At 70.0% G+C, this 226156-nt stretch carries 205 protein-coding genes and 1 tRNA gene (1 of these 206 cut by a window edge); 104 read left to right on the forward strand and 102 right to left on the reverse strand.

Annotated features, from left to right (window positions below):
* From CDO81_RS17250 to CDO81_RS28150, 32 genes are all read left to right on the forward strand, one after another.
* The coding region (locus CDO81_RS17250) for an EF-Tu C-terminal domain-related protein (protein WP_088486379.1) at positions 1-95 on the forward strand (95 nt) is incomplete at its 5' end.
* 66 nt (positions 96-161) lie between these two features.
* On the forward strand, positions 162-473 hold the full coding sequence (gene rpsJ, locus CDO81_RS17255; RefSeq protein WP_056194266.1) for a 30S ribosomal protein S10: 312 nt from the start codon (positions 162-164) through the stop codon (positions 471-473).
* A gap of 257 nt (positions 474-730) precedes the next feature.
* Entirely contained in the window at positions 731-1402 is a 672-nt protein-coding gene (gene rplC, locus CDO81_RS17260; protein ID WP_088484474.1) for a 50S ribosomal protein L3, read from the forward strand.
* Positions 1402-2022 carry a 50S ribosomal protein L4 gene (gene rplD, locus CDO81_RS17265; RefSeq protein ID WP_088484475.1) on the forward strand — a complete coding sequence of 207 codons (621 nt, stop codon included), beginning with the start codon at positions 1402-1404 and terminating at the stop codon, positions 2020-2022. The genes rplC and rplD overlap by 1 nt, the downstream gene beginning before the upstream one ends.
* Entirely contained in the window at positions 2019-2333 is a 315-nt protein-coding gene (rplW, locus tag CDO81_RS17270; RefSeq protein WP_088484476.1) for a 50S ribosomal protein L23, read from the forward strand. Before rplD ends, rplW begins: the two co-directional genes overlap by 4 nt.
* Positions 2334-3158 (forward strand): 50S ribosomal protein L2, encoded by an 825-nt coding sequence (gene rplB / locus CDO81_RS17275; RefSeq protein ID WP_088484477.1) that lies wholly within the window; start codon positions 2334-2336, stop codon positions 3156-3158.
* A 10-nt stretch (positions 3159-3168) separates the two neighbouring features.
* Positions 3169-3447, forward strand: coding sequence for a 30S ribosomal protein S19 (gene rpsS / locus CDO81_RS17280; protein ID WP_088484478.1), 279 nt, complete (start codon positions 3169-3171; stop codon positions 3445-3447).
* A gap of 12 nt (positions 3448-3459) precedes the next feature.
* Entirely contained in the window at positions 3460-3789 is a 330-nt protein-coding gene (gene rplV, locus CDO81_RS17285; RefSeq protein WP_088484479.1) for a 50S ribosomal protein L22, read from the forward strand.
* A 15-nt stretch (positions 3790-3804) separates the two neighbouring features.
* Entirely contained in the window at positions 3805-4665 is an 861-nt protein-coding gene (gene rpsC, locus CDO81_RS17290) for a 30S ribosomal protein S3 (RefSeq protein ID WP_088484480.1), read from the forward strand.
* Between the two features lie 2 nt (positions 4666-4667).
* Positions 4668-5084: a 50S ribosomal protein L16 gene (rplP, locus tag CDO81_RS17295; protein ID WP_088484481.1), complete on the forward strand. Its 417-nt coding sequence runs from the start codon at positions 4668-4670 to the stop codon at positions 5082-5084.
* Positions 5085-5095: 11 nt separating this feature from the next.
* Positions 5096-5296 (forward strand): 50S ribosomal protein L29, encoded by a 201-nt coding sequence (gene rpmC / locus CDO81_RS17300; RefSeq protein WP_088484482.1) that lies wholly within the window; start codon positions 5096-5098, stop codon positions 5294-5296.
* Positions 5293-5562: a 30S ribosomal protein S17 gene (gene rpsQ / locus CDO81_RS17305; RefSeq protein ID WP_088484483.1), complete on the forward strand. Its 270-nt coding sequence runs from the start codon at positions 5293-5295 to the stop codon at positions 5560-5562. Before rpmC ends, rpsQ begins: the two co-directional genes overlap by 4 nt.
* A gap of 97 nt (positions 5563-5659) precedes the next feature.
* On the forward strand, positions 5660-6169 hold the full coding sequence (locus CDO81_RS17310; protein WP_088484484.1) for a peroxiredoxin: 510 nt from the start codon (positions 5660-5662) through the stop codon (positions 6167-6169).
* A 245-nt stretch (positions 6170-6414) separates the two neighbouring features.
* A complete protein-coding gene (gene rplN, locus CDO81_RS17315; RefSeq protein ID WP_088484485.1) occupies positions 6415-6783 on the forward strand; it encodes a 50S ribosomal protein L14 in 369 nt (122 codons plus the stop codon).
* 23 nt (positions 6784-6806) lie between these two features.
* On the forward strand, positions 6807-7121 hold the full coding sequence (rplX, locus tag CDO81_RS17320) for a 50S ribosomal protein L24 (protein WP_088484486.1): 315 nt from the start codon (positions 6807-6809) through the stop codon (positions 7119-7121).
* Positions 7122-7131: 10 nt separating this feature from the next.
* Complete coding sequence (gene rplE, locus CDO81_RS17325; protein WP_088484487.1) at positions 7132-7671, forward strand: 50S ribosomal protein L5; 540 nt, start codon at positions 7132-7134, stop codon at positions 7669-7671.
* 8 nt (positions 7672-7679) lie between these two features.
* Entirely contained in the window at positions 7680-7985 is a 306-nt protein-coding gene (rpsN, locus tag CDO81_RS17330) for a 30S ribosomal protein S14 (protein WP_088484488.1), read from the forward strand.
* 23 nt (positions 7986-8008) lie between these two features.
* On the forward strand, positions 8009-8404 hold the full coding sequence (rpsH, locus tag CDO81_RS17335) for a 30S ribosomal protein S8 (RefSeq protein ID WP_088484489.1): 396 nt from the start codon (positions 8009-8011) through the stop codon (positions 8402-8404).
* 17 nt (positions 8405-8421) lie between these two features.
* Positions 8422-8955, forward strand: coding sequence for a 50S ribosomal protein L6 (gene rplF / locus CDO81_RS17340; RefSeq protein WP_088484490.1), 534 nt, complete (start codon positions 8422-8424; stop codon positions 8953-8955).
* Positions 8956-8966: 11 nt separating this feature from the next.
* Positions 8967-9323, forward strand: a complete 357-nt coding sequence (gene rplR / locus CDO81_RS17345; RefSeq protein ID WP_088484491.1) for a 50S ribosomal protein L18 — start codon at positions 8967-8969, stop codon at positions 9321-9323.
* Between the two features lie 16 nt (positions 9324-9339).
* On the forward strand, positions 9340-9861 hold the full coding sequence (gene rpsE / locus CDO81_RS17350; protein WP_088484492.1) for a 30S ribosomal protein S5: 522 nt from the start codon (positions 9340-9342) through the stop codon (positions 9859-9861).
* 20 nt (positions 9862-9881) lie between these two features.
* The gene (gene rpmD / locus CDO81_RS17355) at positions 9882-10064 is read left to right on the forward strand and encodes a 50S ribosomal protein L30 (RefSeq protein WP_056877725.1); all 183 of its coding nucleotides are present in this window, start codon (positions 9882-9884) and stop codon (positions 10062-10064) included.
* Positions 10064-10495, forward strand: a complete 432-nt coding sequence (rplO, locus tag CDO81_RS17360) for a 50S ribosomal protein L15 (protein ID WP_088484493.1) — start codon at positions 10064-10066, stop codon at positions 10493-10495. The genes rpmD and rplO overlap by 1 nt, the downstream gene beginning before the upstream one ends.
* Before the next feature lie 26 nt (positions 10496-10521).
* Complete coding sequence (gene secY / locus CDO81_RS17365; RefSeq protein WP_088484494.1) at positions 10522-11832, forward strand: preprotein translocase subunit SecY; 1311 nt, start codon at positions 10522-10524, stop codon at positions 11830-11832.
* Between the two features lie 58 nt (positions 11833-11890).
* Entirely contained in the window at positions 11891-12109 is a 219-nt protein-coding gene (gene infA / locus CDO81_RS17370; RefSeq protein WP_009855680.1) for a translation initiation factor IF-1, read from the forward strand.
* 59 nt (positions 12110-12168) lie between these two features.
* Positions 12169-12282, forward strand: a complete 114-nt coding sequence (gene rpmJ / locus CDO81_RS17375) for a 50S ribosomal protein L36 (RefSeq protein WP_056194202.1) — start codon at positions 12169-12171, stop codon at positions 12280-12282.
* A gap of 30 nt (positions 12283-12312) precedes the next feature.
* Positions 12313-12678, forward strand: a complete 366-nt coding sequence (gene rpsM, locus CDO81_RS17380) for a 30S ribosomal protein S13 (protein WP_088484495.1) — start codon at positions 12313-12315, stop codon at positions 12676-12678.
* 26 nt (positions 12679-12704) lie between these two features.
* A complete protein-coding gene (gene rpsK, locus CDO81_RS17385; protein WP_056194196.1) occupies positions 12705-13109 on the forward strand; it encodes a 30S ribosomal protein S11 in 405 nt (134 codons plus the stop codon).
* A 245-nt stretch (positions 13110-13354) separates the two neighbouring features.
* Positions 13355-13978 carry a 30S ribosomal protein S4 gene (rpsD, locus tag CDO81_RS17390; protein ID WP_088484496.1) on the forward strand — a complete coding sequence of 208 codons (624 nt, stop codon included), beginning with the start codon at positions 13355-13357 and terminating at the stop codon, positions 13976-13978.
* Positions 13979-14118: 140 nt separating this feature from the next.
* The gene (locus tag CDO81_RS17395; protein ID WP_056194188.1) at positions 14119-15108 is read left to right on the forward strand and encodes a DNA-directed RNA polymerase subunit alpha; all 990 of its coding nucleotides are present in this window, start codon (positions 14119-14121) and stop codon (positions 15106-15108) included.
* A 103-nt stretch (positions 15109-15211) separates the two neighbouring features.
* Positions 15212-15604, forward strand: coding sequence for a 50S ribosomal protein L17 (gene rplQ / locus CDO81_RS17400; protein ID WP_088484497.1), 393 nt, complete (start codon positions 15212-15214; stop codon positions 15602-15604).
* A 181-nt stretch (positions 15605-15785) separates the two neighbouring features.
* Positions 15786-15959, forward strand: coding sequence for a hypothetical protein (locus CDO81_RS28150; RefSeq protein ID WP_158218330.1), 174 nt, complete (start codon positions 15786-15788; stop codon positions 15957-15959).
* 21 nt (positions 15960-15980) lie between these two features.
* On the opposite strand, the gene CDO81_RS17405 is transcribed toward CDO81_RS28150, so the two are convergent.
* The 9 genes from CDO81_RS17405 to CDO81_RS17445 all read right to left on the reverse strand — a co-directional run bounded on the left by CDO81_RS17405 (position 15981) and on the right by CDO81_RS17445 (position 28252).
* Positions 15981-17108 (reverse strand): MBL fold metallo-hydrolase, encoded by a 1128-nt coding sequence (locus tag CDO81_RS17405; RefSeq protein ID WP_241517051.1) that lies wholly within the window; start codon positions 17106-17108, stop codon positions 15981-15983.
* 152 nt (positions 17109-17260) lie between these two features.
* Entirely contained in the window at positions 17261-17926 is a 666-nt protein-coding gene (gene pdeM, locus CDO81_RS17410; protein WP_088484499.1) for a ligase-associated DNA damage response endonuclease PdeM, read from the reverse strand.
* A complete protein-coding gene (locus tag CDO81_RS17415; RefSeq protein ID WP_088484500.1) occupies positions 17923-20418 on the reverse strand; it encodes a ligase-associated DNA damage response DEXH box helicase in 2496 nt (831 codons plus the stop codon). The genes pdeM and CDO81_RS17415 overlap by 4 nt, the downstream gene beginning before the upstream one ends.
* A gap of 652 nt (positions 20419-21070) precedes the next feature.
* Positions 21071-22717 (reverse strand): ATP-dependent DNA ligase, encoded by a 1647-nt coding sequence (locus tag CDO81_RS17420; RefSeq protein ID WP_088484501.1) that lies wholly within the window; start codon positions 22715-22717, stop codon positions 21071-21073.
* A complete protein-coding gene (locus CDO81_RS17425; RefSeq protein ID WP_088484502.1) occupies positions 22714-23799 on the reverse strand; it encodes a ligase-associated DNA damage response exonuclease in 1086 nt (361 codons plus the stop codon). The genes CDO81_RS17420 and CDO81_RS17425 overlap by 4 nt, the downstream gene beginning before the upstream one ends.
* 66 nt (positions 23800-23865) lie before the next feature.
* Complete coding sequence (locus tag CDO81_RS17430) at positions 23866-25281, reverse strand: DUF4382 domain-containing protein (protein WP_158218331.1); 1416 nt, start codon at positions 25279-25281, stop codon at positions 23866-23868.
* A gap of 106 nt (positions 25282-25387) precedes the next feature.
* Positions 25388-26863, reverse strand: coding sequence for a S8 family serine peptidase (locus CDO81_RS17435; protein WP_088484504.1), 1476 nt, complete (start codon positions 26861-26863; stop codon positions 25388-25390).
* 124 nt (positions 26864-26987) lie between these two features.
* Positions 26988-27746 (reverse strand): hypothetical protein, encoded by a 759-nt coding sequence (locus CDO81_RS17440; RefSeq protein ID WP_088484505.1) that lies wholly within the window; start codon positions 27744-27746, stop codon positions 26988-26990.
* Complete coding sequence (locus tag CDO81_RS17445; RefSeq protein ID WP_088484506.1) at positions 27734-28252, reverse strand: RNA polymerase sigma factor; 519 nt, start codon at positions 28250-28252, stop codon at positions 27734-27736. Before CDO81_RS17445 ends, CDO81_RS17440 begins: the two co-directional genes overlap by 13 nt.
* Before the next feature lie 191 nt (positions 28253-28443).
* Here CDO81_RS17445 and CDO81_RS17450 point away from each other — a divergent pair, with 191 nt between their 5' ends.
* The 7 genes from CDO81_RS17450 (at position 28444) to CDO81_RS17480 (ending at position 48084) form a co-directional block, all read left to right on the forward strand.
* Positions 28444-30156, forward strand: coding sequence for a ShlB/FhaC/HecB family hemolysin secretion/activation protein (locus tag CDO81_RS17450; RefSeq protein ID WP_158218332.1), 1713 nt, complete (start codon positions 28444-28446; stop codon positions 30154-30156).
* Position 30157: 1 nt separating this feature from the next.
* Positions 30158-39475 (forward strand): autotransporter-associated beta strand repeat-containing protein, encoded by a 9318-nt coding sequence (locus CDO81_RS17455; protein WP_158218333.1) that lies wholly within the window; start codon positions 30158-30160, stop codon positions 39473-39475.
* Complete coding sequence (locus tag CDO81_RS17460) at positions 39472-40881, forward strand: caspase family protein (protein ID WP_088484509.1); 1410 nt, start codon at positions 39472-39474, stop codon at positions 40879-40881. The genes CDO81_RS17455 and CDO81_RS17460 overlap by 4 nt, the downstream gene beginning before the upstream one ends.
* Positions 40882-40977: 96 nt before the next feature.
* The gene (locus tag CDO81_RS17465) at positions 40978-42666 is read left to right on the forward strand and encodes a hypothetical protein (protein ID WP_088484510.1); all 1689 of its coding nucleotides are present in this window, start codon (positions 40978-40980) and stop codon (positions 42664-42666) included.
* A gap of 34 nt (positions 42667-42700) precedes the next feature.
* Complete coding sequence (locus CDO81_RS17470; protein ID WP_144397289.1) at positions 42701-44845, forward strand: hypothetical protein; 2145 nt, start codon at positions 42701-42703, stop codon at positions 44843-44845.
* 13 nt (positions 44846-44858) lie between these two features.
* Positions 44859-45545 (forward strand): CpXC domain-containing protein, encoded by a 687-nt coding sequence (locus CDO81_RS17475; RefSeq protein ID WP_088484512.1) that lies wholly within the window; start codon positions 44859-44861, stop codon positions 45543-45545.
* Between the two features lie 34 nt (positions 45546-45579).
* On the forward strand, positions 45580-48084 hold the full coding sequence (locus tag CDO81_RS17480) for a hypothetical protein (protein ID WP_088484513.1): 2505 nt from the start codon (positions 45580-45582) through the stop codon (positions 48082-48084).
* 52 nt (positions 48085-48136) lie between these two features.
* On the opposite strand, the gene CDO81_RS17485 is transcribed toward CDO81_RS17480, so the two are convergent.
* The 5 genes from CDO81_RS17485 to tssK form a co-directional block, all read right to left on the reverse strand.
* Entirely contained in the window at positions 48137-49960 is a 1824-nt protein-coding gene (locus CDO81_RS17485) for a type VI secretion system contractile sheath domain-containing protein (protein WP_088484514.1), read from the reverse strand.
* A gap of 9 nt (positions 49961-49969) precedes the next feature.
* Positions 49970-50581: a type VI secretion system-associated protein TagF gene (gene tagF, locus CDO81_RS17490; RefSeq protein ID WP_206602122.1), complete on the reverse strand. Its 612-nt coding sequence runs from the start codon at positions 50579-50581 to the stop codon at positions 49970-49972.
* The gene (gene tssM / locus CDO81_RS17495; RefSeq protein ID WP_088484515.1) at positions 50578-54123 is read right to left on the reverse strand and encodes a type VI secretion system membrane subunit TssM; all 3546 of its coding nucleotides are present in this window, start codon (positions 54121-54123) and stop codon (positions 50578-50580) included. The genes tagF and tssM overlap by 4 nt, the downstream gene beginning before the upstream one ends.
* 2 nt (positions 54124-54125) lie before the next feature.
* Positions 54126-55469 carry a DotU family type VI secretion system protein gene (locus CDO81_RS17500; protein WP_088484516.1) on the reverse strand — a complete coding sequence of 448 codons (1344 nt, stop codon included), beginning with the start codon at positions 55467-55469 and terminating at the stop codon, positions 54126-54128.
* A 148-nt stretch (positions 55470-55617) separates the two neighbouring features.
* Complete coding sequence (gene tssK / locus CDO81_RS17505; RefSeq protein ID WP_088484517.1) at positions 55618-56955, reverse strand: type VI secretion system baseplate subunit TssK; 1338 nt, start codon at positions 56953-56955, stop codon at positions 55618-55620.
* A gap of 173 nt (positions 56956-57128) precedes the next feature.
* Here tssK and CDO81_RS17510 point away from each other — a divergent pair, with 173 nt between their 5' ends.
* Both CDO81_RS17510 and CDO81_RS29160 read left to right on the forward strand, forming a co-directional pair.
* Positions 57129-57698, forward strand: coding sequence for an OmpA family protein (locus CDO81_RS17510; protein ID WP_158218334.1), 570 nt, complete (start codon positions 57129-57131; stop codon positions 57696-57698).
* A gap of 234 nt (positions 57699-57932) precedes the next feature.
* On the forward strand, positions 57933-59498 hold the full coding sequence (locus CDO81_RS29160) for a methyl-accepting chemotaxis protein (protein ID WP_277596181.1): 1566 nt from the start codon (positions 57933-57935) through the stop codon (positions 59496-59498).
* Between the two features lie 70 nt (positions 59499-59568).
* Here CDO81_RS29160 and CDO81_RS17520 read toward each other — a convergent pair whose 3' ends face one another.
* Positions 59569-60018, reverse strand: a complete 450-nt coding sequence (locus CDO81_RS17520; protein ID WP_144397290.1) for a hypothetical protein — start codon at positions 60016-60018, stop codon at positions 59569-59571.
* Positions 60019-60192: 174 nt separating this feature from the next.
* On the opposite strand from CDO81_RS17520, the gene CDO81_RS17525 reads away from it, so the two are divergent.
* Positions 60193-60690 carry a GrpB family protein gene (locus CDO81_RS17525; RefSeq protein WP_088484521.1) on the forward strand — a complete coding sequence of 166 codons (498 nt, stop codon included), beginning with the start codon at positions 60193-60195 and terminating at the stop codon, positions 60688-60690.
* Here CDO81_RS17525 and CDO81_RS17530 read toward each other — a convergent pair.
* From CDO81_RS17530 to tssA, 19 genes are all read right to left on the reverse strand, one after another.
* Positions 60687-61076, reverse strand: coding sequence for a DUF4280 domain-containing protein (locus CDO81_RS17530; RefSeq protein WP_088484522.1), 390 nt, complete (start codon positions 61074-61076; stop codon positions 60687-60689). The two genes, CDO81_RS17525 and CDO81_RS17530, sit on opposite strands and share 4 nt — an antisense overlap.
* Positions 61077-61112: 36 nt before the next feature.
* On the reverse strand, positions 61113-61859 hold the full coding sequence (locus CDO81_RS17535) for a PP2C family protein-serine/threonine phosphatase (protein ID WP_088484523.1): 747 nt from the start codon (positions 61857-61859) through the stop codon (positions 61113-61115).
* A gap of 13 nt (positions 61860-61872) precedes the next feature.
* Complete coding sequence (gene tagH, locus CDO81_RS17540; RefSeq protein WP_158218335.1) at positions 61873-63600, reverse strand: type VI secretion system-associated FHA domain protein TagH; 1728 nt, start codon at positions 63598-63600, stop codon at positions 61873-61875.
* Between the two features lie 25 nt (positions 63601-63625).
* Positions 63626-64447 carry a hypothetical protein gene (locus CDO81_RS17545; protein WP_088484525.1) on the reverse strand — a complete coding sequence of 274 codons (822 nt, stop codon included), beginning with the start codon at positions 64445-64447 and terminating at the stop codon, positions 63626-63628.
* A complete protein-coding gene (locus CDO81_RS17550; RefSeq protein WP_088484526.1) occupies positions 64444-66189 on the reverse strand; it encodes a hypothetical protein in 1746 nt (581 codons plus the stop codon). Before CDO81_RS17550 ends, CDO81_RS17545 begins: the two co-directional genes overlap by 4 nt.
* Positions 66189-66731 carry a DUF4123 domain-containing protein gene (locus CDO81_RS17555; RefSeq protein WP_088484527.1) on the reverse strand — a complete coding sequence of 181 codons (543 nt, stop codon included), beginning with the start codon at positions 66729-66731 and terminating at the stop codon, positions 66189-66191. The genes CDO81_RS17550 and CDO81_RS17555 overlap by 1 nt, the downstream gene beginning before the upstream one ends.
* On the reverse strand, positions 66728-69580 hold the full coding sequence (locus CDO81_RS17560; RefSeq protein WP_088484528.1) for a type VI secretion system Vgr family protein: 2853 nt from the start codon (positions 69578-69580) through the stop codon (positions 66728-66730). Before CDO81_RS17560 ends, CDO81_RS17555 begins: the two co-directional genes overlap by 4 nt.
* 206 nt (positions 69581-69786) lie before the next feature.
* On the reverse strand, positions 69787-72474 hold the full coding sequence (tssH, locus tag CDO81_RS17565; protein ID WP_088484529.1) for a type VI secretion system ATPase TssH: 2688 nt from the start codon (positions 72472-72474) through the stop codon (positions 69787-69789).
* Between the two features lie 66 nt (positions 72475-72540).
* Positions 72541-73599, reverse strand: coding sequence for a type VI secretion system baseplate subunit TssG (tssG, locus tag CDO81_RS17570; protein WP_088484530.1), 1059 nt, complete (start codon positions 73597-73599; stop codon positions 72541-72543).
* Positions 73596-75467, reverse strand: a complete 1872-nt coding sequence (gene tssF, locus CDO81_RS17575; RefSeq protein WP_088484531.1) for a type VI secretion system baseplate subunit TssF — start codon at positions 75465-75467, stop codon at positions 73596-73598. The genes tssG and tssF overlap by 4 nt, the downstream gene beginning before the upstream one ends.
* Positions 75468-75554: 87 nt before the next feature.
* Positions 75555-76091: a type VI secretion system baseplate subunit TssE gene (gene tssE, locus CDO81_RS17580; protein ID WP_088484532.1), complete on the reverse strand. Its 537-nt coding sequence runs from the start codon at positions 76089-76091 to the stop codon at positions 75555-75557.
* A complete protein-coding gene (locus tag CDO81_RS17585; protein ID WP_088484533.1) occupies positions 76091-76909 on the reverse strand; it encodes a type VI secretion system accessory protein TagJ in 819 nt (272 codons plus the stop codon). Before CDO81_RS17585 ends, tssE begins: the two co-directional genes overlap by 1 nt.
* Positions 76910-76951: 42 nt before the next feature.
* The gene (locus tag CDO81_RS17590) at positions 76952-77518 is read right to left on the reverse strand and encodes a double zinc ribbon domain-containing protein (protein WP_088484534.1); all 567 of its coding nucleotides are present in this window, start codon (positions 77516-77518) and stop codon (positions 76952-76954) included.
* Positions 77519-77522: 4 nt separating this feature from the next.
* A complete protein-coding gene (locus tag CDO81_RS17595) occupies positions 77523-78356 on the reverse strand; it encodes a hypothetical protein (RefSeq protein WP_088484535.1) in 834 nt (277 codons plus the stop codon).
* Positions 78356-78901: a hypothetical protein gene (locus CDO81_RS17600; protein ID WP_088484536.1), complete on the reverse strand. Its 546-nt coding sequence runs from the start codon at positions 78899-78901 to the stop codon at positions 78356-78358. The genes CDO81_RS17595 and CDO81_RS17600 overlap by 1 nt, the downstream gene beginning before the upstream one ends.
* 24 nt (positions 78902-78925) lie before the next feature.
* On the reverse strand, positions 78926-79423 hold the full coding sequence (locus CDO81_RS17605; RefSeq protein WP_088484537.1) for an Hcp family type VI secretion system effector: 498 nt from the start codon (positions 79421-79423) through the stop codon (positions 78926-78928).
* A gap of 100 nt (positions 79424-79523) precedes the next feature.
* A complete protein-coding gene (tssC, locus tag CDO81_RS17610) occupies positions 79524-81017 on the reverse strand; it encodes a type VI secretion system contractile sheath large subunit (RefSeq protein ID WP_088484538.1) in 1494 nt (497 codons plus the stop codon).
* 41 nt (positions 81018-81058) lie between these two features.
* Positions 81059-81553 (reverse strand): type VI secretion system contractile sheath small subunit, encoded by a 495-nt coding sequence (gene tssB, locus CDO81_RS17615; protein ID WP_088484539.1) that lies wholly within the window; start codon positions 81551-81553, stop codon positions 81059-81061.
* Positions 81554-81637: 84 nt separating this feature from the next.
* The gene (tssA, locus tag CDO81_RS17620) at positions 81638-82759 is read right to left on the reverse strand and encodes a type VI secretion system protein TssA (RefSeq protein WP_088484540.1); all 1122 of its coding nucleotides are present in this window, start codon (positions 82757-82759) and stop codon (positions 81638-81640) included.
* Between the two features lie 180 nt (positions 82760-82939).
* Between tssA and CDO81_RS17625 the strand changes: the two genes are divergently transcribed.
* From CDO81_RS17625 to CDO81_RS17635, 3 genes are all read left to right on the forward strand, one after another.
* The gene (locus CDO81_RS17625) at positions 82940-84730 is read left to right on the forward strand and encodes a serine/threonine protein kinase (protein ID WP_088484541.1); all 1791 of its coding nucleotides are present in this window, start codon (positions 82940-82942) and stop codon (positions 84728-84730) included.
* Between the two features lie 272 nt (positions 84731-85002).
* Positions 85003-85398, forward strand: a complete 396-nt coding sequence (locus CDO81_RS17630) for a hypothetical protein (protein ID WP_144397291.1) — start codon at positions 85003-85005, stop codon at positions 85396-85398.
* 146 nt (positions 85399-85544) lie between these two features.
* Complete coding sequence (locus CDO81_RS17635; protein ID WP_088484543.1) at positions 85545-86111, forward strand: RNA polymerase sigma factor; 567 nt, start codon at positions 85545-85547, stop codon at positions 86109-86111.
* 27 nt (positions 86112-86138) lie between these two features.
* On the opposite strand, the gene CDO81_RS17640 is transcribed toward CDO81_RS17635, so the two are convergent.
* Positions 86139-86993: an endonuclease/exonuclease/phosphatase family protein gene (locus tag CDO81_RS17640; protein ID WP_088484544.1), complete on the reverse strand. Its 855-nt coding sequence runs from the start codon at positions 86991-86993 to the stop codon at positions 86139-86141.
* A gap of 130 nt (positions 86994-87123) precedes the next feature.
* Between CDO81_RS17640 and CDO81_RS17645 the strand changes: the two genes are divergently transcribed.
* Positions 87124-87200, forward strand: a tRNA-Met gene (locus CDO81_RS17645).
* A 171-nt stretch (positions 87201-87371) separates the two neighbouring features.
* Here CDO81_RS17645 and CDO81_RS17650 read toward each other — a convergent pair.
* Positions 87372-88049, reverse strand: coding sequence for a general secretion pathway protein GspB (locus CDO81_RS17650; protein ID WP_088484545.1), 678 nt, complete (start codon positions 88047-88049; stop codon positions 87372-87374).
* Between the two features lie 13 nt (positions 88050-88062).
* On the reverse strand, positions 88063-89727 hold the full coding sequence (locus CDO81_RS17655) for an ExeA family protein (RefSeq protein ID WP_088484546.1): 1665 nt from the start codon (positions 89725-89727) through the stop codon (positions 88063-88065).
* 85 nt (positions 89728-89812) lie between these two features.
* Between CDO81_RS17655 and CDO81_RS17660 the strand changes: the two genes are divergently transcribed.
* Positions 89813-91708, forward strand: a complete 1896-nt coding sequence (locus CDO81_RS17660; protein WP_088484547.1) for an esterase/lipase family protein — start codon at positions 89813-89815, stop codon at positions 91706-91708.
* Positions 91709-91748: 40 nt separating this feature from the next.
* Positions 91749-93089: an SGNH/GDSL hydrolase family protein gene (locus CDO81_RS17665; RefSeq protein ID WP_088484548.1), complete on the forward strand. Its 1341-nt coding sequence runs from the start codon at positions 91749-91751 to the stop codon at positions 93087-93089.
* On the opposite strand, the gene CDO81_RS17670 is transcribed toward CDO81_RS17665, so the two are convergent.
* The 3 genes from CDO81_RS17670 to CDO81_RS17680 all read right to left on the reverse strand — a co-directional run bounded on the left by CDO81_RS17670 (position 93076) and on the right by CDO81_RS17680 (position 96681).
* Positions 93076-93786 carry a ribonuclease activity regulator RraA gene (locus CDO81_RS17670; protein WP_088484549.1) on the reverse strand — a complete coding sequence of 237 codons (711 nt, stop codon included), beginning with the start codon at positions 93784-93786 and terminating at the stop codon, positions 93076-93078. The two genes, CDO81_RS17665 and CDO81_RS17670, sit on opposite strands and share 14 nt — an antisense overlap.
* 2 nt (positions 93787-93788) lie before the next feature.
* Positions 93789-95516, reverse strand: a complete 1728-nt coding sequence (gene araD / locus CDO81_RS17675; protein ID WP_088484550.1) for an L-arabinonate dehydratase — start codon at positions 95514-95516, stop codon at positions 93789-93791.
* Between the two features lie 148 nt (positions 95517-95664).
* Positions 95665-96681: an aldose epimerase family protein gene (locus CDO81_RS17680; RefSeq protein WP_158218336.1), complete on the reverse strand. Its 1017-nt coding sequence runs from the start codon at positions 96679-96681 to the stop codon at positions 95665-95667.
* A 172-nt stretch (positions 96682-96853) separates the two neighbouring features.
* On the opposite strand from CDO81_RS17680, the gene CDO81_RS17685 reads away from it, so the two are divergent.
* The 3 genes from CDO81_RS17685 (at position 96854) to CDO81_RS17695 (ending at position 103804) form a co-directional block, all read left to right on the forward strand.
* A complete protein-coding gene (locus tag CDO81_RS17685) occupies positions 96854-100585 on the forward strand; it encodes a glycosyl hydrolase family 8 (protein ID WP_088484552.1) in 3732 nt (1243 codons plus the stop codon).
* 71 nt (positions 100586-100656) lie between these two features.
* Positions 100657-103275: a zinc-dependent metalloprotease gene (locus CDO81_RS17690; protein WP_088484553.1), complete on the forward strand. Its 2619-nt coding sequence runs from the start codon at positions 100657-100659 to the stop codon at positions 103273-103275.
* Between the two features lie 25 nt (positions 103276-103300).
* A complete protein-coding gene (locus tag CDO81_RS17695) occupies positions 103301-103804 on the forward strand; it encodes a hypothetical protein (RefSeq protein WP_088484554.1) in 504 nt (167 codons plus the stop codon).
* Between the two features lie 16 nt (positions 103805-103820).
* Here CDO81_RS17695 and CDO81_RS17700 read toward each other — a convergent pair whose 3' ends face one another.
* Complete coding sequence (locus CDO81_RS17700; protein ID WP_088484555.1) at positions 103821-104222, reverse strand: winged helix-turn-helix domain-containing protein; 402 nt, start codon at positions 104220-104222, stop codon at positions 103821-103823.
* 128 nt (positions 104223-104350) lie between these two features.
* Between CDO81_RS17700 and modA the strand changes: the two genes are divergently transcribed.
* From modA to CDO81_RS17715, 3 genes are read left to right on the forward strand one after another with little or no spacing between them, the layout of a single operon-like run.
* Positions 104351-105118, forward strand: a complete 768-nt coding sequence (gene modA, locus CDO81_RS17705; protein ID WP_241517052.1) for a molybdate ABC transporter substrate-binding protein — start codon at positions 104351-104353, stop codon at positions 105116-105118.
* Between the two features lie 13 nt (positions 105119-105131).
* The gene (gene modB / locus CDO81_RS17710; RefSeq protein ID WP_088484557.1) at positions 105132-105806 is read left to right on the forward strand and encodes a molybdate ABC transporter permease subunit; all 675 of its coding nucleotides are present in this window, start codon (positions 105132-105134) and stop codon (positions 105804-105806) included.
* On the forward strand, positions 105803-106471 hold the full coding sequence (locus CDO81_RS17715; RefSeq protein WP_088484558.1) for an ATP-binding cassette domain-containing protein: 669 nt from the start codon (positions 105803-105805) through the stop codon (positions 106469-106471). Before modB ends, CDO81_RS17715 begins: the two co-directional genes overlap by 4 nt.
* 14 nt (positions 106472-106485) lie before the next feature.
* Here CDO81_RS17715 and CDO81_RS17720 read toward each other — a convergent pair whose 3' ends face one another.
* The 21 genes from CDO81_RS17720 to CDO81_RS28505 form a co-directional block, all read right to left on the reverse strand.
* Positions 106486-107088: a hypothetical protein gene (locus CDO81_RS17720; protein ID WP_088484559.1), complete on the reverse strand. Its 603-nt coding sequence runs from the start codon at positions 107086-107088 to the stop codon at positions 106486-106488.
* Positions 107081-107308 carry a hypothetical protein gene (locus CDO81_RS17725; protein ID WP_088484560.1) on the reverse strand — a complete coding sequence of 76 codons (228 nt, stop codon included), beginning with the start codon at positions 107306-107308 and terminating at the stop codon, positions 107081-107083. The genes CDO81_RS17720 and CDO81_RS17725 overlap by 8 nt, the downstream gene beginning before the upstream one ends.
* Before the next feature lie 71 nt (positions 107309-107379).
* Positions 107380-108180 (reverse strand): type III secretion system export apparatus subunit SctT, encoded by an 801-nt coding sequence (gene sctT / locus CDO81_RS17730; RefSeq protein WP_088484561.1) that lies wholly within the window; start codon positions 108178-108180, stop codon positions 107380-107382.
* Positions 108180-108455 carry a type III secretion system export apparatus subunit SctS gene (sctS, locus tag CDO81_RS17735; RefSeq protein WP_088484562.1) on the reverse strand — a complete coding sequence of 92 codons (276 nt, stop codon included), beginning with the start codon at positions 108453-108455 and terminating at the stop codon, positions 108180-108182. The genes sctT and sctS overlap by 1 nt, the downstream gene beginning before the upstream one ends.
* Positions 108452-109111, reverse strand: coding sequence for a type III secretion system export apparatus subunit SctR (gene sctR, locus CDO81_RS17740; protein WP_088484563.1), 660 nt, complete (start codon positions 109109-109111; stop codon positions 108452-108454). Before sctR ends, sctS begins: the two co-directional genes overlap by 4 nt.
* 3 nt (positions 109112-109114) lie before the next feature.
* Positions 109115-109801 carry a hypothetical protein gene (locus CDO81_RS17745; RefSeq protein ID WP_088484564.1) on the reverse strand — a complete coding sequence of 229 codons (687 nt, stop codon included), beginning with the start codon at positions 109799-109801 and terminating at the stop codon, positions 109115-109117.
* Positions 109798-110439 (reverse strand): response regulator transcription factor, encoded by a 642-nt coding sequence (locus CDO81_RS17750; protein ID WP_088484565.1) that lies wholly within the window; start codon positions 110437-110439, stop codon positions 109798-109800. Before CDO81_RS17750 ends, CDO81_RS17745 begins: the two co-directional genes overlap by 4 nt.
* On the reverse strand, positions 110436-111497 hold the full coding sequence (locus tag CDO81_RS17755) for a sensor histidine kinase (RefSeq protein ID WP_158218337.1): 1062 nt from the start codon (positions 111495-111497) through the stop codon (positions 110436-110438). Before CDO81_RS17755 ends, CDO81_RS17750 begins: the two co-directional genes overlap by 4 nt.
* A complete protein-coding gene (locus CDO81_RS28155) occupies positions 111494-112420 on the reverse strand; it encodes a hypothetical protein (protein ID WP_158218338.1) in 927 nt (308 codons plus the stop codon). The genes CDO81_RS17755 and CDO81_RS28155 overlap by 4 nt, the downstream gene beginning before the upstream one ends.
* Positions 112417-113112 (reverse strand): hypothetical protein, encoded by a 696-nt coding sequence (locus CDO81_RS17760; RefSeq protein WP_088484567.1) that lies wholly within the window; start codon positions 113110-113112, stop codon positions 112417-112419. The genes CDO81_RS28155 and CDO81_RS17760 overlap by 4 nt, the downstream gene beginning before the upstream one ends.
* Entirely contained in the window at positions 113100-113603 is a 504-nt protein-coding gene (locus tag CDO81_RS17765) for a hypothetical protein (RefSeq protein WP_088484568.1), read from the reverse strand. Before CDO81_RS17765 ends, CDO81_RS17760 begins: the two co-directional genes overlap by 13 nt.
* Positions 113600-114925 (reverse strand): FliI/YscN family ATPase, encoded by a 1326-nt coding sequence (locus CDO81_RS17770; protein ID WP_088484569.1) that lies wholly within the window; start codon positions 114923-114925, stop codon positions 113600-113602. The genes CDO81_RS17765 and CDO81_RS17770 overlap by 4 nt, the downstream gene beginning before the upstream one ends.
* Before the next feature lie 118 nt (positions 114926-115043).
* Positions 115044-115673 (reverse strand): FliH/SctL family protein, encoded by a 630-nt coding sequence (locus tag CDO81_RS17775; protein WP_088484570.1) that lies wholly within the window; start codon positions 115671-115673, stop codon positions 115044-115046.
* A complete protein-coding gene (locus tag CDO81_RS17780; protein WP_088484571.1) occupies positions 115670-116194 on the reverse strand; it encodes a hypothetical protein in 525 nt (174 codons plus the stop codon). The genes CDO81_RS17775 and CDO81_RS17780 overlap by 4 nt, the downstream gene beginning before the upstream one ends.
* Positions 116187-116933 carry a type III secretion system inner membrane ring lipoprotein SctJ gene (gene sctJ, locus CDO81_RS17785; RefSeq protein WP_088484572.1) on the reverse strand — a complete coding sequence of 249 codons (747 nt, stop codon included), beginning with the start codon at positions 116931-116933 and terminating at the stop codon, positions 116187-116189. The genes CDO81_RS17780 and sctJ overlap by 8 nt, the downstream gene beginning before the upstream one ends.
* Positions 116933-117328, reverse strand: coding sequence for a hypothetical protein (locus CDO81_RS17790; protein ID WP_088484573.1), 396 nt, complete (start codon positions 117326-117328; stop codon positions 116933-116935). Before CDO81_RS17790 ends, sctJ begins: the two co-directional genes overlap by 1 nt.
* Entirely contained in the window at positions 117325-117615 is a 291-nt protein-coding gene (locus CDO81_RS17795) for a hypothetical protein (protein ID WP_088484574.1), read from the reverse strand. The genes CDO81_RS17790 and CDO81_RS17795 overlap by 4 nt, the downstream gene beginning before the upstream one ends.
* 34 nt (positions 117616-117649) lie before the next feature.
* Entirely contained in the window at positions 117650-118654 is a 1005-nt protein-coding gene (locus tag CDO81_RS17800) for a SctD/MshK family protein (protein WP_088484575.1), read from the reverse strand.
* A gap of 3 nt (positions 118655-118657) precedes the next feature.
* Positions 118658-120451, reverse strand: coding sequence for a type III secretion system outer membrane ring subunit SctC (gene sctC / locus CDO81_RS17805; RefSeq protein ID WP_088484576.1), 1794 nt, complete (start codon positions 120449-120451; stop codon positions 118658-118660).
* Positions 120448-122433 (reverse strand): flagellar biosynthesis protein FlhA, encoded by a 1986-nt coding sequence (locus CDO81_RS17810; protein ID WP_088484577.1) that lies wholly within the window; start codon positions 122431-122433, stop codon positions 120448-120450. The genes sctC and CDO81_RS17810 overlap by 4 nt, the downstream gene beginning before the upstream one ends.
* Positions 122430-123158, reverse strand: a complete 729-nt coding sequence (locus tag CDO81_RS28505; RefSeq protein ID WP_206602123.1) for a lytic transglycosylase domain-containing protein — start codon at positions 123156-123158, stop codon at positions 122430-122432. The genes CDO81_RS17810 and CDO81_RS28505 overlap by 4 nt, the downstream gene beginning before the upstream one ends.
* A gap of 364 nt (positions 123159-123522) precedes the next feature.
* On the opposite strand from CDO81_RS28505, the gene CDO81_RS17820 reads away from it, so the two are divergent.
* From CDO81_RS17820 to CDO81_RS17870, 11 genes are all read left to right on the forward strand, one after another.
* Positions 123523-124734: an EscU/YscU/HrcU family type III secretion system export apparatus switch protein gene (locus CDO81_RS17820; RefSeq protein ID WP_088484578.1), complete on the forward strand. Its 1212-nt coding sequence runs from the start codon at positions 123523-123525 to the stop codon at positions 124732-124734.
* Positions 124735-124738: 4 nt separating this feature from the next.
* On the forward strand, positions 124739-125026 hold the full coding sequence (locus CDO81_RS17825; RefSeq protein ID WP_088484579.1) for a flagellar biosynthetic protein FliO: 288 nt from the start codon (positions 124739-124741) through the stop codon (positions 125024-125026).
* A complete protein-coding gene (locus CDO81_RS17830) occupies positions 125023-125685 on the forward strand; it encodes a GNAT family N-acetyltransferase (RefSeq protein WP_088484580.1) in 663 nt (220 codons plus the stop codon). The genes CDO81_RS17825 and CDO81_RS17830 overlap by 4 nt, the downstream gene beginning before the upstream one ends.
* Positions 125682-126377, forward strand: coding sequence for a DUF6683 family protein (locus CDO81_RS17835; protein ID WP_088484581.1), 696 nt, complete (start codon positions 125682-125684; stop codon positions 126375-126377). Before CDO81_RS17830 ends, CDO81_RS17835 begins: the two co-directional genes overlap by 4 nt.
* Positions 126378-126545: 168 nt before the next feature.
* Positions 126546-127229: a hypothetical protein gene (locus CDO81_RS17840; protein ID WP_088484582.1), complete on the forward strand. Its 684-nt coding sequence runs from the start codon at positions 126546-126548 to the stop codon at positions 127227-127229.
* A 101-nt stretch (positions 127230-127330) separates the two neighbouring features.
* Positions 127331-128506, forward strand: coding sequence for a TolB family protein (locus tag CDO81_RS17845; RefSeq protein ID WP_088484583.1), 1176 nt, complete (start codon positions 127331-127333; stop codon positions 128504-128506).
* A 37-nt stretch (positions 128507-128543) separates the two neighbouring features.
* Entirely contained in the window at positions 128544-129266 is a 723-nt protein-coding gene (locus CDO81_RS17850) for a DUF6683 family protein (protein WP_088484584.1), read from the forward strand.
* A 171-nt stretch (positions 129267-129437) separates the two neighbouring features.
* Positions 129438-130685, forward strand: a complete 1248-nt coding sequence (locus tag CDO81_RS17855) for a hypothetical protein (RefSeq protein WP_088484585.1) — start codon at positions 129438-129440, stop codon at positions 130683-130685.
* A 129-nt stretch (positions 130686-130814) separates the two neighbouring features.
* Entirely contained in the window at positions 130815-131840 is a 1026-nt protein-coding gene (locus CDO81_RS17860; RefSeq protein WP_088484586.1) for a TolB family protein, read from the forward strand.
* The gene (locus tag CDO81_RS17865) at positions 131828-133468 is read left to right on the forward strand and encodes a hypothetical protein (protein ID WP_144397295.1); all 1641 of its coding nucleotides are present in this window, start codon (positions 131828-131830) and stop codon (positions 133466-133468) included. Before CDO81_RS17860 ends, CDO81_RS17865 begins: the two co-directional genes overlap by 13 nt.
* A gap of 30 nt (positions 133469-133498) precedes the next feature.
* On the forward strand, positions 133499-134170 hold the full coding sequence (locus CDO81_RS17870; protein WP_088484588.1) for a DUF6683 family protein: 672 nt from the start codon (positions 133499-133501) through the stop codon (positions 134168-134170).
* An 8-nt stretch (positions 134171-134178) separates the two neighbouring features.
* On the opposite strand, the gene CDO81_RS17875 is transcribed toward CDO81_RS17870, so the two are convergent.
* From CDO81_RS17875 to CDO81_RS17905, 7 genes are all read right to left on the reverse strand, one after another.
* Complete coding sequence (locus CDO81_RS17875; RefSeq protein WP_088484589.1) at positions 134179-134733, reverse strand: hypothetical protein; 555 nt, start codon at positions 134731-134733, stop codon at positions 134179-134181.
* The gene (locus CDO81_RS17880; RefSeq protein WP_144397296.1) at positions 134730-135275 is read right to left on the reverse strand and encodes a hypothetical protein; all 546 of its coding nucleotides are present in this window, start codon (positions 135273-135275) and stop codon (positions 134730-134732) included. The genes CDO81_RS17875 and CDO81_RS17880 overlap by 4 nt, the downstream gene beginning before the upstream one ends.
* A gap of 10 nt (positions 135276-135285) precedes the next feature.
* Positions 135286-136890: a LysM peptidoglycan-binding domain-containing protein gene (locus CDO81_RS17885; protein ID WP_088484591.1), complete on the reverse strand. Its 1605-nt coding sequence runs from the start codon at positions 136888-136890 to the stop codon at positions 135286-135288.
* A gap of 131 nt (positions 136891-137021) precedes the next feature.
* Complete coding sequence (locus CDO81_RS17890) at positions 137022-137816, reverse strand: hypothetical protein (RefSeq protein WP_088484592.1); 795 nt, start codon at positions 137814-137816, stop codon at positions 137022-137024.
* Between the two features lie 76 nt (positions 137817-137892).
* A complete protein-coding gene (locus CDO81_RS17895) occupies positions 137893-139395 on the reverse strand; it encodes a TIGR02594 family protein (protein ID WP_088484593.1) in 1503 nt (500 codons plus the stop codon).
* A 69-nt stretch (positions 139396-139464) separates the two neighbouring features.
* A complete protein-coding gene (locus CDO81_RS17900) occupies positions 139465-140181 on the reverse strand; it encodes a hypothetical protein (RefSeq protein ID WP_144397297.1) in 717 nt (238 codons plus the stop codon).
* A 62-nt stretch (positions 140182-140243) separates the two neighbouring features.
* On the reverse strand, positions 140244-141020 hold the full coding sequence (locus CDO81_RS17905) for a DUF1521 domain-containing protein (RefSeq protein ID WP_088484595.1): 777 nt from the start codon (positions 141018-141020) through the stop codon (positions 140244-140246).
* 547 nt (positions 141021-141567) lie between these two features.
* Between CDO81_RS17905 and CDO81_RS17910 the strand changes: the two genes are divergently transcribed.
* Positions 141568-143985 carry an AAA family ATPase gene (locus CDO81_RS17910; RefSeq protein WP_088484777.1) on the forward strand — a complete coding sequence of 806 codons (2418 nt, stop codon included), beginning with the start codon at positions 141568-141570 and terminating at the stop codon, positions 143983-143985.
* A complete protein-coding gene (locus CDO81_RS17915; protein ID WP_088484596.1) occupies positions 143982-145913 on the forward strand; it encodes a UvrD-helicase domain-containing protein in 1932 nt (643 codons plus the stop codon). Before CDO81_RS17910 ends, CDO81_RS17915 begins: the two co-directional genes overlap by 4 nt.
* Positions 145914-146655: 742 nt before the next feature.
* Here CDO81_RS17915 and puhE read toward each other — a convergent pair.
* From puhE to bchF, 12 genes are all read right to left on the reverse strand, one after another.
* A complete protein-coding gene (puhE, locus tag CDO81_RS17920; protein WP_088484597.1) occupies positions 146656-147423 on the reverse strand; it encodes a putative photosynthetic complex assembly protein PuhE in 768 nt (255 codons plus the stop codon).
* A 21-nt stretch (positions 147424-147444) separates the two neighbouring features.
* A complete protein-coding gene (gene acsF / locus CDO81_RS17925) occupies positions 147445-148521 on the reverse strand; it encodes a magnesium-protoporphyrin IX monomethyl ester (oxidative) cyclase (protein ID WP_088484598.1) in 1077 nt (358 codons plus the stop codon).
* Positions 148505-148978 (reverse strand): photosynthetic complex assembly protein PuhC, encoded by a 474-nt coding sequence (puhC, locus tag CDO81_RS17930; RefSeq protein WP_088484599.1) that lies wholly within the window; start codon positions 148976-148978, stop codon positions 148505-148507. The genes acsF and puhC overlap by 17 nt, the downstream gene beginning before the upstream one ends.
* 3 nt (positions 148979-148981) lie before the next feature.
* The gene (gene puhB, locus CDO81_RS17935) at positions 148982-149701 is read right to left on the reverse strand and encodes a photosynthetic complex putative assembly protein PuhB (RefSeq protein ID WP_241517053.1); all 720 of its coding nucleotides are present in this window, start codon (positions 149699-149701) and stop codon (positions 148982-148984) included.
* Entirely contained in the window at positions 149698-150453 is a 756-nt protein-coding gene (gene puhA / locus CDO81_RS17940; protein ID WP_088484600.1) for a photosynthetic reaction center subunit H, read from the reverse strand. Before puhA ends, puhB begins: the two co-directional genes overlap by 4 nt.
* A gap of 9 nt (positions 150454-150462) precedes the next feature.
* Complete coding sequence (locus tag CDO81_RS17945) at positions 150463-151926, reverse strand: MFS transporter (protein ID WP_088484601.1); 1464 nt, start codon at positions 151924-151926, stop codon at positions 150463-150465.
* Positions 151923-152618 (reverse strand): magnesium protoporphyrin IX methyltransferase, encoded by a 696-nt coding sequence (bchM, locus tag CDO81_RS17950; RefSeq protein ID WP_088484602.1) that lies wholly within the window; start codon positions 152616-152618, stop codon positions 151923-151925. Before bchM ends, CDO81_RS17945 begins: the two co-directional genes overlap by 4 nt.
* 178 nt (positions 152619-152796) lie before the next feature.
* Entirely contained in the window at positions 152797-153705 is a 909-nt protein-coding gene (gene bchL / locus CDO81_RS17955; protein ID WP_088484603.1) for a ferredoxin:protochlorophyllide reductase (ATP-dependent) iron-sulfur ATP-binding protein, read from the reverse strand.
* On the reverse strand, positions 153702-157526 hold the full coding sequence (locus tag CDO81_RS17960) for a magnesium chelatase subunit H (RefSeq protein WP_088484604.1): 3825 nt from the start codon (positions 157524-157526) through the stop codon (positions 153702-153704). Before CDO81_RS17960 ends, bchL begins: the two co-directional genes overlap by 4 nt.
* Positions 157498-159048, reverse strand: a complete 1551-nt coding sequence (gene bchB / locus CDO81_RS17965; RefSeq protein ID WP_088484605.1) for a ferredoxin:protochlorophyllide reductase (ATP-dependent) subunit B — start codon at positions 159046-159048, stop codon at positions 157498-157500. Before bchB ends, CDO81_RS17960 begins: the two co-directional genes overlap by 29 nt.
* 13 nt (positions 159049-159061) lie before the next feature.
* Positions 159062-160345, reverse strand: a complete 1284-nt coding sequence (locus CDO81_RS17970) for a ferredoxin:protochlorophyllide reductase (ATP-dependent) subunit N (RefSeq protein ID WP_088484606.1) — start codon at positions 160343-160345, stop codon at positions 159062-159064.
* A complete protein-coding gene (bchF, locus tag CDO81_RS17975; RefSeq protein WP_088484607.1) occupies positions 160342-160854 on the reverse strand; it encodes a 2-vinyl bacteriochlorophyllide hydratase in 513 nt (170 codons plus the stop codon). The genes CDO81_RS17970 and bchF overlap by 4 nt, the downstream gene beginning before the upstream one ends.
* Positions 160855-161277: 423 nt before the next feature.
* On the opposite strand from bchF, the gene CDO81_RS17980 reads away from it, so the two are divergent.
* The 13 genes from CDO81_RS17980 to CDO81_RS18040 all read left to right on the forward strand — a co-directional run bounded on the left by CDO81_RS17980 (position 161278) and on the right by CDO81_RS18040 (position 172966).
* On the forward strand, positions 161278-162096 hold the full coding sequence (locus CDO81_RS17980) for a cobalamin B12-binding domain-containing protein (RefSeq protein WP_158218339.1): 819 nt from the start codon (positions 161278-161280) through the stop codon (positions 162094-162096).
* A 90-nt stretch (positions 162097-162186) separates the two neighbouring features.
* Positions 162187-163653 carry a transcriptional regulator PpsR gene (gene ppsR, locus CDO81_RS17985; protein ID WP_088484609.1) on the forward strand — a complete coding sequence of 489 codons (1467 nt, stop codon included), beginning with the start codon at positions 162187-162189 and terminating at the stop codon, positions 163651-163653.
* A gap of 57 nt (positions 163654-163710) precedes the next feature.
* Positions 163711-164589 carry a chlorophyll synthase ChlG gene (chlG, locus tag CDO81_RS17990; RefSeq protein ID WP_088484610.1) on the forward strand — a complete coding sequence of 293 codons (879 nt, stop codon included), beginning with the start codon at positions 163711-163713 and terminating at the stop codon, positions 164587-164589.
* On the forward strand, positions 164586-165905 hold the full coding sequence (locus CDO81_RS17995; protein ID WP_088484611.1) for a BCD family MFS transporter: 1320 nt from the start codon (positions 164586-164588) through the stop codon (positions 165903-165905). The genes chlG and CDO81_RS17995 overlap by 4 nt, the downstream gene beginning before the upstream one ends.
* Complete coding sequence (locus CDO81_RS18000; RefSeq protein ID WP_088484612.1) at positions 165902-167092, forward strand: geranylgeranyl diphosphate reductase; 1191 nt, start codon at positions 165902-165904, stop codon at positions 167090-167092. Before CDO81_RS17995 ends, CDO81_RS18000 begins: the two co-directional genes overlap by 4 nt.
* 18 nt (positions 167093-167110) lie before the next feature.
* Positions 167111-167413, forward strand: coding sequence for a hypothetical protein (locus CDO81_RS18005; RefSeq protein ID WP_144397298.1), 303 nt, complete (start codon positions 167111-167113; stop codon positions 167411-167413).
* Positions 167410-167712 (forward strand): high-potential iron-sulfur protein, encoded by a 303-nt coding sequence (locus CDO81_RS18010; RefSeq protein ID WP_088484614.1) that lies wholly within the window; start codon positions 167410-167412, stop codon positions 167710-167712. Before CDO81_RS18005 ends, CDO81_RS18010 begins: the two co-directional genes overlap by 4 nt.
* A gap of 54 nt (positions 167713-167766) precedes the next feature.
* A complete protein-coding gene (locus CDO81_RS18015) occupies positions 167767-169059 on the forward strand; it encodes a DUF3422 family protein (RefSeq protein WP_088484615.1) in 1293 nt (430 codons plus the stop codon).
* 4 nt (positions 169060-169063) lie between these two features.
* Entirely contained in the window at positions 169064-170083 is a 1020-nt protein-coding gene (gene bchI, locus CDO81_RS18020; RefSeq protein ID WP_088484616.1) for a magnesium chelatase ATPase subunit I, read from the forward strand.
* A 26-nt stretch (positions 170084-170109) separates the two neighbouring features.
* Positions 170110-171828, forward strand: a complete 1719-nt coding sequence (locus CDO81_RS18025) for a magnesium chelatase subunit D (protein WP_088484617.1) — start codon at positions 170110-170112, stop codon at positions 171826-171828.
* Positions 171829-171885: 57 nt separating this feature from the next.
* On the forward strand, positions 171886-172119 hold the full coding sequence (vapB, locus tag CDO81_RS18030; protein ID WP_088484618.1) for a type II toxin-antitoxin system VapB family antitoxin: 234 nt from the start codon (positions 171886-171888) through the stop codon (positions 172117-172119).
* Positions 172120-172130: 11 nt separating this feature from the next.
* A complete protein-coding gene (gene vapC, locus CDO81_RS18035; RefSeq protein WP_088484619.1) occupies positions 172131-172541 on the forward strand; it encodes a type II toxin-antitoxin system tRNA(fMet)-specific endonuclease VapC in 411 nt (136 codons plus the stop codon).
* A gap of 56 nt (positions 172542-172597) precedes the next feature.
* Positions 172598-172966 (forward strand): glyoxalase superfamily protein, encoded by a 369-nt coding sequence (locus CDO81_RS18040; protein WP_088484620.1) that lies wholly within the window; start codon positions 172598-172600, stop codon positions 172964-172966.
* Positions 172967-173157: 191 nt separating this feature from the next.
* On the opposite strand, the gene bchO is transcribed toward CDO81_RS18040, so the two are convergent.
* Positions 173158-174039, reverse strand: a complete 882-nt coding sequence (gene bchO, locus CDO81_RS18045) for an alpha/beta fold hydrolase BchO (protein WP_088484621.1) — start codon at positions 174037-174039, stop codon at positions 173158-173160.
* Between the two features lie 41 nt (positions 174040-174080).
* Between bchO and CDO81_RS18050 the strand changes: the two genes are divergently transcribed.
* From CDO81_RS18050 to CDO81_RS18065, 5 genes are read left to right on the forward strand one after another with little or no spacing between them, the layout of a single operon-like run.
* Positions 174081-175655 (forward strand): phytoene desaturase, encoded by a 1575-nt coding sequence (locus CDO81_RS18050; RefSeq protein WP_088484622.1) that lies wholly within the window; start codon positions 174081-174083, stop codon positions 175653-175655.
* Positions 175639-176667, forward strand: a complete 1029-nt coding sequence (locus tag CDO81_RS18055; protein WP_206602124.1) for a phytoene/squalene synthase family protein — start codon at positions 175639-175641, stop codon at positions 176665-176667. The genes CDO81_RS18050 and CDO81_RS18055 overlap by 17 nt, the downstream gene beginning before the upstream one ends.
* Positions 176664-177950: a glutamyl-tRNA reductase gene (gene hemA / locus CDO81_RS18060; RefSeq protein ID WP_088484624.1), complete on the forward strand. Its 1287-nt coding sequence runs from the start codon at positions 176664-176666 to the stop codon at positions 177948-177950. Before CDO81_RS18055 ends, hemA begins: the two co-directional genes overlap by 4 nt.
* Positions 177947-178108 carry a hypothetical protein gene (locus CDO81_RS28160; protein WP_158218340.1) on the forward strand — a complete coding sequence of 54 codons (162 nt, stop codon included), beginning with the start codon at positions 177947-177949 and terminating at the stop codon, positions 178106-178108. The genes hemA and CDO81_RS28160 overlap by 4 nt, the downstream gene beginning before the upstream one ends.
* 49 nt (positions 178109-178157) lie before the next feature.
* Positions 178158-179408 (forward strand): serine hydrolase domain-containing protein, encoded by a 1251-nt coding sequence (locus tag CDO81_RS18065; protein ID WP_088484625.1) that lies wholly within the window; start codon positions 178158-178160, stop codon positions 179406-179408.
* Between the two features lie 38 nt (positions 179409-179446).
* On the opposite strand, the gene CDO81_RS18070 is transcribed toward CDO81_RS18065, so the two are convergent.
* Genes CDO81_RS18070 through crtD form a run of 3 tightly spaced genes read right to left on the reverse strand, consistent with a single transcriptional unit; the run spans position 179447 to position 182933 of the window.
* The gene (locus CDO81_RS18070) at positions 179447-180436 is read right to left on the reverse strand and encodes an NAD(P)H-binding protein (RefSeq protein ID WP_206602125.1); all 990 of its coding nucleotides are present in this window, start codon (positions 180434-180436) and stop codon (positions 179447-179449) included.
* The gene (locus CDO81_RS18075; protein WP_206602126.1) at positions 180436-181326 is read right to left on the reverse strand and encodes a carotenoid 1,2-hydratase; all 891 of its coding nucleotides are present in this window, start codon (positions 181324-181326) and stop codon (positions 180436-180438) included. Before CDO81_RS18075 ends, CDO81_RS18070 begins: the two co-directional genes overlap by 1 nt.
* 23 nt (positions 181327-181349) lie before the next feature.
* Positions 181350-182933 (reverse strand): 1-hydroxycarotenoid 3,4-desaturase CrtD, encoded by a 1584-nt coding sequence (crtD, locus tag CDO81_RS18080; protein ID WP_088484626.1) that lies wholly within the window; start codon positions 182931-182933, stop codon positions 181350-181352.
* 94 nt (positions 182934-183027) lie between these two features.
* Between crtD and CDO81_RS18085 the strand changes: the two genes are divergently transcribed.
* The 15 genes from CDO81_RS18085 to CDO81_RS18150 all read left to right on the forward strand — a co-directional run bounded on the left by CDO81_RS18085 (position 183028) and on the right by CDO81_RS18150 (position 197898).
* Positions 183028-183915: a polyprenyl synthetase family protein gene (locus CDO81_RS18085; protein ID WP_088484627.1), complete on the forward strand. Its 888-nt coding sequence runs from the start codon at positions 183028-183030 to the stop codon at positions 183913-183915.
* Positions 183916-183925: 10 nt separating this feature from the next.
* Entirely contained in the window at positions 183926-185101 is a 1176-nt protein-coding gene (locus CDO81_RS18090) for a methyltransferase (RefSeq protein ID WP_088484628.1), read from the forward strand.
* Between the two features lie 91 nt (positions 185102-185192).
* The gene (gene bchC, locus CDO81_RS18095; protein WP_088484629.1) at positions 185193-186146 is read left to right on the forward strand and encodes a chlorophyll synthesis pathway protein BchC; all 954 of its coding nucleotides are present in this window, start codon (positions 185193-185195) and stop codon (positions 186144-186146) included.
* Entirely contained in the window at positions 186143-187162 is a 1020-nt protein-coding gene (locus tag CDO81_RS18100) for a chlorophyllide a reductase iron protein subunit X (protein ID WP_088484630.1), read from the forward strand. The genes bchC and CDO81_RS18100 overlap by 4 nt, the downstream gene beginning before the upstream one ends.
* A 15-nt stretch (positions 187163-187177) precedes the next feature.
* Positions 187178-188656 carry a chlorophyllide a reductase subunit Y gene (bchY, locus tag CDO81_RS18105; protein WP_088484631.1) on the forward strand — a complete coding sequence of 493 codons (1479 nt, stop codon included), beginning with the start codon at positions 187178-187180 and terminating at the stop codon, positions 188654-188656.
* Complete coding sequence (bchZ, locus tag CDO81_RS18110; RefSeq protein ID WP_088484632.1) at positions 188653-190149, forward strand: chlorophyllide a reductase subunit Z; 1497 nt, start codon at positions 188653-188655, stop codon at positions 190147-190149. Before bchY ends, bchZ begins: the two co-directional genes overlap by 4 nt.
* 95 nt (positions 190150-190244) lie before the next feature.
* Entirely contained in the window at positions 190245-190394 is a 150-nt protein-coding gene (gene pufB / locus CDO81_RS18115) for a light-harvesting antenna LH1, beta subunit (protein ID WP_088484633.1), read from the forward strand.
* 36 nt (positions 190395-190430) lie between these two features.
* Entirely contained in the window at positions 190431-190655 is a 225-nt protein-coding gene (locus tag CDO81_RS18120; RefSeq protein ID WP_088484634.1) for a hypothetical protein, read from the forward strand.
* An 11-nt stretch (positions 190656-190666) separates the two neighbouring features.
* Entirely contained in the window at positions 190667-190852 is a 186-nt protein-coding gene (gene pufA / locus CDO81_RS18125) for a light-harvesting antenna LH1, alpha subunit (protein WP_088484635.1), read from the forward strand.
* 105 nt (positions 190853-190957) lie between these two features.
* Positions 190958-191782 (forward strand): photosynthetic reaction center subunit L, encoded by an 825-nt coding sequence (pufL, locus tag CDO81_RS18130; RefSeq protein ID WP_088484636.1) that lies wholly within the window; start codon positions 190958-190960, stop codon positions 191780-191782.
* 12 nt (positions 191783-191794) lie between these two features.
* Positions 191795-192775: a photosynthetic reaction center subunit M gene (gene pufM, locus CDO81_RS18135; protein ID WP_088484637.1), complete on the forward strand. Its 981-nt coding sequence runs from the start codon at positions 191795-191797 to the stop codon at positions 192773-192775.
* Positions 192772-192930: a hypothetical protein gene (locus CDO81_RS28165; protein WP_158218341.1), complete on the forward strand. Its 159-nt coding sequence runs from the start codon at positions 192772-192774 to the stop codon at positions 192928-192930. The genes pufM and CDO81_RS28165 overlap by 4 nt, the downstream gene beginning before the upstream one ends.
* A gap of 2 nt (positions 192931-192932) precedes the next feature.
* Positions 192933-194054: a photosynthetic reaction center cytochrome PufC gene (pufC, locus tag CDO81_RS18140; RefSeq protein WP_088484638.1), complete on the forward strand. Its 1122-nt coding sequence runs from the start codon at positions 192933-192935 to the stop codon at positions 194052-194054.
* A 234-nt stretch (positions 194055-194288) separates the two neighbouring features.
* Positions 194289-195716, forward strand: coding sequence for a PAS domain-containing protein (locus CDO81_RS18145; RefSeq protein WP_158218342.1), 1428 nt, complete (start codon positions 194289-194291; stop codon positions 195714-195716).
* A gap of 16 nt (positions 195717-195732) precedes the next feature.
* Positions 195733-197898, forward strand: a complete 2166-nt coding sequence (locus CDO81_RS18150; protein WP_206602127.1) for a GAF domain-containing protein — start codon at positions 195733-195735, stop codon at positions 197896-197898.
* A gap of 40 nt (positions 197899-197938) precedes the next feature.
* Here the strand turns inward: CDO81_RS18150 and truD are convergent, their stop codons facing one another.
* The 4 genes from truD to CDO81_RS18170 all read right to left on the reverse strand — a co-directional run bounded on the left by truD (position 197939) and on the right by CDO81_RS18170 (position 200780).
* A complete protein-coding gene (gene truD, locus CDO81_RS18155; RefSeq protein WP_088484640.1) occupies positions 197939-198949 on the reverse strand; it encodes a tRNA pseudouridine(13) synthase TruD in 1011 nt (336 codons plus the stop codon).
* Positions 198950-199087: 138 nt separating this feature from the next.
* Positions 199088-199351, reverse strand: a complete 264-nt coding sequence (locus CDO81_RS18160) for a hypothetical protein (RefSeq protein ID WP_144397299.1) — start codon at positions 199349-199351, stop codon at positions 199088-199090.
* A gap of 276 nt (positions 199352-199627) precedes the next feature.
* Complete coding sequence (locus CDO81_RS18165) at positions 199628-200305, reverse strand: biliverdin-producing heme oxygenase (protein WP_088484642.1); 678 nt, start codon at positions 200303-200305, stop codon at positions 199628-199630.
* A gap of 7 nt (positions 200306-200312) precedes the next feature.
* A complete protein-coding gene (locus tag CDO81_RS18170; protein ID WP_193466515.1) occupies positions 200313-200780 on the reverse strand; it encodes an Lrp/AsnC family transcriptional regulator in 468 nt (155 codons plus the stop codon).
* A 90-nt stretch (positions 200781-200870) separates the two neighbouring features.
* Here CDO81_RS18170 and ilvB point away from each other — a divergent pair, with 90 nt between their 5' ends.
* From ilvB to CDO81_RS18190, 4 genes are all read left to right on the forward strand, one after another.
* The gene (ilvB, locus tag CDO81_RS18175; protein WP_088484783.1) at positions 200871-202637 is read left to right on the forward strand and encodes a biosynthetic-type acetolactate synthase large subunit; all 1767 of its coding nucleotides are present in this window, start codon (positions 200871-200873) and stop codon (positions 202635-202637) included.
* A 214-nt stretch (positions 202638-202851) separates the two neighbouring features.
* Positions 202852-203844: a GGDEF domain-containing protein gene (locus tag CDO81_RS18180; protein WP_088484643.1), complete on the forward strand. Its 993-nt coding sequence runs from the start codon at positions 202852-202854 to the stop codon at positions 203842-203844.
* Positions 203845-204104: 260 nt separating this feature from the next.
* Positions 204105-205001 (forward strand): SDR family NAD(P)-dependent oxidoreductase, encoded by an 897-nt coding sequence (locus tag CDO81_RS18185; protein WP_088484644.1) that lies wholly within the window; start codon positions 204105-204107, stop codon positions 204999-205001.
* 90 nt (positions 205002-205091) lie between these two features.
* Complete coding sequence (locus CDO81_RS18190; RefSeq protein ID WP_088484784.1) at positions 205092-205622, forward strand: DUF1579 domain-containing protein; 531 nt, start codon at positions 205092-205094, stop codon at positions 205620-205622.
* Here CDO81_RS18190 and CDO81_RS18195 read toward each other — a convergent pair.
* From CDO81_RS18195 to CDO81_RS18255, 13 genes are all read right to left on the reverse strand, one after another.
* Positions 205606-206985 (reverse strand): glycoside hydrolase family 5 protein, encoded by a 1380-nt coding sequence (locus CDO81_RS18195; protein ID WP_088484645.1) that lies wholly within the window; start codon positions 206983-206985, stop codon positions 205606-205608. The genes CDO81_RS18190 and CDO81_RS18195 overlap by 17 nt on opposite strands.
* A gap of 109 nt (positions 206986-207094) precedes the next feature.
* Positions 207095-208213, reverse strand: coding sequence for a glycoside hydrolase family 5 protein (locus tag CDO81_RS18200; protein WP_088484646.1), 1119 nt, complete (start codon positions 208211-208213; stop codon positions 207095-207097).
* Positions 208210-209469 (reverse strand): glycoside hydrolase family 5 protein, encoded by a 1260-nt coding sequence (locus CDO81_RS18205; RefSeq protein ID WP_206602128.1) that lies wholly within the window; start codon positions 209467-209469, stop codon positions 208210-208212. Before CDO81_RS18205 ends, CDO81_RS18200 begins: the two co-directional genes overlap by 4 nt.
* On the reverse strand, positions 209466-211052 hold the full coding sequence (locus CDO81_RS18210; protein ID WP_241517054.1) for a GH39 family glycosyl hydrolase: 1587 nt from the start codon (positions 211050-211052) through the stop codon (positions 209466-209468). Before CDO81_RS18210 ends, CDO81_RS18205 begins: the two co-directional genes overlap by 4 nt.
* 53 nt (positions 211053-211105) lie before the next feature.
* A complete protein-coding gene (locus tag CDO81_RS18215; RefSeq protein ID WP_088484648.1) occupies positions 211106-212542 on the reverse strand; it encodes an MFS transporter in 1437 nt (478 codons plus the stop codon).
* Positions 212539-213906 carry a GH1 family beta-glucosidase gene (locus tag CDO81_RS18220; RefSeq protein ID WP_088484649.1) on the reverse strand — a complete coding sequence of 456 codons (1368 nt, stop codon included), beginning with the start codon at positions 213904-213906 and terminating at the stop codon, positions 212539-212541. Before CDO81_RS18220 ends, CDO81_RS18215 begins: the two co-directional genes overlap by 4 nt.
* 20 nt (positions 213907-213926) lie before the next feature.
* Entirely contained in the window at positions 213927-215210 is a 1284-nt protein-coding gene (locus CDO81_RS18225; RefSeq protein ID WP_158218343.1) for a GDSL-type esterase/lipase family protein, read from the reverse strand.
* A 58-nt stretch (positions 215211-215268) separates the two neighbouring features.
* Positions 215269-217548, reverse strand: coding sequence for a glycoside hydrolase family 95 protein (locus CDO81_RS18230; protein ID WP_088484651.1), 2280 nt, complete (start codon positions 217546-217548; stop codon positions 215269-215271).
* Positions 217549-217563: 15 nt separating this feature from the next.
* On the reverse strand, positions 217564-219201 hold the full coding sequence (locus tag CDO81_RS18235; protein WP_088484652.1) for a DUF5597 domain-containing protein: 1638 nt from the start codon (positions 219199-219201) through the stop codon (positions 217564-217566).
* Positions 219202-219262: 61 nt separating this feature from the next.
* Positions 219263-222262, reverse strand: a complete 3000-nt coding sequence (locus CDO81_RS18240) for a TonB-dependent receptor (protein ID WP_088484653.1) — start codon at positions 222260-222262, stop codon at positions 219263-219265.
* A gap of 153 nt (positions 222263-222415) precedes the next feature.
* Positions 222416-223732, reverse strand: coding sequence for a xylose isomerase (gene xylA, locus CDO81_RS18245; RefSeq protein ID WP_088484654.1), 1317 nt, complete (start codon positions 223730-223732; stop codon positions 222416-222418).
* A gap of 2 nt (positions 223733-223734) precedes the next feature.
* A complete protein-coding gene (gene xylB / locus CDO81_RS18250; protein ID WP_088484655.1) occupies positions 223735-225195 on the reverse strand; it encodes a xylulokinase in 1461 nt (486 codons plus the stop codon).
* Positions 225195-226156, reverse strand: the 3' portion of a protein-coding gene (locus CDO81_RS18255) for an ROK family transcriptional regulator (protein WP_158218344.1). The gene runs 271 nt beyond the window's last position; the window shows 962 of its 1233 coding nt (coding positions 272-1233); its start codon lies off the right edge, out of view; its stop codon occupies positions 225195-225197. The genes xylB and CDO81_RS18255 overlap by 1 nt, the downstream gene beginning before the upstream one ends.

Genomic DNA, 226156 nt, shown 5'->3' on the forward strand with positions numbered 1-226156 from the left:
TCGCTCCGATCGCCATGGAAACCGGTCTGCGCTTCGCCATCCGTGAAGGTGGCCGCACCGTCGGTTCGGGCGTCGTCGCCACGATCCTCGAGTAATCACTGCGTGACGTGCGCCGCGCGGCTGCCGTGCGGCGCTCACCACCTGCTCTTTAAGGAACCGTCATGCAAAAGCAAAAGATCCGCATCCGTCTGAAGGCGTTCGATTACAAGCTGATCGACCAGTCGGCGCTCGAGATCGTCGAAACCGCCAAGCGCACCGGCGCCATCGTCAAGGGCCCGGTGCCCCTGCCGACGCGCATGGAGCGCTTCGACATCCTGCGTTCGCCGCACGTCAACAAGACGAGCCGCGACCAGTTCGAGATCCGCACCCACCAGCGTCTGATGGACATCGTCGACCCGACTGACAAGACGGTCGACGCGCTGATGAAGCTCGACCTGCCGGCTGGCGTCGACGTCGAAATCAAGCTGCAATAAGCGCGCGGCCTCCGGGCCTGTCCGCAAGCCCCGAACGGCTGACGCCGCTCGGGGCTTTTTCTTGCCTGGCGCGGGCGCTGGGCTTGCATCCGGGCAATCCCGCAAGCTATACTCGCCAGCTTTTCCGGGTTCGCTCCTGCGTGCCCGGTTATTCGCGCAGTGTTTCGCAAGAGACTCTGCACAGGTCAGCCCGACCAATCGATGTCGGGTGTTCGCAATAGCTTCGGTCGCGCAGGCGGCAGGGGCTGGAGAAAAACATGAGTCTGAGCAACCGTCTCGGTTTGCTGGGCCGCAAGGTGGGCATGATGCGCATCTTCACGGACGATGGCGATGCCATTCCCGTGACGGTGCTGGACGTGTCCAACAACCGCGTGACCCAGGTCAAGACCCAAGAGACCGACGGCTACAGCGCCATCCAAGTGGCGTTCGGTACGCGCAAAGCTTCGCGCGTCACCAAGCCTGAAGCTGGCCACCTCGCCAAGGCGGGCGTCGAAGCCGGTGAAATCCTCAAGGAATTCCGCGTCGACGCCGACGTCGCTGCCCAGTACAAGGCTGGTGCGACTGTCCCCGTCACGCTGTTCGCCACGGGCCAACTGGTCGACGTGCAAGGCACGTCCATCGGCAAGGGCTACGCCGGCACCATCAAGCGCCACAACTTCAGCTCGCAGCGCGCGTCGCACGGTAACAGCCGTTCGCACAACGTGCCGGGCTCGATCTCCATGGCGCAAGACCCGGGCCGCGTGTTCCCGGGCAAGAAGATGACCGGCCACATGGGCGACGAAACCGTCACGACCCAAAACCTCGACATCGTGCGCGTGGACGAAGCCCGTTCGCTGCTGCTGGTCCGTGGTGCTGTGCCGGGTTCCAAGAACGGCCACGTGGTCGTCCGCCCCGCCGTCAAGGTCAAGATCAAGAAGGGAGCCAACTGATGCAGCTCGAGCTCCTGAACGAGCAGGGTCAGGCCACCGCCAAGGTGGACGCGCCTGATACCGTCTTCGCTCGCGACTACAACGAAGCCCTGGTGCACCAGGTGGTCGTGGCCTTCCAGGCCAACGCCCGTCAAGGCACCCGCGCCCAGAAGGACCGTGAACAGGTCCATCACTCGACCAAGAAGCCTTTCCGCCAGAAGGGCACCGGCCGCGCTCGCGCCGGTATGACCTCGTCGCCGCTGTGGCGCGGGGGCGGTCGCATCTTCCCGAACATGCCTGACGAGAACTTCTCGCACAAGCTGAACAAGAAGATGTACCGCGCCGGCATGGCTGCCATCCTGTCGCAGCTGGCCCGTGAAGGCCGCCTGGCCGTGGTGGATTCGATCTCGGTCGAAGCCCCCAAGACCAAGCTGCTGGCCGCCAAGTTCAAGGCCATGGGCCTGGACTCGGTGATGGTCATCGCCGACACCGTGGACGACAACCTGGCACTGGCCTCGCGCAACCTGGCCAACGTGCTGGTCGTCGAGCCGCGCTACGCCGACCCGCTGTCCCTCGTCTTCTACAAGAAGGTGCTGGTGACCAAGGCTGCGGTCGAGCAACTCAAGGAGATGCTGGCATGAGCGCCCCCAAGTATTCCGAAGGCCGTCTGGCCTCCGTGCTGCTCGCGCCCATCGTGTCCGAGAAGGCCACGCAAGTTGCCGAAAAGCACAACCAGGTCCTGTTCAAGGTCCTGCGCGACGCCACCAAGCCCGAGATCAAGGCCGCTGTTGAACTGATGTTCAAGGTCGAGGTCGAGTCGGTCAGCGTGGTCAACGTCAAGGGCAAGACCAAGCGCTTTGGTGGCCGTCCTGGCCGCCGCGACCATGTCAAGAAGGCCTACGTGGCCCTCAAGGCCGGTCAAGAGCTCAACTTCTCCGGGGAGGCCGCGTAAATGGCCATCGTCAAAGTCAAGCCGACGTCGCCCGGCCGCCGTGGCGTCGTCAAGGTGGTGCACAAGCACCTCCACAAGGGCGCGCCCGAGGCCTCGCTGCTGGAGCCGCAGAAGCAGAAGTCTGGCCGTAACAACAACGGTCACATCACGATGCGCCACAAGGGCGGTGGTCACAAGCACCACTACCGCGTCGTCGACTTCAAGCGCAACAAGGACGGCATCCCCGCCAAGGTCGAGACCATCGAGTACGACCCCAACCGCACGGCCCACATCGCTCTCGTGGTGTACGCCGACGGCGAGCGTCGTTATGTGATCGCCCCGCGCGGCCTGGAAGTGGGCGCCACGCTCCTGAGCGGCTCGGAAGCGCCGATCAAGGCCGGCAACACGCTGCCCATCCGCAACATCCCGGTGGGTTCGACCATCCACTGCATCGAACTGCAACCTGGCAAGGGTGCCCAGATGATCCGTTCGGCCGGCGCCTCTGCTGTGCTGATGGCTCGTGAAGGCGTCTACGCCCAGATCCGCCTGCGCTCCGGTGAAGTGCGTCGTGTGCACATCGACTGCCGCGCCACGATCGGTGAAGTGAGCAACGAAGAGCACAGCCTGCGCCAGTACGGCAAGGCCGGTGCCATCCGCTGGAAGGGCATTCGCCCGACCGTCCGCGGCGTCGCCATGAACCCGGTCGACCACCCGCACGGTGGTGGTGAAGGCCGCACCGGCGAAGGCCAGGTCCCCGTGTCCCCGTGGAACACGATGACCAAGGGCTATCGCACTCGCAACAACAAGCGCACGCAGACGTTCATCGTCTCGCGTCGCAAGAAGTAAGGGCTAGGCCATGACTCGTTCGCTGAAGAAGGGCCCGTTCGTTGACCACCACCTGCAGGCCAAGGTCGACAAGGCGGTTGCCAACAAGGACAAGAAGCCCATCAAGACCTGGTCGCGTCGTTCGACGATCCTGCCCGAGTTCATCGGTCTGACGATCGCCGTGCACAACGGCAAGCAGCACGTGCCGGTTTATGTGTCTGACCAGATGGTCGGTCACAAGCTGGGTGAATTCGCACTGACCCGCACCTTCAAGGGCCACCCGGCCGACAAGAAGGCCGGGAAGAAGTAAGGACTAGAGACGATGGAAACCAAAGCAATCGTCCGTGGCGTCCGCCTGTCGTGTGACAAGGGTCGCCTCGTGGCCGACATGATCCGCGGCAAGAAGGTGGATCACGCCCTCAACATCCTGACCTTCACCCAGAAGAAGGCGGCCCTGATCATCAAGAAGGCGCTGGAAAGCGCCATCGCCAACGCCGAGCACAACGACGGCGCGGACATCGATGAACTCAAGGTCACCTCGATCTACGTCGAACAGGGTGCCACGCTGAAGCGCTTCTCGGCTCGCGCCAAGGGCCGCGGCAACCGCATCAGCAAGCCCACTTGCCACATCTTCGTGGCAGTCGGCAACTAAGGCGCAAGGAAGACTATGGGACAGAAAATCCATCCGGTTGGCTTCCGCCTGCCTGTCACCCGCAACTGGGCTTCGCGCTGGTACGCGAACAACCAGAACTTCGCCACGATGCTGGCCGAGGATCTGCAAGTTCGTGACTACCTCAAGGGCAAGCTCAAGAACGCCGCTGTTTCGCGCATCCTGATCGAGCGTCCTGCCAAAAATGCCCGCATCACGATCTTCTCGGCTCGTCCGGGCGTCGTGATCGGCAAGAAGGGTGAAGACATCGAAGCGCTGAAGGCTGAGCTGACCAAGCGTCTGGGCGTGCCCGTCGCCGTCAACATCGAAGAAGTGCGCAAGCCTGAAGTCGATGCCCAGCTGATCGCCGACTCGATCACCCAGCAGCTCGAAAAGCGCATCATGTTCCGCCGCGCCATGAAGCGCGCGATGCAGAACGCCATGCGTCTGGGTGCCCAGGGCATCAAGATCATGAGCGCCGGTCGTCTGAACGGCATCGAAATCGCTCGCACCGAGTGGTATCGCGAAGGTCGTGTGCCCCTGCACACCCTGAAGGCCGACATCGACTACGGCTTCTCCGAAGCCAAGACCACCTACGGCGTCATCGGCGTCAAGGTCTGGGTCTACCGCGGTGACCGTCTGGCCAATGGCGAGGCGCCTGTCATCAACACCCCCGCTGGCGCCGAAGACGATCGTCGCCCGCGCCGTAACGCCCGTCCGGGCGCTCCCGGTGGCCGTGGCCGCCCGGGTGGCGACCGCGGCCCGCGTGACGGAGCAGACCAGCCCGCTGCCGCCGCCCCCACGGGTGACGCAGCCAAGCCGGCCGGCAAGCGCGTGATCCGCAAGGCTCCCGCCGCCGGTGAGGCCAAAGGAGAATAAACATGCTGCAACCCGCTCGTCGTAAATACCGCAAGGAGCAGAAGGGCCGCAACACTGGTGTTGCGACCCGAGGCGCCGCGGTGTCTTTCGGTGATTTTGGCCTGAAGGCCACCGAGCGCGGCCGCCTGACGGCCCGCCAGATCGAAGCGGCTCGCCGCGCGATCTCGCGCCACATCAAGCGTGGCGGCCGGATCTTCATCCGCGTGTTCCCGGACAAGCCCATCTCGCAAAAGCCCGCCGAAGTTCGTATGGGTAACGGCAAGGGCAACCCCGAGTACTACGTCGCTGAAATCCAGCCCGGCAAGGTGATCTACGAGGTCAACGGCGTTCCCGAGCAGCTCGCTCGCGAAGCGTTCACGCTGGCCGCTGCCAAGCTGCCGCTGAAGTGCACCTTCGTGGCCCGCCAGGTCGGTACCTGAGGAAGGACACCATGAAAGCATCTGAACTCCGCGCCAAGGACGTCGCTGCCCTCGAGAAGGAAGTGACCGACCTGCTCAAGGCCCACTTCGGCCTGCGCATGCAGAAGGCGACGCAACAGCTGACCAACCACAGCCAGCTGGGCAAGACCCGCCGCGACATCGCTCGCGCCAAGACCATCCTGGCGCAGAAGAAGAAGGAGGCCACGAAATGACTGAGGCCCAAGCCAAGAACACCCGCACCCTCGTCGGTCGCGTGGTGAGCGACAAGCGCGCCAAGACGGTCACCGTCCTGGTCGAGCGTCGCGCCAAGCACGAGCTCTACGGCAAGATCGTGGCCCGTTCCCGCAAGTACCACGCCCATGACGAAAAGGGCGAGTACAAGCTGGGCGACGTCGTCGAAATCAGCGAAGGCCGTCCGATCTCCAAGACCAAGAGCTGGGTTGTGACCCGCCTGGTCGAGAAGGCCGAGATCGTCTAAGTAGCGGCCGGTCGCATGACCGCCGCAACATCGGCGCGCCGGGGAACTGGCGCGCCGTTTTTCTTTTCAGCACTCAGCGATATCCAGGAGCGACACCATGATCAAGGTCGGTGACAAGCTGCCCGCCGGCAGTCTGCAGGAATTCATCGAAGTGGAAGGGGAGGGCTGTTCGCTCGGTCCCAACAGCTTCGACATCGAAAAGTCGACTGCCGGCAAGACGATCGCGATCTTCGGCCTGCCCGGCGCCTTCACGCCGACCTGCTCGGCCAAGCACGTGCCGGGCTACGTCGAGTCGGCCGAGGCCTTCAAGGCCGCCGGTGTCGACGAGATCTGGTGTGTGTCGGTCAACGACGCCTTCGTCATGGGCGCCTGGGGACGTGACCAAAAGACGGCCGGCAAGGTCCGCATGATGGCCGACGGCAGCGCGGCGTTCGCGCAAGCCACCGGACTGACGCTGGATCTGACGGCCCGCGGCATGGGCCTGCGCTCGAACCGTTACTCGATGCTCGTCAAGGATGGCGTCGTGAAGGCCCTCAACGTCGAGGGCCCTGGCAAGTTCGAAGTGAGCGACGCAGCCACGCTGCTGGCCCAGGCCAAGTCAGCTTGAGTCCTTCTGAGGGCCGGCACGCCCGGTCCTCAAAAATCTGCGCGCCAGGCATTGACGCCCCAAGGGTTCTCACTGCATAATGCGCAGCTTCGCCGAACGCTAGGCACACGAACACTGTGCTGTGGCCTCGGATTCGCCCTCAACCGTCGGGCGGCAAACGGTGCAACGCCGGCTGCTGACTGACTTACGGGCCCAAGACTGCTCGGATCGCACCTCGGTGCATGCGAGACAAGTTGGGGACAGACATGATTCAAATGCAATCGCGGCTTGACGTCGCGGACAACACTGGCGCGAAGTCCGTCATGTGCATCAAGGTGCTGGGCGGCTCCAAGCGCCGCTATGCGCACATTGGCGACATCATCAAGGTCAGCATCAAGGAAGCTGCCCCGCGTGGTCGCGTGAAGAAGGGCGAGGTTTACAGCGCCGTGGTGGTGCGTACCGCCAAGGGCGTGCGCCGCCAAGACGGCTCGCTCGTCAAGTTCGACGGCAACGCCGCCGTGCTGCTCAACGCCAAGCTGGAGCCCATCGGCACCCGCATCTTCGGCCCGGTGACGCGTGAACTGCGCACCGAGCGCTTCATGAAGATCGTGTCGCTGGCCCCCGAGGTGCTCTGAGCCCCCACAGTCTGAGGTAAGCCATGAACAAGATCCGTACCGGCGACCAGGTCATCGTGTTGACCGGCCGCGACAAGGGCAAGCGCGGCACCGTGACCGCGCGCGCTGACGCAGACCACGTGGTGGTCGAGGGCGTCAACGTCGTGAAGAAGCACGTCAAGCCCAACCCCATGAAGGGGACCACCGGCGGCGTCGTCGACAAGACCATGCCCATCCATCAATCCAACGTGGCGATCTTCAACGCCGCCTCCGGCAAGGCCGATCGCGTGGGCGTCAAGCTCGTCGATGGCAAGCGGGTGCGCGTCTTCAAGTCGACCGGCGAAGAGATCAAGGCTTAAGAGGTCCGACATGGCTCGTCTGCAAACGCAATACCGCGAAAAAATCGTGCCGGCCCTGACCGAGAAGTTCGGTTACAAGTCCGTCATGGAGGTGCCGCGCATCACCAAGATCACGCTGAACATGGGCGTGAGCGAGGCTGTCGCTGACAAGAAGGTCATGGATCACGCCGTCGGCGACCTGACCAAGATTGCCGGCCAGAAGCCCGTGGTCACCAAGTCGAAGAAGGCCATCGCTGGCTTCAAGATCCGCGACGGCGTGCCTATCGGCGCGATGGTGACCCTGCGCGGCGTCCAGATGTACGAATTCCTGGACCGCTTCGTGACGATCGCGCTGCCGCGCGTTCGTGACTTCCGTGGTATCTCCGGTCGTTCGTTCGACGGCCGTGGCAACTACAACATCGGCGTCAAAGAGCAAATCATCTTCCCCGAGATCGAGTACGACAAGGTGGATGCTCTGCGTGGTCTGAACATCAGCATCACGACGACTGCCAAGACGGACGACGAAGCCAAGGCTCTCCTGGCTGCGTTCAAGTTTCCGTTCAAGAACTGAGGTGAACCGTGGCAAAACTCTCGATCAAACAACGTGAGCTGAAGCGCGAGGCGCTCGTCGCCAAGTTCGCCAAGAAGTACGCCGAGCTCAAGGCCATCATCGACGACAGCAAGAAGTCCGATGAAGAGCGCTATGCCGCTCGCCTCGAGCTGCAGAAGCTGCCCCGCAATGCCTACCCCACTCGCCTGCGCAACCGCTGCGAGCTGACGGGTCGTCCGCGTGGCACCTTCCGCAAGTTCGGCCTGGCCCGTAACAAGATCCGTGAACTGGCCTTCAAGGGCGACATCCCTGGTGTCGTCAAGGCCAGCTGGTAATCGGCTGATAGGAGATATCGCAAATGAGCATGAGTGATCCCATCGCCGATATGCTGACCCGCATCCGCAACGCGCAGATCGTCGAAAAGACCAGCGTTGCCATGCCGTCGTCCAAGCTGAAGGTGGCGATTGCCAAGGTCCTGAAGGACGAAGGCTACATCGATGACTTCGCCGTGCGTGGCGAAGCCGCCCGTCCGGAACTGGAAATCTCGCTGAAGTACTACGCTGGCCGTCCGGTCATCGAACGTATCGAGCGCGTGAGCCGTCCCGGTCTGCGCATCTACAAGGGCCGCCACGACATTCCTCAGGTCATGAACGGCCTGGGTGTGGCGATTGTGACGACCCCGCAAGGCGTCATGACGGACCGCAAGGCTCGCGCTGCCGGCATCGGCGGCGAAGTCCTCTGCTACGTCGCCTAAGCGAAGGAGTAGGAACAATGTCCCGCGTTGGAAAAATGCCGGTCGTCGTCCCGCAAGGCGTGGACGTGACCATCGGCGCTGAAGCCATCAGCGTCAAGGGCTCGCTCGGCACGCTGGTGCGTCCGTCGAACAAGCTCGTCACCGTCAAGAACGAAGCTGGCAAGCTGAGCTTCGTGCCCGTCAATGAGTCGGCAGAAGCCGACGCCATGAGCGGCACGATGCGCGCCCTGGTGGCCAACATGGTCAACGGCGTGAGCAAGGGCTTCGAGAAGAAGCTGAACCTGGTGGGCGTGGGCTTCCGTGCCCAAGCCCAAGGCCAGAAGCTCAACCTGCAGATCGGTTTCTCTCACCCCGTGGTGAAGGACATGCCGGCTGGTATCAAGGTCGAGTGCCCGACCCAGACGGAAATCGTCATCAAGGGCGCCGACCGCCAGGTCGTCGGCCAGATCGCCGCCGAGGTGCGTGCCTTCCGTCCGCCCGAGCCGTACAAGGGCAAGGGCATCCGTTACTCGGATGAGAAGGTCTCCCTCAAAGAGACCAAGAAGAAGTAAGGAGCAGCGCCATGATGACCAAGAAAGAACAACGCCTGCGTCGTTCGCGCCAGACCCGTGCTCGCATCGCCCTTCAGCGTGTGGCTCGTCTGACGGTGTTCCGCTCCAACCTGCACATCTACGCCCAGGTCCTGTCGGAAGACGGCGACAAGGTGCTGGCTGCAGCTTCGACCGCCGAGAAGTCGGTGCGCGAACAGATCAGCAACGGTGGCAACGTCGCCGCCGCCACGCTGGTCGGCAAGCTGATTGCCGAGAAGGCCAAGGCGGCTGGCGTCGAGAAGGTCGCTTTCGACCGCTCGGGCTTCGCCTACCACGGCCGTGTCAAGGCTCTGGCCGAAGCGGCCCGCGAAGCCGGTCTGCAGTTCTGACGCATAGGAATACGAAATGGCAAAGTTTCAACCCCGCGGCGCCCAGGCTGAAGGCAACGACGACGGCCTGAAGGAAAAGATGATCGCGGTGAACCGCGTCACCAAGGTTGTGAAGGGTGGCCGTACGCTGTCCTTCGCTGCTCTGACCGTGGTCGGTGACGGCGATGGCCGTATCGGCATGGGCAAGGGCAAGGCCAAGGAAGTGCCGGTCGCCGTGCAGAAGGCCATGGAATCGGCCCGCCGCAACATGGTCAAGGTTCAGCTCAAGAACGGCTCCATCCACCACAACGTGGTCGGTGAGCACGGTGCTTCGCGCGTCATGATGGCGCCGGCTCCTGCCGGTACCGGCGTGATCGCCGGCGGCCCGATGCGTGCCGTCTTCGAAGTGATGGGCGTGACCGACATCGTGACCAAGAGCCACGGTTCGACCAACCCGTACAACATGGTCCGCGCCACCCTGGACGCTCTGAAGCGTTCCACGACGGCGTCGGAAGTCGCTGCCAAGCGCGGCAAGACGGTTGAAGAAATCTTCAACTGATCGCCCAAGCGGAGCACAAGATGTCTGACAAGAAAACCGTGACGGTCAAGCTGGTGCGTAGCCCCATCGGCTGCCGTGCCTCGCACCGTGCCACCGTGGTCGGCCTGGGTCTGCGCAAGCTGAACAGCCAGAGCACGCTGGAAGACACGCCCGCCGTGCGCGGCATGATCAACAAGATCGCTTACCTGGTTCAGGTGCTGTGATGGAACTCAACACGATCAAGCCCGCAGAGGGCGCCAAGCATGCCAAGCGCCGTGTCGGTCGTGGCATTGGCTCGGGCCTGGGCAAGACCGCAGGTCGCGGTCACAAGGGTCAGAAGTCTCGCGCCGGTGGCTACCACAAGGTCGGCTTCGAAGGCGGCCAAATGCCGCTGCAGCGTCGCCTGCCCAAGCGTGGCTTCAAGTCGCTGACGCTGAAGTACAACGCCGAGATCACCCTGTCGGATCTGCAAGGTCTGGCCGGCGACGAGATCGACGTGTCGACGCTGAAGGCTGTCGGTCTGGTGCCGCAACTGGCCAAGTCGGTCAAGGTCATCCTGTCCGGCAAGATTGAACGCAAGGTCGCGCTCAAGGGCGTGAATGCCACGAAGGGCGCCAAGGCGGCCATCGAGGCAGCTGGCGGCTCGGTCGCCTGATCCGGCGCACAAGGAACTGATCGAGCGTGGCTACCAACGCGAATCAGCTGGCCAAGAGCGGCAAGTTCGGCGACCTGCGTCGTCGGCTTGTCTTCCTGCTGCTGGCTCTGGTCGTGTACCGCATCGGGGCGCACATCCCCGTGCCCGGTATCGATCCGAACCAACTGGCCCAATTCTTCAAGGGCCAGGCCGGTGGCATCCTGAGCCTGTTCAACATGTTCTCGGGCGGCGCATTGTCGCGCTTCACCGTGTTCGCGTTGGGCATCACGCCGTACATCTCGGCGTCCATCGTTCTGCAGTTGATGACCTACGTCGTGCCGACGCTGGAGCAGCTGAAGAAGGAAGGTGAAGCCGGCCGTCGCAAGATCACCCAGTACACGCGTTATGCGACGCTGGGTCTGGCACTGTTCCAGAGCTTGTCGATCGCTCTGGCGCTGGAGCAGTCGGCAGGTCTGGTCTTGAGCCCCGGTTTCATGTTCCGCCTGACCACGGTGTCCAGCCTGGTCGCGGGCACGATGTTCCTGATGTGGCTGGGTGAGCAGATCACCGAGCGCGGTCTGGGCAACGGCATCTCGATCCTGATCTTCGGCGGTATCGCCGCGGGTCTCCCGGGTGCGATCGGCGGCTTGTTCGAGCTGGTGCGTACCGGCGCTATGGGCTACGGCTCGGCACTGGTGGTGATCTCGTTGGTGGTGCTGGTGACGTTCGCGGTGGTGTTCGTCGAGCGCGGTCAGCGCAAGATCCTGGTGAATTACGCCAAGCGTCAGGTCGGCAACAAGGTCTACGGTGGCCAGTCGTCGCACCTGCCCTTGAAGCTGAACATGTCGGGCGTGATCCCGCCGATCTTCGCGTCGTCGATCATCCTGCTGCCGACGACCATCGTGAGCTGGATCGCCACCGGCGACAGCATGCGCTGGTTGAAGGACCTGGCCTCGATGGTCAGCCCCGGGCAGCCGATCTACGTGCTGCTGTACTCGGCCGCGATTGTGTTCTTCTGCTTCTTCTACACGGCGCTGGTGTTCAACAGCCGTGAGACCGCAGACAACCTGAAGAAGAGTGGTGCGTTCATTCCGGGCATTCGTCCGGGCGAACAGACGGCCAAGCACATCGACAAGATCCTCTCCCGGCTGACGCTGGCGGGCGCGATCTACATCACGCTGGTGTGCTTGCTGCCTGAGTTCCTGACGTTGAAGTACAACGTGCCGTTCTACTTCGGTGGCACGTCCCTGTTGATCATCGTCGTCGTGACGATGGACTTCTGGGCTCAGGTGCAGAGCTACATCATGAGTCAGCAGTACGAGTCGCTGCTGAAGAAAGCCAGCTTCAAGCCCAACTGAGGGCCGCGAGCTGACTGAAAGATAAGGTTTTTATTCAACCCACTCCGAAACGTTAGGCATGGCGAAAGACGACGTCATTCAGATGCAGGGCGAGATTCTTGAGAACCTCCCCAATGCGACGTTTCGAGTGAAGTTGGAGAACGGGCACGTCGTTCTCGGTCACATCTCCGGCAAGATGCGTATGCACTACATCCGCATCCTGCCTGGCGACAAGGTGACCGTGGAATTGACACCCTACGATTTGAGTCGTGCTCGCATCGTGTTCCGGGCGAAGTGAGCTGTTTGAACCCCCGGGAACGCGTGAGAGCGCATAAGAGTTAGGCCAAGGAGCAGACCATGAAAGTTTCGGCATCCGTGAAGCAGATGTGCCGCAATTGCAAGATCATCCGCCGCAAGGGCGTGGTGCGTGTGATCTGCACCGACCCGCGCCACAAGCAGCGCCAGGGCTGATTGGCCGCACGACAGGACTAGAGGACCACCATGGCACGTATTGCTGGTATCAACATTCCGCCGCAAAAGCACACTGAGATCGGTCTGACCTCGATCTACGGCATTGGCCGTACGACCGCTCAGAAGATCTGCACGACCTGCGGCATCCCGTTCGACAAGAAGGTCAAGGACCTGACCGACGCCGATCTCGAGAAGATCCGTGACGAGGTCAACAAGCTGACCATCGAAGGTGATCTGCGCCGTGAGCAGTCCATCAACATCAAGCGTCTGATGGACCTCGGCTGCTACCGTGGTTTCCGTCATCGCCGTGGCCTGCCGATGCGTGGCCAGCGCACCCGTACGAACGCTCGTACCCGCAAGGGTCCGCGCAAGTCGGCTGCGACCGGCAAGAAGTAAGCTGCCCGAACTGAAAGAAGGTCAATATGGCAAAGGCACCCAACAATTCGGCGGCTCAGCGCGTTCGCAAGAAGGTCCGCAAGAACGTTGCTGACGGCATTGCGCACGTCCACGCTTCGTTCAACAACACCATCATCACCATCACCGACCGTCAAGGCGGCGCCCTGTCGTGGGCTTCGTCGGGTGGTCAGGGCTTCAAGGGTTCGCGCAAGTCGACGCCCTTCGCGGCCCAGGTGGCGGCTGAAGTGGCGGGTCGCGCTGCGCAAGAGCAGGGCATCAAGAACCTGGACGTCAAGATCAAGGGCCCCGGCCCGGGTCGCGAATCGTCGGTTCGTGCGCTGGCTGCTCTCGGCATCCGCATCAACTCGATCTCTGACGTGACGCCGGTGCCGCACAACGGCTGCCGTCCGCAGAAGCGTCGCCGTATCTAAGCCAAGCCTCAAGGCCTTTGGCAACTTGCAGATTCGGATGACGGTGCGATAATCGCGCGTTTTCCCGAAGCCGGCGGGCACTTAGGTGCCGCGCCGGCTTCAGTCTTGAGTCGACTTCATTCGGAGTCGGCGCTTTTGAAGCCCACCGTCCAAGCCCACAACAACACCGGCTGGACTCGCGTCAGGCGCAGCTTGCCTCCCGGCAACTGATCCCGACGTCAGATTGACACGTAAGGACACGCAAAGTGGCACGTTATCTCGGCCCCAAGGCCAAACTTTCCCGCCGTGAAGGCACCGACCTGTTCCTGAAGAGCGCCCGCCGCGCCATCAGCGACAAGGCCAAGTTCGACAGCAAGCCCGGCCAACACGGCCGCACCTCCGGTCAGCGCACCAGCGACTTCGGCCTGCAACTGCGCGAAAAGCAGAAGGTCAAGCGCATGTACGGCGTGCTGGAGCGTCAGTTCCGTCGCTACTTCGCCGAAGCCGAGCGTCGCAAGGGCTCGACCGGCGTGAACCTGCTGCAGCTGCTGGAATCGCGCCTGGACAACGTCGTGTACCGCATGGGCTTCGGCTCCACGCGTGCGGAAGCCCGCCAGCTGGTGTCCCACAAGGGCGTGACCGTGAACGGCGAAGTCGTGAACATCGCCTCCTACCTGGTCAAGGCCGGTGATGTCGTCGCCGTCCGCGAAAAGGCCAAGAAGCAGCTGCGCGTCATCGATGCGTTCAAGCTGGCCGACTCCATCGGCCTGCCCGCCTGGGTCAGCGTCGACGGCACCAAGCTCGAAGGCGTGTTCAAGAAGGCCCCGGACCGCGATGAGTTCGGCGCCGAAATCAACGAATCGCTGATCGTCGAGTTGTACTCGCGTTAATCGTTTCCCCCGCCGACCACGCCTGCCAAGGGCGCGGTCGGCGTTTCCTCGTCCGGGCCTCCCAGCCCTTCGAAGGCTCTGCCCGGCTGGTCCTCAGCCTTATCGGTGTAACGAACCGAGGGTATTGAAAGAAAGACCTCATGCAAACCAACTTGCTCAAACCCAAGTCCATCAACGTGGAGCCCCTGGGCGGTCATCGCGCCAAGGTCACCCTGGAGCCGTTCGAACGCGGCTACGGTCACACCCTGGGCAACGCCCTGCGCCGTGTGCTGCTCTCGTCGATGGTGGGTTATGCGCCGACGGAAGTGACGATCGCCGGCGTGCTGCACGAGTACTCGGCCATCGACGGCGTGCAAGAGGACGTGGTTCACATCATGCTGAACCTCAAGGGCGTCGTCTTCCGCCTGCACAACCGCGAGGAAGTCACGCTCGTCCTGCGCAAGGAAGGCGAAGGCCCCGTCACGGCGGCTGACATCCAGACCCCGCACGACGTCGAGATCATCAACCCCGAGCACGTCATTGCCCACCTGTCGCAAGGCGGCAAGCTGGACATGCAGATCAAGGTCGAGAAGGGCCGCGGCTACGTGCCGGGCACGATGCGCCGCTTCGGCGACGAGCCGACCAAGAGCATCGGCCGCATCGTGCTGGACGCCTCGTTCAGCCCGGTCAAGCGCGTCAGCTACGCCGTCGAGAACGCCCGCGTCGAGCAGCGTACCGACCTGGACAAGCTCGTGATGGAAATCGAAACCAACGGTGCCATCTCGCCCGAGGAAGCCATCCGTGCCTCCGCCAAGATCCTGGTGGAACAGCTCGCCGTGTTCGCTCAGCTGCAAGGCACCGACCTGGTCGACGCCTTCGACCAGCCGGCCCAGCGCTCCAGCAGCTTCGATCCGATCCTGCTGCGTCCGGTCGACGAGCTCGAGCTCACCGTCCGTTCGGCCAACTGCCTCAAGGCCGAGAACATCTACTACATCGGCGACCTCATCCAGCGCACCGAGACTGAGCTGCTCAAGACCCCGAACCTGGGTCGCAAGTCGCTCAACGAGATCAAGGAAGTCCTGGCTTCCCGCGGCCTCACCCTCGGCGCCCGCCTCGAGAACTGGCCTCCCCAGGGTCTCGACAAGCGCTGATCAAGCATTGAAGAAGTGGGTGGCGCGCTGACCAACGCCACCCGGTGCACCCGCCAGTACCTGATCCGGCTGGCGGTATTAACGAAGTGAAAGGAAAAGCACCATGCGTCACCGTAACGGCCTCCGCAAGCTCAACCGCACCAGCAGCCACCGCGCTGCGATGCTGCGCAACATGGCGGTTTCGCTGCTCCAGCACGAAGCCATCAAGACCACGGTCCCCAAGGCCAAGGAACTGCGCAAGGTGGTCGAGCCCCTGATCACCCTGGCCAAGGAACCCACGCTGGCCAACCGCCGCCTGGCTTTCGACCGCCTGCGTGACCGCGACATCGTCACCAAGCTGTTCAACGAACTGGGCCCGCGCTTCAAGACCCGTCCGGGTGGCTACACCCGCATCCTGAAGATGGGTTTCCGCGTCGGCGACAACGCCCCGATGGCTTTCGTCGAACTGGTGGACCGCGCTGAAGGCGAGACCACCGGCGAAGCCGCTGCCGAATAAGCTCAGCTCCGCTGATCTGCGAAGCCCGCCTTGTGCGGGCTTTTTTGCGTCCCTGCGCCCCTGGCCTACGCCCGGAGCGCCCGCTGCCCGACAGGCTCGCCCGTCAGACTGCCGCAGACTGGGGCACGCATACCCTGCCGGACGCTCGCCGCGCCGGGGCGGTGCGTTTCAGGAGATCACCATGCCCCGCACCCACGGTCATCGCAACGGTCCGCTTGAACACAAGCCCAGCGACTTCGCCGCCACCAAGCCGACCCAGGGCCAGACGCTGACCCGCCAGCCCAAGGCACCCGCGCGCGAGGACGACCGCACAGCTCGCGACGCTCCGAAAGGACCGCCCCAGCACAAGGTGTGACCACGGCGCGGTCGTGCCGACTCAGTCGGCGCTTGCGGCCCGATGGGCGGCCGCGCGCAGCAGGCGCGTTTCGCCCAGCACCGGCAGCACGAACGCGTCCTGTGGCAATTGCGCCCGCGCCAAGGCCGCTGGCAAGCCGTCCACCGGCGCGTCGATCGGGTCATCGCACAGTCGGAACACACCCCAGTGCACCCCGATGGACTGGCGGCTGCGCACGTCCTGGTGGATGCGAACCGCTTCGTCCTCGTTGACGTGCTGGCCCCGCATGAACCACCGGGGCTCGTAGCAGCCGACCGGGATCATGGAGAAGTCAAAGCCGCCAAAGCGCCGGCCAATGTCCGCAAAGTCGGGTGCATAGCCCGTGTCGCCGGCGTAGTAGAGGCTCAGTGGCGCCGCATCCATGGAGGCCTGCATCACGAAGCCACCCCACAGCGTGGCGGAGCGGTCCCAGGGCGTGCGGCTGGACCAGTGGTGCGAGGGCACGAAGGTCACCGACACGCCGCCCTGGGCACCCGGCACGGTGACGCGATCCCACCAGTCCAGCTCCTTCACCCGGCCGATGCCCTGCGCCGCCATCCAGCGGCCCACGCCCAGCGGCACGATGAACAACGGCGACCCGCCAGGTTGCGCGGCCAGGCGCTGCACGGTGCTCAGGTCGAGATGGTCGTAGTGGTTGTGGCTGATCAACACGACGTCGATCGGCGGCAACTGGTCGACGGTGAGCGGCGGTGCGTTCAGGCGCTTGGGGCCGGCAAAGGACACGGGCGAGGCGCGCTCGCTCAGGTGCGGGTCGGTCATGACGCGCAACCCGTTGACCTGCCACAGCGCACTCGAATGGCCGAGCCAGGTGAAGGTCAGGTCGCCGGTCGGGCGCCCCAGTCGGTCCAGGTCGACGGACGCCCGCGGCACCCGCTCTGGCCGGTCAGCCGGCAGGTCGCTGCGCAGCCGCTGCCACTGCCAAGCCCAGAACCCGCCGTCGGGCTCGCCGTGCGGCGAGGCGTACAGGTTCCGAAATCCATCGGGCACATGGTGCGGCTTGTTCGGGTCGTAGGCCGGGTTGCTGCTGGCGCAGCCGGCCAGTGCGCCCGCGATGGCCGCCGCGAGCAGCCACCGCGGGCGGTGGACCGGGATCTGTTTCAACCAAGGCAAGAAGCGAGCGGGCATGCAATGCGTGACGGAGCCGCAGCGACTCCAGGGTGGACAGGCGGCGCGAGTCTGGCAGAGGCCAGCGCCCGGTGCGCCGGGCCCACGGCAAGCCCTTCCGGCGCGGTCGGAGAGCGACCCCGCACGATGGCGCGCTGTCAGCGACCGCCGCCGTCAGGCAGCCAGTGCACCGCCCCTTCGCCCAGCACGGCGACCCGGGCGCGGGCTTGGGCCAAGGCGCCGAACTCCAGCGTCAGCGCGCCTGTGAGTCCGCCGAAGGCCGGCAGCACCAGGGCGTGTGGGAACAGCACGAAGCAGGGGCGGCGCAGACGGTCGCCGGCGCGTGTGCGCAGGTTGATGGCGGGATGCCAGTGGCCGGCGAGCGTCATGCCCGGGCTGCCGGGCGGCGGCGGCTCATGGGCAGCCGTCAGTGCGCCGAGCGGCCAGTGCCCCGGCTGCACGGCCAGCGGCAGGCCCGGTGGATGAATCGGCCGATCGTGGTTGCCCAGCACCAGCACCGTCGGCACGCGCTGCGCAAACGCCGCCACGGCATCCAGCAGGCGGGGCGTGAGGCCCTGGGCACCATGCCAGAAGTCGCCCAGCACCACCAGACGTTCGGCCTGGTGAGCGCGCATCAGCGCCTCTAGCCGAGCCAATGTTCTCGCGCTGCTGCCCGCCGGCACCGCCTGGCCCTGCGCGCGGAAGGCCGCGCCCTTGCCAAGATGCAGGTCGGCGACGAACAGCGTGCGCTGCGCAGGCCACCAGACGCCGCCTTCCGGCAGCAGCCACAGCGCCTGCCCGGCCGCTTCGAGAGGCAGGCTCATCGGCGCCTGCGCCGGCTGCGCGTGCGCGGCTCCGCACGTGACTGGCCAAAGGCGAGACGGTCCTTCACATCGACCACCTCGCCACCGCCGGCCGCCGCCTCCAGCTCCGCCAGCATGCGCGAAAGACGTTGCGCCAGCGACTCCGTCGAGGTGCGTTCCCGCAGCCGCTCCACCAGCAGCGGAAACGCCAGCGGCGTGGGTCGGGACGGGCGCTGAATGTCCAGCGTCTGCGCCGCCATGCGGGCCAGCGTCTGCGCCAGCGCGTCCACATCCAGCTCGGCCGACAACAGTTCGGCCTGCGCCTGCCACAGCAAGCGGTTGTCCGGGTCGTGCTCGCGGAAGACGTCGAAGTACAGCGACGCCGAGGCCTGAAGCTGGCGCTGGCTGCGCGCTTCGCCCGGGTGACTCTGGAAGATCAGCCCGGCGATGCGGGCGATCTGCCGGAAGCGCCGCCGCGCCAGCTCACTGGCATTCAGGCTCGCCAGCACTTCCTCGCGCAGCGTGTCGCGGCTCACGGGCTCCAGCAGGTCCGGCAGGCGCGAAGCCCAGTCCACGTCCGTGGCGCTCAGCAGCTCCAGCCCGTAGTCGTTGATCGCCATCATGAACGTGGCCGGCGTGTCGCGGCCGGCGCGCCAGGCCAGCAGCGAGGCCAGGCCCAGATGCACGGTGCGGCCTGCGAAAGGAAACAGGAAGAGGTGATGCCCGTCGGCCGAGGTCATCACCTCCGCCACCAGGCGCGATTCACCCGGCAGGGCTGACCACTGCGCCTGAAGCGCCAGCAGCGGCGCCACGAAGCGCATCTCGCGGTCCGCATGGCGGCCTTGGCCCACCTCGTCAAAGCGCACCAGCATCGCGTGCGACAGCGTGTCAGAGATCGGAAACTGCCCGCCATCCCAGCGCGGCAGCAGCGCCTTGCCCGGCGGCGCCGTGCGCACATAGGCCGTGAGCCCCTCCACGCGCACCAGCTCCAGCGACCGCCCCCCCAGCAGGAAGACATCGCCCGCCCGCAGCCGTGCGATGAAGCTCTCCTCCACGGTGGCAATGCGCCCGCCGGTCACGAACTGCACGTTCATGGCGGCATCCGACACGATGGTGCCAATGTTGCTGCGGTGACGTCGGGCAAGGCGCACATCGGGCACCCGCCAGACGCCGTCTTCATCGGGCATGACGCGCTGGAAGTCGGGGTAGGCGCGCAGCGATTCGCCACCGTGGCGCACGAACGCGAGCGCCCATTGCCAGGCGTCATCGCCAAGGCCGGCGTAGCTGGGCGCGGTGCGCACCTCGGCCAGCAGCTCATCGGGCCTGAAGCCGCCGCCGAGCGCGACCGTGACCAGATGCTGCACCAGCACGTCCAACGGGGCCTCGGGCGGTCGGCGCGGCTCCATGTCGCCCGCCTGCACGGCCGCGCGCAAGGCCGAGGCCTCGACGATCTCCAGGCTGTGCGTCGGCACGAGCGTGACCCGCGATGCCCGCCCCGGCGCATGTCCGCTGCGCCCGGCCCGTTGAAGCAGCCGCGCCACACCCTTGGCCGAGCCGATCTGCAGCACCTGTTCCACCGGCAGGAAGTCCACGCCCAGGTCCAGGCTGGCCGTGCAAACCACGCACTTGAGCTGACCCGCCTTCATGGCGCCTTCCACCCAGCGGCGCAGCTCGGCATCCACCGAGCCGTGATGCAGGGCGATCAGTCCCGCCCAGTCGGGCCGAGCCTCCAGCAGCGCCTGGAACCAGCGCTCGCATTGCGAGCGGGTGTTGGTGAACACCAGCGTGTTGGCCGCGGCTTCGATGCGCGCCACCACGGCCGGCAGCATGGTCAGCCCCATGTGGCCGCCCCAGGCGAAGCGTTCGATGCGCGGCGGCAGCAGGGTGTCGATGACGATCTTCTTGTCCTGCGCACCGCGCACGATGACCGCCCCGGACGCCAGGGTGTCGCGGGCCTCTTCCAGATTGGCCAGCGTGGCCGACAGGCCCCAGGTCATGAGGCCCGGGTTCCAGTGCCGCAGCCGGGCCAGGGCCAGCTGCAACTGCACGCCGCGCTTGCTGCCCAGCAGCTCATGCCACTCGTCGACCACGACAAGCTTCACGCGCCGCAGCACCTCGGGCGCGTCGGCGCGCGACAGCATGAGACTGAGCGACTCCGGTGTCGTCACCAGCGCGGTCGGCCAGCGGCGCTGCTGCGATGCGCGCTCGCTGCTGGAGGTGTCACCCGTGCGAGCGGCCAGGGTCCAGTCGGGCGCCAGGCCGGCGGCGGCGTCCTGCAGGGCCAGCAGGGTGTCGTGGCTGAGCGCGCGCATGGGGGTGATCCAGAGCACGGTCAGGGGGGCTTCCTGGTGGGCCAGCGCCTGCAGGGCGCCGAGCCACACGGCCAGGGTCTTGCCAGCGCCGGTGGTGGCGTGCAGCAGGCCGGACTGACCTTTGGCCATGGCTTGCCAGACCTTCTTCTGGAAGGGGAAGGGGGACCAGCCTTTGCTGGTGAGCCAGTCGGTGGGGCTCATGGCTGGGGGTCTTGTGGGGTGCTCTTGCAAGGCGCTGGCTCGCTGGCTAGGCCCATGCCGGGAGTTCGCCCCGGCGGGCGACCTACTTTTTGAGCGACCAAAAAGTAGGCAAAAAGTCGCCCCCCGATCCGCCCGGCCCTGCGGGCTTCCCTGTGCTGCTCAGGCCTTGAGGGCCCGCGCAAAACTCGCTTCGCTACGCTGCGCTCAAACAGTTGCGCGGAGTCAGTTGTTGAAGCGCGCTGCGCGCGCGCCCTCAAGTCCTTCCGCTGCTCGGCGGGCTCAAGGGGGGACAGCAGGAACAGCCACGACCGAAGGGATGTGGCGTTTGGCTGTTGGCTGTTTCGGCTGTTTCGGGCTTCCCCTTCTAAACCGCCGAGAAGCGCAGAAGCCCGGGGCGCGCGCGCAGCGCGCTTCAACAACTGACTCAGCGCCACTGTCCGACCGCAGCGAACGCAGTGAGCGAAGGGAGTTTGGCGCTGGCCCCGGGCTTCGAGCATCGCAGGGCACCCAGAAGCGCAGCGCAGGGGCGGTTTTGCAGGGGCCGCTCTTTGCCTACTTTCTGGCGGGCCAGAAAGTAGGTCGCCCGTCGGGGCGAATTCCCGGCATGGGCCTTGCCAGTCACCAAGCGGCTCGCACGCACACCGAACGCCACTCACCCCGCTTCCTCCATCAACAACCGCAACGCCCCCAGCGTATCCGCCTCATGCAGAGGCTTGTCCCCCCGCATGCGCAACATCCGCGGGAACCGCACCGCGATGCCGCTCTTGTGCCGCGTGCTCGCCTGGATGCCCTCGAAGCCCAGTTCGAACACCAGCGTCGGCCGCACCCGCCGCACCGGCCCGAACTTCTCGACCGTGGTCTGCCGCACCACCCGGTCCACCTGCTTGATCTCCTCGTCGGTCAGCCCCGAATACGCCTTGGCGAAAGGCACGAGCTGCAAGTCGCTGACGGCACCGTCGAGCGCCGCCTGCGCCTCGGCCGCGTCCCGCGGTGGGCGGCTCCAGACGGCGAAGCTGTAGTCGGTGTAGAGGTTGGCGCGGCGGCCGTGGCCGGCCTGGGCGTAGATCAGCACGGCATCCACGCTCAGCGGCGCGATCTTCCATTTCCACCACGCGTTGCCGGTGCGACCGATGCCGTAGGCCGACTCGCGGTGCTTGAGCATCAGGCCCTCCACGCGCCGTTCGCGCGAGCCTTCGCGGGCGGCGGCCAGGCCTGGCCAGTCGGGCGCGTCCACCAACGGCGACACCGCCACGCCCAGGGCCAGCAGGCGTTCGCGGCGCTGGCGCAGCGGCTCGGTGCGGCGGTCGGCGCCTTCGCTTTCGAGCAGGTCGTAGGCGAGCAGGCGCACCGGCGCTTCGGCCAGGATGGCCTTGGACAGCTTCGTGCGGCCGATGCGCTTTTGCAGCAGCGCGAAAGGCGCGGGCTCGGCCTCGCCGTGCCGCCAGGCCAGCAGCTCGCCGTCCACCACGGTGCCATCGGGCCAGGTGGCGGCCTCCAGCGCTACCTCCGGGAATCGCTCCGTCACCAGTTCCTCACCGCGCGACCAGATCCAGACCTGGCCGTCGCGCTTGACCACCTGGGCGCGGATGCCGTCGTACTTCCATTCGGCCAACCAGTCGTCGCGCGCCCCCAGGCTGTCAGCCGGCTCGCCGGGCAGCGGATGCGCCAGGAAGAAGGGGTAGGGCTGGCCACCCCGGGCGCCGCCGGGTTGTTCGGTCAGCAGGGCCTCGAAGCGTTCAGCGGTGGGCGGGGTGTCGATGTCGGTGTAGCCCATCATGCGCTGCGCAATGCCGGCCGCGTCGGCGCCCGACCACTCCGCCAGCGCACGCTGCACGAGCAGCTTGCTGACCCCCACACGGAAGCCGCCGCCCACCAGTTTCACGAACATGAAGCGCTCATCTGCCGTCAGCCCGCCCCAGGCGGCCAGCACCGTCTCCCGGCGCGCCGCCGGGTCCAGCCCGCGCAGCGGCAGGATGCGGTGGCGCATCCAGCTCGACAGCGGCTCGTCGATGCGCGTCGCCGGATCGGGCAGCACATAGGCGATGGCTTCGGCCAGGTCGCCGGTGGCGGCGTAACCGGCTTCGAACAGCCACTCCGGCAGGCCGGCCGCCTCGCAGGCCAGGGCGCGCAGCTCAGCCGTGGGCACCGCCCGGCGCGGCGTGCCGCCCGCCAGCAGATAGACCGCCCAGGCTGCGTCATCCGCCGGCGCCTCGGCCAGGTAGCGCTTGAGCGCCGCCACCTTGGCCAGCGTCGACGTGCTGGCGTCCAGTGCGAGGTACAGGGCCACGAACCGCTTCATGCGCCAGCCTCGGTGCCGGTGACGGACTCAGCCGTGCCGCCTTCGGCACCCTCGACGGCCTCATCGCCGTACTCGGTCACGAAGGCCTCGGCGCGCAGTCCCAGTTCGCCCAGGTAGCGGATGAGGGCGCCTTCGTCGCCGTGGGTCACGATGACGCGATGCGCGCCGGTGGCGCGGATGGCGCTGAGCAGCCCGGGCCAGTCCGCGTGGTCGCTGAACACGAAGCCGCGGTCCACGCCGCGGCGCCGACGCGCGCCGCGCAGCCGCATCCAGCCGCTGGCAAACGCATCGCTGTGCGGGCCCAGAGCCTTGGCCCAGCGGCTGCCCTGCACCGCGGGCGGCGCAATGACGAGGGCCCCGCGTGGCGCTTTCACGCGGGTCTCGGCGGACACGGCAGTCACCTCGGGCAAGGCCACGCCGGCCGCGCGGTAGGCCTCGTTGAGCCGGGCCACGGCGCCGTGCACCAGCACCGGCCCCGGCGCATCAGCAGTCGCCAGGCCGGCCACCAGGCGCTGGGCCTTGCCCAGGCTGTAACCCATCAGCAGCGCGTGCCGGCCTTCGGCGGCGCAGGCGGCCCACCAGGCGCGCATCTCGGCCAGGACTTCGGTCTGCGGCGCCCATCGGTAGATGGGCAGGCCGAAGGTGCTTTCGGTAATGAACACATCGCAGCGCACCGGCTCGAACGGTGCGCAGGTGGTGTTGATGTCACCGGCGCCGCTGACGAAGTAGTCGCCCGACACCACCCACACCTCGCCGCGGTGCTCGACGCGCACCTGGGCCGAGCCGAGCACATGGCCGGCCGGATGCAGGCTCAGGGTCACGTCACCCAGCTGCAGCAGCTCGCCGTAGGCCAGGCCCTGGAAATGGATGTCGGACCCGAGCCGCGCACGCAGCAGGCCCTCGGCGTCGCGGTGGGCCAGGTAGTGGCCGTGACCCCAGCGCGCATGGTCGGCATGCGCATGCGTGATGACCGCCCGCTCGACCGGCCGCCAGGGGTCGATGTAGAAGCCGCCCGGCGGGCAGTACAGGCCCTCGGGGCGGCGTTGGATCAGGTCGTCAGGGGCGGGGCTGGCGGCAGTCATCGGCCGCTTGAGTGTGCCCAAACCCACGGTCGACCGCGGTTGCGGGGTCTTGCCCCGCGCTGCGCGTCAGCCCCGGCCGGGCGACGAGTGCTTCTGGCCGCCGCAGCCGGCGATCTCGATGCGCGTGGCCGTCAGCGTCGTGCCGCTGAGCGTGCCGCGCAACTTGACCTGCGCGCCCACCACCAGGCAGCTGGACGAGCCCGACTCAAACTCCGCCTTGCTGGCGTCCACGGTGTAGGTGCCCGCCGGCACATTGGTGTTGGCGGCGGTGACGGTCACCGTGAACGACGTGGTGCTGGTGATGCTGGCCACCTTGCCGATGACGCCCGGGTTGTACTTCTCACCCTTGCCGGGATTGGACGAGGCGCCGTCCAGGTCGAACACCGTGGCCGTGATCTGGGTCGTGCCGGTGCCCGCGGCCTTGCCGGCGAAGCGCACCGTGGCGCCCACCGTCACGTCGCTGGCCTGGCCGTGCGCGAAGCGGGCCGAGCTGACATCCACCACCACGCTGTTGCTGCTGGGCAGGAAATTGGCGTCCGTCAGCGACACCGTGATCAGCGAGCCGCTGACGGCCGTCACCGTGCCCGCACCGCGCAGCCGCGGCAGGGTGGCGGTGCCGTCGCCCGTGCTGCCGGCGGGCAGCACATGCACCACGCTGGCGGTCACGGTGGCCGGGTCGGCCGTGGTGGCGCCCGGCGTCACCTTGCCCTTGACCTCCACGTTCGCGCCCACGGCCAGGTCGGCGAGCGTCAGCTTGGCCTGGGTCTGCTCATTGACGATCGTGGCGTCGGCCGCCAGCGTGACCACGACGCTGCCCAGCCGGCTGTCGTTCACCGTGAAGCTGCCGGCCGTGGTGTTCACCGCCGTCACGCTGCCGTGCACCTCGGCCTGCTGGCGGATGAACTTGCCGAAGGCTTCGCCGGCATCGCGCCGTTCCACCACCGCAGTGACGATGCCGGTGGTGGCGTCGTAGGAGAACTTCGCGAGGTTGAAGTCCAGCACCAGTTGGCCGGTGTTGGCCGGGTTGAGGTCCAGGTCGCGCAGGGTCAGCACCTGGTCGGCGCCGGTGCTGTTGAAGCGGGCGGAAAGGGTCTTGCTGCCGTCCAGCGACACTAGTTGCACCGCATTGCCCAGGGTCACCTTGATCTGGGCGTACACGCCGGCCGGCAGGGTCACGGTCGACATGAACTGGCCCACGTCGGCCAGGGACGACAGGTTGACCGAGACCGGGCTGGCCGAGGCATCCAAGAGCGTGACCTCGGTGCCGGCGCCGTCCACCGCCGTGATCTTCTTGATCGTGACCCAGACCTTGGAATATTCCGTGGCCAGGTTGTCCGTGATGTAGGTCTGCAGCTTGTAGGACAGGGGGGAAGCCGTCGGGGCTTCGGTCGTGCTGCCGCCCCCGCCGCCGCAGGCGACGAGCAGGGCCGTGGCCGCACTGGCCGCGGCGGCCAGGCGCAGGAGAGAAGTGCTGATGGTCATCGTGGGTCTCCGCAGGTGAGCCGGGCGGGGAGAGGCCCGGATGCTGCGGACAACGATGCGGCGCGCAGGTTTTATCCCTGCCGTGGGGTCGGTGTGTGTCGAAACGTCAATGCGCCGCGGCCAGCGCGGTGGCGGGCAGGCCGACGATGCCGTGGCCATAGATGCGGTCGCGCCCCGGTTCGCCGGCGTCCAGCGCGTTGCGCGCCAACTGGGCGACCGCTGCCTGGGCTGCGGCCGGGTCGGGTTGGCGAAGGCGCAGCGCGAGCGCCGCAGCCACCACCGGCGCGGCGAGCGAGGTGCCGCGCCAGGTGCGGGTGGTGCCGTCAGGGCCGGGCAGCTCCACGATGCCGGGCGCCGCAAACGCCACATGCTCGCCACGCCCGGCCTCCACCAGCACGCGGCCCTGGCGGTCGACGGCGGTCACCGCGATCACGCCGGGGTAGGCCGCCGGGTAGAGCGGCGGTGCTGCAGGCCCGTCATTGCCCACGGCGGCCACCAGCAGATGCCCACGCGCCAGGAAGGCCGCGACCACGGCGGCCATCACGCGGTTGTAGGGCCCCACGGCGCTCACGTTCACGACCGGCACGCGCTCGGCGTCCAGCGCCTGAAGCGCTGTCGCGATCGCATCCACCGCGCCCTGGCCGCAGCCCAGGTCCGCCGCATGCAGCACCGGACGCCGGCCGGCCTGCTGCAGGCCGCGCGCCAGCACCAGGGCCACGGCCTGACCATGCCCCTCCGGCACGGCCCGCGACAGGCAGCGAGCCCCGACGGGACGCACCTCGCCCGGCAGGGTCAGCTCGCCACCCGGCACCAAGGCTTCATCGATGAGGCCCACATGCACCGGTTCCGGCGGCGGTGCCGAGGTGGCAGGCGCCGGTGGTGGCGGTGCGCGCCGGGCAGGCTCGGTGCGGCCGCTGCCGAGCAGCACATGGTTGAAGTCGATTTCGGCCTCCGGCACCAGGCGGCGGCCCAGCGCCACCGCGCGCGCCAACGTCAGGTCCGCCGGTGTGCGCAGCACGATCAGGCGGCGGCCCAGCACCGCGCTCTCGCGCACCGCAATGAAGCCGCGCCGGGCCAGCGCGGCTGGCAGCTCGGCATCCGCGGGCAGCAGCATCGTGATCTCGGCCCGCAGCACCGGCGCGCCGATGGGGTCGCGTTCATAGGCCAGCGGGTTGCTGCGCACCAGTTGGTCGCCGCGCTGCCAGCGGGCCTCCGGCATGTCAGCGCCCGGGCGCGGCAGGGGGCCGCCGTTGCGGTCATCGCCCTCGCGCCGCCCGCTGCCGTCGCGCGTGCTGCCGTCCTCCCGTCCGTTGCGGCCGGGCCCGGCCCCATCCTTGGCCGCGTCGTCCGTGCGCGCCCCGTCCTTGCCGCTGTTGTTGCTGCCCGGGTTGCTCGGGGTGGTGCGCCCGCCGGGCCAGCCGCTGGTGGGGGTGGACGGCAGTGTCATGGGGCGGGACAGGCCCGAACTGCCGCTGCCGCTGCCACTGCCACTGCCGCCCCCGCGGTTGTCACCCCAGGCCGTGGGCGCCAGCAGGAGCAGGGCCAGTCCCAGGGTGCGCAGCGTGGCGTTCAGCGTGACCATGCCACATCATCGGCGCAAGTCGGGCAGCTGGCATCCGGTGTGTGCCCGGCCCAGTGCCACCATGCGCCCGCCGCGAGGACGAGCCCGACCAGCACCATCACGCGTCGGCGACGCGGCCCGCGCTTCATGGTGCCCAGGCCGCGTCGCGTGCGGCGCGCTCCTGGGCCGCGTCCAGGGCGAGGCCCGCAATGCGCTGGTCGATCGCGTCCAGCACCGCGGCCGGCAGGTCGGCGCTGGCCAGCCGCAAGCGATCAGCCGGCACGGAAGCGGCTGCAGCCGCCGGCGCCGTCAGCACGACGACTTGCCACTGGCCCGCCGCACGGCAGGCCAGCCCCCGGCCGGCAGGGGCCGCAAAGCTGCGGCAAAACTCGCCGCTGCGGTCGCGAAAGCTCAGCAGCAGCCGCGTGCCGTCGGGGCGCATCTCGCCCGACAGTCCATGCTCCAGCGCTTCGGCCAGCGCACCGCGGGCCACCAGGTGGCCATCGGCCTGGGCCTGCACGGTGCCGCCCGAGGTGCCGGGGGCCCATTGCGGCAGCAGCACCGCCGCCATCGCCACGGTGGCGGCCAGGCCACCCCAGGCCGCCCACTGCCAGGTGGGCCGCGAGCGCGAAGCGCGCCGGCTGCTCAGCGAGACCACACGGGCGCTCCCGGCCGGCGCGGCCAGAGGCTCGCCGCGGGCCGCGGCCGCCAGCGTGTCCGGCACCGGCTCGGCAAGCTCGGCGGCGAAGGCCTGGCGCAGTTGATCGTTGAGGGCGCGCAGCCGGGCGGCGCGGGCGGCCAAGGTGGCGTCCTGTGCCACGGCCTCGGCCACGCGGGCGGCCTCGGCCGGCGGCAGCTCGCCATCGACCCAGGCCATCAGGGTTTCGTCGGTCACGCCGAGCATGGCGGGTTCTCCTCGGGCGCCAGCAGCGCCTGCAGTTGGTCGCGCGCCCGGGCCAGGCGGCTGGTCAGGGTGCCGATGGGCACGCCCAGCACCTGAGCGGCCTCCTTGTAAGACAGCCCCTCGATCAGCACGAGGGCCACGGCCGCCCGCTGGTCGTCGTTCAGCCGGGCCACGGCCTGGCGGACGGCGAGCGCGTCCAGCGGCGAACTCTCCGGTGCCGCAGCGGCCTGCACGTCGGCCCCGTCCACCAGCACCTGGGCCTGGCGCTGCCGGGCACGGATTTCATCGATCCAGGCGTTTTGCATGATGCGAAAGACCCAGCTGTCCAGCCGGGTGTCCGGCGTCCAGCGGGCCTGGTGCTGCCAGGCGCGTTCCAGGGCGAGCTGCACCAGGTCGTCCGCGTCCTGCGGATGACCCGTCAACAGCCGTCCGAAGCGGCGCAGGCGCGGCACCAGGGCCGCCAGCTCGGACCCGAAAGAGGCGGGGGAAGCTGGATGGGAGTTCATGACATGCCCCGACAACGCTCGGCGCGCCGGTTTTCTTCCGTCGCAGATAGGCCCGCCAGTGTGCCGCCTCCATTCGCGGGGGGCGCGGAACTCAAACCCGCCCGGCGTGACTCACCCCGCGTGCGACCGCCAGGTCGACGGCCGCCCGTGCCGAGCCCTTGACCTGCCTCTTGCCTGCCTTGCTTCCCGCCTTGCTTCCCGCCCCCCGACATCGCCGCCCGCTCTCCTGCCTGCCGCTGCTGGCCGGCCTGCTGCTGCCGTCGGTGGTGGGGGCCACCACACCCGCGGTGGTGCCGACCCCGGCCGAACTCGCCCGCCCGCCCGAGGCCGCCCGCGCCGGTGAGCTGCCGCCCGAGCGCCCGCAACCGGCGCGCGAGCTGGGCAAGCCCGAGGACGACCTGCGCCTGGACGTGGCCGCCTACACCGTGGCGCCCGATGCGCCCGCCGCCTTGCGCGCGGCGCTGCCGCGGCTCACCGCCGCCTTCACCGGCCCCGGGCGCGGTTTCGAGGACCTGGTGAACGCCGCCAACGAGGTCACCCGCTTCCTGCAGCGCGACCTGGGCTACTACCTCGGCTATGCCTACATCCCCGAGCAGGTGTTCGACGGCCGCAGCGTGCGCATCGCGGTGCTGGAGGGGCGCCTGGACCGGGTCGAGCTGAACTGGACGGAGGGCCTGCCCATCGAGCGCGAGGTAGTGGAGGCCTATCTGGCCCGGCTGCGGCCCGGCGAGGTGCTGACCGTCGACGCGGTCGAGCGCACGGTCTTTCTGATCAACGACCTGCGCGGCATCACCACGCGCGCCGAGGTCAAGGCCGGCGCCACGCCCGGCACGGCGACCCTGGTCTTCACGCCGCGCGCCGAGAACCGTACCAGCGGCAGCCTCGATGCCGACCTCAATGGCTCGCGCTACATCGGCGGCCAGCGCCTGGGCGGCCAGGTGGTCGTGGCCAGCCCCCTGGGCCGGGGCGACGGGTTGTCGGCCTCGCTGCTCAGCGCCACCACGGCCGGCTTGCAGTTCGCGCTGCTCGGCTACACGCGGCCCCTGGGCGCAGACGGCTTCAAGGCGGGCTTGTCGCTGTCGCTGGTGCGCTACCAGCTCGACAAGCAGGACTTCCCGTTGGGCCTGGACGGAGACAGCCGCACGCTCAATGTCTTTGCGCTCTACCCCTGGGTGCGCTCGCGCAACCTCAACCTCTTCGTGCTCGGCGCGGTCGATGCCAAGCGCTATGTCGACCGGGTCGCGGCGCTGTCGACGACCAAGCGGGTGGACGACCTGACGCTCGGACTGAGCGGTGACTTTCGCGACAGCCTGTTCACCGGCAGCGTCAACACGTTCGAGTTCAACCTGATGCAGGGGCAGCGACGCTTCCCGGCGGGCGTGCCGGCGGGCAATGACGATGACGCGCGCTTCACCAAGCTGGCCTTCAGCGTGTCGCGGCTGCAGAACCTCGTCAGCAACCGCCTGCTGGCCTACCTGACCTTGCGCGGGCAGTGGAGCGGGCACAACCTCGACTCCACCGAGCAGTTTCGCGCCGGTGGCCCCAATGGCGTGCGGGCCTTTGCGCCCGGCGAGGGCACCGGCGACAACGGCCTGGTGGGCAGCCTTGAGCTGCGCTGGCTGCCGCCGGCCCGCCTGTTCGGCCGCTGGGCCAACGAACTGGTGCTCGCCGCCTTCTACGACGCCGCCGCTTTGCAGTACCGGCACGACCCGACGCGGGTAGAGCGTGACCCGGGCTACGTCAACCACGCCCGCTTGGGCGGCGCCGGCGTGTCGCTGGTGTGGGCCCGGCCCAACCAGTGGGCACTGCGGGTGAGCCTGGCCACGCCCACGGCCGGGCAGGCCCGGGGCGAGGACGGCGCGCGGCGAATGCGCCTGTATGCGCAAGGAAGCTGGAGTTTCTGACGTGGCAAAGCCGCAGCCCCCCTGCATCGGTCGCCGCGCTGCTCGCGTCGGCCGGCCCGCTGCGCTGGGCCTGGCCCTGAGCCTCGCGCTGGCCTATCCACTCGCGCACGCGCTGCCGCAGGGCGGGCAGGTGGTGCAGGGGCAGGTATCGCTCAGCCCGGGCCTGATCCAGCAGGGCAGCGACAAGGCCATCGTCAACTGGCAGTCCTTCTCCATCGGGGCCGGCGAATCGCTGCGCGTGCAGCAGCCGGGGGTGAACTCGGTGCTGCTCAACCGGGTGGTGGGGGGCGACCCGTCGCTCATCCTGGGCCAGCTGCAGGCCAACGGCCGGGTCTTCCTGGTGAACCCGCGCGGCATCGTCTTCGGGCGTGGCTCGCAGGTGGACGCGGGCGCCCTGGTGGCCTCCACGCTCGATCTGTCGGACGGCGACTTCCTCGCGGGCGTCTATCGCTTCTCGGCCGGTGCCGGCGCGGGCGGGCTGCGGGCCGAAGGGCGCCTCAGCGCACCCGCCGGCACCGTGGCGCTGCTGGCGCCCGACCTGGCCGTCAGCGGCCAGATCACCGCCCGTCGCGTCGGCCTCGCCGCAGCCAGCCAGGTGCAGGTGGACGTCGAGGGCGACGGCCTCGTGCTGTTCAACCTGCGCAATGAGGGCCGCGACGTGGCGCTGAAGTTCAGCGGCCAGGTGCTGGCCGAGGGTGGCAGCGTGGAGATGCGCGCCCAGGCGCGCGCGGGCGCCGCGGGTCAGGTGTTGAACATGGACGGCCTGGTGCAGGCCCGCAGCCTGCGCCAGCAAGGCGGGCGCATCCTCATCGACGGCGGAACGGCAGGCGACACCCTGGTGGCCGGTCAGATGGACGCCCGGGGCGAGACCGGCGGCCAGGTCACGGTGCTCGGCCAGCGCGTGGCCCTGCTGGATGCCGCGCGTGTCGATGCCAGCGGCCGCAGCGCAGGCGGCGAGGTGCGCATCGGCGGCGGCGTGCAGGGCCAGGGCACGACGCACAATGCCGAGGACACCGTTGTGACAGCGGGCGCCGAGATCCATGCCGATGCCACCGCGCAAGGCACCGGCGGCCTTGTGGCCGTCTGGGCCGACCGGCGTACCGACATGCGCGGCCGCATCAGTGCGCGGGGCGGTACGTTGGGTGGCGATGGCGGCTTCGTGGAGACCTCCGGTCGCGTGAGCCTGAGCCTCACGACGGGGCGGGTGGATGTGGCCGCCCCGCGGGGCCGGGCCGGCCAGTGGCTGCTCGACCCCTACGACCTCACCATCCAGGACCCAGGCGGCGCCGCCCCGGCGCCGGCGCCCACGCCGCCGTCCCTTTTCGAGTCCACCGCGGCCAGCAGCGTGCTGGACGTGCGCGCGCTCAACGACGCGCTGGGCACGGGCGCCTCGGTCACCATCAGCACCGGCAGCGCCAGCAGCCCGGGCGGGCAGGACGGCAACATCAAGGTCGACGGCGACATCCGCGCCAACGGGGCCAGCTCGCTCAGCCTGCAGGCGGCCGGCGGCATCAGCTTCACGGCCCTGGGCCAGATCCGCTCGACCAGCGGCGCGCTCGCGGTCAACCTCTCGGCCAAGACCAGCGTGGACACCACCGCCGGCAGCATCGACACCCTCGGTGGCTCGCTCACGGTGACGGCGCCCGCGGGGGCTGCGCTTGGCACCGTGCATGCAGGCGCCGTGACCGTTGACGTGTCTGGCGGCAGCGGCGGCATCACGCTGGGCAGCCTGGATGCCGGCCAGCTCACGCTCACCGCCGGCGCTGGCTTGACGACGCTGGGCGCCGGCCGCGTGACGGGGCTGAGCGTCACGACGGCCGGTGGGGCCATCACCCAGGGCGCCGGTGCGCTTGTGGTGAACGGGGCCGCCTCGCTGACGACCGGGGCGGGCAGCGTGACGCTCAGCGATGTGAGCGTGGATGACCGCCTCGACCTCACCACCAGCACCGGCCCCGTGAGCCTGGGCAAGATCAATGCGCTCGGCGGCTTGAAGTTCCGCAGCACCAGCGGCGCGCTGCAGCAGACCGATGCGCTCACGCTCAGCGGCGGGGCCGACATCAGCACGGCGGGCTCGGTCAGCCTGGATGCGACCGGCAATGCGCTCGCCGGCCCGCTGGTCATCAGTGCGGGCAGCACCCGCCTGCGCAGCGAGGCCAGCACGCCGCTCACGCTGGGCCAGACCACTGTCAACGGCACGCTCACCATCACGGCCCCCAACCCCGCGAGCTCGCTGGTGCAGACCGGGCGCATCTCGGCCAGCGGGGTGACCACGCTGAACGTGGCCGGCGACGTCGTGCTGCCCGACCTCGCCAATGCCTGGGGCAGCGGGCTTGACATCAGCGCGCGTGCGCTGGACCTGGGCGCTGGCGGCAACTTGACCTTGCAGAGCCTGTCCCTCGCGCAAGACCAGTCGCTGCGCCTGCGCGCCCAGGGCCGGCTCGACCTGGGCCCGGCCACCCGTCTCGACACCGGCGCGGGCTCGCTGACGCTGGCCAGCGGCGGTGACTTCACGGTGGTCGGTCCGCTGGCAGGGCACGACATCTCGCTGAGTGCCACCAACCGGCTGACGCTGGACAACGACGTGACCGCGACGGGGCGCCTGGACCTGGCGGCGGGCTCCAGCCTGCTGGCCGGCCTGAGGCAGACGGGTGGGCGTCTGAACGTGGCAGGGCAGACGGCGGTGAACACCGGTGCCGGGCTCATCCAGCTGGATGCGGGCAACAACCATTTCGCCGATGCGGTGAGCCTGCACGGCGGCACGACCCTGCTGAAGTCCGACGCAGCGCTCACGCTCGGCGCCTCGGCCGTGGGCGCGCTCACGGTCACGACCGCGGGCACGCTGACGCAAAGCGGCGCGCTCAGCGCCTCGGGGGATGTGGTGCTGAACGCCGGCTCGGCGGCCGTCTCGCTGGCGAACCCGGGCAACGATCTGCGCGGCGACATCACGGTCTCCGGCGCCGGCGTGAGCCTGGCCACGCAGGGCGACCTGCGCCTGGTGTCGCTGTCGCAGGGCGGGCAGCCGCAAGCCCTGTCGCTGGATGCCGGCGGGGAACTCTTCCTGCCAGCCGCGCTGACCTCGTTCGACACCGGCACCGCCGCGCTGTTGCTCGCCAGCCGGGGCACGGCGTTCACCACGCCGGGTCCGCTGCGGGGCGGCGACGTCACGCTCATCGGCCGTTCGGTGGTGCTGGCTCATGACATCGCGGCGAGCCAGGCGCTCGTGGTGCAGGCCACGGCCGGCGACGTGGTGCAGCAGCAAGGCCACCTGGCGTTGACCGGCACCGTCAACAGCCGCTTCACCTCGGGCAGCGGCGACATCGACCTGCGCCAGGCGGGCAACACCCTGCGCGGGCCGGTCGACCTGGCTGGCCGCCAGGTGCAGCTGCTGGCCGATGGCGACCTGACGCTGGGCCGGGTCGACGCCACTGGCGCGCTGCAGGTGCGCAGCACCACGGGCAAGCTGCTGCAGACCGCACAGGGCGTGTCGGTGGCCGATGCGGCCACCTTGCAGGCCGCGGGGGCGATCACACTCGATGCCGCCACCAACGATTGGAACGGGCCGGTGAACCTGACCGGCGGCGCGGCCCACCTGCAGGGGCAGGGCGCCGTGGTGCTGGACGATGTCGGTGTCAGTGCCTTGTGGCTGAAGGCCGGGGGCAACGTGAGCCAGCGCCAGGCCATCGGCATGACGGGCGCCTTGATCGTGGATGCCGGCGCCGCCGACATCGACCTGACCGCCGCGGCGAACCAGCTCAGTGGCGTGGTGAGCCTGACGGGGCGCACGGCCCGGCTGCACACGCAGGGCGCGTTGTCGCTCGGCCAGGTCATGCTCAGTGGCGACCTCAGCGCCAGCAGCACCGGCCTGCTCAAGCAGACGTCTGGGCCCTGGACGATTGCCGGCAAGGCGGGTTTTGATGCGGGCACCGCCGCCATCGAGCTCGAGGACCCCGGCAACAGCTGGGGCGGCGCGGTGTCGCTCAAGGGCGGCACGGCCAAGCTCGCGGGTGGCGCGGTCACGCTGGGCACCGTGGATGTCAGCTCGCTGGAGCTCAAGGCGCAGGGCGACATCGGCCAAGACACGACCTCGGTGAAGGTGACCGGCCGGTTCGCCGTGGATGCGGGTGCCGCCGATGTCGACCTGCGCGACCCCGACAACCAGCTCGGCGGCGCCGTTGCGCTCAAGGGTCGAGACATCAAGCTCTTCACGCAGGGGGCACTGACGCTCGACACGCTGGACACCCGCGCACTGGAAGTGGCCGCCGGCACATCGGTGAAGCTGGGGCAGGGCACGGTCAGCGGCACCCTGCGCGCCACCAGCGGCAACGGCGACATCACGCAGGCCGACGACCTGCACGTGACCGGCGCCACCACGCTGAACGCCGGCAGCCGCGACATCGTGCTGGCCGACACGGGCAATGAGTTCGGCGGCCCGCTGAGCCTCAGCGGCCGCGCGGTGACGATCTTCAATCGGCCCGACCTGAGCTTCGGTGCTGTCACCTTCAGCAGCCTGGACGCCACCAGCCAAGGCGCCATCTCGCTGGGCACCGGCAGCCTCAGCGGCAATCTCACCGCGCGCGCCCTGGGGGGCGCGATCACCCAGGTGGCGGGCGGCCTGGTGGTGAACGGCACGGCGACCCTGCAGGCCAGCACCGGCATGAGCCTGAACGAGCCGGGCAACCAGTGGCGAGGCACGCTCAACCTGCAGGGCGGCAGCACCAGCCTGACCAGCCTGGCGAGCGACACGGCGCTGCGACTGGGCAACGTGAACACCGGTGCGCTCGCGCTGACGGCCAACGGTGCCATCACGCAGACCCTGCCCCTGACCGTCCGCGGCACGGGCAGCGTGAATGCCGGCTCGTCTCTCATCACGCTGGACACCTCCGGCAACCTGTTCTCCGGCGCGCTCAGCCTGACCGGCGGCGCGGTGCAACTCACCAGCGGCAGCGCCCTCAGCCTCGCCAACCTGCAAGTGGCCTCCCTGACGGTGCAGTCCAGCGGCGGCTTGCAGCTCGGCCGTGGCGCCGTCACGGGCAACCTGGTGGCGGTGAGCAACGGCGCCACGCTGTCTCAGGCCAGTGGCGGACTCACGGTCGGCGGTGCGGCCTCGCTCAATGCCGGCGGTGGCGCGCTGCAGCTGGCGGCGTCGGGCAACAACTTCGTCGGCCCCGTGTCGCTGTCGGCGGGCGATGCAACCCTGGCCAGTGCCGGCCTGCTGCGCCTGGCCAGCTTCAATGCCCGCAACCTGACGCTGGTTGCCGGGGGCGACCTGGTGCTGGGCAGCGGTGCCGTGGCGGGCGACCTCAGCGCCACCACGCGCGGCACACGCATCTCACAGACCCAGCCGTTCACCGTGCAGGGCACGGCCCGCTTCGTGGCCGACACCAACCTCGTCGACCTGGCGCTCGACAACCCCGGCAACGAGTGGCTCGGCCCGATCGAGATGACGGGCATCAACGGCGGGCGCTTCATCAGCGCCAACCTCGCCACGGCGGGTGACCTGAGCTTCAAGGGCGATGTGCAGACGCTCACGCTGAGCAGCGGCGGCCGGCTCACGCTCGGGGGTGGCCAGAACCAGACGCTGACCGCCGCGGCGCGTTCCGGCATCGTGCAGACCGGCGCGCTCAGCGTCAGCGGCGAGACCACGCTGATCGCGCGCGGCGGCACGGGCATGGCGGTCGACCTGGGCCAGGCCGGCAACGATCTCAACGGGGTGACCCTGGCGGCCGACGCGGGCGGCAGCCTCGGCCGTGTGCAGTTGCGCGAGGCCGACGCGGGCCGCCGCGATGGCCTGCGGGTGACGGGCGATGCCGCCACCTTGGAGGTCACGTCGGCGGGCGCACTCGCCTTCGGCGGGGGGCGCTACACCAGCCTCACGGCCGACACCTCGGCCGCCGGTGCCGCCATCACGCAGTCGGCGGCGCTGGCCGTGAGCGGCACGGCGCGCTTCAAGGCCGGTGCTGGCAACCTCACCCTGACCCGCCCGGACAACCAACTGCCCACGGTGGCGGTGGACAGCGCGGCCACGGCCAGTCTGGTGAGCCAAGGCGATTTCGCGGTCGAAGCCGGCGCGGTGAGCACCCAGCTGGCCCTCGGCGGGCCGGGTGCGATCTCGCTGGTTGGCAACTTCAGCGGCAGCGGCGAGCTGCTGATGAACGGCAGCGGCGCCCTGACCCTGGACCGCGCCCACGCCTACAGCGGCGGCACGCGCATCGACAGCGGCCGCCTGGTGCTGCAGGGCCCCGCCGCCCAGGCCGGCACGGGGGCCGTGCGGCTGGGCGCCAACGGCCAGCTGGACCTGCGCGACGGCGCCACGCTGGCCAACGGCCTGGTGGTGCAGGGCGGCCGCATCACCAGCAGCGCGGGCGCCGGCACGCTGGCGGGGCCGGTCACGCTGCAGGCCGACGCCCTGTTCCAGCCGGGGGGCGGTGGGCTCACCGTGAGCGGCTCGCTGGCCGACGGCGGCGCCGGCTTCGGCCTGCGCCTGTCCGGCGGTGGCAGCTTGGTGCTCGCGGGCGTCAACCGCTACAGCGGCGCCACGGACATCGCCGCGGGCACCCTGCGGGCCGGCGTGTCGGGCGCGCTGCCGGACACCAGCGCGGTGCAGGTCGCCGCGGGGGCCACGCTGGCGCTGGGCGCTGATCAGGCCGCTGGCAGCCTGGCGGGCGCCGGCCAGGTGGCCCTCGGCAGCTTCAATCTGGCCGCCGGGGCGGACGGCCGTGACAGCCATTTCAGCGGCAGCCTCGCCGGCGCGGGCGGGTTCAGCAAGCGCGGCGCCGGTCGCCTCACGCTGGACGGCAACAACCTGCACAGCGGCGCCACCCACGTCGAGGCGGGTGAGTTGGTGCTGGCCAGCAGCACGGCCTTGAACGAGGCGACGGCCGTGATGGTCGACGCCGGTGCGCGACTGACCGTGCAGCAGCCCAGCCGCCTGGGCGCCCTGGCCGGGGCGGGCACGGTCGACGTGCAGGCGGCGCAACTGGCCGTGGGCGCCAACGGCGACAGCACACGTTGGGCCGGCAGCCTCATCGGCAGCGGGGCCTTGATCAAGCTCGGCACGGGCCGCTTCACGCTGGCGGGCAGCAACAGCTTCAGCGGCGGCCTGCAGGTGCAGGCCGGCGTGCTGGCCCTGGAGGGCGCGGGCCTGCGTCCGCTGGCTGCCGCGTCGACCGCACCAGGCCCTGTGCTGCCCGCCGGCAGTGCCGTCAGCGTGGCCGCCGGGGCCACGCTCGCCCTGCTGGCCGACGCCGGCTTCGACACCCTGACCGGTGCCGGTGAGGTGCAGCTCGGCAGCAGCACGCTCACGCTGGGCGGGGCCGGCGGCACGAGCCGCTTCGACGGCAGCTTCAACGGCACCGGTAACCTGACCAAAGCCGGTGCCGGCAGCCTGACGCTGGGGGGCCGCAGCCGCCACACCGGCACCACCCGCGTGGCCGAGGGCGAGCTGGTGCTGTCGGCCGACCAGGCGCTGGGCGGCGCCAGTGCGCTGGTCATCGACGCGCCGGGCCGCGTGCAGGTGCAGGCGGCGCAGACCGTGGCCTCGCTGGCGGGCAGTGGCCGACTGCAGCTGGCGGCCGACCTGGCGACCGGCGCCGACGGCAGTGACAGCCGCTTCGACGGCCTGATCAGCGGCAGCGGCGGGTTGGTCAAGCAGGGGGCCGGCATGCTGACCCTGACCGCCGCCAACACCTACGGCGGCGCCAGCCGCATCGAGGCCGGCGCGGTGCGCCTCAGCGGCCAGGGCCTGCTGGGCCGTGGTGACCTGCAGAACGACGGCCAGCTGCTGCTCGCGCGCAGCGAGGCGCTGACGCTCGACCAGGCCGTCAGCGGTCGCGGCAGCCTCGTCATCCAGCAGGGCGATGTGACGCTGGCCAGTGCCGGCAACCGCTACAGCGGCGCGACCCAGGTGCAGGGCGGGCGGCTGCTCACGACCACGGCCGATCGCCTGCCTGACGGCAGCGCGGTGCAGGTGGCCGCCGGCGCGCAGCTCGACCTGGGCGGCAGCGACACCGTCGCCTCGCTGCAGGCTGCCGGCAGCGTGCGCCTCGCGGGCAGCCTCACCACCACCGGCGAGCAGGTCTACACCGGCAGCCTCACGCTGGCCAACCCCGGCGGCCTCACCCTGGCCGGCAGCCTCATCGATGCCAGCCGCAGCAGCAATCAGTTCGGCAGCGCGCCGCTGGGGCTGCAGGGCGGCGAGGTGCAGATCAAGGCGCCGGGCACGCTGGTGCTGGGCGAGGTGTCGCTGGCGCGTGGCGGGCGCATCGAGGCGGAGCGGCTGTCGCTGGACGGGCGCTTGCAGCTCAGCGGCGGCAGCCTCGGCCTGGTGGCCACGGCCTCGCCCGACGAGGCCAAGGCGACGCTCTACGGCACGGCACAGGTGCCCGTGGCCGGCCAGCCGCTGGCCCTGGCCGAGGCCACCGTGCAGCAAGGCGCGGCCGGCGTCATCACGTTGGCCGAGGGCGCCCAACTGCAGGTCACGGCCAGCGGCGGCGGCTCGGTGCTGCTCACGCGCGAAGCCAACAGCTTCAAGGGCGAACTCGCCGTGCTCAGCGGCGCCGCCTACAACACCGCCTGGCAGCCCCATGCCCGCGGCACGCAGGCCATCCAGTCGCAGGTGCGTGTGGCGGGTCAGCAGGTGCTGGTGGGCGGCAGCGGCATCGAGGCCGATCTGATCCACCTGCGGGCCGACCAGCTCGCCACGGCCGGCACCGCAGCCTTGGTGGCGCGGCTGCCCTATGACGAGATCGGCCTGGGCCGCGCGCTGTCGGCGCCTGGCCTGACGCTGGAACTGGCCCCGGGCGCCTTCGGGGTGCCTGGCAGCTTTGGCACCATCAACGGCCAGGCCATCCAGGTGGCGGTGGGCAGCACCGAGACCGGCGCACGCACCACCGGCCCGAATGCCGGTTACGTGACCGTGCTGCCCAAGGCCGGTGCCCAGGGGGCGACCGCGGTGGTGCTGGTCGGGCCCAAGGTGGGCAGCGTGCCAGCGACTGGAGGTTCGCCCTACCGCTTCTTCCATGACGGCGCCGCGCGGCCGACGGAGATTCCGGTGGTCTACAACGGCGTGCTGCCGCTGACCCCCGCGGCTTCGGGCGCGTTGTCGTCCATCAATGGCGACGCGGAGGAGGCCCGCCGCGCGCGCTTCCAGGACACGGTGCGCACCGAGAACGTGACGGTGCGCCTGCGCGCCGGCGTCATTGCCGAGGTGGGCCCGGGCCGGGCGTCCACCCAGGGCAGCGAAGGCGCCCGCCCGCCCGAGGTGTGTGATCCCGCCGAGCGCCCGGTGCTGAGTTGCAAACCGCCGTTGAACACACCATGAATCAGCGTTCTGAATCGCGTGACACGCAGGGGTTGCCCCAGCTGGCGCGCCGCCGCTTCCTGTGGGGCTCGCTGCTCGGCGCGGGCCTGGCAGCGCGGCCCGCCCGCAGCGCGGCGGCGCAGGCCCGCCCCGCAGGCGTGGAGGTGCGCCTGGCCCTGCTGCTGGGCAACCGCAGCTACCCCCAGCCGTTTGACCTGCCGCCCATCCCGAAGAACCTGCGCGACCTGGAGGCGGTGCTGGTGCGTCGCGGCTTTGCGGTCACGTCGGCGCTGGACCTGGACCTGCCGGCCGCGCGCCGCGTGCTGGACCAGTTCATCACCCAGGCCGCCGCCAGCCCGCCGGACGCCACGGTCTTCTTCTACTTCAGCGGCCACGGGGTGCAGGTGGATGCCGCCAACCTGCTGCTGCCGGCGGGGCTCAACCCTTCGGCCCGCGGCGAGCAGTTGCAGAACAGCAGCATGCAGCTGCTGGCCGACGTGGTGCGCCGCCTGCCGCCCCGGCGCGAGGGCATGGTCATTGCGGTGGTGGATGCCTGCCGCACGGGGCTGAAGTCGGGTGAGGTGGTGGGCCTGAACCAGGTCGAGGCGCCGCCCGGCTGCCTCATCACGTTCTCCACCGCGGCCGGCAAGCCGGCGATCGCGCCGGCCGTGGAGACACAGAACACCTTCTACACCGGCTCGCTCGTCAAGCTGATGGCCAGCGTGCCCGACCAGACCACCTTCCCCGAGCTGATGCAGCTGGTGCGCAGCGATGTGCGCGAGACCATGCTCAACCATCCGCTGCCGGCCATCCGCCAGCTCGCGCAAGACCCCTTCATTGCCGACCACACCCGCGTGCGGCTGACCGTGGAGCCCCGCCGCGAGGGGGCCGCAGCCGCCGCGCCGGCCGACATCGACGAAGACGCCGAACTGAAGAAGCTCGAACGCCTGGCCTGGCCGGCCGAGGTGCTGCAGGTGGCCGAGGCCTTCCTGAAGGCCCGGCCGGACAGCGCCTTCGCCCCCGGCGTGCAGGTCGCGCGCGACGGCGCGCGCACCGCCATGCGTGCACTGCAGCGCAGCGACGTGCGCCTGTTCAAGGCTGCCTTCGCCACGAGTGACGACATGCCTGCCGACCAGCGCCAGGACCTGCTGCGCTGCGGCCGCGGTGACAAGGACGCCGCGGCCCGCATGGCTTGGCGCTTTCGCGAGGGCGCGCGCGGCGGCGCCGGCTACGGTGGCTCGGCCACGCAGTCGCGCTACGAGGGCTGGCTGCAGTTCGCCGTGGCCTTGGGCAACGGCATTGCGAGCTACGAGCTGGCCCTGCACTTCCGCAACACGGGCCAGCCGCTGCTGGCGGCGCAGTTCGAGGCGCGCGCCCGGGAGCTGGGCTACACGCCACCGCCGGATCTGGACAACGTGCGCAAGTAGCCGCGGGGAACTCGGCGCGGGCGGTTGCCACTCAACACCGTGCGACGCGGCGTTCCGGCCGGCGCCGCGGCATGTCAGCCCAAGAGGAACCGAACGATGGCCCACGTCAACCTGCCGTCGACGCTGAGCGTCGCGCAATGGGAGAAGCTCAAGGCTCCCAAGACGCCCGCGACCAAGCTGCCCGATGAACTCAAGCAGCTCACCAAGCTCCATCTGGCGCTCAAGTGGGACGACTTCGACGCCGCCCGGCTGAAGACGGCGGACGACATCGAGGCCGGTCAGGACAAGCTGCGCGCCGCCGAGAAGGCCGCGATCAAGGCCCTGCGCAGCCAGGCCGAGACGGTGGCCGCCGCTGCGGCCGACTACGAGACCAAGGCCAAGGCCGACAAGTCAGTGCCCAAGGACCTGGTGGCCGCAGCCAATGCGATCGCGAAGGCGGCACGCCTGTATGCCGCCGAGGTGGCGGAGGCGGTCGATGCGGCTCACCAGGCCTTGCAGGACAAGGCCGGCAAGCTCCAGGCCGACAAGGGTGATGAAGTCGACCCCAAGCAGCTGCAGCAGCTCAAGGCCAAGCTGCTGGCCGCCATGGCGACCGTGCGCAAGCAGCAGTCGCCGCGGCCCATGCGGTTCCTGATCGTGCGCGGCAAGGTGAATGCGGCGCTGGCCCTGGCCTACGCCGTGGGTACCGCGCAGGAGAAGCAGCTCAAGGCCTGCCTGCCCAACGAGGGCCCGTACAAGGTCATCAAGGACAAGACCGCGGAGGTCATCTGGGAGCAGAAGGCCGTCACCCTGGTCAGCGACCGCGTGCCGGCAGGGCTGCTGAAGAAAGTCCAGCTGTGGATGAAGAAGACGCTCAAGCTGAACGTGCGCCTGCGCCTGCGCGCCTCCAGCGGTGAGGTGGAGGAGACCGAAGGCGAGGACCTCTCCGAGAGCGACCTGAAGACCGCCACCGAGCAGGCGCGCCAGGGCATCACCAAGCAGGCGGTCGCTGCGCGGCTGGCAGGCCTGCAGGCCGGCATCCAGGCGGCCGTTCAAGCGGCCAAGGCGGCACCGGCCAAGTCCGAGATCCCCGCGCTGGTGACCCAGGTGGCCAAGCTGGTGGGGGCGGGCAGCCTGGGCGAGGCCGATGAGCTGATCGACGAGATCGAGGTGCTGCTGGAGGGCGACAGTCACGAGGCCGACAACGACAGCGAGACGGACAACGAAGCCGACGAGGTCGAGACGACCGAAGACGCGCCGGCCCGCCCCGCGCCCAAGGCCGCCCCGGGCGACGACGAAGGCCGCGCGGCCTTCACCCGGCGGCTGAGCGCGCTGCAGGCCCGCATCAAGCAGGCCTTGGCCGGCGCTTCGGCGGCCCGGGTCAAGCCCCTGTCTGACGGCGTGACCCAGGCCGCCAAGGTTGGGCGTTATGCCGATGCCAACCGGCTCCTCGATGCACTGGAGCCGCTGCTCGATCAGGGCAGCAAGGCCGGCGGTGGTGAGGCGGCGCGTGCGCAGGCGTTGGAGGCCTGGAAGACCCGTCGCGCAGCGGCGGTCAGTTCGCTGAAGGCGGTCGCCACCCAGGTGGCGGCGGCCAAGCATGCGAGCTCGGCCAAGGCCGTCATCGAGCTGCAGGCCGTGATCAAGAACCTGACCCCCGAGCCGGCGAGCCTGCAGCAGGTGAAGGACTTGCAGCGCTGGCTCGCCGACGACGACGTCGTGACCGACGTGTGCGAGCTGGCGGAGGACATCCGCACGCCGCTGCTCGGCGCCCTCGACCAGCTGCATGACGCCATCGCCGCCTGAGCGGCGGCTCGCCCCGAACGACTGAAAGCCTGTCATGCCAAGAACGAATCTGCGCGAGGTGCTGGAGCACCTGGCCACCCAGGGCCCCGGCCTGACCGCCGAGAAAGACGCCGTCACCCTGCTCGACCTGCATCTGGGCCGGGTGCAGGGCTGCCAGCCCACCGATGCGCTGGCGCAGCTGATCGAGGTGCGCGACGGCGCGCGCCAGGCGCTGAAGTCCACCTTCGCGGTGCGTACCACCAGCGTGCTGGCCCGTTCGCATGCCGACGCGCTGGACAACGCGCTGGGGCCGCTGGAGCGGCTGATCGACCAGGCCCATGCCGAGGCGCCGACCGCGCAGCAGACCTTCGAGCAACGGTGGCGCCAGGTGGGGCCGCGGGTGGAGCAGGTGCTCAAGGCCATCGCGGCAAAGAGCTTCGGTGCATCGTTGCCGGCTGAGGTTCACACCGTGCTGGCACGCCTGGAAACCTCGGGCGGCCAGCTCGCGAAGCACCGTGCAGCACCTGACTATGTGCGGGCAGGCCAGGACCTGGATCTCATCGAGAAGGACCTCGCCGAGTTCGACAAGGTGTATGGCCCGACCAACGACCAGGCCCGCAAGGACTATCTTGTCGTCAAATCGAACCTGGAGAAGGGGCTGCTGGCACAGCTGGAGCCCGCGCTGGCCGCAGGCAAGTTGGGGCAGCCGGTCTTCGGGTTCTTTGCCGATGCGGTGAACAAGTACACCGAAGCCAAAGCCTTGATGGATCGCGGTGAGAAGGAGCAGGACTACCCGCCCGCACTGAAAGCTGCCAAGTCGCTGGCCACCTCGGGGCCGGTTCGGTTGAAGGGGGCCCTCAACGACTTCCGGCAGGACTGGCAGCTGCGCGAGGCGCCGATCCGCTCGCTGCTGGACGGCCTGGACCAGGGCGCGTTCGCGGGTGTCGACGGCAAGGCCCTGAAGACCGCCATGCAGCAGGTCACGCAAGCCCTCAAGACGCTGGATGCTGACCTGGAGGTGGCAGCGGCCCGCGCGCTGTTCGAGCAGGTCGAGCAAGCGGCCGCCGAGGTGCGCGAGGCCATCGCCAAGAGCTTCGTCAAGGGTGGGGCCAAGACACCGAAGGCGGCCCGCGCCCAAGCGGTGGCGATGCTCAAGCACGACCCGGACGTGATGAAGGCGGTCGCCGACGAACCTGGCGGCGGCGCGCTGATCGACACAATGGTCCAGGACCTGGGCGGCAAGGCCAAGGATGCCGACAGCAAGGCCTTCGTGCGCGCGGCCATCACCGCCCGCTTCGGGCCCGAGCTGGGCAACAAGGACCTGACCACCAAATACCTGCCGCGCCTGTACAAGGCCCTTGGCATGGTGCCGGCGTCGCACACGCTGGACAACCCGATGCTGCGCACCATCAACCGGGATCGCACCAAGCTCGTTCCCTCGGGCGACTACGAAGACGGCAAGGGCGTCATCAATCTGCAGGTGCCGCGCACCGGCCTGGTCGACTCGATGGTCACGCTGGCCACCCGCATCCTGCCCGAGAAGCTCATGGGCAAGATGACCACCGGCGCCGACGTGACGGTGTTCGACCTGCTGGCCCTGCATGAGGTGGGTCATGCGGTGGACGACAAGCTGCAGTTCATGAACGGCAAGGCCGGCAACGTCACTTATGGCGGTTGGCAGAAGCACGCCGTGGAGGAGGTCGCGGCAGCGCTGGGCACCGCGCATGGTTTCTTCAAGGACTGTGCCGGCGAGGGCTCCAAGGCCTTCTTGACGGCCTACCTGAAGGCCGTGCTCGAAAAGAAGAAGCCGCAGGCCGAGAGCAGCGTCACCAGCATGGCCGCCGGTGCGAAGGCGCCGAACTGGAAAGCGCTGGCCCAGCATGCCGCGGTCGAGGTGGCGGAGAACATCCGCCTCAAGAGCAGCGACAAGGGCCTGTGGGACCGGGGCGACTCGGCGGCCAAGAAGTACGCGATCGGGAGCTCGGTCTACCAGGAGTGCTACGAGGGCCAGTGGGTCAGCTATGCGCTGTCAGCCCGCGCCAGCAAGGTCACCGACTACCAATTCCGCGCGGACGGCGAGTGGTATGCCGAAGCCTATGCCGCCTTCTTCGTGGGCAAGCTCCCGGCCAGCCATCCGCTGTACCCCGTGCTGACCCAGGACAAGCAGTCGACGGCCGCCGCCCAGCGCGCGGCTCGCTGAACGAGGGACACCCATGTCACGCCTGTTTTCCCAGACCTTCTCCTGCAGCCACTGCGGTGCCCCCCAGGAGATGGGCATCGTCGCCAGCATCAATGCCGACCGCCGCCCCGATCTGCGCGAGGCGGTGCTGGACGACCGCTACCAGCGCGGCGAGTGCAGTGCCTGCGGCAAGGGCTACCGCGTGGAGCCCGACCTGACCTACCTGGACGTGGGCCGCGGCCAGTGGATCCTGGTGCGGCCTGCCAGCCACCTGGCCGAGTGGGCCCCGACCGAAGCCCTGGCGGCCGCGGCCTTCGACCGCGCGCATGGCGCCGGTGCGCCCGACGAAGCCCAGGAGGCCGGCCTGCAGCCGCGCCTGGCCTTTGGCTGGCCGGCCTTTCGCGAGAAGCTGCTGTGCGCCGCCCATGGGCTGGACGACGTGGCGCTGGAGCTCGCCAAGCTGGCCGTGATGCGCTCGGCCCGTGACCTGCCGCTGGATGACGCGCTCGAACTGCGCCTGAGCGCCGTCGCTGCCGACACGTTGACGCTCACCTGGACGATGGCCGGCGGCGACCTGGCCGTCGAGCAACTGACGCTGCCGCGCGCGCTGCTCGATGGCCTCGCCCACGACGTCGCCTGGGCACCTGCACGGGCCGAGCTGACCGCCGGTCCCTATGTCGACCTCAACCGACTCCTCGTGCCGGCCGACGAGGCCGCCTGAGCTGCCTCTTCGCCTGCCACCCTTCGACACCGCCATGCCTGCCAGCCACGTCCGCGAAGTCCTTGAAGCCATCGCCCGCTCACCGGCGGGCCTCACCGAGGAGCGCGATGCCGTGGCCCTGCTCGACGTGCATCTGGCCGCCGTGGAAGACGCCGACGCCGGCCATGGCCTGGAGCGACTGGTGCAGGTGCGCGACGCGGCGCGCCAGGCCTTGGACCGCACGTTCAAGGTGCGCACCACCAGCGTGGTGGCGCGCTCGCATGCCGATGGGCTCGTCACGGCGCTGGGGCCGTTGGAACACCTGATCGACCAGCTGCAGACCGCCGAGCAGCGCGAGCGCCAGGCCATCGCACGGTTGGACGCCGAGCTCGGCCTGCTGCAGGCCGTGCCGCCGGACGCCGCGCTGGCGGCGCTGCTGGAGCGCGTCACCGACACCGAGCGCCTGCTCCAGTCCACCGGAGAGCTCGGGCGCGACAGCAAGGCCGTTGCGGCGCGGCGCAGGGCCGTCGCAGCCGCAGGGAAGCCCGTGCAGCAGCAGCTCGCCGCGCTTCAGCGGGAAGAGGCCGAGCGGGTGGAGGCCAAGCGCCGGGCGTCACAGCAGGAGGCGCTGCGCCTGAAGGCCGCCATGGCCGAGGTGACCGCGCAGGACCCGGTCGACCTGACACGCCTGCGCGAGCTCGTGAAGGCCGAGAACGAGCGCGCCGGTGCGCTGGAGGCCGAACTCAAGCTCGCCGCCCAGCTGCAGCTGCCCATCGCGCCGCCGCCGGCCAAGGTGGCCTTCGCCGACAACACCAACCCGCAGGCCGCCGCCTGGACCGACACGATCTGCGCGAAGGCCTTTGCCAAGTACACGTGGTTCGAGTTCAAGGACCTGCGCAAGTCGGGCCAGCCGGTGGTTATCGACGGGCTCGCGGCGCAGACCGTCATCACCGACGACGTGATGTGGAAGCTCTACCAGTACCGGCGCAGCGTCATCGACCAACTCATCGTGACGCTGCAGGCCGAGTTCAAGAACCAGCTGATGTTCAAGAGCAGCGGCAGCGAGGACATCGAGTCCGACCTGGACATCACGGTGGCCTCGGTCACGCCGGGGGATGACGTGAAGGCCATGACCCGCTTCAACGCCGAGATCAAGCGCCGCTTCGGTCGCCCGCCGGGCCGGGTCTTCGACACCAATCTGTATGCGCGCGACTACCGCGCCATCGAAGACAACATGTCACCCCGCCGCGGGTCAGCACCGCAGGATCACGACATCGACCAGCCCACCGACGAGATGGCCAAGATGAGCGGCATCGACCAGGACGTGGCCACGCTGATGAAGCAGCGCCGCTTCCTGGACGAACCCACCTTCACCGCCATGTGGCAGGACCTGCTCAAGGGCATCCGCGACCCGCAGGACCGCAAGCGCATCCAGCAGCGGTTCGAGGAGGCCGAGGCGGCTTACCTGCTCACCGCGCAGGAGAAGGTCGAGCGAATTCGCACCAAGGTCGAGGCGCGCCGGCTGGCGGTGCTGGCCCGGGCCAAGCAGGGCGGCGCCAAGATCAGCCCGCAAGAGACGGCGGCCTTCAAGACCTACGACCAGCTTAAGAAGCGCTATGAGCTCGCCCGCGAGGCGCATGACCTCAAGGCGGTGCAGCAGCTGCTGCCCGACCTGCTGGACCTGCTGGAGACGCAGTTCCCCGACGAGGTGATGGACGCCACCGACGACCAGTACGCCGAGCGCATGGCCGCGCTGCGAGCCGACCAGGCACGCCTGGCCGCTCTGGTGAAGCAGCATCCCGAGGAGGGCCCGGGCTGTGCCAAGGCGCACCCGGACCAGACCCATGCGCAGTGGCTGGACGGGCTGAACGCGCTCAAGGCGCGCATCAAGCAGGCGCAGTTCACGCACATCATGTTCGCCAACGAGGCCTACATGAGCGAAGGCGCCATCACTCACATCGTCGCGGGGGCCCAGGCCGCTTCGCCCAAGAAGAAGCAGGCCGTGCTCGACAACATCCAGCCGGCCGAATTGCTGCAGTCCACCAACGAGCAGCTGGCCGACTTCTTCAAGGACATGAAGCACATGGCCCACGCCGAGCACGAGGCCTCGGGCGCGACCGCCAAGCGCCGCGCCACGGGTGAGGCCTTCGTGCACGCGTCCAAGTACCTGTCGCGCATGCTGGACGGCGCGGCCATGCTGCAGGAGAAGTACGCCGCTGACCCGGTCGTGAAGCCGCTGCTGGAGGGGCAGCCCTACACGCTGTGCCAGCGTGCGGGCGTGGCGGGGCCACGCGCGCTGCAGGAGCAGGTGGACAAGCAGCTCGTCAAGCTGCGCAAGAGCGCCACCATCCCGGGTGACGCCAAGGCCGAGCTGGCCGTGGCCGAGGTCCAGCAGATGTTCCAGGTGAGCAGCGTGGCGGAGTTGCGCACGCTCATCATGGGCTTCAGCCGCGAGTTCAATGAGCGGGTGCGCCAGCTGCCCAGCTTCCGCGCGGCCCAGCAGGTCGACCGCGAGACCGAGCGGGCCTACTTCCGGCCGACGACGGCCAAGCCCGCCTGATCCGGCCCGGCGCCCGGCTTGGCACCTGACGCCGGCCGGACGCTGCCAGCGCTCAGCCGAGCGACTTCAGCAGCGCTTCCAGCTCCGCATCCACATCGTCGTCCGCGGGCGCAGCCGCCGGGGTGCTTGCAGGCGCCGGCTCGTCGTTCAGGCTTGCCAGCAGCGCGTCGAGATCATCCACAGCGCCATCGGGGGCAGCGTCAGCGGCAGCGGTCGTGTCGGGCGCTGCACCGTCGCCGTCAAGGTTGGCGAGCAGGGCGTCCAGGTCGACATCGTCGTCGGTGGCCGCAACGGCAGGTGAAGGGGTTGCCGCCAGCGGCCCGTTCGAGGTGCTGCGCGCTGTGCGCGGGGGGGCGTCGCTGCGGTCGGGCAGCCGGCTGCGCACCGCCACCGCCATTTCCACGCCCGTGCGTGCGCCGGGACGCGCGGCGGCGGCAGCGGGGGGCGTGAACGTGCCGGCCACGGTGTCCGGCCCGGTCAGCTGCACCAGCGGCTCGCCCTTGTGCGCCATCAGCGCCTTCACGCCGTAACGCGCAAGTTCGGTGGCAGCTGCGGTGGTGATGAAGCGCTCGGTGCAGGGCAGGGCGGTGCTGTCGCCGTCAGCGTCCACGAAGTGGTGAAAGGGCAGGTCGCCGACGTTGGGGGCGCCGCCCTGGCCGGCCAGCACCGTCAGGGCCAGCAGCGCGGGGTGGCCCCAGAGCATGCCGGACAGGCCGTCGGCGGCGGTGAATTCCTCGAAGGCGAACGACGAGATCGGGTCGCTCTTCTTGCCGTAGGGATGGCGCAGCAGGAAGCGCGGCCCGAGCAGCGCCAGGCGGCGGGCCTCAGGCAGGCCGCGCAGCGCCGCGAAGGCGTCCACGACGAGCGGATGCGGCGGCTGGCGCGGCTGGCTGAGCGCGTCCACGGCCATGGCGGTGAAGAAGGTGGCGCCGGCTGCATCGGCCAGCTTGGCCATGCGGCCGAGCAGCTCGGTGTGCGGCGGCGTGGGCTCGAACTGGTAGAGGCCGGCGATGTAGGTGTAGCCGCCGTCCTTGGTTTCGGCGGGCCGGCTCACGAGCAGCTGGTGCAGGCCGGTGTCGCTCAGGTCGTCGCTCGCGCTCAGGTCGGCGGCCAACTCCTCGGCGCTGATGTCGATGAGATGGACCTGCAGCATCGGTCCGGTCTCCAGCCGGCGCAGCAGGAAGTCCACGCCGCGCCACAGCGACTCGGTGGCCTGGAAGTCGGCCTGGTGCAGCACGGCGCGCATGGCGTCGGCGATGGCCGCGTCCAGCGTGGCCAGCAGCCCGGCCTTCTCGGGCTTGGCGGCGGGCACGATGAAGGGGCCGATGATGTTGCGCAGCAGGGTGTCGATGCGCTCCCCGCTGTCGGGCGCACTGGCGCGACCGGTGAGCCGTGCGAAGTCGCTGAGCCGGGCGCCGGCCGACGGCGCCGCGCCGCGGGCCCGCACGCCGCGCCCGGCCCTTGAAGCCTTCAGCGTGGCGCCGCCCATCTTGGCGACCTCGGCGGCGGCCTTGTCGAACGTGGCGGGGTTGTTCAGGCGCTTGCGCAGCTCGCTGAGCTGCCTGAACAGCGCCAGCTCGCGGAACAGCGTGTCGGGGTGGAAGGACTCCAGGTCGGCCAGCGCGATCTCCACTGGCGCGCCGTCCGCCCCGACCGGCAGGCTGAGCGTGATGGCCTGCTGGCCCAAGGCATCGTCCAGCGAGTCGAACTCCACGGCCCGCGGCTTGCGCCGTGCCAGGGCGGCGCCCGTGTCGAGCCGCCCGTTGGCCGCGCCGCCGCCGAAGTCGCCGAGCAAGGCGATACGCAGCGGGCGCTTGGCCGCCCAGGCGGGCGGCGAGGTGTCGAGGTGGCCGTAGTCGGGGGTCCAGTCGCTCATGGTCGGAACTCAGCGGGGGTGAAAGAGGGCGGCGAAGGCCGCGCCGGTGGGCAGGGCGGCATGCACCTGGGGCTGGCCGCCGTCGTGCAGCCACAGGCTGCAGCCTTGCAGGCCGTCCCAGGCGGCCTGGCTCAGCAGCGCGGTCAGGGCCTGCGGCACGGTGCTGTCGGCCGCGAGGAACACGGGCAGCGGGGTGGCGGCCAGCGCGGCGTCCAGGGCCTCGGCGGTCCAGTCGTCCTGCAGGGCCTGCACGGCGATGTCTTCGAGCTGCCCGGCCCAGTGCCACAGGGCCGCGACCTGGGCGCCGTCGCTCGGGCGCGGCAGCGGCTCGCTCACGACCACCAGCGGGAAGTAGCGCCCCACGCGGTCGACCGAGGGCACCAGCACGCCCACGCGCAGCCCGTCGCCCGCGCCGGCGGGCAGCGCGCCCGGCAGCAGCGCGAAGCGCCAGGCGGGGCTGGCGAGGTAGTTGTCCAGCCAGGCTTCGGGGGCGGCCTCGCGCAATTGGTGCAGGCCGCTGGCGAGCCAGTGGTCCCAGGGCTCGATCCACTCGGGTGGCAGCCGCCTGGACGCGAAGTCGCCCAGCGCCGGCAGCTTGCCGTACCAGCCGGGCACGCTCACAGCGCCCCCGGGCAGCGGAACTGCTGCAGCTCGCGCAGCCGGAACGGGTTGAACACGCTGCTGGCCGTGACCTCCAGCCGGGCGCGATGGCCGTCCAGGTTCATGACCACGATGAAGCGCTCGGGCTGTTGCGGCGAGCCCTGCACCTCGAAGCGGTCGAACAGGCGGAACAGCGCCCAGGGCCCGTCGAAGGTGATCGGCGTGCCGCCCGGTTGACCCGTCAGCTTGATCTGCGACGACAGCCGTGCGCCCGGCCACTGCAGGCTCACCGGCGCGGTGTTGCCAGCAGTGAAGCGGCTGACCTGGCCGTCGATGTCCAGCGTCAGCTCCTTCAGGCCGTCGCTCAGCTCCAGGGCCCGCACATCCACACGGAAGGCCGGCGTCTTGCCGCCATTGCGGAAGAACACCTCGCGCACACGGGCGGCACGCTGGAAGTCGGCCAGTGCCGCCGGCGACACCGGCCGGCTGCCATCGCCCGTGGGCCGGAAGCTCCAGGGGTTGGTGCCCACGTCCACCAGGGCATTGAGCTTGCGGGTGAAGAAGTCGTCCATCATGCCGCCGGGCGCGAAGAACTGGCCGAAGTCCTCCGGCAGCACGTCGACCTTGGCGCCCTGGGCCACCGGGTAGCGGCCGGCGATCGCACGGGCGCAGAACTCGGCCACGGGCTGCAACTCGCCGGTGAGGCTTTGGCGCTCCACGAGCCGGCTCTGGTTGTCGGCCGCATCGGCCAGGGTTTCGAGGGCCGCGCGCAGTGGCTCGGGCTGCTGGCCGGCGGCGGCCTTGAGCTTGGCGCCCCCGCCACCGGCCGGCGGCGGTGACTTGCTCTTGAGGGCCTCCTGCACCGCGCTGAGCTGCACATAGACCTCGTTGAACATCTTCATCACGTCGTCCAGCGGGGGCGGCGTGCCCGTGACGAGACGGCGCAGCGGTGCGAAGTGGTCGTCGACGATCTTCTCCAGCGGCCCGTCTCGCGAGATCGAGGCCGGCGCCTTGGCCTGGTTGCCCGCCAGCCGCGCGAGCTCGCCGCCCTTGGCGAAGACGGCGTCGTCGGCGCGCTTGTTGAGCTCCTTGTTGATCGTGTTGCCACCGTCCACGGGGTCGATCAGCGTGGTCTCCTTCGACGCGGCGCGCAGGAAGGCCGCCAGCGGCGAGTCCACCGCCGACAGCAGGCGCGACACCGCGATGCCGCGGTCCAGCCCGCCCAGCTTCACGAGGCGCACATCGGCCAGATAAGCGTCCCAGACCTTGACGTACTCCTCCAGGTAGAGCCGGCGCACCCGCTCCACCAGGGTCTTGTCGGCCGCCTGGCGCTTGGCGATCGCCGGGTTGGTGCCCAGCACCCAGGCTTCTTCTTCGGCGAGCTGCCTGGCGGTCTTGTCGACGGAGGTCTGGAAGGCCTTCTTGTAGCCGTCCTTGGTGAACATGCCCGGGATGCCCTGGGTCAGCGGCTGGCCGCTGGCGCGCTCGAACACATTGGGGCTTTGCGGGCCGGCGGCCGCCGCCACGGTGAAGGGCGGCAGGTCGCCGTCGATCTGCGCGCGGCGCAGGCGGCTGAAGATGCGGTACTCCAGCGGGTAGGCGCCCAGCATCTCGCGCACGCTGGCCACCAGGGTCTTGTCCATCGGCTGGGCCAGCTCGAAGCCACCGCGCGACAGCAGCGCATCCAGGTGGTTCTTCAGCAGCGCGACTTTCTCGGGGCCGAGGCTGCCTTCGAGGTTGGCATCCCAGTCCAGGCCCACCCAGGCCTGCAGGCCGGGCTTGTCCAGATGCTCGGGGTTGTAGAGCATCAGGTAGGCCTTGAGCGATTCGTACGCGAACTCCAGGTTGTCGCGGTTGGCGGTGCGCAGCCGTTCCTCCAGCCGGGCGGCCACGCGCGGCGCCAGCGCCCGCTGCAGCACCCGGTGGTAGGAGACCTGGGCGCCCGCGTCGAGCTTGTCGCCCTGGAAGAGCCCGAAGCCCAGCGACAGCGGCGGGTGGTCCAGCGCAAAGCCCGGCGGCTGGGCGGCATCGCGCAGCGCGGCGAGCGCCTCGGGCAGGGCCGAGGGGTCGCTGCCGCTGGTGGGCGGCAGGGCGGCGACAGTGTCCTTGAGCGCGGGCAGCTTGGCCTCGATGTCGGCGATGTAGCGCTGATTGCCGAGGTAGCTGAAGCCCCAGCCGATCAGCAGCGTCAGGGTTGCGAGGCTCAGCGCCGCGAGGCCCGCCAGGCGCAGCCGTGCGCTGCGGCGCTCGACCTCGGCGTTCTGGCCCACGAGGTACTGCTCGACGAACACCACCCGGCGCAGCAGGTGGTTCAGGAAGTAGCTGCGGCCCTTGGCCGCGGCCGGTGGCGTGAGGCGGCGCTCCACGCCGAAGGTGCGGGCCAGCGCGCCGAGCACGCGGTCGATGGGCGTGCCTTCCTGGGTGCCGCTGGTGAAGTAGACGCCGCGCAGGCGCGGCGCTTCGTCCAGCGTGCCGCCGCTGCCGAACACCGTCTCCAGGTAGCTGCCCAGCAGGCCGCGCAGGCCCCCGAACTGCTGCGGGAAGGCGAACACCACCGCGCGCTTGAGCGGGTCGCTCTCGGCCTCCATGCGCTCGATCAGGCGTTCGCGCAGGCGCTTCTCCAGGGAGGCGAACTCGCTGCCGAAGTTGGTCATGACCTCCTCGCCCGGCTGCGTGGACAGCGGGAAGGTGAAGCCCAGCACCTGGTCGCGCTCCTCCTTGCCCAGCGAGCCGAAGGTCTCGTTGAAGCCGGCCAGCAGGTCGCATTTCGTGACCAGCACATACACGGGCACCTTCACGCCCAGGCGCTGCTGCAGCTCCTGCATGCGACCGCGCAGCCGGGCGGCCTGCTCCTTGCGCTGGTCAGGCGGCAGGGCCAGCAGGTCTTGCACGCTGACGGTCAGCAGCACGCCGTTGATCGGGCGGCGCGGGCGGGCGCGGCGCAAGAGCCCGAGGAAGGTGTCCCAGGCGGCGGCGTCGGTGTCCTTGTCGGAGTCCTGCGTGGCGTAGCGGCCCGCGGTGTCGATGAGCACCGCCTCGTCGCTGAACCACCACTCACAGTTGCGCGTGCCGCCCACGCCGCGCACGCTGGCCTGGCCGAGCTTCTCGGTGAGCGGGAAATTGATGCCGGCGTTCAGCAGCGCCGTCGTCTTGCCCGCGCCCGGCGCGCCGATGAAGACATACCAGGGCAGCTCATACAGCGAGCTGCCGCTGCCCAGCAGGCCCTTCTTGGCACCGGGGGCCTTCTTCAGCAGCGCAATCGCCTGGCTGAAGCGCTCCTGCAGCACGGCTTCTTCTTGTGCGGCGGCTGACGGGCCGGTGGCCATGCCCTTGACCAGCGCGGCATTCAGGCGCCGCCGGCGCAGCAGGGCCCACACCAGCCGCAGCAGCCCGAGGGCCCACACCACGGCCAGCGCGAGGCCCCGCGCCAGCGCCGTGTCCAGCGGCCGGTGCTCACCGAAGGCGATCAGCGGCCCGACCCACCACACCAGGGCCGAGACGACGAGCAGGAAGAACACACCCAGGGTGATCGGGTGCAGGAGGAGGGAGAGCAAGCGTTTCATGATCAGCGGTCCTGCACCATCAGCGTCACTTCCACGCGGCGGTTCTTCGCACGGCCGGCGGGGGTGGCGTTGTCGGCCACGCTTTCCGCATCGGCGCGACCCTCGGCGCGCAGCCGGCCGATTTCCACCCGCTCGGCGAGCAGGTTGCGGAAGGCCTCGGCGCGCGCCTGCGACAGGTGCCAGTTGGACGGGAAGCGCAGCGAGCGGATGGGCTGGTTGTCGGTGTGGCCGGTGACGAGCACCTGGCCCTTCAGGCGCTGCAATGCCTCGCCGATGCGCAGCACCAACGGGCGCAACTCGCTCGACACCTCGGCGCTGCCGGGCCCGAAGAGGCCGTCGCCCTTGATGACGACGACGGAGCGGTCCGCCAGGTCGTTGACCTGCACCAGGCCCGCCTTGACGTCGGCGTCCAGCAGCCCGGCCAGGCGCGGCGCGGCCGGGGGCGGTGCAGGCGCGGCCACGGCGGCGGTCTTCACGTCGAAGCCGCGCAGCGCGGTGAACACGTCGTCCGACGCGCCATTGATGCTGAAGCGCAGGCCGATGTAGACCACCAGCAGCACCAGCGCCGTGGCCGCGGCGATGGCCCACAGCGGCAGGCGCTCGCGCAGGCCACGTTCGCCGGGCTCGGCGCCTTGCCAGCGGGGCGACAGCGCGGGGTCGGGCGTCTGGCCCTGGCGCAGCATCTGGGCCAGGCGGGCGCGCACGCCGTCGAGCTGGGCGCGGCCGTTGTCGATGACGCGGTAGCGGCCCTCGAAACCGAAGGCCAGGCACACGTAGAGCAGCTCCAGCAGGTGGCGGTTGGCCGGCACGTTCTCGGCCAGCTTGGCCATCAGCGCAAACACCTTCTCGCCGCCCCAGGACTCGTTGTGGAACTGCACCAGCAGGCTCTGCGCCGCCCAGGCGCCCGAGCCGCCCCAGGGCGTGCTGGCCGCCGACTCGTCCAGCAGCGTGCACAGGATGTAGCGGCCGGCGATGACCTGCTCATTGGGCAGGCCGTCGGCCCGCGCCTTGGCCTCGAAGGCGCGGATGCCCTCGGCCAGTGCTTCCTTCAGCCCCGCGGGGTTGGGGTGCTGCGCGCTGTGGCGGATGCGCGGCGCCGCCGACAGCAGCGGCATGGCCGCGGCCACCAGCGGATTGAGGCTGGCGGAGGTGAGCGCCTCCAGGGCCATCGGGGCCTCGCGACCGGCGGGGCCAGCAGGCATGCCGACAGGCACCGGGGCCGCCGCCGCGGCGGGCCGTGCCGCAGCCGGGGGCGCACCCGTCGCGGCGCGGCCGGCGCTGGGCTTGATGACCGTGCGGTCCTGCCCGAAGGCGGCAAAGGGATCGTCTTGTTGGGGGTCGCTCATGCTTCAACCAATCGCGCGAATGTCGGAACACAGCCACGGAGGCACAGAGGCACAGAGGCGGCCCGCCTGCGCAGCGGAACGAGAGCCGGCACAGGCCCGCTCTCTCTGTGCCTCTGTGCCTCTGTGGCTGTGTTCTTCAGCCATGGCGTCAGGAACGAATCGCCCAGAACTCAAGTTCCAGGCCCGGGAACTCGCCCGCGATGTGCAGGGCCAGGCCACCGGAGGTTTCGAGCTGCTTCCACAGCTCGTTGCCGCGGGTCTCCAGCTCGAAGTAGTTGTGGCCCGCGTGATAGGGGATCTGTCGCGGCGCCACCGGCAACGGGCGCAGGGCCACGCCGGGCAGTTGCAGGTTGACGAGATCGCGGATGCGCTCGACCGGGCCGATCTTGACCTGCGTCGGGAAGCGCGCCCGCAGCGCATCGCCCGGCAGCTGCGCCGACACCGCGAGCACGAAGGTCGCGCTGCGCTGCAGGCCCACGTCCGGGATCAGGGCCACGCGCACGCCGTAGGCGCGGTCCTGCAGCTCGATCGGGAGGGCGGTCTGCTCCATCACCATCGACAGCGACTGCCGCAGGTCGTCGATGACGGGCCTGAAGGTGGCGGCCAGGTCGTCATGCACATAGGTGGCGTAGGCCGTGGGGCGACGGCTGTCGCGGAAGGTGGCCAGCTCGCCGGCCAGCGCCAGGCATTCGCTGTAGAGCCGCTCGGGGTGCAGCAGCGACACCGTGCGCAGATGCTGGAAGCTCGCCTGGTGGCGGTTGACCGTCTGCAGCAGCAGGAAGTCGGCAATCTCGCCCACACCGCCACGGCCCGGGGCGGCCAGCCGGGCGGCCAGGGCTTCGCCACGCTGGTGCAGCAGGCCGCAGAGCTCGCGCAGATAGCCATCCAGCACCGGATGGGCTGCCGCGTGCAGCAGCGGCGGCACGTAGGTCGGGTCGAGCACCACGCGGTTGTCGGCCCGCCGCTCCACCACGCGGGCCACGCCCAGGGTCACATAGCCTTCACCGGCATCGCGCTGCAGCATCAGGCGCAGGTTGAGGCGGCCGATCTGCAGCGGCGCATCGCGGTCGACCTGCGCATTGCTGTCGGCCACGCTGACCTCGCTGGTCGTGAACCGCGGCCCCATCGCGCTGGCAGCCTGCTCGGCGTCGGTCTCCACCACGCCGGGGCGCTGCATCGTGACGGCCAGCACCACCACCTCGTTGCGGGCATCGGGCGGGATGTCCAGCGCCGCCGGTGTCGCATCACTGCCCGGCGCACTGAAGGCGGTGCCGTCGGCCAGCAGCCCCTGGGCCCCGGCCAGGCCCACCTTGCCCAGGGTCAGGGCGGCGTCGTCCAGGCTCAGGGCCGTGAAGCCCCAGGCATAGGCGACGGCTTGCTGCAGGCGTTGGCGCCACTGGTGCTCCCAGTGGCGGTCGTGCTGCTGGAAGTGCTGCGGCTGGAGGAACATGCCCTCCGTCCAGATCACGCGGTCACGCCAGGTCATGGATGGGTTTGCCTCAAGGGAACGGGAAAAGGGGCGCAGGCGGCCCGGGTGGCTGCCTGCAGTCCCGGGTGAGTGACTGCAGGGCCGGCTTGGTTCCCCCGCGGCCTGCGGGAACCAAGCGGGCGGCGGCGTCACTCAACCGGCGTCCTCTTCCGTCGACACGAGTGCCCGCCATGAAGACCCTGCCCTCCCTGCTGCTGCTCTCCCTTTGCGGCCTCGGCCTGGCCGCCAGCGCACAGACGCCCGAAGTCCCACCGCCCGCCGCGTCGGCCGTGGCCTCGGGCGAAGCAGTTGACCTGGGCAAGACCGTGCCCACTGCCGAGGCCATCGCCGAGGGCCTGTTCCCCGACGACAAGTGCAAGGAGCTGGAGGCCAACGGCTTCAAGTGCATGGGCTTCAAGCCCGCCATCCGCTACTCGCTGCCGGCCACCTCGTTCAAGGTCGGCTCGGCCGAACTGCCGCCGCTGCTCAAGCGCCAGCTCGACGTCTTTGCCGACGTGCTCAAGACCAAGAAGAACACCGACCGCCAGGTGCGCGTCATCGGCCATGCCGACGCCTCCGGCACCCCGCAGGCCAACCAGGTGCTGTCGGTCAAGCGCGCCGAGTCGGTGCGCAACTACCTCGTCGCCAAGGGCACCGATCCCGCGCTGATCGTCATCGAGGGCGTGGGCTCCAAGGACCTGAAGAACCCGGCCAAGCCGACGGCGGACGAAAACCGGCGGGTGGAGATCGGACGGAAGTGAGCCTCGCGCGAGACCGTTGCCGATGGCGGCCTCGCACGCTGAGGGAGACGGTCACCCGAAGCCGCTGCCAAGCCGGCTTGGCCGAGGCGGCCAAGGCGTGAATACGGCACGCTATCAAAAGTATCGAAAGTAGCAATAACGCGCAAAGACGGTTAACCTCGCTGCACGATGAACTGACGTCATGCAGCGGCACCGAACCCGGGTCGCTCGCTCGATGGAGAAGGAGAGCGGATCATGGGTTTCGCGACAATGAAGGTAAGGACGAAGCTGACGCTCGCATTTGGCGGGCTCACGCTGCAACTGATGCTCGTGGCGGCCCTCGCCTGGGCGGCTCTGAGCCGAGAAAACGATAGTTTTGATCACTTCGCCTTGGGCATCACCGCGAGGTCCCACGTGGCGAATGCGGTGCGCCACAACGTCGATGCGAGGGCCATCGCGGCCCGCAACCTCGTGCTGGTGACGCGCCCCGACGACCTCGCCATCGAGCGGGCCAACGTGGAGAAGGCTCACCGCGCTGCGACTGAAAACCTTGCGAAGCTCCAGGCGATGGCCAAGGCCGACGACGTCTCGGCCAAGGCGCGCGAGCTGATCGCCGAGATTGCGCGCGTCGAGCAGTTGTACGCGCCGGTGGCGCTGGACATCGTGGCCCTGGCACTGCAGGGCCAGCGTGATGAAGCCGTCCAGCGCATGAACGAGAAGTGCCGGCCGCTGCTGGCACAACTCGTGGCGGCCAGCGACGCCTACACGCACTACACCCTGCAGCGCGCCGACCAGATGGCGGCCGACAGCGATGCACGCATGAAGAGCGACATGCTGTGGTTCGCCTTGGTCGCTTGCCTGGCCATCGCGACCGCCATCGTTTCGGGCGTGCTGATCGTCAGAGGCCTGCATCGCGCGCTCGGCGCCGAACCGCATGACCTGGGGCAAGCGGCCAGGCGGGTGGCGACCGGTGACCTCGGCATGCTTGCCGGGGAGACCCTGGCGCCGCAAGGCAGCGTGCTTGCGTCGCTGGGACAGATGCGCAGCGGCCTCGTCACCATCGTGCAGAGCGTCAGGGAAGCCTCCGACTCCATTGCCGACGGCAGCGCAGAGATTGCGGCCGGCAACGCGGACCTCAGCCAGCGCACCGAGGAGCAGGCCAGCGCCTTGCAGCAGACCGCGGCAACCATGGAGGAGTTGGGGACGACCGTCCAGAACAACGCCGGCCATGCGGAGCAGGCCGATCAACTCGCGTTGGACGCGACCCGCATCGCCACCGAGGCCGGCTCGGTGGTGGGCGAAGTCATCTCCACGATGCATCAGATCGACGCGCAGTCCAAGAAGATTGCCGACATCATCGGCACGATCGACGGCATCGCCTTCCAGACCAACATCCTCGCGCTGAACGCGGCCGTTGAGGCGGCCCGGGCGGGTGAGCAGGGTCGCGGCTTTGCCGTGGTCGCCAGCGAAGTGCGGGCTCTGGCCCAACGCAGCGCAGGTGCCGCCAAGGAGATCAAGTCACTGATCGAAGGCAGCGTCGGGCAGGTGGAGACGGGCTCCTCCCTCGTGAACCGCGCCGGCACGACGATGGACCGCGTCGTCAACGCCATCAAGAGCGTGAGCCATGTGGTGGGCGAGATCAGCCTGGCCAGCAAGGAGCAAAGCACCGCAGTGGGCCAGGTGGGGACCGCGATGTCGCAGATCGACGAGGTCACGCAGCAGAACGCGGCCTTGGTCGAACAGAGCGCCGCCGCCGCCGAAAGCCTTCGCAACCAGGCCGACCGCCTGGTGAAGACGGTGGGCGTGTTCCGGCTTGCCTGACGGGCTTGATGCCACACCGGCCCGAGAGAGGGTGTGCACGACCTTGGGAGGGCGGGTCTTGACCCGCCCTTCAGCCAGGGCCGCGGTCCCCGCCGCGCCGGTGGTTCAGCCACCAACCGGCGAGCACACCCAGGCAAGGGCCGCCCGCCCACACGGTCGCGACCATGGGGTTCATCGGTCGGGGAAACTGCTCGAAAGCCGTGAACAGCAGGCTCAACCCGACGAGGGCGACCGGCACCGCCCAGGACCGCCGCGGCGCCAGTTGCGCTGCCAGCGCACCCCCGAGTCCTGCACCGAGCGCGATGGCCGCCTGCAGCGCCAGCCAGACGGGGTGCGAGGCGTCGTCCGCATGCTCCAGCCACAGGCCGGGGCTGTCCGTGCCCAGCGCGATCCCGCGCGTCAGGAACAGCACGACGACCGGCAACACCGTCTTCAACCCCAGGGCCGTGAGGCTGCCTACGGCGACAGCCAGCCAGGCTGACCGTGGGATGGCGTCATTCGGAGCGGATGAATTCGTCATGGGGGTCTGAGCAACGAGAACGACAGCCGAGACTGCGGCCGCTATTGCAGGCGCGTCGTCGGGTGTAGGCCTTCAGATGCAAGTATTCTGGTGACGGTGCTTTGCCGTGATGGAGCCACTGCCGCCCAACACCGGTCCGTTGCGCCGCTGCCGGGTCTTCTTCCGCCTCAGGCCATGCATCTGCTACAGCCCACCGAATATCAACCTGTCATCGCGTCGCGGTTTGCGTTGGCTCGCGCCCAGATACAGCGGCTGTTGCCGAATGCAGTGGTGGAGCATATTGGCTCTTCAGCAATACCAGGGGCTGTGTCAAAAGGCGACCTGGACATCTATGTCTCGGTCGCCCCATCAGACCATGCGACATCGATCAGCATCCTGAGGGGTCATGGCTATGCCGAGAAGCTGGATACGCTGCGCAATGAGCATCTCTGCATGCTCGAATGGCACTACCCGGACGAAGCGCATGCGGTTCAACTGGTGGCGCGCGGTTCGCCGTTCGAGATGTTCCTTGTCTTCCGAGATGCTTTGCTGGCCTGCCCTGCGCTTGTCGACGAGTACAACCAAATCAAGCGGAGTGCCGCGCACCTCTCCGCCACGGAGTACCGCGCAGCAAAGTCGGGTTTCATTGAGAGAGTCCTCCGTGAAACCAAGTCGCAAGAGCGCGCCCCCTAAGGGGTCATCTCCGTCATCTGCCCCGGGTTGGTGAAGGTCACCACGCCGCCGTAGGCGCAGTTCAGCGTGGAGGTGTTGTTCAGCACCGGCTGGTTGGCCAGCATGAAGGTGGGGGTGCCGGGCTTCCAGGGGCCGGGGAAGACGGGCACGCAGGGCATGGGGGTCAGCACGCCGAGGGCGGCGGCGGTGGCGGCGGCAACGGTGGGGTTGCTGGGGCTGTTGCACATGCCGAAGGGCGGGATGTTGACCATGGGCACGTTGTCCATGATGTTGGCCGCGGCCATGTTGCTGGTCATCATCTTGTTCTTGGGCAGCACGTTCAGCGTGCTCGGCGCGACGCCGAAGCTGCAGGTCATGGCGGCACCGGTGCAGACGTGTTGAGGCATGGACGTGCTCCTGGTCAGCGGTGAAGAGCGTGAGGCTCAGTCGCCCAGCCACAGGGCCAGGGCGGTGTAGTTGTCGTGGTTGGGCTTGTCAGCCGCGGCCAGACGCACGCGCAGGCCGAGGTCGTTGAGCCAGGCCTGAGGGTCGGTCGCGAAAGCGAGGGCGGCCGTGATCTCCTCGTCGGGCAGCCACTCCCACAGGCCATCGGTGCAGAGCATCAGTGCATCGCCGCCGGCCAGCGGCCAGGGTTCGGGCTGCACGCTGAAGTGCAGGTCGTCGCCCTGCGCGCCGAGCGCTGAGTAGAGCTCGCTGCGCTTGGGGTGTACCCGCGCGCCGGCTTCGTCGAGCAGGCCGCCGTCGATGAGGGACTGCACCAGGCTGTGGTCGCGGGTGCGGGTGGCCAGGCGTCCCTGGCGGAAGGCGTACAGGCGCGAGTCGCCGCAGTGGCCCCACAGCGCGCTGCGATCTTGCAGGTCGATGGACAGCAGTACCACGGTCGAGTGCATGTGGCGCAGCTGCGGCGTGGTCGCGCGCTGGGCGAGCACGGCCTCGTTGGTGTCGCGCAGCAGGTCGCGCAGCGCCTGCGGGTCGTGGGCCGGGCGCGTGGCATAACTTTGCAGCGCGTGGCTCACCGCGAGCTTGGAGGCCACGTCGCCCCCGCCGTGCCCGCCCGCGCCGTCGGCCAGCACGCAGCACAGGTAGCGCTCGGAATGCCAGTGGCCGCAGGCGTCCTCGTTGACCTGGCGGCCGCCTTGTTCCGACATCAGTGCGAGCTCGATCTGCACGGGGGGCCTCGGGTCAGCGTTCAGGGGTTTGGAGTGAATCGAGCTGGGCCTCGTAGGCGCGCAGGAACTCGCGCCCGAAGACCTGGTGGAAGTCGTCGGACAGCTCGCCGGCGATCTGCTGGTACTCCTGCTGGAAGACCGACCACAGCTGGGCCTTGCGCGCTGCCGGCAGCAGACTGGAGAGCACCGATTTCTGCGTGAGGCGCGCCTCCAGCGAGGCGGGGTCGAAGCGTTGCAGCAGACCCTCCAGCGCCGCGCGCATGCCGGCCAGGAAGGCGAGCTGGTGGGCGCGCAGGTCGTCGAAAGCATCGCGCATCGCGCGCTGGGGTTCGATGAAGCCGCGCACCGCGGGGCCGAGCAGGTGGCCCAGCGCGACCTCGGCACTGGGCGAGAACTTCAGCGGGTTGTTCTCACGCGCCACGATCATGGTGGCCTCGGCCCGCACCTCGCGCTTCAGGGCGGCCCGGGCCACCAGCAGGTCGACCGTGCCGCGGGCCGATTCGTGGATGAGCTGGCCCAGCAGCCGCATGAACTCGGGCGTGAGGCCGCCGGCGGGGAGATGCGGCATGCCCAGGCCCTCGCGGAAGGCGGCGAGCAGGGCGTCGGTGTCGGTCGATGCGGCGGCCTGGGCGGTGGGCGCGGCGGGCGTGCTCACCGGCGCCGCGGCGGGGGCGGGCGGCGTCACGGGCGCGGGCGCTGCGGCCGCGTCGGGCTTGCGGCCGGCGCGGATGATGGTGCGGCCTTCGCCGGCGCCCTCGTTCCAGGACATCACGGCGCCGGACAGCGTGCCCGCGGGGTCGAGGGCATTCAGCGGCGACGCGGGCGGTGGTGTGACCGGCGGCAGGAAGGGCCGGTGCAGCTCCGACGTGGTGTCGGGCAGCGCAGCACCAGCGGCCGCCGGCAGCATGGCCAGCGCTTGCAGCGGGTCGGCATGGCCTGCCATGTTGGGCTGGGCGATGGCCTCGCCGAGCAGCGAATGGGCCAGTGGGTTGCCCGGCGGTGGCGCCCCGGCGCCCAGGCCGAAGAGCGCGTCGAGCGATTCGCCGCCGCCGCTGGCTGGCGCGCCCGGCAGGTCGGGGATGAGCGGCGCGGGCGCACCGGCGCCGAGGTCCAGACCCAGCGCGCGCGCGCCAGCGGAGGGTGCGGCAGCCGGCGCATCCGACTTGGGCGGTGGGGGCGCGAAGGGGTCCCAGTCGTCCGGGATGCCGCCGGCCAGCGGGGCCGGGGCCGGCGCGGCAGGCATGGGAGCAGGGCGCTGGGCCGGTGAAGCCGACGCGGCGCCGCCCGGCGTGGGCAGGCGCGAGGCGGTGCCGCCGTACAGCCCGAGCGGGTCGGCCCCGGCCCGGTCGCGCCGGATGCTCGGCTGCGTGGCAGGCGCCAGGCCGAAGAAGTCGGCAAACGGGTCGCTGGTGGTGGTGCCCGTGGGCGCGGCGGCCTCGACCAGCAGCACGTAGCCGCCGATCTGGATGCGGTCGCCCGGCTGGATGCCGGCCTCGCGGCCCTTGCCGAGCTGGATGCCGTTGACGCTGATCGCGTTGCTGCCCTGGTCGACGATGCCGTAGCCGCTGTTGGCGCGGAACAGCACGCGGGCATGCACGCGCGAGATGGTGCGCTCGGGGTCGGGCAGCACGAGCTGGTTGGTGTCGGCGCGGCCGATGTCGCCGCCGAGTTCGTCGAACTGTGCGGACAGCGGCTGGCTCGGCGGCAGCCCGTTGAAGGAGAAGACGGTGAGGCGGATCATGGGCCGTAGTGTCTGCGGGGGCACGTCATCGGAGGACATACACATTGCCTTCTATGAGCGTGAGTCGCAAGGGCCAGGCGATGTTGCCCAGGGCCTGGTCGTCGTTGCGGGTGGACAGTGCGGGCGCGCCCAGCGGGTCCAGGCATTCCAGCAGCCGGCCCTCGGCGACGCGGCGCAGCAGCAGAGTCTCGGCGCTGGGCGGGGCGAGGGTGGCGAGCGCGCCGTCCTGCCAGCGCTGCTGGATCAGCGCGCGCAACGCGGCGGCACCGTGGCCGGCGGGGCGTTGGTAGGCATGGTCGAGCTCCTCCAGCCGCAGCCGGCAGGCGGCCAGCAGGCTGTCGGGGTGGCCGCGGCCCAGGTCGAAGGCGATGCGCTGCAGCGCGGCCAACACGGCCAGGCGGTCCTGCGGCGAGGGCTGGACCGGCGGCGCATCCAGCCAGCGCCAGCGCGGAAACGCCACCGGCAGTTGGAGGTCTTCATGCACGACCGTCGGGGCCTGGAAGCTGCTGCCTTCCTCCACGGCCCAGACCACCTCGGCCAGCACCCGCACGGCGTCGTCGGCCAGGCTCTTGCCCTGGCGCAGCAACACCAGCCGCGCCCGTGCCTGCGCGGCGCGGGCCGCCATGCGCGGCTGCGCGGGTGCGTCCGGCTGCGCGACGGCCTGCGCCAGCGGCGGTGGCGCCACCACGAGGCTGATGCGGTTGTTGCCGTTGTGCAGGTACTCGTGCACGGTGACCGAGCGGCTGCCCACGCCGGCCGGCAGGGCGAGCACGGGCACGCCGTTGACGTGCACCTCCACCGGCTCGCCGCTGGTTTGCACCTGCAGGCACATCAGGCGATCCATCATCCGGCCGTCCAGTCGATGAGGGTGAGGGCGGGCAGCAGCTCACGCCGCTGGCGTTGCAGGCCGCTTACCGGGCAGTGGCGCCACAGGCACACGTGCACCGGCTCCACGGCGAGGCGGTAGAACCACTGGTAGCCCAGGCCATCCGGGCGTGGCCGCAGACCGCAGCTGCCGACGAGGGCGCCGCGCAGGTCGTCCGCCAGCGCGCCGGCCGACAGCAGGGCGGGCTCGCCGGTGGCGATGGCCTCGACGCTGAGCGCGACGCGGTCGGTCCAGGCCAGGCGCACGTCGGCCAGGCCCTCGGGGCCGCGCAGGTCGAGCTGCTGGCGCCAGTCGTGCCGGCCTTGCACGCGCAGGCTGATGCGCGCCCGGCTGCCGTCCCAGTCGATCTCGCCGCGCAGGTGCAGGTCCAGCACCAGGGCGGTGAAGTCCAGTGCCGCCTGCACCCGCAGGGCCACCTGGCCGTCGGCCTCGCGCTGCCAGCCCCAGGTGGCACCGGCCTGACCGACCAGCGGCGACAGCTCGGCCGTCATCTCGCCGGAGCTGCCCGCCATCTGGCGCGACCAGGCATTGAAGAGCTGCTCCAGCCCGTCGGCGGCCTGGGGTTGCAGTGATTGCCAGGCCTGCAGCCAGCCGGGCGCGGGCTCGGGCTGCCCGTCGGCTTCGAGCTGGCAGGCGGTGGTGGCGGCGGCTTGGGCCGCGGGCTCGGCGGCCAGCGGCCAGTGGCGCGGCGCGCTGGCGCCGTGGCGCACCTCCAGCAGGCGCTGGGTGGCCGCATGCACCTGCAGGCCGAGCGTCAGCCGGCCCAGGGGCGCGCCGGCATCGCGGATGCCGCAGCTGGCGATGTCGATCGTCTGCCCGTCGGCCGGCTCACCGTGACCCAGGCCGGCAGGCCCGCGGCGCGGGTCGGGTGGCGGCGTGGGGCGGGCGTGCAGGGAGAGGCTCAGGCGTGCGGTGTCGGCACCTCGCCAGGCCAGGCGGCCGGTGTGGCTGGCGTGCACGACCTCGGGGTGGGCATCGCCGCAGCGGGCCTGCGATTGCACCGCCAGCTGCAGGCGGGCGCTGGCGCCCGCGCCGGCGGCACGGCTCAGCACGGGCATCGCGAGTTGGTCCTCCGGCGGCACGGTCAGCGTCTGAGGCGCGGGCGCCCAGGGGGGCAGCTCGGTGCGCATCCAGCGGCCGTCCTGCCATCGGTAGGCCTGCAGGCCCTTGGGCTCGGTCACGGCGAAGCGGACGGCAGCGAGGTCGCAAGCCTGGGGGCGGGGCAGGGGCGGGCGGTCCAGGAAGATGCTGCGGCCCCGCGCCACGCGCCCGAGAGCCGCCTCCAGTGTGGCCAGGGCCTTGTCGAAGGCTGCGGGTGTCAACACCTCTGCGCCGGGGGCCGCGCGCGCGGCGCGGCGCACCACCTCTTCGCGCGAGCCGTGGGTCAGCTGGTGCAGGCGCAGCGTGGGGCTCAGGGCGCCGTCGGCGGCGAGCGCGGCGGCCCATTCGAAGCGCGGCCGCGTCTCGAAGCTGGCGCCCCACAGGCAGCACAGCGAGGCATAGCGGGCCAGGTCGGCCACGCTGCGCAGGCCCAGCGCGCGACCGCGTGCCAGTGCCACCTCGACGAAGGCCGGCCAGCGACCCTGCAACTGCCGCGCGACGTCGGGCCAGGCTTCGGCCAGCACCTGCTGCAGCGATTGCGCGTTGCGCCGGGCCTGCAGGGCTTCCACGTGGTCAAGCTGTTCGGCGGTGAGTTGCAGCATCAGGCCACCCGCTCGCGCACCTGGGTGTGCAGCAGCCCGTCGCGGCGTTGCCACCACGTCCAGCGCCCAGGCGCCGGGCTCACGACGTGCTGACCCGGCGCAAAGAAGGTATCCAGCTGCGACGGCGCCAGCCGCGGCAGCAGCTCGGCCAGCAGGTCGGCATCCCACCAGCGCCAGGCGCGCCGCCGGCCGTCGGGGCCACACATTTCGGCAAGGCGGCGGCTGTGTTCGCGCATGGCGAGCAGCGGCCGCAGGCTGGTCATGAGCACGCCCCAGCCGGCCAGATCGGTGCAGGCTTCACCCAGCAGCCAGGCGGTGAAGTCGGCCTCGGGTTTCAGCTCCACGATGTAGGCGGCCGTCTCGGCGGCAGCGGGCGTGAGGGCACCGCGCTGCAGGCAGTCCCAGCCCCCGCAGCGGGCCTCGCGCAGCCGTGCCGGCAGGCCCGGCACCACGCTGCCGTCGATGACGGCATGCACCCGTGCGCCGGTGGTCAACCACAGGGCCGAGCGGATCTGCGCGGAGGCGAGCGGCGCTGCACTCAAGCGGCGCCTCCGCGGTCATCGCCAGCCGGGGGCTCGGCTGGCGGGGCGGCATCGGCTTCGGCCTGTTTGGCGGCGGCATAGGCCGCGTCGGACGCGGCCTGCACGGCCTCGGCCGTCTCGCCGGGCGGGTTGGCCTCGGCCTCGGCGCGCTTGGCGGCTTCATAGGCGGCTTCAGCCACGGCCAGCACCTCGGCGGCCGTCTTGCGCTCGTCGTCGGTGATGGCGGCGGCCTCGGCGGCCTTCGCGGCTTCGTAGGCGGCCTCGGCGGCCGCCAGGGCTTGTTCGGCGGTCTGGCGTGGGGTCTCGGCCTCCGCCCGGGCTTCGGCCTCACGGGCGGCTCGCTCGGCGGCCTCGGAGTCAGCCAGGGCCTGCTCGCGCGCGGCGTCGCCGTCGTCGCTGGCCTCGTCCTCGTCGTCGTCGCCGCCGGAGGCGAAGCTCGCGCCCGAGGCCACGGCCATGGCCGCCGCGCCGGCCGCCGCCAGCAGGGTGGCGCCCGCCGCCAGCGCGCCCGCGCGCAGGCCTGACGGCTCCTCCAGCATGTCCTCGCCGGCCGGGGTGGAGCTGGCGGTCGCGCAGCCGGCGTCTTCGTCGGCCAGCGGGTCGGCGAAGAGGGCGTCGTAGTCGTCGGCCTGGTCGGGCGTCAGCAGCGCCGTGTTCTGTGCTTCCTCCGGCGCCTTGGGCTCGGCGTCTGCCGCGGCTTCAGCGGCGCCGGCCGAGCCGCCCCCGCCGCCGCAATTGACCTTGACCTGGGCGCCGTCGATGGTGATGCCGCTGGCGCTGAGCGTGATGACGGACGAGCCGCAGACGATCTTGAGGCCCTGGCTCGCCTCCAGCACGATCTCGCCGTTGCTCTTGGCGCTGATGTTGGCGCCCTGCAGCAGCAGGTCGGCGGCCGCCTTGAGCGACAGCTTGTCGGCGGACTCCGCCACCAGCTTGCCGCCGGTCTTGAGGCTGGCCACGCCCTCGGTCTGCAGCGCGATGTCGCCGCCGGACTTGAGCGCGGTCTTGCCGGTCACGTCGTAGCTCAGGTCAGCGCCGATCTTGGCGCTGAAGTCGCTCTCCAGTTGCACCTGCCAGGTGGCGGCGCCAGTCGTGAAGATGTCGCCGGCGACCTTGGTGTGCAGGTCCTTGCCGAGGTCGTGCTTGACGTCCTGACCCACGTACATGAGCCAGTTCTCGCCCACCACCTCCTGGCGCGTGAGCTTGACCTTGCGGTTCTCGTTCTGCTCGATCCAGTCGAAGGCGTCGGCCTTCACATGGCGGCGAAAGTCCTTCTGCGACTGCAGCCAGACGTACTCGCTGTCCTTCTTGTCGTCAAAGCGCAGTTCGTGGCGGGCGTCTTCGGGGCCCTCCTTGGTCGAATGGGTGCGCCAGCCGCTGATGTCGGCGTGCCCGGGCAGCGGATAGATGGGCGTGTTGGCGTCGTTGTGGACCGAACCGGTGATGAGCGGGCGGTCAGGGTCGCCGCCGATGAAGCTGACGACCACCTCGTGACCGACGCGGGGCAGCATCCACAGGCCCATGCCCTTGCCGGCCCAGGGTTGGGACACGCGCACGAAGCAGGAGCTGTTCTCGTCCTTGGTGCCTTGACGGTCCCAATGGAACTGCACCTTGATGCGGCCCTGCGCATCCGTCTCGACCTCATTGCCCGAGGCGCCCACCACCGTGGCCGTCTGAGGGCCGTACATCACGGGCCGCGGGGTGCGGCGGCCGGGGCGGTAGTCCAGCCCGTCGGTTCGGATGCACATCACGGTGGCCAGCACGCCGTCGCGGCGGCCTTGCGAGGCGGCGATCTCCTCGATGGCCTCGTGGTCGGCGAACTCGGCGCTCAGGTTCATGCTGACGACGAGATAGGTCGCCTCGTCGTCATCGCGTGGCGCGCCGGACAGGTCGAAGGTGTCGCCCACCTTCAGGTCATTGCAGTTGGTGGTGCCGGTGTAGACCTTCTTGAGCGCCTGCTGCTCTTCCAGCCGCACCTGGGCCACGCGCGAGAGCGCATCGCTGATGTCCTCGGCTTCGGTGTCGCGCTGGTTGCGCACCACGCGGCTGCCGAACTCATAGAGCTCGCCCGAGCCCAGCGGCAGCGCATCGCCCTCGGGGGTGTCGCCCTCCACCGGGTCTGCGCTGGCGAGGTAGTCGAAGTCACGCACGGTGGCCTTCGCGGCCGTGACCTCCTGCGAGGCGTGCCACTCCACCATGCTCGCCTTCTTGGCATCGAGCTTGTTGGACCAATGGATGACCGGGTCGCCAGGCTTGGCGGCGTGGCCGGCCATGCCGTCGACCATCATCAACTTGTGGTTGCTGCTGGTGTGCTCGAAGAAGTAGTAGATGCCGGCCTCTTCGAGCAGGCGGCTGATGAAGTCGAAGTCGGACTCGTTGTACTGGACGCAGTACTCCAGCACCGCATGCGACTGCGACAGGTTGAACTCGAAGGGTGCGTCGTAGTCTTCGAGCACCGCACTGACGATCTGCTCGACGGTCTGACCTTCCTCCTGGAACACGCGGCAGTTGCGGTTGCGCGTGGCAAACCACAGCCATGGCCGCAAGGTCACGCGGTAGGCATTGAAGCGCCCGCGCCGCTCGCCGCGCTGGGCCTCGGTGACGTAGGCATTGATGTGGCGCTCGGTGCCGTGCGCAATCGTCACGGTGACCTGCTCGCCGACGAGGTCGTCCAGCAGGAGGTCATCGCGGGCGCCCACCAAGTTGACGTTGCCGACGAGGTCGACGTGCCACTCGGGCAGGGTGCCGAGCTGCTCCTTGCCTTCCAGCCGCAGCACCAGCAGCTTGTCGTCGTCGCCGTTGTACGAGAAGGACAGGGCACGCGGGATGCCGCCCAGCACGGCGCTCATCGCGCGCCCCCCGGCCGCGCGGTCGGCACAGGCGTCAGGAGGGCGGGGGCGCAAAGGGGTCTGCGGTGGGCCATGGTGGATCGTCCGAAGTCGCGTCAGGAGCCGACCTGGCGGTGCGGCCTCGATCCTGAGTGGGGGCCTTGCCGGTTTGGTTCCCTGGCCGGCCGGTGGCGCGGGCGGGCATCACGGCGCCGCCCGGCGGGGCGTCACTCGAAGGCGTAGCTGAAGTCGCCGTCTGTCACGCCCAGGGCCACGCGCTGCAGCGGCTGGCCCGAGGCGGTGCGAGACAGGTACTCGATCGAGACGCGCGGCAGCACCGTGTTGGTGAGGATGGCGTCGATGATGCGGCCGCCGCTTTCGGCGTTGTTGCAGCGCTTGACGATGAGATCCACCGCCGCGTCGCTGTACTCGAACGGGATGCGGTGGTTCTCGGCCACACGGCGCACGATGCGGTCGAGCTGCAGGCGCACGATGCGCGCCAGCATGTCGTCGCTCAGCGGGTAGTAGGGGATGGTCACGATGCGACCCAGCAGGGCCGGCGGGAACACCTTCTGCAGCGGCGCGGTCAGCGCCGTGGCCAGCGACTCGGGATCGGGCAGCAGCTCGGGGTCGCGGCACATGTTCATGATCAGCTCCGAGCCCACGTTGCTGGTCAGCAGGATGATGGTGTTCTTGAAGTCGATGAGGCGGCCCTCGCCGTCTTCCATCCAGCCCTTGTCGAAGACCTGGAAGAACAGCTCGTGCACATCCGGGTGGGCCTTCTCCACCTCGTCCAGCAGCACGACGCTGTAGGGCCGGCGGCGCACCGCCTCGGTCAGCACGCCGCCTTCGCCGTAGCCCACGTAGCCGGGCGGTGCGCCCTTGAGCGTGGAGACGGTGTGCGACTCCTGGTACTCGCTCATGTTGATGGTGATGACGTTCTGCTCGCCGCCGTACAGCGCCTCGGCCAGGGCCAGCGCGGTCTCGGTCTTGCCCACGCCGGAGGTGCCGCACAGCATGAACACGCCGATGGGCTTGTTGGGGTTGTCCAGGCGGGCGCGCGAGGTCTGGATGCGGCGCGCGATCATGTCCAGGCCGTGCTGCTGGCCGATGACGCGCTGGCCGAGCGTTGCGCCCAGGCGCAGCACGGCTTCCAGCTCGTTCTTGACCATGCGGCCCACGGGGATGCCGGTCCAGTCGGCTACGACGCTGGCCACGGCCTGGGCATCGACCGAGGGCAGGATCAGCGGCGCGTCGCCCTGCAGCTCGGCGAGCTGCGCCTGTGCGGCATGCATGTCGGCCAGCAGGGCCTCGCGGTCGGGTTGGGTGGAGGTGGCTTCATCCACCGGCTGGCTCTGGCCGTCGACGGGGCTGCGCAGCTGGGCCCGCAGGACCAGGATGCGGGCGACGAGGTCCTTCTCCTGCGCCCAGCGGGTGTACAAGGTGGCCAGGCGCTGGCGCTCGGCGGCGAGCTTGTCGCCGACCGCCGTGCCCCGCTCGCCGATGGCCACGCCCACCTGGGCCTCGCGGGCGATGATGCCCTGCTCGATCTCCAGCGACTCGATGCGGCGCTGGCAATCCTCCACCTCGGCCGGCATCGCGTGCTGGCTGACCGCCACGCGCGCGCAGGCGGTGTCGAGCAGGCTGACCGCCTTGTCGGGCAGCTGGCGCGCGGGGATGTAGCGGTGCGACAGCTTCACGGCGGCCTCGATGGCCTCGTCCAGCAGTTGCACCTGGTGGTGCTTCTCGAGCACCGTGGCCACGCCGCGCAGCATCAGCACCGCCTTCTTCTCGTCGGGCTCCTCGACCTGCACGGTCTGGAAGCGGCGGGTGAGCGCCGGGTCTTTCTCGATGTACTTCTTGTACTCGGCCCAGGTCGTGGCGCCCACGGTGCGCAGGTTGCCGCGGGCCAGGGCCGGCTTGAGCAGGTTGGCCGCGTCGCCCGTGCCCGCCGCGCCACCGGCGCCCACCAGGGTGTGGATCTCGTCGATGAACAGGATGATGGGCGTGGGGCTTTGCTGCACCTCGTCGATGACCTGGCGCAGGCGCTGCTCGAACTCGCCCTTCATGGAGGCGCCGGCCTGCAGCAGGCCGATGTCCAGTGACAGCAGCGTCACGCCCTGCATCGGCGGTGGCACGTCACCCCGCGCCAGGCGCAGCGCGAAGCCCTCGACTACCGCCGTCTTGCCCACGCCGGCCTCGCCGGTGAGCAGCGGGTTGTTCTGGCGGCGGCGCATCAGGATGTCGACGATCTGTCGGATTTCGTCGTCGCGGCCGGTCACCGGGTCGATCTCGCCCTTGCGGGCCTTCTCGGTCAGGTCGACGGTGAACTTCTTCAGCGCCTCCTGGCGGCCCATGGCGGCCGGGGCCATGGCGCCGCTGTCCTCGCCCGGCTGGCCGCTGCCCAATGCGCTGCCATCGGTTGCGCCCAGGCCAGCCTCGCCCGTCTTGCCCACGAGGACGGGCAACTGGTCGGCGAGGTCGTCGGCCTTGATCTTCTCGAACTGGCGCGAGATGCCCAGCAGCGCATTGCGCAGCGACGGCGTGCTCAGGCAGGCCAGCAGCAGGTGGCCGCTGCGCACCTGGGCGTCGCCGTACATCAGCGTGGCATAGACCCAGCCCTGCTGGATGGCGTGCGTGATGTGCTCGGAGAAGTCGCTGATGGCCGTCGAGCCCCGGGGCAGGCGGTCCAGCGCGGTGGTCACGTCGCGGGCGAGTGCGGCGGCGTCCAGCCCGTAGTGGCGCACGATGGCAGCCACGTCCGAGGCATTGTTTTCCAGCAGCTGGGTGATCCAGTGCACCAGCTCCACATAGGGATTGCCCCGCAGCTTGCAGAAGACGGTGGCACCCTCGATGGATTTGTAGGCCAGCGGGTTGAGCTTGCCAAAGAGTGCCTGGCGGCTGATGTCGGTCATGTGCGTTCTCCTCGGTGCTGAGTGACCGAGGGCGCCGTTCGGTTCCGCAGGGCGTCAGCGCGCCGTCTAGTGCTGGTGAGCCGGCGCGAGCGAGGGGCCCAGCGGGGCCCGGCAGATGCTCTCCACGTTCATCAGCAGCTGGTCGGCGCGCTTGCGCGGCCGCGGGCTGTTGAGCCAGGCGCTGCGCCCCAGTTGGCCCACGCCCGGCTGTCGCCCGAGCGGCCAGGCGGGCACCTCGGTGGGCTTCAGGCGCAGCCGCAGGTCCCAGGCGAACTCGTGGCCGACGTACTGGCGCACCAGCGCCTGCAGCGCCGGCAACTGGGGCCCCGACGGCAGGAAGGCCTGGAACTCATGCCATCCCAGCGGCCCGATCTCGATGCGGAACTTGTGCTGCACATCCCACACCTGGCGGCCCAGCACGGCACCGCGGCCCAGTCCGATGCCGTCGTGCCGCAGGAGCCGCGTGCGCTCCTCGGTCTCCAGTGCCATCCAGTGGCCGCTGAATTGCTGCACCAGCGCGGGCACCTTGAAGCGCAGGCTGATCCAGCTCTGCAGGCCATCGGCATCGCGGGCGGAGCGGGCGAGGCGGCCGGCGAAGTAGAGCTTGGAGAAGTCGCCCAGCGCATCGCGTTCCCGCAGGGCCGGCTCGGACAGGCCGACGAGGGCGCCCATCTGGCGCACGATGGGCGCGTCGCGCCCCCGGTCCATGCCGACGACCGGACGGGTTCGCGCCCAGGCGCGGTAGAACAGCAGGCCGAAGCGGTGCAGCAGCAGGTCGGCGAACGCGGCGAAGGTGCGGTCGCCATGGTGCATGGCCCGCTCGCGGGCGTACTCGGTCAGGTGGGTGGGCAGGGCGCCATTGGGGCCGAACAGGCTCAGCACCCGCTGCACCAGGCGTGGCGGCCCGTGCTCGTTGGTCGCCAGCCGGGTGATGGCGGTGGGCGCGAAGTTCAGTGCGGGTTCGCTGGCGAAGCGCACCGGCTCGTCGCCGGGGCGCAGCGATTCACCCAGGCGCGGTTGCGCCGGATGCGCGGCCTCGATGCGGCGAAGCGCCTGGAAGAGATCGAAGCGACCCGGGCGCTCGGTCAGCGCCTGGAAGATGTCGGGCGTCGGCTCGGGCGTCATAGCAGGGCGCGGGCGCCCGGCAGCGGTTGCCAGCGCTTGAGCTCACCGCGGGTGTGCGAGACCAGGGCCGTCTGCACGAAGCTGTTCATCGAGACATGCCGGCTGAAATAGTGGTGCAGCACGGCGCCCAGCAGCGCGGCGCTGCCGCCCTGGAAGGCGAGTTCGTCGACCGTCAGCTGCACCTCCAGCCCGCGGCCGAACGCGATCGGGCCGGGCGCCGGGTGGCGGCGCACCACCGGCCGTGCGCTGACCGAGCGCAGGCCTTCCACCTGACGCAGCAAACCCGGCTCGGCGCCGTGGCCGAACAGGCCGACCAGCTCGCGCAGGGCCAGCGCGCCGCGCTCGGCGTCTTCATCCACCAGCGACAGGTAGTTGAGCGACAGCAGCGACAGCAGCCGCCAGGCGAGCGGCCCCTCGCGAGAGGCACCGCGGGGGCGTGACGGACCGGCGACGATGCCGACATGGGCGACCGGCGCGCGGGCCTCCAGGGTCAGGCCGCCGTGGTCCCGCCCGGTGGGCATGAACAGCGGCAGGTCGCGGTTGGTGCAGCGCAGCCGCGCGCCGAGCTGGCGCAGCTCGGTGCGGTAGGGCGCGCGTTGCAGGTCCACCAGCGACAGGAACACCTCGTGCCCCACATAGGCCGAGCGCGGCCCCTCGCGGCGGCTGCGGTCCCCGGCCAGACGCGGCTCGCGCAGCAGGCTGAAGTAGCCGGTGGCGCCGGCCGGGTCGGCATGCGGCACGTCGAACAGCGGCAGGAACTGCAGCTCCTCGCTGTTGGTCGAGAAGCCGGTCACGGCGGCGACGTCAAACACCTCGAAGTCGTTGCCGGCGAGGCGGTCGGGGATGACCTGGAAGGCGGTGCTGCTGTCGTCCACCGCGATGCGTTCGGCGCGGCGTTCGAACAGGTTGATGGCCGGTACGCAGTTCAGGCTGAAGTTGGCGGGCTCGCCGCCGCCTTCCAGGCTCGCCTCATAGCGGTCGAACAACAGCACCAGCTCGAAACTGTTGCCTGCGCAGGCCGCAAAATGCGGTCGCAGCCCGGCAATGTCCAGGAACAGGAAGCGCTGCGGGAAGGCGAAGTACTCCTGCATCAGCCGTGTGCCGGAGAGACCGCGCAGCGTGACGGGCAGCATGGCCTCGTCATCGGCCAGGCCCACCTGGCGCACACGGCTGGCCGGCAGGAACTGGCGTTGGGCGCTGGCGTCCTTGCCGCCGGGGCCGGCGAGCACGCCGACACAGCGGCAGGTGGCCAGTTCATGCAGCTTCATGGCCACGTCCTGCAGGCCGCCCATGAAGAAGCGCAGGCTGTCCAGCGGCAGCCGGGCGAAGCTCATGCCCGCGGGCAGCTCCAGCTTCACGCGCACCGCGCTGCGGGGGCGCTCGCGCAGGGGCAGGCCGTTGAAGTTGACGTCGGTGGCGCTCAGAAAGTAGTCGACCTGCGTGACCTTGACCGGCGTCAGCGTGACGGGCTGGGCGGTGCGGAACTCGCAGCGCGTCGGGCCCAGCGGCGTGCGAGCGCCGAGCAGCGCGCTGCCGCGGGGCAGGGTGTAGCCGGAGAGCAGGTTGGGGTCGTTGCCCGGCTCCAGCTGCGCGACCAGCATCGACGGCATCGGCGCGCCGAGGTTGGGGCAGACCATGTCGAGCAAGGTCTGCGCGAGCTGCGGGAACTCGGCGTCCTGCTTGAGCTGCACGCGGGCCGCAAGGAACGCACTGCCTTCGAGCAGGCGCTCGACGTAGGGGTCGGCCACTTCCAGGCCTTCCATGCCCAGCCGGCCGGCGATCTTGGGGAACTCGCGGGCGAACTCGCCGCCCATCTCGCGGAGGTAGCGGAGTTCCTGGTTGTAGTAGCGAAGCAGGCGAGGGTCCATGGGCGCTCAGGGTCGGGCGTCAGGCACCCGTCGGTGAGTGACGGGGCCGGGCGTTCGGTTCCCGGCGGGCGGCGAGACCCGCGGTGCTCAGGCGCGCAGGTCGCGCACGGCGGCCTGGCCGGTGTCCACGTCCACGTCGGCACTGAGCAGCAGCTCCAGCGGCACGGGCTGGTTCCAGAGCTGGCCCTTGATGGTGATGCGCAGGCTGGTCGGGCGCAGGCCGGTGCTGAGGTCGTTGGTGATGCGCACCTCGACGCTGGCGGCATCCAGCCGCGGCTCGAAGCGCACGATGGCCTGGCGCAGCTGGGCCTCGATGAGGGGGAAGTTGTGGATGCTCATCGTCTGCCCGGTCAGGGGCAGGATGCCGAAGTTCAGCACCGAGTCGGCGGCGTGGGGCACGCTCTTCCAGAGGGCGGTGCGTTCGGGGTCGCTGCGGTTGCCGATGTCGGGCTCCTCGCAGACCGCATTGAACAGCCAGGACAGGTCGCGCAGCACCGCCTCGCGCAACTGGCGCCGGCTCAGCACGCGGGCCTCCAGCGGCTCGACGCGCGAGGCCGGTTCGTGGTCGGTCAGGCGGTCCAGCAGCGAGGGCTGGAGCCGGTCCTGCGCGCCATAGGCGGCCATCAGGTGCTCGCCGTGGGCGTGTCGAAGCGGATCTCGCGCACGGCCATCAGGTCGTGGTCGCCGAGGTCGCTCACCAGCACGCGCTGGCCGAGGCCGGCGTAGCGGTCGTCACCCGGCAGGGGCTGCCACTCGGTCTTGCGCGCGAGGTTGATGAGGCCGTCCTCGCTCGCCTCCGAGCCGGGGTAGCGGGTGGGCACCAGGGCCACGCTGCTGCCGCCGTTGGTGAAGCTCAGCTGGGCGGGCATCCAGACGCAGTCGCGCAGGTCTTCCGGCGGGTCGAAGCGGATCTGGCTCAGGTGATGGAAGGGCACCCAGGTGTAGTGGCCGTTGAGGCAGGTCTCCAGCACCGGGCCGAGGCGGGAGTCGGCGTCAGCCAGCCATTCGAAGGCCTGGCCGTCGATCTGGCCGGGGCAGGCGGGCGCCGCGTCGAAGGCCTTGGCGGCCAGGTCAGCGGCGAGTTCGGGCTGGCCGTCGCCCTGCTGGCGCAGCGATTCGATGAGCTGGGCCACCCAGGCCTGCGGCTGGCCGAACACCACCGGTGTGCGCCGGCCGGCGAACACCTCCGCGCGCAGCAGCTCGCAGCGGATGGCATGGCCGACGGTCTCACGCATCGGGATGGCGAGCTTGTCGAGATCGGCCACGACATTGAGCTGGGTGTGGGCGCGTTCCCACTGGCCCAGCACGCTCAGCAGCTGGGCCAGGAAGGTGCGCAGCCTGGCATCGGCGGGCTGGGCGCGTACGGCTTCGGTCAGCCGGGCGAGCGCGGTGCGCGGGTCGCCCGCGCGGACGGCTTCTTCAGCGGCTTGTTGGGGTGTCATGTCAGTCGTTCGTGGCTCGGGCCTCTGTGGCCTGGTCGGGATTCAGAACCCATGCCCGCAGTCGGTGCAGAAGCGCGCCTGGCGCGGCAGGGTGATGCCGCAAGCGGGGCAGCTCTTGTGGGTGCTGGCCATGTCGAAGCCGCATTCATGGCAGAAGCGGCCACCGGTGCTGGGGGTCTGGCAGTTGGGGCAGGCAGCGGTCGTCGCGCTCGCGCCCGCACCGGCGGCCGGGGCATCTTGCGCGCTGCGGGCGGCGCAGTCCCGGCAGGTGCCGGCGCTGCTGTTCCAGCATTCGCGGCCCACCCACTTGCGGCAGCCGGTGCATTTCTCAAAGAGCGGCGCGGCCAGGGCCATGGCTTCGGCCAGGGCCTCGCGCTTGGCCTCGCCGGCGCCGGCCTCGGCAAAGGCGCCAGTGGCGCGGCTGGCCTTGTTGAGGTCGTAGAACATGAAGGCGAAGCGGCTCAGCCAGCCGGTGATCTGGCCCTTGCGGTAGGGCTTGAAGGCCGACCGCGAGGCTTCGCCGCACTTCTCGCAATAGAACTCGAACTGGAAGCCGGCCGACACATCGCTCATCGAGGTGCTGACGTCGCGGTAGTTGGTGAGGGCCATGGCGTCAGATCGGGGAGCCGATGTTCTTCATCGTGAAGGCGCGGGTCGTGCCCTGCGACAGGTTCTTGGCCACGGCCTGGCCGGCGTTGCTGTGCGAGTAGTGCGACGGCGGGTTCTTGTAGACGTAGGCCAAGGAGGCGAACTCGCAGGTCCATTCCTCCATCAGCTCGGTCATGGTGTCGGTGACGGCCACTTCCAGCTTGTAGTCGGTCAGGCGGATCTTCTGGATGGTGAACACCAGCGAGGTGCCTTCCACCACGTTGGTGGAGCGCTGATGGATGGTGAGGGTGCCGGAGGGAAAGATGTCGCCCGCCTTCATGGAGTTCAGCATCTGCGTGGTCGCGATGTCCACCCGCTTCTTGAAGGTGAACTCGAAGCTCGGATTGCGGTCACCGGCGTCCTTGGTCTTGCCCTTTTTGGCCTTTTCGTCCTTCTTCTTGTCGTCGTCCTGCTGGCTCTCGGTCTGCTCGATCTTGCGCTCGGCGGCGTCGAGCATCTTTTCAAGCCACCGGTCGTGCTTGTCCTGCAGGGTCTTGCGCTCGGACTCGGATTTGGCGCGCGCCATGTCGCGGGTGAGCGCGGACTGCGCCTGCGAGATGGCCTGCTTGAGGTCACGCGCGGTGCTGCTCGCCGAGTCGCCCTTGATCAGGCGGCCGCCGCCCGCCTTGCCGCTCTCGGCGCTCTGCTGCTTCTCGTCTTCGTTGTGCAGCTTCCAGCTGAGGCTTTCCAGCAGCACCTGGCCCTGGAAGAGATGGGAGACAGCCTCACCCGCCACCGGCACCCGTGTGGGCCGCAGCAGGATGAGGTAGATGTCGGCGCCGTGCGTGGAGGAAGACATCAGAGGGCCATCGGGTAGAAGAAGGGGGCCGTGGGCAGGTTGTCCTTGCCCAGGGTCTTCAGGTACATCAGCTTGATGTTCTTGAAGTTGAGGGTCCAGGTCTCGATCACTTCCTTGGACAGCCCGCTGTCGGAGACCTCCAGCGAACACTCCGCGAAGTAGCCCATCGTGCAGGCCAGCACGAAGCCGGGCTGGTGGATGGCCCGGCCCTGCTGCTTGATGTGCAGCACCGTGATGGTGGCGCTGACCACCGGCAGATGGTTGTCCAGGCAGAAGTGCATCTGCGAGGAGCCGACGTCAAAGCGCTTCTTGAACGTCAGCGGCTCCATCTGCACGGTGACCGTGCTGCCCAGGCCCGCCATCGAGGCCGCGGCGGCCGCCACGCCGGCGAGGCCTGAGGGCCGGGCCTTGGGGTCTTTCAGGGCGGTCATGCCCCAGCCGAACTCCATCAGCTCGACCGAGCCTTCCCAGCCTTCGAGCAGACCCTCGCCCACCACCGGCCCGGCGCCGGTGATGAGTTGCATGAAGATGTTGGAGCGGCTCATGGGCGTTCAGCGCGCAGCAGCCACTCAGGACGGAGACGCCGTGCCGGCCGGGATGTCCCAGTTGTAGGTCTTGGCCGCGCCGAGCTTGCCGGTCTTGTTGTCCTGCGGCTTGTATTCGATCTTCACGGTCTTGAAGACCATCTCGACCTTCTGCGTGACGTTGCCTTCCTCGGTGCCGTTCTGGGCGACCTTGGTGATGTAGCAACCTTCCATGGTCATCGTGAAGTAGGTCTCGGGCGTGGCCGAGCCGGTGGTCTTCATCATCTGCAGCTCGACCTTGGGGAAGGCCTTGCCCGTGCAGATGTAGCCCATGATGACCGTGGAGGCGGTGTCGAAGTAGTGCTCCCAGTTCATCTTGCCGGGGTTGGGCTTGCCCACCGAGGCGCCGCCGCCCTTGGTCCAGCTGGACTCGGCTTCGACTTCCCAGTCCCAGCCCTGGATCTCGATCCACTTTTCCTTGCCCTTCTGAAGCGACTCGCCGTCGGCTTTGTCGAAGAAGGTGATGAATGCATTCACTGCCATGTTGCTATCTCCTGTGGGGGTTCAGAGTGCGCGGGTTTGTTGAAGGTGAGGAGGGCTGCCGTGCGCCCGCGCCGGGCAGGCCCTCCGACCGGTGAGGGGGTCAGGCCGACTTTTCGGACGGCAGCTTGGAGACCAGGCGCAAAGACACGGTCAGGCCTTCGAGCTGGTAGTGCGGCTTCAGGTAGAACTTGGACTGGTAGTAGCCGGGCGAGCCCTCCACCTCCGACACCTCCACCTGGGCCGCAGCCAGCGGACGGCGGGCCTTGGTGTCTTCGGAGGAGTTGATCGGGTCGCCGTCGACGTAGTTCAGGATCCAGCTGTTGAGCCAGTCCTCCATCGCGTCGCGCGACTTGAAGGAGCCCACCTTGTCCCGCACGATGCACTTCAGGTAGTGCGCGAAGCGGTTGCAGGCGAACAGGTAGGGCAGGCGCGCGGCCAGCGCGGCGTTGGCGGTGGCGTCGGGGTCGTCGTACTCGGCGGGCTTTTGCAGCGACTGGCCGCTGATGAAGGCCGCGAAGTCGCTGTTCTTGCGGTGCACCATCGACAGGAAGCCGTTCTTGGAGAGCTCGGCCTCGCGGCGGTCCGAGATGGCGATCTCGGTCGGGCACTTCATGTCCACGCCGCCGTCGTCGGTCGGGAAGGTGTGCGTGGGCAGGTTGACGACCGCGCCGCCCGACTCGATGCCGCGGATGCGCGAGCACCAGCCGTACTGCTTGAAGCTGCTGTTGATGTTCACGGCCATCGCGTAGGCGGCGTTGGACCAGGTGTACTTGCTGTGGTCGGCGCCTTCGGTGTCTTCCTCGAACGCGAACTCGTCGACCGGGTTGGTCTTGGCGCCATAGGGCAGGCGCGACAGGAAGCGCGGCATGCACAGGGCCAGGTAGCGTGCGTCGTCGCTTTCACGCAGGGAGCGCCAGGCGGCGTACTCGGGTGTGGTGAAGATCTTGGTCAGGTCGCGCGGGTTGGCAAGCTCCTGCCAGCTCTCCATCTGCATGACGCTGGGCGCGGCGCCCGTGATGAAGGGCGCATGTGCGGCGGCGGCGATCTTGCTCATCTCGCCCAGCAGCTCGACATCGGGCGGCGTGTGGTCGAAGTGGTAGTCGCCCACCAGGCAGCCGTAGGGTTCGCCACCGAACTGGCCGTATTCCTCTTCGTACAGGCGCTTGAACAGCGGCGACTGGTCCCAGGCCGTGCCCTTGTAGCGCTTGAGCGTCTTGCCCAGATCGGTCTTGGAGACGTTGAGCACGCGGATCTTGAGCTGCTCATCCGTCTCGGTGTTGTTGACGAGGTAGTGCAGGCCGCGCCAGGCGGACTCCAGCTTCTGGAAGTCCTCGTGATGCATGATCAGGTTGACCTGCTCGGTGAGCTTTTGGTCGATGGCCGCGATCATGGCCTCGATGGTCTTGGCGGCGTCGTCGCTGAGCAGCTGGGTGTTGGACAGGGCCTGCTGCGCCAGTGTCTGCACCGCTTGCGCGACGGCGCCTCGCGCCTCGTCGGTCTTGGGCTTGAATTCCTTGTTGAGCAGGGCCGCGAAGTCGTTGCCTTCGAAGGTCACGCCCGCCAGGGCCGATGCTGACTGTTCCGCTTGGGTCATTTCGAAACTCCGGTGTTCTTGGGGTTCTGGGATGCGGTGGCTTACTCGGCCTTGGGGGCGTCGGTCAGCGTCTTGAGCAGCGTCGGGTCGGCGAGCACCTTGGCGATCAGGTCGCCGGCGCCGGCCTTGCCGTCCATGTAGGTGATGAGGTTGGAGAGCTGCTGGCGGGCTTCGAGCAGCTTGTTCAGGCCCTCGACCTTGCGCGCCACGGCGGCGGGCGAGAAGTCGTCCATGCTCTCGAAGGTGATGTCCACCGGCAGGCTGCCCTCGCCGGTCAGCGTGTTCTCGACGTTGAAGGCCACGCGCGGCTTCATGGACTTCATGCGGGAGTCGAAGTTGTCGACATCGATCTCCAGGAACTTGCGATCGGACACCGGCGGCAGCGGCTCCTCGGGCTTGCCCGAGAGGTCGGCCATCACGCCCATCACGAAGGGCAGCTGCACCTTCTTCTCGGCGCCGTAGAGCTCCACGTCGTACTCGATCTGCACCCGCGGGGCCCGGTTGCGGGCGATGAATTTCTGGCTGCTCTTGCTCATCTCAGTGCTCCTTGCGGACGGGGTCCAGGTTTCGAATTTCGTGGGGGCTTGTTGGAACAGACGACATTTCGAGCCGGGTTGCGACTAGTGCAGGCTGTCCGGGTCCACACCCAGCATGCGGGCCACCTCGCCGACGGCGTCGGGGGCGAACTCGCGCACCAGTTGCAGGAAGTTGCGGTCGATGAGGCGCTGCGCGCGGCGCAGCAGGTCAGCGGCCGGGTTGGTGGGTTCGTGTTTCTCGAGATAGGCGCACACCGCGTCGATGGCGCGCACGGCATCGGCGCGGCTTTCGATCGCGCCGATGCCGGCGCTGGCGCCTTGGGTGCGCGCACGGCGTGCCGGCGCGGCGGGCGTGCGCACCTCGTCATCGGCGGCCGGGCCCTCGTCCTGGGAGATGCCCAGGTCGTTGAGCAGGCCGGCCAGGTCGTCGGCCTCGGCGGCCAGCGTGACCGGCTGGGGCGACACGGCCAGCACGGCGTCGAGCATCGTGCGCAGCGCGGTGAAATCGGGCATCTCGCCATAGCCCAGCCGGGCCGACAGGACTTCCGTCAGCGCGTCCAGCGCGGCGATGCTGGCCTGGGCCTGCGTGGCGAGCTGTGGGTAGCCCGCGACCGCATCGGCCAGCATGTTCTCGATCTGGCCCCGGGAGGGCACCGATTCGTCATCACGGGCGGCGAGCTCGCCCATGGCGATCTCGATGTCGCGCACGCTGATCTGGCCGATGCCGCGGTCATTGAGCACCAGGCTGGCCCGCACATCGCCGAGCGTCGAGTCCAGGCTGTTGAGTTCGTTCAGCAGGTTGATGCGGGCAAAGGCGTCACCGTCTTCCGGCCGGGGATGGAGTTCGTCCCACCAGATGCCGAGCAAGCGCTCGAACAGGCACAGGCCCGGGGCGAGGGCGGCAAAGCCCTCCAGCCGCAGGCGGGCGCGCAGCAGCAGGTTGGCCACGCGCAGGTCGCGGGTGCGGGTGTTGAGCTGGTCTGCCAGCGACTGCACGGCACGCCAGTCCGGCGGCTCGGCGGCGGCGAACTGCGTCTCGGGCTTGCCCGCGGCCGCCTGCGTCAGGGCGAGGAAGTCGTTGTCGTACTCCAGGTCCTCACCGCAGGGGGCCTCGTCGGACACCGGATGCAGCCAAGGCGCCAGCACCGGGTCGCTGTCCAGCGAGGGCAGGGCGTCTTGCGGCATGTCGAAGGGATGGCTGTCCATGAGGGTCCGGGTGAGGTGCCAGCCCAGATGGCCGGCGGGAGTTCGGGCGGTAAGTAACCCGGCCCGGCGCTTAGTTCCACCGGCCGTAGCGCCCTGCGCCGCGTTGCGCGTGCTGGGCGGGTGAGCGGGAACGGAATCGCCGCGGCGGTTACTTACCGCGCTGGACGTCCTGCCCGCACGATGAACGCCACCCCCGATCCGGAAGGTCCGCAAGACCACGACGCCACCGTCATCCGCCCGACCTCACCCGCTGTCCTGGCGGCGGCGGCCGCGCCCGCACCGGTGGACCGCCACGAGGGCGGCAATGCGTTGCCGGTGGGCAGCCGCCAGGCCGAGTTCGAGATCACGCGCGTGCTCGGGGAAGGTGGCTTCGGCATCGTCTACCTCGCGCGTGACCATGCGCTGGAGCGGATGGTGGCGCTGAAGGAATACATGCCGGCGGCGCTGGCCGTGCGGGGCGAGGGCACCCAGGTGCGGGTGCGCTCCGAGCGCCATCGCGACACCTTCGAGGCCGGGCTCAAGAGCTTCATCAACGAAGCCCGCCTGCTGGCGCAGTTCGATCATCCGTCGCTGGTCAAGGTCTACCGCTTCTGGGAGGCCAACGGCACGGCCTTCATGGTCATGCCCTTCATCGAGGGCCGCACGCTCAAGGAGACCCTCAAGACGCTGCCCGAGCCGCCCACCGAGGCCTGGCTGATGGCGCTGCTCGCGCCGCTGACCGAGGCCCTGCTGGTGCTGCATGGCGAGCACTGCTATCACCGCGACATCGCGCCCGACAACATCATCCTGGTGGCCGGCAGCGGCCGCCCGCTGCTGCTGGACTTCGGCGCGGCGCGCCGCGTGATCGGCGACATGACCCAGGCCCTCACCGTCATCCTCAAGCCCGGCTATGCACCGATCGAGCAGTACGCCGAGGTGCCCGGCATGAAGCAGGGGCCGTGGACCGACGTCTATGCGCTGGCGGCGGTCGTCTACTGCGCCATCACCGGCCGCACGCCGCCGGCCAGTGTCGGCCGCATGGTGAAGGATGAGCACATCCCGCTGGCCGAGCTGGCCGCGGCCACGCCGGGTCGCTACAGCGAGCGCCTCGTGCGCGCGGTCGACCGCGCCCTGCGGGTGCTGCCTGACCAGCGCACGCCGTCGATGGCGGCATTCCGCGAGGACCTGGGCCTGGCGGGCGACTACACACCGCGGCCCGAGCAGATGGCCACACAGATCCAGCCGGTGCCGGAGGCCACCCCGGCCGCCGCTGTACCGCTCCCGCCGGCGCGTGCGCCGCGTCGCGCGATGGCCGTGGCCGCCGCAGCAGCGGTTGTGGTGGTTGCGGGCGCGGCCCTCTGGTGGGCGACGCGGCCGCCGGCTGTGCCGGTCGCCGTGTCCACGCCGGTGGCGGCGAGCCCGGCAGCGGCCTCGGCGGCGCCTGCGCCCGTCATTCCACCGCCGCCCGCGGCCGCGGCGCGGCCGCGCGACCTGCTGAGCCAGTTCCAGCAGCTGGCCGCCGCGGGCACTGCCGGGTTCACGGTGCAGGCGCAGCCCGAACGAACCGTCCTGCGCATCGACCAGGACGAGCTGCGGTTCAGTGTCACCTCGGCGCGCGAGGGCTATGTGCATGTGCTGCTGGCCGGACCGGACGGCAGCTTGCTGCAGATCTTCCCGAACGACCGCGCCCGGCAGCACCGCATCGCGGCGAACACCCCGCTGCGCCTGCCCGGCGCGGCGTGGCCGCTCAAGGCCAGCGACCCCGCCGGGCTGGAGCACTTCCTGGTGCTTGTGACCGCCGAGCCGCGCACCTTCGCACCCTGGGCGACCGACAAGGAACCCACGTATGGTTTCCTGAGCCTGCCGCCGCAAGGGCCGGCCGCCGCGCCGGCCGGGGGGCCAGGCTGGCTGCTGGGCCTGCCCGATTGCGGGCGCCCGGACTGCGCGGCCGCCTTCGGCGCGGTGGTCTTCACGGTCGAGGCGGTGAAGTAAGCCGGCGTTGCGCGGGGAACTGCGACGATATGGGTGTTACCCACCTGGAGCCGGCAGATCGACGGCCACGCGCCGCTGCCAGGCTTCCCTGACGACCTGCGGACCCTGCCCTGAACCACCATTCCTCGCCCCCCGCTCCGCCCGGCGATGCCGCGCCGGACGACCTGCTGGACACCTTCCTGGGTGCTGCCGAAGCAGGCCCGCTGCTGTGGGCCTGCTGGGTGGAAGACCATGTCGAGGTCCGCGGTGGGAAGCGCCCCGTCGAGCCGCTGATGCCCGACGTCGGCGAACTCTTCGTGGCGGCGCTGCGGGAGCACTTCGGCCCCGCCGCCAGCGCGGTGGCAGAGCGTGAGTGGCAGCTCAGCGAACACCCGCATCCGGTGCTGCCGGCTCGCACCGTCCGCCGGGCCGTGGCCTGCGCTGACTCGGCGCTGAGCTTTCTGCAAGGTCAGGCCCAGCTGATGCAGATCGAGTTCTCGGCCGTGATGGGCGGCTGGCGCTTCCGCCAGGTGGTGGACCGCCTGGGCCTGGACCGCGCCCGCCTGTCACCCGAACGGCGCCAGGCGCTCGACCAGTTGATGGCGCCCCATTTCGTGAGCGCCTTGCCCGCCAGCCCGGAGAGCCTGGCGGAACGTCTGAGCGCACTGCTGACGGCGGACTGGCATTGAGTTCGTGACGCAGTTCACGGGTTGCGGGTTAACCCGGGCCCTTGAATGCGGGGATGGTTGTGTCGCAGCTGTCGCAGGAGGCAGCGAGGCGGCGTCTGTGCAGACAAGGCGGCCACGTCGGCCGCATCACTTGCGCGGAGCACGCCATGCAGACTCAGTGCCTTGACCCGATCCGTCATCCGGCCGTCGCCGACCCCAACGTCATCTTCTCGGAGCTGTTCGGCGAGCACCGCGACCGCCTCTACCGCTTCGTGCTGCGGCACATCGGCGACAGCACCGAGGCGGAGGAACTGGCGCAGCAGGCCTTCGTGGAGGCGGCGCGCACCTACGAGCAGTTCCGCGGCGAGTCGCAGCTGTCGACCTGGCTCTACGGCATCGCGATGAACCTAGTGCGCAACCACCTGTCGCGCTCGCCGTCGCGCCTGTACCGCTTCGAGGACGAGACGGCGCTGGAGGCCACGCCCTGCTTGCAGGCCAACCCCGAGCAGCAGTGCCACATGAACGAACTGATGCGCTTGCTGCAGACCGAACTTGACGGCCTGATGCCCGAGATGCGCGAGGTGCTGCTGCTGGTGGCCATGGACGACATGAGCTACGAAGACGCCGCCGCGCTGCTGTCCGTGCCCATCGGCACCGTGCGCAGCCGCGTCTCGCGCGCTCGTGCCCACCTGCGCACCCGACTGCAGGCCCGCGGCGCGCAACTGCCCTTCTGAAGACGCTGGTCCGGTCAGCGGGTCATCTCACGGCAGGCGCAGCAGCACCTGCACCGGCAGGTGGTCCGACGGGTAGCGGCCCTGGCGCGAATCCGTCAGCGCGCCCCACGTCAGGACCTCGATGCCCCGGGTGTGGAAGATGTGGTCGATACGCTCCCGCGCGGGCAGCGGCGCGTCGATGTGAAAGCCGTTGAAGGTGCCCTCCGGGCCATAGGGCGGCGTGCGGCTCGTGTCACGCGCGTCCAGCAATTCGTGCCGCAGGATCTGCACCGGCTCGCTGTCCGGTGCGGCATTGAAGTCGCCGATCACCAGCGTGGGGGCCTCGCCGGCGATCGCCGCGCGACGCGCCAGCAGCAGCTTGGCCGACTCGCGCCGCGCGACGACGCCCTCGTGGTCGAAGTGCGTGTTGAACACGTAGAACGGCGCTGAATCCGGCGCCTGCCGGTCGCGCAGCGCCACCCAGGTCACGATGCGGTGACAGCAGCGCGCGTCCCAGCCCTTGGAAGGCTGCTCGGGCGTCTCGCTGAGCCAGAAGGTGCCGCTGCGCAGCACGTCGAATCGCGCCCGGCGCACGAAGATCGCGGCATGCTCGCCACGTTGCGCGCCATCGTCACGACCCACGCCAACCCGCTCGAAGCCGTCGAGCGTCTCCAGGTCGCGAATCTGATCGGGCAGGCCCTCCTGCGTGCCGAACACATCCCACGCGTGATAGCGGATCAAGGCCAGCACCTGCTCGCGCCGCTGCGGCCAGGCATTCGCACCGTCGCTGGCCACATTCAGCCGCAGGTTGTAGGTCGCCAAACGCCTCGGTTCAGCGGCATGGCCGGCAGGGGCGAGACCGAGGAGACACAGGCACAGGAGCAGGCGGAGGAGTCGGGTCATGACGATGGACGCAGGTGGAGCGCCGGCAGGCGAGCCCCCAGCCTACGCGAGCGCAGGCGGCCCGCGATGAAGACTTCGTGGCCGAAATTTGTCAGGTCCGCAAAAGTCGTGCTATAGTCTTAGCTTCAGTCGCGGGGTGGAGCAGTCTGGTAGCTCGTTGGGCTCATAACCCAAAGGTCGTCGGTTCAAATCCGGCCCCCGCAACCAAAACATGGAACCCGCTGAGTGCATTGCGCTCGGCGGGTTTTTCCATTTCTGCGCTAGAAAATGATGCCGCGGTGAGCCGCGGCGGGCTCCGAAGTTCGCAACTGCTCGTGCAATGGGATCGGGGCGCCGGCAGGTACTTTGGAGCCGTCTTCAGGTCGCCAGCCAAGCGGCCTACAACGGCTGCCGGTAGCGCAGTCCCTGAAAACGCAGCACCAGCTCGCGCGGGCGGATCTGTTCCAGCACCAAGTCATTGCCGAGGGGCGCGCCTTCGCGTTGCACCTCGCCATTGACGATGACCAGGCGTGAGGCGGGGTCGTCGGAGTAGACCGAGCCGCCGAAGGCCAGGCGGGGCAGGGCGCGGCGCGTGGCTTCGGGCAGTTCGGACACCAGCGGCAGGCGCGCTTGCGGTGCGGCTGCTGGCGGTCGGGTCACGGACGGCGCTGGCGTCGCGACGGTCACAGGTGGCGGGGCCGGTGGCAGGTAAGGTGAAGTAGCGGAGGCCGGGGGGCCGGCCATGGTGGCCGCCACGACGGCTGGCGCGCTCGGCGCCGTCGGCACCGGTGCGGGGGCGGGGGCGGGTGGCGTGGGGGCCGGTGCTGCGGCTGCCGCGGGCGGCAGGGGCGCTGGGGCGGGAGGGGTCTCGCGGCTGCTGTCGGCCCACCACCAGCCGCCGGCCAGTCCGGCCAGCAGCAGCGTGCCGGCGCCGGCCCAGGGCAGCCAGGCGCGGGCCGTGCGGGCGGGCAGGGCGGCATCGGCCGGCAGAGCGGGGCTGTGCAGGCCTGGCACCGCGCCGCGCTCGCGTTCGCGGTCGGCTTCGGCACGGCGAAGGGCGTCGAGGATGTAAGACATGGCGTTGATCGCTTCAGGAGGCCGCGTCCAGGCGCGGCTCGGCCACGCCCGTGGCCCGGTTGATCTGCATCAGTGTGACGGGCCCGACGCGGCCGTCCGGCTGCAGCCCCTGGCTGGCCTGGAAGGCCTGCACCTGGCGGCTGAGTTCGGGCCAGCTTGGCGCCGCACGGCTGGCCGCCCCACTCGGAGCAAGACCCGGCACCTGGCCGAGCTGCGTGGCGAGCCACTCGCGCAGCGGCAGCACGTTCTCGTTGCGCACCGCATAGCCCGGCGGCGGACGCCAGAAGGTGCTGAACTCGCCACGCCACACACGCGCCAGGTCAGCCACGGCCACGGCGCGCCGTTGCCCGTCGACCATCAGGGTTGCATGCCGCTCATCCAGCCCGACCAGTGCCGCCAGCCCCGGGCGCTCGCCCGGCCGCTGCAGGGTCAGCAGGACGGGACGGTCCATCAGCCGGATCAGCGACAGGCTGCCGGCGCCGCTGCGGTGACAGAGCAGGCCGCGCTGGGCCGCCGTGGCGCAGGCGTCGGCCTTGGCCGGCAGGGGCAGGCCCCAGCGCGCGGCCAGCGCCTGCCAGGCGTCGTGGTCGTCGGGTGTCCAGTCGGCCAGGGCCAGCGGTGCGGGGGCAGACGCCGCCGCCGCAGGGGCGGAGGCGGCTGCCGCGGGTGAAGACGCGGGTGCGCCGGCGACGGCCGAGGCAGCGCGGGCGGGCGCGGCTGCCGATGCCGCCCTGCCCGCCGATGGCGCCGCGCCGGGCACGTCATGACGCTGCTGCCAGCCCCAGGCCAACGCACCGGCCACGCCCAGCGTGCCCAGGCCCAGGGCTGCCCATTGCAGGCGCCGCGGGGCGGCTGTGGCCGGCCTTCTGCCGCCGAACACTTCGTCCGCCGCCCGCTTCACGATGGCCGATGACACCTGCGCATGCCCTCCCGCATACGCGCCGAGCAGGGCCCGGTCGCAGAGCAGGTTGATGCGCCGGGGCACGCCGCGGGTGCGCTGGTGGATCTGGCCCAGCGCCTTGGTGGTGAAGGGCAGGGGCCCGCCCAGGCCAGCGACCTTGAGGCGGTGGCGCACGTACTGCGCGGTTTCGTCCTCAGACAGCGGGCCGAGGTGAAAGCGTGCGATCACCCGCTGCGCCAGCTGTTCCAACTCCGGGCGGGCCAGCATGTCGCGCAGCTCGGGCTGGCCGATGAGCACCACCTGCAGCAGCTTGCGCTCGCTTGTCTCCAGGTTGGTGAGCAGACGCAGCTGCTCCAGCACGTCAGCGGAGAGGTTCTGCGCCTCGTCGATGATGAGGACGTTGTTGCGCCCGGCGGCATGCTGGGCGAGCAGGAAGGCGTTCAGCGGGTCGACAAAGCCCTTCACGGTCTGCGCACTCGCGGGCACCGTCACATGGAACTCGCCGCAGATGGCCTCCAGCAGCTCGATGACCGTGAGCTTGGGGTTGAAGACGTAGGCGACGTTGCAGTGCGCCGGGATCTGTTCCAGGAAGCAGCGGCAGACGGTCGTCTTGCCCGCGCCGATCTCACCGGTCAGCAGCACGAAGCCGCCGCCGCCGTCCAGCCCGTACAGCAGGTGGGCGAGGGCCTCGCGGTGGCGCTCGCTCATGAAGAGGTAGTGCGGATCAGGCGCGATCGAGAACGGCGCCTGCCGCAGGCCGAAGAAGGGCGCGTACATGGGGCGTCAGGATAACCACCCGAGGCCCGCGCTTCCGCAGCGTTGAGGATGTGAAGCCGCGCCCGCGGCCCGAGCATGCGCCCCCATGAAGAAACTGCTGCTCAAGATCCTCGCAACCGTGGCCGTGCTCGCGGTGGGCCTGCTGCTGTGGCACCCCTGGGCGCCTGGCCAGGACGATTCCGGCTTTGCCTGCGCCTGGCCCGCCGGCTCGGGCGATGTGCAGGTGGCCGGCGCACCGCAGACGCGCGAGCTGGTCGTGATGCTGCACGCCTTCACGCACAGTCCGCGCGACATGTGCCAGATCGGCACCTGGCTGCATGCCAACGACCCCGCCCGGCCCGACTTGCTCGTGCCCAGCCTGGCGCTGACCACGTTCTCGCAGGTGCCCATCGAGCGCATCGCGGCGGATGTCGTCGCACGGGTCAACCAGGTCTGGAAGACCCGCGCGCAGCAGCCCGACGGCGGCTACACCCGCGTGCGCTTCATTGGCCACAGCATGGGCAGCCTCATTGCGCGGCGGGTCTACCTCGACGGGCTCGCCGCCGGCAAGGACGCGCCCTGGGCCGCCCGCACCGACCGGCTGTTGCTGTTTGCGGGCGTGAACCGCGGCTGGACCATCGACCACCACATGAGCCTGGTCAACAGCACGGTCTACCAGCTGGGGGTCACGCTCAACGACATCGTCGTGGGCCTGGGCGGCGCGCCGTTCACGGTCATGGCCTCCCGGCATGGCGCGCCCTTCGTCAACCAGCTGCGGCTGGACTGGCAAGCCCTGCCCCAGCGCTGGGCCGACCGACAGGCACCGGGCTTCAAGGTCGTGCAACTGCTGGGCTCGGTCGACGACATCGTGCCGCCCGGCGACAACGTCGACGCCGCCTCGGCCGCCGGCTTCGTGTACCTGCAGATGCCCTACAGCGGCCATGCCAATGTCGTGCGCGTGCTGGCCGACGCGCCGCTGCCGCCCATGCCGGCCGGCATGCCGCAGCCCGACGCACCGGCCGCCCGCGCCGCGCAGTTGCGGGTGGCCTGGCGCGAAGCCGAGCCGGTCAGCGACAGCATCCCGCTGGCGGTGCGCCGGGCGCGGCCCGACCCCTGTGTGCAGCATGTGGTGTTCGTCATGCATGGCATCCGCGACGAGGGGCATTGGACGGAGCGCGTGGCGGGCGCGGTGGAAGACGCGCTGCAGCCCACGCTCACGCCGGACCCACCCGACTGCGAGGGCCGGCCGGAGTCGCGCATCGCGTTCGAGATCTCGTCCTACGGCTACTTCCCGATGCTGTCTTTCCTGCGCCCCGGGGCCCGGGCCGAGAAGGCCGCGTGGCTGATGGACCGCTATGCCGAGGCCCGCCACCTCTACCCGCAGGCGCGCTTCCACTACGTGGGGCACAGCCATGGCACCTACCTGCTGCGGCATGTGCTGGAGGCGGTGCACGACGTGCGCTTCGACCGCGTGGTGCTGGCGGGCAGCGTGCTGCGCTCGAGTGAGCCCTGGGAGTGCTTCTTCGACCGGGGCCAGGTGGGGCAACTGCTCAACCTGCGGGCCAGCGAGGACTGGGTGGTGGCCATCTTCCCGAACACCATGGAGCGCGTGGGCTGGCAAGACCTGGGCGGCGCCGGGGTTCGCGGTTTCGAGCAGACGCCGCCCGGGCTCACGAACGGCCCGCGCCTGGTGGGCGATCCCGGCGGCATGGGCTATGTGCAGGGCGCTCACGGTGCCGCGGTGGAAGAACACGCCTGGCGCACCATCGCGCACTTCGTGGCGGAGGGGCGCGTGGACCAGGCCGGCCTCCCGGTGGTGAAACACGCCTCCAGGCTCGTCGCCTTGGCGGAGGATTGGGGCCTCGTGCTGTGGTTTGCGCTGTTGATCGCGCTGGGTGGCGGGTTTGCGCTGCTGTGGCGCTGGCGCGTGCGGGAAGGCGTGAAAGTGCTGGCGGCGCTCGCCTATCTCGGCGCGATCTGGCTGGTCGTGACCCGGGTCTGAACCTGCTCGTCGTGGGGGATGGTGGCGCTATCATTTTTAGATGACCTGCGCGCCGTTTCGATCCTCGCTCCCATCCCCGCGCCGATTCGGCCTGCGCTGGCTTGCACCGGCCGCCGGCTTGGCCGTGCTGCTGCTGGCAGCCTGCAGCAGCGTGCGGACGCCGGCCGAGACGCCCTCGGGCGTCTGGACGGCCGCCTGGGGCAGCGCCCAGCTGGCGCAGCCGACGCCGCCTGCCGATGCCAAGCCGGTGACGCCGCCGTGGCGCCAGCCCATGCGGGACGTGAGCCTGCGCCAGATCGTGCGCGTGAGCGCCGCGGGCAGCGCGCTGAGGGTGCAGGTGAGCAATCTCTTCGGCGAGGCGCCGCTGGTGCTGGACGCGATGGCTGTGGCGCGTGTGGCGGGCCTGGACCCGCAGCCTCAGCTCGACGCGACCACGCTGATGCCGCTGCGCTTTGACGACCGCGCGGAGGTGATCGTGCCGCCGCACACCGAGGTCTGGAGCGACCCGGTCGCGCTCGCGTTGCCGGCGGGCGCTGAGGTCGCCGTGCAGTGGCATGTGCAGACCGGCCCGGCACAAGCCAGCGTGCACCCGGGCTCGCGCATGCGCAGCTGGGCGGTGGCCGGCTCACGCGTGGGTGCGGCGAGCTGGCCCGACGCCATGGCGCAGGAAGGCTGGTGGCACCTGGCTGCGGTGGATGTGCTCACGCCGGGGCCACGGCCGGTGCTGGTGGCCACCGGCGACTCCATCACCGATGGCTACGGAGTGCCCTCCGGCAGCTACCAGCGCTGGACGGACACGCTTGCGCAGCGCCTCGCTGCGGCATCGCCGCCGGTGGCCATCGTCAACACCGGCATCGGCGGCGGGCGATTGCTGCGGGACGGGCTCGGGCCCCATCTCGTGTCGCGCTTTGAGCGCGATGTGCTGGCCCGCAGCGGCGTGACCCACGCGGTGGTGCTGATCGGCGTCAACGACCTGGGCACCAGCCATCGCGGCCGGCCGACGACGCCCGCCTCACGCGCGGCGCTGCTCGCCGAGTTGCAGGCGGGCTTCAGCGATCTGGCCCGGCGCGCGCGGGAGCGGGGTGTGTGCTTGATCGGTGCCACGGTCATGCCCTATGGCGGCAGCGGCTACTACGCACCGCAGCCTGAGAACGAAGCCGATCGGCAGGCCTTGAACACCTGGCTGCGCGAACCGGGGCGCTTCGATGCGCTGGTGGATTTCGATGCCCTGATGCGCGACCCGGCACGGCCGTCTCACCTGCGTGCCGAGGTCGACAACGACGGCCTGCACCCGTCGCTGGCGGGCTACCGCGCGATGGCGGAGGCCTTTCCGCTGGCGCTGCTGTCGCGACGCTACCCGGCGCGGGTCAGCGCCCCTTGAGCTGGCGCCAGGCGGCGAACTCTGCCGCCACGTCGGCGTCGGTGGGGGGGTACAGGCCGAGCACGCTGCGGCCGGCCAGCACCTGCTCCTGCACATAGTCTTCGAACACCGTCATCTCGACTGCCTCGGCCGCGATCTCGTCGGCCAGGTGCGCCGGGATGACGATGACGCCTTCGGCGTCCCCCACGACGATGTCGCCCGGGAAGACCGGCGCGTCGCCACAGCCGATGGGCTCGTTGATGGCGATGGCCTGGTGCAGCGTCAGGTTGGTGGGGGCGCTGGGGCGCTGGTGGTAGGCGGGCATCGTGTACCGCGCGATGTCGGGGCTGTCGCGAAAGCCGCCGTCGGTCACCACGCCAGCCACGCCGCGCACCATGAGCCGCGCGACCAGGATGCCGCCCGCCGACGCGGCGCGTGCGTCCTTGCGGCTGTCGATGACGAGCACCGCGCCCGGCGGGCATTCCTCCACCGCCTTGCGCTGCGGATGGGCGCGGTTCTTGAACACGGCGATGTCATTCAGGTCTTCGCGCGCCGGCATGTAGCGCAGCGTGTAGGCCGGCCCCACCATGTTCGGCAGGCCGGGGTTGAGCGGCCGCACGTCCTGGATGAACTGGTGGCGCAGGCCGCGCTTGAACAGCGCGGTGCACAGCGTGGCGGTGCTCACGCCCATGAGCTTCTGGCGGGTGGTGGGATTCATGATCAATAGATGACAGGCTCCGGCACCGGCGCACCGAAGCTCGTTTCGAGGAAATCGAAGTCGCAACCCTCGTGCGCCTGCAGGATGTGGCGGCCGAACATCCAGCCGTAGCCGCGCTCGTAGCGCGGGGGCGGGGGGGCCCAGGCCCGGCGGCGCGCGGCGAGTTCTTCGTCGCTCACGTCGAGGTGGATGCGTCGAGCCGGCACATCGACCGTGATGCGGTCGCCTGTCTTCACGAGGGCCAGCGGCCCGCCGACAAAGGCCTCGGGGCTGCAGTGCAGCAAACAGCCGCCGTAGCTCGTGCCGCTCATGCGCGCATCCGACAGGCGCAGCATGTCGCTCACGCCGGCCTTCAGCAGCTTGGTCGGGATGGGCAGCATGCCCCACTCCGGCATGCCCGCCCCCCTGGGGCCGGCATTGCGCAGCACCAGGATGTCGTCACCGGTCACGTCCAGGTCGGGGTCGTCCACGGCGGCCTTCAGGCTCGGGTAGTCGTCGAAGACCAGGGCTCGGCCGGTGTGGCGCAGCAGGTGGGGCGCCACGGCGCTGGGCTTGATGATGACCCCGTCAGGCGCCAGGTTGCCACGCAGCACCGCCAGCGCGCCTTCGGCATAGATGGGCCTGGACAGCGGGCGGATGACGTCGTCGTTGAACACCTCGGCGCCGGCGATGTTCTCGCCCAGCGTGCAGCCATTGACCGTGAGGGCCGACAGGTCCAGCTTGTCCTGCATCACCTTCATCAGCGCCGGCAGGCCGCCCGCGTAGAAGAAGTCTTCCATCAGGTAGCGGTCCCCGCTCGGGCGGATGTTGGCGATGACGCCCACATGGCGGCTGGCCGCATCGAAATCATCCAGCGTGACCGCCAGCCCGGCGCGGCGGCTGATGGCCACCAGGTGGATGATGGCGTTGGTGCTGCAACCCATGGCCATGGCCACGGCAATCGCGTTGGCGAAGCTGCCACGTGACAGCATCCGCGCGGGTGTGCGGTCATCCCACACCATTTGCACGATGCGCCGGCCGCACTCGGCCGACATGCGCACATGGTTGGCATCCGGCGCGGGGATGCTGCTGGCCCCGGGCAGGGTGAAGCCCAGCGCCTCGGCGATGCCCATCATCGTGGCGGCCGTGCCCATGGTCATGCAGGTGCCGTGGCTGCGCGCGATGCCAGCCTCCATCTCGGCCCAGGCCTGGTCGCTCAGGCGCCCGGCGCGGCGTTCGTCCCAGTACTTGAAGGCATCCGACCCCGAGCCCAGCACCTGCCCGCGCCAGTTGCCGCGCAGCATCGGGCCGGCGGGCAGGTAGATGCAGGGCAGGCCCATGCTGAGCGCGCCCATCAGCAGGCCTGGCGTGGTCTTGTCGCAGCCGCCCATCAGCACGGCGCCGTCCACCGGATGGCTGCGCAGCAGCTCCTCCGTCTCCATGGCCAGGAAGTTGCGGTAGAGCATGGAGGTGGGCTTGACCAGGCTCTCCGACAGCGAGATGGCAGGCAGCTCCATCGGCCAGCCGCCGGCCTGCAGGATGCCGCGCTTCACGTCCTCCACCCGCTGCTTGAAGTGGGTGTGGCACTGGTTGGCATCGCTCCAGGTGTTGACGATGGCGATCACCGGTTTGCCGATGAAGTCTTCGGCGGCATACCCCATCTGCAGCACGCGGCTGCGATGGCCGAAGCTGCGGAAATCGTCCTGGGCGAACCAGCGTGCGCTGCGCAGGTCTGGGGAGCTTCGGCTCATGGGCGGTCAGGCAGGGCGAGTCGCCCTGTTGTCTCTGAGTGATTGGTATCGCTATCATCTCAGGCGCGGTGACGGCTGTGTTCAGCGTTTCCACCACCGCAGCTCGGCAGCGGCCTGAGCCAGATTCGGCAGCCGTCGTTTGTCTGGCTCAGCTGGCCATGAAGCTCAGCCGCATCCACCGCGACAGCGGCTGCGCCGGCTGCACCAGGCAGCCCTGGTCGCGCCAGAGCGGGTGGTTCGGCGCGTCCGGGAAGAACTGCGGCTCCAGCGCGATGCCGGCATGCTGGGCGAAGGCGGTGCCCCGGCGCCCCCGCGCCTGCTGCACATGGTTGCCGGTGCAGACCTGCAGGCCGGGGTAGTTGGTGAAGAGCTGCATGGCCAGCCGGCCATCACCGGCCGTCAGCACCGCGGCAGCGCGTTCGCCCTGGGCGGCGGTCTCGTCCAGTGCATAGCAGTGATCCCAGCCGCCGGCCTGGCGCAGTTGCTCATGCTGGCCCAGGCCGTCGCGCAGACGCCGAGGCCCGCGCAGGTCGAAGGCGCTGCCCTCGACATCGGCGAGTTCGCCGGTGGGGATCATGTCGGGCCGCACCGGCAGCACCTGATGGGCGGCGACCTGCAGCAGGTGGTCGAGCACCGGCGCCTCGGTGCCGTCGAGGTTGAAGTAAGGGTGGCTCGTCAGGCTCACGGGGCAGGTGCGTGTCGTGCGAGCCAGGAAGTGCAGGCTCACGCTGCAGCGCTCGGGGTCGATGCGGTAGGTCACTTCGGTATCGAGCGCGCCGGGGTAGCCTTGGTCGCCATCGGGCGAGTGCAGGCCCAGGCGCAACTGAAGCGGCTCGTGGGCCAGCACACGCCAGGTGCGCCGGTCGAAGCCGTCCGGCCCGCCGTGCAACTGGTTCGCACCTTCATTCGGCACCAGACGGTGCTCTTGGCCGGCCAGCGTGAAGGCCGCCCCACCGATGCGGTTGGCGTAGCGGCCCACGATGGCGCCGAAGAAGCCGGGTTCGCGCGCATGGTCGGCCGGCGTCGCATGGCCGAGGATGGCCTCGCGCAGCGTGCCATCGCGCAGGGGCACCCGGCAGGACAGCCAGCGTGCGCCGAACGGGCTCACGTCGATCTGCAGACCGCCAGGCTGGCCGAGGGTGTGGACGGTGTGGGGGTCGTGCATGCCGGCTCGCCAGGCCTGCCGGGCTGGCTTTGCTGAAAAGGTTACGCTACCATGAAAATTCCAGAGGCCGCGACCGGTAACCCGATGGTTGAGAGTGTGCGCGGTTGATTGCGTAATCATTCAGGCATCGCACAGCGTCCCACGCAGGCGCCGGCGTGTGGAGACAAGCGAGATGAGGTTCAAGACATGGGTCGTCAGCCTGGGGCTGGCGCTGGGCCTGAACGGCGCATTGCAGGCCTGCGAGACGCCCGTGTCGGTCTGCGATCACGACCCCGGCCGCGGGCTGGCTCTCGTCGCGGGCGGCCGCCCGGCCGCGGTGCTCGTCGAGGCGGGGGCTGACCCGGCCCTGCGGCATGTCGGGCGCAGCTTCGCGGGCGATCTCGGGCGTGTGGCGGGCCAGTCTCCGCGTGAAGTGCAGACGCCGGCCGACGCGGCGGGGCCGCTGGTCCTGATCGCGCAGTGGGGCCGCAGTGCGTTGCTGGACGACCTGGCCCGCCGCGGCAAGCTGCAGATGAGCGACCTGGCTGGCCGTTGGGAGGCCTACCGCCAGGTGGTGGTGGACGCGCCCTGGCCGGGCGTGCCGCGGGCGCTGGTCATCGCCGGTGCCGACCGCCGCGGTGCGGTGTTCGGCACCTACGACCTGTCGGGGCGGATCGGGGTGAGCCCGTGGCACTGGTGGGCGGACGTGCCGGTGCAGCGCCGGGCGGGGGTCTACCTGGTGCCCGGCACGCGCGATGACGAGCCCGGCGTCAAGTACCGCGGCATCTTCATCAACGACGAGGCGCCGGCTTTGAGCACCTGGACGCAGGCCAAGTTCGGCGGCGCCAACGCGGCCTTCTACGCCCACGTCTTCGAGCTCATCCTGCGCCTCAAGGGCAATTACCTGTGGCCGGCGATGTGGGCGCCGCGCGCCTTCGGCGCCGACGACCCGAAGAACCTCGTGCTGGCCGACGAGATGGGCGTGGTGATGGGCACCTCGCACCACGAGCCCATGTCTCGGGCCCATGACGAGTGGGCGCGCATGAAGGGCGGCGCCTGGGACTACACCAGGAACGCGCAGAAGCTGCGCGAGTTCTGGCGCGGCGGCATCCAGCGCATGATGGGCCGCCCGGACGGCTCGGCCTTCGACACCCTGGTCACCGTGGGCATGCGTGGCGACGGCGACGAGCCCATGAGCGAAGGCACGGCCACCGCGCTGCTGGAGGGCATCGTCAGGGACCAGCGCCAGATCATTGCCGACGTGACCCGCCAGCCCGCCGAACGCACGCCGCAGATGTGGGCGCTCTACAAGGAGGTGCAGGACTACTACGACGCGGGCATGCAAGTGCCCGACGACGTGCTGCTGCTCTTCGCTGACGACAACTGGGGCCAGATCCGCCGGCTGCCGGTCAAGGACCTGCAGCGCCGCGGTGGCTACGGCGTCTACTACCACTTCGACTACGTGGGCGGCCCGCGCAACTACAAGTGGCTCAACACCAACCAGATCGAGAAGACCTGGCAGCAGATGGACCTGGCCCGCGCACGCGGCGCCGAGGCGCTGTGGATCGTCAATGTCGGCGACATCAAGCCGATGGAATTCCCGATCAGCTTCTTCCTGGACATGGCCTGGGCCCCGCGCGCGATGACGCCCGCTGCCTTGGCCGCCTACCCGCGTGAGTGGGCGGCGCGCACCTTCGGCGAGGCTCAGGCGGCGGAGATCGGCGAGATCCTGACGCGCTACAGCCAGTACGCCGCGCGCCGCAAGCCGGAGCTGATCGACGCCCGCAGCTTTGCCCTTGGCCGGGCCACGGCCGAGGTGCTGGAGGGCGGTGATTTCGGCCGCCGCGTGGCCGAGTGGGCGGCGCTGGAGGCGCGGGTGGCCCGCGTGAAGGCGACGCTGCGGCCCGAGCAGCTCGACGCCTTCTTCCAACTCGTCGAGCATCCGGTGCTGGCGCTGGCCAACCTGTACCGGCTCTACGAGGCCGTGGCCTGGAACCATCAGCTGGCAGCGGCGGGCGATGCGCGTGCCAACGTGTTTGCTGACCTCGCCGAGGCCGCCTTCGCGCGCGACCAGTCGATCAGCGACGACTACCACGCGCGGGCCGGTGGCAAATGGGCCGGCATGATGCTGCAGACCCACATCGGCTACACGAGCTGGCAGCAGCCCGACCGCAACCTGATGCCGGCGGTGCGCCGGGTACCGGGCGCGTCGGATGCGGCCGTGGTGGAGCGGCAGCTGCAGCAGGCACCGGTGCTGTCGCCGCCGGCCGGCACAACCGTCATCGAGGCGACCGCCTTCAGCCGGGCCCAGGCCGCCCAAGGCCTGCGTTGGACGGCCGTCCCGAATCTCGGCCAGCATGCCGGCGCCGTGGTGGCGTTGCCGCAGGGCAGGCCGCCCACCACGGTGGCGGAAGGTGTCACGCTCGATTACGACGTGGACCTGCCCGCGGGCGACCTGAAGCTTCAGTTGCACCTGCTGCCGACGCTCGACACCCGCAATGCCGGTGGGCTGCGTCTGGCGGTGTCGCTGGACGACCGGCCGCCGCAGGAGCTCAAGCTGCATCTGCTGCCCACGCCGGGTGCCGAGACCCGCCCCGAGGAGCGGGCCTGGGCGCGCGCCGTGATCGACAACAACGCCGTGCTGGCGGCGCGCTTTGACGGCGTCAACGCCGGGCGCCACACCGTGCGCCTCTGGCGGCTGGACGACAACGTGGTGTTGCAGCGCCTGGTGTTGCAGATGCAGCCGAGCGCGCCCGTCGCGGCCGCCGCACCCGTGGCCGGGTCACGCAACTTGCTGCGCGAGCTGCGCCCGGAGATCACCGAGGCCGCCATCGACGCTAAGCTCTCGCGCTACTGGCAGTCCCTGTTCGAGGGCGGGCCGGCGCAACGCGTCGTGTACCCGTCACCCGCCACCGCCCATGGGCCAGCGGCCTATGTGCTGGACGTGGGCAATGCCGACGTGCGCAGCGAAGGCATGTCCTACGGGATGATGATTGCCGTGCAGATGGGCCGCAAGGCCGAGTTCGACGCGCTGTGGAACTGGGCGGCCACCCACATGCGCTATGCCTCCGGGCCGCGCCAGGGCTACTTCCGCTGGCAATGCAAGCCGCAGGGCTGCGACCAGGACGCCGTGCCCGCCTCCGACGGCGAGGAGTACTTCGCCACCGCGCTGCTGATGGCGGCCAGCCGCTGGGGCAATGGCCCCGGGTTGTACGACTACAACGCCCAGGCCCAGGCCCTGCTGTCGGTGATGCTGCACAAGGAGACGATGAACGGCGGCGTGCGTCACGGCGTGCGCGCCATGTTCTCGCCGCAGCACGGGCAGGTGGTGTTCGTGCCCATCGGCAACGCGGCGGACTTCTCCGACCCGTCCTACCACCTGCCGGCCTTCTATGAACTCTGGGCCCGGCGAGCCGACAAGCCCGAGGATCGCGCCCGCTGGGCTGAGATCGCGCGCATCAGCCGGGCCTACTTCCACAAGGCTGCCCACCCGCGCACCGGGCTCACGCCCGACTATGCCGAGTTCGACGGCCGCCCGCGCGTGCACGAGGGCCATGAGGACTTCCGCTACGACGCCTTCCGCACCGCGGTGAACTGGAGCGTGGACCAGGCCTGGTGGGGCCAGCATCCGCAGGCCGCCGAGTTGAGCCGCCGGCTGTTGAGCTTCTTCGAGTCGCAAGGGCCGGGCGGCAAGCCCTATCCGCATCTCTACACGCTGGACGGCCGGCCGCTGAACGACGAGCCCTCCAAGGGCCTCATCGCCTGCAATGCCGTCGCCGCGCTGCTGGTGGAGCCGGCGCTCGGCCGCCGCTTCGTGGACGACCTCTGGGCGCTCGAGCCGCCCACCGGACAGTGGCGTTACTACGATGGCCTGCTGCAGTTCATGGGGCTGCTGCATGTGACCGGCCGCTTCAGGGCCTGGTGAATGCCGGGCGTCCCGCGGGCTGCCTATGATGGCCGCGGCGCGCACGCCTGGCGCCGCACCCAAGGGAAGACATGACAACGACAAGTTCGCGCCGCGTGCTCGGCGCCCTGCTGATGGCGCTGTGCACGGGCACGGCGCTGGCCCAGACGCCTCCGGCGCCCACCCCCGTGCCCACGCCGGCTCCGGCAGGTGCCTCGGCGCCCACCCCCGGACGCGCCGCGTCGGCGCCGGGCCTCACGCTGCCCGACCCCACCGAGCCCAAGCCCTACGACAAGGTCATCACCGCCGAGGCCAAGACGCAGGACGGTCTGCTGCGGGTGCACAACCTGAAGAACAAGCTGTACTTCGAAATCCCGAAAGAAGTCCTCGAACAGCCCCTCCTGATGGTGGCCAATGCCACGGCCGTGCCCGCCGGGCAGGAGCACGTGGGCCGCACGCTGAACCAGGACGTGCTGCGCTTCGTGCTGCACCAGAACCGCGTGCTGCTGCAGCTCGTGTCGCACAGTGCGGTCACGTCACCCGGCAATGTGCTGGCCGATGCCGTGCGGCAGTCGCAGCGCGATGCCATCCTGGCGGTGTTCCCGGTCGAGGCCTTTGCCAAGAGTGGCGCGCCGGTCATCGAAGTGACGCGCCTGTTCAACACCGAGGTGGGTGACTTCAGCGCCCGCGCCCTGGTGCGCGGCAGCCTGGACAGCAGCCACAGCTACGTTGAAAAGGCCAAGGCCTTCAAGGGCAGCGTGCGGGTGGATGCGGTGCAGACCTACACCGTGATGCCCACGCCCCAGCCCACCCTCCCAGGCGTGCCCCTCGTGCCGCAGATGCAGCCGGCGCGCAGCGCGTCGGTCAACGTGGCCTTCAGCATCGTCGAGCTGCCCAAGGAGCCGATGCTGCCGCGCTTGATGGACGACCGGGTGGGTTACTTCAGCGTGGGCCGCACCGACTTTGGCAGCGGCCTGCAGGAAGCCCGCCGCGAGCGTGTGATCACCCGCTGGCGCCTGGAGAAGAAAGACCCCGCGGCGGCGCTCAGCGAGCCGGTCAAGCCCATCGTCTGGTACATCGACAAGGCCACGCCGACCGAGCTGGTGCCCTACGTGAAGAAGGGCATCGAGGCCTGGAACGTCGCGTTCGAGGCCGCCGGCTTCAAAAACGCCGTGCAGGCCCGGCCTTACCCGAGCGCCGAGGAGGACCCCGAGTTCGACCCCGAGGACGTGCGCTACAGCGTGATCCGCTGGGTGCCCTCGCCCATCGCCAATGCCTACGGCCCGCACCTGGCCGACCCCCGCAGCGGCGAGATCCTCAACGCCAACATTGTGATGTTCCACAACATCGTGCAGCTGCAGCGCGACTGGTACCTGACCCAGGTCGGCCCGCTGGACCCGCGCGCCCGCAAGCTGCCGCTGCCGGATGACCTGATGGGCGAGCTGGTGGCCTTCGTCGTCACGCACGAGGTCGGGCATTCGCTGGGCCTGCCGCACAACATGAAGGCCAGCTCGCTGTACCCGGTGGAGAAGCTGCGGGATGCGCAATGGCTCAAGACCATGGGCCACACACCGTCCATCATGGACTACAGCCGCTTCAACTACGTCGCCCAGCCCGAAGACCGGCTCGACCCCGCACTGCTCATCCCCAAGATCGGCCCCTACGACCAGTTCGCGGTGCGCTGGGGCTACACGCCCATTCTGAGCGCCAAGACCTCCGAAGACGAGCGCCAGCAGCTCAACCTGTGGGCGCGCGAGCAGGTCGGCACACCTTGGCTTCGCTTCAGCTCGCCCAAGGCCGATGGCAGTGACGTGGGCGAGAACATGGAAGCCGTGGGCGATGCCGATGCCGTCACGGCCACGGGCCTTGGCGTGCGCAACCTGCAGCGTGTCGTGAAGATGCTGCCCGCCGTCGTGCCGGAGGACGGCAAGGACGACCAGACCCTCGAAGCCCTTTACCGCAGCACCTGGGGGCAGTGGGTGCAGGAGATGAACCACGTCATCACCGTGATCGGCAGCTACGAGGTGCAGAACAAACACAACGACCAGCCCGGCGCGATTGCCACGCCGGTTGCGCGCGAGCGGCAGGTGCGGGCGGTGAAGTTCCTGAACGAGCAGATGTTCACCACGCCGCAGTGGATGCTGGACCCGGCCGTCACCCAGCGCCTGCGCAACATCGAGCAAAACCTGTGGCTGGGCGTGTACCAGCGCACCTTGCTGCGCCAGCTGGTCAGCCCGGCGCGAACGCAGCGCCTGATGGCGCAGGAAGCCCAACTCGGCCCGCGCGCCTACCGCTTGACGGACTACCTGGCCGACTTGCGCCGCGGCATCTTCACCGAGCTGCCCGCCGCCCCCATTACACCGGCACGCCGCAACCTCCAGCGTTTCTATGTGGATGCGCTGGCTGCACGCCTGGGCGGCCTGAACCTGCTGGGCCTGGATGACGGCGAGGCCCTGGTGCGGGCCGAGCTGCGCGAGCTGAAGGGCACGCTGGCCGCGGCCGCTCAGCAGGGCGACGCTGGCCGTCGCGCGCATCTGCAGGCCCTGGCCGACACCATCGCCAAGGCGCTGGACCCCAAGTTCGCGCCGGCCGCCAATCCGCTGGCCGCGCTCATGCGCGTGATGGGCTACCAGGCCGCCGACGCCTGGGACCCGCTGGCCGTCGCAGCGAGCTGCTGGCCCAGCTTCGCACCGGCACCCCCCAACGATTGAACGCATGTGAGCCGATTGCGTCGCCATGAACCAGCCCAACCCCTACGCACCGCCTGAGGCCCAGGTGGCCGATCGACCCGGGACGGCGGGGCCGAAGAGCCGGCAGCAGCTGGTCCCGCTGTGGATCAAGATCTTCGGCTGGCTCATCATGCTGACGGGGGGCGTCGCGATGCCGTTGATCGCCGTGGCTTGCCTGGTGACCGGACTGCCCATGACAGTCTCGTTTCTCGGTCTGGCTCATCACGGTTTTCCCTGGCACCCGATGGGGCTGCTCGTGATGGGCCTGGCACTGGCGCACGCGGTGGCAGCCTATGGCCTGCTGTTCGGCAAGGACTGGGGCGTGCGGGTGTGCCTGGCGGTGGGCTTCATCGGCGTGCTGGCCTGCCTGGGCGGCATGGTTTATGGCTTCGTGCAGGGCCAGGTCAACGTTCGGCTGGAGCTGGTGCTGCAGGCGCTCTTCCTGCGACGGCTGGACAAGATCCAGCCGGACTGGACGCCGACACCGACGCCGGATGCACCTGCCGCTTGACCGACCGTGCCGCTCGTCAGGCGGCTGATTTCGCGACGGTGCCCAGCAGCTGCCGGATCTCATCCCGGCAGGCGGCCTGGGCCTTGGCCTCGATCTCGCGGTAGAGGGCCAACACCCGCTCGCCGGCGGGCGTGAGTGCGGCGCCACCGCCGCCGGAGCCGCCGGCCGCGGTCTCGACCGCCGGGGCCTTCAGCGCCCGGTTCAGCTCGTCCACCAGTAGCCAGGCGCGCCGGTAGGACATGCCCAGCGACTTGGCTGCGGCCGTGATGGAGCGCTCAGCCTGGATGGCCTCCAACAAGTCGACCTTCCCCGGCCCGATGGCGATGGTGTCGCCCACGACGACCCGCATGCGCAGCCGCAATGCCGGCGGCTGGCCACGTGAGGCGCGTTTGGGGGTGGACGAAGCGTCAGCAGGCATGGCGTCTGAGGGGCGTGAGGCTCACACAGGGTGGCGGTGGGCGGAATTAGACCATCGGCATGACCCCGGCCGGGCCTTGCGCTATGCATGGCGGTATATTTCGCCGCGCTTCACATCCACCGCCCGCCATGCCCAGCACCCTGCGCCGAATCCTGTCTGTTGCCAGCCTCGCCTTGCTGCTGCCTGCGGCCAGCCCAGGCGCGTGGGCGGGAGAGCTCACCGTGTCGGCGGCCGCCAGCCTCACCAACGCCTTCAAGGCCCTGGCGCCCGCTTTCGAGGCGCAGCATCCGGGGACGCGGCTGCTGTTCAACTTCGCGGCCTCGGATGCGTTGCTGGCCCAGATCGCCAAGGGCGCGCCGGTGGACGTGTTCGCCTCGGCCGACCAGGAGACCATGGACAAGGCCCAGGCCCAGCAACTGCTGCTGGCCGGCACCCGGCGCAACTTCGTGACCAACACGCTGGTGCTCATCACACCGGCCGACAGCACGCTGACCTGGCGCAGCCTGGCCGACCTCGGCCGGCCCGAGGTGAAGCGGGTGGCTCTGGGCAAGCCCGAAGGCGTGCCGGCCGGGCGCTATGCCAAGGCCGCACTGGAAGCCGCCAAGGCCTGGGCCGCTGTCGAGCCCAAGGCGGTGTATGCGGCCAACGTTCGCCAGGCGCTTGACTACGTGGCCCGCGGCGAGGTGGAGGCCGGCTTCGTCTACGCAACCGATGCCGCCGTGCAGAAGGACAAGGTCAAGGTGGCGCTCACGGTGCCGACCGAATCGCCGATCGCCTACCCGATCGCCGTGGTGGCCGGCAGTGCGAACCCGGACGCGGCGCGGCGTTTCCTGGACTTCGTCGCCTCATCCGCCGGCCAGGCCGCGCTGGCCCGCCACGGCTTCCAGCGGCCCTGAAGGCGAGCCCCCGGTGGAGTCTTCGGCCTGGGTGGCGCTGGCCCTGTCACTGAAGGTGGCGGGCTGGGCCACCGCCATCAATCTGGTGCTTGGCGTGGCGGCCGGCTATGCCCTGGCGCGCATGCGCTTCATCTGGCGCGACCTGCTCGATGCGCTGCTCACCCTGCCCATGGTGCTGCCGCCCACGGTGCTCGGTTACTACCTGCTGGTGCTGGTGGGCCGGCGCGGCTGGTTGGGCGGCTGGCTGCATGAGACCTTCGGCATCCAGCTCATCTTCACCTGGCAGGGCGCGGTCATCGCGGCGAGCCTGGTGGCCTTTCCGCTCGTGATGAAGGCCGCCCGTGCGGCCTTCGAGGGCGTGGACACGCGGCTGGAGCAGGCGGCCCGGGTGCTGGGCCTCGGCGAAGCGGCGGTCTTCTTCCGCGTGACCTTGCCGATGGCCTGGCACGGCATCCTGGCCGGCGTGCTGCTGGCCTTTGCACGGGCGCTTGGGGAGTTCGGCGCCACGCTGATGGTCGCCGGCAGCATTCCGGGCAAGACCCAGACGCTGTCGATTGCCGTGTTCGAGGCGGTGCAGGCCGGGCAGGATGACCAGGCCAACCTGCTGGTGCTCATCACCTCCGTCACCTGCATCGCGGTGCTGCTGGCCGCTGGCCGGCTGTCGCGGGTACGCGGAGGCGTGGCGTGAGCTTCGAGGTCGACATCCGCAAGCGCGTGCGCAGTGACGGGCGCGAGTTTTCGCTGGACGTGCGCTTCAGCACCGACGCTCGCCGCACGGTCATCTATGGGCCCTCCGGCGCCGGCAAGACGCTCACGCTGCAGGCCGTGGCCGGCCTGCTCACGCCTGACGGCGGCCACATCCGCTGCGCAGGCGTGCCGTTGTACGACCAGGCCCGCGGCCTGAACCTGCCGGCACGCCGCCGTGAGCTGGGCTATCTCTTTCAGGACTACGCGCTCTTCCCGCGGCTGAACGTGCGCCAGAACATCGCGTTCGGGCTTCAGCGCGGCTGGCTCAACCCGGCGCGCCGCACGGCGCCTGCTGCGGTCGAGCACTGGCTGCAGGCCTTCGAGTTGATCGACGTGGCAGCCCAGAAGCCCCATCAGCTCTCCGGCGGCCAGCGCCAGCGCACCGCCCTGGCCCGCGCGCTGGTGAACTCGCCCCGCGCGCTGCTGCTGGACGAACCGTTTGCGGCGCTGGACCCCGCGCTGCGTGAGCGCATGCGTGACGAGCTCGAGGCGCTGCTCGACCGGCTGGACATCCCACTGTTGATGATCACGCACGATCCGGCCGACCTGGACCGCTTCGGTCAGTGCCGGGTCTTGCTACGCGACGGGCGTAGCGTGCAGGCCTGAGGGCCGGCGGCGGTTCAGCGCCCCGACCGCTGCAGCCGCGACACGAAAGCGGCGCAGGCGACCGAGGCGTCCGCCCGACCCTGCCAGCCCTCGGCCAGTTCACGCAGGGCCGCACGCACCTCGCGGGGCAGGGTGCCGTCCAGCGGATCGTCGGCCACGGCGGCGAGGTGGCCGGCGTACAGCCGGCGGGCATCCGGGGCGCAGTCCAGCAGCTCCATCACCGCACTGGCCAGCGTCTGGAACTGGGCGGGCGTCAGCTCCGCCGCCCCTTGCCGCGGCCAGGCGGCCAGGCACAGGTACTCGATCGGGCCCAGGCTGCGCCGGCGCGCGCCCAGGGCGGCCGTGCCCCAGGCCGCGCGTGAGCCGCTGGGCAGCCGCCCCTGGCTGAGGGCCTGGGCCAGCGTCTGGGCCACGGCGGCGCGAGCCGCAAACTCGCCGTGCTGGTTGATCTCGGCCAGCACGCGCAGGAAGGCAGGGTAGAGCTGGTCGCCCAGCCCGGTGCAGACGGTCTCCATCAAGCCGACCGCGCCGTCCTGGCCGGGGCCGAGGTCCACGCAGCCGCACACCAGCGCCTGGGCGGCCTGCGCCCAGCGGGGCTCGGCCAGCAGCTCAGCCAACGAGGGCGTTCAGCACACGCTCGGCGTGCTGCTGCACCGACAGGCCACGCAAATCGCCGCTCACGTCGGCACGCAGCACGGTGCCGCCATTCAGGCCCAGGCCCTCCAGCCAGGCGGCCGCATGCGCGGGCTGCGCCAGGCCGGGTGCGGACGCGGGGCGCAGCAGCGGCGAGGCCTGCAGGTGCAGCGAGAGCGACGGTGGCAGCGGCGCGCCGATCATGGCGAGTCCTCGGGTGATGACGTTGACGCCAGCTTAGCCAGGCGGCCCGGCGAAGGCGACTGCGGCTGCCCCTAATTCGTGGTCCCGCCGCCGAACAGGGTGTGAAGCAGGTCTTTGACCACAGCGGCCCGCCCCAGCAGTTCTTCGTTCATCAGCGCCACCAGGCTGCCGAGCTGCAGCAGCAGCACCAGATGCCCCACCACGGCCTTGATCGACATCGACAGGCTGAAGACATTGAGCTGCTGCGCATAGCGGTTGATCAGCCCGAGCACGCCGTCCACCAGATAGAGCAGCATCAGCGACGGCGCCGCCACCAGCAGGGCCAGGCGCAGCATGCGGCCGAACTCCGCCTCGAACACCACCGAGGCCGCGGGCCGCAGGCCCCAGTCGGCGTGCAGGGGCCACAGGGCGTAGCTGTCCAGCAGCAGCGCCGCGAACAGCATGAAGCCGCCCGAGGCCATGAACACCCAGCTGGCCAGGCGCGCCAGGAAGGCCCCGGTCAGCGAGGTCTGGTGGCCCGACAGCGGGTCCTGCACCTGGGCCTGCGTGGCGCCGACCTTGGTGTCGATGAGCTGGCCCGCCATCTCGAATGACCACATCAGCCCCGCGAACAGAAACCCCATGGCGGCGCCCAGCAAGGCCTCGCGGCCATAGAGCATGGTCCACTGCCAGGCGCTCAGGTTCAGCGGCTTCACGTCCTGCACCAGCAGGCCGAGCAGGGCCAGCGCGATGAACAGCGCATTTCGGATGAGCGCCGGAATGAGGTCCTGCGTGAACAGCGGCACCAGCAGGAAGGCCACGGCCACCCGCATCGTCGACAGCCCGAGCAGCAGCGCCGCATCGGTCGGGCGACCGACCCAGTCGGCCAGCATCAGCGCTGCAGTTTCACAAGGCCGGGGAACTCGCTGAACACCTTGTCCCCGAGCCGGTAGAGGCTGCCGCCGAGCAGCGTGGCCGTGATGAAGATCGTCACCACGATCGCGAAGAACTTCGCCACGTACTGCACTGTCTGCTCCTGCAGCTGGGTGGCCGCCTGGATGAACGCGATCAACAGGCCCACGACGGCCGCCACCAGGATGGGCGGCGCCGACAGCAGCAGCACGAGCCACAAGGCCTGCTGGGTGAGTTGGATGACTTCGCTGTTCATGTCTGATAGGTCAGCACGAGGCCATGTGTGAGCTTCACCCAGCCGTCGATCAGCACGAACAGCAGCAGCTTGAACGGCAGCGACACGGTGGTGGGCGAGAGCATCTGCATGCCCATGGCCATGAGGATGTTGGCGATGACGAGGTCGATGACCAGGAAGGGCAGGAAGATCAGGAAGCCGATCTCGAAGGCCACCGTCAGCTCGCTGACCGTGAAGGCCGGCACGATGACGAGGAAGTCGCGCTCGGTCAGGGCCTGGGCCTGCGCGGGCTTGAGGCTGCGCTGCGCGGTCTTCAGGAAGAAGGCGCGCTCCAGCGGCCGGCTGTGGCGGATGAGGAACTCGCGCAGCGGCTCCTTAGCCACGTCAGCCGCAGCCACCATCTGCGAGGTGGAGGCCTTGTCGCTGGTGGGCAGGGTGGCCAGGCGTTCCTGCATCTCCACACCCACGGGGTACATCACGTACAGGCTCAGGATCAGGGCCAGCCCGTTCATCACGACGTTGGGCGGGACCTGCTGCAGGCCCATGGCGTTGCGCAGCAGGCTCAGCACGACCACCAGCTTGGTGAACGACGTGACCATGACCGCGACGAAGGGCGCCAGGGCCAGCAGGACGACGGTGACGAGGGCCGAGGCCGGCGTGAAGGTGCTCAGGTCCATCGGTCAGCAGGTCTCGATCAACAGGGCCTCGCCGCTGCCCCAGGGCAGCAGGCGGCCACGCGCCAGCACCGCGTCGGGCCAGGCCGTCTCCACCAGCAGCACCTCGGCCGGCCATGGCGGCAGGCCGCCCTCCCAGCCCATCAGCGCCTCCACTCGCACCGGTGCGGGCCAGCGGGCCACCAGCTGCCAGGGCAGGTCACCCGGCAGGCCGGGCTCGCTGCGCGCGCGTGGGCGACGGCACGGCGCGTCCAGCAGCACGAGGCCACCGGGCTCGATGGCCGCGCGTTCTTCGTCGCTGAAGCGCCATTGCGCCAGCAGGCATTCCGCCGGGGCCGGCAGCCACTGCAGGCCGGGCAGCACGGGGGCCTGGGCGAGCTGGCGCAGCGCGGCCCAGGGGAGGGTCAGCAAGGCTTGCGCCCCGCGGCCTTGCCACAGCGCGCGGGCGCCACTGGCGGGCAGCTCGGGCTGCGAGCTCCATTGCCAGGCCGTGGCGGGTGCGAGCCCGTGGGCCTCCAGCGCATCGAGCAGCTCGCCGGCCAGGTCCAGCGCCACGGCGGCTTCGGCCGCGCAGGGCGGCATGAGGGCGTCGCTGCCCAGGGCCTCGCGTGAGGCCGACACGCGCAGCGTGCCGCTGCCGGCGCGGAAATGCCAGCCGGCCGGCTCCGTCTGGGTGTGGGGCAGGGAACTCATGCGCGCCGGCTCACCATGATGCGGGTGAGCTCCGTCACCGAGCGTGCCTTCATCTTGCGCATGCCGCGCGAGCGGTAGAGCTCCACGCTCTTCAGCGACAGCTTGATCTCGTCCGCGATGTGCTTGTTCATGAGCCCCTTCACCACCAGCGACAGCACCTGCCGCTCGCGCGGGGACAGGGACTGGGCCCGGCGGTCGAACTCCTCCCGCGAGCCTTCCACGTCGGTGTCCAGGCCGGGGTCGAGGTCGCTGGGTGCGAAGGCACGGTCCAGCGCGGCGCTGAGCGCGGCGTCGTCCAGGGGCTTCTCCAGCAACGACACGGCGCCGCGCTTTTGCATCGCGGCCACGGCCAGTGGCACGTCGGCATGGCCGCTCATGTAGATCACGGGCAGGTGGATGCCGCGCTCGTGCAGCGCGTCATGCAGGTCCAGCCCCGACAGCTCGGGCATGCGCACATCCAGCATCAGGCAGGTCGACTCCGGCCAGGGCGTGCCGACCGCGACGCGCGCCAGGGACTGCAGCGCATCGCGTGGGTCACCCCAGTCGCGCACCTGGCAGCCGAAGCCTTCCAGCCAGAAGCGCAAGGAGTCGCGGAACTCGTGGTTGTCGTCCACCACGTAAATCTGGCGAGGCGTCATGTCGTCTTCTCCAAGGTGGGTTGGGGCGCCGCCACCGGCAGGGGCAGCGCGAAGTGAAAGCAGCAGCCGCCCATGTCGCGCCGCGAGAACCACAGCCGGCCCTGGTGCATCTCGATGAGGGAGCGACAGATCGACAGCCCCAGGCCCATGCCGTTGGGCTTGGTGGAGCTGAAGGGCAGGAAGAGGCGGGCTTCGGTCTGCGGCGTGATGCCGGGGCCGTTGTCAGCCACGCGCAGCTCGGCGCGCGGGCCGTCAGCCTGCAGCTCGATCTCGATCACCGGCTCGGCCGGGCGATCCAGGCGCAGCGCATCCAGCGCATTGCGCAGCAGGTTGATCAGCACCTGCTGCAGCATCACGGCGTCGCCCTGCACCATCACCGGCGCCAGCGGCAGGCGCAGGTGCAGCTGCACCGCCTCGCGCTGCAGGTCCCAGTCCAGCAGGCCCAGGCTCTGGTGCACCAGCTCGACCAGGTCCAGCGGCTCGGTCTTGGGCTGGCGCGACTGCGTGTACTCGCGCACCCGGCCGATGATCTGGCTGGCGTAGGTCACCTGCTGCACGGCCTTGTCCAGGGCGGCGAGTTCGTCCGTGCTGTCGGGGTGGCGGCGGGACAGGCGCAGCTTCAGGCCGCGCAGCAGATTGGCGGTGGCGCCGATGGGCTGGTTCAGTTCATGGGCCAGCACGCTGCCCATCTCGCTCACCGTCAGCGAGCGGGAGGTGAACAGCAGGCCCTCGCGGTCGTCGAGCTGGCGTTGCAGATGGTGCAGGCGCGCGCGCTCGTCGGTCAGGCGCAGCAGCACATGCCGCGCATCCAGCGCCACCCGCTGCGCCAGGTACTCGCCGCTCACACCGCAGCGCTGGCGCGCACCCAGTGGGGCCTCCAGCGCGGTGGCCAGCCCGAGCACAGACGCTGCCCAGTCGGCTGAGGCCTGCCCCGGCTCGCCGGGTACCAGCGCCTGCATGGGCGCGTTGAGCGCGACGAGGGTGTCGCCGTCGAGCACGGCCAGCGCCTCGTCGAGTTCGCCCAGGGCATGCAGCAGATCGGCATCGATGCGATTCATGGGCCCTCCATCGGCCACAGGGTCTGGTTGCACAGCAGCCAGGTCACAGAAGGTCGGGTGGCGAGCAGCGCGCGCAGGCTGGGCGCCGCCGGCGCCTGCACGAGCACGGCAGTCCAGTGCGCGATGCCCGGCGCCACGTCGCCCAGGCGCAGCTCGCAGCTGACCTGGCCGGGCGCGACCGGCGTCGGCCCACTCGCACCCAGCTCGCGCAGCGTGCGGGGTCGCCCCTGCGGCCCGAGGCCGAGCCGCACCGCCCACCAGCGCTCCTGGCTGGCGGGGCGGGCGGCACGCCATTGCGCGGGCCAGCGCCGCCACTGCCATACGGCGGCATCACGGCTGGGCTGCAGGCTGGCCAGGCCGGCGGGGCTGGCCAGCAGCACCAGCTGGCCGGCGCACCAGGCCTGCACTGCCGGGCGCAGCGCCGAGGCGCTGGCCGGCGTGGTGGCTGCGCGCCGCAGCCGGGCGAGCAGCGCCTGGGCCCAGGCGGGCATGGGGTCGGCCTGCGCGGCGGCCTGCACCGCCGCGAAATCGGGCGGGTCGTCGTCGGCGGCCTCCTCGTCAGGACGGCGGCCGGTGTCGTCGAAGAGTTCACGCCAGGCCGGCGCGTCGGTCGCGCGCCAGCGCAGCTCGGGCCCGTGGGGCAGCGTCAGCGGCTGCAGGAGCACGGGCGTGAGCGGGTGCAACGCGCTGCCCGGGTCAGTGGCTTGCAGCACTGGTGCCGCGGGCTCGGCGCTGCGGCTGGCCGGCGCGCTGGGAACGAGGGGCAGGGTGGCGGGCAGCGCGGCTTCGGCCGCGGTCTCGGGCGGTGCTTCGGGTGTGACCTGGGCCTCCTGCACCTGGGTCTGAAGCAGCGCCTGCCAGGCCTCGCGGGTGGCGGCCGACTGCAGCGCGTTCAGCGCGGCGATGCTGCCGATGCCGCTCATGCATCCACCTCGTCCACGCGCGGTGCGCCGTCTTGCGAGCCGTCCGCCCGGCGCAGGCGCGTGCGCAGCAGGTCATGGCCTGACTCGCGCAGGCGGCGGTCCAGGTCGGCGAGCTGTTGTCGCGCCTGCAGGCCTTGAGCGGGCGGCACGCGCAGGTCCAGCATGAGCGGCGCCTGCGGCTGGGGCTGGGTGATCTGCAACTGCCAACCTGCCAAGCCAGGTGCCGCGCCGGGCAGCGCCACCTGCCACAGGCGGGCGGTGTCGGGTGCGCAGGCGGCGGGCTCGGCCACCTGGCGCGCGGCCTCGGCAACGCGGGTGTGGGTTTCGCTGACCGGATCGGCCCCGGGCACCGGCCTGCTCGTGGGCGTTCCTTCGGCGGTGGGCAGACCGTCGCGCGGCGCTTGCCACGGGTTGGGCGGCGGCAGCGGCGGGGCATCGGGGCTCAGCGGCTCGGGCAGGGCGTCATCGGGGCGAAAGGCGCGGGCGGCTGGCGTTCGGCCACCAAGTCGGGACTCAGGTTGCGCGCCCGGCGGCTGGGCTTGGGCGCGCGCGCGGCCGAAGGCCTGCGTCCACGCCGTGGGCACGGCCTGGGGCGTGTCGTGGCTCGCAGGCCACCGTGGCGACGTGGCCGCGCACGGCTCTGTACCGAGCAGCGTGCGGGGCAGCGCACCGGGCCGATTCACGCTCGACATGCGACGGCTCCGGGCGGCAGGCGGCGGGCGTCTTCGGCGTCCAGCTCGGCCTGGTGTTCGCGGCTGCGGGCGAGGTGGCGACGGCGGTCCTGCAGCGTCGCGTCGACGGCGTCTTCGCGGGCCTGGGCGCGCGCCAGCTCGGCCCGGCGCTGCTGCACCGTGGCCTGGGCCTGGCGCAGGCTGTCGGTCTCATCGATCAGGGCGTACTCGTCCCGCTCCAGTCGCTCGGCCAGCGCGGCGCGGTGGGCGTCCACTTGAGCCGCCCAGCGCGGCATGTCCGCGCAGCCGGCGCCGGTCCAGTGCCGGGTCAGCGCGTCGAGCTGGGCCTGGCCGGCCTCGATGCGCTGCTGGCGTGCCTGCACTGCCTGCTGCGCTTCGCGCTCGGTGGCCTGGGCCCCGGCCAGCGCCTGGCGGGCCCGCTGCACGCGCAGCTGGCGCAGGCGCAGCCACTGCTGCGCGTCGCGGGCTGGCAGCTGCAAGGCGAGGTTCATTGCACGATCTCCCGCAGGTGCTGCAGGCTGCCGGCCCAGTCGCTGGGCTCATGCGTGCCTTGCTGCAGCAGCGCCTTGATCTGGGGCATGCGGTCGATGGCCTGATCGGCCAGCGGGTCGCTGCCGGCCTGGTACTCGCCCACGCGCAGCAGGAACTCCACCTCCTTGTGTCGCGCCATCAGCGCGCGCACCTGGGCGGCGTCGCGCTGCTGTTCCAGCGCGGTCACACGGGTGAACACCCGGCTGGCGCTGGCCAGCACGTCGATGGCGGGGTAGTGCTGGGCCTGCGCGAGGCCGCGCGACAGCACCAGGTGCCCGTCGAGGATGGAGCGCACTTCCTCGGCTACGGGGTCGCTGCCTTCCTCGTCTTCGGCCAGCACGGTGTAGAAGGCGGTGATGGAGCCGTGCGCATCGTTGCCCGCACGCTCGAACAGCCGCGGCAGCTCGGCGAACACCGAAGGCGGGTAGCCGCGCCGCACCGCCGGCTCGTGCGCGGCCAGGCCCAGCTCCCGAAGGCCGCGGGCGAAACGGGTGACCGAGTCCATCATCAGCACCACGCGCGCGCCCTGGGCGCGAAAGCCCTCGGCAATCGCCGTGGCCGCATGCGCGGCGCGCACCCGTTCCAGCGCGGGGCGGTCGGAGGTCGACACCACCACCACCGAGCGGGCCAGGCCTTCCGGCCCGAGGCTGTCCTCCAGGAACTCGCGCACCTCGCGGCCACGTTCCCCGATCAGGCCGATCACATTCACCTCGGCCTGGGTGTTGCGCGCCAGCATGCCCAGCAGCGTCGACTTGCCGCCGCCGGCCATCGCGAAGATGCCCACGCGCTGGCCTTCGCCCACGGTCAGCAGCGTGTCGATGGCGCGCACGCCGCACACCAGCGGCGCATGCACCGGGCGGCGCTGCAGCGGCGGCGGCGCCTCGCGGTAGAGCGGCACGCGGGGCAGGGCGTCGAGCGTCGCACCGCCATCCAGCGGCTGACCGAAGGCGTCGATCACGCGGCCCAGCAGGCCGGCACCGCTGGGCAACTGGGCCACCTCCTGAAGCACCTCGACCGCCGCACCCACCGGCACACCGTGCAGCGAGCCCAGCGGCGCGAGCACCGCTTCATGGTCCTGGAAGCCGATGACCTCCGCCTGCAGGCCCGGCTCGCGCGGGCGCTGGGGGTCGAACACCCGGCAGCTCTGCCCCACGCGCGCCTGCACGCCGGTGGCGCGCATCAGCGTGCCGCCCGCCTGCACCACGCGGCCCAGCGTGGCCACGGTGCGGGCCTGTTGCAGGCTGCGGCGCAGCTCGTCAGCGGCGGGAATGGCAAGGTTCATGGTCACGTGGCGGTGCAGCCGTTCAAGGCACGGAGGCCCACAGACACGGAGGCGTTCGCACCTGCGCAGCCTCTCTGGGCCTCTGTGTCTCTGTGGCTGTGTTGGGTCACGATGGGCATCACAGCCCCCAGGCCTTGGCCAGGCGTTCGACCTGGGTCGCCAGGCTCGCATCGGCGGTGCCGAACTCGGTGGTCAGCCGGCAGTCGCTCTCCCCCAGGTCGACATCGGCCACCAGCTCGGCCTGGGCGAGGCCGGCGCGGTTGTCGGGGTCGGCGGCCTGCAGGGCGGCGCGCAGCGTGGGCAGTTGATGCGGATGCACGTGCAGCCGCCAGGTGCGTGCGGGTTGCAGTTCGCGGGCGGCCTGCACAGCCAGGCGGGCCAGGGCGTCGTCGGCAGGCAGCGTGCCCAGCAGCTTCTGGAACACCTCCAGCGCCAGGCGGCCGATGGCCTGCTGCGACTGCTCGCGCGCCGCGTCCTGAGCCCGGGCGAGCTCGGCGAGCGCCAGGCCGAGCTGCTCTTGCGCCTGGGCCTGCCCGGCCTGCCAGCCCTCGTGATGGCCGGCCTCGCGCGCCTGGGCGCGGGCCGCGTCCAGATGGGCCTGTGTGCTGCCCTGGAGGGCCTGCAGGTCGGCGAGCAGGTCATGGGCCTGCCGCAGCGGTGGCACCTCGGCGGCGCGCAGCACGCGGCGGTCGGCGGCGATGCCCAGCGTGGCCTCGGGCTGGCGGTGCCAGAGCATGAAGTGATTCATGCGGCGCCCTCGGCCACGGCTTCTTGAAGTGCCAGCGTCTCACGCAGCACGGCCAGCGCCGTGGCCTGCGGCATGACCCAGGCACCGACGGCCCCCAGTCGGCGGCTGGCCGCATGGCGCAGGGCGCCGTGGGGCAGGCTGGCAAGCAGCACGGCCGCGCCTGCCTCGGTGAACTGCTGGCCGAGGGCGTCGGGCGAGTTCTGCGGGGGCCAGTCGGCCAGGGCGGTGGGCAGGCCCGCGGGCAGGGCCGGCCAGTCCGGCGCGCTGCGCAGGGCTCGCCACCACGCGGGCCCAAGCGTGGCGCGGGCCAGCTCGCGCAAGGGCCCCGCGATCCACAGCCGCAGCGCCGGCGCCGCCAGCACCGAGCCGCAGCGGCGGGCCAGGGCCATCAGGTCGTCAGGCGCCAGGGCCAGCCAGGCGGGCGCAGCGTCCAGCTGCGCCCACGTCAGGCTGCGGGCCTCGTTCGGGGCGTCGGCCAGCAACCGCCGGGCCACGGCGGCGCGCAGCGCGCGTTCAGTCATGGCGGCGGTCCTCCAGGGCCAGGGGCTCGCCGTCGCGGCGGCGGCGCCAGGCCAGCCAGCCGGCCGTGCCCAGGCTGGCCGTGCCCAGGCTCACGGCCAGGGCCAGCACCACGGGGGGCAGCGCGGCCTGCGTGGCCGGCGGGCTGGCCGGCGTGGGGTCGGCCGCAAAGGCCACGACCGACACGCTGTCATAGGGCAGGCCTTCGACGCTGTTCACCACCAGGGCGCGCACCTTGGGCAGCAGCGCATCGACGTTCAGGCCCGGGCGGTGCTTGAGCATCACGGAGGCCGACGCCGGCTGCACCTTGTCGGACAGCGGATGCCGCTCCGGCACCACCAGGGTCACGCGGGCCTGCAGCACGCCGTCGATGCTGGTCAGGGTGTGCGACAGCTCCTGCGACAGCGCATGCATCAGCCGCGCACGTTCTTCCACCGGCGTGGACACGAAGCCTTCGCGCTTGAACACCTTGCCGAGGCTGTCGAAGTCTTCACGCGGCAGGCCCTGGGCTTTCAGGATCTGCACCGCGCGGGCGAAGTCGGCTTGCGCCGTGGTGACCTCGAAGCCGGTTTCGCGCGCCACCTTCTCGGCCGGCACACCGGCCAGGCGCAGCGCGGCGACCATGTCGTTGGCCTGGCGCTCGTCGAGCTTGGCGTAGAGGGTCTGCTCGCCGCAGGCGGTGAGCAGCGCGGTGAGCGCGGTCGGCAGCGCCAGCGCGCGAAGGCTTCGGAGGTGGTTCATCAGGACTGCTGGCGGAAGAGTTGCTGCAAGCCCTCGGACGTCCGGTTGGCGATGTTGGACGTCAGCTGGCAATGGAACATGAACTCCTGGCAGCGCACCGTCAGGTTGACGAGTTCGCCCGGCGTGAGCTGCTGGCCCGACGCGGCGGCAGCGCGCGCATCGCGGCCCAGGGACGCCGCCTCGGCATTGATGTGCTCCAGCGGCTGCACCAGGCGCTGCATGGCCATGCCGGTCGGCTCGGCGGCGGGCTGGGCGCGCTGCAAGGCGCCGGCCATGGCGTGCTGGAAGGCCGACACATCGGTCGCTGCCGGGGGCAGGCCCAGCTGCGACAGCGAGGCGCCCGCGCCGAGCTGCACATCGGCCAGCGGCGCGGCGATGGCAAGGCTCGCGTTCACTGCTTGCGAGCCATGGTTTCGAGGGCGGAACCGACCGTGGACACGGCGGTGTGCGAGCTGCTCGCCAGGAAGCTCATCTTCAGCGACATGGCGGTCAGCTCGGTGATGTCCGCCGGCTTGTCGCCGCCCGCGCCGACTGCGGCTGACTTCACCTCGATGTCGTTGGCCTGCTTGTCCAGGGCCTGGCCCCAGGCATCGGCCATGGCTTCGAACCAGGAGCCGCCGGTGGTCTTGCCGGTGGAGGTGCTGGGGGCGGTGGCGAGGGTGTTGAGCAAGGGGCTGGTCATGGGAACTCCTGTCGGGGGTGGGAAGGAAGTCGGCTCAGAGCGTGAGCCGCGTGCGCTGGCCATCGCGTTCGACGACGACGGCGCGTTCGGCGATCTCGACGACGCGGTGGCCGCTGGGGAGCAGCGCGCCGTTGAAGTAGCGGCTGCCATCGGCCGTGATGAAGTAGGGGCTGTCGCTGTTGTCGATGACGGCCACCAGGCGTTTGGCCGGGTCGTCCGCCGCGGCAGGGGCAGCGGTGGGGGCAGGCACTGGCGGCTGGTTGTCCACCCGCAGCGTGGGCAGGTGGGGCACGTCGCGGCGTACCGCCGCCGTGGCGGATTCGACGCGTGCGGTGTCACGTTCGCGGGTGTGCAGCACCAGTTCGCCCTCGGGTGACCAGCTCGCCTGCGCGGCGATGCCGTAGAGGCGGAACACCTCGCTCGCATGGGCTGCCACGTCAGCGGGTGCCGCCGCCTGCGTGGCCGCGCGGGCCGGTGGCACCACCTGGGCCACGGCTTCGCCGGCTTCTCGCAGCGTGCCGCCGCGCCAGGCCAGCGCCGCGCCGCCCACCACCATCACCACGCCGAGCGCAGCCAGCAGCAGCTCCGCCACGGGGCGGGGCTTCGCCGCCCGGGCGTGCGCGGCGGGCGCGGCCGGTGCGGGCTCGGCCGGGTCGTCGTCGTGCAGCACGGGCTCGGGCCAGTCGGCCTGGTCGGCCGGGCCGTAGGCGACGAGGGCGTCACCCAGCTGCAGCGGCTGGCCAGGTGCCCAGGCGTGCACCGTGTCGCCGGGGGGCAGCGGGCGGCCCTGCAGCGAAGCCAGGCCGGACAGCAGCTGCAGGCCGACGCGGCCCGGGCCGGTCGGCAGCAGGCGCACCTGGAAGTCCAGGCCGCTGGCCAGCAGGATGTCGGCGAACTGGGTGTCGGCCTGGTTGGCCGCATTCAGGCCGCAGACGAGCTGCGCCTCATGGGCGTCGAGCAGGGCGCGCGCCCCGGCCTGGCGGCCGGCGAGCACGCGAAGTTCCAGCGGGGCGGTGCAGAAAAGGGCCGGGGTGGGCATGGGTCACTCCTGCGGTGCGGCGGCGCCATCGCCGGGCGAGGTGGCGGCCAGGGGTTCGCGGGCTTTTTGCAGTGCGTCGGTCGTGGCGCGGCTGCTGGCCAGGCGCGGTGTGATGAGGAACATGCGTTCGATGCGCTGGCCGCCCTTGCGCTGGGTCTTGAAGAGGTTGCCCAGCAGCGGGATGTCGCCCAGCACCGGCACCTTGTCGACCCCGGCATTGGCGCTGTCGCGCACCATGCCGCCGATCAGCAGGCTCTCGCCTTCGGCGATCAGGGCCTGGGTGTTGATGCCCGAGCGCTCCACCACCGGCAGGTTGTCCACGCTCTGGCCGGTCAGGCCGCCGTCCTCGATCTGCACCAGCAGCTTGATGCGCGGGGCCTCGTCGCCGTCCTTGAACACGTGCGGCGTCACGCGCAGGCGCGTGCCGGCCGTGACGTTGAAGAGGTCCACGTCCTCACGACCGGCCACGCGCACGTAGTAGGTCGAGCTGTTGTCGAACACCGCCTCCACGTTGGACAGCGTCACCACCTGCGGGCTGCTGACCACCTTGGCCGCGCCGTCGCTCTGCAGCGCGGTGATGCGGGCGACGAAGGGGTAGCGGTCGCCGATGACGGCGGAGATGACGCCGCCGCGGGCCGAGGGGGTGGGGTCCACCTGGCCGTTGAGGCGGTTGTCGCTGGCGGTGCCATTGCCCACCATCAGGCTGGACAGGCCGTGGTTGTAGCGCCAGTTGATGCCGAGCTCGCGCAGGCGGTCGGTGTTGATGTCGATGATGGTCGCCTCGATCTCCAGCGACTGGGGCTCGACGTCCAGCGACTTGATCAGCGCGGCGTAGCGGTCGAGCCGCTCGGGCAGGTCGCGCACGATGACGGCGTTGAGCCGCGGGTCGGCCTCGATGCGGGGCGAGAAGTCGGGCGGCGCAGGGAGCTCGGCCGGCTCTGCGGCGGCGGGGCCGTAGCCGACCTGGGTGAGTGCCGCCACCAGGGTGTCGGTGCCGCGCACGGTGGGCGCGACGTCATCCGAGAGGCCGAGTGTCGTCGGACCCGGGCGCTGGCTGGCGGCCGCGCGCAGTCGCTGGCTGCCCTGGGCGCGCGCGGGGTCGGTGGCCACGGTGATGCGCTGCTTGCCGGGCTGGCCCACCAGCGAGCGCAGGATGCTGGCCACACCGGGCAGGGTGGTCTGCTGGCCGCCAAAGCTCATGGGCACGTCCTGCGCCCAGGCATAGCGCAGGTAGAAGATGCGGTAGTCGGGCAGCGGTTGCTGCTGGGCCGGGGCCCAGCTCTTCATGGCCGCGGCGGTGGTGCCGGGGCGCACCTGGCGCACCAGTTCGTCCACCTGCTGCACGAAGCGGCGCGCGCCCACGGCGAGCAGCGCACCGTCGTCGCTGAACTTCAGCGTGTTGCGGTGGTCAGGCAGCTGCAGGGCCTGGGCCGCCCGCTGCACCTGGGCGGCGGCGGCAGGGGTGAGCAGGTAGCTGCGGGTCTGGGTGTCGCTGGCCGGCGCGACGTAGATGACGCCGCCGTCGTAGTAGGGCAGCAGGTTGTAGGCGCGGCTGAGGTCGCGCAGCAGCTTGGCCGGCGTACCCTCGAAGCGGCCGTTGACCTGGCCTTGCACGCCTTGGGCGACGACGGGGATGTCGCTGCCCGAGAACAGGCCTTGCAGGAACTGTTCGAGCGGCTGGTCGCGGGCTTCCAGGCGCACGGTGCGCAGCGTCTCCGGCAGCGGTGCGGCCAGGGCGGGAAGTGCGGGAGCCAGCAGCAGCGCGGCGGCGGCTGCGAGGTGAAGAGCGTGGGTCATGCGGCGAGCAGGGTGGTCTGCGAGGCGGGCGCATCCAGGCGGGGTGGCGCCAGATGGCGCAGCGGCGTGAGCCGCAGCGTCGGCAGGAGTTCGTGGAAGGAGAGCACCGGCGTGTCGAAGCACTCGTTCTCGATCAGCTTGCGCAGGTGCCAGCGCAGGTCCACCGCGCAGACGATGGCTTGCGGTTGCAGGGCCTGCACCTGCGCCTGCACCTCGGCGGCGAACTGGCGGGCCACGTCGGGTGCGATGGCGAGCTGCGTCACGCCGCCGCTGACGTGCAGTTGCTGTCGCATCAGCTGCTCCAGCTCGGGCGACAGCATCAAGGCACGCAACTCCCCGTCGGGGCAGAGGCGATGGTGGGTCTGGCGGCGCAGCGCGATGCGGGTCATCTCGGTCAGGGCCTGCACGTCCTTCTCGCGCTGGCTGGCGTCGGCCAGCGCCTCGAGGATGTCGCGCAGGTTGCGGATGGACACCGTCTCGGCGGCCAGGCGGCGCAGCACCTCGGTCACCTTCTGCACCGGCAGCGCGCGCAGCACCTCCTTCACCACGTCGGCCAGGTCAGCCTGTGCGCGGGTGAGCAGTTCGCTGGTTTCCTGGATGCCGATGAAGAGGGCCGCGTTGCGGCGCAGCGCGTCGCGCACCGCGGTGGCCACGGTGGCGGCGTCCGGCGCCTGCGCGCCCTCGGCCAGCGGCACCTCGTGGGCCAGCAACCGCCAGCCGCTTTGCCCGAGGCGGCCATGCAGGGCCATGCGCGGCAGGGGCAGGCCCAGGTCGAGCTGCAACTCGTCGATCAGGTCTTCCACCGCGCGCGTGACCGCCACGCCGCCATCGGCCAGCAGGGCTTGTGGCACTTCCAGCAGCAAGGGCACCGAAGGGCGCAGGCGAGGCGGGGCGGTCTTGAGGGCCGTGGCCTCGGTGGTGCTGGCACGCGGCGTCATGCCAGGCACACGGCGCGCCACCCAGTCGCGACCCTGCGGCAGCAGCATCACCCCCGCGGCGGCGAACACCACGGCGAGCAGCCCGAACACCAGCGGCGGGAAGCCCGGCACCGTGGCCAGCAGCAGGCAGATGGCGGCGGCCATCAGATGCACCCGCGGCTTGGCGCCGATCTGCTTGCGGATGGCGTCGCCGAGGTGGCGGTCGTGTTCGTCGTCGTTGGTGCGCGTGACCAGCAGGCCTGCGGCCATCGCACCCAGCAGCGCCGGGATCTGCGCCACCATGCCCTCGCCGATGGACAGGATGGAGTAGCGGTGCACCGCGTCGCCCACGCTCAGGTCTTGCTGCAGCACGCCGATGGCCAGGCCGCCGAGCAGGTTGATCAGGATGATGACGATGCCGGCAATGGCGTCGCCCTTCACGAACTTCATCGCGCCGTCCAGGCTGCCATGCAGCTTGCTCTCCAGCTCCAGCGTGCGGCGGCGGCGCTTGGCCTCGTCCTTGTCGATGAGGCCAGAGCGCAGGTCGGAGTCGATGGACAGCTGCTTGCCCGGCATCGCGTCCAGCGAGAAGCGCGCGGCCACCTCGGCCACGCGTTCCGCGCCCTTGGCAATCACGATGAACTGCACCACCGTGATGATCAGGAAGACCACCAGGCCCACCACGAGGTTGCCGCCCGCCACCAGCTTGCCGAAGGTGGCGATGATGTGGCCGCCATCGGCATGCAGCAGGATCATGCGCGTGGTGGCGATGGACAGCGCCAGGCGAAAGAGCGTGGTCATGAGCAGCACGCTCGGGAACACCGAGAACTCCAGCGGCCCGGCCACATAGACGGCCAGCAGGATGAGCACCAGCCCGGAGGCGATGTTCACGGCCACCAGCAGGTCGATCAGCCACAGCGGCAGCGGCAACACCATCAGCGCGACGATGGCCACGATGCCTGCGACCAGGAAGAGGTCGCTGAAGCGGGCGAGCAGGCCCTCGCGCGCCACGTCAGCGGTGGCGAAATAGCCCGCCAGGCCGTCGCTGCGCGTGGGGCCGCTCATGCGGGGCTCCCGCTGAAATGCCGGCGCAGCTCGACGTAGACGGCCAGCACGTTGCGGACATAGGCCTGCGTCTCGGCATAGGGCGGCACACGCCGGCCGTGTCGCTCCACCGCGCCTTCGCCTGCGTTGTAGGCGGCCAGCACCAGGCGCAGGTCATTGCCGAAGCGGGCCTGCAGGCGCTTGAGGTAGCGGGCCGAGGCTTCGAGATTGGCTTCGGGCGTGAGCAGGGCGCGGTCGGCTTGCGCCACGCCCAGGCTGCGGCCGGTGGCCGGCATGACCTGCATCAGGCCGCGCGCGCCCGCCGGCGAGATGGCCTGGCTCTGGTGGCGTGATTCGATGTGCGCCACGGCATGCAGCAGCAGCGGGTCGATGTCGTGGCGCCGGGCCACGTCGGCCATCAGCGGTGCCAGCGCGCGGATGCGGGCCAGCGCGGCGACGTCACGCGTGCCAGCGGCCGGCAGGGGCCGCGCGGGCGATGGCAGCGGCCGGCGTGCCGACTCGCGGGTGTCGGGGGTGGGGGCAGCAGGTTCGTCGGCCGGCTCGACGGCGTCGACAGGCTCGGGCAGCGCCGCGATGTTGGACGGTGTGCGCACGAGGGTGGCGCCGCACAGTCGTGACGTCAGTGTGAAGCCGCTGGCACTGGCCGGTGCCGGTGCGTCGAGCAAGGCCTCGGCCGTGGAGCCGGCGCAGCCCGGTGCGGCCCAGGCGGTGGCGGCTGAGGCCATCGCGGCGGTCGCCAAGACTTGGCAGATCCGGTGAAGTCCGTGCACTTTTTCTCGCCCTCTGGGTTTTTCGAACCGGGCGGACTATGGAGGCAAGCCTTGGCGGCGGGTTGACGCTTGCAAGCAAAAGTAACTGACTGACCCGTAGACATTGCTCCCTTTATGTAGACGGGGACCCCCCACGTTTACGCGTGGAAACATCTGCTGCACCGGCGCAATCGCCAAGCAGGCATCGTTCGGTCCCGCCGCTCGTTCCCCAGGGAAGGAGCGACGCCGCAGGCCCCCTAGAAGTAGGTCTGGCCACAAGACTGCAAACAAGTCGTCACAAACGCCGTTTGCACCCCCTAGAAATAGGTGTTATCGCGTCATGGCCGAGGACAGCGGCGACAAAACCGAACAGCCCACCCCTAAGCGCCTGCAAGACGCCCGCAAGAAGGGCGACGTCGCCAAGGGCCGCGAGCTCACCAGCACCGCGACGCTGCTGGTGTGGCTGGTGGCGGGCGCGCTGTGCCTGCCGCTGGCGGCCGAGCGCATCGCGGCGCTGTGCGAGAGCCTGTTCGCGCGCGTGGCCTCCGGCTGGCGCGCGGAGGGCTTCGGGCAGGTGGCTGCGCTGCTGGGCTGGCAGAGCATCGAGCTCGCGCTGCTGCTGGTGGCGGTGCTGATGCTGCCGGTGGCGGTGTTGGGGATGTTGGTCGAGTACCTGCAGGCCGGGCCGGTGCTGGCCTTCGAGAAGGTGGCGCCCAAGCTCGAGAACCTCAACCCGGCGGCGGGCCTGAAGCGCATGTTCTCGCTGGACAACCTGATCGAGCTGCTCAAGGGCATCCTGAAGACCGCGCTGCTGCTGGCCATCGGCTGGGCCGTGGCCCGCACGCTGCTGCCGGACGCCATGCGCCTGGCGCTCTCCACCGACCGGCCGGCCCAGCACCTTGGCGCGCTCGTGTGGCAGGGCACGGTCAAGACCCTGGCCTGGACCGTGGGTGTCTTTGCGGGCGTGGCCTTCCTGGACTTCCTGTGGACGCGCCATCGCTTCACCAAGAAGATGCGCATGAGCCTGCGCGACATCAAGCAGGAGATGAAGGAGAGCGAAGGCGACCCGCATCTCAAGCAGCAACGCAAGCAGGCCCATGCCGAATGGAGCCAGCGCAACCAGGCGGCGGCCGCCCGCGGCGCGAGCGCGCTGATCGTGAACCCGACGCACGTCGCGATCGCCATCGACTTCGAGCCCGGCCGATGCCCGGTCCCCACCGTCAGCGCCAAGGGCGAGGACCATGTCGCCCGCGCGATGCGCGAGGCCGCTGGCGAGGCGGGTGTGCCCATCGTGCGCAACGTGCCGCTGGCCCGCGAGCTGCTGGCGCGCTGCGACGAGGGCGAGGTGGTGCCACCGGAGCTGTTCGACGTGCTGGCCGAGGTCATCGTCTGGGCCGACGGCGTGCGGGAGCAGCTGCGCTGGGAAGCCGCCCGCGCCGACCCGCATCGGCGCCACGAGGTGCCCGAGCAGCCCCCGCCGGCGCGGCCAGCCCCTGGTGAAGACCTGACCCTGCATCCCGACCTCGACCCCCGCGCTGCCGCCACCCCTTGATGCCATGCAAGACCTGCTCCTGAATCTCGCCAGCACCGTGCTGGCCCTGGCTTTCGTGCTGGCCTTGGCCTGGGGCCTGCTGCGCGCGTGGCGACGCTTGCAGCCCGGTGTGGGCACCGCCGGCAGCGACACCGATGCCTTGCGCTTCGTGCGCGCGCTGCCCGTAGGCGCGCGCGAGCGGGTGGTGCTGCTCGACCACGCCGGCGAGCGCTGGATGCTGGGCGTGACGGCGGGCGGCATCAGCCTGCTGGCGCGCTGGCCGCTGGCGTCTGGGCCGGAGCCGCGCGCATGAGCAGCATCGGCCTGCGACTGCACGACGAGGTGCTGCACGACGAGGTGCTGCATCTGCGCGAGTTCGGCGCGGGTGATGTGGCCGAGGTACAGGCCCTGCATGCCGACGCGCGAGTGCGCGCCTGGCTGCCGGACATCCAGCCCCTGCAGGAGGCCGGCTGGGCGGCGGCCTTCGTCGCCGGGCTGGGCCGGTTCTACCGCCAGCACGAGGGCTTGGGCATCTGGCGCTGCGCCGTGCCTCTGGCTGATGGGGGCGAGCGGTTTGCCGGCTGGTTCAGCCTGATGCCGGTGCAGGCCGGGCCTGATGCCCAGGCGCTGGGCGTGCAAGCTGGCGATGTCGAACTGGGCAGCCGGTTGCTGCCCGAGCATTGGGGCGGTGGGTTGAGCCTGGCCGGCGGTGAGCGGCTGCTGCACCACGCCTTTGCGCGGCTGCAGTTGCGCGCCGTGTGGGGCATCTGCCATCCGCACAACCGGCCCGCGCAGGCCTGCCTCGCCGCACTGGGCTTCTTGCCGCGCGGGCGGGCCCTGTACGAAGGGCAGCCTGCCGACCATCACCAACTGCTCGCGGCCGACTGGGCCGAGCTGCAACCCCTCAGCCATCGCCAGCGCCTGCGCCGCCACCGGCGCACCCCGACCGTTTCATCACAGGACCTGCCATGACCGACACCGCCGCTCCCAACAGCTGGCAACTGGCCCTGGGCCAACGCCTGACCCAAGCCCTGGCCGAGTCACGGCTCGCCCACCCGCCGCAGGCCGATGACACGGCGAGCGCGACCGGCACGCATTGGCGGCTGCCGCCCCGCGACACCGCGCCGAGTGGCGCCGCACCGGCGCTGCTGGAGTTGCTCGGCACCAGCATCGCGGGCGGGCCCGAGACGCTGCTGGCCCACTGCCTTCGGCACTATCGCCAACTCGCCCATGACGGCGAGTCAGACGACCTCGGCCGGGCGCTGGCGGCCTACCTCGGCGCCTGCCGGCAGGCCTTTGACCAGGAGGCCCTGACGCCGCAGCGTTGGCAGGCGGTGGTGCAGTGGCTCAAGGCGTGGGTGCTGGATGCGTTGCCCTGGGACAGCGTGCCGCTGGCTCAACGGCAGGAGGCCTTCGAACGCTTCGCGGTGCTGGCTGTGGCCCTGGGCGAGTGGACGGTGCAAGCCAGCCGCCAGGGCCAGGCGGCATTGGCATCAGCCACCTGGATGGCGCGCACCAGCCTGCGCGGCCAGCTGGGGCTGGACCTGCCGGCGTTGTGCGCCGTGCTGCGCGGGCTGGACGCCTCGATTGCGGCCAACCCTAGCGCTGGCGCTGTCGATTTAGGAGCAGCCGCAGCTAGCGGGCTGGGGTCCAAGCCCGTGTAATGAAGCCCGTCAACGCCGCAGAGTTTGATTCGAGAACCTTCGCGACAAGACACGCAGCGAGCCCGGTGTTTTTCTTCAGTCGCCGCCGGCCTCAGATGCCTCGCAGAGCAATCAATCACTGCGGCGGTCTCCGCCGCGAACCCTCACCTCAAATTTTTGGAGATTGACATGGGATCAGCAGTTAGCAGCGTTTTCGGTGGCGGCGGCTCGGGTGGCATCCTGGGTGCCGTCGGCGGCATCGTGGGCGGCATCTTCGGCGGCCCGATCGGCGCGATGATCGGCCAAGCCATCGGCGGCATGCTTCAGCAAGCGGTTGGCGATGCCACCAAGCAGGCGGTGGACACGCTGCAACAGGAACATGGCATGCCCAAGTTCCTGGCCGACGAGGTCAAGTCCAAGATCGACAGCGCCGTGCAGTCGCTGCTCGCTCAAAGCCAGCATGGCGTGACCCAGGAAGCCGCCGGCCAGGCCCAGCAGGTCGCCGGTGACTGGATGCAGTCCTTCATCCAGGACGCCGCCAAGCAAATCGTCGACGAGGCTACCAAGCAACTGAAGGGCGACGGCTCCTCCGGCGGCAAGGCGTCGGCCGAAAGCTGGCTGGTGGCGATTGCCAAGGCCATGGGCAAGACCATGGGTGACCGCGCCGCCAAGCTCGTGGACCTGAGCCAGCGCATCGCCAACACCCAGACCGGTGGCAGCAACAACGCGCAGCAAGCCGCGGCCAAGCAGATGCAGCAACTCAACGCCGAGTTCCAAGCCACGTCGCAGGAGTTCAGCCTGCTGCAGAACACCTTCTCGACGGCCATCAAGGCCATCGGTGAAGCCATGTCCTCGGTGGCTCGCAAGCAGTAATCCGCCGGCTTGTCCCGTGTGCCGGAGTGCGCCTGCCGCACTCCGGCATTTGCTTTTTCAGGCGGGCCGGCGCGGTGGCCTGCCAGTCGTTGAGCTGTTCGATGAAGTTCCTGAAAAACCTGCTGTCCGTCCTCGCGCTTGCGCTGCTCCACGCCTGCGGGGGCGGCGGATCGGCACCCCCCGACCCTCAGCCCACCACTCCTGCGCCAACCCCCACGCCCACGCCGGCCGACCCGCCGGTGTCCACCTACGGCGCGGGCGTGTTGCCGGGCCGGCTGCTGGTGAATGCGCCGGACGGCCGTCAGGCGCGGCTCTTCAACCTCACCACGGGCGAGCAGCGCAGCCTGCCGGTGTCGTCGAGCGGCAGCTTCGATGTCTGGTCGGTCAGCCAGGACGGCCAGACGCTGGCCCGGTGGACGCGGGATGACAGCCAGTCCGGCTACCCCGTCAGCTGGTTCGACGCAGCCAGCCTGGCGCCACGTGGCAGCGAGCAGCGCGTGTCCAACCTGCTGGGCCTGAGCGAGCTGCAGTTGTCGGCGGGCAGCCGCTATGTGCTGGCGCAATACGGAGACGGCTATCGCGCGCCGCGCCGGCTGACCGTCTTTGACGCGCAGAGCTTCGCGCTGGTGAAGCAGGGCTCGCAGCTGGACGGCGCCGATGTGGTGGCAGACCCGCAAGCCTGGCTGCCGGACGGGCGTTACGTCTACTTGCGTGCCAATGAGCTCTGGGTGTCGTCGCCGCAGCGAACGACGTCAGAATTGCTGGCACGCTTGGCGCTGCCTTCCAACGATGCCGTGGATGGCAGCAGTTATGTGGCGGGGCAGAGCAGCCTGGCGGTCAGCCCCGATGGTTCACGGATTGCGTTCACCTGGCGCGTGCGCCGCGGCAACGGCATGGACACACAGATCTTCACCGCACGGATCGACGGCAGCGAGCTTCGGCAAATGACGGCCGTGGCCGACGCTGCCGACCCGCTCAGCTACGCCTTCGGCAGCCCGACGTGGTCGCCGGATGGTCAGTGGGTGGCCTTCGTGCTGTACATGAACGGCGCCACGGCGGCACCCGTGTGGCCCGATGACCGCATCGGCGCCGCGCGCGTGATCGGCACCACGGGCTGCGATGCCAGCCCGGTGTATGTGTTGCCGGCCAGCCAGGCCACGGCGCGCAGCTTCCAGTGGCCGGCGGTCACGCCGGCATTGGCGCTGAAGGTGCGTGCCGCGTCCGGCGACACCGGCCAATGGGTCACGAGCTGCGCCACCGTGCGCTGGCTGCCCTGACACTTCCCGACGCCCAATTGCCTCAACAGGAACAGTGATGAAGCCCCTTGCCTCCAGAACCGAACGTCGCCCCGCATGGCGGCGTGTTGCCGCCGGTGCGCTGGTCTCGCTCGCCTTCGTGCCGCTGATGGCATCGGCGCAATACATCATGGAGTTCGCGCAGACCTATGCAGCGCCCACCTCCAACTTCATCAGCAACACCTTCCTGAACCAGGAGGCGTTGATCAATGCGACCCGCCCGGACGCCCCGCGGTCGACGGCGCGGCTGGCTGCGTTGGGCGCGCCGCAGGTGGAACGCAGTGCCACGGAGCTGGCGCAGGCCGCGCCCGCCGCCCAGCGCGCCCGGCTGGAGAAGATCTATGTGCAGCTGATGCCGGGCTACCAGCAGCTCGAGCGCAAGCTGGGGTGGCCCGCCGAGGATGTGGCCGGCGCCATGGCCGCGCTGCTCGCGGGCAACTACATGGCCATGACGGGCACGGAGCTGAGTGACGAAGCTGTCTCCGCGGCCGGCAATCAGTTGCGCGCGTCTGCATCGGTGCAGCGCATGCTGGGTCAGCTCAGCGCCGCTGACCGGCGCCGCCTGTACGAGCAGTGCGCGATGCTGGGCACCTTCATGGCCCTGGCCAACAAGACCAGCCAGCAGCAGCCCGCCAATGTGGTGGCAAACCTGCGCCAGTCAGCGCGCGAGAACCTGCGCGTCGTGCTGGGCAATGCGGCCGACAACCTGCGCTTTTCGCCGCAAGGCATTCAGCTGCAGTGAGTGGCCTGTTGCGCTGGCGGCGACTGTCGATGCCCGGCGCAACTCGCTAGCGCTGACGTCGTCCTGATGACTGGGCCACGAGCCCTGCTGGGCCTGTTGCTGGTGGCTGGGGTGACCGCCGTCGTTCGAGCGGAGGTCACTGAGCCGCCTATCGCCATCACCTCATCTCAGATGCCCCCTTCGCAATGGCTGCAAGCCTCCGCGCGGCAACAAGGCTTGCTGGAAGGTGCGTCTGCGCCCCGCGAGATCACGTCCGGTGTGTGGTTCCTCGCGAGCCGGCGACCGGGTGCTGCGGGCCGGGTGTGGGCCGCCTTGGCGTGCCAGCAGGGCCATCGGCTCCTGTCGATCGAGCGCGAAGGCGAGGCGGGCCAGGAAGCACTGAGGGCGGTGCTGGCGGCAGATGCCGAGCGGCTGGCGCGGGCGTGTGCCACGGTGCCAGTGTCAGCGCTGCCGGTGCCGTCGTCCGTGGCCGGGTCGGCGCAGGGCTGGCTGCTGCTGAGCCCGCCGGCGGGTGTGGACGCCGACGCGGCGGTGCTGTCGCTCGCGACCGGCCGCTGGCGCGGGCTGCCGCGCAGTGCGCTGGCGGCGTCGTACGCGCGGCGTGCCGATCACTGGACCTTGGGCGGCCCGGGCCTGCTGGTGCGGCGAGACGCCCGCCACCAGGTCACGGGCTGGCGCCTGCCCGAGCTGCAGCCGGTGGGCAGCTTCACGCTCGGCCGGGCCGTGGGCACCGACGAGCCGGGTCTCTACGGCGAACTGCGCCCCTCGCCAGACGGGCAGTGGCTGCTGGGCGTCTGGCGGCCCGGTGGACGCGGCGGCGATCGCCTGGTGGTGCTCGATTGGCGCGGTCAGGTTAGGCGGGAGTGGCCCATTGAGGCGCACGCCGATCGCGCCTGGGCCTGGCTGCCGGATGGTCGCGTGGTTGTGCTGCGCGAAGGGGCCTGGTGGGCGCTGGCGCTTGACGGGCGCAGTGAGCGGCTGGGCCAGGCGGGCTTGCCACCCGGTGCGGTGTGGCGTGGCGCCGAGATCGAGGTCTCGCCGGACGGCGAGCAGGTGGTGGCCGTGCTCACCACGCAGGACGCCGTGGCGCGTGGCGAGGCGGCCCAGCACCGGCTGCCTTACCTTGGCCGCCTGCAAGGCGGGCCGCTTCAGCCCCTGGTGCGATTGCCGCCCGGGCAGCTCGTCAGCATGAGCGCCGTGGTTCGGTGGGGTGCCTCAGGGCTGTGGCTGCTGTGGGGTGGCCGCGGCGGGGCCTATGGCGCAGCCCAGCCCGCCGCTCGATGCGCCGAACTGGGCTGGGTGCCGCGCGAGCAGTTGCAGGGCGTAATCGTTCAGGGCGTCCAACTGCCGGCCGAGCTGCGCGGCAGCACGCCACGAGAGAGCTGCGGCGGGCGGCTGGGTTTGAGCCTCGTGCCCTGAACGCCGTGGCATGTGCGGCGCGTGTGCGCGGCGTCGCTTGGGTCCTTTTCAGCAAGTCGCTAGGGATGGTGATGCCGCGCGGCCTTCGCTTCAATGCGGGCTCGCGCCATTCGGTGCCCCACACGATCGATGACGCCGACTGCCTTGCTGACCGTCCTTCCCGCCTTCCTGATCCTGACCCGTTGGCCCGCGGCCCTGTTGACGCTGATCCGGCGAGCCGGGCTGCTGTTGGCGTCGTGTCTCGTGTCCAGCGTCTTCGCGGCGGAGTCCCCCACGGGCCTGCTCTGGCACAACAATTATTCGCTGGACCTGAAGGCCGGCGTGCAGGTGTCGCCGCTGGATGGCTCGAAGCCCGTCATCATCACCCCGCAGAGCGACATGGATGTGTCGGTCTGGCCCGATGGGCGCGTGGTGGCGGTCACCAAGCCCGACATCTACAAGCGCATCACCTCGTTGGTCGTGATGGAGGTGGCCACCGCTCGGCCCTTGCACAACCTGGTGCTGGACGGCTACGTGCGAGAGCTGGCGCCTTCGCCGGTGAGCCGCGAGCTGGTCAAGCTGAGTCAGGGCGAGAGTCCCAGCTCGCCTTACGAAGAACTGGTGATGGACCTCACCACGCAGAAGCCGCGCTACCGCGTGGCCAGCGACGACTACTTCGCCTGGATGCCGGACGGGCGCTTCATGCTCATCAACCTGAAGACCGGCCTGATGCGCATCGCGCAGCTCGACGATCCGCGCGAGCAGGTCGTCGGCCGCCTGACGCTGCCGCCGGGCCGCGCCATGGGTGGGTTCCTCATCAGCCCCACAGGCACCGAGTTCATCATGAAGCTGCCGCTGCGCAACAGCGTGCCGCGGGAGGCGGACTTGTGGATCGGGCGCCTGGATGGCTCGCGCTTCGAGCAGCTGACGCAGGTTCGCGCCCTCGGTTCGGCCCTGTGGTCGCCCGACGGCCGCTACGTGGCCTACACCGTCAATACCGGTTCCATCTGTTCCGGGTGGGGCTGCATCGGCGGTTGCGACCAGTACTTCACCCGGGCCACGCGCCGCGCGGTCAAGGGGTTGGATGGCACGCCGGGCAGTGAGCGCTTCGAGGTGCGCAATCGATTCGGGCAGATGCAGGGCCTGGGCTGCGAAGTGCTGGCGTGGACGCGATGAACGCGGGGTTCCGATGCCTCGCGGTGATCCTGCTGGGTGTGGCCGGGGTGCCTGCGCCGGCTGCACCGCCGCCCGGCCTGGCCACCGACCGGGCGGCCATCGGTGAACTGATCTCGGCGGTGAGTCTGGACGTGATGTCTGAGGCCACGCTGCAGGCCTGTACGGACATGGGCGTGGCCAGCGCCGACCGGCTTCGTGAGGCCTGGGTGGCCTGGCGCCAGCGCCACCAGATCGCGCCGCTGCGCCAGGTGGTGCAGGGGTTGCGCGAGCGCGGGGGCAGCAAGCTGCCGCCGTGGAGCGACCTGACCGGCCCCTTGCGCGAGCGGGTGCTGGCCGATCCGCGGGTCGAAGCCACCTGCAGCGCCCTGCTGCAGGACTGGCAGGGCCCGGGCATGGACCCCACCACGCTCTACCCGCGGGCACGGGCGGTGGCGGCGGCCTTGGTGCAGGTCAAGGTCGTGTCCGCACCCGCGTTGCCTGCGGTGGCAGCGGGCACGGTGCGAGGGCCGGTGCTGCGCCCGAGCCAGGTGCCGGCCCTGGCGGCGCAGCAGCAGGGCGGCTGGGGCACGCGAAGCGTGGAGGACGCGCGGCGTGAACACGGCCTCGTGCTGGTGAAGGGGCGAGTGGCGCGACGGGGTCGCGACGATTTCCAGCTCATCGAGGCCCAGGGTGATCGTGAAAGCGCCGCCTACATCCGGCTGGAGATCGATGCGGAGCCCTGGGTGGGCCAGGAGGTGGTGCTGCGTGGCGTGTTCACCGCGCTGCGCGACTACGGGGCCACGCTGGCCGACGTCCAGCTGGTGAATGACGTTGCCGGCCTGGTGCCATCGCCGCTGCCCGCGGCACCCCTCGCGCGGCGGGAGGTGCTGCTGCAGCGCGTGATGGTGGCGCCCGGCAAGGGCCTGAAGCCGGCCGACCTGACGGCGGTCGTCCTGCACGGCAAGGGCAATTACAACAACGGTTCCAGCTGGGACGAGGACGTGCGCTTCCTGCTGCGCGATGGCAGCTGCTACCGCCGCAGCGAGATGCCGCCTGATCAGCTCGACGTGGCCGCTTCGCGCCGACTGGAGCCCCAGCAATGGTGCCGCTGGCGGCAGGGCCCCAAGGGCTACGAGGTGCAGGACCAGGATGACGACGGGCGACCCGCCGGCGACTGGACGCCGTTGCCGCACCGGGCCATGACGCCCTGGGCGCCGGGCACCGCGGTGGACGGCTACTTCAGCCGCAGCCGCTTCGACGGCAGCCTGGCATTCGGCGGGATCTCTTCCACCCAGGGCCTGCGCCTCACGCGCGACGGCCGCTTCGAGCGCAGTCACCATGCGCTGGGCACCTCGGGCACCTCGGGCACCGTGGCCGGGGCGCTGAACAACACGGTGATCGGCAGCACCTCACACGCCGATGGCCGGGGCAGCAGCAGCGCGACCACGGCCACCGTCGGCGGCGTGGGCGCTGCCACGCGGCAGCAGCAGGACGACGGCGCCAGCCGCCGTGGACGCTACCGCTTCGAGGGCTACGCCGTGGTGCTGGACTACGACGACGGTCACCAGGAGCGCCTGCTCAGCTTCCCGACCCGCGCCGGCCTGCGCGGCCTCTACGTCGGCAGCGGCAGCCTCTCGGCCAAAGATTGATCTCCTTCGCTTCTTCTCGGACGCCTCTCCATGCTCGGACAACCCCTTCGTCACTTCCTCCTCCCTCTCGCGCTGGCGGCCGCCGCTGGCCTGGCCACGGCCCAGGTCGCGCCCGCCGTCAGCCTGGCCGAGCAGATGCGCGGCATGTTGGGCAAACCCGCGGCGACGACCGAGGGTGCAAGCCTGGGCGTGTTCAACGCGCCGATCGTCGTCAACGGGCCGGTGCAGATTCGCCAGTCGGCCGCCGAGCTGGCCCAGCGCTTCCCGGCGCCGCACCGGGCGGCCATGACCAAGGCCTACGAGGAGGCCTTCGGCTTCTGGCAAAAGCTCGAGACCCAGCTTGGCCTCGTGCCCAACGATGTGGCGGCCGGCGTGGCGGCCTTCATCGCGGGCAACTACACCGCCTTCATGCAGCAGCCGGTGGCGGACGAAGACTTCAAGTCGCTCGTGCTGCAGATGCAGAGCCTGCTGGCCCGCAACCCGGCCTTCGTGCAGAGCTCGCCGGCGGCCAAGCGCGCGATGTTCGAGCAGCTGGCCATGGTCGGCACCTTCATGGTGGTCTACCGCGAGCACCTCAACCGCCAGCCCAGCCCGGGCGAGGAGGTCAACTTCCGCAATGCGGCCAAGGCCAACCTCGAAGCCGGCCTGGGCCTGGCGGTCGAGCGCCTGCAGATCGGCCCGCAGGGGCTGGTGGTGCGCTGACCGGCGCGTCAGAGGAAGTCGCCGCGGGCGGAGGCTTCCAGGCGGTGCAGCGCGTCGTTCAGCCAAGCCTGCCGCCGTGAGCGCCGCAGGGCGTTGTCGCGACGCATGCCGGCTGCCCAATCCTCGGCGAGCCGGGTCGCATGCTCGCGCTGCCCGCCGCACAGGCGTTGGGTGATGAACCAATAGTCCGCGTCGCTGAAGGCGTCGGGCACGGGGCTGTGCAGCAGCACGTCGGCCTCGGTCCAGGGTGTGGCGAAAAAGGGCTGCGCCGGGTCGAACAGCCGCGGGCCCCGGGGGGCGCCGAGTGCATCGCTGACGCGGGTCACAAAGTAGGCCAGGGTGCCGGCCCGGCACTCACGGGCGCTGCGCCGCCGCCACCAGCGCGCGCGCGGTTGCCAGGGCCAGAGCGGACCTGGCCACAGGGGCGCTCCGCCCAGGCTCATGGGGGCCAGCAGCGCGCGCCGCTGGGCTTGCGGGCAACCGGGCCAGGCCAGGGCCAGCGCGGCCTGCAGCTCGGGCGGCAGGCGGTCCAGCGCCAGCGCCGCCGCGCGGCGGTCGCTCACAGCCCGCCCAGGCTGCCCGTGGCCGAGGCTTGCAGCACGATCAGCTCCTGCACCCACCAGCGGTCGCGCTGGCTGCGGCTGGTGGCGTTGCTGGCCTGCAGATGGCGCGCGCAGGCTTGGGCGTAGCGGGTGGCCGCGGCGGTGTCGCCGTCGTGCAGCTGCATCGTCAGCGCCCAGAACTCGCCGTCGCTGAAAACCTGCGGCACCGGGCTCTTCAGCAGCACGCGGGCTTGCGTCCAGGGCGTCGGGAAGAAGGGTTCATCGGGGTCGAAGAGCCGCGGCCCTTCGGCCGTCAGGACGTTGCCTCGCCGGGCAAGGAACAGGCCTTCGAAGGTCTCACGCCAGGCCTGTGCCGCGCCTGGGCGCCACCAGCGACGGGTCGGCTGCCAGGGCCAGAGCAGGTCAGGCCAGACACTGCGCCAGACCTCCTGGCACCAGGGCGCCAGCACGGCACGACGCTGGGCCTCCGCACAGCCTGGCCAGGCCCGCTCCAGCGCGTCGCGCAGTTCAGGTGGCAGGGTGGCAAGGTCCAGGTCGGCCATGAGCTTCACCTTACCAGGGCTTGATGGCGTTCCAGGCCTTGGACACGCCCTCGTGCGCCGATTGCAGGCCCGACGTGAGCGCGTCCTTGGCGGCCTGGGTCACGCCGGTGGCCCGGTCCAGCGCGCCGATGGCGTAATGCGCACCCACGCCCACACCAAAGCCGACCACGGCGCCCACCGCGGTGCCGGCCACCGGCACCACCGAGCCCACGGCGGCACCCACCCAGGCGCCGGCCGCACCAGCGGCAGCCGCGGTGCCGGTGTCGACCACGGTGTTGGCCACCGCGCGTGAGCCCGTGATCTGGCCGGCGCGGTAGGCCTGCGCATTGCCGTAGCCGCTGACACCCGCCTGCACCAGCGCGCCCACGGCGCCGCCGGCCTTCACGAGGCCCAGACGCGGGGTCAGGGCATCGACACCCTTGGCCGCCGCGCCGCCCAGGGCGGCGCTCTTGGCGACGTCGCCGGCCACCTGACCGGCGGCCACGGGTTCGGCGTGGGCCGCGCGCACCCCGGCGTCGATCAAGGTGGCGGCCGCAGCGCCGGCCGCCCCATAGCGCACCGACGAGGCGCGCGGGTAGCCGGCCTTCGCATCGGTCAGCAGCTGGCGGGCCTGGTCCGTGCGTGTCTTCCCGAGCTTCTCTGGGCTTTGGTTGGCGGCGGCGCGATCACCGGCCCGCTTGGCCACGGGCCCGTCCTGGTAGGCGCGCGTGTCGGTGGGCATGGGCCGCACGATGCCGGCTGCGGGCACGCTCGGGGCCGGCTGGCCCGCCGCGTCGTAGCGGGTCACGCGCAGCGGGGTGAGCTGGTCGGGCGTGGCATGGCGGGTCACGATGTCGACCTGCGCCGTGCAGGTGGCCGCGGGTGCGCGCAGACCGGTGGCGCCGTTGTCCGAGGCGCCCTTGGCCGCCTGCTGCGGCAAGGTGTAGGGGTGCTCGCCGGTCAGTTGATGCAGCAGGCTCGGCGGCTTGCCCCCCTTGGCCTGCGTGAAGGCACTCTGCGGCAGGCCCACGCGCCGTGCGCCCTCGGCGATGTCGGCGACGCCACCCCGGCCCTCGGCGTCGGGCGTGGCGCGAAAGGCCGTCTCCACGAGGCTGCGCTCCGCCAACGGATGGCTGCCGAGCTTGGCATAGGCGGCGGCTTCATGCAGTGCGCTCGCCGCGTCGGGTGCGGTGTAGAGCATGCCCTGGCCGGGCGCGTTGTAGCGGCCCGGGGAGCTGAAGTGGTGGTCGAGCGTGCCCCCTTCGTGAACGGTGGGCACGCTGCGCAGCACGGTGCCGTCGAAGGCTTGCTGAGGCGCCACGCGGCCGGCCTCGTAGGCGCGGGCCTGCAGGGCCTGCACGAGGCCTTCGCGGCCCGTGGCGGCGCTGACGCCCGCCACGGCGGGGCTGGTGCCGTCATCGCGCGCGGGCAGGCGCACCGGCTGGCCGGGCAGCAGGGCCTCGGCCTGGGCCAGGCCGGGGTTGGCGGCCTGCAGCTCGGAGGCGTCCACGCCGTGGCGTTGCGCCACGTCGCTGAGGCGGTCGCCGCGTTGGGCGTAGACGGTCTCGCCGCCGGCGGGCGGGCGGGGCGTGGGGCCGGCAGCGCGGGTGCCGGTGGTGTCGAGGGCTGGAAGCAAGGCGGTGTCCTTCAGGCTGATTCAGTCGCACTTGCCATTGCATGCCGCCGCGCCTTGGCGCGCCAGCTGCGGCTGCCCGCAATTCGGGTCAGCCGCAGCTCGGGCTGGCCGCAAGCCGCTGAATCAGCGCGTCAGGGCGCGGGGCATTTCTCGAACACGTCACGGCTCGTGTTGAAGCCGTCCATGCGCCAGCCCTGCGCGGTCCAGCGCAGGCTCATCGCGCCGGCGAAGTCGATGCGCGAATCCCCCTTGCGGGACAGCGGCGGCATGTCCAGCCGCGGCGCCTGCTCGGGCTTGAGCAGGTCGCGCAGCTCGATGGGGCGCGTGGTGGCGGTCACGCGGGGCAGGCAGCGTGCGGCGCGCCGCATGACGCTGGCGGGCGCCTTGACGATGTCGGGCCCCTCAACGAACTCCAGCTGCGGCATGGAGAGCTGCTGCAGCCGCTCGCCGTCTTGCCGCGCCAGGGCGTCGCGCAGCTGTTGCCAGAACTGCTCGAAGGCGCCGTCCCGGTCGACCGACACGGTGCAACCGGCCGCCTTGGGCGCCAGCGTCACGGTGGCCGGCAGGCGCAGCGCGCCGCAGGCCGCCGGCTGCGGGGTCAGCCGAAAGCCGTCCCCCGCAGGTTGCACCTCCACGCGCTGGCGCTGGCCGAGCACCTCGTCTTGCCAGTCGAAGCGCCAGCCGCCGCCCGGCAGGGCCGAGGGGGCACCGCTGCTGGCGAAGTCGCATTCGCGCGTGCCGGCGGTCACGCTGACGCTGACCTGGCGCGGCGTGCCGCTGCCGTCTCGGCTCAGGGCCCAGCGGGTGTTGGCGTCGGGGTTGCAGGCGAGTTGTGTCGGCAGCGGCGGCAGGGGAGCGGCCGCCTGAGCCGCCAGTGCCAGGCCGCTGAGCGCGGCCAGCCAGGGGAGAGATCGAAGCACGGGCATGGTCGGGATCTTCGAGCACGGCGGCGGCCTGGCCTGTCACATCAACGGGGGGCAATCGGGCGCCCCGTGGATGAGGTCAAGGGGCGCGGCGCACGCCCAGGGCGCTGTCCAGCCGACGGTCGGCGTAGGTCACGCCGTCGTACGCTTCACCGCGCACGCCCTGGTTGCCGCCGATGACGCGCACCATGCCGTTGTCCAGCACCTCCGACACGATGGCCACATGGCCCTGCGCCGGGTTGTTGCCGCGCGGGAAGACGATGACATCGCCCGGCTTCACATGCGCGGCATCACGGGGCACGGCCTGGCCCCAGTTCAGCCAGCTGCGGGCGGCCGCGCTGTTCGTGCCGCGCAGGCCAGCCTGCTGCATCGTCCAGTTGACGAAGGAGGAGCACCACGAGGTCTCGTCGTTGCGGGCCCTGAGGCTGGTGGCCTGGTGGTACTCGATCACGCGGGGGTTGTCGCGGGCGCCGCGGATCTCGTGCGTGCCGAGTTCGCCGCGTGCGATCTGCAGGTGCCGTGGCACGCCCGTGGGGGCAGCCGCCGTGGGCGCAACAGGTGCGGCTGCGGCGGCCCCGAGCAGGCCTTGCTGCTGCAGGGCTGCGTCGACGGCCGTCATGCGGCGCTGCTGGTCGGCGCGGATGACGGCCTGCACTTCGGCTTCGCTTGGCGTGCGGCCCAGCTGGTGGCGCGCGATGTTCACGAAGCCGCTGCCCGCCTGTCCGCCATTGGCCAGGCGGAAGCGCTCGCCGGTGCTGCTGTCCACAAAGCTGTTCACGCGCAGCTGGGTCAGGTGAGCGGTGTCCAGCGGCTGGCCGCGCAGGCTGTCGAGCTGGGTCAGGAAGCGGGCAGCAGCGCTGGGCGACTGGTTGTAGAGATCCAGGTAGGCCGAGGCCAGGCGCGCGTTGCGCGGGTCCAGGCCGGCCGCGCGGGCGGCGGCTTCATAGGCGGGCAGCTGGCCTTGCAGGGCCTGCAGCTGGCGGCGGTCGGCGTCGGCCGGGCTGCTGGCGGTGTGCTGGTACGAGAAGGAGCCGCGGTTGTGGGCGGCATTGCCAGGGTCGGCATGGCCGCCATAGGCCGCGGTGAAGCCGCCATTGGGCCGGCGCGTGCCTTCTGCGCTGCCGATGACGATGGCCGCCGCTGCGCGAGAGCCCTGGGTGGGGTCGGTGAACTGGCGCAGGTCGAGCGTGCCGGCCGGGCCTGCTGCTGCGTTGCCGGGGGCCGCGACGGGGCCCTGCGTAGCGGCGGGGCGGCCTGAGGGCTCGTGCGATGGCAGGAACGGCAGGTTGGCCTCGATCAGCGACCACAGGGCCACGCCCCAGCGCTCGGCGATGCCGGCGAGCGTCTCGCCCGGCGCCACGGAGTGCTGCCGCTCCAGGCCTGCGGTGGCCGAGGGAATCGTGAGCCGCTGGCCGACCTGCAGGCGGTCAGGGTCGCGGGCCTGGCGGCTCACGATTCCGTCGGCCAGGGCGGGGTCCAGCCCGTTGGCGCGCATCAGCGCTTCAGGGTCCACGCCGTGGCGATGGGCAATCTCGGTCAGGGTGTCGCCGCGCTGCACGCGGTACTGGGGCACGGAGGTCATGAGGCGGCTCCTGCGCCCGGGAGTGGGCGCGTTGCCGTGATTGCAGACGGACTGCGCTGGGTTCGCCAGCTAGGGCTGCCCGTAATTCGGGTCAGCCGCAGCTGGGGCTGGCCGCAACCCGCCGGCCGTGAGGGCGCCGCGGACCATCTCGACCCAGCTGTCCAGCAGCCGAAAGTCCACCGACCCGGGAAAGCGGTGGGCCGCGAACACCGGCGCGGCGGGGTCGAGCACGGCCTCGGCGGTCTCGGGCGTGGGCTCGGCCAGGTCAGCCAGCAGCACCACTCGGCGGGCGGTGGCCATGCCGTCGGCGAGGTCGGCAGCATCGAGGTTGAGCCCCCAGCGCCAGGCCGGCTGGCCACGGCGGATGGCTTCACCCAGGCTGGCCGCCAGATCGGCCAGCAGGCTGTTGACGATGAAGTGGCCCGTCATGCCGCCATCGGGCCAGGGCGCGTGTGCGGGCAGCCGTGCAAAGGCGGGCAGGCGGGCCCAGTGTTCACGCGCCCAGTGCTGCAGGGCCGTGGCGTAGTCGACCGGCGCGAGCTGGCTCGCGTCGGGGCCGTGATGCTGGGCCAGCCAGTCGCGCAGGGCGAGTTGGCGCCCGGCCAGCGTGGTGGTGAAGGCAGCCAGGTTGGCTTCGGCCTGCGCCAGGCTCAACGCGGCGCCGCAGCCGGGGTGCGGCAGCGGGAAGGGCGGGTAGTCATGCAGCCGCCAGGCCGCCGGCCTGGAGCCGCCGAGGCCGCCGAGCCAGCGGGGCAGGAAGGCGCGCATGCGGCCAGTGTCGGTCATGCCTGGACACAAAAAAGGCGGCTCGCAGGAGCCGCCCGTGTCGCGGTGGCGCGAGCGGCGTGTCAGAACTCCAGGCGCACCATGGTCAGCGTGAAGCGGTTCGCGTCACGCACGGCGGGCTCCGGCTGGCGGCGGCTTTCGGTGGCGTCCAGCGCGCTGCTCAGCGCGCTCAGGAACGCGCCGCTCAGCGAGGCCGTCATCACGCCCGAGAACATCGTCAGCAGGTTGCGCAGGAACTCGCCGCCTTGCTGGGTGGCTTCGGCCGGTGGGTTCTTCTGCAGGTCGGTGGCGTTGATGTAGTTCTGATCGACCTTGCGGATCTGCCCGTTGTCGTCCACGGCCAGGAAGCCCTTGCCGGCGGGGTTCTCCTGCAGCACGTTGCCGTCGTCATGCGTCCAGTCCAGCGTGCTGCCCCAGCCGGCGGCTTCGTCGATCTTGAGGTCGCCGACCTGGTTGGTGTCCACGCCGCTGATCTCCACGCCGTAGTCGCCGCTGGTGATGGCGACCTTGCTGGCCAGCGTCATGCCGTTGCCGGCGGGCACGGTCTCGATGGTGACCTTGGTGCCGTCTTCCAGCGCGAAGGTGGTGGTGCCCCAGAAGTCAAAGGCGTGCTGGCCGTCGATGTTGACGTGCGGGTCGCCCCAGATGTTGTAGTTCTCGCCGGTGTTCTTGTTGTAGATGTTGACGGTGTTGTTGTCACCGGCGGTGATGCGGTAGTTGTCGTTCTCGAACACCGCCTGGCCACCGCTCATGTGGGTGCTGGCGTTCGTGGGGTTGCTGCCGCTCAGGGCAGCGGTGGCGCTCAGCGAGGTGGCGCTGGCGGTCTGGATGGTGGTCATGGTCTCTCCTGATGCGTTTCTTCAGTCGCAACGTGATTGCATGCGGACTGAAGCGCGCCGGCTAGCTGCGGCCACCCGCAATTCGGGGCAGCCGCAGCTAGGGGGAGCCGCAATGGGGAGGGTGGAGCGTGTTCCTGGCGGATTGGCGGGAGCAGCAGGCGCCGGTGTGCGGGCAGGCGGGAACGCGAAGGGGCCACCGTTGAAGCGGGACTCGAAGTGGACGAGTACGACAGCAGGAGGCTGAAAGCAGAACTTTACGAACGACTGGTATGAGGTGCCGCAATGCGCATATGTGCGGTTAAGGAGGCATCACTCAGATGCGGCAAATGGATGTTGATCGTGGTTGTCGGCGCTCCGGCCTACGCTTAATCGTTCACGTACCGTGCGGATGTTGTGGCCGGCCAGCGAGTGCGCGGCTTACGCCATGTCGGGTTCCGCAGCAAGAATCCGTTTTTTGCTGGAAGGGACAGAAGCATTAGCACTCTGAGGAACACCACCAGCTGGGGGATCAGAAATCCCCTTAAATAACACCTTGAGGGAGGTCATCATGAAGCTACAGGCCTATCGGCTGCGGAACTACCGCCGACTGCGCGACGTTGTCATCGAGCTCGATGACGAGATTTCCATCTTTGTGGGCGCCAACAACAGCGGTAAGACGTCCGCCGTCCAAGGCCTGTACTCGATGCTCCGCGGAGACGTGAGGAAGTTCGAGCTCTTCGACTTCAGCGCGACGCTGTGGGCCGAGATCGATGCCATCGGCAGGACGCCTCCAGGCGATGAGGACGCGCCCAAGAGGTTGCCGTCCATCCTCTTGGATCTTTGGTTCCGCGTCGGTGAAGACGACTTGGCTACTGCGATGCCGCTACTGCCGAGCACGGAGTGGGACGGCAAGTGTGTCGGCATCCGGGTGGCGTTCGAGCCTCGGGATGCCCACGAGCTAGTCCGGAAGTTCCATGAACTGCATGAGAAGGCCAACAACGCGGCCATCGCGTTGATGGCCAGGCGCAGAGAACCCGGGGAGCCTGCCGTGAAGGCGGGTGCGGAAGATGCGGCTGCGGCGGTGGGCGATGCTAACGAGTACAAGCCTTGGCCAGAAAGTTTGACGAAGTACCTCACCAAGGAGCTGAGCAAGGAGTACACGTTCCGCTACTACGTGCTGGATGAGCGCGCGTTTGCCGGCTATCAGGCAAGGGAGGCCGACTACGAGCCGCTGCCCCTAGGTAAGGAGCCAGGCGGCGCGGCCATTCTCAAGTCGCTGGTGAGGGTGGATTTCCTGCGCGCGCAGCGGCACCTCGATGACCCGGATGCCGGCAGCTCTGATCGCGCCGAGAGCCTGTCGCGGCGCCTGAGCAGGTTCTATCACCGCAACCTTGAGAAGCGTGGCGATGACTATGCAGCTCTTAAAGCGCTCGATATCTCAGAGAAGGAGCTGAACTTCCACCTGGAGGAAGTCTTCAGTGACACCCTCAAGCGCCTGGCCAAGCTCGGGTACCCGGGCGTCAACAATCCCGAGATCGTGATTCGGGCGGCCTTGGATCCGACCACCGTCCTGGGACAGGACGCCAAGGTTCACTACGTGATCCCGGGCGCGGCTACCGCTCAACTGCCCGACAGCTACAACGGCCTAGGATTCAAGAACCTGGTCTACATGGTGGTTGAGCTGCTCGATCTGCACGAGCAGTGGAAAGCCGAGGAAGACAAGCGGGCGCCGCTGCATTTGGTCTTCATTGAAGAGCCTGAGGCACATCTGCACGCGCAGATCCAGCAGGTCTTCATCAGGAACGTTTTGCGCCTCATTGAGGATGCCAACGGCCACGCGACGTTTTTTCATACGCAGCTCGTCATCACCACGCATTCCCCACACATCCTTTATGAGCGCGGCTTCTCTCCCATTCGGTACTTCCGCCGCGTCAGCGACCAGCTGGACCATCACACGGACGTGCGCAATCTGTCGCTATTCAAGACGAGCGCGGCCGACGCTCCAGCGCGCGAATTCCTGCAGCGGTATCTAAAGCTGACGCATTGCGATCTCTTCTTTTCCGACGCGGTCATATTGGTGGAAGGCAACGTCGAGCGCTTGCTCTTACCAGCCATGATCGAGTCAGCGGCCAAGCGTCTGCGTTCTTCCGCCCTGACTATCCTAGAAGTCGGTGGCGCATTTGCGCATCGGTTCCAGGAACTGATCGCATTCGTTGGACTCACGACACTGGTCATCACGGATTTAGACAGCGTTACGGTCAAGACGGATGCTGAGAAGGCCGCCGCGCAAGGTGCAGGTGCTGAGGGCGCCGTCGACGGAGATGACGAGGACGACGACCTGAAGCCCTTTGAGCTCGAAGACGACGACGAAGCAGAACCTGGCGGAAAGAAGAAGTCCAAGAAGCGTGGCAGCACCTGCCATGCGCACGTGGAAGGTGCCGTCACGTCCAACCAAACCCTCATCAGCTGGATCCCGAAGAGGCGGTCGGTGGCGGAACTCTGGGAAGTTACTGCGGAGCAAAAGACGCTGTCGCTGGCCGAGGGTTCCAGCGCTGAGGTTCGGGTGGCCTATCAGACCAAGGTTTCGGTGACGGTGGGTGCGGCGACCTCGCAGCTCTGCGGCCGCACGCTTGAGGAGGCCTTTGGTCTTGAGAACGCCGACTGGTGCCAGGCAGAGGCCAACCGGGCGGTCGGCCTAAAGCTCAGGCGCGCGCCCAGCAGCCCCGAGGAACTGGCTGAGAAGTTGCACAACCGAGTGGTAGGCAAGAACTTCGACAAGACCCGCTTTGCGCTGGAGGTCCTAGCAAGTGGGCCGCTCAATAGCTGGAAGGTTCCTGCGTACATCGCCGAGGGCTTGGTCTGGCTCGAAGCCAAAGTGGCCCACGAGCTTGAGGCCGACGCGGCCATCGCCACGGAGGTCGCGACGATTGAGCCGACTGCAGCCGGTGTTGTCGCTGTCATTGCTGGCGAGGGGCAGACGGCATGAGCAGGCGAGTCGATAGCCCAGACACCGACGCCGATCGCGAGATTCACGCGTGCATTGCCGCGACGCCGCCGCAGCCCTTTGTTGTTCGTGCCGGCGCTGGTTCCGGCAAGACCACCTCCCTCATCAAGGCGCTGGACTGGGTGATGTCGGAGCGCGGCGCCAGCATGCGGGCGAAGAAACAGAAAGTCGCGTGCATCACGTATACCGATCTCGCCGCCAACGAAATCCTGGCGGACGTCAACGACGACCCGCTGGTCCATGTCTCGACCATCCATAGCTTCTACTGGGCCATTGCTAAGTCATTTCAGGCCGACATCAAGATTTGGCTTCAGAACGACATCCGCAGGCGGATCTCCGAACTGGCAGCAGAGTTTGAGAACTACGGCTCGCGTGTTCGGCAGACCACGCGCGACAGGAACAAGGCCGACCAGGAGCGCTATGCCCGAAGCCTGGAGGCTGTGGATAACGTCAAGACTTTCAACTACGGCGTGGGTAGTGACTACGCGAAGGGAATCCTCGGTCACGAGGACATCCTTCAGCTTGCCGACTTCCTGTTGCAAAACCGCCCGCTGTTCCGACGGGTCGTTGCGCTGAGCTACCCATTCGTGTTCATCGACGAGAGTCAGGACACGTTCCCGGGGGTGGTGAAGTCCTTCAAGGAAGTGGAGGCTCAGATGCGGGGCAGGTTCTGCCTCGGGTTTTTTGGCGACCCTATGCAGTCAATCTTCATGAGAGGTGCGGGGGACATCCCGCTCGAAGACCATTGGCGGGCCATCACGAAACCGGAGAACTTTCGCTGCGCCAAGCAGATTCTTGATGTCGCCAACGCCGTGCGCGCGCAGGGCGACGGCATGAAGCAAGTCCGCGGGCTGCACGAGAGGGTCGATGGGGACCTCAAGCCGGTGGAAGGCTCAGCCCGGATGTTTGTCCTGCCGAACACGCTGAACCGAACGGAGGCGCTGGCAAGAGTCCGGGCGTGGAACGCGGCGACGAACAACGACGAGGGTTGGACAACCCCAGACAACGCGGTCAAGATTCTTGTCATAGTGCACCGCATGGCCGCCAACCGGCTCGGATTCGGCGGCATCTACTCGGCGCTGAACGACAAGACGTCAGAGGCCATGAAGCAGGGGATGCAGGACGGCACCGGTTGGCCCGTTCGACCCTTCCTCAGTTTCGCGCTACCGCTCGTTGCAGCCGTGAACGCCGGCAACGAGTTCGCAGCAATGAACCTGCTCCGAGAGTTCAGCCCGCGCTTGGCGCCTAACGCTTTGCTCGGCCGCCGTGCCGCGGATGTGCTGCGAGAGTTGCATGCAGCCGTCGTGAGACTTGTCGCAATGCTGGATGAGGTAGGCACCACCGTTGGCGATATAGCTCTCCATCTCCGCGACGCTGGCCTATTCAAGTTCGACGAGCGCTATGTGCGTGTACTTGGGTTCGTTGGAGGCGTTGATGACGTTGCTCAGGAGGCTGAGACCGCCGATGCAACACCTACCGAAGGGCGATCATCGGATACGGCAATGCTTAGGTTTTTCGGGTGCGCTGCCCAAGAGCTTCGGCCCTATGAGCGCTATATCTCAGAAGGCTCTCCTTATGCCACACAGCACGGCGTGAAGGGCGCCCAGTTCGAGCGCGTCATCGTAGTAATGGACGAGGAGGAGAGCGACTACAGAACGTACAACTATGAGCGTGTCTTCGCCAGTGCTGAGGCCCGTGCGGCAGACCGCGCACGAGCGCAGGACGGTGATGAAAACACCTGGAGCCGAACGCTGCGCCTGCTTTACGTCTGCTGTACACGCGCCCAGCGTGGGCTGGTGCTGACTTTCTTTGTCGCCGACCCGGCGGCCATCTTGGAGAACGTCGTGGCAAGCGGGATCCTGCCGCGAAATGCACTCTTCACTCAGGAGGTGCTGCCTGCAGCGCTTTAGTGTGAGACCCAGCTGTTGCGGGCAGCGTGGCTGGTGTTGGAAGGACTGCCTCGGCGTTGTACGGCCGCTTCGGTCTCCCAATCCAAGTTGAACCGCATAGTCACGGAGGGTCTGTGAAACAGACTATTAGGGCAGTGACTCACCCAAAGGGTTGGGGCGGACTCGCCGACTGCGAGATCAGCGCAGACGGCAAGATCTATCGCGCGGTCACGCATGAAGACGGCGGGGCGGCCTTCCGGACTTTGAGATCAGCGGGGATGGAAAAATCTACCGATGTGTGTCTCATCCTTTGGGTTGGGGGCTTCCGGACTGTGAGGTCAGGGCTGACGGAAGATCTACCGAGCACTAACGCATCCTGATGGATGGGCTGGTCTTGCTGACTTTGAATTCAGGTGATGCCGTCCAGCCAGTCGATAGAGCCGACTCGCGTCGGAAGCCCGTGATGTCCCTCCTCTCCATCGGGAGGATGCCCTGGCTTGCTGCGGCCATCGGCGGCCTCTCATGTCGAGCATTGAACGGCAGCTTTATGGTGTTGAGTCCGGCTATTCGGCGGACCGCACCCGCTGCACAGCGGCAGTCCAGTCGACAAGGAAGCAGCAACGTGCCGGGAAGTCCTATCGAACGGCTGACGTGCACCGCTGGCCTCGCAGCGGCGCGCAGTTCAAAGCATTGACGCTCCGTGCCTGACCTGACTGTCGTGCTTTCGGCACCATCAATGCGCGCGAGCCGGCCGCCCCCACACTCACCCATGCGGCGCCCGCGACCGCAGCCCCCAGTCCCACAGCTTCTCGCTGGGCAGGGGCAGCACCATGAACCAGTGCTCCAGCAGGGCCAGGCTCAGCAGCATGGCGACGAAGCTGCAGGCCGTCACCTCAAAGGCGCCGAAGCTGCGGGCCACGGCGCCATGCCAGGCAGCTGCCGCGAGGCCGGTGACCGCGATCACGCTGACCGGGAACAGGCCGTTGCTGGGCCGCTGGCGGAAGTAGGTGTGCATGTAGCGCAGGTGCTCGGGCAGGAACTGCTCGTTGAGGTTGCGCACGCCGAGAAAGACGTTGAGCTTGGCGGACAGGCGCATCAGCCACAGCACGCCGAAGGTCCAGGTGGCGACCTGGTTGGGGCGGCCCCAGGTCAGGGCCAGCACGGCCGCACCCAGCACGATGAGCGCAAGCTCGTGATAGAGGATGGCCATGACCGCGTGACCCACGCGGCGCCAGCCGCGCGCTTCGGGCGGGCAGGCGCGCCGGCGTGGGCCGGTCACGTAGCCGAGCAGGAAGCCCACTTCCTGCCAGGCCCAGACCATCAGCGCCGCCGTGAAGGCGAGGTAGGCCCCGGTCACGCGGGTGTCGGAGGCCGTCACGGCCACACCCAGCAGCGAGATGCCCAGCAGCACGGTGGCCGCGCCCATCGTCCATTTGTGCGTGGCGCGCGGCAGGCCGTTCAAGTACAGGATCACGCCCGTGCTGAACCACCACAGCAGCAGTGTGTACAGGGCGGGCCAGCCGTGTTGCATGGCGCGGCGCTTCGCTGTTGATTACCAGCTGGGCGCGACGCGCATCTCGCGCGGCAGGTCGTGGTGCTTGACGGGCAGCAGGTACAGCCGCGCAAAGCACAGCGTGGCGCGCACCGCGCACACGCCCTGCTGCAGCTTGCCCAGCAGGCCGCCGCGGGCCTTGGCGCGGTCGTTCGCGGCGGCGATGGTGCACAACCGCGTCATGCCGGCGCGGAAGGCGGGGGCGTCGGTGTCCAGGCTCAGCGGGAAGACCTGGCGGGCGATCTCGGTCGTGATGTCAAACACCCGGTAGTCGTAGTCGGTCGGATCCATGCCGAGGGCTTCGCTGAGCCAGGGGCGGGTGTGGTCGCGCACGTACATGGTGGCGTAGACGGCCAGCAGGAAGAAGCGGATCCAGAGCTTGTTGCCGCCCTGCAGCAGGTGCGGCTGGGCGCGCATCATCAGCGCGAACGATTCGCCGTGGCGGAACTCGTCGTTGCACCAGCGCTCGAACCACTTGAAGATCGGGTGGAAGCGCTTCTCGGGGTGCTGCTCCAGCTGGCGGTAGATGCTGATGTAGCGGGCGTAGCCGATCTTTTCGGACAGATAGGTCGCGTAGAAGATGTACTTGGGCTTGAAGTAGGTGTAGGCCTTGGTGCGCTTCAAGCCGACCAGGTCGACCTGCAGGCCGAAGTCCTTCAGGGACTGGTTGATGAAGTTCGCATGCCGCGATTCATCGCGCGTGAGGTAGCGCATCAGCTGCTTGATGTCCGGGTTGCTGACGTTCTTGGCGATCTCGTTGTAGAGCACGCAGCCCGAGTATTCGCTGGTGAGGGAGCTGACGAGGAAGTCCTGGAAGTCGCGCCGTAGCTGGGGCGACCACGTGGCCGACAAGGCCGCCGCTTCGGCGGCGAACTCGGGCGTGCGGGTGAAGTGGTCGTGGTTGTTGTCACCCTCGTACTCGGCCATCATCGCGTCCCACTCGGCGCGGATGGGGCTCATGTCGAGCCGGTCCATTGCCGCGTAGTCGGTCTTGTAGAAGCGCGGGGTGAGCATGCTTTCCGTCTTGGCCAGACGGGCCGCGTCTTCCGGGGTCTGCAGTTCAGCGCTGAGCGACATGGTCGGCTCCTGGTGGGTGAGTGGGCAGCAGCCGCGCGAACACCGCGGCATTGGTCGGCCCGAAGGATTCGAGGTCGATGCGCCGGCCGGTGCCGGGGTCGACGAGGGTGAGGCGGCCATCGGCGCGGCCCAGCAGCTCGAACGGCTGCTCGGGGCCCAGGCCCTGGCGCTTGCGCTCGCGCACCAGGCCGCGCATGGCGCTGCGCAGGAAGCCGTTGGTGCCCGGGGCGATGGTGTCCAGCCGCGCGCCCGTGCGGGCGTCGCGCACCGCGATGCTGCCGTCAGCGCCGTCTTCAAAGCGCAGCTGCCGGCTGACGAGGGTGCTGGCGTCGAGCTGCTGCTGCGGGCTGGTGCCGCTCAGCCGCACCGCGCCCACGCCAATCACGCTGACGAGCACCAGCGCGCTCAGCGCCGACAGCGGCAGCGTGGGCAGCTTGCTGGTGAGAGGCGTGCTCATGGCTCAGGCGACCTGGGGAAGCGGGCGGGATGGGTTGCCGCCCGCCGGCGCACCCGCGGGCAGGGCCGGCGCGGTGGCCACGGCGCGCACCGGCAGGCTTTGCCGGGCGGCTTCGGCCTGCTGCAGGGCCTGGGCGAGCTGGGCGGCGACGGCGGGCGCATCGGCCAGCGCGCGCAGCATGGGCTCGGTGCGCTTGAGCCGCCAGGGGCGGGCATGCGGCCAGAGGTGCAGGTAGGCGATGCGATCGCTGCCCGCCAGGCTCAGCACGATGTCGCCACCGCGCCCCCGCGGCCGCCAGCTGGCCGCGGCGATCTGCGCGAACGGCAGGTTGAAGGTGATGCTCAGCACGATGCCCACGCGCATCACGATGCGGCGGTTGGTGAGGGTGTAGACGGTGGTGCGCGCCATCAGCCACGCGATGGTGGCCAGCAGGCCGCAGGCCAGCGCGATCAGCGGCAGCATGCCGGCCAGCTGCATCAGCGTCTGGCTGGCGGTGGCGCCATCGGCCCAGCTGGTGTAGCCGCGCCAGGCCAGCAGCAGCGCGAAGTAGCCCGCCACCACGTCCAGATGCAGGGCCTGGCGGGCCAGCAGGCGCGCGTCCGGGCTGCCTTGCCAGAGCTGCACCTCGCCGTCGGGCAGGGCCTCGGGCAGGCCGCGCGCCGCCTCGAACTCGTGCTCGTGCGCCGGGGCCAGCACGTTCACGAGGTTGGGCACGGCCCTCACAGCAGCGGCTCCTGACGCTGTGGCGTGGCGTAGAGCGTGCCGGCGCCGTAGTAGGCCATGATCTTTTCTTCTTCCAGCAGCGTCACCTGCTCGGCCAGCTTCGTCGCCGGCACCTTGGCGAACTGGTGGCCGAGGATGGACTTCACGCGCACGGCGCGCTGCTGCACGCGGGCGAAGTTCATCGGCAGCAGCACGCGGCCGGCAGCGGGCACTTCGAGCTCCAGGTAGCGGAACAGCATCTCCGAGCGGTCCACCCACAGGTCCACCACGCGGCCGCCTTCCACACCGTCATCGCCCAGCACGGGCAGGCCGCGCGGGTCGACGTCCTGGTGCGCGACGCCGAAGTCGGGCGCGGCCCGCAGCGGCACGATCTTGGGCAGGCCTTCGTAGGTCATGTCGGCCACGTCGGCACGGTCGGCCCAGCTGCCGGGGCCCACGCCCGCGAGCAGCGGGTCGCCGGTGGGCTCCAGCGGAGCGCCGCGCCACACGCCTTCATGCAGTGGCGGCTGGTTGTCGCGGCGGTCGTTGGGCGCCTGCACGGTGTCGCCATTGGCGAGGCGGAAGGTCTTGGGCTCGGGCACGGCCGGCCAGCCCTGCACGGCGATCGCGCGGGAGCGGTCCGACTCCAGCGGGTAGCCCTCGCGCTTGTTCTCGCGGTGCAGGTAGACGATGAGCCCTGCGAAAAAGATCCAGAACGCATAGAGCACGAGCTGGGCGACGTCGATATAGCCCGTGATGGCACCGGTTTGCATGGAGGCCTCCTAGCCTGGAAACTCGGCCAGCCCGAAGCGCTGGCGTGACGAAAGCGGTGTGCCGCGAGTGCGCACCAGGGGACCGATGGCGATCAGCGTGCCGAACAGCAGCGCGATCTCCAGGTGATAGACGACGCTGTAGGCCACCTGCGGCTCGGACATGGCCGAGCCCAGCCAGCCGTGCGCGGCCAGGGCCTCGAAGCCGTCGCGCAGCGTGCCGCCCAGCGCCACGGCCAGGCCGCCGGCCGTGGCCTGCATGGCGCCCCAGGCGCCCAGGGCCAGGCCCGCGCCGCCAGCGCTCTCCAACCCCATGGCCACCACCAGCGTGCTGACCGCGAACAGGCCGCCGCCCAGGCCGATGAGCAGGTTGCCGGCGCGGAAGAGCCAGCCCGAATCGAGCGGCGCCGCGAAGATGACGGCGGAGAACGCGACGATGCCGATCAACAGGCCCAGGGCCGCGAGCCGGTGGGCGTCGAAGCCGCGCTGCAGCAGCCGCGCCGCGATCGCGAACGCGATGACCGAGCCGAGCGCCATGCCGGCGGTGAGCAGGCTGGTGGCCGCCACCGGCAGCTTCAGGATGGCGCCGCCATAGGGCTCCAGCACGATGTCCTGCATGTTGAAGGCCGCCGTGCCCAGGGCCACGGCCACCAGGAAGCGGCGCGTGTGGGGCTGCGCGGCGAAGCGCTGCCAGACCTCGCGGAAGGGCGGCCGCGCCGCATCCGCCTCGGCCCGCACCACGGTGCCGCGGGCCTCCTGCTTCCACAGCGCCAGCGTGTTGAGCACCATGGTCGTGAGGGCCGCACCTTGCACCACGGCCACCAGCCGCGTCGGGCTGAAGCTCTGCAGCACGAGGCTGAACACGGCGCTGGCCATCACCATGCCGAGCAGCAGCATGACGTACATCAGCGCCACCACGCGGGGGCGGGTGTCGGGCCGGGCCTGGTCGGTGGCCAAGGCAAGGCCGGCGGTCTGCGTGGTCTGCATGCCGGCGCCCACCAGGATGAAGGCCAGCGCCGCGCCCAGTTGCCCGGCGATCACGCCGCCCGGCTGAGCACTGGCTTCGGCGCCCGGCTGCAGCAGGATCAGCGCGAAAGGCATGATGGACAGCCCGCCGAACTGCAGCAGCGAGCCAAACCACAGATAGGGTACGCGGCGCCAGCCCAGGGCCGACAGATGCGTGTCGGAGCGGTGGCCCACCAGCGCGCGGAAGGGGGCGGCCAGCAGCGGCAGGGCCACCATCAGCGACACCGCCCAGGCGGCCACACCCAGCTCGACGATCATCACCCGGTTCAAGGTGCCCACCAGCAGTGCGTAGGCCATGCCCACCGACACCTGGAAGAGCGCCAGCCGCAGCAGGCGCGACATCGGCAGCTCGGTGGTGGCGACGTCGGCGAACGGCAGGAACTGCAGGCCCAGGCGCGACCACTTCAGCGCCAGGCGCTGGTTGAGCTGGCGGGGCGACAGGGGCTTCATGGCCGCACCAGCTCCAGGGCCTGCGAGGTGTAGAAGCCGCCGGACACGCGCTGGCTGCGGCGCACGTCCCAGTCGAGCAGCCGCGGGTGGGCGTCGATCAGCCGATACAGCCGCTGCTCGGCCACCGGCACGATGGACGGCGAGCGGTTGCCCCGCGGGAAGAGCTTGCCCACGGCCTTCATCAGCTGCAGCGCGGGGTTGCTCGGCGCGAACGTGAACACCACCGAATGCCGCGTGCGGGCCGCCAGCTCGGCGAGCACACCCACGGCATCGGCCGGCTCGTAGTGGATGAGGGAGTCCATGCCCACCACGTGGTCGAAGCGGCCGAGCGCCGGGTCCAGCATGTCACCCGCGCGGAACTCGATGCTGCCGCCGCTGTCGAAGCGCGGCATGCGCTCGCGGGCGAGGTCGACCAGCGTGGGTGACAGGTCGATGGCGAGCACCTCGGCGCCGCGCCGCGCTGCCTCAACCGCCAGCGCCCCGGTGCCGCAGCCGGCATCCAGCACCCGGCGGCCACGCAGGTCACCGGGCAGCCAGGACAGCAGCGTGTCGCGCATGCGGTCGCGCCCGGCCCGCACGCTGGCCCGCACCCGCCCAACCGGCGCGTCCGACGTGAGCCGCGCCCAGGCGTCGGCGGCGGTGCGGTCGAAATAGGTTTCGATTTCGCCGCGGCGTTCGAGATAGGCACTCATGACGTCACCTCGACGTGTGCAAGGGTGTTTGCGGGCCGTGCGCCGGGCCGCTCCCAAGCCGGCCCGCCAAGGGCGATGTGCTTGCCGGTCGAGCCGGCAAGCGTCGCCGTCCCCTCGGGGGACCGACGGGGCACGCCTGCGTGCAGCAGGGCGGGACCAGGCGAGGGGCACGTGCTCATCAGTCGAAGCCCAGCAGGTCGAAGAGGTCGCGGTCCTTCATCGGCACCGCTTCGAAGGGCTCGCTGCCCAGCCACATCGAGGCCGCGAGCCGCAGGTACTCCTGCTGCACCTTCTCCAGTTCGGGCGAGGCCTCCATCTCGAAGAGCGTGGACTTCTTCAAGCGGCTGCGGCGGATGACGTCCAGGTCGGGAAAGTGCGCCGCGAGCTTCAGGCCGATGCGTTCGTTGTACTTGTCGATCTGGTCGGTGGCGGCGCTGCGGTTGGCGATGACCCCACCCAGCCGCACCTTGTAGTTCTTCGCCTTGGCGCCAATGGCCTGCACGATGCGGTTCATCGCGAAGATGGAATCGAAGTCATTGGCCGTGACGATCATGGCCCGGTCGGCGTGCTGCAAGGGTGCGGCAAAGCCGCCGCAGACCACGTCGCCGAGCACGTCGAAGATGACCACGTCGGTGTCTTCGAGCAGGTGGTGCTCCTTGAGCAGCTTGACCGTCTGGCCCACCACGTAGCCGCCGCAGCCCGTGCCGGCCGGCGGGCCGCCGGCTTCCACGCACATGACGCCGTTGTAGCCCTCGTAGACGAAGTCCTCCACGCGCAGCTCCTCGGCATGGAAGTCCACGGTCTCCAGCACGTCGATGACGGTGGGCAGCATGCGCTTGGTCAGCGTGAAGGTGGAGTCATGCTTGGGATCGCAGCCGATCTGCAGCACGCGCTTGCCCAGCTTGGAGAAGGCCGCCGACAGGTTGCTGGACGTGGTGCTCTTGCCGATGCCGCCCTTGCCGTAGATGGCGAAGCACTTGGCCGTGCCGATCTGGACGGTCGGGTCCATCTGCACCTGCACGCTGCCGGCGCCGTCGGGCCGCCGACCGCCGAGTTCGGCGAGGGGGATGGCGGTGGTGGTGGTCATGCAGCGGCCTTTTCGTTGGGGGTGGGATGGGCCCGGGCGGGGCCGCTGTCGACGACGCCTTCGAGGCGGTCTTCCAGCTCGTCGCCCGCCTGGCGCAGCGCCTGCAGCGTGGCAGCGTCGGGTTGCCAGAAGTCGCGGTCGACGGCTTCCAGCAGGCGATGGGCGACACGCGTGGACGCGGTCGGGTTGAGCTGGGCCAGGCGCTCGCGCATGGCCGGGTCGAGGATGAAGGTGGCGCTGAGCTGCTCGTACACCCAGGGCGCCACCTGGCCCGTGGTGGCCGACCAGCCCAGCGTGTTGGTGACATGCACCTCGATCTGGCGCACGCCTTCGTAGCCGTGTTCCAGCATGGCTTCGAACCACTTGGGGTTGAGCATGCGGGTGCGGGTCTCCAGCGCGACCTGCTCGCTCAGGGTGCGCACGGTGCCGCCGCCCAGGCCGTCGCGGGTCTGGTCGCCGATGTAGACCGGCGCCATCTCCGCGGCGGCGCCTTGCTTGGCGACCTTGGCACGCTTGATGGCGCGGCTCACGCCGCCGAGGGTGTCGAAGTAGGTGTCGACGGTCGTGATGCCCAGCTCCACCGAGTCGAGGTTCTGGTAGGCCAGCTGCACGTCGGAGAGCACGCTTTGCAGCAGTGCGGCCTGCTGCACCGGCCGGCCCGCGCGGCCGTAGGCGAAGCCCTTGCGGCGGCTGTAGGTCTCGGCGAGTTCATCGCCGTCTTGCCAGCGGCTGTTGTCGACGAGGCTGTTGATGTTGGCGCCATACGCGCCTTCGGCATTGCCGAACACGCGCAGCGATGCGGTCTCCAGGTCGCCGCCGTGCAGGGCCTGGTAGGCCAGCGCATGCTTGCGGATGAAGTTCTGCTCGGGTGCTTCGTCGGCCGACGCGGCCAGGTAGGCGGCCTCGGCCAGCAGCTTGATCTGCAACGGCAGCAGGTCGCGGAAGATGCCCGACAGTGTGATGACCACGTCAATGCGCGGCCGGCCCAGTTCGGCCAGCGGCAGCAGCTCAGCGCCCGCCAGGCGGCCATAGCTGTCAAAGCGCGGCCGCGCGCCCATCAGCGCCAGGGCCTGGGCGATGGGGCCGCCTTCGCTCTTCAGGTTGTCGGTGCCCCACAGCACCATGGCGATGGATTCGGGCAGGGGCGCACCGCCGGCCATGTGGCGGTCCAGCAGCCGCTGGGCTTGGCGGGCGCCGTCCTTCACGGCGTAGGCGCTGGGCAGGCGGAAGGGGTCGAAGCCATGCAGGTTGCGGCCGGTGGGCAGGATGGCGGGCGTGCGCAGCAGGTCGCCACCGGGTGCGGGGCGCAGGAAGCGGCCGTCGAGGGCGCGCAGGATGCCGTCGATCTCACGGTCCTCGGCCATCAGCCGGTCCATGTCGGCCAGGCGCTGCAGCAGGGCCAGGTCTTCGAGGTCGTCATCGGTCGGCAGGCCTTCAGCCACCAGGCGCTCGATGACGGCACGGTCGGGCTTGACGCCTTCCGAGGCCTCGGCGAAGGACATCAGCAGGTCCACCCGCTCGGCGGCCGTCGGCGCCTGGCCCACGACATGCAGGCCGTAAGGGATGAGGGTGTACTCCAGCTCCAGCATGGCGTTGCCGAGCTGCGCGATGGCGGCTTCGGCATCGGCCCAGGGCGGCTCGATGGGGGCGAGGTCCAGCGTGGCCGCCTGCGCCTGGATCATGGGCACGAGTTCATCCCGCTCGGCTTGGGCCTCGGGCTCCAGGCCGCGGTAGCGTTCCAGCAGTTCCTTCAGCTCGACCAGGCCCTTGTACAGGCCGGCTTCGGCGACCGGCGGCGTCATGTAGCTGATGAGGGTGGCGGCGGCGCGGCGCTTGGCGATGCTGCCCTCCGACGGGTTGTTGGCCGCGTAGAGGTAGAGGTTGGGCAGGTCGCCGATCAGGCGATCGGGCCAGCAGCGGGCCGACATGCCGGCCTGCTTGCCGGGCATGAACTCCAGCGCGCCATGGGTGCCGAAGTGCAGCACCGCATGGGCCGCGAAGTCTTCGCGCAGCCAGCGGTAGAAGGCCGAGAAGGCGTGCGTGGGAGCAAAGCCTTGCTCGAACAGCAGGCGCATCGGGTCGCCCTCGTAGCCGAAGGCCGGCTGGATGCCGACGAACACGTTGCCGAAGCGCTCGCCGAGGATCTGGATGTGGCTGCCGTCGGTCTGCTGCTTGCCGGGGCAGGGGCCCCATTGGGCCTCGATCTCCTTGAGGTGCTTCTCGCGCCGCAGGTGATCGTGCGCCGGGATGCGGTGGTGCACATTGGCCAGCGCGCCGTAGCGCTCGGCGTTGCCGCGGATGATGCGCTCGCGCAGGTCGTCCACCGAGGCGGGCAGGTCCACCGTGTAGCCCTCGCGCGCCATCGATGCCAGCGTGTTGTAGAGCGACTCGAACACCGACAGGAAAGCGGCCGTGCCGGTGGCGCCCGCATTGGGCGGGAAGTTGAAGATGACGGCCGCTACGCGACGCTCGGCGCGTTCGCTGCGGCGCAGGTCGACCAGCTTGCCGACACGGGCGGCCAGGGCGTCGGCCCGCTCGATGCAGCTGTGCATGTCGTGCGAATCGACCACGTTCTCGAAGCGGCAGGCATGGCTGCAGCCGGTGCAGGCGATCTGCGTACCGTTGGCGCGGCCCCCGAACACCATGGCGCCGGTGGCACCGTCCAGCTCGGGAATGGCCACCATGATGGTGGACTCCACCGGCAGCAGGCCGCGCGGCGAGCCGCCCCATTGGTCGAGCGTCTGGAACTCCACCGGGTGCACGGCGAGGTAGGGCACGTCCAGCGCCGCGAGAACGTCTTCGGCAGCGCGCGCATCGTTGTAGGCCGGGCCCCCGACGAGGGAGAAGCCGGTCAGCGACACCAGCGCGTCAATGCGCGGCCGGCCGGTGGCGTCCTGGAAGTAGGCGGCGATCGCGGGGCGCTGGTCCAGCCCGGTGGCGAACGCCGGGATCACGCGCAGCCCGCGCGCTTCCAACGCGGTGATGACGCCGTTGTAGTGATCGGCATTGCCCGCCAGCACGTAGGAGCGCATCAGCAGCAGGCCGACCGTGCCGCGGCTGCCGGTGGTGGCGACCTTGGGCAGGGCGTCGAGTGTGGTGGCCATCAGGCCGGTCGCGGCCGGGTGGTTCATCTGCGGGTGGTAGAGACCCACCTCGGGGTACTCGACCGGTTGCTCGGGCCGGGCGCTCGCGCGCAAGGCCTGGCGCGGGCCGTCGGCGTAGCGCTCGACCAGCAGCTTGACCATGTTGACGATGTTCTCCTGCGAGCCCGCGAGCCAGTACTGCAGCGTCAGGAAGTAGGCCCGCACGTCTTGCGCCGTGCCGGGGATGAAGCGCAGGATCTTGGGCAGCATGCGCAGCGTCTTCATCTGCTGCGCGCCGGCGCTGCCGCCAGGCTTGGCCTTGCCGCGCAGGCGCTTGAGCAGGCCCATTGCCCCGGTGGCCGGGGCGCTCATGTCGAAGCGGCCCATGCGGGTCAGCTGGGTGACGTCGGCGGCCGACATCGCGCAGACCATGGCATCGCAATGCGGGCGCCGCGCCTGCAGGTCGGGCAGCACGGGCAGGAAGTGGTCTTCCAGGAAGAGCATGGACGCGATGACGATGTGGGCCGAGGCGATGTCGGCCTTGCAGCACGCCAGCGCCTGCGGGTGGTCACCCCATTCGGCGGCGGCGTGCACCGTCAGGCGCAGGCCAGGCAGGCTGCGCGCCAGCACGGCGTTGGCACGCTCGGCCGCACTGGCCAGGTGGCTGTCCATGGTCACGATGACCACGTTCATCGCCGGCACGGCAGGGCTACTTGCTGAAGTGCGCTTTGGCGTCATAGAGCGTCTCCAGCGTGATGAGGGGCAGGGCCCGGCTCATCGCATAGGCCTCGGTGTTGCGCCGGGCCTTGGCGCGCACGAAGAACGGGATCTTGCGCAACTCCTGCTCGGCGTCGGGCGCCCAGCTGGCCGGCTGGGCCACCGTCTCGGCAGGTATTGCGATGGGCGCCGAAGGCGGCAGGGCGGCTGGCGTGGCGCTGCGGCCCAGATGCGACGGCGCGGCGTCCTCATGGAACTCGAAGTCGCCGCGGAACATGCCGAGCAGGTGTTCTTCCAGGCCCATCATCAGCGGATGCACCCAGGTGTCGAAGAGCACATTGGCACCCTCGAAGCCCATCTGCGGCGCATAGCGCGCCGGGAAGTCCTGCACATGCACGGGGGCCGAGATCACCGCGCAGGGCAAGCCCAGGCGCTTGGCGATGTGGCGTTCCATCTGCGTGCCCAGCACCAGCTCGGGTGCGGCGGCGGTGATGGCGGCTTCGACGTCGAGGTAGTCGTCGGTGATCAGGGCTTCGACGCCGTAGCCCGCTGCCGCTGCGCGCAGCTCACGGCCGAACTCGCGGCTGTAGCTGCCGAGGCCCACGACCTGGAAGCCGAACTCCTCGGCGGCCACCCGCGCGGCGGCGATGGCGTGGCTGGCGTCGCCGAACACGAACACGCGCTTGCCGGTCAGGTAGTTGGCGTCGACCGATTGCGCGTACCAGGTGGAGTGCGAGTCGGCGGCGGCGGCGCTGATGTCTGGTGCGATACCGGCGAGCGCGCTGACCTCGGCGATGAACTCGCGCGTCGCCTTGACGCCGATGGGCACCGTCTTGGTGGCGGGCTGGCCCAGCGTGCGGCTCAGCCAGGTGGCGGCCGTCTGGGCGATCTCGGGGTAGAGCACGACATTGAAGTCGGCATCGGTCAGGCGGGCCAGGTCGGCCGGCGTGGCGCCCATCGGGGCGACGACATTGATCTCGATGCCCAGGCGGGTCAGCAGCTGGGTGATCTCGCGCACATCGTCGCGGTGCCGAAAGCCCAGGGCCGTGGGGCCGAGCAGGTTGCAGCGCGGCGCGGGGCCTTTCACGCGCGGCGTGGCGGGCTTGACGACGAGGCTGCGCACCAGCTGGTAGAAGGTTTCGGCCGCGCCCCAGTTCTCCTTGCGCTGATAGGCGGGCAGCTCCAGCGGGATCACCGGCACCGGCAGGTTCAGCGCCGCGGCGAGCCCGCCCGGGTCGTCCTGGATGAGCTCAGCCGTGCAGGAGGCGCCCACCAGCAGGGCCTGCGGCTGGAAGCGCGCATGCGCATCACGGGCAGCGTCCTTGAAGAGCTGGGCGGTGTCGCCGCCGAGGTCGCGCGCCTGGAAGGTGGTGTAGGTCACCGGCGGGCGCTCGCCGCGCCGCTCGATCATCGTGAACAGCAAGTCGGCATAGGTGTCGCCCTGGGGCGCGTGCAGCACGTAGTGCACGCCGCGCATCGCGGTGGCGACCCGCATCGCGCCGACGTGGGGCGGGCCTTCGTAGGTCCAGAGGGTGAGTTGCATGCCGTGCTCGGATTCAGGCCGCCAGCAGCTGGCGACGATGCAGCGGCCGGGTGAACAGGCCGGCGAGGTCGGCTGCCTGCTCGAAGCCCTGGATGGGGGTGAAGACCAGCTCGATGGACCACTTCGTCGTCATGCCTTCAGCCTCCAGCGGATTGGCCAGGCCCAGGCCGCAGACGACCAGATCGGGCCGGGCGGCGCGGCAGCGGTCGAGTTGCTTTTCCACGTCCTGCCCCTCGGACAGTGCGGTGCCGGCGGGCAGCCAGGCCAGCTCTTCGGCCAGGTGCTGCCGGTGCAGATAGGGGGTGCCCACCTCGACCAGTTCCATGCCGAGTTCGCGGGCCAGGAAGCGCGCCAGCGGCAGTTCGAGCTGGGAGTCGGGGAAGAAGAACACGCGCCGGCCGGCGAGCGCCGCGCGGTGCGGGGCCAGTGCCTGCTCTGCCCGTTGGCGGGCCGGTGCGATGGCGCGTGAGACCACGTCGGGCGCGAGGCCGAGTGCGGCGCCGGCCGCTTGCAGCCAGGCCGCGCTGCCTTCCGCGCCGAGCGGGAAGGGCGCCGGGATGCGCTGGGCGCCGCGGGCCTCCAGTGCGCGCGCGGTGTCGCCGAGGAAGGGCTGGGCCAGCAGCAGCCGGGTGTTGGGGCCGACGGCGGGCAGGGCCGTGCTGCGGCGCGACGGGAAGAAGGCGAAGCGCTTCACGCCCATGGCGGTCAGCAGCCGGCTGAACTGGTCTTCCACCACGTCGGCCAGCGTGCCGACGATGAGCAGTTCCGGTTCAGCGGGGGCCGGCGCGGCAGGGAGTTCAGGCGCCAGGGCCGCCAGGCAGGCGTCTTCGCCTTGGGTGAAGGTGGTCTCGATGCCGCTGCCCGAGTAGTTCAGCACCCGCACCTGCGGGTTGAAGCGCTGGTTGAGGCGCGCGGCCGCGCGGGACAGGTCGAGCTTGATGACTTCCGACGGGCAGGAGCCCACCAGGAAGAGCAGCCGGATATCCGGCCGGCGCTCCAGCAGGCGCTGTACCACGCGGTCGAGTTCGTCCTGCGCGTCGGCGAGGCCGGCGAGGTCGCGTTCGTCAAGGATGGCCGTTGCGAAGCGCGGCTCGGCAAAGATCATCACGCCGGCCGCCGACTGCACCAGGTGGGCGCAGGTGCGCGAGCCCACCACCAGGAAGAAGGCGTCCTGCATCTTGCGGTGCAGCCAGATGATGCCCGTCAGCCCGCAGAAGACCTCGCGCTGGCCACGCTCGCGCAGCACCGGGGCGTCGCTGCAGCCACTGTCGGTGTGGATGGGGATGACCGGGCTCATGTCGAGGCCCCCTGCAGCCGGGCGGCGCGCAGCTTCAGGATGAACTGCACCGCGTTGATCACATACGCGGCGTAGGCAGCCAGGGCCAGCAGCATCTGCTCCCGCGCGCTGAGCCAGCCGTAGAACCAGGCGGCCACGTAGGCGGTGTGCAGGGCCAGCACGAGCATGCTGAACACGTCTTCCCAGAAGAAGGCCGGCGCGAACAGCCAGCGGTCGAACACCACCTTTTCCCAGATGCAGCCGGTGACCATGATGGTGTAGAGCGTCAGCGTCTTCACCAGGACCGAAACCGCCGCGGCCTGCTCGCCTTCGCCGGTGGCCAGGTAGCGCAGCACCAAGGCCAGGCTGGCGAGGAAAACGAAGAACTGCAGCGGCGCCAGCAGGCCCTGCACCAGCGTCCAGCGCGTGGCGTCGCGCCGCGCGCGCTGCTGGGGCGTGTACAGCGGCGGGCGGGCCGCCGGGGCAGGGCGCGGCCTCAGGGGGGCGGTCGAGGCAGCGGGATGCAACATGTCGGCGAGCCTAGGCCCGGGTTTGACCGATGTCAATCCAGATTGACGTAATGAAAAATGTACACGTCAGGCGGTTCAGGTAAATACAGCTTGACGCAGGCAGCCCGGGGGCAGACAGTGCAAGCACGCGGTCTGTCAACGCAAGCTGACTGAGCATGTCGTGCACCACAAGAACTCAGATCAGTCGTACCCCAACGGTTTGCAGTAGCGATTTCTGACGCTGCCCAGCGCCGAGGCCCGGAGCCGATGCCTCCACGGCCTCACAAGGAACCTTTGCTGCCAATCCACCCCGAGGAGACAGCGGTGGCTGGATGGACTTTCAATCGTCAGGCAAAAGGTCAGGCAAAAAACAAGCAGCCCGCCGAGCAGCGTCGCACGGCGGCGGATGGGCCCGACCGGGCTCGATCCCCAGAGCCTTTCACGATGGACGACATGCTGGCGGGCGCCAACTCGTCCCGGTTGGTCAGCTCGCAGCAGGCGCAGTTGTCACGCGTGGTCGAGCTCGAGATCATTCCTCGGCTGATGCTGCTGCACCGCCTGCCTCACATGCCTTGCGCGCCCCTGCCGCAGGTGCAGATCACGGCGGAGCAGGTGCAGGCCTTGACCGAGCTGGCGGCCGACGGCACGCCGGAGGCCACAATCGCCTTCGTGCGCCAGGTGTTGGACGACGGCGCCACGCAGGAGCAGGTCTTCCTGGACTTGCTGGCGGCAAGCGCTCGGCTGATGGGCGAGTGGTGGGAGCAGGACGTCTACAGCTTCTCCCAGGTGACGATCGGCTTGTGGCGTTTGCAGCGGGTGCTGCACGAGTTTTCCGAGCCGCTTCGCGCGTCAGTTCGCCGTGATGGCGACAGTCGGCGCGTCCTGCTGGCCGCAGTACCCGGCTCCCAGCACACCTTCGGCATTGCGCTGGTGGCGGAGTTCTTCAGCCGCGCGGGCTGGGAAGTCGCCTGCGAGCCGCGGCTGGGCTGGGCTGAACTCGCGGCCCTGGCGCGGCGTGACTGGTTCGACGTTGTCGGCCTGTCGGTGTCTGCCAGTGACAGCGTCGCCGAGGTAGCGTCTGGTATTCTTGACATTCGAAGAGCTTCGGGAAATCCGGGGCTTTTTGTCATGGTCGGTGGCCCGATGGCGGGTGTGATGCCGGACCTTGCACGGCGCTGCGGCGCCGATGCCATGGCCGGTGATGCGCCTTCGGCAGTCGACGCCGCCAATGCCAGCCTTCGCCGGAGTGTCAAGACCGCCTGACGTCAGCAGGCTGAAAGTCCTCCCGGCTACACCGACCCACCTCACGACCCTCGGTGGCCCCATGGCCGCCTTCGCAACTCAGGGAGTTCGATGCACACCCCCGGCACCGCGGCCGCTACGCAGCGTTTTGAAGCTCCGGAACTCCACTTTTCGGACCTCAGTGCCGAGGTGCTGGCCGGTGTGGTGGCCGCCGCGACCGATCTGGCGTTGGTGGTCGACGCCCAGGGCGTGATCCGTGACGTGTCGCTCGGCGCTGCCCATGCGGCGGAACTGGCTGAGCTGCGTCAATGGATCGGTCGCCGCTGGATCGAGACGGTGACCATCGAGAACCGCGGCAAGGTCACGGCCATGCTGTCCCAGAGCAGTGCGCCGGTGGCTGGCGGGCGGCATGAGCGTCAGGTCACGCATGCGCTGGCCGGTGGCGTGGACCTGCCGGTCAGCTACAGCGTCGTGCCGCTGACGGGTCAGGGCGGCGTGCTCGCGCTCGGGCGCGACCTGCGCGAGGTGGCGGCGGTGCAGAAGCGCCTGGTGGACGCCCAGCAGTCCATGGAGCGTGACTATCTGCGCCTGCGCCACACCGAGGCCCGCTACCGCTTGCTCTTCGAAGCCGTGGCAGAAGCCGTCCTGGTGCTGGACGCCAATTCCCTGGTCGTGCTGGAGCACAACGCCGCCGCCGGTCGCCTGATGGGTGACGCCACGCGCCGCATGGTCGGCCGCAGCGTGCTGGAGTTGCTGGCGCCGGCCAGCCATGCCGAAGTGCAAGCCCAGTTCGCCCAGGCCCGCAGCGCCGGCCGCAGCGACGACCTCACGGTGCGGCTGGCCGCCGGCGGTGCGGACGTGCGCCTGGGCGCGTCGGCCTTCCGGCAGGACAGCACCACGCTGCTGCTGGTGCGCGCCAGCGCCCCGGGCGCCCTGGCGGCCAACCCGCTGCCGGCGGCGGACAGCCCGCCGCTGGCCGACGTGGTCAACGCCTTGCCGGATGCCTTTGTGCTGACCGACATGCAAGGCCGCATCCTGAGCGCCAACCAGGCGTTCAGCGACATGCTCCAGCTCGCCCCCGGCGACGCGGTGCAGGGTCAGCCGCTGGAGCGCTGGCTCGGGCGCACGGCGGTCGATGTGAACGTGTTGATCAGCAGCCTGCGCCAGCACGGGGTGGTCAAGCTGTTTCCCACCACCCTGCGCAGCGGGCTGGGCGAGCCGAGCGCGGTGGAGGTGTCGGCCGTGGCCGTGCCGGACGGCCCGCAGGCCTGCCTGGGCTTTGCCATCCGTGACGTGGCCCGCCGGCTGCCCGCCGACGGTCGCACACCCGGCCAGCTGCCGCGCTCGGTGGAGCAGCTCACGGGCCTTGTGGGCCGCCTGCCGCTGAAGGACATCGTCGGCGAGACCACCGACCTGATCGAGCGCCTGTGCATCGAAGCCGCGCTGCAGCTCACGCGCGATCACCGGGCCTCGGCCGCCGAGATGCTGGGCCTCTCGCGGCAGAGCCTGTATGTGAAGCTGCGGCGCTACGGCATCCTGGGCGACAACGCGCCCGAAGAAACATCTGGCGCCGACTGACGCCGCTCGATGTAAATCTAGATTGACATTCCCTTGCGGCGGCCCAGAATAGGCCGCATGCAGCGCCCCGCTCTTTCGGCCGTCGCCGAACTGCTCAAGCCCATCACCTGGTTTCCGCCGATGTGGGCTTTCGGCTGCGGGGTGGTCGCGTCGGGCTTGCCGGCCGACGGGCGTTGGCCTGTCATCGTGGCCGGCGTCTTGCTGGCCGGGCCCTTCGTGTGCGCCACCAGCCAGGCGGTCAACGATTGGTTCGATCGCCATGTCGACGCCATCAACGAACCGCAGCGGCCCATTCCCTCCGGCCGCATGCCGGGCCACTGGGGTCTGTACATCGCGGTGATCTGGACGGCCCTGTCGCTGCTGCTGGCCTGGCAGCTCGGCGTGGTGGGTTTCCTGGCGGGTGTGCTCGGCCTGCTGCTGGCCTGGGCCTACAGCGCGCCACCGCTGCGCCTGAAGCGCAACGGCTGGTGGGGCAATGCCGCCTGCGGCCTGTGCTACGAGGGCCTGGCCTGGATCACGGGCGCGGCCGTCATGGCCATGGGGCAGTGGCCCGACGGCCGGTCGCTTGCGCTGGCGCTGCTCTACAGCCTGGGCGCCCACGGCATCATGACGCTCAACGATTTCAAGTCCATCCCGGGCGACCAGCAGATGGGCATCCGCTCGTTGCCCGTGATGCTCGGGGCGCCGCGCGCTGCGCAGGTGGCCAGCGCCGTGATGGCCTTGCCGCAGGTGGTCGTCATCGCGCTGCTCGCGTCCTGGGGGCAGGGCGGCCATGCGCTGGCGGTGGCTGGCCTGCTGGCGGTGCAGTTGCTGATGATGCGCCGCTTCATCGCCCAGCCGATCCAGCGCGCGCTCTGGTACAGCGGTGCAGGCGTGCCGCTGTATGTGTCGGGCATGCTGGTCAGCGCGTTTGCGCTGCGAGGAGTGATGGCATGAGCAGACCCATGGGATGGCTGGGCGTGGTGCGCCTGGGCCTGGTGCAGTCGGCACTCGGCGCCATCGTCGTGTTGACCACCTCGACGCTGAACCGCGTGATGGTGGTCGAGATGGCGCTGCCGGCGCTGCTGCCGGGCCTGTTGCTGGGTTGGCACTACGTGGTGCAGGTGGCCCGGCCGCGCATGGGCCATGGTGCCGACCAGGGCCGGCGCTGCACGCCGTGGATCCTGGGCGGCATGGCGACGCTGGCGGCCGGTGGCTGGCTGGCCGCGCTGGCCACCGTGCTGATGGGTGCGCATCTGGTTGCGGGCGTGGCGTTGGCGCTGCTCGCCTATGGCCTGATCGGCCTGGGCGTGGCCGCCAGCGGCACCTCGCTGCTGACGCTGCTGGCCAAGCGCGTCGCGCCCGAGCGGCGTGCTGCTGCGGCCACCACGGTGTGGATCTTGATGATCGTCGGCTTCGTCATCACGGCCAAGGTCTCGGGCAGCCTGCTCGACCCCTTCTCGCCGCAGCGCCTGCTGGCCGTGGCCGGTGGCGTGGCGCTGGCGGCGGTGCTGGTGGCCGCCGTCGCTTTGTTCCGCCTCGAAGGACAGGGCACGGCGCAGGGCGAAGCGGCCGTGGCGCAGCTGCCCTTCGGCGAGGCCTTGCGCGCGGTGTGGGCCGAGCCGCGGGCGCGGCGCTTCACGATTTTCGTCTTCGTCTCCATGCTGGCCTACAGCATGCAAGACCTCATCCTGGAGCCCTTCGCCGGCCTCGTCTTCGGTCTCACGCCGGGGGCGACGACGCAGCTCTCCGGCACCCAGCATGGCGGCGCCCTGGTGGGCATGCTGCTGGCCGCGGGCGCCGGCAGCCGCTGGGCCGGCGGGCGATGGGGGAGCCTGCGGCGCTGGACCGTCTGGGGCTGTGTGGCCTCGGGCCTCGCGCTGTCGGGCCTGGTCATGGCGGGCCTGGTCGGGCCGGGCTGGCCGCTGGCGCCGAATGTGTTCCTGCTCGGCCTCGCCACCGGTGCGTTCTCCATTGCCGCTATCGGCTCGATGATGGGCCTGGCGGGCGCGGGTGGCGCCAACCAGGAGGGTGTCCGCATGGGCCTGTGGGGCGCGGCACAGGCCCAGGCCTTTGCGCTGGGCGGCATCGTGGGCACGGCGGCCAGTGACCTGGCCCGCTGGCTGCTGGCCAGCCCGGGCCCGGCCTATGCGCTGGTCTTCGTGGCCAATGCGGCCTTGTTCCTGGTCGCGGCCCGCCTGGCTGCGCGCGTCGATGCGCCCGCCCCGGCGCCGCAACCCAGCCACCTCGGCCAGCTCAGGAGAGCGCCATGACGACCCGCGCCACCGTCGACTTTGATGCCGTCGTCATCGGCGGCGGCCCGGCGGGTTCGACGGCAGCCGATGACCTGGCGCGTGCCGGTCACCGCGTGCTGCTGCTGGATCGCGCCGGCCGCATCAAGCCCTGCGGCGGTGCCATCCCGCCACGCCTGATCCAGGACTTCGCCATTCCCGACGAGATGCTGGTGGCGCGCGCCACGGCGGCGCGCATGATCTCGCCGCAGGCCGTGGAGGTGGACATCCCGATCCAAGGCGGCTTCGTCGGCATGGTCGACCGCGAGCACTTCGACGAATGGCTGCGCGAGCGTGCGGCGTCCCACGGCGCCGAGCGCCGCGTGGGCAGCTTCGAGCGCCTGAGCCGTGACGACGACGGCATCAGCGTTGTGCACTTCAGCACCGACACCGGCGCTGACAGCGTGCGCACCCGGGCCGTCATCGGGGCCGACGGTGCGCGCTCGCAGGTGGCGCAGCAGGCTGTGCCCGGTGCCGACAAGGGCCGCTTCGTGTTCGCGTACCACGAGATCATTGCCGTGCCTGAAGCCTTGCCCGAAGGCTATGCAGCCAGCCGCTGCGAGGTGCACTACCGGGGCAGCCTGTCGCCTGACTTCTATGGCTGGGTCTTCCCGCACGGCGCCAGCGTCAGCGTGGGCACGGGCAGCGCCGACAAGGGCTTCTCGCTGCGCCGTGGCGTGATGCAGTTGCGTGCGGCTGCGGGCCTCGCCCATGCGCGCACCTTGCGCCGTGAAGGCGCCCCCATCCCGATGAAGCCCCTGCCGCGCTGGGACAACGGCCGTGACGTGGTGCTGGCGGGTGACGCCGCCGGGGTGGTCGCCCCGGCGTCGGGCGAAGGCATCTACTACGCCATGCTGGGCGGGCGCCTGGCGGCCGAGGCGGTGGCCGACATGCTGCGCAGCGGCAAGCCCCAGGCCCTGGCCAGCGCGCGCAAGCGCTTCATGCGTGAGCACGGTCGGGTGTTCTGGGTGCTCGGTGTCATGCAGCACTTCTGGTATTCGAGCGACAAGCGCCGCGAGCGCTTCGTCAGCATGTGCCGCGACCGTGATGTGCAGCAGCTGACCTTCGACGCCTACATGCACAAGCGCCTGGTGCGCGCGCGGCCCATGGCCCATGTGCGCATCTTCTTCAAGGACATGGCGCACCTGCTCGGGTTGGCCCGTGTCTGAGGCTTGTGTGAGGTGCGCGTGAACGAGTCTGAAGTTTTGTTGCGCATGGTCGAGGTCGTGCTGCTCGCAAGCCTGATTGAACTGCTCTGGCTTATGACCCACATCAGTGCAGCCCCGCGCGGGCTGCTGCCCAATCTGCTCGCCGGCTTCAGCCTGGCCCTGGCCTTGCGCCTGGGCCTGGGTGGGGCGGGCGTGGCCTGGGTCGGCGCGTGCCTCGCGTCGGCCGGGGTCTGTCATCTGTTCGACCTTCGGGCCCGCTGGCACCGACCGGTCGCCTCCCTTCCCCCCGTTGCCAGCAGACACGAAAGGTCTACCCCATGAACAGCCGTCGCCAGTTCATCCGTCTCATCCCCGTCGCCGGAGCCGGCCTCATCGCCGGTACGGCGTGGTCGCAGGCGATGGTGGACGAGAAAGACGCCACCGCCCAGTCTCTCGGTTATCACGCCGATGCCTCCAAGATCGACAAGGCCAAGCAACCCAAGTACGTGGCCGGTTCGGCTTGTGGCAACTGCTCGCTCTACCAAGGCAAGGCGGGTGCGGCGGCCGGCCCCTGCCCGATCTTTGCGGGCAAGCAGGTCTCGGCCAAGGGCTGGTGCACGGCCTACGTGAAGAAGGCCTAGGCATGAGGCTCGCTGCGCTGTGCGGCAAGCCTGCGCGTCGGATGGACCTCTGACGTGCGGCTGCTGCCCGCTGACCTCCCGGAGCGCAGCGCGCTGGCCATGGAGGTCCATGCCCGCCCGTCCGAGCCGCTTGCGGCCCCCGGTCGGGCGAGCTATGTGGCGGTGCTGGTGGACGCCGACGAGCGCGAGTTGGCCCACCTCGGGCGTCTGTGCCGGCAGCACGGCCAGCCCGCTCCCGCGCCCGATGCCGTGCATTGGAGCGGCCCCATCGGCGCACTGCGCCTGAAATGGGAGCGGCACGGCGAGTTCTCCAGCTACACCCTGCTGATGCCGTCTGACGGCAGCGAGCCATTCGCCGACACGGCTGCCGCGCAGCTGCCGGCCGGCTGGCTGGCCGGCGTGCCCGGCATGACGGTCTATGCCGGCCATGCCGAGTTGCTTTCGCCCACCGAAGGCCGGGCCCTCGGCGACCTGCTGCGCCAATGCTTTGGCGAACGCATGGTGGTGGGCAGTGCCATCGGGGATGGGGCCCGCCTGGTCTACTCCGACTTCCTGACCCACACCGACGGCTTTGGTCGTTTCCTGCTCATCGACCAAGGCTTCACGCCGCTGGTCGCGGGCCGCATGCTGCAGCGCCTCTTCGAGATCGAGGCCTACCGCATGATGGCCCTGCTGGCCTTTCCGGTGGCACGGCGCCTGTCCCCGCGCCTGCAGGCCATCGAGCGCGCGCTGGCGGCCCTGGCCGACAGCATCGCCGCCGGCAACGCCCGCGAGACCGGCCGCGACGAGAACCTGCTGCAGGAGCTCACACGCCTGGCGGCCGAGATCGAGAGCGGCCTGGCCGCCAGCCAGTTCCGCTTCGGTGCCTGCCGGGCCTATGCGGCTCTGGTGCGCACCCGCATCGGCGAGCTGCGCGAGCGCCGCCTGACCGGCCTGCAGACGCTGGACGAGTTCATGGGCCGGCGCTTCACGCCCGCCGTGGCCACCTGCGCCACCGTCTCGCAGCGCATGCACGATCTCTCCGAGCGTGTCGCTCAGGCCAGCCATCTGCTGTCGACCCGCGTGGACATCGTGCGCGAGCAGCAAAACCTGGCCCTGCTCGCGTCCATGGACCGCCGGGCCAAGCTGCAACTGCGGCTGCAGCAGACCGTGGAGGGCCTGTCCATCGCGGCCATCGTCTACTACATGGCCGGGGTGGTCGGCTATGTGGCCAAGGGTGGCCGTTCGCTCGGGCTCAAGCTCGATGTTGATCTTTTCGTGGGCCTGAGCGTGCCGGTGCTGGCGCTGCTGGCCTTCCAGGCCGTGCGGCGCGCGCGCCGGCATGCCAGTGAACAAGAGGCCCACTGATCCCATGAGCACCCCCTATCCTTTCTCTGCGCTCGTCGGCCAGGACGAGATGAAGCGCGCCATCCTGATTGCGGCGGTTGAGCCCGCCATCGGCGGCTTGCTGGTGCTCGGCGACCGTGGCACCGGCAAGTCGACGGCGGTGCGGGGTCTGGCAGCCTTGCTGCCCAAGATGCGCGCCGTGCAGGGCTGCCGCTACCACTGCGACCCCCAGGCCATCGGCGGCTGTGACGACTGTGTCCATCTGAAGCAGGGCGTGCGGGTGCGCACCGAAGAGCTGCCCGTGCCCGTGGTCGACCTGCCGCTGGGCGCCAGCGAAGACCGCGTGCTGGGCGCGCTGGACCTGGAGCGCGCGCTGTCGCAGGGCGTCAAGGTGTTCGAGCCCGGCTTGCTGGCCAAGGCCCACCGGGGCTTCCTCTACATCGACGAGGTCAACCTGCTGGAAGACCATCTCGTGGACCTGCTGATCGACGTGGCCGCCTCCGGCGAGAACCTCATCGAGCGCGAGGGCCTGAGCCTGCGCCACCCCGCCCGCTTCGTGCTGATCGGCAGCGGCAACCCGGAAGAGGGCGAGCTGCGCCCGCAGTTGCAAGACCGCTTTGGCCTCAGCGTCGAAGTGCGCACGCCCACCGACATCGCCGAGCGCGTGGAGGTCGTGCGCCGCCGCGACGCCTATGAGCGCGACCCCGCTGCGTTTAGTGCGCAGTGGGCCAAGGCCGATGCCAAGGTGCGCCGCCAGATCCTGCAGGCGCGTGACCGCCTGGGCGCGCTCACCGTGGGTGATGACGTGCTGCAGCGCGCCGCCGAGCTGTGCGTGGCGGTGGGCAGCGACGGCCTGCGCGGCGAGCTCACGCTGATGCGCGCGGCCCGCGCGTTGGCTGCGCTGGAGGGCGCCGAGACGGTCACGCTCACCCACCTGCGCGACGTCGCCGTGTCGGCCCTGCGCCATCGCTTGCGCCGCAACCCGCTGGATGACACCGCCTCGGGCGACCGCATTGAGCGCGCCGTGGCGGAACTGTGGGCTTGATCCCGCCGGCTGCAGCTCGGCCGCCGATGATGAACGATGCCGCCACCCAGGCCGCCTGCCTGCTGGCGGTGGACCCCGCGGGCCTCGGCGGCCTGTGCCTGCGAGGCGGGCACAGCCCGGCGCGGGACGCCTTGCTGACGGGCCTGCGCACCGTGCTGCCCGTCGGCACCCCCTGGCGCCGCGTGCCCCTGCAGGTGGATGACGATCGCCTGCTCGGCGGGCTTGATCTCGGCGCCAGCCTCGCCACTGGCCGGCCCGTGCAACAGCCGGGCCTGATCGCCGAGGCGGCGGGCGGCCTGCTGCTGCTGCCCATGGCCGAGCGGGCCGACGCGGGCCTCGCCGCCCGGCTCGCCGCGGCGCTGGACGACCGCGAGGCCCGCGTCGGCCTCGTCGCCCTGGATGAAGGCCTGTCGCCCGACGAGACCCTGCCGGCGTCCCTGCAGGAGCGGCTCGGCCTCATCGCCACGGTGACGCTCGACGCGCACGGCAGCACCCCTGAATTCCCCGCCCTGGCCACCGTCGACGCCGCCCGTGCGCGGCTGGCCGCGGTGGCCTGTGACGAGGCCACCGTGCAGGCCTTGAGCGCGACGGCTTCGGCGCTGGGCATCGTTTCAATGCGCACCGTCTGGCAGGCCTGGTGCGCGGCGCGTGCGTCGGCCGCGCTGGCCGGGCGTTCGTCGGTCACGCAGGCCGATGCCGAGCTTGCCGCGCGGTTGGTGCTGGCGCCGCGCGCGCGGGCGTTGCCGGCACCCGCCGAGCCGCCGGAGGCCCAGGCGCCACCGTCCCCGCCGCCAGAGTCGCAGGAGCGCCCAGACGCGCCGTCGACCGACGCCACCACGCCGTCGCCCTCCGAGGTGCAGGCCCTGCAGGAGCAGACCCTCGCCGCGGCGCAGGCAGCCATCCCACCCGGCCTGCTCGAAAGCCTCGCCGGCATGGAACCACGCCAGGGCGCTGCCGGCGGGCGACGGGGCGCGCCCGCCCGCCCGGCGCAGAGCGGCCGCCCGCTGGCTTCGCGCCGTGGCAGCCTGGGCGCCGGCAAGCGGCTGGACCTGCTCGCCACCTTGCGCGCGGCCGTGCCCTGGCAGCACCTGCGCCGCCGTGAGCGAGACGCGCAAGGCCTGCCCTCCGCGCCGACCCGCCTGCTGCTGCGCCGCGACGACTTCCACATCAAGCGCTACCGCCGCCCGCAGGAGACGACCACGGTCTTCGTCGTTGACGCCTCGGGTTCACAAGCCCTGCACCGGCTGGCCGAGGCCAAGGGCGCGGTCGAGCTGCTGCTGGCCGACTGCTATGTGCGCCGCGACCGTGTCGCGCTCATTGCCTTTCGCGGCGCCGGGGCCGAGCTGCTGCTGCCACCCACCCGCTCGCTGGCGCGCGCGCGGCGTTCGCTCGCCAGCCTGCCCGGCGGCGGTGGCACGCCGCTGGCTGCGGGCCTGGAAGCCGCCTCGCTGCTCGGCGGCCAGGTGCAGGCCCGCGACGGCGGCCGGGCCGTGCTCGTCTTCCTGACCGACGCCCGCGCCAACATCGCCCGAGATGGCAGCCCCGGCCGCACCCAGGCCGCGCAAGACGCCCTCGCCGTGGCCCGCCGCGTGCGTGCCCAGGGGCTGCACAGCCTGCTCATCGACACCTCCCCCCGCCCCGAGCCCGCCGCGCTGCTGCTGGCCCAGACGCTGGGCGCCCGCTACGTGCCGCTGCCGCACGGGCAGGCCGCCCAGGTGCATGCGGTGGTGGCGCAGGCGATTTGAAGGTCGTCGGGTGGCGCCATATGCTGACGCTATATCCCACTTGCCGCGGGTCTCGTCATGAGCATCACCACCGTGTTCACCAACAACCGTTCGCAAGCCGTTCGTCTCCCGGCGGACGTGCGCCTGCCGGAGGGCGTCAAGAAGGTGCAGGTCCGGGCGCGTGGTCGTGACCGCATCATTTCTCCGGTGGGCCACACCTGGGACGAGTTCTTCCTCAATGGGCCGCGCGCTTCTGATGACTTCATGGCCGATCGCGCGGAGCAGCAACAGCCGGATCGGGAATCCTTCTGAGGCCGGCGTCGATGCTGAAGTACCTGCTCGACACCAACTTCGTCATCTACGTCATCAAGCGTCGCCCCATCGAGGTGATGGGCCTGTTCAACGAGAACGCCGGCCGCATGGCCATGTCGGCTGTCACCCTGAGCGAGCTCTACCATGGCGCGGAGAAGAGCGCCAAGGTCGCCCAGAACCTCGCGGTGGTGGAGGAGTTCGCCAGCCTGATCGAGGTGCTGCCGTACGGCCCCAGGGCGTCACCGCATTACGGCTCCATCCGCTCGGCCCTTGAGAAGATCGGGCGGCCGATCGGCGTCAATGACCTGCACATTGCTGCCCATGCGCGCAGCGAGGGGCTGACGCTGGTCACCAACAACGTGGGCGAGTTCGAACGGGTGCCTGGACTCCTTCTTGAAAACTGGGTGGCCAGCCAGCCCTGAGCCGGGCAGTGCGGGCGCCTGGTACGCATCGCGCCTTGTGCGGCAAGATGCCTCCCATGCAGCTCTCCCACACCACCCCCATTCTGCGCAGCTTCGACGAAGCGAAGGCCCGTGAGTTCTATGTGCAGTTCCTGGGCTTCCAGGTCGACTGGGACCATCGATTCGAGCCGGGGCTGCCGCTGTATCTGCAGGTGTCGCGCGATGCCTGCGTGCTGCATCTGTCCGAACATCATGGCGACGCCTGCCCGGGTGCGGCCTTGCGCATCCAGGTGGATGACATCGACGCCTTCCATGCCGAGCTGATGGCTCGCGCCTACGGTTTTGCGCGCCCGGTGCTGCAGGACATGCCTTGGGGGTCGCGGGACTTCACGGTGACCGATCCCTTTGGCAACCGGCTGACGTTCACCAACGCGATCAGCACCTGAGCTGGGTGCTCTGGGTCGGCGGTAGGGCAGCCGAAGCTCGTGCGTCCGGTTCAGCGGCGGATCGCGATCCGCTCTACCTGGCCCGAGGCTGCTGCTGGCCGACAGCCGGCACCGGCACCCTAGCCCTGTAGCCTGACTGACCGCAATGCTGAGCACCAGCCGCTCGCGGTCGTTCACCGCCATCGCCAGGGTCAGTTCAAGTCAGCGCCGGCATTCGGCCCCTCGACCGCCGTGAACGCCTGCAACTCACGCAGCAGCGCATTGATGACCTCCGGCGCCTCCTCATGCGCCAGATGCCCCAGCCCCTGCAGCGGCAGGAAGCGCGCGCCCTTCAGGCGCCGCGCGAGTTCCAGCGAGCGCACCGGCGCCAGCGTGCGGTCGCCCAGGCCGGCGGCCAGCCAGAGGGGCAGGTGCAGGGTAGGCAGGCGGGCCTGAAGGTCTTTCAGGCGCCAGTTCGCCAGCATGTCCAGCACGCCGCGCACATGCTCGGGCTGGCGCAGCAGGTTGCGGTAATGAGCCACGCCGTCGGCGCTCAAGCGGGAGCCGGTGGACCCGATGAGGTGGTCGAGGGCCCGCGGTTGAGCGGCGTGGCGGGTCACCCAGCCGGGCAGCAGTTCGCTGCGCGAGGCCAGCCGCGCCACCGCGGGGGCCACCAGGCCCATCAGGCCGGGCAAGGGTTCGAGCGCGCCGTTGATCGCCAGCAGCCCGCGCGCCGAGGGCAGCCGCCCATCCAGGGCCAGCTGCACCATCACCGCAGCGCCTGCTGAATGGCCGGCCACCAGTCGAGGCTGCCAGTTCAGCGCGGCCAGCAGGGCCGTCACGGCCTGGGCCATGCGGCCGAGGCTGGCCTCGCGATCCTCAAAGGCGGCCGTGCCGCCGTGGCCGGGCAGGTCGGGCACCACCAGCTCGAACTGCGAAGCCAAGCCGGGCAGGCACCCCGCCCACGATTGGCCCGACGACCCCGTGCCATGCAGCAGCAGCAGCCCTGGCGCCCCGGGCGGGCCGGCACGCTGCAGCCGCCAGCGCAGGCCGCCGGCCTGGAGGGTACCGGGCGGGGGGAGGTCGGGGTGCATCCTGAGTTGTCAACCAAAGTGGACAAGCATAGGATCAAACGATGTTGACACCAAGCCAGGGCCTCCCCGCCGCCGCACCCCCTCAGGCGCAGGCGGTCGTCATTGGCAGCGGCTTTGGCGGGCTGGCCGCTGCCGTGCGGCTCGGGGCCCGGGGCTACCGCGTCACGGTGCTGGAGCAGCTCGACGCCCCCGGCGGCCGCGGCTATGTGCACCGGCAGGACGGCTTCACGTTCGACGCCGGCCCCACGGTCATCACCGCGCCCTTTCTGTTCGAGGAGCTCTGGGGCTTGTGCGGCCGGCGCCTGGCCGACGACGTCGACCTGCGCCCCGTGGCGCCGTTCTACCGCGTGCGTTTCGACGACGGCAGCACTTTCGACTACAGCGGCGACCCCCAGGCCATGCGCGCCGAGGTGGCCCGCCTGGCGCCGGATGACGTGGCCGGCTACGAGCGCTTCCTGCAAGCCAGCGAGGCCATCTACAAGGTGGGCTTCGAGCAGCTGGGCCATGTGTCCTTCGAGCGCTGGACCGACATGGCCCGCGTGTTGCCCGACCTGCTCAAGCTGGAGGGCTACCGCACGGTCTGGAGCCTGGCCTGCAAGCATGTGAAGAACGAAAAGCTGCGGGTGGTCCTGACCTTCCAGTCCCTGCTGGTGGGCGGCAACCCGTTCTCGACGACCTCGGTCTACTGCTTGATCGCTTTCCTGGAGCGGCGCTTTGGCGTGCATTTCGCGATGGGCGGCACCGGCGCGCTGGTGCGCGGGCTGGTGGGGCTGATCGAAGGGCAGGGTGGCCGGGTGCGCTGCAGCGCGCCGGTGCAGGAGATCCTCGTCGAAGGCGGCGCGGCCTGCGGCGTGCGGCTGGCCTCGGGCGAGCAGGTGATGGCCGACGTGGTCGTGTCCAACGCCGACTCGGCCTGGACCTACAAGCACCTGCTGCCGGCCCGCCATCGCCGCCACTGGACGGACAAGCGCATCGCCAAGGCACGCTATTCAATGAGCCTGTTCGTGTGGTACTTCGGCACCCGTCGCCAGTACCCCGACGTGGCCCACCACACCATCTCGCTGGGCCCCCGCTACCGCGGCCTGCTGGACGACATCTTCACCAGGAAGCACCTGGCCGACGACTTCAGCCTCTACCTGCACCGCCCCACCGCCACCGACCCCAGCCTCGCGCCGCCGGGCTGCGACACCTTCTACGTGTTGTCGCCCGTGCCGCACCTGGACGCGGGCGTCGATTGGCGCGAGCAGGCCGAGCCCTATCGCGCGGCGATTGCCAAGCGGCTGTCCGAGACCCTGCTGCCGGGGCTGGAGGATGAGGTCATCAGCTCGCTCATGCTCACGCCCCAGGGCTTCCAGGACCGGCTGAGTTCCTACAAGGGCGCCGCCTTCGCGCTGGAGCCGGTGCTCACGCAAAGCGCGTGGTTTCGCCCGCACAACCGCAGCGAAGAGGTCGACCGCCTCTACCTCGTGGGCGCGGGCACGCACCCGGGCGCCGGCCTGCCGGGCGTGCTGTCGTCGGCGCGCGTGCTGGATGCGGTGGTGCCCCATGGCCGCGAACTCGCCCGTCATTTCGTCTCGCCCAACCCGGAGGGCCTCGCCCATGCCCGAACTGCCTGAGTTGCTGGACGCAGACCTCGCCGTCTGCCGCGCGAGCCTGGCCCATCATTCCAAGACCTTCCACGCGGCCTCGCTGCTGCTGCCGCCCGCGGTGCGTGCGCCGGCCACCGTGCTGTACGGCTTTTGCCGGCTGGCGGACGACACCGTGGACGTTGAGGGCGGACGGCGGCTCGCGCTGACCCAGTTGCGCCGCCGACTGGACCGCGTGTTCGAAGGCCGGCCGCAACCCGTGGCCGCGGACCGCGCGCTGGCGGCCGTGGTGGCGCAGTACGCCATCCCGCGGGCCTTGCTCGACCTGCTGCTCGAAGGCCTGGCCTGGGACGTGGACGGCCGCCGCTACGAAACGCTGGACGACCTGCAGGCCTACGCCGCCCGCGTGGCCGGCAGCGTGGGCGCCATGATGAGCCTGCTGATGGGCGTGCGTGACCCGGCCGCCCTGGCCCGGGCCTGCGACCTGGGCGTGGCGATGCAACTCTCCAACATTGCCCGTGACGTCGGTGAAGACGCCCGCATGGGCCGCCTCTACCTGCCGCTGCAGTGGCTGCGCGATGCGGGCCTGTCGCCCGAGAGCTGGCTGGCCGAGCCGCGCCACAGTGCGCCGCTGGCCGCCGTGGTGCAGCGGCTGCTCGATGCCGCCGAGCAGCTGTATGCGCGGGCTGCGGCCGGCGTGGCCAGCCTGCCGCTGGCCTGCCGCCCCGGCATCAACGCCGCGCGGCTGCTCTACGCGGAGGTGGGGCATGAGGTCGAGCGGGCGCGGTGCGACGCCATCAGCCGACGCGCCGTGGTGCCCGGCTATCGCAAGGCCGGACTGCTGCTGGCCGCGGCGGTCAGCCTGCGGCCGTCGCAGCGGCAGCTGAGGGCGCCGGTGCTGCCGGCCTGCGAGCCGCTGCTGGCGGCGGTAGCCGGCGTGCCGGCACCTGCGCGTGCAGCGGGGGCTGAAGTCGTGATCGACCTGTTCACGCGGCTGGCGCTTGAAGACCGCCAGGCCGCCTGGGGCCGGAGGGCCGCATGACCGTATTGGCACTGGGCCTGAACCACGGCAGCGCGCCGCTGGACCTGCGTGGCCGCTTTGCGATGCCTCTGGAGGCGCTGGGGCGCAATGTGCAGGCGCTGCGCCAGCATCTCGCACCGGCCGAGCCCGAGGTGGCCATCCTGTCGACCTGCAACCGCACCGAGGTCTATGTGGGCCTGCCCGCCAGCGCCTGCCCGCGGCATGCGATGGCCCTGGCCGAGCCGGCCATTGAATGGCTGGCGGCCCAGGGCGGCACGCGGCCGGCCGAGCTGCGTGAGCACAGCTATTTCCGCGAGGGTGCGGAGGCCGCGCGGCATGCCTTCCGCGTGGCGGCGGGCCTGGATTCCATGGTGCTCGGCGAGCCGCAGATCCTCGGGCAGATGAAGGCCGCGGTGCGCGAGGCCGGCAGCGCCGGCGCCCTGGGCACCACGCTGCACCAGATGTTCCAGCGCAGCTTTGCGGTGGCCAAGGAAGTGCGCAGCCGCACCGAGATCGGCGCCCACGCGGTGAGCATGGCGGCAGCCGCCGTGCGGCTGGCGCAGCAGCTGTTCGACGACCTCGCGCAGCGCCGCGTGCTCTTCGTGGGCGCGGGCGAGATGATCGAGCTGGTCGCCACGCATTTCGCAGCGCAGAAGCCGCTGCAGATGACCGTGGCCAACCGCAGCGCCGACCGCGGCCTGGCCTTGGCGCAGCGGCTGGGTGCCGCGCAGCTGCCGCTGGCGGAACTGGGCCAGGCATTGCCGAACTTCGACATCGTCATCAGCTGCACCGCCAGCAGCCTGCCGCTCATCGGCCTGGGGGCGGTGGAGCGGGCACTGAAGGCGCGCAAACGCCGCCCGATGCTGATGATCGACCTGGCGGTACCGCGCGACATCGAGCCCGAGGTCGCCCAGCTCGACGACATCTACCTCTACACCGTCGACGACCTCGCCCAGCAGGTGCAGGCCAACGGCGAACGTCGCCAGGCCGCCGTCGCCCATGCCGAGGCCATCGTCAATGCAGGCGTCGACAGCTTTGCGCAGTGGCTGGAGCAGCGGGCGAGCGTGCCGCTCATCCAGGCGCTGCACAAGCAGACCGAAGACTGGCGCCAGGCCGAACTCGGCAAGGCCCGCCGCGCGCTGGCCAGGGGCCAGGATGTGGACGCCGTGATGGAAGCGCTCTCCACCGCGCTCACCCGCAAGATGCTGCACGGCGCGCTCAGCGAGCTGCATGGCAGCGCGGGTGATGCGCATCGCCAATGGGTGGCCTCAGTGCAGCGCCTCTTCCTGCGCGACAGCGTGTGATCGACGAGCGCTTCTACGGGTTGATTGAGCTCGGGCTGTTCTTCGGCCTCATCCTCGGCTGGGCCGGCTGGCAGTGGTGGGGCTGGCGGCGCTGGAAGCGTGAGCAGGCGCAGCGCGAGGCCCTGGCGCCGCAGGACGAAGCCGGGCGCGACCGCTAAGCTCAGTGCTCCGGCTCGACAGCCCGCACACGACGAGGAGGCGCACCGCATGAGATCCCCGCACCTGTCCACGTTCCTTCAGCACTCGCATCGCCACGCGCGCTGGCTGACCAGCCTCGCCCTGCTCGGCGCGCTCGCCCAGCCCGTGCTGGCTGCCGAACCCGCAGCGCCCGCACCTGCCGCGTCGGGGCCCGCCAAGCCCGGCGGCGTGCTGTTCTGGAGCTTCGAGCAACAGAAGGCGGGCTACCCGCACATGGAAGACCTCTTCCCCGCACGGCGCGTGGCCAAGGGGGCGACCGTGTCACCCCTGCCTGTGGCGGCCGAGCCGCTGAGCTTGACCTTTCATGTCGGCGGCCAGACCTGGACCGTGGACGACTACCTGCAGCGCAACCGCGCCGCCGGCCTGCTGGTGCTGAAAGACGGCCAGGTGGTGCTGGAGCGCTACGGCCTGGGCCAGACGCCGCAAAGCCGCTGGACGAGCTTCTCGGTGGCCAAGTCCTTCTCGTCCACCCTGGTGGGCGCGGCCGTGCGCGACGGGCGCATCCGCAGCCTGGACGACCCCATCACCGCCTACCTGCCGGGCCTGAAGGGCTCGGCCTACGAAGGTGTGAGCGTGCGCCAGGTGCTCAACATGACTTCGGGCGTGCGTTGGAACGAAGACTACGGTGACCCCAACTCCGACGTCGCCCGCTTCGGTGCCGAGCCGTCGGTGAACGGCGCCGACCCGGTCGTGGCCTACATGGCGCGCCTGCCGCGCGAGGCCGAGCCCGGCACGAAGTGGGTCTACAAGACGGGTGAGACCAACCTCGTCGGCTCTCTGGTACGTGCCGTGACCGGCCAGACACTGTCGGCCTATCTGTCCGAGAAGGTCTGGCAGCCGCTGGGCATGGAGGGCGATGCCTATTGGATGGTCGACGCCGGGGGCGGTGAGATCGCCGGTTGCTGCCTGTCGGCCACGCTGCGCGACTACGGCCGCTTCGCGCAGTTCTTCATGCGCGGCGCGCGGCTGCCGAACGGCCAGTCGCTGGTGCCCGACGACTGGGTGGCCCAAGCCACCACCACCACACGCGAGGCCGTGGCCGGCCTGCAGGGCCGCGGCGGCTACGGGCTGCAGTGGTGGACCACCAACGGCCGCGCCTACCGCGCCTCAGGCATCTTCGGCCAGGGGATGTGGATCGATCCAGAGCTGCAACTCGTCGTCGTCACGCAAAGCGCCTGGCCGGGTGCGACGGATGCACGATCAGCCCAGGTCCGGCAGGCGCTGATCGATGCGATCACGGCGCATTACCGCAAGCCTTGAGGCGCTGTACTGGGCGCTGTCTTCCGGTCTGCGGCGGCTCAAAACACCGCGTGGTCACCCCGCTCCGGCGGCGCGACCTGGCCGCGGGCGAGCGCGGCATAGAACTGCGCCAGTGTTTGCCGGCCGGTGGAGGGGGTGAGGCGCTCTTCGTAGTCGCCGGTGATGGGGTCGAGCACCAGCATGGATTCGGTGGCGTAGTAGCGGCCGATGCGGGCCAGCTCGGCCTTGTCCGCCGCGGCGGGCCACAGGCGGCCGAGCAGGGCCAGCCCGCCCACCACCGCATCCATCAAGCCGACCGGCACTTGCGAGAAGCGGGGCGTGAGCCCCAAGGCCTCGAAGAGCAGCTCGCCCTGCTCGCGCGGCGTCATGGCCGGGCCGGGGCCGCCGATGGGCAACACCTGGCACTGCCGCATGGGGTCGTGCAGGCAGTCGGCGAGGTAGTCGGCGAGGTCGTCGTCGCTGATGGGCTTGCAGGCGGTGAGCCGGCCGTCGCCAAACAGCAGAAAAGGCTTGCCCCGCCGGACCCGGTCGACCTGGCCGCTCAGCGACTTGAAGAAGGCTGTGGGCCGCACGATGGACCAGGCCAGCGGGGAGGCCATCAGCTCGCGCTCGAAGGCCAGCTTGGCCTGCTGGAAGGCCAGCCGCGGCTTTTGCACGCACAGGGCCGACAGCAGCACCACGTGGCGCACGCCGGCTGCCTGGGCGGCGGCAAGCGCGTGGTGGTGGGCGGCATGGTCGACCGCCCAGGCGTCGCGCGGGGCGCCGGTGCGCGAGGCCAGGCAGGACATCAGCGCGTCGAATCGTTCGCCGCGCCAGCCGTCGCGCGTTTGGGAATCGGGGTCGCAGGCATCACCGAAGCGCAGCTCAGCGCCGGCCAGTCGTGCGGCAAGGGCGGCCGCGTCGAGCCGGCCACCCACCCCGGCTCGCGGGCGTACGAGGCAGACCACCTCATGCCCGCGGCGCAGCAGCGCACGCACGGTGGCCTGGCCGATCGTGCCGCTGGCGCCGAGCATGAACACGCGTGCCATCAGGCCCCCGCAGGTCCGCCGGTGCGGCGCGGCATGCGAAATGGCAGCATCGCCTGCACCCAGGGCTGCTGGAAGCGCTGCAGCGACAGGCTTTCATGCACGGCCAGCGTGCCATCGCTGGCATCGCGCAGCAGCGAGCGGCAGTAGAAAGGGCCGCTCTCCAGCGTGGCGATCAGTTGCGGGGCCTGCGCGCCCCGGCTGCTGCGGGCCACCCCCCAGGCGCTGCCGGGCAAGGCCTGCCATGGCGGCACAGGTTGGGCGCGGATGCCGCCTTCAGCGTCGATCGCCAGCGCCAGCGCGCGCTCATCGCCGTGGCGCGGCTGCACCTCGTAGAGCACGCGGGCGTGGCCGCCGGGCAGGGCGCTGCGCTGCCATTGCCAGCTGCGAAAGTCCTGCGCCAGAGGGCGGCTGCCGTGATTGGCATCGAGGTAGGCATCACCCGTCCAGTGCAGGTGAGGCGCATCGAAGTCCACCGCCACGCGCGAGCCGGGGCTGATGGGCTGCCAGTGATGGTGGGCGCCGCCGTCGAGTGCAAAGGCGCGGCCGGGCAGGGCGCCGGGCAACACCTGCACGCGGCCGCGCAGGCGCTTCGGCCAGGGCGAGGTCCATTCGTCGATGTCGATGCACAGGCTGCCGTCGGGCTGCCACGCGAGGCGGCTGGGGCCGATCTGCAGCCGCGCGGCATCCCGCGCCAGGGCGGGGGCACCGCGCTCGGTCATGGCCCATCGACGCTGAAAGCCGGCAGCGCCCGGCGCACGGCGGTAAAGCGACAGATTCACGGCGCAATGCGACTCGGCCGCGGCGCCTGCATCGCCATGGCGGCGACGCGCCCAGGCGTAGTAGGGCGAGAACACGCTGCCGATGAAGGCGATCAGCGTCAGCGCATGCACGCTGCCGTCAGGCTGGGCGTCGCTTATCGCGTCGACATACCACCAGGCATAGCCACCAGGCGGGAGCGCGATGTCGAAGCCAGGCCCGCGAGGACTTGCTCGGCGGCCAACTGGCCCGACAGCGCCGCCATCGGCACCCCCGGCCCCGGGTGTACCGAGCCCCCGGCCAGATACAGACCCGGCAGGCTGGTGCGGCCCGCCGGCCGGGCCTGAAAGCTCGCGCGCCAGCCCTGGCTCGCCGGGCCGTACAGCGCGCCCTGGCTGCCCGGGAAGCGCTGCGCGAAATCCTGCGGCCGCGTCAGCCGGGGCGGCCCGCTCAGCGTCACCCGCAGGCCGGCCTCGCGCAGGCGGCCCCACATCTGTGCTTCGCATCGTGCGATCTCCTCGTGAGTCAGGCCGCGCCCGTGGGCGTCGGCGGGGGCATTCACCAGGCACATCAGCCGCTCCGGGCGGCGCGGCCCCGGCCGGGGCGCGCGGGCCTGGCCGCTGCGGTCCTGGGCGCAGACGTAGACCGTCGGCGACGCCGGCAGGCTGCCCGCAGCGATGGCCTCGAACTCGGCCCGGTACCCCTGCGCCGGGCCGAAGAACACGTTGTGATGCGACAGCTCGAAGCCGCTCGCCTCGACTTCGGCATGCCAGGTCAGGGCGGACAGCGAGGGCTGCCCATGGGCCAGGTCTTGCGGCGCGTCCGGCCCGAGCAAGCCAGTCGTCAGCGCGCGGGCATCGCCATTGAAGACCACCGCATCCGCGGCCAGGGTCTCGCCATCGGCCAGCGCCACGCCGCTGATGCGCCCGTCCTGCACCAGGAGACGTTTCACCTCGGCGTTGCAGCGCAGCCGCACCCCTTGCTGCTGCCCGCAGCGCACCAGGGCCTGCGCCAGGCGCGCCATGCCGCCTTCGATCTGCCACACCGCCTCGCGCTCGACATGGGCCACCAGCATCAGCGTGGCCGGTGCCTCGAACGGGGAGGAGCCGCAGTAGGTGGCATAACGGCCAAACAGCTGGCGCAGCCGCGGGTCATGAAAGTAGCTGCCCAGCACCTGCCAGAGCGTCGAGAACGGTGAGATGCGCAGCAGCTGGCGCAGCCCGGGCAGGCCCTGCTGGCGCAGCACCCGCCAGGTGAGGGACAGCGGCGTGGGCCGGGCGCTGCGCATGAAGGGCCGGTCCAGCGTGGCGTAGACCTGCGCGCTGCGGGTACAGAAGGCTTCATAGCGCGCTGCCTCGGCCGGGCCGCTGAAGGCAGCGATGGCCGCCAGGCTCTGGGCCAGGTCGGCATGCAGGTCCAGGCGCTCATCCGCGTTCCAGGCATGGCGCGCCAGCACGTCGCAGCGCTGCAGGTGCACGTGGCGGTCCAGCGATTCACCCAGGCGTTCGAACAGGGCATCGAACACCCAGCGCATGGTCAGCACCGTCGGGCCGCCATCCAGGCGAAGGGGGCCCAGTTCCACCGGCTGCATCTTGCCGCCCGGGCCATCGGCGCGCTCCAGCAACTGCACGTCCAGCCCTTCGTGGGCCAGCAGCGCTGCGGCCGCCAGGCCGCCCACGCCCGCACCGACAACCACCACGCGGGGTGGCCGCAAGGGAGGCGACGGGTGGGTACGGCTCATTGACGCGACCTGGAGACGTGTCTATTCTGGTTGACACAATGTAATGTAATTCGGCGGCTACAGGCGGCCGGGTCATCCATGAGCAAAGGCCGCTATGCCGAATGAAGATCGGATCGAACGCGCCCTGCGGGCCAGCCTGGCCCCCAGCCTGCAGCCGGGCCATCCGCCCAAGCTGGCGGCGGCGATGCAGCACGCGGTCTTCCCCGGCGGTGCGCGCATCCGGCCGCAACTGACGCTGGCCGTCGCCCGGGCCTGTGGCGAAGACGATGCGCAACTCACCGACGGCGTGGCCGCCGCCATCGAGCTGCTGCACTGCGCGTCCCTCGTGCATGACGACCTGCCCTGCTTCGATGCTGCCGAGACCCGGCGCGGCCGGCCCTCGGTGCACCGCGCGTTCGGCGAGCGGCTGGCGGTGCTGGCGGGCGATGCGCTGATCGTCGCCGCCTTCGAGGTGCTGGGGCGCACCACGCGCCGCCACCTGTCGCGGCTGCCGGTGTTGCTCCGCACGGTGTCTCAGGGCGTGGGCATGCCGCTGGGCATCGTCGCCGGCCAGGCCTGGGAATGCGAGCCCCAGCTGTCGCTGGCCGACTACCAGCAGGCCAAGACCGGCGCGCTCTTCGCTGCCGCCACCATGGCCGGCGCGCAGGCGGCGGGGGCTGATGGCGAGCCCTGGCGCGCGCTGGGGGAACGGCTGGGCCAGACCTACCAGGTGGCCGACGACATCCGCGACGTGATGCTCGATGCCCAGGTGCTCGGCAAGCCCGGTGGCCAGGACGTGGCTCGCGACCGGCCAAGTTCGGCCCGTGCGCTGGGCCTGGAGGGCGCCATGGCCGAGTTCCAGCGGCTGGTGCAAGCCACGTTGCTCAGCGTGCCGGTGTGCCCAGGGGCGTCGCAGCTGCGTCAGATCATCCGCCACGAGGCCGATCGCCTGGTGCCGCAGCGGCTGACCGCCCAGGTCGCCGCGCTCGCGGCCCTGGCCTGACGGGGCCGCCATGCCAGCCACCAGCCCGCCGGCGGCCGTCGCGCCCGCGGCGCATTGGAGTGACGGGCTGCTGGCCTGGCGAGACCGGTTGCTCGGCAGCGCCCGATTCCGGCACTGGGCCCAGGCCTTCCCGCTGACCCGATGGATTGCCCGGCGCCGTGCCGCCGAGGTGTTTGACCTGGTGGCGGGCTTCGTCTACTCACAAGTGCTGCTGGCCTGCGTGCAGCTGCGCCTGTTCGACCTGCTGCTGGCCGAGGGCCCGCAGACGGCCGCGGCGCTGGCGGCCCGCTGGCAGATGCCGCTGGCCCATGCCGAGCGGCTGCTGCGCGCGGCGGTGGCGCTGCGGCTGCTGCAGCACCGGGCGTACGGCCGTGTCGGCCTGGGCCCGCTGGGGGCGCCGCTGGCGGGTGATGCCGGCCTGGCGGCGATGGTGGAACACCACGCCGCCTTCTACCGCGACCTGGCGGATCCGCTGGCCCTGCTGCGCGGCGACACGGGCGTGCCTGCGGCGCTGCCTGGCGGCGGCTTGGCGGACTACTGGCCCTATGCCGGCACCGATGCCCCGCATGCCCTGCCGCCCGAGCGCCTGGCCGCCTACTCCGCCCTGATGGCCGCCTCGCAGCCGCTGGTGGCCGAGCAGGTGCTGCAGGCCTATCCGCTGCATCGGCATCGCCGGCTGCTCGATGTGGGCGGTGGCAACGGCGCCTTCGCCTGCCGGGCGGCGCAGGCCGCGCCGGGCCTGCAGGTGCAGGTGTTCGACCTGCCCGGCGTGGCGGCACTGGCCCAGCAGCGCTTCGCCCAGGCCGGCCTGGCGGGCCGGTGCAGCGCGGTCGGCGGCGATTTCTTCCAGGATGCGCTGCCCGTCGGGGCGGATCTCGTCACCCTGCTGCGCGTGGTGCATGACCACGACGATGACCGCGTGCTGCGCCTGCTGAGTGCGGTGCGGCGGGCCCTGGTGCCCGGCGGCTGCCTGCTGCTGGCCGAGCCCCTGGCCGACACACCCGGCGCCGAGCGCATGGGCCACGCCTACTTCGGGTTCTACCTGCTGGCCATGGGGCGGGGTGAGCCCCGCAGCGAGGCGCGCCTGCGCGAACTGCTGGCCGAGGCGGGCTTCATTCAGGTGCAGCGGCTGGCAACGGCTGTGCCATTGCAGGCCAGCGCAGTCCTAGCGAAAACCCCCGAGTGAAAACGGTGTAAAGCGCAGTTGACGTTTGTCAATGTAAGCGTAGGATGACTTTCATGGATCCGAGAACTTTCACCGCCGTGGTGCACGCCTGATGAACACGCTGGCCGTCGTCATCGAGCAGCCTGAGCGCCTCAGCCTGGCGCCGCTGCGCCTGCCCTCGCTGCAGGCTGGCGATGTGGTGGTGGAGGTCGAGTTCAGCGGCATCAGCACTGGCACCGAGCGCCTGATCTGGAACGGCACCATGCCGATGTTCCCGGGCATGGGCTACCCGCTGGTGCCAGGCTATGAGGCCGTGGGCCGGGTGATGGCGGTCGGGCCCGAGAGTGACAACTGGGTTGGCCAGCGGGTCTTCGTGCCAGGTGCGCGTTGCTTCGGCGAGGTGCGGGGTCTCTTTGGCGCCTCGGCCTCCCGGTTGGTGGTGCCGGGCGCCAAGGTGGTGCCGGTGGATGACAAGCTCGGCGAGCAGGCCGTGCTACTGGCGCTGGCTGCCACGGCTTATCACAGCGTGGCCGGCGGGGGCGCAAGCCAACCCCACACGCCCCCCGACCTCATCGTCGGCCACGGCGTGCTCGGCCGCCTGCTGGCGCGCATGAATGTGGCAGCTGGCATCACCGACTTCACCGTCTGGGAAACCAACCCCGTGCGCATGGACGGCTCGGTCGGCTACCGCGTGATGCACCCGCAGGACGACAACCGCCGCGACTACCGAGCCATCTACGACGTCAGCGGCGATGCCGGCCTGCTCGACAGCCTCATCGGCCGCCTGGGCTTTGGCGGCGAAGTGGTGCTCGCGGGCTTCTATTCGCAGCCGCTGTCACTCAACTTCGCGCCCGCTTTCATGCGCGAGGCGCGCATTCGTGTCGCGGCCGAATGGAAGCGCCCCGACATGCAGGCCGTCAGCGCCCTGCTGCACGCCGGCCGGCTGTCGCTGGACGGCCTGCTCACCCACTGCGAACCGGCTGAGAACGCCGGCCTCGCCTACAGCCAGGCCTTCAACGATGCCGGCTGCCTGAAGATGGTTCTGGATTGGAGACACCACGCATGAGCACCTCGACGATTCCGAGCGAGGCGCCGGTGCGCTTCCAGCCGCGTTCACAGGCGCTGCGTGACGAAGCCGCCATCGAGCCCGACGCGCCCGCCACCGGCCCGGTCACCAAGACCACGCAGATCATCGCGATCTACGGCAAGGGCGGCATCGGCAAGAGCTTCACGCTGGCCAACCTCAGCTACATGATGGCCCAGCAGGGCAAGAAGGTGCTGCTGATCGGCTGCGACCCCAAGAGCGACACCACCAGCCTGCTGTTCGGCGGCAAGGCCTGTCCCACCATCATCGAGACCAGCAGCAAGAAGAAGCTCGCCGGCGAAGCGGTGGCCATCGGCGACGTGTGCTTCAAGCGCGACGGCGTCTATGCGATGGAACTCGGCGGCCCCGAGGTCGGCCGCGGCTGCGGCGGGCGCGGGATCATCCACGGCTTCGAGACGCTGGAGAAGCTCGGCTTCCACGACTGGGGCTTCGACTACGTGCTGCTGGACTTCCTCGGCGACGTGGTCTGCGGCGGCTTCGGCCTGCCGATCGCGCGTGACATGTGCCAGAAGGTCATCGTCGTCGGGTCGAACGACCTGCAAAGCCTCTACGTCGCCAACAACGTCTGCAGCGCGGTGGAGTACTTCCGCAAGCTCGGCGGCAACGTGGGCGTGGCCGGCATGGTCATCAACAAGGACGACGGCACCGGCGAGGCGGCCGCCTTCGCCAAGAACGCCGGCATCCCGGTGCTGGCTGCCATCCCGGCCAACGAAGACATCCGCCGCAAGAGCGCCAGCTACGAAATCATCGGCAAGCCCGAGGGCGAATGGGGCCCGCTGTTCGCCGAGCTGGCTCAGAACGTGGCCGATGCGCCGCCGCAGCGCCCCCGCCCGCAGACGCAGGACGAACTGCTGGGCTTGTTCTCGGCCGAGGTGACGGGGCGCGACTTCCAGATGGAGCCGGCCACGGTGTTCGACATGGTGGGCCGCGCCGACCTCGCGAAGCCCAGCCTCGAAGTCGTCTACGACCAGGCCTGACGCACCGAGCCCGCCATGAGCAACTGCCACGCTTCCGTCGAACGCGCCCAGGCCGACAGCACGGCCACGCGCGACACGCTCGAGCGCTACGCGGCCGACTACCCCAAGGGCCCGCACGACCAGCCGCAGAGCATGTGCCCGGCCTTTGGCTCGCTGCGCGTGGGGCTGCGCATGCGCCGCACGGCCACCATCCTCAGCGGCTCGGCCTGCTGCGTCTACGGGCTCACGTTCACCTCGCATTTCTACGGAGCCAAGCGCAGCGTCGGGTATGTGCCCTTCAACAGCGAGAGCCTGGTGACGGGCAAGCTGTTCGAAGACATCCGCGACGCGGTGCATGCCCAGGCCGACCCGGACAAGCTCGACACCCTGGTCGTCATCAACCTGTGCGTGCCCACCGCCAGCGGCGTGCCGCTGCAGCTGCTGCCCAAGGTCATCAACGGGGTGCGCATCATCGGCATCGATGTGCCTGGCTTCGGCGTACCCACCCACGCCGAGGCCAAGGACGTGCTGGCCGGCGCCATGCTGCAGCGGGCGAGCAGCGAGGCCGAGGCCGGCCCGGTGACCGCACCCAAAGGCTGGCGCGAGCAGGGCCTGGACAGCGCCCGCACCGTCAGCCTGCTGGGTGAACTCTTCCCGGCCGACCCGATGGTCATCGGTGGTCTATTGGCGCCACTGGGCCTGAAGACCGGCCCGGTCGTGCCCACGCGTGAATGGCGCGAGCTCTATGCCGCGCTGGATTGCACCGTGGCCGCGGCCATCCATCCCTTCTACACCGCCAGCGTTCGCGAGCTGCAGGCCGCCGGGCGCCCGGTGGTGGGCTCCGCACCCGTGGGCGCCGAAGGCACGGCCGCCTGGCTGCGTGCCATCGGTGAAGCCGCGGAGGTGCCCAGCGCCCGTGTCGAAGCCGCCATCGCCGCCTTCGACCCCGCCATCCGCGGCGCGCTCGCCCGCGCGCCGATCAACGCCAAGGTCACCGTCAGCGGCTATGAAGGCTCGGAGCTGCTGGTGGCCCGGCTGCTGATCGAGAGCGGCGCCACGGTGCCCTATGTGGGCACGGCCTGCCCGCGCACGCCCTGGTCCGAGCCCGATCGGGTGTGGCTGGAGTCGCGCGGCTGCGAGGTGCAGTACCGCGCCTCGCTGGAGCAAGACCTGGCAGCGGTGGACCGACACCGCCCGCAGCTGGCCATCGGCACCACGCCGCTGGTGCAGGCGTGCAAGCAGCGCGGGCTGCCGGCCCTGTACTTCACCAACCTCATCTCGGCCCGGCCGCTGATGGGGCCGGCCGGTGCGGGCTCGCTGGCGCAGGTCATCAACGGCGCGATTGCCAACCAGGCGCGGTTCGATGCGATGCGCGAGTTCTTTGGCGACACCGGCGCGGGCGACAAGGCCGGTGTCTGGACCGAGACCCCGGTGCTTCACCCCGAGTTCCGGGCTGACACGCGGCGCCAGGTGATCAAGATCATGAAGCGGCGCCAGGCGGAGCAGATGGTATGAGCCTGCCGCTGAACTTCGTCCTCGACCACGACCGCGCCGGCGGCTACTGGGGCGCCGTCTATGTGTTCACCGCCATCAAGGGCCTGCAGGTCGTCATCGACGGGCCGGTGGGCTGCGAGAACCTGCCGGTCACCTCGGTGCTGCACTACACCGACGCCCTGCCGCCGCACGAGCTGCCCATCGTCGTGACCGGTCTTGCCGAAGAGCAGCTCGGCCGCGAGGGCACTGAAGGCAGCATGAAGCGGGCGCACGCCGCGCTCGACCCCGACCTGCCCAGCGTGGTGGTCACTGGCTCGATCGCCGAGATGATCGGCGGCGGCGTGACGCCCGAGGGCACGACCATCGCGCGCTTTTTGCCGCGCACCATCGACGAAGACCAGTGGCAATGCGCCAACCGCGCGATGTACTGGCTCTGGGCCGAGCACGGCCTGCGCCAGGTGCCGGCCCGCACGCCCTTCGAGCAGCGCCCGGCGACCGAGAAGCCGCGCGTCAACCTCATCGGCCCCTGCTACGGGCAGTTCAACAGCGCGAGCGACCTGCACGAGATCCGCCGCCTGGTGGAGGGCATCGGCGCGGAGATCAACCTCGTCTTCCCGCTCGGCAGCCACCTGACCGACGTGCCGCGGCTGGTGGACGCCGACGTCAACATCTGCCTGTACCGCGAGTTCGGCCAGCTGCTGTGCGAGACCCTGCAGCGGCCCTGGCTGCAGGCACCCATCGGCCTGCACAGCACCACGGCCTTCCTGCGCGAGCTCGGCCGCCTGCTGCATCTCGACCCCGAGCCCTTCATCGAGCGCGAGAAGCACACCACCATCAAGCCGCTGTGGGACCTGTGGCGCTCGGTCACGCAGGACTTCTTCGCCACAGCCAGCTTCGGCATCGTCGCGAGCGAAACCTATGCGCGCGGCGTGCGGCATTTCTTCGAGACCGAACTGGGCCTGCCATGCCACTTTGCCGTGGGCCGCAAGCCGGGCCAGAAGACCGACAACGCCGCCATCCGCACCCTCGTGCATGACAAGCCGCCGCTGGTGCTCTACGGCAGCTTCAACGAGCGCATGTACCTCGCCGAGGCCCCCGCCGCCGGGCCCATGAAGCCGGCTTTCATCCCGGCCTCCTTCCCCGGTGCCATCGTGCGCCGCGCGACCGGCACGCCGTTCATGGGCTATGCGGGCGCGACCTACCTGGTGCAGGAGTTCTGCAACGCGTTGTTTGACGCGCTCTTCCACATCCTGCCGCTGGGCACCGAGCTGGACCGGGTCGACCCCACGCCGGCGCGCGCGCTGGCCGAGTTGCCCTGGAGCGACGAAGCGCGCGCACTGTTGGACGAACTGCTGGAAGCCCAGCCGGTGCTGGTGCGCATCTCGGCCGCCAAGCGCCTGCGGGACCAGGCCGAGGCCGCGGCCCGCGCGCGGGGGGCGGCCACGGTGGCGGTGCAGGACCTCGAAGGCCGTGCCCGCCAACTTGCCGCTGCAGCCATCGGAGCGGTCGCATGAACACAAGTCTTGCCGTGGGCCTGTTGCCCTGGAAGTCCCTGCCGCGCGGGAGCTGCGCGGTGCTGGCCGCAAGGCCGTTTTGAGGAGCGATCGATATGGCTGATAACAGATCAGGCTCGTTGTCCGGGCTGACTGAGAACGAAGCCCGGGAATTCCACGGCATCTTCATGTCCAGTTTCATTGGCTTCACGGTGGTGGCCATCGTGGCTCATGTGCTGGTGTGGATGTGGCGTCCCTGGCTTTAAGCCCGGTTTGAGTCCCAACTGAAAGAGAGGTCCGCCATGGCCCAGATCACGACCATCCCAGCGAGCAACCCTGCCGCGCAGGACTCCAAGACCTACGAGGCCTTGTTCCTCGTGAGTTTTGTCTTCGTGCTCTTGATTGCGCTCGCCGCCCAGGTGCTGTTCCTGAAGTGGCGCGCGTGGTTGCCAGGGGCGGAGGGCGAGAAATCGCTGATCAAGGGTGTGAGATCGGGTGTTTACACCTTCATGTCCCACCTGAACTAGGAGATCCAAGCATGTGGAAGATTTGGTTGCTGTTCGACCCGCGCAGAGCGCTGGTCGCGTTGTTCGCCTTCTTGTTCGTACTGGCACTGGTGATTCACTTCGTGCTGCTGAGTACCAACAAGTACAACTGGCTCGATGGCCCGAACACCAAGCCGGTGGTTCAGAACTCATCGATGCCGGCCGCCGCGCCGAAGTAGTCGACGCGTCGTCGCAAGGCACGGTGCGGGGCATGCCCTCGCGCCGTGTCCGGACCGCACGGGGCCCTGCATCCCGCGGGCGCCCCTCACTCTGAGGTGGCAAAGATGGCCATGCTGAACTTCGAACGGAAGTACCGCGTACGCGGCGGAACCCTGCTGGGAGGCGACCTGTTCGACTTCTGGGTCGGGCCTTTTTACGTCGGCTTCTTCGGCGTCACGACGGCGTTCTTCTCGCTCGTCGGCACCCTGCTGATCGTCTGGGGCGCGTCGCAGGGCGGCACCTGGAACCTCTGGCAGATCAGCATCGCGCCACCCGACCTCAAATACGGCCTGGGCATGGCCCCGCTGATGGAGGGCGGCCTGTGGCAGCTCATCACGGTCTGTGCCATCGGGGCCTTCGGCTCGTGGGCGCTGCGTGAAGTCGAGATCTGCCGCAAGCTCGGCATGGGCTATCACGTGCCCTTCGCCTTCTCGGTGGCGATCTTCGCCTACGTCACGCTGGTGGTGATCCGCCCGGTGCTGATGGGCGCCTGGGGGCACGGCTTCCCGTACGGGATCATCAGCCACCTGGACTGGGTGTCCAACACCGGCTACCAGTACCTGCACTTCCACTACAACCCGGCGCACATGCTGGCGGTGAGCTTCTTCTTTGCCACCACCTTCGCGCTGTCGCTGCACGGGGCCCTGATCCTGTCGGCCACCAACCCGGCGCCGGGCGAAGTGGTCAAGACGCCCGAGCACGAGAACACTTTCTTCCGCGATGCCATCGGCTACTCGATCGGCACCCTGGGCATCCACCGCCTCGGCCTCTTCCTGGCGCTGTCGGCCGGCTTCTGGAGCGCCGTCTGCATCGTCATCAGCGGGCCCTTCTGGACGCGCGGCTGGCCGGAATGGTGGAGCTGGTGGCTCAACCTGCCCGTCTGGAAGTGAGGAGACAACACCATGGCTGAATATCAGAACCTCTTCACCAGCGTGCAGGTCGCGGCACCGTCCTACCCCGGCGTGCCGCTGGGCCGGGACGAATATCAGCGCGCTGGCGGCATGACCCATGTGCACCTGCTCGGTCGCCTGGGTGACGCGCAGCTCGGGCCCATCTACCTGGGCTGGTTGGGCATCTGCTCGCTGATCTGCGGCTTCATCGCCATCGAGATCATCGGCCTGAACATGTGGGCCTCGGTGGGCTGGGACCCGATCCAGTTCGTGCGCCAGCTGCCCTGGCTGGCGCTGGAGCCGCCGCCGCCGGCCTACGGCCTGCACCTGCCGCCGCTGAACCAGGGCGGCTGGTGGCTGCTGGCGGGCCTGTTCCTCACGGCCTCCATCCTGCTGTGGTGGGTGCGCATGTACCGGCGCGCGCGCAAGCTTGGCATGGGCACGCACGTGGCCTGGGCGTTTGCCGCGGCCATCTGGCTCTACCTGGTGCTGGGCTTCATCCGTCCGGTGCTGATGGGCAGCTGGGGCGAGGCGGTGCCCTTCGGCATCTTCCCGCACCTGGACTGGACGGCGGCCTTCAGCCTGCGTTACGGCAACCTGTTCTACAACCCCTTCCACATGCTGAGCATCGCCTTCCTGTACGGCAGCACGCTGCTGTTCGCGATGCACGGCGCCACCATCCTGGCGGTGAGTCGCTTCGGTGGCGAGCGCGAGATCGAGCAGATCACCGACCGCGGGACGGCCAGCGAACGTGCAGCCCTCTTCTGGCGCTGGACGATGGGCTTCAACGCGACGATGGAATCCATCCACCGCTGGGCCTGGTGGTTCGCCGTGCTGTGCCCGCTGTGCGGGGGCATCGGCATCCTGCTGACCGGCACCGTGGTGGACAACTGGTACCTCTGGGGTGTGAAGCACGGCATTGCGCCGATGTACCCGGCGGTGTTCCCGCCCGTGCCTGATCCCGCCCTGGCCGTGCCCGGGGTGCAGCCATGAGCCGCGCCGCCTGGTCGGACTGGGTGTGCCAGCTCTGGGACGGCCTGTGTGCCGGCCTGCGTGAGACGGGGGTCTTCCTCGCGATGCAGAACGGCTTCGCGGCGGCTGTGCCGCATGACGTGGCCGTCAGGTCGCAATCCACCTCGGGGGTGTGACGATGAAGCGGACCCAAGTCTTCCAACGCGGGCTGACCCTGGCCCTGGTGCTGACGCTCGGCCTGCTGGCCGGCTGCGAACGCCCGCCGGTGCAGACCGTGCAGCGCGGCTACCGCGGCACCGGCATGGAGCAGGTGTACAACCCGCGCACGCTGGCCGCCCAGGCGCCGGCCAACGAGGCGCCGGCGCCCATCGAGCCTGCGTCACCCGACGGCCCCAAGGCCTCGCAGGTCTACCAGAACGTGAAGGTGCTCGGCCACCTGAGCGTGGGCGAGTTCAACCGCACCATGGCGGCCATGACCGCCTGGGTGGCCCCCAAGCAAGGTTGCGTGCATTGCCACAATGTGCAGAACTTTGCCGAGGACACCCTCTACGCCAAGGTCGTGGCGCGGCGCATGCTGCAGATGACGCAGACCATCAACGTCGACTGGCAGCGCCACGTCGGCAAGACCGGTGTCACCTGCTACACCTGCCATCGCGGCGAGCCGGTGCCCAAGGAGGTGTGGTTCCAGCCGCTGAGCCCCAAGGGCGCCAACGGCTTTGCGGGCGACAAGGCGGGGCAGAACACCCCGGCCGAGACGGTCGGCCTGGCCTCGCTGCCCTACGACCCGTTCACGCCCTTCCTGCTGGAGAGCCAGAACATCCGTGTCGCGGGCACCGAGGCGCTGCCGGCGGGCAATCGCCACAGCACCAAGCAGGCGGAGTGGACCTACGGGCTGATGATGCACATGTCCAAGTCGCTCGGCGTGAACTGCACGCAGTGCCACAACACGCGCTCCTTCGGCTCTTGGGACAACAGCTCGCCGCCGCGGCTCACCGCCTGGCACGGCATCCGCATGGCGCGGGCGCTGAACCAGGAGTACCTGGTGCCGCTCACCGACACCTTCCCGGCCAACCGGCGCGGGCCCGCCGGTGACGTGGCCAAGGTGAACTGCGCCACCTGCCACCAGGGTGCGCACAAGCCGCTGTACGGTGCCGAGATGGCCAAGTTCCACCCTGAGCTGCAGATGAAGTCGCCCGTCCCCGCCGCCGCCGCCTCGGGTGTGGCCACGCTGACGGCGGACGACGTGAAGGCCATGCAGGCCCTGCCCGCGGACACCGCCAAGCCGGCGACCCCGGGCTGACATTGGAGAACCGCCGCCGCGGGTCCATCCGCGGCGGTGACACCTCGGGGCGCACTGCGGCAGGCGCTGCGGCTCGACCCCGGGGAGCGCGCCAAGGAGAGGCGAGGAGGCCGGTGCCCGAGTCGGGTGCCTACGATCAGAGCGTTCGTCATAATCGAACGCCACAGGCCCGGTGCCGCACGTCTTGCGACGCGGCGGCGCCGGCTTGCCACTTCACTGATCGAGACCCCGCCGGTGCCTACACCTTCCGACCCTGACCTCAGTGCGCTCTCGCCGCTGGCCAATGAGCTGGCGACGACCATCGCCCGCGTGGCCAGCGACATTGCGCTGGTCATTGACCGCCACGGCGTGATCTCCGCCGTCGCGGAGGGCGCGGCCGTGCAGGCCCAGGGCTGCAGCCAGTGGGTGGGGCGCCGCTGGGTCGATACCGTCAGCGCCGGCACCCGGCCCAAGATCCAGTCCCTGCTCGACGAAGTCACCCGCAGCGGTGTCGTGTCGCGCCGGCGCGAGGTCAGCCACCCGGCGCAGGGCGGCGATGAACTGCCCGTCACCTGGTCAGCCATCCGGCTCGGGGCTGACGGCCCGGTGCTGGCCGTGGGCCGCGACCTGCGGGCTGTGGCGGCCATCCAGCAGCGCTTCGTGGAAGCGCAGCAGGACATGGAGCGCCACTACTGGAGCCGCCGCCAGGCCGAGAACCGCTACCAGCTGCTGTTCCAGGTGGCCAACGATGCAGTGCTCGTGCTGGACGCCAGCAGTCTGGTCGTCGTGGAGGCCAACGCGGCCACTGCGGAACTCTTCGGCCGCGAAGGCGCCGAGCTGCTGCACAAGCCCCTGACCGACAACCTGCCCGCGAGCGTTCGGGCCGCGGTGCTGGAGCTGTTGGTCACCGCGCGCAGCACGGGCCGTGGCGGCGAGATGCGGGTGCGAGGCCCCGGGTTGCCCGCGGCGCTCGACATCGCTGCCACGCCGTTCACGGTCGATGGCCGCCGCCAGCTGATGCTGCGCGCGCGGCGCGACACCAGCCGCACCGGCGCGGCCGACGGCCTGGCCCTGTCGCGCATGGCCGAGTTCGTCGAGACGACGCCCGATGCGGTCGTCATCACCGATTCGGCTGGCGGCATCCTGATGGCCAATCCGGCCTTCCTGCGCCTGGCCCGCCAGACGGAGGAGGCCCAACTGCGCAGCCGTGCCTTGCCCGAGCTGCTGTTCGACCCCACCGGCGCCTGGGCGCAACTCGTGGCCCAGGTGCGCAGCGCGGGCATGGTGTCCAACCTGGCGATGGACGTGGGCGCGCTGGACGGCAGCCGCCAGCGCGTGCGGGCGTCTGCCGCCTTGATGACCGAAGGTGAGCAGGCCTGCCTGGGTTTCGTGCTGCGCCCGGACCACCGGCTGCCCGAACACCTGGCGGGCGACGACGTGCTGGCCGGGCTGCTCGACCAGGTCGGGCGTGTGCCGCTGGCCGACTTGCTGGTGGAGGTGGCGCATCGTGCTGAGCGCCAGCTGATCGCCAGCGCGCTGCTGCGGGTCGCCGGGCAGATCGACGTCGCCGCCGAGGCCTTGGGCATGACGCCCGAGGCCCTGGCCCTGCGCATGCAACGGCACGGGCTCACGGGGCTGGGCTATCCGGGCAGCCCGTCCGGCTCAGCGCCTTCCCTCAACTGAGCGCCCCGCACACATCGTGGCAGACGAGGCCCACCTGCAGCCCGACCCCGCATTCGGTCAGGCCGACCTGACCAACTGCGAGCGCGAGTTGATCCACCTGGCTGGCGCCGTGCAGCCGCATGGCGCGCTGCTGGTGCTGGACGGCGGCGACCTGCGGGTGTTGCAGGTCAGCGGCAATGTGCAGCGCCTGCTCGGTGTGGCGCCTGAAGGCCTGTTGCAGCAGCCGTTGGCCGTGCTGGGCGGTGACCTCACCGAACGCATCGCCGCGCTGCGTCGCACCGCCGACCTGCGCGAACCGGTGGCCCTGCAATGCCAGCTGGGCGCCGAGCGGCGCGGTTTCGACGCCGCGCTCCACCAGCTGGCCAGTGGCGCGCTGGTGCTGGAGCTCGAACCCGCGCCCGGATCGCCCGTCGACGTGGAACTGCAGGACCTGGCCCCGGAGGTGATGGCCGCCACGTTGTCGAGCGCGCTGCAGCGCTTTGGCGCGGCGCCGTCGGTCGGCGTGCTGGCGGACGCGGTGGTGGAGGTGGTTCGCAACCTGACCGGTTACGACCGCGTGGTCGTCTACAAGTTCGACCCCGACGGCCACGGCAAGGTCATCGCCGAGTCGCGGCATCCGCGGCTGGAGTCGCTGCTGGGTCACCACTACCCGGCCAGCGACATCCCGCAGCGTGCCCGTGCGCTCTACCTGCTCAACCGCGTGCGCATGCTGGTGGATGTGGACGCCCCGCAGGCGCCCCTGATGCCGGCGCTGCTGCCCGGCACCGAGGCGCCGCTGGACATGTCCCTGTGCCAGCTGCGCAGCATGTCGCCCATCCACCTGCAGTACCTGCGCAACATGGGCGTCACGGCGACGCTGACCGCCTCCCTCGTGCGTGAGGGGCAGCTCTGGGGCCTGATTGCGGCCCATCACTATTCGCCGCGTTACCTGCGCAGCACCATGCGTGCCGCCACCGACCTGCTGGCGGAGGTCGCGTCCACCCGCATCTCCGCCATCGAGAACTACGCCCATGCCCAGGTGGCCCTGATGGTGCGGCGGCTGGAGCAGCGGCTGGTGGAGGCCACGTCCACCGAGGGCGAATGGCGTTATGCACTCTTCCGCAACCCGCGCACCTTGCTGCAGCCGCTGGACGCCACCGGCGCGGTGCTGTTCTGCGAAGGCGAGGTGCTCACCACCGGCGAGACGCCCTCCACGCCCGAGCTGCGCGCGCTGCTGGCCTGGGTGCAGGCCGAGGCCGGCGCGGGCGATGCGCCGTTCGCGTGCGCTTCGGTGGGCCAGGCCAACCCGGCGCTGGACAGCCTCACCCCGACGGCCAGCGGCGTGCTGGCGGTGCGCCTGTCCGACCGCAGCCCTGACTGGTTGATGTGGCTGCGCAAGGAGCAGCTGCAAAGCGTCACCTGGGCCGGCGACCCGGCCAAGCCCATGGTCGCCAGCAACCCGCTCGAACTCTCGCCGCGGCGCTCCTTTGCCGCCTGGTCAGAGATCGTGCGTGGTACGGCGGTGCCCTGGTCGACCACCGAAGTGGCCCTGGCCCGCGGTATCGGCGTGGCGCTGGTGGACATCATCGTGCAGGTGCAGGCCGTGCGGCTGCTGATCGCCGAGCATCAGCTGCTGAAGATCCGCAGCGCCGTGGCCGGGGCACGCGAGGCGGTGCTGGTGGCCCATGCGCAAGGCGAGATCGTGTTCGCCAACGACGCCCTGCAGGCCTTGCACGGCGCGCCCGTCGACAAGGGGCGTCCGGTGGCCGAGCTCTTCGCGCTGGCGCCCGTGGTGCAGGAGGCCCTCACCCAGATGCGCGCCGCCCATCACGGCTGGCGCCGTGAGCTGGACCTGCGCGCGGCCGATGGCACCGCCGTGCCGGTGGCCGTGCACGCGGAGCCCATCAGCGGCAACGATGGCCAGATGCTCGGGTTCGTCATCACCCTGATGGACCTGCGCGAGGCCCGCCGCGCCGACACCGCCCGCCTCAACCTCGAAACCTCGCTGCGCGTGGCCGCCCAGAGCAGCGCCAGCGAGGCCGACGAAGTCATCTCGGCCATCCTCACCAACGCCAGCCTCGCTGCCATGGACATCGCCGACGCCCGCGGCGGCCCGCCGGCCGCACCGCTGCTGCAGGAGCTCGAAAACTCCACGCGGCGGGCGGCGGGCTTGTACGCGCAGATTCGCAGCTTCTCGAAGTGAGCGGTCGGCCCGCCCTGGCGCACGGCTGTGAGCCGCGGCCTCACTCGGCCGGGGCTTCCGGCTCTTCCTGACGATCCGGCTCCGTCGTGGCGACGATCTCGCTCAACACCGACGTGGCATAGGTGCCTGCCGGCAGCGAGAAGCTGAGCACGAGTTGATCGGCCTGCGGCCAGTCCCAGGCCAAGTCGGCCGGGTGGGCCACGAGGGCGCGGCGCTCCTGGTCGAGGCCGGCGTGTTCCATGCCATCGCATAGCGTTGCATGGCGTGCGGCGACACCGTTCTCCAGGGTCTGTGCTTCGTCGGTGGTGGTGACGCGGCCGCGTCCCCACAGCGGGCCGGTGGGTCGGCCTGCGGCGTCCATCACGTCGCCAGGCAAGGTCTGGCCCCACAGGCCCTGCTGGATGCGCAGCCCCAGCACCTCATTGAAGACGAAGGAGCGCACGGCCGACAGGTAAATGCCCTTCTTCTTCGGGTTGCGCACGCGGATCTCGCGCGCCAGCATCGCGCGGCCCTGCTCGACGTTGCCGCCGTCATGGCCGAAGCGCTGCGCGCCGAAGTAGTTCGGCACACCCTGCGCCACCACGGCGCGCAGGTTGGCCTCAATGGCCTCGCGGCCGCCCGTCACCTCGCGCAGCAGGATGCGGAAGTGGTTGCCCCGCAGGTCGCCGGGCCGCAGCTTCTTCACATGGCGGCTCTGGCTCAGCACCTTGAACTCCGGGTGCTGGAGCTGGGTGAGGTCCGGCGTCTCGCCCTTGGGCAGGTAGAGGCTGAACCATTGCCGTGTGATGGCGTGGCGGTCTTTAAGTCCGGCATAGCCGACGTCCCAGGTCTGCACACCGGCAGCCTCGGCCAGCCGCTCCGCGACGAAGGCGGTGTTAGCGCCGTTCTTCTCGACGTCCAGCCATACGTGTTCCCCTGCGCCACTGGGCAGCTGCAAAGGCAGCTCGGTCACGACGAAGTCTTCGTTGAAGGACTTCAACGTGGCGGCGGCGCCGCTGGCCGGGTAGGCGCGTGGCCACGAGGGCAGGGTGGTGTAGGCAGGGTGGGTCATGCGGAGTAGGCGGTGCAAAGCGCGATTCTCCCCTTGCACTCGGCAACTCGCGTCTGGCCCGGCGTCGTTCGCAACCTGCCTGAGCGAGCAACCCGGCGGTGTCGCCGCAACGTGCGCCGCCATCGTGGGCAGTGGGCTTCAGCCCTGCTTTAGCCTGATGGCGAGAAGGACCACGGAACCCAGCACCAGCGCACCCATGCCGGCGAAGTAGTGGGCCACCACCAGCGCTAGCCCACCGCAGATCAGACCGGCTCCCAGATACAGGCTGTCTTCACGGCGGGCCGTGGCCGAGAGCGACAGAGCCAGGGAGGTGAGGCCCAGCAGCACACCGAGCCAAAGCAGCTTGTTCAAGGCCGTTTCGTCGGTGAAGGACAGCAGCCCAGGCGTCGTGGCTTCATCCATTCCGCCCGCCGGCGGGTTGCGGATGAGGCCAAGCCGGTCCGCCGTGTTCAGGAGCCACGAGCTGCCGGCGCCGCGCAATGGTTCGACCTGCCTTGCGACAAGCACGCAGACCAGGCCCAGCGCACCTGTGACGATTGAAAGTAGACCCCGTCTTGCGCTCACATAGCTCCCTCAAGCTGACTTCGACGGCCCGCAGGGAGCCGTGGTGACGCTAGCACCACAGACTGGCTGACCGCAACCGAGTGAGCCGCAGTGGACGCAGCGCTGCGAGCAGCCTCAGCCCTGCAACTCCTCGAACATCCGCTGATGCCACCGGAAGGCCTCGCAGGCTTCGGCGACAAAGGCATCTGCCTGATGGGGTGCGAGGGGGAGGGCGTCGAGGCCGGCGCGGAAGTCGTGCTTGAGGGCCTCCACTTCGGCCGTGTCGCCGAAGGCATAGAAGGCGGTGCCGCCGTGGCCGGGCAGGCCGTACTGCCGCTGGATCAGCCGGGCCAGCACCTGGCCGCCGTGCAGGTCGCCGAGGTAGCGCAGATAGGCATGGGCCAGCAGCAGGCTGGGGGCCTGGGCGGCGAGGTGGGTCAGGCGCTCGACGTAGGCGTGCGTGGCGCGGGCCAGCGGCGTGTCGCTGCGCCAGTCGCCGTCGTGGAGCTGGTCGAGGTCTTGCTCCAGGGCGGGCAGGCGGCGCAGTTCAGGACGCCACAGACGCGCATCGGTGTGGGTGGCGTCCAGGCCGGCTTCAAGCGCCGCATAGATGGCCCGCAGGTTGCGCAGCAGGGTGCAGTAGGCCGCCAGGCTGAGTCGGCCGTGCATCAGGTCGGCCATCACGCCGGCGCGTTCAGCCAGGCTGTGGAGACTGCGGGTTTCCGCCTTCAGGCGTGCGGCAAGGCCGGGGGCGGTGGGGTACTGCATGCGCGCATCATGCCCCAGGGGCGTGGCGTCGGGGCGGTGCGGCATGGGTTCGTCAGAGCGCGAGGTTGCCGCTCTTCAGGCGGCGCAGCACGAAGCTGGACTTGCTGTGCCGGATGCCGGGGATCTTGTAGAGCTGCTCGCGCAGCAGCCGCTCGTAGTCGCGCGTGCCCTTCACGGCCAGGCGCAGCACGTAGTCGTAGTCGCCCGACACGAGGTAGGCCTCCAGCACCTCGGGGATGGCCTCCAGCTGGCGGCCGAACGCCTCCAGCGCGTCTTCGGAGTGGGAGTCCAGCGTGAGCTGCACGATGAGCTGGTCGGGCACGCCGACGAGTTCGGCGTTCACCTTGATGGTGTAGCCCTCGATGACCCCCGCCTCTTCCATGCGCTTGATGCGCGCCCAGCAGGGCGAGCTGCTCAGCCCGACCTCGGCGCTGAGCTCCTGCAGGCTGGCCCGGGCGTTGCGCTGCAAGGCCCGCAGCAGGGCGAGGTCGTGACGGTCGAGTTTGATTTCCTGCGGCATTTTGTCGTCTCAGCAAAGTTTGCTGAATTTAGTCGATTGCGTAGGAAATGAAGCAACCTTTTCGGCGCCATGGCTTCCACACTGTCGGCCATGAATGCATTCGTCGACCGCCTGGCCCTGGCCGCACCACCCGCATCGCCGCCTCCCTCGGCCGGCACGCCACGCACCGGTGCCCAGGTGCTGCTGGACACGCTCGTGGAGCTGGGCGTGGATACGCTCTTCGGCTACCCCGGCGGCGCGGTGCTGCCCCTGTACGACGCGCTGCATGGCGAACCGCGCCTGCGCCACGTCCTCGTGCGCCACGAGCAGGCCGCCGTGCATGCGGCGCAAGGCTACGCCCGCAGCACCGGCCGTGTGGGCGTGGTGCTGGTGACCTCAGGCCCGGGCATGAGCAACACCACCACCGGGCTGCTGGATGCCCTGTCGGACTCGGTGCCCGTGCTGTGCATCAGCGGGCAGGTGGCGCTGAGCGCCATCGGCACCGATGCCTTCCAGGAATGCGACGCCCTCGGCATCAGCCGGCCCGTGACCAAGTGGAATGCGCAGATCCGGGATGCCGGCCTGGTGCGTGCCCTGGTACACCAAGGCTTCGAGGCGGCGCGTAGCGGGCGGCCTGGCCCGGTGCTGATCGACTTCCCCAAGGACCTGCAACAGCAGGCCGTGCCGCAGCGCCCCTTGCTCGCGCCGCGGGGGCGCTCGCCGCAGCCGCCGCGCTCGCCGTCTCATGACCTGCGCATGGCCCAGGCCGCGCAATGGCTGGCCGAGGCCAGGCGGCCGGTGTTCTATGGGGGCGGCGGGCTCGTCAACGCGGGGCCGGCCGCCTGCGAGGCCTTCTCCGACGTGGTGCGTCTGGCCGATGCGCCTTGCACGCTGACGCTGATGGGCCTGGGCGCCTTCCCTGCGTCAGCGCCCCAGTGGCTCGGCATGCTGGGCATGCACGGCACCCTGGAGGCCAACCTGGCGATGCATGAGGCCGATCTCATCGTGGCCGTGGGCGCACGCTTCGACGACCGCGTGACGGGTCGGCTCGATCAGTTCGCGCCGCAGGCCCGCGTCATCCACTTCGACATCGACCCCACGTCCATCCACAAGGTGCGGCGCGCCGACCTGCCTTTCGTGGGCGATGCCGCCGAGCTGCTCACGCGGCTGCGGCAGGCGCTGCGCGCGGCACCTCCTGCGCCTGAACGCCTGGCGGATTGGTGGTCGCGCATCGACGGTTGGCGCGCCCGGCGCTGCCTGGCGTTCGACGACACGCCGGAGGCCATCGCGCCGCAGGCACTGATGCAGGCGTTGCAGCGGCAGTTGCAGGGGCGCGATGCCATCGTGTCGACCGACGTGGGCCAGCATCAGATGTGGGCCGCGCAACACCTGGCCTTCGAGGCACCGCGCCGCTGGTTGACCTCGGGTGGCGCCGGCACCATGGGCTACGGCCTGCCGGCCGCCATCGGCGCGCAGATCGCCCATCCGGGACGGCTGGTGGTGTGCGTCAGCGGCGACGCCTCGGTGCTGATGAACCTGCAGGAACTCGCCACCGCGCGCCAGCACCGCACGCCAGTCAAGCTCGTGCTGTGCAACAACAGCCACATGGGCATGGTGCGGCAGTGGCAGCAGCTCATCCACGGCGAACGCTACAGCCACAGCTACCACGAGTGCATGCCCGACTTCGTCGCCGTGGCCCGCGGCTTCGGCTGGCAGGCGGCGCGGGTGGACGAGCGCGCGGCGCTGCCGGCAGAACTCGCGCAATGCCTGGCGTCCGAGGGGCCGTACTTCCTGGATGTGCGGGTGCGCAGCCAGGAAAACTGCTTTCCGATGATCCCGGCGGGGCGAGGGCATCAGGAGGTGATGTTGGGGGGCTGAGTGGCGACCAGCCTGACCTCACGGAACGTTGACCGGGCCGGGCCTTGACGTTGGTCGCAGAAAGGGAGCGCGCGACAGTACGCATGCGTCACTTTCCCTGCGCATGCGGCGATTCCTTGTTGCCGTGCAGAAGTCCACATGCACCTCAAGAGTCCGCCATCGAATGGCTGGGCGAGCCGCGTACCCTTCGGGCGCTTAAGGGACGGACGAATCCATGGCACGCCGTGATGACGCAGATACTTTCGAGCGCGATCGCCAGTTCGAGCAAACGTTGGGGAAGAGGGAGCTGGTGTTGTCTGGCATCGCCCTGTTCACCATGGCGCTGGCCGGCTTCGCCACACGAGACGCCTTCCCGATTTGCCTGCTGATTTACGCCCTGGCGTGCGCGCTCGCGTGCACGGGAATGCGGTGGATTCTTCGTCAATCGGATAGCCGCTTTGACGGGGTCGTGCCGCCGAATCTCCTGCTCGTCACGAAGCTCGCTGCGTATCTGTCGTCCGTCGCGCTGCCGGTTGGCGTGGTGGGGTACGGCCTGAGCCGCTGGGCTCTTTCGAGCGCAGCGCCGCTGCCGGATTTTGCCGATGAGCTGAACGCATTCGGAGCGATCGCTTCGGTGCTGTTGCCCACACTGGAAGTTCCCACGCAGATCTGGAGTCGCAGGGCCGTGGCCTCACTGGCGGCTGACGAAGACGCCCTGAAGCAGGTGGCCGCACTCGAACGGCTCGCCTATCAGGATCCGCTCACGGGGCTGGCGAATCGCCGATGCTTCGAGGAGGCGCTGACGCAGTTGGGTGCTGACGGACAAGAGTTTGCAGTGATGTTCGTTGACTTTGACAAGTTCAAGCCAATCAACGATGAGCATGGGCATGCGGTGGGTGACGAATTCTTGAAAGCTATCGCGCAGCGCATCCAGTCACTGGTTCGCCACGGCGACCTGGTCGCGCGACTCGGCGGTGATGAGTTCGCTGTTCTCATCAAGGGCGGAGACGCTCACGGCGCTTCCACGCAGCTGGCTGAGCGCTTCACGCAGGCCATGCATGAGCCCGTCGCGTGTGCCGGGGTCGACCTGCGGTCCACTGCGAGCGTCGGCATCGCTGTCGGCAGGACCGGTGTCGATGACTGCGAGCATGTGGTGCACAGGGCAGACATGGCCATGTACGAGGCGAAGCGAGCCGGCGGTGCCCGTTTCTGCATGGCGGGCCTCTAGAGCGAAGAAGCCCCAGAGACCAAGCGCGTGCCGTTGAGGTCGGCGATGAGAGCCTCGCAGGCTTGGGCGAGTCTTGCGTGCGTTCGGGTGCCGCCAACGGCGCTCGATGGCCTCGATCGCTGCAAAGCCGCCATCCTCAGCAGACCAACTTCGACCCCGCTGGGGCATCACCATCAACGGCCGCCGCCAACCCGAGTCCCGGCCCGCCCCCATCTGCCCACCGCGAGAATGCAGCTTTCTCCTCTGCTGGAAGGACGCGAATGAAGCAGTTGCTGCAGGGCCGCGTGGCCATCGTGACGGGTGCGGGCGGTGGCCTGGGACGGGCGCATGCGCTGGAGCTGGCGCGTCATGGCGCGCGGGTGCTCATCAACGACCTCGCCGGTGCCCACGCCGGCCAGGGCGCTCGTGCGGTGGCCGACGAGATCCGTGCGGCGGGTGGCGAGGCGCAGGTGCATCTGGGCGACGTGACCCGTGCGGAAGACATGCAGGCCATGGCCGCGCAGGCGCTGGCGGCGTGGGGGCGCATCGACATCCTGGTCAACAACGCGGGCATCCTGCGCGACAAGAGCTTCGCCAAGATGTCGCTGGAGGACTTCCGCCTGGTGCTGGACGTTCACGTGATGGGCGCGGCCAACGCGACTCACGCGGTCTGGCCCACCATGCAGGCGCAGGGGCATGGCCGCATCGTCATGACGACCTCCTCGTCGGGCCTGTACGGCAATTTCGGCCAGGCCAACTACGGTGCGGCCAAGATGGCGCTCGTGGGCCTGATGCAGACGCTGGCGTTGGAAGGCGCCAAGTACGACATCCGCGTCAACAGCCTGGCGCCGACCGCGGCCACCGGCATGACGCACGGCATCCTGCCGCCCGACGCGCTGGAGCGCCTGGCGCCCGAGAAGGTCAGCCCCGCGCTGATTCCGCTGTGCGTGGACGATGCGCCGACCCGCATGATCCTGCTGGCCGGCGCCGGCAGCTTCGAGGCAGCCCACATCACCATGACGCGCGGCATCCACCTCGCCGATACCGCCACTGCAGGCGAGCAGCTCTGCGCGCGCCTGGCCGAGGTGAGCGACCGAGACGACGAGACCGTGCCCGGCTCGGGCTTCGAGCAGTACCGCAGCGAAGTGGGCAAGGCGGCGGCCGAAGCGTCCGACTGAGCTGGGCGGCCGCAAGCGCCTCACCTGACGCGCCCTGGCAGGAGCCGGGGCGCAGACTGCACGGCATCTCCTTGACTGCGGATGCCGCCCATGTCTTCCTTGCCAGCGACTGCATTCCTGCCGGGCACACCGCAGGACTTCGACTTCTTCATCGGCCGCTGGCAGGTGCGCCACCGGCGGCTGCAGCAGCGGCTGGTGGGTTGCGACACCTGGGACCACTTTGAGGGCATGAGCCAGGTCCGGCCCCTGCTTGGCGGCGCGGGCAATGTCGATGACAACTGGCTTGACCTGCCGGGTGGCGGCTACCGCGCGGTGTCGTTGCGCAGCTTTGACGCGGCCACGCGGCAGTGGTCGATCTGGTGGCTGGACGGCCGCCTGCCGCACCGGTTGGACCCGCCCGTCGTCGGCCGCTTTGCCGGTGGCGTGGGCGAGTTCCAGTGCGACGACATGCTGGACGGCCAGCCCATCCGCGTGCGCTTCCTGTGGACGCAGACCGACGGCCCGCAGCCGCGCTGGGAACAGGCCTTCTCGGCGGATGGCGGCCAGACCTGGGAGAGCAACTGGGTGATGGAATTCCAGCGCCTGGCCGCAGGCGGCGCAACCGCTACTTGGCTGCGTTGACGATGGCGCTGATCAAGCCGGTGTGCACCTGTGCGCCGGTGTTGCGGTCGACCAGACCCATGCTGTGGTTGGCATTGGGCGAACCCGCATCCCACCACACCGGCACCGCGCCGCGTGTCCAGGCGGCGCGGGCAACGTAGCGCGCCCAGTTGGTGCGGTAGGTTTCGGCGCCGCTGTACTCGGTGCGGCGGATGGCGCCGAACTCACCGAGCATGATCGGGATGCCGGCATCGACGAAGCGGGTCTTCAACTTCTGGAACTGTGCGTCCACATAGGCTTCATTGGCCCAGGTCTCGGTGTTGGCTGCGCTGGTGGCCGACGCGCCCCACTGCCAGATGCTGCTGTTCTCGTTGAGGCTGAAGTTGTAGGGGTCGTAGAAGTGCACCTCCATCATCAGCCGCTTGGACGCCGAGTCGGCGGGCACGGTGGCGAAGTTCACCGTGTGATCGATGTTGGTGTTGAAGCCCTGCACGATCAGGTGGCGGGCGAGGTTGTTGCCACCGGTGGCGCGCACCGCATTGACGAAAGTCTGGTTGAAGCTGTTCTGCACCGTGTAGTACTCGACGGTGGGCGTGCCGTAGTCACCTTCCACCATGACTTCGTTGGTGCCGGCGAACAGCAGGTTGTCGTCGTAGGTCTTGAAGTTGTTGGCGATCTGCGTCCAGAACTTGGTGATGCGGGCGTTGACCGCGGCCTGGTTGGCGTACTTGGGCACCATCCAGCCGCCGTCCCAGTGGATGTTGATCATCACGACCAGGCCGGCGTTCCTCGCGTCGTTCACCACTTGCGTGACGCGGCTCATCCAACTCGCGCTGATGTTGTCGTTGGCGTCGGCGTACTGCTTCCAGGCCACCGGGATGCGCACGGTCTTGAAGCCGGCTGCCTTGAGGCCGTTGAACAGCGCCTGGTTGGCCTGCGGGTTGCCCCAGGCGGTTTCACCGCCGATGGCCTCCAGGGTGTTGCCGAGGTTCCAGCCCGCGCCCATCAGCTTGCTGAACTGCAGGCTGGTCAGGTCGCGCATGCCGGGCACGGTGAGGGTGAAGGCCTGGGTCGACTTGGCACCGCAGCTGTTGGTGTAGGTGGCGGTGGCGGTGCAGCTGGCCTTGGCGGTGAGGGCCTGTTCGCGCGCCGAGCCTGAGGTGCCGCAGCCGCTCCACGCCCAGCTGCCGCCGGAGGTGGGCTGCGGGCCGAAGCTGAAGGTGTTGCCGGCCACGACGGTGGCGGTGGCGGAGTTGGTCCAGGTCGAGCCGACCTTGATGTAGGGCTTGATGGCGGTGGCCGCGCAGGTCTGCGCCTGGGCGGCTGGGGCGAAGGCCACGGCCAGCGCCAGCAGGCGCGCGGTGGTCCAGAGTCGTGCAGTCATGGTTTGTCTCCTGAGGATGGCAGGCGGCGCGGCGCCTCGTGTCGGGCACCTGCGCCGTGGGGGCGGTCGCAGCCTTCCATCTGCATCCCGCGGGCTCTCCGGCCGTCGGCTAGGTCGCGGTGCCGAGCAGGGCCTGGATGAGTTCGGGGTAGACCTGGGCGCCGGTGCGGCGGTCGAACAGGCCCATGCCGTGCTGGCCCGTCACGCCGTTGTCCCAGTAGACGGGCACGAGGCCGTGGGCGCGGGCCGAGCGGGCGATGTGGCGGTTCCAGGCGATGCGGTAGGCCTCGGCGCCGGGGCGGTCCTCGCGGCGGATGGCACCGAACTCGCCGAGGATGACGGGGATGCCCCGGTCGATGAAGCGGGCCTTCATCTTGCGGAACTGCGCATCGGCGTGGGCTGCATCGCCCCAGGGCGCGGTGGCCTTGGCGTCGCGTGCGGCCGCACCCCATTGCCAGATGGCGCTCTTCTCGTCGAGCGTGAACTCGTAGGGGTCGTAGTAGTGCACTTCCATCATCAGCCGGTCGCGCACCGTGTCGCGTGGCATCACGGCGTGGGCGATGGTGTGGTCGATGTTGGTGTTGAAGCCCTGCACGATGAGATGGCGCGTGGCGTTGTTGCCGCCGGTCGCGCGCACCGCGTCGACGAAGGTCTGGTTGAAGCCGTTCTGGACCGCGACGTACTCGGGTTTGGGCGGGCTGTAGTCGCCCTCGACCATGACCTCGTTGGTGCCGGCGAAGAGCAGGGTGTCGTCGTGATCCTGGAAGCGCCGGCCGATCTGCGTCCAGAAGCGCGTGATGCGGCGGTTGGCCTCGGCCTGGCGCGCACGCGTGGGCTGCATCCAGCCACCGTCCCAGTGCAGGTTGATCATCGCGAAAAGCCCGGCCCGCTGCGCGTAGCCGACGACCTCGGCCACGCGTGACATCCAGCGCGCGCTGATCTCGTCGTCGGCGTTGGCGTACTGCTTCCAGGCCACCGGGATGCGCACCGTGCGAAAGCCCGCGGCCTTGACGGCATCCAGCAGGGCCTGCGTCGCAGGCGGGTTGCCCCAGGCGGTTTCGCCGCCGGTGGCTTCGAGGGAGTTGCCGAGGTTCCAGCCGGTGCCCATCCGCTGGCTGAGCTGCAGGCTGGTCATGTCACGCATCGCCGGCTCGGCATGGCTGGCGCCGGTCAGGGGCAGGCCAGCCAGGGCCAGCATCGCCTGAAGGGATTGGCGGCGGCTCGTCATTTCGTGCCCTCCACCAAGGCGGCCAGCACCGGCGCGTCCAGCACTAGATTGCGGCTGCGGTCCAGCAGGCCGCCGGTGTCCCACACGAAGGGCAGCAGGCCGAGGGCGCGCGAGCGCTGGGCCACGGCCTTGTAGTAGGCGGCGCGGCTGGACTGGTGCAGCCGCAGGGCGTCGCCGGTCAGCGTCTTGCTGCGGTCGATGGCGCCGAACTCACCGATGACGACCGGAATGCCCTTGTCGACGAAGCGGGTCTTCATGCTGCCCAGCAGGCTGTCCACGCTGCTCTCCTCGCCCCAGGTGGGGTTGTGCGCGGTGTCGGTCGTCGAATGGTTGCCGGCGCCCCAATAGAAGAACTGGTTGCCCCAGCTCTCGTCCTGGGTCATGCCGGTGAAGTTCCAGGGGGTGTAGTAGTGCACCTCCAGCATCAGGCGGCCACTGACGGTGTCGGTGGGCATGGCCGTCATCAGCTGCGTGGTCAGCTCGATGTCGGTGGACGGGCCCTGCACGACGAGGTTGCGCCAGGCGTTGCGGCCGCCGGTCGCACGCACCGCGTCGATGAAGGTCTGGTGGTAGCTCATCAGCACGGCCATCTGCTCGGCCGTCTTGACGTTGGGCTCGTTGGCGCTGGCGAACATCAGCCGGCCGTCCACGTCCCGCAGCGCGGTGGCGATCTGCTGCCAGAAGGCCTTTTGCTTGGCGTTGTTGGCGGCCTGCTTGTCGGGCGTGACGTTGTTCTCCAGCCAGCCGCCGTCCCAGTGGATGTTGAGCAGGACGGTGAGGTCGGCATCGATGCAGTACTGCACCACCTCCTTGATGCGGGCCAGCCAGGCGGCATCGATCTTGGCGGTGGTGGCGTCGGCGTACTGGTTCCAGGCGGCCGGCAGGCGGATGGCATTGAAGCCCGAGGCCTTGGCGAATTGCACGAAGGCGGCGGTGATGCGCGGGTTGCCCCAGGCGGTCTCGCCGCCGGTGGCCTCCAGCGTGTTGCCGATGTTCAGGCCCAGGCGCACCTTGGCGGCGGCCTGCACGGCGTTGTCGGTCATGCCGGTGGCGTCTGCGGCCTTGGGGCTGAGGTTGTAGTCGGGGTAGGGCGAACTGTTCGGCGACGGCGCCGGGGCGGGCGCAGGGGCTGGAGCAGGTGCGGGCGCGGGTGAGGGCGCCGGGGAAGCGGCCACGGCTGTGCCGCCGCCACCGCCACCGCCGCCACAGCCGGCGAGGCCGGCCGCCAGGCCCAGGGTCAGGTCGCGCCGCTTCACCGGGCCACCCGCTTCAAGCTCAGCAGCACCACGTCGTGGCTGCGCAGCGCCAACGTGAGGCTGGCCGCGCCGTTGGCGCCGACCTGGATCTCGCGCCGCACTTCCGGCTTGTCGGTGGTCAGCCGCTGCAGTTCGGCGAGTTGGGCGGCATCGAGGTTCTTGGGCGAGCCCATCTTCAGGTAGGGCGTGTGCGCATCGTTGGCGAGGTAGCCGGTGCGCTGCTGCCTGATCTGGTAGCGGCCGGGTGGCAGGTGGCGCAGCTCGACGGTCACGGTGCCCACGTCGCGGGCCGGCTGCGGCTTGCCGAAGAAGCTGCGGTTGCTGACCTTCTGGCCTGTGTTGCGCCAGTCCCAGACGAGGGCCTGCAGCTGCTCGCCATCGGTGGCCGCCCAGGTGAAGGCATCGGCGGTCGGCACCTCGCGGCCTTGCAGTGCGGCGAGGTACTTGTAGGCGAACCACACCGGCTTGCGGATGCCCTCGTGGGTCATCAGGCCAAAGCCGCCGTGGAAGGGCGCGTCCGGCGGGCCCGGCTCCTCGAAGAGGTCGGTGTAGGTCCAGTAGCTCATGTGCTGGACGAGGCCCTGCGTCTGCTTGAGCTTGGTCAGCACATAGGCCGCGCTCATGTAGCTGTCGTGCACGAGGTCGCGCGGGTTGTAGCTGGTGCTCCACTCGGTGAAGAACAGCGGCAGGCCTGGCAGGTGCGAGGCCTCAATCTGCTGGCGCACGCGCCGCACGTCGCCGACGATGGCGTCGGGGTTGGGCGACAGCATGCGGTCTTCCACGCCGAATTCGTCGAGGTAGCCGTGGTCCACGCCGTAGGTGTGGGTCGTGACGAAATCGACCGGCGTGTTCGTGGCCTTGGCGTGAGCCAGGAACTCCGGCACCCAGGCCGCGCCGGCGGTGGACGGGCCACCCACGCGCAGCGCGGGGTCGATGGCCTTGATGGTCTTGGCGGTGCGGGTGTAGAGGTCGAAGTAGGCGGCCTGGTCGGCCTTCTCCCAGAAGCCGTCGAGGTTGGGTTCGTTCCATACCTCGAAGTACCAGCTGCGCACCTCGGCGGGGCCATAACGCTGCAACAGGTGGCGGGTGAAGGCTTCGATCAGGGCCACCCAGCCGGCGGGCTCGGGGTGAGAGGTGTTGCCTTCCCAGTAGAAGATTTTGTTGTCGGAGGTCTTCAGCGCCAGCGGCGTGAAGCCGAGCTCGACGAAGGGCTTGATGCGCCGCGCCAGCAGCGCGTCGTAGAGCTTGTCGATGTTCGTGAAGTCGAACACCAGCTGCCCGGCGGCGTCGCGCGTGACGGTCTTGAACACGTCATGGAAGATGGCGTGAAAGCGCAGGTAGCGAAAGCCGAGTTCGTCGACAGCGGTCTTGAGCTGCGCGAGTGAATCGTCGCGGAACAGCGTGCCCGGGAAGTCGGAGCCCACGCAGTGGTCGAAGAAGCGGTCCAGCGGCGTGGTGGCCCGGGACAGGTCGAGCATGATGTGGCGGGCCTTGGACCGGGTGGCGGGAGCAGCCTGCACGCCGCTGAGCAGTGGCGCGGTGGCGACGGCGGCCAGCAACTGGCGGCGGCGTTGAGAAATCACGGATGTCTCCTCGGAGGGGGCAAGAGGCGGACAGGCGGCGCGTCGATGGCGTCTCAGACCTGACCGCGGGTGGCTTCGAGCCGCTGGCGGATCTCGCCCATGCGGCCTTCCGTCAGCGGGAAGCGCAGGATGGCGATCAGGGCCAGCACCAGGCCAATGACCGGGATGCCGGACAGCAGGAGGCGGATCCAGAAGATGGCTTCCGGTGTCTGTACGGCCTGCTTCGAGTCGAAGCCGGTGAATTGCAGGATCCAGCCTGAGGCGCCGACGCCCAGCGCGATGCCGACCTTGGTGATCCAGGACTGGCAGGCCGAGAACGAGCCCTCGCGGCGTTGGCCGGTCTGCATCTCGTCGTAGTCCACGACGTCGCCGATGGTGGCGCCGTAGAGCGTCCAGAAGCCCGCGCCGGTGAAGGCCACGAAGCCGCAGGCGAAGAGCTGCAGATAGGGGCGCTCGGGGTCGTACAGCCACCAGTCGCCGATGAAGGCGGCGATGGCCATGATCAGCACCGTGGCGAGTGCTGCGCGCTTGCCCTGCCGGCGTGCGATCCACGAGAAGAACGGAATGCCGGCGAAGCCGAAGGCCATTCCCGCGAGGCCCATGGCGGTGTTCCATTGCGTGGCCAGCGTCACGTCGCCCTTGCAGACGTAATAGACGGTGGCGTAGTAGCCCAGGGCACCCACCATGGCCGTACCGATGCCGTAGGCCAGCGCCATCAGCAGCACGGCGCGGAAGGGCTGGCAGCGCAGGGTGCGCCAGAGCGTGTCGGCAAACGGGATGTGCGTCTGGGTGCGCGACACGAGCTTCTCGTAGTAGCGCTCCCGCGTCAGCAGGAAGATGGCGATGGAGACCGCCACCATGATGGCGCCGAGGACGGCGGTGTAGACCTGGGCGCCACGCAGGATGTCGGGCTTGCCGCTCTCGTCGTGGAAGATGGCCAGCGTCGTGAACTGCGCCGCGAAGAACATCGCGAGCTCGGGCAGCTTCTGGATGGCGTTGCGGATGGCCATCACGGTGGTGCGCTCGTGGTAGTCGGGCGTCATCTCCGACCCCAGGCTCACCCAGGGCATGTTGAAGCAGCTCATCACCGGCACGTAGATCACCATGCTGACCAGCATGAAGATGAAGTACTGCGTGTCGGTCCAGCCCCGGCCCACCGCGAACATCAGCGGCAGGCCGATGCCCGCCAGCACGCCGCCCACCAGGATGAAGGGGCGACGGCGCCCGTAGCGGGTGCGGGTGTTGTCGGAGATCCAGCCGAAGATGGCGTCGCTCGCGGCGTCGATGAAGATCTTCACCATCTGCACCGTCGAGATCAGCCCCGGCGCCACGCCCAGGAAGATGTTGAAGACGTGGAAGGCCAGCGACGGGTAGAGCCAGTGGCCCCACATGTCGAGGAAGGCGCCCAGGCCGAAGCCGATCTTCTGGCGCATCGGCAGCCGGTCGCTGCCGGGCGTCACGCGGTCCAGGTGCAGGGTGGCGGCGTTCACAGGATCTTCCTTTCGGCCATCACCTGGGCGTAGTAGCGCGCCGAGAGTTTGGGCGTGCGAGTCTGGGTGGCGTAGTCGCAGTGCACGATGCCGAAGCGGCGCTGGTAGCCGTCTTCCCACTCGTAGTTGTCGATGAAGCTCCACAGGAAGTAGCCGTGCAGCGGCACGCCGTCGGCAATGGCCCGGTGGGCTTCGCGCAGGTGGTTGCGCAGGAAGTCGCGGCGGTGCAGGTCCAGCACTTCGCCGTTCACCACCGGCTCGTCGTTGTAGCCGCAGCCGTTTTCGGTGATGTAGAGCGAGGCGTGGCCGTAGCACTCGGCCGCGAAGCGCGTGGCCCAGTAGATGGACTGCGGCACCAGGCGCAGCCAGGGGCTGTCAGCCCGCGGGTAGTTGATCGGGTTGGGCAGCGCCTCGTAGGCGGCACCACCCGTGCTGGCGCGCACATAGGTGCCGGTGTAGATGTTCAGGCCGAGGTGGTCGGTGGGCAGGCTGATGAGGTCGAAGTCGCCGGGCAGCACCTGGGGCGCATCGGCGCCGACGCGATCAAGGTAGTCCTGGGGGTAGCGGCCTGCATGCATGGCGCCCAGCACGTGGGCGTTCTTCTCCAGGAACCAGGCCTTGGCGGCAGCGATGTCGGCCGGTGTCTCGGTGACCGGGATGCAGACGTCGCAGTTGTCGGTCAGGCCGACCACGGCGCCGGCACCGCCGAACTCGCGCACTGCACGCACGCCGTGGCCGTGGCACAGCAGCGCATGGTGGAAGGTCTGGTTCACCACGGCCGCGCTTTCCTGGCGGCCGGGCGCCTTGGTGCCGTAGCCGTAGGCCAGTTGGGTGAAGCAGCGGATCTCGTTCATCGTGATCCAGTGCTTGACCTCGCCCGCGAAGGCCTTCACCACCGTGTCGGCATAGCGGGCGAAGGCGTCCACGGTCACGCGGGCCGTCCAGCCGCCGCGGTCTTCCAGCGACTGCGGCAGGTCCCAGTGGAACATCGTGACCCAGGGCGTGATGCCGTGCTTCTTCATGCTCGCGAATAGGCGGTGATAGAAGTCCAGGCCGGCGGGGTTGAGCTCGCCATCGCCGTTGGGGTAGATGCGCGGCCAGGCCAGCGACAGGCGGTAGTGCTTGACCCCGAGCGAGGCCATCAGGGCGAAGTCGTCGTCGAAGCGGTGGTAGTGGTCGCAGGCGACGTCGAGCGTGTCGCCGTCATGCACGGCGCCGGGCTGGCGGCAGAAGCGGTCCCAGATGGATTCGCCCTTGCCGTCCTCGAAGGCGGCGCCCTCGATCTGCGGCGCGGCGGCGGCAACACCGAACACGAAGTCGGCGGGGAAGGGGCTGGCGTAGGTGAGGGAGGTCAGTGCGGTCATGGGGTCAGGGGCCGATGCCGTCAGGGCGTCAGCCAGGAGGTCAAGAGAGGAGCCAGGCTGCGGGCCCAGAGGTCGTAGCCCTTGGGGCTGAGGTGGAGCCAGTCGGGCAGGATGTCACGGGACAGCGTGCCGTCGGGGTTGGTCAGCGTGCTGCCGATGTCCAGGAACACCACCTGCCGGCCATCGGCCAGGGTGGGCAGCAGCGCATTGATCTTGGCGTTGTGGCGGCGCAGCAGGCCGTCAGGCTTCTCGTCGCGCGGCAGCAGGGCCAGCAGCAGCACCTTGGCCTGCGGCTGGCGGCGGCGTATTTCGTCGAGGTTGGCGCGGATGCCGGCCACGGTGAGCGCTGGGTCTTCCAACCGCTCGCCGGTGTTGTTGGTGCCGATCAGCAGCACGACGGCCCGGGGTGCCATGCCGTCGAGTTCGCCATGCTGCAGGCGCCACAGCAGGTTCTCGGTGCGATCGCCGCCAAAGCCCAGCGCGACGGCGTTGTATGGGGCGAACTGCTCGTGCCAGGCGGCCTGGCCTTCCTTCTCCCAGCCCTGGGTGATGGAGTCACCCAGGAAGACGAGCTGGACCTGCCGGCCGGCCTCACGGTGAGCACGGATCTCGGCGAGCTTGGCCTCATGCCGCGGCCCCCACCATTCCACGGCCCAGGACTCCTGCAGCGGCTCCGGCGTGACGGACTGCGTGCGGTAGTCGGGGCAGGCGGTGTTGGGCGTGCCGATGCGTTTGAAGGCGGGCGGGCTGATCCGGATCTCGCCGCTGCCGGTGCCTTCCAGCGTGAAGGGCACCGGCACGGCACGGAAGTCGTCGCCCTCGCGCCAGAAGCACTTCAGCGCCAGCGACACGTGCTGTCGGCCCTGGCCCGCCAGTGCGCGGCCGGCGAACAGGAAGGGGACTTTGCGCTCGCAGTCGGTGCCGCAGCCGAGCTTGAACTTCATGCCGCCGCGGGCGAGGTCGACCACGTCCAGGTCGAACTCGACGGTGCCGCGCGGCACGTAGGCCTGCAAGTCCAGCGGCGGGCCGCCTTGCCAGCGCAGCTGCGCGATCCAGCTGTTGCTGAACTGCAGAGTCAGCAGGCCGTCATCACCCCGCGATGCGGCGACACGGCTGGCGGGCACGCGCGGCTGGGCCGGCTTGGGCACGGTGACACGGTCGCCGGTCAGCGCGGTCTCGCCTTCGAAATCGGTGACCGCGATCTGCCAGCCGCGGCTGAGGTCAGCGGTCTGCGAGGGCGCGGCTCGCGCGGCGCCGAGGCAACACAGCCACAGAGACACAGAGGCACAGAGGAATCGGTGCATCAGACCGGTGTCTCTGTGTCTTTGTGTCTCTGTGGCTGTGTTCTTGAACGCGTCCATGTCAGTCCAGTTCACCAGCACGCACCGTGCGCGCCTGGCCAGGTTTCAGGTGAAGGTCGAGCGTGCGATCGCCAATGCGCAGCCGGCCACCGCCGGCGCCGGCGACCGAACGCACGGTGGTGCTGCGCACGCGGCCTTCGGCCCACGTGATGTCGACCAAAAAGCCGCCACGCGCGCGCAGGCCCCGCACCGAGCCTTGTGGCCAGGCGGCCGGCAGCGCGGGCAGCAGGTCGAGGACGCCGTCGTGCGATTGCAGCAGCATCTCGGCGATGGCGGCCGTGGCGCCGAAGTTGCCGTCGATCTGGAAGGGCGGGTGGGTGTCGAACAGGTTGGGGTTGGTGCCGCCCTGGTGCACCTCGGCGCCGGGCCGGGCGGCCTGCGCGCCGGGCTCGGCCAGCAGGCTGCGCAGCAGGCGGTAGGCGCGGTCGCCGTCGCGCAGGCGGGCCCACCAGGCCATCTTCCAGGCCATGGACCAGCCGGTGCTCACGTCGCCCCGGGCCTCCAGCGTCTTGCGGGCTGCCGCGGCCAGCTCGGGCGTGCGGGCGGGCGAGATCTGCCGGCCTGGGAAGAGGGCGTACAGGTGGGACACATGGCGATGCGTGTCGGCCGGGGTGTCGAGCACCGGGTCCTTCAGCTCGTCCAGCCACTCCAGCAGCTGACCCCAGCTGCCGATGCGGGGGCCGGCCAGCCGGTCGCGCAGCGCCACGGCGCGGTCGTGCTCGGCGGTGTCGCCCAGCACGGTGGCGGCCTGGGCGAGGTGGTCGAAGAGGTCCCAGAGGATCTGCTGGTCGTAGGCCACGCCGTGCTGGATGGGGCCGTGTTCGGGTGACCAGCCGTTGGGGGCGACCAGCCTGCCGTCCGGCAGCGGTTGCAGGCGGTCTTCCCAGAACTCGCCCACTTCCTTCATGACCGGCCAGGCCACGTCGCGCAGGAAGGCACGGTCCTGCGTGAAGGCGTAGTGCTCCCAGAAATGGCGGGCATACCAGGCGTTGCCGGTCATGTTCCAGAGGTAGCTCTGGGCGCCGAAGGGGTTGGTCTCGGTGCGCAGCGCCCAGCCGCGCATGGGTCGGCCGTCGGCGCGCAGGAAGGTTTCCTGTGGCGGCTGGACGGAGTTGTCCCACGGGGGCGTCTCGGGGGGCAGGCGCGACGGGTCGAGCCTTGCCAGCGCGGCGCGTTCACTCACCGCGCGTCGCCACATGGGAATCAGTCGCTGCACGAAGCGGTGGAAGGGCCGGGCCGACTCGGCGAGATTCGTCACTTCGGCCGGCCAGTAGTTCATCTGCAGGTTGATGTTGGAGTGGTAGTCGCTGTTCCAGGGCGGCTGAAGCCGGTCGTTCCACAGGCCTTGCAGATTGGCGGGTAGAGTGTCGCGCGAGCTGCTGAGCAGCAGGTAGCGGCCGAACTGGAAGTACAGCGCCTCCAGCTCGGGATCGCCGCCCTTTCGGGTGTAGGCGGCCAGGCGGGCGTCGGTCGTGAGGGCGCGGCGCTCGGCGGGGCTCGCGCCCAGGTCGAGCTGCACGCGGCCGAGCCGGGCGCGCACGTCGCGCTCGTGGGCCGCGAGCAGTTGCGGCCAGCGCGGCGCGTCGGCGGCCTGGCGCTGCACACGGGGCAGGGGTGGCTGACCGTCTTCGAAGCTGGTGCCAGCCGCGAGGACGAGGGTGAGGGCGGTCACGCCATCGAACCGCAGCGTCGTGCCTTGCTGGCTCAGCCTGCCACCCTCATGCTGCACGCGCAGCTGGCTGGCGTAGGCGAGGCCGTTGGGCAGCTGGCCCACGGCGGCGAGCGTGCGGCCGGCGGCGCTCAGCGCAGCGCCGTGGCGGTCGGTCAGGGCGATGCTGCCGCTGTAGCGGCCGGGCCGGTCGGCGGTCAGCCGCCAGGCGATGACCTGGGCCGGGTGGCTGGCCACCGCCTCGCGGGTGAAGCGCACGCCGTGCTGGGTGTAGCGGAGGCGGTTCACGCCGCGAGCGATGTCCAGCTCGCGGCGGTACTGCTGCACGGACGCGCCGGCCCCATCGAGCGTGAGCACGACGTCGCCGAAGGGCTGGTAGGCGCCCATGGCCTGGGTGTCGCCCGTCCACAGCGTGATGTCATTGAACTGCAGCCGGTCTCTCGCCACCTGGCCGAAGAGCATGGCGCCGAGCCGGCCGTTGCCGATGGGCAGGGCCAGCTGCTCCCAGCCCTGGGGCGCGTCGGGGGCCGGGGCGGCATAGCGCAGCACCCACTCGGCCGCCTGCAGGGGCGGCGACAGGGCGAGGCAGCAGGCGAGCAGCAGGCGTTTCATGCGCGAGGGCGGCGCTCAGCGTGGGCGAGCCATCCTGACCTTGAGCATGACGGGCTGGGCCGGGAGGTTCAGGCCGTAGTCGACCTGGTCACCATTCCAGACGCGCTCCATCACCCATCGGCCCTGGGCGTCGTAGTGGCCCTGCTCCACGCGCAGCTGAAAGCCTCGGGTGCCCTCGGCCGGCTCCATGCGAACGCGCACGCGCTGGCCGATGACGAGGAACTCGTCGGTGCCGATCTGCGCGATGGCCGCACCGCCAGTCGGCTGCTCGGTGCCGGCCGCGGGTTTGGCGAACTCGCCTCCCCAGGCGGGCTCGCCGAAGCTGCCCAGGCGGTAGGTCAGCTTGGCCGTCCAGCCGGGGAACTCCAGTTGCTGGGGCTTGCGGTCATCGCCTTCGCCCGCGCCCCGCGTGCGGCCCTCGAAGGCCCATTGCGCCCACTGGCGCTGGATGGGCGCGAACATGCGGTAAACGGGCTCGAAGGGTTCGACGAGGCTCTTGTCAGTGGCGGTGCTGCCCAGCGGGTGGTTGCTGTAGTTGAAGTAGTCGATGCCGAAGGGCGACACGCCGATCGCGCCGCGCCCGAGCATGGCGTAAAGCAGGCGTGCGTACGAAGGCTTGGTGCCGATCTCGGGAATCCACAGCGGGTTGTCGGGCCGCTGGAAGAGGCGCAGGTTGGCGTTCACCTGCTCGGATTCGGGGCTGTAGATGTCCGGGCTGACGATGTCCAGTGCCGGTGCCGCGGCCTTGTAGATGTCGATCACGTCCCAGGTCGGGCCACCGCTGGCGAAGTCCTTGTTCCAGGGCTTGGGCGGCTGCTCCAGCGGGTTGCGCAGCGCGTTGTTGACGTACATGGGCAGGTCGTACACCGCGCGGCCTGCCGCGGCGATCTCGCCGATGTAGCGGGCGATGGCCCAGGCGTGGAAGTACTCGTCGGCGTAGTCGCCGTAGACCTCGCGCCAGGTGCCCGATGCGGCGAGCTTGGGTTTCTGGCGAGCCACCACGGCGGCGGGCACCGGCTGCTCGAAGGCGGCCTGCGCGGCGGGGCCGAAGTCACGCACGAGGCCATAGGTGCCGACCTCGTTCTCGACCTGAACCATCAACACGGTGCGCTGGCCGGCGTCGATCTTCTTCAAGTGGCCCATCAGCGCGACGAAGGCGCGCTTGTCGGCCTTGAGCGTCTCCTGGCCGAAGGGGCTCAGGCTGTAGTTGGCCACGCCGTCGCGGTCGACGTTGAAGGGAAAGCGCTTGGGGTCGAGCTTGACCCAGGCTGGCGTGTACTGCGCGCTGGTGTTCTTCCAGGTGCCGAACCACAGGATGACCAGGCGTTTGCCTTGCTGGCGGGCTTCGCGCACCAGGGTGTCGACGAAGCTGAAGTCGAAGCGCCCCTCCTCGGGCTCGACCTGCTCCCAGGCCACCGGCATCAGCACCGTGTTGGCCTTGAGGTCGCGCGCGGCGTCCCACACCGGCTTGAGGGCGGCCGGGTAGTTGCTGGAGTTGTGGGCTTGAGCGCCGAGGATGAGGAAGGGCTTGCCGTCCACCAGCAGCGCGTGGCGGCCGTCGCGCGTGACCAGCCGGGGCGCCTCGGCAGCCGGGGCAGCCGTGGCGGTGAGCAGGCAGGCGAGCGCCGCCGCGAGAAGGGAGTGTTTCTTCATCGGTGTACCAGAAGACGAGAAGGCCGAGCACCGCCGCAACGGCGCCCGGCCATGGCGGCGGTCAGTAGGTGAAGCTGGCCTGCACGCTGTAGCGGCGGCCGGTGTACTCCACGGAGCGGGTCATGAAGCCGATCTGTTGCTGCATCAGCTGGCGCGGCAGGCTGTTGCTCAGATTCTGGCCTTCCAGGCTCACACTGAAGTGATCGTTCACGCGGTAGGTCACACCGCCGTCGAGCTGGCCGTAGGACGACTGCCAGGTGGGCAGCGCCCACGCGACCGACGTGCCATTGGCGAGGCGGCCGTCACTTCCGTTGGTGCCGTTGACGTTGACGCCCTGCAGGTAGCGTGAGCGCCAGCTGTAGGCCAGGCGTGCCGAGATGGGACCGTAGTCGTACAGCGCGGCCAGGTTGTAGGCGTTCTTGGACAGGTTCAGCAGCGGCAGGTTGCCGAAGGTCTTGCCGTCGGTGTCGCAGCCGTTGGTGTTCAGGTTCAGGTTGTCGGCGCTGGTGCTGGTGCCTGCGCAGTAAGCGCTCAGGACCGGGTTGTACGGCTTGGTCTTGCTGTCGACGTAGGTGTAGTTGGCCTGAATGCCGAAGCCCGAGAGCCAGCCGGGCAGCATGTCCAGGTAGCGCTGGAAGGCGATCTCCAGGCCGCGGGCGTGGCCCTTGGCGCCGTTGACCGGCGAGGTGACCGTGAAATTCACGGGCTTGCCCGCGCCGTCCAGCAGTTGCACCGTGGACGACTGCTTGATGATGATGTCCTTCAGTTCCTTATCGAACAGCGCCACGGTGAGCGAGCCGCTCTTGGAGAAGTACCACTCACCGGTCAGGTCCAGCTGGTTGGACTTGACGGGCTTGAGCAGCGGGTTGCCGTTGGCGGTGCCGGTCAGCGCCACGTTGTCGACGATGATGGTGGTGCCGTTGGTGCGCTGCGTGGTGTTAAGCGACAGCGACGTGTAGGCCTGCATGTCGGAGAAGTCCGGACGCGAGATGGCCTGCGCCAGCGCGGCGCGGAACTGCACCTGCTCACTGGCCTTCATGCGCAGGTTCAGGCTGGGCAGCACGTTGGTGTAGACCTGGCCGGCGTCGATCGACTTCGAGAACGGCGTGACGTTCGGGATGGGAACGCCGCCGAAGCTCTGGCCGGGCTGCAGCGTGGGGGCGTTGCTGCTGAAGACCATGTAGCCCTTGGCCTTCATGTCGGTGCGCACGAGGCGCAGGCCGACGTTGCCATCCACCGGCAGGGGCAGGTCGTCGAAGCCGAAGCGCAGTTGGGCATAGCCGGCCTGGGTCTTTTCGTGCTGCTCGTTGGTGCCCTGCGGATCGACGCCGAAGGTGGCGGGCTTCCAGGCGTCACAGCTGCCCCAGCCCTGCGCGGCCACTTGCTCGGCACACAGGATGTCGTGGTACTTGTGCAGGGCCACGTAGCTGTCGGGGTAGCCCTTGGCGAGCGACACGTCCGGCACGTAGATCGCCGGCACGCTCTGTCCGCCGAAGAAGTTCTTGAACTGGTGCAGTTGGACCGGCGCGTTGAAGCGCGGGTCGCTCAGGCGTGCCAGGCCCGAGATGTTCCAGCCCTGCTGCCAGGTCTGGGTGATGGCCTGCCAGTTGTAGCTGGGGTTGGAGTTGATGGTGGTGGCATCCCGCTCGGTCAGGCGGATGCCGAACTGCAAGTCTTGCAGCACCGGGTGGTCGAAGTTGACCTTGGCATCGGTGCGCCAGGCCTTCTGCTCGGCCGTGCTGCGGTCCAGATGCTCCATCGTGAACGCCCAGTAGTAGTTCGACTTGTTCGCCAGGGCCGCGAGGTCGGAGGCATCGAACACCACGCGCGGTGTGGAGCCGCTCAGGTCCAGCGTCTCCTTGGGCATCTGCAGACCGGTGGCCACCGTGGAGTCGAAGGCGTTGGTGCGGGACTTCACCAGCTGCAGGTCGGTGCTCAGCGTCCAGCGGTTGTTGACCTTCCACTTCAGGTTCCAGCCCAGGTCGCGCGTCTTGGAGTTGCGCGTCATGTAGCGCGTATCGGCGCCGAAGTTGACGCCGCCGTCAGCGGGCGAGGTCAGCGTGCCGGTCAGCAGCTGGCCGTTGGCGCCGAACGTGGCACCGTTGCCGATGACGAGGTTCCAGGGGTTGGTCTGCGAGAAGAGCGCGTTCTCGTCCCATTGCATCTTGTACTTGGACTCGAAGTACGTGAGCGAGCTTTCAACCGCGTCGTTGCGGTATTGCAGAGCGCCGTACAGCCCGTCACGCGTGCGTTCGAAGTAGGAGTCACGCCACTGCGCGCCCTTGGGCACCCAGTGCGTGCCGTCGATCTTGTAGTAGGGCTCGACCTGCCATTTGTCGGTGCGGGTGTTGCTGACGCTGTGGGCCAGGCTGAGCAGGGCGCCAAACTCGCCTGCATCCGTCTTCCAGCGGTTGGAGGCCAGCACGGAGCCGGCGGGGCTCCACTTGCCCTCGACCGCGTTGTAGTTGCCGCTGACCGAGCCGCCGAGGCGAACGCCCGCATAGTCGAAGGGCAGGGCGGTGCGCAGGTTCACCAGGCCACCAACGGCGCCTTCGATCTGCACGGCCGATGGGTTCTTGTAGACGTCCACGGCCGCCATCAGCTCGGGCGGCACATCCTCGAAGTTCAGCGCACGGCCGCCGTTGGCCGAGAAGGTATCGCGGCCGTTCACTTCCGAGCGGACGTAGGACAGGCCGCGGATGTTGACGCTGGAGCCTTCCACGGAGGAGTGCTCGGGGTCGCCCTTGGCCATCGTGCGGTCAATCGTGATGCCGACGATGCGCTGCAGCACCTCGGTCACCGAGCGATCCGGCAGCTTGCCGATGTCGTCGGCCACGATGGAGTCGACGACTTCGTCGGACTCCTGCTTGATCTTCTGGGCCGACTGCAGCGCTGCGCGGCGGCCGCTGACGGTCACGGTTTCCACCTTCTGCACCTTGGCGTCCGGGGCGGAGGCAGGTGCTGCAGGGGCGGGGGCGGTCTGGGCCATGGCCAAGCCGCTGCAGAGCAGGGCGGCCTGGGCCGCGGCCAGGGATACGGCGGTGCGTTGAAGTCTTTTCACGATGTCTCCTCGTTGTGTCTCTCTATCGGGACTGCGGGTTCGGCGGTCTGGGGTTCAACATCGCCGCGGTCGAGCCGCCCGGTGCTGAAGCGCGGAGGTCTTCGTCATCGGTCGGCCCGAGATCGCGGCATGTTGGGGAAGTGCTGCGGCGCGTCAGGCGCAGAAGCGGTTGAACAGGTTCTCCAGCACTTCCTGGCGGCCGGAGACGGGGGCGATGTCGGTGTTGCGCTCGAGCACCTCGTCGGCGAGCTCCGCCAGGCTGCGGCGGCCTTGGAGGATGGCCTGGCCTGGCTCGCTGTCCCAGCCGGCGTAGCGCTGGTCGACAGCAGCTTGGAGGCGACCGTCGTTGATCATCTTCTCGGCCACCAGCAGGGCCTGCGCGCAGACGTCCATGCCGCCGATGTGGCCGTGGAAGAGGTCGGCGGCGTCGATGCTCTGGCGGCGCACCTTGGCGTCGAAGTTCAGGCCGCCCGAGCCCAGGCCGCCGGCCTGCAGCACGTGGTACAGCGCCATGGCTGTCTCGGGCACGTTGTTGGGGAACTGGTCGGTGTCCCAGCCCAGCTGCGGGTCGCCGCGGTTCATGTCCAGGCTGCCGAGGATGCCGAGGGCGCCAGCCGTGGCGATCTCGTGCTCGAAGCTGTGGCCCGACAGCGTGGCGTGGTTGGCCTCGATGTTGACCTTGACTTCCTTCTCCAGGCCGTAGCGCACGAGGAAGCCGTAGACCGTGGCGGTGTCGAAGTCGTACTGGTGCTTGGACGGCTCGCGCGGCTTGGGCTCGATGAGGATGGTGCCCTTGAAGCCGATCTTGTGCTTGTACTCGACGACCAGGTTCAGGAAGCGGCCGAGCTGGTCCAGTTCCTGGCCCAGGCGGGTGTTCAGCAGCGTCTCGTAGCCCTCGCGGCCACCCCAGAGCACGTAGTTCTCGCCGCCGAGCTGCTTCGTGGCGTCCATGGCGTCGCGCACTTGCAGCGCGGCCATCTTGAAGATCTCGGGGTCGGGGTTGCTGGCCGCGCCGGACATGAAGCGGCGGTGGCTGAACAGGTTGGCCGTGCCCCAGAGCAGCTTCACGCCGGTGGCCTGCTGCTTCTCGGCGAGCACGTCGACGATGCGGCGGAAGTTGTCCTGGCTCTCGCGCGGCGTCGCGCCCTCGGGGGCGACGTCACGGTCGTGGAAGCAGTAATAGGGCACGCCCAGCTTGCTGAAGAACTCGAAGGCCGCGTCGGCCTTGAGTTTGGCGAGTTCCATCGGGCTGCCGCCCTGGAACCACGGGCGCTCAAAGGTGGCGCCGCCGAAGGGGTCGAGGCCCGTCCAGACGAAGTTGTGCCAGTAGCAGGCGGCAAAGCGCAGGTGGTCTTCCATGCGCTTGCCCAGCACGAGGCGGTCTTTGTCGTAGTGCTTGAACGACAGCTCGTTGTCGCTGTCGGCGCCCTCGAAGCGGATGGGCGGGATGTGTTGGAAGTAGGAGGTCATGGTCAGGCACCGCGCAGACGGCGGTAGAGGTCACGAAAGCGCACCAGGCGCGGGGCCAGGCGGGCATGGCGTTGGGGATCGGGCGAGAACAGGGCAGCCACGGGCGGGCGGGTGCAGACGGTGTCGACGGCACCGCCACAGGCCAGCCAGCCGAGCCGTGCGGCACCCAGGGCGCCGCCGGCTTCGCTGCCGGTGTGCAGCACGATGTCCACTTGCAGTACATCGGCGATCAGCTGCGCCCAGAAGTGGCTGCGCGAGCCGCCGCCCACGAGCGAGAGCTGGTGCACCTGGGTACCGGCAGCGCGCAGCGCGTCCAGCCCGTCGGCCAGGCCGAAGGCAACGCCTTCGAGCACGGCATAGGTGCAGTCGGCGCGGGTCGTCTGCGCGGTCAGGCCGTGGAAGACACCGGGCGCGAAGGGGTCGTTGTGCGGGGTGCGCTCGCCGGCGAGGTAGGGCAGGAAGAGGGGCGCGCCGGTCTCGCGGATGACTGCGCTGTCATTGCGCGCCAATTCGGCCAGCAGCGCGGCTTCATCGTGGCCCACGAGCTGGCTGAACCACTTGAAGCAGCTCGCCGCGGAGAGCATCACGCTCATCTGGTGCCAGCGGGTGGGCAGTGCATGGCAGAACGCATGCACCGCCGAGGCTGGGTTGGGCGAGAAGCGGTCGTTGACGACGAACAGCACGCCCGAGGTGCCCAGCGAGATGAAGCCGTCGCCGGGCCGGGTGGCGCCGATGCCGATGGCGCTGGCGGCGTTGTCGCCGGCGCCGCCGGCCACCACCACCTCGGGGCCCAGGCCCCAGGCGCGGGCCAGCTCGGGCTTGAGCACGCCGCTGGCCTGGTTGCTCTCCACCAGGCGCGGCATCTGCGCACGGGTCAGGCCGCAGGCGGCCAGCAGGTCGTCTGACCAGTCGCGGCGTGCAACATCCAGCCACAGCGTGCCGGCGGCGTCCGACGGGTCAGAGACCTTGTCGCCGGTGAGCTGCAGGCGCAGCCAGTCCTTGGGCAGCAGCACGCTGGCAACGCGGGCGAACGTTTCAGGCTCGTGCTGCTTCACCCAGAGCAGCTTTGGCGCGGTGAAGCCAGGCATGGCGAGGTTGCCGGCGATGGCGTGCAACCGCGGTGCTGCGGCGGTGAGCTGCTCGCATTGCGCGTGGCTGCGGCCGTCGTTCCAGAGGATGGCCGGGCGCAGGATGGCATCGCTGTCATCGAGCAACACGGCGCCATGCATCTGACCTGACAGGCCAATGCCGCGCACGGCCGCGAAGGCGGCGGGGTGGGCCGCGCGCAACTGCTGAACGGCCGCCTGCGTGGCCTGCCACCAGTCGTCAGAGTTCTGCTCGGACCACAGCGGCTGCGGGCTGGACAGCGACAGGGCGGCGCCCGCCGCACCCACGATCTGGCCACTGCCGTCGAGCAGCAGCAGCTTGACTTCGGACGTGCCGAGATCGATGCCGAGGAACATCAGAGAGTCTCCTCCGCCTCGGCGGCCACGACGCTGGTGTCGGCCAGCGGCAGGGCGGGGCGGGTGAGTCGGTAGCGGGCCAGCGCGGCGGCGCCCACGGCCACGGCATTGGCACCGAAGCGGGAGATGCGCACGCTGGGCGGGGGCAGGCTGGCGGCGGCGGCGTAGTCCAGCAGGGTGTCCAGGGCCTGCTTCAGGAAGGGTTCGCCCAGCTCCACCACCGAGCCGCCGAGCACGATGGCGGCGGGGTCATAGGCGGTGGCGAGGTTTTGCAGCAGCACGCCGAGGTAGCGGCCGGCCGAGGCCACGGCCTTGACGGTTTCGGCGTCTTCGTCCACCAGATGGGCACGCACCTCACCGAGGGAGCGCAGGGCCGCGTCCTCACCGCTGCCGTGCAGCATGGCGCGGGTGGCGATCAACGCCTCGGCACAGCCGCGCCGGCCGCAGGAGCAGCGCGGGCCGTTCAGCTGCAGCACCATGTGGCCCACCTCGCCGGCAAAGCCGCGGCTGCCGGTGAGCAGCCGGTCGCCGACGATCACGCCGGCGCCCAGGCCTTGGTTGATGGACACGTACAGCAGCGGGTCAGAGGCCGGGGAGGGGTTGAACTCCATCTCGCCGAGCGCCGCCACATCGGCTTCGTTCTGCAGATACAGCGGCACGCCGTCGAGTGAGGTGCCCAGAAGCTTCTCGCCGAGCAGTTCGCCGAAGGGGATGTCACGCCAGCCGAGGTTGGGCGCGAAGTGCAGCACGCCTCGGGCCTCGTTCACGCCGCCCGGCAGGCCCACGCCGATGCCCAGCACCTGCTGGTCGCCGTTCAACTGCTTGCGCAGCTTGAGCAAGGCCGTGGCCAGGATGGTGATGCAGGCGCGCACCGTGCGGCTGGCGCCGTAGTTGGCCACGGTGCAGGCCTTGACGTCGCCGGTCAGCGAGGTGGCCACGACGCGCACCGATTCGACGCCCA

Origin of the sequence: Roseateles puraquae (assembly GCF_002205845.1) — a bacterium.
GTDB classification, from domain to species: Bacteria; Pseudomonadota; Gammaproteobacteria; order Burkholderiales; family Burkholderiaceae_C; genus Pelomonas; species Pelomonas puraquae.

Excerpts from the sequence above, each read along its gene's own strand:
- CDO81_RS17470 (WP_144397289.1), top strand. The coding sequence starts at position 42,701 with ATGCCAAGAACGAATCTGCGCGAGGTGCTGGAGCACCTGGCCACCCAG.
- CDO81_RS17525 (WP_088484521.1), top strand. The coding sequence starts at position 60,193 with ATGCATCTGCTACAGCCCACCGAATATCAACCTGTCATCGCGTCGCGG.
- CDO81_RS17545 (WP_088484525.1), bottom strand. The coding sequence starts at position 64,447 with ATGATGGATCGCCTGATGTGCCTGCAGGTGCAAACCAGCGGCGAGCCG.
- CDO81_RS17795 (WP_088484574.1), bottom strand. The coding sequence starts at position 117,615 with ATGACCAGCCCCTTGCTCAACACCCTCGCCACCGCCCCCAGCACCTCC.
- CDO81_RS17845 (WP_088484583.1), top strand. The coding sequence starts at position 127,331 with ATGAAGTTCCTGAAAAACCTGCTGTCCGTCCTCGCGCTTGCGCTGCTC.
- CDO81_RS17660 (WP_088484547.1), top strand. The coding sequence starts at position 89,813 with ATGAAGAAACTGCTGCTCAAGATCCTCGCAACCGTGGCCGTGCTCGCG.
- CDO81_RS28165 (WP_158218341.1), top strand. The coding sequence starts at position 192,772 with ATGAGCCGCGCCGCCTGGTCGGACTGGGTGTGCCAGCTCTGGGACGGC.
- CDO81_RS18100 (WP_088484630.1), top strand. The coding sequence starts at position 186,143 with ATGAGCACCTCGACGATTCCGAGCGAGGCGCCGGTGCGCTTCCAGCCG.
- tssA (WP_088484540.1), bottom strand. The coding sequence starts at position 82,759 with ATGGACAGCCATCCCTTCGACATGCCGCAAGACGCCCTGCCCTCGCTG.
- CDO81_RS17910 (WP_088484777.1), top strand. The coding sequence starts at position 141,568 with ATGAAGCTACAGGCCTATCGGCTGCGGAACTACCGCCGACTGCGCGAC.
- CDO81_RS17820 (WP_088484578.1), top strand. The coding sequence starts at position 123,523 with ATGGCCGAGGACAGCGGCGACAAAACCGAACAGCCCACCCCTAAGCGC.
- sctS (WP_088484562.1), bottom strand. The coding sequence starts at position 108,455 with ATGAACAGCGAAGTCATCCAACTCACCCAGCAGGCCTTGTGGCTCGTG.
- rplP (WP_088484481.1), top strand. The coding sequence starts at position 4,668 with ATGCTGCAACCCGCTCGTCGTAAATACCGCAAGGAGCAGAAGGGCCGC.
- pufB (WP_088484633.1), top strand. The coding sequence starts at position 190,245 with ATGGCTGATAACAGATCAGGCTCGTTGTCCGGGCTGACTGAGAACGAA.
- bchM (WP_088484602.1), bottom strand. The coding sequence starts at position 152,618 with ATGAGTGCCTATCTCGAACGCCGCGGCGAAATCGAAACCTATTTCGAC.
- CDO81_RS18085 (WP_088484627.1), top strand. The coding sequence starts at position 183,028 with ATGCCGAATGAAGATCGGATCGAACGCGCCCTGCGGGCCAGCCTGGCC.
- puhC (WP_088484599.1), bottom strand. The coding sequence starts at position 148,978 with ATGAGCACGCCTCTCACCAGCAAGCTGCCCACGCTGCCGCTGTCGGCG.
- CDO81_RS17870 (WP_088484588.1), top strand. The coding sequence starts at position 133,499 with ATGCTCGGACAACCCCTTCGTCACTTCCTCCTCCCTCTCGCGCTGGCG.
- tssH (WP_088484529.1), bottom strand. The coding sequence starts at position 72,474 with ATGACCGACATCAGCCGCCAGGCACTCTTTGGCAAGCTCAACCCGCTG.
- CDO81_RS17600 (WP_088484536.1), bottom strand. The coding sequence starts at position 78,901 with ATGAGCCGCTCCAACATCTTCATGCAACTCATCACCGGCGCCGGGCCG.
- CDO81_RS17430 (WP_158218331.1), bottom strand. The coding sequence starts at position 25,281 with ATGACCATCAGCACTTCTCTCCTGCGCCTGGCCGCCGCGGCCAGTGCG.
- CDO81_RS28505 (WP_206602123.1), bottom strand. The coding sequence starts at position 123,158 with ATGGCCTCAGCCGCCACCGCCTGGGCCGCACCGGGCTGCGCCGGCTCC.
- CDO81_RS17440 (WP_088484505.1), bottom strand. The coding sequence starts at position 27,746 with ATGCTCGGCGTGACCGACGAAACCCTGATGGCCTGGGTCGATGGCGAG.
- CDO81_RS17520 (WP_144397290.1), bottom strand. The coding sequence starts at position 60,018 with ATGACGAATTCATCCGCTCCGAATGACGCCATCCCACGGTCAGCCTGG.
- CDO81_RS18090 (WP_088484628.1), top strand. The coding sequence starts at position 183,926 with ATGCCAGCCACCAGCCCGCCGGCGGCCGTCGCGCCCGCGGCGCATTGG.
- CDO81_RS17970 (WP_088484606.1), bottom strand. The coding sequence starts at position 160,345 with ATGAGCCCGGTCATCCCCATCCACACCGACAGTGGCTGCAGCGACGCC.
- CDO81_RS17945 (WP_088484601.1), bottom strand. The coding sequence starts at position 151,926 with ATGAAGCCCCTGTCGCCCCGCCAGCTCAACCAGCGCCTGGCGCTGAAG.
- xylA (WP_088484654.1), bottom strand. The coding sequence starts at position 223,732 with ATGACCTCCTACTTCCAACACATCCCGCCCATCCGCTTCGAGGGCGCC.
- bchO (WP_088484621.1), bottom strand. The coding sequence starts at position 174,039 with ATGCACCCCGACCTCCCCCCGCCCGGTACCCTCCAGGCCGGCGGCCTG.
- rpmJ (WP_056194202.1), top strand. The coding sequence starts at position 12,169 with ATGAAAGTTTCGGCATCCGTGAAGCAGATGTGCCGCAATTGCAAGATC.
- CDO81_RS17895 (WP_088484593.1), bottom strand. The coding sequence starts at position 139,395 with ATGACCTCCGTGCCCCAGTACCGCGTGCAGCGCGGCGACACCCTGACC.
- CDO81_RS17680 (WP_158218336.1), bottom strand. The coding sequence starts at position 96,681 with ATGCACGACCCCCACACCGTCCACACCCTCGGCCAGCCTGGCGGTCTG.
- CDO81_RS17880 (WP_144397296.1), bottom strand. The coding sequence starts at position 135,275 with ATGGCCGACCTGGACCTTGCCACCCTGCCACCTGAACTGCGCGACGCG.
- CDO81_RS17500 (WP_088484516.1), bottom strand. The coding sequence starts at position 55,469 with ATGAGCGACCCCCAACAAGACGATCCCTTTGCCGCCTTCGGGCAGGAC.
- CDO81_RS18190 (WP_088484784.1), top strand. The coding sequence starts at position 205,092 with ATGTCTTCCTTGCCAGCGACTGCATTCCTGCCGGGCACACCGCAGGAC.
- CDO81_RS17980 (WP_158218339.1), top strand. The coding sequence starts at position 161,278 with ATGGACGACATGCTGGCGGGCGCCAACTCGTCCCGGTTGGTCAGCTCG.
- CDO81_RS18040 (WP_088484620.1), top strand. The coding sequence starts at position 172,598 with ATGCAGCTCTCCCACACCACCCCCATTCTGCGCAGCTTCGACGAAGCG.
- CDO81_RS17780 (WP_088484571.1), bottom strand. The coding sequence starts at position 116,194 with ATGACTGAACGCGCGCTGCGCGCCGCCGTGGCCCGGCGGTTGCTGGCC.
- ilvB (WP_088484783.1), top strand. The coding sequence starts at position 200,871 with ATGAATGCATTCGTCGACCGCCTGGCCCTGGCCGCACCACCCGCATCG.
- modA (WP_241517052.1), top strand. The coding sequence starts at position 104,351 with ATGCCCAGCACCCTGCGCCGAATCCTGTCTGTTGCCAGCCTCGCCTTG.
- CDO81_RS17690 (WP_088484553.1), top strand. The coding sequence starts at position 100,657 with ATGACAACGACAAGTTCGCGCCGCGTGCTCGGCGCCCTGCTGATGGCG.
- CDO81_RS17485 (WP_088484514.1), bottom strand. The coding sequence starts at position 49,960 with ATGAGCGACTGGACCCCCGACTACGGCCACCTCGACACCTCGCCGCCC.
- rplQ (WP_088484497.1), top strand. The coding sequence starts at position 15,212 with ATGCGTCACCGTAACGGCCTCCGCAAGCTCAACCGCACCAGCAGCCAC.
- CDO81_RS17695 (WP_088484554.1), top strand. The coding sequence starts at position 103,301 with ATGAACCAGCCCAACCCCTACGCACCGCCTGAGGCCCAGGTGGCCGAT.
- puhE (WP_088484597.1), bottom strand. The coding sequence starts at position 147,423 with ATGCAACACGGCTGGCCCGCCCTGTACACACTGCTGCTGTGGTGGTTC.
- CDO81_RS17685 (WP_088484552.1), top strand. The coding sequence starts at position 96,854 with ATGAGGTTCAAGACATGGGTCGTCAGCCTGGGGCTGGCGCTGGGCCTG.
- rpmD (WP_056877725.1), top strand. The coding sequence starts at position 9,882 with ATGTCTGACAAGAAAACCGTGACGGTCAAGCTGGTGCGTAGCCCCATC.
- rplN (WP_088484485.1), top strand. The coding sequence starts at position 6,415 with ATGATTCAAATGCAATCGCGGCTTGACGTCGCGGACAACACTGGCGCG.
- CDO81_RS17650 (WP_088484545.1), bottom strand. The coding sequence starts at position 88,049 with ATGTCTTACATCCTCGACGCCCTTCGCCGTGCCGAAGCCGACCGCGAA.
- CDO81_RS17480 (WP_088484513.1), top strand. The coding sequence starts at position 45,580 with ATGCCTGCCAGCCACGTCCGCGAAGTCCTTGAAGCCATCGCCCGCTCA.
- CDO81_RS18070 (WP_206602125.1), bottom strand. The coding sequence starts at position 180,436 with ATGGCACGCGTGTTCATGCTCGGCGCCAGCGGCACGATCGGCCAGGCC.
- rplV (WP_088484479.1), top strand. The coding sequence starts at position 3,460 with ATGGAAACCAAAGCAATCGTCCGTGGCGTCCGCCTGTCGTGTGACAAG.
- CDO81_RS17420 (WP_088484501.1), bottom strand. The coding sequence starts at position 22,717 with ATGAAGCGGTTCGTGGCCCTGTACCTCGCACTGGACGCCAGCACGTCG.
- bchC (WP_088484629.1), top strand. The coding sequence starts at position 185,193 with ATGAACACGCTGGCCGTCGTCATCGAGCAGCCTGAGCGCCTCAGCCTG.
- bchF (WP_088484607.1), bottom strand. The coding sequence starts at position 160,854 with ATGTTGCATCCCGCTGCCTCGACCGCCCCCCTGAGGCCGCGCCCTGCC.
- vapC (WP_088484619.1), top strand. The coding sequence starts at position 172,131 with ATGCTGAAGTACCTGCTCGACACCAACTTCGTCATCTACGTCATCAAG.
- CDO81_RS17475 (WP_088484512.1), top strand. The coding sequence starts at position 44,859 with ATGTCACGCCTGTTTTCCCAGACCTTCTCCTGCAGCCACTGCGGTGCC.
- CDO81_RS17435 (WP_088484504.1), bottom strand. The coding sequence starts at position 26,863 with ATGGTCACGCTGAACGCCACGCTGCGCACCCTGGGACTGGCCCTGCTC.
- CDO81_RS18160 (WP_144397299.1), bottom strand. The coding sequence starts at position 199,351 with ATGGATGAAGCCACGACGCCTGGGCTGCTGTCCTTCACCGACGAAACG.
- CDO81_RS17960 (WP_088484604.1), bottom strand. The coding sequence starts at position 157,526 with ATGACGCCAAAGCGCACTTCAGCAAGTAGCCCTGCCGTGCCGGCGATG.
- pufA (WP_088484635.1), top strand. The coding sequence starts at position 190,667 with ATGTGGAAGATTTGGTTGCTGTTCGACCCGCGCAGAGCGCTGGTCGCG.
- CDO81_RS17510 (WP_158218334.1), top strand. The coding sequence starts at position 57,129 with ATGAAGACCCTGCCCTCCCTGCTGCTGCTCTCCCTTTGCGGCCTCGGC.
- CDO81_RS17460 (WP_088484509.1), top strand. The coding sequence starts at position 39,472 with ATGAATCAGCGTTCTGAATCGCGTGACACGCAGGGGTTGCCCCAGCTG.
- CDO81_RS17800 (WP_088484575.1), bottom strand. The coding sequence starts at position 118,654 with ATGCCCACCCCGGCCCTTTTCTGCACCGCCCCGCTGGAACTTCGCGTG.
- CDO81_RS17850 (WP_088484584.1), top strand. The coding sequence starts at position 128,544 with ATGAAGCCCCTTGCCTCCAGAACCGAACGTCGCCCCGCATGGCGGCGT.
- CDO81_RS18180 (WP_088484643.1), top strand. The coding sequence starts at position 202,852 with ATGGCACGCCGTGATGACGCAGATACTTTCGAGCGCGATCGCCAGTTC.
- CDO81_RS17445 (WP_088484506.1), bottom strand. The coding sequence starts at position 28,252 with ATGAACTCCCATCCAGCTTCCCCCGCCTCTTTCGGGTCCGAGCTGGCG.
- chlG (WP_088484610.1), top strand. The coding sequence starts at position 163,711 with ATGCAGCGCCCCGCTCTTTCGGCCGTCGCCGAACTGCTCAAGCCCATC.
- rpsM (WP_088484495.1), top strand. The coding sequence starts at position 12,313 with ATGGCACGTATTGCTGGTATCAACATTCCGCCGCAAAAGCACACTGAG.
- CDO81_RS17415 (WP_088484500.1), bottom strand. The coding sequence starts at position 20,418 with ATGAGCCCCACCGACTGGCTCACCAGCAAAGGCTGGTCCCCCTTCCCC.
- CDO81_RS18220 (WP_088484649.1), bottom strand. The coding sequence starts at position 213,906 with ATGACCGCACTGACCTCCCTCACCTACGCCAGCCCCTTCCCCGCCGAC.
- CDO81_RS17550 (WP_088484526.1), bottom strand. The coding sequence starts at position 66,189 with ATGCTGCAACTCACCGCCGAACAGCTTGACCACGTGGAAGCCCTGCAG.
- CDO81_RS18025 (WP_088484617.1), top strand. The coding sequence starts at position 170,110 with ATGATGAACGATGCCGCCACCCAGGCCGCCTGCCTGCTGGCGGTGGAC.
- rplR (WP_088484491.1), top strand. The coding sequence starts at position 8,967 with ATGATGACCAAGAAAGAACAACGCCTGCGTCGTTCGCGCCAGACCCGT.
- rplX (WP_088484486.1), top strand. The coding sequence starts at position 6,807 with ATGAACAAGATCCGTACCGGCGACCAGGTCATCGTGTTGACCGGCCGC.
- araD (WP_088484550.1), bottom strand. The coding sequence starts at position 95,516 with ATGAGCCGAAGCTCCCCAGACCTGCGCAGCGCACGCTGGTTCGCCCAG.
- CDO81_RS17810 (WP_088484577.1), bottom strand. The coding sequence starts at position 122,433 with ATGAGCGGCCCCACGCGCAGCGACGGCCTGGCGGGCTATTTCGCCACC.
- rpsQ (WP_088484483.1), top strand. The coding sequence starts at position 5,293 with ATGACTGAGGCCCAAGCCAAGAACACCCGCACCCTCGTCGGTCGCGTG.
- CDO81_RS17995 (WP_088484611.1), top strand. The coding sequence starts at position 164,586 with ATGAGCAGACCCATGGGATGGCTGGGCGTGGTGCGCCTGGGCCTGGTG.
- tssM (WP_088484515.1), bottom strand. The coding sequence starts at position 54,123 with ATGAAACGCTTGCTCTCCCTCCTCCTGCACCCGATCACCCTGGGTGTG.
- crtD (WP_088484626.1), bottom strand. The coding sequence starts at position 182,933 with ATGAGCCGTACCCACCCGTCGCCTCCCTTGCGGCCACCCCGCGTGGTG.
- bchZ (WP_088484632.1), top strand. The coding sequence starts at position 188,653 with ATGAGCCTGCCGCTGAACTTCGTCCTCGACCACGACCGCGCCGGCGGC.
- CDO81_RS17630 (WP_144397291.1), top strand. The coding sequence starts at position 85,003 with ATGCCCGACGTCGGCGAACTCTTCGTGGCGGCGCTGCGGGAGCACTTC.
- CDO81_RS17770 (WP_088484569.1), bottom strand. The coding sequence starts at position 114,925 with ATGAACCTTGCCATTCCCGCCGCTGACGAGCTGCGCCGCAGCCTGCAA.
- acsF (WP_088484598.1), bottom strand. The coding sequence starts at position 148,521 with ATGTCGCTCAGCGCTGAACTGCAGACCCCGGAAGACGCGGCCCGTCTG.
- sctT (WP_088484561.1), bottom strand. The coding sequence starts at position 108,180 with ATGCTGGCCGACTGGGTCGGTCGCCCGACCGATGCGGCGCTGCTGCTC.
- CDO81_RS17855 (WP_088484585.1), top strand. The coding sequence starts at position 129,438 with ATGCCCCCTTCGCAATGGCTGCAAGCCTCCGCGCGGCAACAAGGCTTG.
- bchI (WP_088484616.1), top strand. The coding sequence starts at position 169,064 with ATGAGCACCCCCTATCCTTTCTCTGCGCTCGTCGGCCAGGACGAGATG.
- CDO81_RS17635 (WP_088484543.1), top strand. The coding sequence starts at position 85,545 with ATGCAGACTCAGTGCCTTGACCCGATCCGTCATCCGGCCGTCGCCGAC.
- rpsS (WP_088484478.1), top strand. The coding sequence starts at position 3,169 with ATGACTCGTTCGCTGAAGAAGGGCCCGTTCGTTGACCACCACCTGCAG.
- CDO81_RS18225 (WP_158218343.1), bottom strand. The coding sequence starts at position 215,210 with ATGCACCGATTCCTCTGTGCCTCTGTGTCTCTGTGGCTGTGTTGCCTC.
- rplW (WP_088484476.1), top strand. The coding sequence starts at position 2,019 with ATGAGCGCCCCCAAGTATTCCGAAGGCCGTCTGGCCTCCGTGCTGCTC.
- CDO81_RS17655 (WP_088484546.1), bottom strand. The coding sequence starts at position 89,727 with ATGTACGCGCCCTTCTTCGGCCTGCGGCAGGCGCCGTTCTCGATCGCG.
- CDO81_RS18165 (WP_088484642.1), bottom strand. The coding sequence starts at position 200,305 with ATGCCGCACCGCCCCGACGCCACGCCCCTGGGGCATGATGCGCGCATG.
- xylB (WP_088484655.1), bottom strand. The coding sequence starts at position 225,195 with ATGTTCCTCGGCATCGATCTCGGCACGTCCGAAGTCAAGCTGCTGCTG.
- CDO81_RS17310 (WP_088484484.1), top strand. The coding sequence starts at position 5,660 with ATGATCAAGGTCGGTGACAAGCTGCCCGCCGGCAGTCTGCAGGAATTC.
- rplF (WP_088484490.1), top strand. The coding sequence starts at position 8,422 with ATGTCCCGCGTTGGAAAAATGCCGGTCGTCGTCCCGCAAGGCGTGGAC.
- truD (WP_088484640.1), bottom strand. The coding sequence starts at position 198,949 with ATGACCCACCCTGCCTACACCACCCTGCCCTCGTGGCCACGCGCCTAC.
- tssC (WP_088484538.1), bottom strand. The coding sequence starts at position 81,017 with ATGACCCAAGCGGAACAGTCAGCATCGGCCCTGGCGGGCGTGACCTTC.
- hemA (WP_088484624.1), top strand. The coding sequence starts at position 176,664 with ATGACCGTATTGGCACTGGGCCTGAACCACGGCAGCGCGCCGCTGGAC.
- CDO81_RS17625 (WP_088484541.1), top strand. The coding sequence starts at position 82,940 with ATGAACGCCACCCCCGATCCGGAAGGTCCGCAAGACCACGACGCCACC.
- CDO81_RS17760 (WP_088484567.1), bottom strand. The coding sequence starts at position 113,112 with ATGTCGAGCGTGAATCGGCCCGGTGCGCTGCCCCGCACGCTGCTCGGT.
- CDO81_RS17890 (WP_088484592.1), bottom strand. The coding sequence starts at position 137,816 with ATGCCCGTGCTTCGATCTCTCCCCTGGCTGGCCGCGCTCAGCGGCCTG.
- vapB (WP_088484618.1), top strand. The coding sequence starts at position 171,886 with ATGAGCATCACCACCGTGTTCACCAACAACCGTTCGCAAGCCGTTCGT.
- bchL (WP_088484603.1), bottom strand. The coding sequence starts at position 153,705 with ATGACCACCACCACCGCCATCCCCCTCGCCGAACTCGGCGGTCGGCGG.
- CDO81_RS17745 (WP_088484564.1), bottom strand. The coding sequence starts at position 109,801 with ATGAGTTCCCTGCCCCACACCCAGACGGAGCCGGCCGGCTGGCATTTC.
- rpsE (WP_088484492.1), top strand. The coding sequence starts at position 9,340 with ATGGCAAAGTTTCAACCCCGCGGCGCCCAGGCTGAAGGCAACGACGAC.
- bchY (WP_088484631.1), top strand. The coding sequence starts at position 187,178 with ATGAGCAACTGCCACGCTTCCGTCGAACGCGCCCAGGCCGACAGCACG.
- rpsJ (WP_056194266.1), top strand. The coding sequence starts at position 162 with ATGCAAAAGCAAAAGATCCGCATCCGTCTGAAGGCGTTCGATTACAAG.
- CDO81_RS17725 (WP_088484560.1), bottom strand. The coding sequence starts at position 107,308 with ATGATCGGCGCGCCGCTGCCACCGTCGCTCTCGCTGCACCTGCAGGCC.
- CDO81_RS17425 (WP_088484502.1), bottom strand. The coding sequence starts at position 23,799 with ATGACTGCCGCCAGCCCCGCCCCTGACGACCTGATCCAACGCCGCCCC.
- rplD (WP_088484475.1), top strand. The coding sequence starts at position 1,402 with ATGCAGCTCGAGCTCCTGAACGAGCAGGGTCAGGCCACCGCCAAGGTG.
- CDO81_RS17665 (WP_088484548.1), top strand. The coding sequence starts at position 91,749 with ATGACCTGCGCGCCGTTTCGATCCTCGCTCCCATCCCCGCGCCGATTC.
- CDO81_RS17775 (WP_088484570.1), bottom strand. The coding sequence starts at position 115,673 with ATGAATCACTTCATGCTCTGGCACCGCCAGCCCGAGGCCACGCTGGGC.
- pufM (WP_088484637.1), top strand. The coding sequence starts at position 191,795 with ATGGCTGAATATCAGAACCTCTTCACCAGCGTGCAGGTCGCGGCACCG.
- CDO81_RS17560 (WP_088484528.1), bottom strand. The coding sequence starts at position 69,580 with ATGAGCGCCGTGCTGGGCGGCATCCCGCGTGCCCTGTCCTTCTCGTAC.
- tssF (WP_088484531.1), bottom strand. The coding sequence starts at position 75,467 with ATGGACCCTCGCCTGCTTCGCTACTACAACCAGGAACTCCGCTACCTC.
- rplE (WP_088484487.1), top strand. The coding sequence starts at position 7,132 with ATGGCTCGTCTGCAAACGCAATACCGCGAAAAAATCGTGCCGGCCCTG.
- tagH (WP_158218335.1), bottom strand. The coding sequence starts at position 63,600 with ATGATCCGCCTCACCGTCTTCTCCTTCAACGGGCTGCCGCCGAGCCAG.
- CDO81_RS17585 (WP_088484533.1), bottom strand. The coding sequence starts at position 76,909 with ATGACACCCCAACAAGCCGCTGAAGAAGCCGTCCGCGCGGGCGACCCG.
- CDO81_RS17465 (WP_088484510.1), top strand. The coding sequence starts at position 40,978 with ATGGCCCACGTCAACCTGCCGTCGACGCTGAGCGTCGCGCAATGGGAG.
- CDO81_RS17840 (WP_088484582.1), top strand. The coding sequence starts at position 126,546 with ATGGGATCAGCAGTTAGCAGCGTTTTCGGTGGCGGCGGCTCGGGTGGC.
- CDO81_RS17755 (WP_158218337.1), bottom strand. The coding sequence starts at position 111,497 with ATGAATCGCATCGATGCCGATCTGCTGCATGCCCTGGGCGAACTCGAC.
- ppsR (WP_088484609.1), top strand. The coding sequence starts at position 162,187 with ATGCACACCCCCGGCACCGCGGCCGCTACGCAGCGTTTTGAAGCTCCG.
- CDO81_RS28155 (WP_158218338.1), bottom strand. The coding sequence starts at position 112,420 with ATGAGCGGCATCGGCAGCATCGCCGCGCTGAACGCGCTGCAGTCGGCC.
- CDO81_RS18185 (WP_088484644.1), top strand. The coding sequence starts at position 204,105 with ATGAAGCAGTTGCTGCAGGGCCGCGTGGCCATCGTGACGGGTGCGGGC.
- CDO81_RS18230 (WP_088484651.1), bottom strand. The coding sequence starts at position 217,548 with ATGAAACGCCTGCTGCTCGCCTGCTGCCTCGCCCTGTCGCCGCCCCTG.
- CDO81_RS17825 (WP_088484579.1), top strand. The coding sequence starts at position 124,739 with ATGCAAGACCTGCTCCTGAATCTCGCCAGCACCGTGCTGGCCCTGGCT.
- CDO81_RS17640 (WP_088484544.1), bottom strand. The coding sequence starts at position 86,993 with ATGACCCGACTCCTCCGCCTGCTCCTGTGCCTGTGTCTCCTCGGTCTC.
- CDO81_RS18000 (WP_088484612.1), top strand. The coding sequence starts at position 165,902 with ATGACGACCCGCGCCACCGTCGACTTTGATGCCGTCGTCATCGGCGGC.
- CDO81_RS17860 (WP_088484586.1), top strand. The coding sequence starts at position 130,815 with ATGACGCCGACTGCCTTGCTGACCGTCCTTCCCGCCTTCCTGATCCTG.
- CDO81_RS17750 (WP_088484565.1), bottom strand. The coding sequence starts at position 110,439 with ATGACGCCTCGCCAGATTTACGTGGTGGACGACAACCACGAGTTCCGC.
- sctC (WP_088484576.1), bottom strand. The coding sequence starts at position 120,451 with ATGACCCACGCTCTTCACCTCGCAGCCGCCGCCGCGCTGCTGCTGGCT.
- CDO81_RS17530 (WP_088484522.1), bottom strand. The coding sequence starts at position 61,076 with ATGCCTCAACACGTCTGCACCGGTGCCGCCATGACCTGCAGCTTCGGC.
- tssB (WP_088484539.1), bottom strand. The coding sequence starts at position 81,553 with ATGAGCAAGAGCAGCCAGAAATTCATCGCCCGCAACCGGGCCCCGCGG.
- pufC (WP_088484638.1), top strand. The coding sequence starts at position 192,933 with ATGAAGCGGACCCAAGTCTTCCAACGCGGGCTGACCCTGGCCCTGGTG.
- CDO81_RS18200 (WP_088484646.1), bottom strand. The coding sequence starts at position 208,213 with ATGACGAGCCGCCGCCAATCCCTTCAGGCGATGCTGGCCCTGGCTGGC.
- rplC (WP_088484474.1), top strand. The coding sequence starts at position 731 with ATGAGTCTGAGCAACCGTCTCGGTTTGCTGGGCCGCAAGGTGGGCATG.
- CDO81_RS17900 (WP_144397297.1), bottom strand. The coding sequence starts at position 140,181 with ATGACCGACACTGGCCGCATGCGCGCCTTCCTGCCCCGCTGGCTCGGC.
- rplB (WP_088484477.1), top strand. The coding sequence starts at position 2,334 with ATGGCCATCGTCAAAGTCAAGCCGACGTCGCCCGGCCGCCGTGGCGTC.
- CDO81_RS18235 (WP_088484652.1), bottom strand. The coding sequence starts at position 219,201 with ATGAAGAAACACTCCCTTCTCGCGGCGGCGCTCGCCTGCCTGCTCACC.
- tssE (WP_088484532.1), bottom strand. The coding sequence starts at position 76,091 with ATGGCCGCCTATGGCGCGCAGGACCGGCTCCAGCCCTCGCTGCTGGAC.
- bchB (WP_088484605.1), bottom strand. The coding sequence starts at position 159,048 with ATGCAACTCACCCTCTGGACCTACGAAGGCCCGCCCCACGTCGGCGCG.
- rplO (WP_088484493.1), top strand. The coding sequence starts at position 10,064 with ATGGAACTCAACACGATCAAGCCCGCAGAGGGCGCCAAGCATGCCAAG.
- CDO81_RS18065 (WP_088484625.1), top strand. The coding sequence starts at position 178,158 with ATGAGATCCCCGCACCTGTCCACGTTCCTTCAGCACTCGCATCGCCAC.
- CDO81_RS17835 (WP_088484581.1), top strand. The coding sequence starts at position 125,682 with ATGACCGACACCGCCGCTCCCAACAGCTGGCAACTGGCCCTGGGCCAA.
- CDO81_RS17670 (WP_088484549.1), bottom strand. The coding sequence starts at position 93,786 with ATGAATCCCACCACCCGCCAGAAGCTCATGGGCGTGAGCACCGCCACG.
- pdeM (WP_088484499.1), bottom strand. The coding sequence starts at position 17,926 with ATGAGCCTGCCTCTCGAAGCGGCCGGGCAGGCGCTGTGGCTGCTGCCG.
- CDO81_RS17590 (WP_088484534.1), bottom strand. The coding sequence starts at position 77,518 with ATGGCCCTCACCAACTACCGCGACGTCAGCACCTCGATGAGCGATGTG.
- sctJ (WP_088484572.1), bottom strand. The coding sequence starts at position 116,933 with ATGAACCACCTCCGAAGCCTTCGCGCGCTGGCGCTGCCGACCGCGCTC.
- rpsC (WP_088484480.1), top strand. The coding sequence starts at position 3,805 with ATGGGACAGAAAATCCATCCGGTTGGCTTCCGCCTGCCTGTCACCCGC.
- tssG (WP_088484530.1), bottom strand. The coding sequence starts at position 73,599 with ATGACGCCCGAGCCGACGCCCGACATCTTCCAGGCGCTGACCGAGCGC.
- infA (WP_009855680.1), top strand. The coding sequence starts at position 11,891 with ATGGCGAAAGACGACGTCATTCAGATGCAGGGCGAGATTCTTGAGAAC.
- CDO81_RS18050 (WP_088484622.1), top strand. The coding sequence starts at position 174,081 with ATGTTGACACCAAGCCAGGGCCTCCCCGCCGCCGCACCCCCTCAGGCG.
- CDO81_RS18195 (WP_088484645.1), bottom strand. The coding sequence starts at position 206,985 with ATGACTGCACGACTCTGGACCACCGCGCGCCTGCTGGCGCTGGCCGTG.
- CDO81_RS18170 (WP_193466515.1), bottom strand. The coding sequence starts at position 200,780 with ATGCCGCAGGAAATCAAACTCGACCGTCACGACCTCGCCCTGCTGCGG.
- tssK (WP_088484517.1), bottom strand. The coding sequence starts at position 56,955 with ATGACCTGGCGTGACCGCGTGATCTGGACGGAGGGCATGTTCCTCCAG.
- CDO81_RS29160 (WP_277596181.1), top strand. The coding sequence starts at position 57,933 with ATGGGTTTCGCGACAATGAAGGTAAGGACGAAGCTGACGCTCGCATTT.
- CDO81_RS18010 (WP_088484614.1), top strand. The coding sequence starts at position 167,410 with ATGAACAGCCGTCGCCAGTTCATCCGTCTCATCCCCGTCGCCGGAGCC.
- CDO81_RS17395 (WP_056194188.1), top strand. The coding sequence starts at position 14,119 with ATGCAAACCAACTTGCTCAAACCCAAGTCCATCAACGTGGAGCCCCTG.
- CDO81_RS17915 (WP_088484596.1), top strand. The coding sequence starts at position 143,982 with ATGAGCAGGCGAGTCGATAGCCCAGACACCGACGCCGATCGCGAGATT.
- pufL (WP_088484636.1), top strand. The coding sequence starts at position 190,958 with ATGGCCATGCTGAACTTCGAACGGAAGTACCGCGTACGCGGCGGAACC.
- rpsH (WP_088484489.1), top strand. The coding sequence starts at position 8,009 with ATGAGCATGAGTGATCCCATCGCCGATATGCTGACCCGCATCCGCAAC.
- CDO81_RS17700 (WP_088484555.1), bottom strand. The coding sequence starts at position 104,222 with ATGCCTGCTGACGCTTCGTCCACCCCCAAACGCGCCTCACGTGGCCAG.
- CDO81_RS17905 (WP_088484595.1), bottom strand. The coding sequence starts at position 141,020 with ATGACCACCATCCAGACCGCCAGCGCCACCTCGCTGAGCGCCACCGCT.
- rpsK (WP_056194196.1), top strand. The coding sequence starts at position 12,705 with ATGGCAAAGGCACCCAACAATTCGGCGGCTCAGCGCGTTCGCAAGAAG.
- sctR (WP_088484563.1), bottom strand. The coding sequence starts at position 109,111 with ATGGACCTGAGCACCTTCACGCCGGCCTCGGCCCTCGTCACCGTCGTC.
- CDO81_RS28150 (WP_158218330.1), top strand. The coding sequence starts at position 15,786 with ATGCCCCGCACCCACGGTCATCGCAACGGTCCGCTTGAACACAAGCCC.
- CDO81_RS17595 (WP_088484535.1), bottom strand. The coding sequence starts at position 78,356 with ATGTCTTCCTCCACGCACGGCGCCGACATCTACCTCATCCTGCTGCGG.
- rpmC (WP_088484482.1), top strand. The coding sequence starts at position 5,096 with ATGAAAGCATCTGAACTCCGCGCCAAGGACGTCGCTGCCCTCGAGAAG.
- CDO81_RS17605 (WP_088484537.1), bottom strand. The coding sequence starts at position 79,423 with ATGGCAGTGAATGCATTCATCACCTTCTTCGACAAAGCCGACGGCGAG.
- CDO81_RS18120 (WP_088484634.1), top strand. The coding sequence starts at position 190,431 with ATGGCCCAGATCACGACCATCCCAGCGAGCAACCCTGCCGCGCAGGAC.
- puhA (WP_088484600.1), bottom strand. The coding sequence starts at position 150,453 with ATGCAAACCGGTGCCATCACGGGCTATATCGACGTCGCCCAGCTCGTG.
- CDO81_RS17830 (WP_088484580.1), top strand. The coding sequence starts at position 125,023 with ATGAGCAGCATCGGCCTGCGACTGCACGACGAGGTGCTGCACGACGAG.
- CDO81_RS18055 (WP_206602124.1), top strand. The coding sequence starts at position 175,639 with ATGCCCGAACTGCCTGAGTTGCTGGACGCAGACCTCGCCGTCTGCCGC.
- CDO81_RS17765 (WP_088484568.1), bottom strand. The coding sequence starts at position 113,603 with ATGAACCTCGCCTTGCAGCTGCCAGCCCGCGACGCGCAGCAGTGGCTG.